This is a genomic window from Pseudomonas knackmussii B13, from assembly GCF_000689415.1.
GTDB classification, from domain to species: Bacteria; Pseudomonadota; Gammaproteobacteria; order Pseudomonadales; family Pseudomonadaceae; genus Pseudomonas; species Pseudomonas knackmussii.
Window position 1 is genome coordinate 3,670,455 of record NZ_HG322950.1, and the last position, 223,346, is coordinate 3,893,800.

At 64.6% G+C, this 223,346-nt stretch carries 223 protein-coding genes, 5 tRNA genes and 11 pseudogenes (2 of these 239 cut by a window edge); 149 read left to right on the forward strand and 90 right to left on the reverse strand.

Going from position 1 to position 223,346, the window contains the following annotated elements:
* The 5 genes from lpdA to PKB_RS17205 form a co-directional block, all read left to right on the forward strand.
* Positions 1-733 carry the 3' portion of a dihydrolipoyl dehydrogenase gene (lpdA, locus tag PKB_RS17185; protein WP_043253327.1) on the forward strand. The gene continues 668 nt to the left of window position 1, outside the view, so only the last 733 of its 1,401 coding nucleotides appear in the window; the start codon falls outside the window, past its left edge; its stop codon occupies positions 731-733.
* A gap of 251 nt (positions 734-984) precedes the next feature.
* Entirely contained in the window at positions 985-1,254 is a 270-nt protein-coding gene (locus PKB_RS17190) for a hypothetical protein (protein ID WP_043253328.1), read from the forward strand.
* 167 nt (positions 1,255-1,421) lie between these two features.
* The gene (locus tag PKB_RS17195) at positions 1,422-2,432 is read left to right on the forward strand and encodes a GlxA family transcriptional regulator (protein ID WP_043253329.1); all 1,011 of its coding nucleotides are present in this window, start codon (positions 1,422-1,424) and stop codon (positions 2,430-2,432) included.
* 26 nt (positions 2,433-2,458) lie between these two features.
* Positions 2,459-2,701: a DUF1272 domain-containing protein gene (locus tag PKB_RS17200; protein WP_043253330.1), complete on the forward strand. Its 243-nt coding sequence runs from the start codon at positions 2,459-2,461 to the stop codon at positions 2,699-2,701.
* A 10-nt stretch (positions 2,702-2,711) separates the two neighbouring features.
* The gene (locus PKB_RS17205) at positions 2,712-3,896 is read left to right on the forward strand and encodes an MFS transporter (protein WP_043253331.1); all 1,185 of its coding nucleotides are present in this window, start codon (positions 2,712-2,714) and stop codon (positions 3,894-3,896) included.
* A gap of 12 nt (positions 3,897-3,908) precedes the next feature.
* On the opposite strand, the gene PKB_RS17210 is transcribed toward PKB_RS17205, so the two are convergent.
* Both PKB_RS17210 and PKB_RS17215 read right to left on the reverse strand, forming a co-directional pair.
* A complete protein-coding gene (locus tag PKB_RS17210; protein WP_043253332.1) occupies positions 3,909-5,231 on the reverse strand; it encodes an APC family permease in 1,323 nt (440 codons plus the stop codon).
* 149 nt (positions 5,232-5,380) lie between these two features.
* Positions 5,381-6,199, reverse strand: a complete 819-nt coding sequence (locus tag PKB_RS17215) for a carbon-nitrogen hydrolase family protein (RefSeq protein ID WP_043253333.1) — start codon at positions 6,197-6,199, stop codon at positions 5,381-5,383.
* A gap of 148 nt (positions 6,200-6,347) precedes the next feature.
* Here PKB_RS17215 and PKB_RS17220 point away from each other — a divergent pair, with 148 nt between their 5' ends.
* The 6 genes from PKB_RS17220 to PKB_RS17245 all read left to right on the forward strand — a co-directional run bounded on the left by PKB_RS17220 (position 6,348) and on the right by PKB_RS17245 (position 13,042).
* On the forward strand, positions 6,348-7,133 hold the full coding sequence (locus PKB_RS17220; protein WP_043253334.1) for a helix-turn-helix transcriptional regulator: 786 nt from the start codon (positions 6,348-6,350) through the stop codon (positions 7,131-7,133).
* A 110-nt stretch (positions 7,134-7,243) separates the two neighbouring features.
* Positions 7,244-8,623, forward strand: a complete 1,380-nt coding sequence (locus PKB_RS17225; RefSeq protein WP_043253335.1) for an L-serine ammonia-lyase — start codon at positions 7,244-7,246, stop codon at positions 8,621-8,623.
* A gap of 562 nt (positions 8,624-9,185) precedes the next feature.
* A complete protein-coding gene (locus PKB_RS17230) occupies positions 9,186-10,796 on the forward strand; it encodes an FMN-binding glutamate synthase family protein (RefSeq protein ID WP_043253336.1) in 1,611 nt (536 codons plus the stop codon).
* Between the two features lie 88 nt (positions 10,797-10,884).
* Positions 10,885-11,469 carry a DUF4337 domain-containing protein gene (locus tag PKB_RS17235; RefSeq protein ID WP_043253337.1) on the forward strand — a complete coding sequence of 195 codons (585 nt, stop codon included), beginning with the start codon at positions 10,885-10,887 and terminating at the stop codon, positions 11,467-11,469.
* A 76-nt stretch (positions 11,470-11,545) separates the two neighbouring features.
* Positions 11,546-12,382: an AraC family transcriptional regulator gene (locus PKB_RS17240; protein ID WP_043253338.1), complete on the forward strand. Its 837-nt coding sequence runs from the start codon at positions 11,546-11,548 to the stop codon at positions 12,380-12,382.
* Positions 12,383-12,433: 51 nt separating this feature from the next.
* The gene (locus PKB_RS17245; protein WP_043253339.1) at positions 12,434-13,042 is read left to right on the forward strand and encodes a LysE family translocator; all 609 of its coding nucleotides are present in this window, start codon (positions 12,434-12,436) and stop codon (positions 13,040-13,042) included.
* Positions 13,043-13,046: 4 nt separating this feature from the next.
* Here PKB_RS17245 and pmrG read toward each other — a convergent pair whose 3' ends face one another.
* The 7 genes from pmrG to PKB_RS17280 form a co-directional block, all read right to left on the reverse strand.
* The gene (gene pmrG / locus PKB_RS17250) at positions 13,047-13,715 is read right to left on the reverse strand and encodes a lipopolysaccharide core heptose(II)-phosphate phosphatase PmrG (RefSeq protein WP_167333372.1); all 669 of its coding nucleotides are present in this window, start codon (positions 13,713-13,715) and stop codon (positions 13,047-13,049) included.
* Positions 13,716-13,909: 194 nt separating this feature from the next.
* Positions 13,910-14,338 carry a hypothetical protein gene (locus PKB_RS17255; protein WP_043253340.1) on the reverse strand — a complete coding sequence of 143 codons (429 nt, stop codon included), beginning with the start codon at positions 14,336-14,338 and terminating at the stop codon, positions 13,910-13,912.
* 121 nt (positions 14,339-14,459) lie between these two features.
* The gene (locus tag PKB_RS17260; protein ID WP_043253341.1) at positions 14,460-14,837 is read right to left on the reverse strand and encodes a nuclear transport factor 2 family protein; all 378 of its coding nucleotides are present in this window, start codon (positions 14,835-14,837) and stop codon (positions 14,460-14,462) included.
* Between the two features lie 97 nt (positions 14,838-14,934).
* Positions 14,935-16,029 carry a D-alanine--D-alanine ligase gene (ddlA, locus tag PKB_RS17265; protein ID WP_043253342.1) on the reverse strand — a complete coding sequence of 365 codons (1,095 nt, stop codon included), beginning with the start codon at positions 16,027-16,029 and terminating at the stop codon, positions 14,935-14,937.
* A gap of 141 nt (positions 16,030-16,170) precedes the next feature.
* Positions 16,171-16,995 (reverse strand): aldo/keto reductase, encoded by an 825-nt coding sequence (locus tag PKB_RS17270; protein WP_043253343.1) that lies wholly within the window; start codon positions 16,993-16,995, stop codon positions 16,171-16,173.
* 18 nt (positions 16,996-17,013) lie between these two features.
* Positions 17,014-17,427 (reverse strand): VOC family protein, encoded by a 414-nt coding sequence (locus tag PKB_RS17275; RefSeq protein WP_043253344.1) that lies wholly within the window; start codon positions 17,425-17,427, stop codon positions 17,014-17,016.
* A 42-nt stretch (positions 17,428-17,469) separates the two neighbouring features.
* Complete coding sequence (locus tag PKB_RS17280) at positions 17,470-18,009, reverse strand: histidine phosphatase family protein (RefSeq protein ID WP_043253345.1); 540 nt, start codon at positions 18,007-18,009, stop codon at positions 17,470-17,472.
* 187 nt (positions 18,010-18,196) lie between these two features.
* On the opposite strand from PKB_RS17280, the gene PKB_RS17285 reads away from it, so the two are divergent.
* The 5 genes from PKB_RS17285 (at position 18,197) to PKB_RS17305 (ending at position 22,354) form a co-directional block, all read left to right on the forward strand.
* On the forward strand, positions 18,197-18,412 hold the full coding sequence (locus PKB_RS17285) for a CbtB domain-containing protein (protein WP_043253346.1): 216 nt from the start codon (positions 18,197-18,199) through the stop codon (positions 18,410-18,412).
* A gap of 14 nt (positions 18,413-18,426) precedes the next feature.
* Positions 18,427-19,191, forward strand: coding sequence for a CbtA family protein (locus tag PKB_RS17290; protein ID WP_084166668.1), 765 nt, complete (start codon positions 18,427-18,429; stop codon positions 19,189-19,191).
* A gap of 132 nt (positions 19,192-19,323) precedes the next feature.
* A complete protein-coding gene (locus PKB_RS17295; protein ID WP_043253348.1) occupies positions 19,324-19,920 on the forward strand; it encodes a LemA family protein in 597 nt (198 codons plus the stop codon).
* 15 nt (positions 19,921-19,935) lie between these two features.
* Positions 19,936-21,870, forward strand: coding sequence for a M48 family metallopeptidase (locus PKB_RS17300; protein WP_043253349.1), 1,935 nt, complete (start codon positions 19,936-19,938; stop codon positions 21,868-21,870).
* Positions 21,871-21,979: 109 nt separating this feature from the next.
* On the forward strand, positions 21,980-22,354 hold the full coding sequence (locus tag PKB_RS17305; protein WP_052355317.1) for a 5-carboxymethyl-2-hydroxymuconate Delta-isomerase: 375 nt from the start codon (positions 21,980-21,982) through the stop codon (positions 22,352-22,354).
* Positions 22,355-22,414: 60 nt separating this feature from the next.
* On the opposite strand, the gene PKB_RS17310 is transcribed toward PKB_RS17305, so the two are convergent.
* From PKB_RS17310 to PKB_RS17320, 3 genes are all read right to left on the reverse strand, one after another.
* Positions 22,415-23,797, reverse strand: a complete 1,383-nt coding sequence (locus PKB_RS17310; RefSeq protein WP_156958042.1) for an amino acid permease — start codon at positions 23,795-23,797, stop codon at positions 22,415-22,417.
* A gap of 296 nt (positions 23,798-24,093) precedes the next feature.
* Positions 24,094-24,777: a class I SAM-dependent methyltransferase gene (locus PKB_RS17315; RefSeq protein WP_043253351.1), complete on the reverse strand. Its 684-nt coding sequence runs from the start codon at positions 24,775-24,777 to the stop codon at positions 24,094-24,096.
* Positions 24,778-25,327: 550 nt separating this feature from the next.
* A complete protein-coding gene (locus PKB_RS17320) occupies positions 25,328-25,558 on the reverse strand; it encodes a hypothetical protein (RefSeq protein WP_043253352.1) in 231 nt (76 codons plus the stop codon).
* A gap of 205 nt (positions 25,559-25,763) precedes the next feature.
* Here PKB_RS17320 and PKB_RS17325 point away from each other — a divergent pair, with 205 nt between their 5' ends.
* A complete protein-coding gene (locus PKB_RS17325; protein WP_084166669.1) occupies positions 25,764-28,883 on the forward strand; it encodes a transglycosylase domain-containing protein in 3,120 nt (1,039 codons plus the stop codon).
* Positions 28,884-29,074: 191 nt separating this feature from the next.
* On the opposite strand, the gene PKB_RS17330 is transcribed toward PKB_RS17325, so the two are convergent.
* The 6 genes from PKB_RS17330 to PKB_RS17355 all read right to left on the reverse strand — a co-directional run bounded on the left by PKB_RS17330 (position 29,075) and on the right by PKB_RS17355 (position 34,819).
* Positions 29,075-29,299, reverse strand: coding sequence for a VF530 family protein (locus PKB_RS17330; protein WP_043253353.1), 225 nt, complete (start codon positions 29,297-29,299; stop codon positions 29,075-29,077).
* Between the two features lie 124 nt (positions 29,300-29,423).
* Positions 29,424-30,941, reverse strand: coding sequence for a sodium/proline symporter PutP (gene putP / locus PKB_RS17335; protein WP_043253354.1), 1,518 nt, complete (start codon positions 30,939-30,941; stop codon positions 29,424-29,426).
* 673 nt (positions 30,942-31,614) lie between these two features.
* Entirely contained in the window at positions 31,615-32,391 is a 777-nt protein-coding gene (locus tag PKB_RS17340; protein ID WP_043253355.1) for an ABC transporter permease, read from the reverse strand.
* Positions 32,388-33,320 carry an ABC transporter ATP-binding protein gene (locus PKB_RS17345; protein ID WP_043253356.1) on the reverse strand — a complete coding sequence of 311 codons (933 nt, stop codon included), beginning with the start codon at positions 33,318-33,320 and terminating at the stop codon, positions 32,388-32,390. The genes PKB_RS17340 and PKB_RS17345 overlap by 4 nt, the downstream gene beginning before the upstream one ends.
* Positions 33,321-33,412: 92 nt before the next feature.
* On the reverse strand, positions 33,413-34,033 hold the full coding sequence (locus PKB_RS17350; protein ID WP_043253357.1) for a glutathione S-transferase family protein: 621 nt from the start codon (positions 34,031-34,033) through the stop codon (positions 33,413-33,415).
* 114 nt (positions 34,034-34,147) lie between these two features.
* Positions 34,148-34,819: a transglutaminase-like domain-containing protein gene (locus PKB_RS17355; RefSeq protein WP_043253358.1), complete on the reverse strand. Its 672-nt coding sequence runs from the start codon at positions 34,817-34,819 to the stop codon at positions 34,148-34,150.
* Positions 34,820-34,963: 144 nt separating this feature from the next.
* On the opposite strand from PKB_RS17355, the gene PKB_RS17360 reads away from it, so the two are divergent.
* From PKB_RS17360 to PKB_RS17370, 3 genes are all read left to right on the forward strand, one after another.
* Positions 34,964-37,402: an acyl-CoA dehydrogenase gene (locus PKB_RS17360; protein ID WP_043253359.1), complete on the forward strand. Its 2,439-nt coding sequence runs from the start codon at positions 34,964-34,966 to the stop codon at positions 37,400-37,402.
* 156 nt (positions 37,403-37,558) lie between these two features.
* A complete protein-coding gene (locus tag PKB_RS17365) occupies positions 37,559-37,957 on the forward strand; it encodes a PA2816 family glutamine-rich protein (protein WP_043253360.1) in 399 nt (132 codons plus the stop codon).
* Between the two features lie 76 nt (positions 37,958-38,033).
* The gene (locus tag PKB_RS17370; protein ID WP_043253361.1) at positions 38,034-38,444 is read left to right on the forward strand and encodes a PA2817 family protein; all 411 of its coding nucleotides are present in this window, start codon (positions 38,034-38,036) and stop codon (positions 38,442-38,444) included.
* A 159-nt stretch (positions 38,445-38,603) separates the two neighbouring features.
* On the opposite strand, the gene PKB_RS17375 is transcribed toward PKB_RS17370, so the two are convergent.
* Both PKB_RS17375 and PKB_RS17380 read right to left on the reverse strand, forming a co-directional pair.
* Positions 38,604-38,679 (reverse strand) — tRNA-Gly (locus PKB_RS17375).
* 98 nt (positions 38,680-38,777) lie between these two features.
* Positions 38,778-38,853, reverse strand: a tRNA-Gly gene (locus PKB_RS17380).
* A gap of 888 nt (positions 38,854-39,741) precedes the next feature.
* On the opposite strand from PKB_RS17380, the gene PKB_RS17385 reads away from it, so the two are divergent.
* The 39 genes from PKB_RS17385 to PKB_RS17570 all read left to right on the forward strand — a co-directional run bounded on the left by PKB_RS17385 (position 39,742) and on the right by PKB_RS17570 (position 73,540).
* Positions 39,742-40,497 (forward strand): hypothetical protein, encoded by a 756-nt coding sequence (locus PKB_RS17385; protein ID WP_003460276.1) that lies wholly within the window; start codon positions 39,742-39,744, stop codon positions 40,495-40,497.
* A gap of 119 nt (positions 40,498-40,616) precedes the next feature.
* On the forward strand, positions 40,617-40,829 hold the full coding sequence (locus PKB_RS17390) for an AlpA family transcriptional regulator (protein ID WP_003460278.1): 213 nt from the start codon (positions 40,617-40,619) through the stop codon (positions 40,827-40,829).
* Positions 40,830-40,872: 43 nt separating this feature from the next.
* Positions 40,873-41,748 (forward strand): ParA family protein, encoded by an 876-nt coding sequence (locus PKB_RS17395; RefSeq protein WP_011489277.1) that lies wholly within the window; start codon positions 40,873-40,875, stop codon positions 41,746-41,748.
* Positions 41,732-41,989 carry a hypothetical protein gene (locus PKB_RS17400; RefSeq protein ID WP_003460282.1) on the forward strand — a complete coding sequence of 86 codons (258 nt, stop codon included), beginning with the start codon at positions 41,732-41,734 and terminating at the stop codon, positions 41,987-41,989. Before PKB_RS17395 ends, PKB_RS17400 begins: the two co-directional genes overlap by 17 nt.
* A complete protein-coding gene (locus tag PKB_RS17405; protein WP_011489278.1) occupies positions 41,982-43,634 on the forward strand; it encodes a ParB family protein in 1,653 nt (550 codons plus the stop codon). The genes PKB_RS17400 and PKB_RS17405 overlap by 8 nt, the downstream gene beginning before the upstream one ends.
* 15 nt (positions 43,635-43,649) lie before the next feature.
* Positions 43,650-44,210 (forward strand): DUF2857 domain-containing protein, encoded by a 561-nt coding sequence (locus PKB_RS17410; RefSeq protein WP_011489279.1) that lies wholly within the window; start codon positions 43,650-43,652, stop codon positions 44,208-44,210.
* Positions 44,211-44,213: 3 nt separating this feature from the next.
* The gene (locus PKB_RS17415) at positions 44,214-45,458 is read left to right on the forward strand and encodes an STY4528 family pathogenicity island replication protein (protein WP_011489280.1); all 1,245 of its coding nucleotides are present in this window, start codon (positions 44,214-44,216) and stop codon (positions 45,456-45,458) included.
* Positions 45,459-45,788: 330 nt separating this feature from the next.
* Entirely contained in the window at positions 45,789-46,568 is a 780-nt protein-coding gene (locus tag PKB_RS17420) for a PFL_4669 family integrating conjugative element protein (RefSeq protein WP_011489281.1), read from the forward strand.
* Positions 46,565-47,092 carry a DUF3158 family protein gene (locus PKB_RS17425; protein ID WP_003460292.1) on the forward strand — a complete coding sequence of 176 codons (528 nt, stop codon included), beginning with the start codon at positions 46,565-46,567 and terminating at the stop codon, positions 47,090-47,092. The genes PKB_RS17420 and PKB_RS17425 overlap by 4 nt, the downstream gene beginning before the upstream one ends.
* Before the next feature lie 73 nt (positions 47,093-47,165).
* Positions 47,166-47,606 (forward strand): single-stranded DNA-binding protein, encoded by a 441-nt coding sequence (locus PKB_RS17430; RefSeq protein ID WP_011489282.1) that lies wholly within the window; start codon positions 47,166-47,168, stop codon positions 47,604-47,606.
* Positions 47,607-47,884: 278 nt separating this feature from the next.
* Positions 47,885-49,897, forward strand: coding sequence for a DNA topoisomerase III (locus PKB_RS17435; RefSeq protein ID WP_011489283.1), 2,013 nt, complete (start codon positions 47,885-47,887; stop codon positions 49,895-49,897).
* 536 nt (positions 49,898-50,433) lie between these two features.
* Positions 50,434-52,035 carry a DNA cytosine methyltransferase gene (locus PKB_RS17440; protein ID WP_011489284.1) on the forward strand — a complete coding sequence of 534 codons (1,602 nt, stop codon included), beginning with the start codon at positions 50,434-50,436 and terminating at the stop codon, positions 52,033-52,035.
* A gap of 244 nt (positions 52,036-52,279) precedes the next feature.
* Entirely contained in the window at positions 52,280-52,534 is a 255-nt protein-coding gene (locus PKB_RS30015; protein ID WP_197539229.1) for a hypothetical protein, read from the forward strand.
* Positions 52,535-52,553: 19 nt separating this feature from the next.
* Positions 52,554-52,838 (forward strand): hypothetical protein, encoded by a 285-nt coding sequence (locus PKB_RS30020; RefSeq protein ID WP_242411178.1) that lies wholly within the window; start codon positions 52,554-52,556, stop codon positions 52,836-52,838.
* Positions 52,839-53,168: 330 nt separating this feature from the next.
* The gene (locus tag PKB_RS17450; RefSeq protein ID WP_003290186.1) at positions 53,169-53,381 is read left to right on the forward strand and encodes a hypothetical protein; all 213 of its coding nucleotides are present in this window, start codon (positions 53,169-53,171) and stop codon (positions 53,379-53,381) included.
* A gap of 21 nt (positions 53,382-53,402) precedes the next feature.
* Complete coding sequence (locus PKB_RS17455; RefSeq protein ID WP_011489287.1) at positions 53,403-53,795, forward strand: hypothetical protein; 393 nt, start codon at positions 53,403-53,405, stop codon at positions 53,793-53,795.
* A 172-nt stretch (positions 53,796-53,967) separates the two neighbouring features.
* Positions 53,968-54,654 (forward strand): hypothetical protein, encoded by a 687-nt coding sequence (locus PKB_RS17460; RefSeq protein ID WP_011489288.1) that lies wholly within the window; start codon positions 53,968-53,970, stop codon positions 54,652-54,654.
* Positions 54,655-54,733: 79 nt separating this feature from the next.
* The gene (locus PKB_RS17465) at positions 54,734-55,471 is read left to right on the forward strand and encodes a DUF5983 family protein (RefSeq protein WP_011489289.1); all 738 of its coding nucleotides are present in this window, start codon (positions 54,734-54,736) and stop codon (positions 55,469-55,471) included.
* Between the two features lie 97 nt (positions 55,472-55,568).
* Positions 55,569-55,847 (forward strand): hypothetical protein, encoded by a 279-nt coding sequence (locus PKB_RS17470; protein ID WP_003290191.1) that lies wholly within the window; start codon positions 55,569-55,571, stop codon positions 55,845-55,847.
* A 286-nt stretch (positions 55,848-56,133) separates the two neighbouring features.
* Positions 56,134-56,946 carry a hypothetical protein gene (locus PKB_RS17475; RefSeq protein WP_003290192.1) on the forward strand — a complete coding sequence of 271 codons (813 nt, stop codon included), beginning with the start codon at positions 56,134-56,136 and terminating at the stop codon, positions 56,944-56,946.
* A 143-nt stretch (positions 56,947-57,089) separates the two neighbouring features.
* Positions 57,090-57,443 carry a DUF3085 domain-containing protein gene (locus tag PKB_RS17480; RefSeq protein WP_003290193.1) on the forward strand — a complete coding sequence of 118 codons (354 nt, stop codon included), beginning with the start codon at positions 57,090-57,092 and terminating at the stop codon, positions 57,441-57,443.
* Positions 57,444-57,588: 145 nt separating this feature from the next.
* The gene (locus PKB_RS17485; RefSeq protein WP_011489292.1) at positions 57,589-58,431 is read left to right on the forward strand and encodes a phosphoadenosine phosphosulfate reductase domain-containing protein; all 843 of its coding nucleotides are present in this window, start codon (positions 57,589-57,591) and stop codon (positions 58,429-58,431) included.
* A 47-nt stretch (positions 58,432-58,478) separates the two neighbouring features.
* Entirely contained in the window at positions 58,479-58,946 is a 468-nt protein-coding gene (locus PKB_RS30025) for an XF1762 family protein (protein ID WP_242411177.1), read from the forward strand.
* A 262-nt stretch (positions 58,947-59,208) separates the two neighbouring features.
* Positions 59,209-60,126, forward strand: coding sequence for a DUF3577 domain-containing protein (locus PKB_RS17495; RefSeq protein WP_003290197.1), 918 nt, complete (start codon positions 59,209-59,211; stop codon positions 60,124-60,126).
* A gap of 57 nt (positions 60,127-60,183) precedes the next feature.
* A complete protein-coding gene (locus tag PKB_RS17500) occupies positions 60,184-60,873 on the forward strand; it encodes a DUF3275 family protein (RefSeq protein WP_003290199.1) in 690 nt (229 codons plus the stop codon).
* Entirely contained in the window at positions 60,870-61,301 is a 432-nt protein-coding gene (locus PKB_RS17505; RefSeq protein WP_020207155.1) for a hypothetical protein, read from the forward strand. Before PKB_RS17500 ends, PKB_RS17505 begins: the two co-directional genes overlap by 4 nt.
* Positions 61,302-61,397: 96 nt before the next feature.
* On the forward strand, positions 61,398-61,805 hold the full coding sequence (locus tag PKB_RS17510) for a hypothetical protein (protein WP_003460301.1): 408 nt from the start codon (positions 61,398-61,400) through the stop codon (positions 61,803-61,805).
* Between the two features lie 16 nt (positions 61,806-61,821).
* Complete coding sequence (locus PKB_RS17515; protein WP_011489294.1) at positions 61,822-62,082, forward strand: hypothetical protein; 261 nt, start codon at positions 61,822-61,824, stop codon at positions 62,080-62,082.
* A 76-nt stretch (positions 62,083-62,158) separates the two neighbouring features.
* Positions 62,159-62,809 (forward strand): hypothetical protein, encoded by a 651-nt coding sequence (locus tag PKB_RS17520; RefSeq protein ID WP_011489295.1) that lies wholly within the window; start codon positions 62,159-62,161, stop codon positions 62,807-62,809.
* A 40-nt stretch (positions 62,810-62,849) separates the two neighbouring features.
* The gene (locus PKB_RS17525; protein WP_267886376.1) at positions 62,850-63,983 is read left to right on the forward strand and encodes a DUF6094 domain-containing protein; all 1,134 of its coding nucleotides are present in this window, start codon (positions 62,850-62,852) and stop codon (positions 63,981-63,983) included.
* Positions 63,984-64,082: 99 nt separating this feature from the next.
* Positions 64,083-66,362, forward strand: coding sequence for a helicase-related protein (locus tag PKB_RS17530; protein WP_038457552.1), 2,280 nt, complete (start codon positions 64,083-64,085; stop codon positions 66,360-66,362).
* A 113-nt stretch (positions 66,363-66,475) separates the two neighbouring features.
* Positions 66,476-67,345 (forward strand): hypothetical protein, encoded by an 870-nt coding sequence (locus PKB_RS17535; RefSeq protein ID WP_011489298.1) that lies wholly within the window; start codon positions 66,476-66,478, stop codon positions 67,343-67,345.
* A 160-nt stretch (positions 67,346-67,505) separates the two neighbouring features.
* Entirely contained in the window at positions 67,506-68,105 is a 600-nt protein-coding gene (gene pilL2, locus PKB_RS17540; protein WP_011489299.1) for a PFGI-1 class ICE element type IV pilus protein PilL2, read from the forward strand.
* The gene (locus PKB_RS17545) at positions 68,102-68,752 is read left to right on the forward strand and encodes a hypothetical protein (protein ID WP_011489300.1); all 651 of its coding nucleotides are present in this window, start codon (positions 68,102-68,104) and stop codon (positions 68,750-68,752) included. The genes pilL2 and PKB_RS17545 overlap by 4 nt, the downstream gene beginning before the upstream one ends.
* Positions 68,753-68,766: 14 nt before the next feature.
* Positions 68,767-69,486, forward strand: a complete 720-nt coding sequence (locus tag PKB_RS17550; protein WP_003290214.1) for a TIGR03759 family integrating conjugative element protein — start codon at positions 68,767-68,769, stop codon at positions 69,484-69,486.
* Positions 69,468-70,058, forward strand: coding sequence for a transglycosylase SLT domain-containing protein (locus PKB_RS17555; protein ID WP_011489301.1), 591 nt, complete (start codon positions 69,468-69,470; stop codon positions 70,056-70,058). Before PKB_RS17550 ends, PKB_RS17555 begins: the two co-directional genes overlap by 19 nt.
* Complete coding sequence (locus tag PKB_RS17560; RefSeq protein ID WP_003460312.1) at positions 70,055-70,603, forward strand: integrating conjugative element protein; 549 nt, start codon at positions 70,055-70,057, stop codon at positions 70,601-70,603. The genes PKB_RS17555 and PKB_RS17560 overlap by 4 nt, the downstream gene beginning before the upstream one ends.
* A 4-nt stretch (positions 70,604-70,607) precedes the next feature.
* Entirely contained in the window at positions 70,608-72,794 is a 2,187-nt protein-coding gene (gene traD / locus PKB_RS17565) for a type IV conjugative transfer system coupling protein TraD (RefSeq protein WP_003290220.1), read from the forward strand.
* Positions 72,791-73,540 (forward strand): TIGR03747 family integrating conjugative element membrane protein, encoded by a 750-nt coding sequence (locus tag PKB_RS17570; RefSeq protein ID WP_043253131.1) that lies wholly within the window; start codon positions 72,791-72,793, stop codon positions 73,538-73,540. Before traD ends, PKB_RS17570 begins: the two co-directional genes overlap by 4 nt.
* A 36-nt stretch (positions 73,541-73,576) precedes the next feature.
* Here the strand turns inward: PKB_RS17570 and PKB_RS17575 are convergent, their stop codons facing one another.
* Entirely contained in the window at positions 73,577-73,957 is a 381-nt protein-coding gene (locus tag PKB_RS17575; RefSeq protein WP_234421387.1) for a hypothetical protein, read from the reverse strand.
* A 209-nt stretch (positions 73,958-74,166) separates the two neighbouring features.
* Between PKB_RS17575 and PKB_RS17580 the strand changes: the two genes are divergently transcribed.
* The 16 genes from PKB_RS17580 (at position 74,167) to PKB_RS17655 (ending at position 88,194) form a co-directional block, all read left to right on the forward strand.
* Positions 74,167-74,550 (forward strand): integrative conjugative element protein, RAQPRD family, encoded by a 384-nt coding sequence (locus PKB_RS17580; RefSeq protein WP_011489303.1) that lies wholly within the window; start codon positions 74,167-74,169, stop codon positions 74,548-74,550.
* Positions 74,547-74,780: a TIGR03758 family integrating conjugative element protein gene (locus PKB_RS17585; protein ID WP_003050225.1), complete on the forward strand. Its 234-nt coding sequence runs from the start codon at positions 74,547-74,549 to the stop codon at positions 74,778-74,780. Before PKB_RS17580 ends, PKB_RS17585 begins: the two co-directional genes overlap by 4 nt.
* Positions 74,781-74,796: 16 nt before the next feature.
* The gene (locus tag PKB_RS17590; protein ID WP_003290228.1) at positions 74,797-75,156 is read left to right on the forward strand and encodes a TIGR03745 family integrating conjugative element membrane protein; all 360 of its coding nucleotides are present in this window, start codon (positions 74,797-74,799) and stop codon (positions 75,154-75,156) included.
* A 12-nt stretch (positions 75,157-75,168) separates the two neighbouring features.
* On the forward strand, positions 75,169-75,579 hold the full coding sequence (locus PKB_RS17595; RefSeq protein ID WP_003290229.1) for a TIGR03750 family conjugal transfer protein: 411 nt from the start codon (positions 75,169-75,171) through the stop codon (positions 75,577-75,579).
* A complete protein-coding gene (locus tag PKB_RS17600) occupies positions 75,576-76,268 on the forward strand; it encodes a PFL_4703 family integrating conjugative element protein (RefSeq protein WP_003460319.1) in 693 nt (230 codons plus the stop codon). Before PKB_RS17595 ends, PKB_RS17600 begins: the two co-directional genes overlap by 4 nt.
* On the forward strand, positions 76,265-77,197 hold the full coding sequence (locus PKB_RS17605) for a TIGR03749 family integrating conjugative element protein (RefSeq protein ID WP_003290231.1): 933 nt from the start codon (positions 76,265-76,267) through the stop codon (positions 77,195-77,197). The genes PKB_RS17600 and PKB_RS17605 overlap by 4 nt, the downstream gene beginning before the upstream one ends.
* Positions 77,187-78,605, forward strand: coding sequence for a TIGR03752 family integrating conjugative element protein (locus PKB_RS17610; RefSeq protein WP_011489305.1), 1,419 nt, complete (start codon positions 77,187-77,189; stop codon positions 78,603-78,605). Before PKB_RS17605 ends, PKB_RS17610 begins: the two co-directional genes overlap by 11 nt.
* Complete coding sequence (locus PKB_RS17615; RefSeq protein WP_003290235.1) at positions 78,586-79,026, forward strand: TIGR03751 family conjugal transfer lipoprotein; 441 nt, start codon at positions 78,586-78,588, stop codon at positions 79,024-79,026. The genes PKB_RS17610 and PKB_RS17615 overlap by 20 nt, the downstream gene beginning before the upstream one ends.
* A complete protein-coding gene (locus PKB_RS17620; RefSeq protein ID WP_011489306.1) occupies positions 79,026-81,893 on the forward strand; it encodes a conjugative transfer ATPase in 2,868 nt (955 codons plus the stop codon). The genes PKB_RS17615 and PKB_RS17620 overlap by 1 nt, the downstream gene beginning before the upstream one ends.
* Positions 81,894-81,906: 13 nt before the next feature.
* The gene (locus PKB_RS17625) at positions 81,907-82,671 is read left to right on the forward strand and encodes a DsbA family protein (RefSeq protein ID WP_011489307.1); all 765 of its coding nucleotides are present in this window, start codon (positions 81,907-81,909) and stop codon (positions 82,669-82,671) included.
* A 183-nt stretch (positions 82,672-82,854) separates the two neighbouring features.
* The gene (locus PKB_RS17630) at positions 82,855-83,349 is read left to right on the forward strand and encodes a JAB domain-containing protein (protein WP_011489308.1); all 495 of its coding nucleotides are present in this window, start codon (positions 82,855-82,857) and stop codon (positions 83,347-83,349) included.
* A gap of 158 nt (positions 83,350-83,507) precedes the next feature.
* Positions 83,508-83,954: a TIGR03757 family integrating conjugative element protein gene (locus tag PKB_RS17635; protein ID WP_011489309.1), complete on the forward strand. Its 447-nt coding sequence runs from the start codon at positions 83,508-83,510 to the stop codon at positions 83,952-83,954.
* 17 nt (positions 83,955-83,971) lie between these two features.
* Entirely contained in the window at positions 83,972-84,898 is a 927-nt protein-coding gene (locus PKB_RS17640; RefSeq protein WP_247747968.1) for a TIGR03756 family integrating conjugative element protein, read from the forward strand.
* A gap of 9 nt (positions 84,899-84,907) precedes the next feature.
* Complete coding sequence (locus PKB_RS17645) at positions 84,908-86,305, forward strand: integrating conjugative element protein (RefSeq protein ID WP_011489311.1); 1,398 nt, start codon at positions 84,908-84,910, stop codon at positions 86,303-86,305.
* On the forward strand, positions 86,302-86,661 hold the full coding sequence (locus tag PKB_RS17650; RefSeq protein WP_011489312.1) for a hypothetical protein: 360 nt from the start codon (positions 86,302-86,304) through the stop codon (positions 86,659-86,661). Before PKB_RS17645 ends, PKB_RS17650 begins: the two co-directional genes overlap by 4 nt.
* Before the next feature lie 15 nt (positions 86,662-86,676).
* A complete protein-coding gene (locus tag PKB_RS17655; RefSeq protein ID WP_011489313.1) occupies positions 86,677-88,194 on the forward strand; it encodes a conjugal transfer protein TraG N-terminal domain-containing protein in 1,518 nt (505 codons plus the stop codon).
* Positions 88,195-88,207: 13 nt separating this feature from the next.
* On the opposite strand, the gene PKB_RS17660 is transcribed toward PKB_RS17655, so the two are convergent.
* Genes PKB_RS17660 through PKB_RS17670 form a run of 3 tightly spaced genes read right to left on the reverse strand, consistent with a single transcriptional unit; the run spans position 88,208 to position 89,388 of the window.
* Complete coding sequence (locus PKB_RS17660; protein WP_011489314.1) at positions 88,208-88,585, reverse strand: DUF3742 family protein; 378 nt, start codon at positions 88,583-88,585, stop codon at positions 88,208-88,210.
* A 27-nt stretch (positions 88,586-88,612) separates the two neighbouring features.
* Positions 88,613-89,071: a type II toxin-antitoxin system YhaV family toxin gene (locus PKB_RS17665; protein WP_011489315.1), complete on the reverse strand. Its 459-nt coding sequence runs from the start codon at positions 89,069-89,071 to the stop codon at positions 88,613-88,615.
* On the reverse strand, positions 89,071-89,388 hold the full coding sequence (locus PKB_RS17670; protein ID WP_003290252.1) for a type II toxin-antitoxin system PrlF family antitoxin: 318 nt from the start codon (positions 89,386-89,388) through the stop codon (positions 89,071-89,073). The genes PKB_RS17665 and PKB_RS17670 overlap by 1 nt, the downstream gene beginning before the upstream one ends.
* A gap of 305 nt (positions 89,389-89,693) precedes the next feature.
* On the opposite strand from PKB_RS17670, the gene mobH reads away from it, so the two are divergent.
* A complete protein-coding gene (gene mobH, locus PKB_RS17675) occupies positions 89,694-91,541 on the forward strand; it encodes a MobH family relaxase (RefSeq protein ID WP_011489317.1) in 1,848 nt (615 codons plus the stop codon).
* A gap of 281 nt (positions 91,542-91,822) precedes the next feature.
* Positions 91,823-92,026: pseudogene (locus PKB_RS29205) on the forward strand (DUF3363 domain-containing protein); the annotation flags it as partial.
* Between the two features lie 29 nt (positions 92,027-92,055).
* On the opposite strand, the gene PKB_RS29210 reads toward PKB_RS29205, so the two are convergent.
* The gene (locus tag PKB_RS29210; protein ID WP_197539222.1) at positions 92,056-92,697 is read right to left on the reverse strand and encodes an AraC family transcriptional regulator; all 642 of its coding nucleotides are present in this window, start codon (positions 92,695-92,697) and stop codon (positions 92,056-92,058) included.
* Between the two features lie 272 nt (positions 92,698-92,969).
* Here PKB_RS29210 and PKB_RS17680 point away from each other — a divergent pair, with 272 nt between their 5' ends.
* The 5 genes and pseudogenes from PKB_RS17680 (at position 92,970) to PKB_RS17695 (ending at position 95,466) form a co-directional block, all read left to right on the forward strand.
* On the forward strand, positions 92,970-94,151 hold the full coding sequence (locus PKB_RS17680) for an MFS transporter (protein WP_038457537.1): 1,182 nt from the start codon (positions 92,970-92,972) through the stop codon (positions 94,149-94,151).
* A gap of 8 nt (positions 94,152-94,159) precedes the next feature.
* Positions 94,160-94,339 (forward strand): annotated as a pseudogene (locus tag PKB_RS29215) (LysR family transcriptional regulator); the annotation flags it as partial.
* A 74-nt stretch (positions 94,340-94,413) separates the two neighbouring features.
* Complete coding sequence (locus tag PKB_RS17685; protein ID WP_233518771.1) at positions 94,414-94,671, forward strand: MarR family winged helix-turn-helix transcriptional regulator; 258 nt, start codon at positions 94,414-94,416, stop codon at positions 94,669-94,671.
* A 99-nt stretch (positions 94,672-94,770) separates the two neighbouring features.
* Positions 94,771-95,004: pseudogene (locus PKB_RS17690) on the forward strand (IS3 family transposase); the annotation flags it as partial.
* A gap of 78 nt (positions 95,005-95,082) precedes the next feature.
* Entirely contained in the window at positions 95,083-95,466 is a 384-nt protein-coding gene (locus PKB_RS17695; protein ID WP_020205778.1) for an NAD(P)/FAD-dependent oxidoreductase, read from the forward strand.
* A 178-nt stretch (positions 95,467-95,644) separates the two neighbouring features.
* Here PKB_RS17695 and PKB_RS17700 read toward each other — a convergent pair whose 3' ends face one another.
* The gene (locus tag PKB_RS17700; protein WP_020205777.1) at positions 95,645-96,601 is read right to left on the reverse strand and encodes an AraC-like ligand-binding domain-containing protein; all 957 of its coding nucleotides are present in this window, start codon (positions 96,599-96,601) and stop codon (positions 95,645-95,647) included.
* A gap of 212 nt (positions 96,602-96,813) precedes the next feature.
* Between PKB_RS17700 and PKB_RS17705 the strand changes: the two genes are divergently transcribed.
* From PKB_RS17705 to PKB_RS17720, 4 genes are read left to right on the forward strand one after another with little or no spacing between them, the layout of a single operon-like run.
* Positions 96,814-98,394, forward strand: a complete 1,581-nt coding sequence (locus PKB_RS17705) for a class I adenylate-forming enzyme family protein (protein ID WP_011489321.1) — start codon at positions 96,814-96,816, stop codon at positions 98,392-98,394.
* A gap of 1 nt (position 98,395) precedes the next feature.
* Positions 98,396-99,808, forward strand: coding sequence for a class I adenylate-forming enzyme family protein (locus PKB_RS17710; RefSeq protein WP_011489322.1), 1,413 nt, complete (start codon positions 98,396-98,398; stop codon positions 99,806-99,808).
* Positions 99,809-99,863: 55 nt separating this feature from the next.
* Positions 99,864-100,859, forward strand: coding sequence for a carbon-nitrogen hydrolase family protein (locus tag PKB_RS17715; protein ID WP_011489323.1), 996 nt, complete (start codon positions 99,864-99,866; stop codon positions 100,857-100,859).
* A 45-nt stretch (positions 100,860-100,904) separates the two neighbouring features.
* A complete protein-coding gene (locus PKB_RS17720; protein ID WP_038457528.1) occupies positions 100,905-101,921 on the forward strand; it encodes a PD40 domain-containing protein in 1,017 nt (338 codons plus the stop codon).
* A 494-nt stretch (positions 101,922-102,415) separates the two neighbouring features.
* Here the strand turns inward: PKB_RS17720 and PKB_RS17730 are convergent, their stop codons facing one another.
* From PKB_RS17730 to PKB_RS17805, 17 genes are all read right to left on the reverse strand, one after another.
* Positions 102,416-103,597 (reverse strand): patatin-like phospholipase family protein, encoded by a 1,182-nt coding sequence (locus PKB_RS17730; protein ID WP_038457526.1) that lies wholly within the window; start codon positions 103,595-103,597, stop codon positions 102,416-102,418.
* A gap of 50 nt (positions 103,598-103,647) precedes the next feature.
* Positions 103,648-104,310 (reverse strand): acyloxyacyl hydrolase, encoded by a 663-nt coding sequence (locus PKB_RS29220; RefSeq protein ID WP_011489326.1) that lies wholly within the window; start codon positions 104,308-104,310, stop codon positions 103,648-103,650.
* Between the two features lie 25 nt (positions 104,311-104,335).
* A complete protein-coding gene (locus PKB_RS17740) occupies positions 104,336-104,638 on the reverse strand; it encodes a DUF3861 domain-containing protein (protein ID WP_020205774.1) in 303 nt (100 codons plus the stop codon).
* A gap of 31 nt (positions 104,639-104,669) precedes the next feature.
* Positions 104,670-105,704: an HlyD family secretion protein gene (locus PKB_RS17745; RefSeq protein ID WP_011489328.1), complete on the reverse strand. Its 1,035-nt coding sequence runs from the start codon at positions 105,702-105,704 to the stop codon at positions 104,670-104,672.
* 7 nt (positions 105,705-105,711) lie between these two features.
* A complete protein-coding gene (locus PKB_RS17750) occupies positions 105,712-107,286 on the reverse strand; it encodes an MFS transporter (RefSeq protein ID WP_011489329.1) in 1,575 nt (524 codons plus the stop codon).
* A complete protein-coding gene (locus tag PKB_RS17755; RefSeq protein WP_011489330.1) occupies positions 107,283-108,818 on the reverse strand; it encodes an efflux transporter outer membrane subunit in 1,536 nt (511 codons plus the stop codon). Before PKB_RS17755 ends, PKB_RS17750 begins: the two co-directional genes overlap by 4 nt.
* Before the next feature lie 617 nt (positions 108,819-109,435).
* Positions 109,436-109,924 carry an alpha/beta hydrolase gene (locus PKB_RS28795; RefSeq protein ID WP_231401701.1) on the reverse strand — a complete coding sequence of 163 codons (489 nt, stop codon included), beginning with the start codon at positions 109,922-109,924 and terminating at the stop codon, positions 109,436-109,438.
* Entirely contained in the window at positions 109,828-110,328 is a 501-nt protein-coding gene (locus tag PKB_RS30180) for an alpha/beta hydrolase family protein (protein ID WP_049782196.1), read from the reverse strand. The genes PKB_RS28795 and PKB_RS30180 overlap by 97 nt, the downstream gene beginning before the upstream one ends.
* A gap of 111 nt (positions 110,329-110,439) precedes the next feature.
* Positions 110,440-111,477 carry a 4-hydroxy-2-oxovalerate aldolase gene (gene dmpG / locus PKB_RS17765; protein WP_011489333.1) on the reverse strand — a complete coding sequence of 346 codons (1,038 nt, stop codon included), beginning with the start codon at positions 111,475-111,477 and terminating at the stop codon, positions 110,440-110,442.
* Between the two features lie 15 nt (positions 111,478-111,492).
* Positions 111,493-112,434, reverse strand: a complete 942-nt coding sequence (locus tag PKB_RS17770) for an acetaldehyde dehydrogenase (acetylating) (RefSeq protein ID WP_011489334.1) — start codon at positions 112,432-112,434, stop codon at positions 111,493-111,495.
* A 60-nt stretch (positions 112,435-112,494) separates the two neighbouring features.
* The gene (locus PKB_RS17775; protein WP_011489335.1) at positions 112,495-113,259 is read right to left on the reverse strand and encodes a 2-keto-4-pentenoate hydratase; all 765 of its coding nucleotides are present in this window, start codon (positions 113,257-113,259) and stop codon (positions 112,495-112,497) included.
* Positions 113,256-114,065: a 2-keto-4-pentenoate hydratase gene (gene mhpD / locus PKB_RS17780; RefSeq protein ID WP_011489336.1), complete on the reverse strand. Its 810-nt coding sequence runs from the start codon at positions 114,063-114,065 to the stop codon at positions 113,256-113,258. Before mhpD ends, PKB_RS17775 begins: the two co-directional genes overlap by 4 nt.
* Positions 114,066-114,079: 14 nt before the next feature.
* Positions 114,080-114,532 carry a RidA family protein gene (locus PKB_RS17785; RefSeq protein WP_038457523.1) on the reverse strand — a complete coding sequence of 151 codons (453 nt, stop codon included), beginning with the start codon at positions 114,530-114,532 and terminating at the stop codon, positions 114,080-114,082.
* Entirely contained in the window at positions 114,522-116,000 is a 1,479-nt protein-coding gene (locus tag PKB_RS17790) for a 2-hydroxymuconic semialdehyde dehydrogenase (protein WP_011489338.1), read from the reverse strand. Before PKB_RS17790 ends, PKB_RS17785 begins: the two co-directional genes overlap by 11 nt.
* A gap of 58 nt (positions 116,001-116,058) precedes the next feature.
* Positions 116,059-116,871 (reverse strand): DODA-type extradiol aromatic ring-opening family dioxygenase, encoded by an 813-nt coding sequence (locus PKB_RS17795; protein ID WP_011489339.1) that lies wholly within the window; start codon positions 116,869-116,871, stop codon positions 116,059-116,061.
* A gap of 44 nt (positions 116,872-116,915) precedes the next feature.
* Positions 116,916-117,830 carry a DODA-type extradiol aromatic ring-opening family dioxygenase gene (locus PKB_RS17800; RefSeq protein ID WP_011489340.1) on the reverse strand — a complete coding sequence of 305 codons (915 nt, stop codon included), beginning with the start codon at positions 117,828-117,830 and terminating at the stop codon, positions 116,916-116,918.
* Between the two features lie 11 nt (positions 117,831-117,841).
* On the reverse strand, positions 117,842-118,255 hold the full coding sequence (locus PKB_RS17805; protein WP_011489341.1) for a RidA family protein: 414 nt from the start codon (positions 118,253-118,255) through the stop codon (positions 117,842-117,844).
* 227 nt (positions 118,256-118,482) lie between these two features.
* Here PKB_RS17805 and PKB_RS17810 point away from each other — a divergent pair, with 227 nt between their 5' ends.
* The 8 genes and pseudogenes from PKB_RS17810 to PKB_RS17840 all read left to right on the forward strand — a co-directional run bounded on the left by PKB_RS17810 (position 118,483) and on the right by PKB_RS17840 (position 124,732).
* The gene (locus PKB_RS17810; protein ID WP_020205767.1) at positions 118,483-118,968 is read left to right on the forward strand and encodes a MarR family winged helix-turn-helix transcriptional regulator; all 486 of its coding nucleotides are present in this window, start codon (positions 118,483-118,485) and stop codon (positions 118,966-118,968) included.
* Positions 118,969-119,448: 480 nt separating this feature from the next.
* Positions 119,449-119,859 (forward strand): DoxX family protein, encoded by a 411-nt coding sequence (locus tag PKB_RS17815; RefSeq protein WP_020205766.1) that lies wholly within the window; start codon positions 119,449-119,451, stop codon positions 119,857-119,859.
* Positions 119,860-119,880: 21 nt separating this feature from the next.
* Positions 119,881-120,540 (forward strand): TetR/AcrR family transcriptional regulator, encoded by a 660-nt coding sequence (locus PKB_RS17820; RefSeq protein ID WP_011489344.1) that lies wholly within the window; start codon positions 119,881-119,883, stop codon positions 120,538-120,540.
* A gap of 112 nt (positions 120,541-120,652) precedes the next feature.
* Positions 120,653-121,072, forward strand: coding sequence for a DoxX family protein (locus tag PKB_RS29225; protein ID WP_011489345.1), 420 nt, complete (start codon positions 120,653-120,655; stop codon positions 121,070-121,072).
* A 145-nt stretch (positions 121,073-121,217) separates the two neighbouring features.
* Entirely contained in the window at positions 121,218-122,162 is a 945-nt protein-coding gene (locus tag PKB_RS17825; protein ID WP_038457521.1) for an NAD(P)H-binding protein, read from the forward strand.
* Between the two features lie 430 nt (positions 122,163-122,592).
* Entirely contained in the window at positions 122,593-123,279 is a 687-nt protein-coding gene (locus tag PKB_RS17830; RefSeq protein WP_011489347.1) for a TetR/AcrR family transcriptional regulator, read from the forward strand.
* Positions 123,276-123,800 (forward strand): MarR family winged helix-turn-helix transcriptional regulator, encoded by a 525-nt coding sequence (locus PKB_RS17835; RefSeq protein WP_011489348.1) that lies wholly within the window; start codon positions 123,276-123,278, stop codon positions 123,798-123,800. The genes PKB_RS17830 and PKB_RS17835 overlap by 4 nt, the downstream gene beginning before the upstream one ends.
* A gap of 21 nt (positions 123,801-123,821) precedes the next feature.
* Positions 123,822-124,732, forward strand: a pseudogene (locus tag PKB_RS17840) (LysR family transcriptional regulator).
* 25 nt (positions 124,733-124,757) lie between these two features.
* Here PKB_RS17840 and PKB_RS17845 read toward each other — a convergent pair.
* A complete protein-coding gene (locus PKB_RS17845; RefSeq protein ID WP_479687521.1) occupies positions 124,758-125,120 on the reverse strand; it encodes a helix-turn-helix domain-containing protein in 363 nt (120 codons plus the stop codon).
* 57 nt (positions 125,121-125,177) lie between these two features.
* Here PKB_RS17845 and PKB_RS17850 point away from each other — a divergent pair, with 57 nt between their 5' ends.
* Together PKB_RS17850 and PKB_RS17855 are read left to right on the forward strand one after the other, a co-directional pair.
* A complete protein-coding gene (locus PKB_RS17850) occupies positions 125,178-125,819 on the forward strand; it encodes a substrate-binding domain-containing protein (protein WP_011489351.1) in 642 nt (213 codons plus the stop codon).
* Between the two features lie 314 nt (positions 125,820-126,133).
* Positions 126,134-126,744: pseudogene (locus PKB_RS17855) on the forward strand (LysE family translocator).
* A gap of 143 nt (positions 126,745-126,887) precedes the next feature.
* On the opposite strand, the gene PKB_RS17860 reads toward PKB_RS17855, so the two are convergent.
* Positions 126,888-127,772 carry a LysR substrate-binding domain-containing protein gene (locus PKB_RS17860; protein WP_012248462.1) on the reverse strand — a complete coding sequence of 295 codons (885 nt, stop codon included), beginning with the start codon at positions 127,770-127,772 and terminating at the stop codon, positions 126,888-126,890.
* Positions 127,773-127,941: 169 nt separating this feature from the next.
* On the opposite strand from PKB_RS17860, the gene PKB_RS17865 reads away from it, so the two are divergent.
* The 11 genes and pseudogenes from PKB_RS17865 (at position 127,942) to PKB_RS17915 (ending at position 139,338) form a co-directional block, all read left to right on the forward strand.
* On the forward strand, positions 127,942-128,724 hold the full coding sequence (locus PKB_RS17865; protein WP_011489353.1) for a chlorocatechol 1,2-dioxygenase: 783 nt from the start codon (positions 127,942-127,944) through the stop codon (positions 128,722-128,724).
* Complete coding sequence (locus PKB_RS17870) at positions 128,721-129,833, forward strand: muconate cycloisomerase family protein (protein WP_011489354.1); 1,113 nt, start codon at positions 128,721-128,723, stop codon at positions 129,831-129,833. The genes PKB_RS17865 and PKB_RS17870 overlap by 4 nt, the downstream gene beginning before the upstream one ends.
* Positions 129,834-129,859: 26 nt before the next feature.
* On the forward strand, positions 129,860-130,843 hold the full coding sequence (locus tag PKB_RS17875) for a Bug family tripartite tricarboxylate transporter substrate binding protein (RefSeq protein ID WP_012248464.1): 984 nt from the start codon (positions 129,860-129,862) through the stop codon (positions 130,841-130,843).
* Positions 130,844-130,864: 21 nt separating this feature from the next.
* A complete protein-coding gene (locus tag PKB_RS17880; protein ID WP_011489356.1) occupies positions 130,865-131,575 on the forward strand; it encodes a dienelactone hydrolase family protein in 711 nt (236 codons plus the stop codon).
* On the forward strand, positions 131,572-132,630 hold the full coding sequence (locus PKB_RS17885) for a maleylacetate reductase (protein WP_011489357.1): 1,059 nt from the start codon (positions 131,572-131,574) through the stop codon (positions 132,628-132,630). The genes PKB_RS17880 and PKB_RS17885 overlap by 4 nt, the downstream gene beginning before the upstream one ends.
* Before the next feature lie 115 nt (positions 132,631-132,745).
* The gene (locus PKB_RS17890) at positions 132,746-133,729 is read left to right on the forward strand and encodes an AraC family transcriptional regulator (protein ID WP_011489358.1); all 984 of its coding nucleotides are present in this window, start codon (positions 132,746-132,748) and stop codon (positions 133,727-133,729) included.
* Positions 133,730-134,524: 795 nt separating this feature from the next.
* Entirely contained in the window at positions 134,525-135,787 is a 1,263-nt protein-coding gene (gene andAc / locus PKB_RS17895) for an anthranilate 1,2-dioxygenase large subunit AndAc (protein ID WP_011489367.1), read from the forward strand.
* Positions 135,788-135,789: 2 nt separating this feature from the next.
* On the forward strand, positions 135,790-136,269 hold the full coding sequence (gene andAd, locus PKB_RS17900) for an anthranilate 1,2-dioxygenase small subunit AndAd (RefSeq protein ID WP_011489368.1): 480 nt from the start codon (positions 135,790-135,792) through the stop codon (positions 136,267-136,269).
* A 97-nt stretch (positions 136,270-136,366) separates the two neighbouring features.
* Positions 136,367-137,343, forward strand: a pseudogene (locus PKB_RS17905) (PDR/VanB family oxidoreductase).
* A gap of 204 nt (positions 137,344-137,547) precedes the next feature.
* Positions 137,548-138,933 (forward strand): MFS transporter, encoded by a 1,386-nt coding sequence (locus PKB_RS17910; RefSeq protein ID WP_011489370.1) that lies wholly within the window; start codon positions 137,548-137,550, stop codon positions 138,931-138,933.
* Between the two features lie 144 nt (positions 138,934-139,077).
* The gene (locus tag PKB_RS17915; protein ID WP_339325519.1) at positions 139,078-139,338 is read left to right on the forward strand and encodes a YciI family protein; all 261 of its coding nucleotides are present in this window, start codon (positions 139,078-139,080) and stop codon (positions 139,336-139,338) included.
* A gap of 207 nt (positions 139,339-139,545) precedes the next feature.
* Here PKB_RS17915 and PKB_RS17920 read toward each other — a convergent pair whose 3' ends face one another.
* The 3 genes from PKB_RS17920 to PKB_RS17930 form a co-directional block, all read right to left on the reverse strand.
* Positions 139,546-141,477 (reverse strand): tyrosine-type recombinase/integrase, encoded by a 1,932-nt coding sequence (locus PKB_RS17920; protein ID WP_011489372.1) that lies wholly within the window; start codon positions 141,475-141,477, stop codon positions 139,546-139,548.
* A 226-nt stretch (positions 141,478-141,703) separates the two neighbouring features.
* Positions 141,704-141,779 (reverse strand) — tRNA-Gly (locus PKB_RS17925).
* A gap of 2 nt (positions 141,780-141,781) precedes the next feature.
* Positions 141,782-141,857: transfer RNA gene (locus PKB_RS17930), tRNA-Glu, on the reverse strand.
* Between the two features lie 217 nt (positions 141,858-142,074).
* Between PKB_RS17930 and PKB_RS17935 the strand changes: the two genes are divergently transcribed.
* From PKB_RS17935 to PKB_RS29645, 4 genes and pseudogenes are all read left to right on the forward strand, one after another.
* On the forward strand, positions 142,075-142,848 hold the full coding sequence (locus tag PKB_RS17935) for a hypothetical protein (protein ID WP_043253362.1): 774 nt from the start codon (positions 142,075-142,077) through the stop codon (positions 142,846-142,848).
* Positions 142,849-142,888: 40 nt separating this feature from the next.
* Positions 142,889-143,566: a glutathione S-transferase family protein gene (locus PKB_RS17940; RefSeq protein WP_043253363.1), complete on the forward strand. Its 678-nt coding sequence runs from the start codon at positions 142,889-142,891 to the stop codon at positions 143,564-143,566.
* 97 nt (positions 143,567-143,663) lie between these two features.
* A complete protein-coding gene (locus PKB_RS29640; RefSeq protein WP_156958043.1) occupies positions 143,664-143,861 on the forward strand; it encodes a hypothetical protein in 198 nt (65 codons plus the stop codon).
* Positions 143,825-144,007 (forward strand): annotated as a pseudogene (locus PKB_RS29645) (transposase); the annotation flags it as partial. The gene PKB_RS29640 and the pseudogene PKB_RS29645, both read left to right, overlap by 37 nt.
* A gap of 107 nt (positions 144,008-144,114) precedes the next feature.
* On the opposite strand, the gene PKB_RS17945 reads toward PKB_RS29645, so the two are convergent.
* Together PKB_RS17945 and PKB_RS17950 are read right to left on the reverse strand one after the other, a co-directional pair.
* Positions 144,115-144,597 carry a GAF domain-containing protein gene (locus tag PKB_RS17945; RefSeq protein WP_043253364.1) on the reverse strand — a complete coding sequence of 161 codons (483 nt, stop codon included), beginning with the start codon at positions 144,595-144,597 and terminating at the stop codon, positions 144,115-144,117.
* Positions 144,594-145,487 (reverse strand): ATP-binding protein, encoded by an 894-nt coding sequence (locus PKB_RS17950; RefSeq protein WP_043253365.1) that lies wholly within the window; start codon positions 145,485-145,487, stop codon positions 144,594-144,596. The genes PKB_RS17945 and PKB_RS17950 overlap by 4 nt, the downstream gene beginning before the upstream one ends.
* Before the next feature lie 135 nt (positions 145,488-145,622).
* Between PKB_RS17950 and PKB_RS17955 the strand changes: the two genes are divergently transcribed.
* Complete coding sequence (locus PKB_RS17955; RefSeq protein WP_043253366.1) at positions 145,623-147,947, forward strand: hybrid sensor histidine kinase/response regulator; 2,325 nt, start codon at positions 145,623-145,625, stop codon at positions 147,945-147,947.
* Positions 147,948-147,978: 31 nt separating this feature from the next.
* Here the strand turns inward: PKB_RS17955 and PKB_RS17960 are convergent, their stop codons facing one another.
* From PKB_RS17960 to msrB, 3 genes are all read right to left on the reverse strand, one after another.
* Entirely contained in the window at positions 147,979-148,446 is a 468-nt protein-coding gene (locus PKB_RS17960) for a MarR family winged helix-turn-helix transcriptional regulator (protein ID WP_043253367.1), read from the reverse strand.
* Entirely contained in the window at positions 148,443-148,928 is a 486-nt protein-coding gene (locus PKB_RS17965) for a glutathione peroxidase (RefSeq protein WP_043253368.1), read from the reverse strand. Before PKB_RS17965 ends, PKB_RS17960 begins: the two co-directional genes overlap by 4 nt.
* 118 nt (positions 148,929-149,046) lie before the next feature.
* Entirely contained in the window at positions 149,047-149,442 is a 396-nt protein-coding gene (msrB, locus tag PKB_RS17970; protein ID WP_043253369.1) for a peptide-methionine (R)-S-oxide reductase MsrB, read from the reverse strand.
* A 303-nt stretch (positions 149,443-149,745) separates the two neighbouring features.
* On the opposite strand from msrB, the gene PKB_RS17975 reads away from it, so the two are divergent.
* From PKB_RS17975 to htpX, 3 genes and pseudogenes are all read left to right on the forward strand, one after another.
* Entirely contained in the window at positions 149,746-150,957 is a 1,212-nt protein-coding gene (locus PKB_RS17975; protein WP_043253370.1) for a pyridoxal phosphate-dependent aminotransferase, read from the forward strand.
* Between the two features lie 30 nt (positions 150,958-150,987).
* A complete protein-coding gene (locus PKB_RS17980) occupies positions 150,988-151,434 on the forward strand; it encodes a hypothetical protein (RefSeq protein WP_043253371.1) in 447 nt (148 codons plus the stop codon).
* 146 nt (positions 151,435-151,580) lie between these two features.
* Positions 151,581-152,365: pseudogene (htpX, locus tag PKB_RS17985) on the forward strand (protease HtpX).
* 54 nt (positions 152,366-152,419) lie between these two features.
* Here the strand turns inward: htpX and PKB_RS17990 are convergent.
* Positions 152,420-153,073 carry a thiopurine S-methyltransferase gene (locus PKB_RS17990; protein WP_043253372.1) on the reverse strand — a complete coding sequence of 218 codons (654 nt, stop codon included), beginning with the start codon at positions 153,071-153,073 and terminating at the stop codon, positions 152,420-152,422.
* An 82-nt stretch (positions 153,074-153,155) separates the two neighbouring features.
* Positions 153,156-153,347, reverse strand: a complete 192-nt coding sequence (locus PKB_RS17995; RefSeq protein WP_156958044.1) for a hypothetical protein — start codon at positions 153,345-153,347, stop codon at positions 153,156-153,158.
* 341 nt (positions 153,348-153,688) lie between these two features.
* Between PKB_RS17995 and PKB_RS18000 the strand changes: the two are divergent.
* A pseudogene (locus PKB_RS18000) lies at positions 153,689-154,458 on the forward strand (DODA-type extradiol aromatic ring-opening family dioxygenase).
* Between the two features lie 63 nt (positions 154,459-154,521).
* On the opposite strand, the gene PKB_RS18005 reads toward PKB_RS18000, so the two are convergent.
* A complete protein-coding gene (locus tag PKB_RS18005; protein WP_043253374.1) occupies positions 154,522-156,228 on the reverse strand; it encodes a DEAD/DEAH box helicase in 1,707 nt (568 codons plus the stop codon).
* A gap of 341 nt (positions 156,229-156,569) precedes the next feature.
* Here PKB_RS18005 and PKB_RS18010 point away from each other — a divergent pair.
* The 3 genes and pseudogenes from PKB_RS18010 (at position 156,570) to PKB_RS18020 (ending at position 160,899) form a co-directional block, all read left to right on the forward strand.
* A pseudogene (locus PKB_RS18010) lies at positions 156,570-157,362 on the forward strand (crotonase/enoyl-CoA hydratase family protein).
* 259 nt (positions 157,363-157,621) lie between these two features.
* Complete coding sequence (locus tag PKB_RS30360) at positions 157,622-159,151, forward strand: collagen-like triple helix repeat-containing protein (RefSeq protein ID WP_043253375.1); 1,530 nt, start codon at positions 157,622-157,624, stop codon at positions 159,149-159,151.
* A gap of 83 nt (positions 159,152-159,234) precedes the next feature.
* On the forward strand, positions 159,235-160,899 hold the full coding sequence (locus PKB_RS18020) for a ShlB/FhaC/HecB family hemolysin secretion/activation protein (RefSeq protein ID WP_043253376.1): 1,665 nt from the start codon (positions 159,235-159,237) through the stop codon (positions 160,897-160,899).
* 15 nt (positions 160,900-160,914) lie between these two features.
* On the opposite strand, the gene PKB_RS18025 is transcribed toward PKB_RS18020, so the two are convergent.
* Positions 160,915-161,661: a spermidine synthase gene (locus PKB_RS18025; protein WP_043253377.1), complete on the reverse strand. Its 747-nt coding sequence runs from the start codon at positions 161,659-161,661 to the stop codon at positions 160,915-160,917.
* A 252-nt stretch (positions 161,662-161,913) separates the two neighbouring features.
* Here PKB_RS18025 and PKB_RS18030 point away from each other — a divergent pair, with 252 nt between their 5' ends.
* On the forward strand, positions 161,914-163,260 hold the full coding sequence (locus PKB_RS18030) for a class II 3-deoxy-7-phosphoheptulonate synthase (RefSeq protein ID WP_043253378.1): 1,347 nt from the start codon (positions 161,914-161,916) through the stop codon (positions 163,258-163,260).
* 76 nt (positions 163,261-163,336) lie between these two features.
* Here PKB_RS18030 and PKB_RS18035 read toward each other — a convergent pair whose 3' ends face one another.
* From PKB_RS18035 to PKB_RS18045, 3 genes are read right to left on the reverse strand one after another with little or no spacing between them, the layout of a single operon-like run.
* Entirely contained in the window at positions 163,337-164,554 is a 1,218-nt protein-coding gene (locus tag PKB_RS18035) for a winged helix-turn-helix domain-containing protein (protein WP_043253379.1), read from the reverse strand.
* A gap of 48 nt (positions 164,555-164,602) precedes the next feature.
* Positions 164,603-165,073 carry a DUF3291 domain-containing protein gene (locus tag PKB_RS18040; protein ID WP_043253380.1) on the reverse strand — a complete coding sequence of 157 codons (471 nt, stop codon included), beginning with the start codon at positions 165,071-165,073 and terminating at the stop codon, positions 164,603-164,605.
* A 31-nt stretch (positions 165,074-165,104) separates the two neighbouring features.
* A complete protein-coding gene (locus tag PKB_RS18045) occupies positions 165,105-165,338 on the reverse strand; it encodes a DUF1127 domain-containing protein (protein ID WP_043257473.1) in 234 nt (77 codons plus the stop codon).
* Positions 165,339-165,435: 97 nt separating this feature from the next.
* On the opposite strand from PKB_RS18045, the gene PKB_RS18050 reads away from it, so the two are divergent.
* Entirely contained in the window at positions 165,436-166,287 is an 852-nt protein-coding gene (locus PKB_RS18050; protein ID WP_043253381.1) for a LysR substrate-binding domain-containing protein, read from the forward strand.
* Between the two features lie 6 nt (positions 166,288-166,293).
* Here PKB_RS18050 and PKB_RS18055 read toward each other — a convergent pair whose 3' ends face one another.
* The gene (locus tag PKB_RS18055; RefSeq protein WP_043253382.1) at positions 166,294-167,043 is read right to left on the reverse strand and encodes a sulfite exporter TauE/SafE family protein; all 750 of its coding nucleotides are present in this window, start codon (positions 167,041-167,043) and stop codon (positions 166,294-166,296) included.
* A 100-nt stretch (positions 167,044-167,143) separates the two neighbouring features.
* On the opposite strand from PKB_RS18055, the gene PKB_RS18060 reads away from it, so the two are divergent.
* From PKB_RS18060 to PKB_RS18075, 4 genes are all read left to right on the forward strand, one after another.
* Complete coding sequence (locus PKB_RS18060; RefSeq protein ID WP_043253383.1) at positions 167,144-168,100, forward strand: LysR family transcriptional regulator; 957 nt, start codon at positions 167,144-167,146, stop codon at positions 168,098-168,100.
* Between the two features lie 45 nt (positions 168,101-168,145).
* Positions 168,146-168,598, forward strand: coding sequence for a MarR family winged helix-turn-helix transcriptional regulator (locus tag PKB_RS18065; protein ID WP_043253384.1), 453 nt, complete (start codon positions 168,146-168,148; stop codon positions 168,596-168,598).
* Between the two features lie 144 nt (positions 168,599-168,742).
* Positions 168,743-169,171: an organic hydroperoxide resistance protein gene (locus PKB_RS18070; RefSeq protein WP_043253385.1), complete on the forward strand. Its 429-nt coding sequence runs from the start codon at positions 168,743-168,745 to the stop codon at positions 169,169-169,171.
* Between the two features lie 33 nt (positions 169,172-169,204).
* Positions 169,205-170,224, forward strand: coding sequence for an alpha/beta hydrolase (locus tag PKB_RS18075; protein ID WP_043257475.1), 1,020 nt, complete (start codon positions 169,205-169,207; stop codon positions 170,222-170,224).
* 59 nt (positions 170,225-170,283) lie between these two features.
* Here PKB_RS18075 and efp read toward each other — a convergent pair whose 3' ends face one another.
* Both efp and earP read right to left on the reverse strand, forming a co-directional pair.
* Positions 170,284-170,850, reverse strand: a complete 567-nt coding sequence (gene efp, locus PKB_RS18080; RefSeq protein ID WP_017517001.1) for an elongation factor P — start codon at positions 170,848-170,850, stop codon at positions 170,284-170,286.
* A 42-nt stretch (positions 170,851-170,892) separates the two neighbouring features.
* Positions 170,893-172,023: an elongation factor P maturation arginine rhamnosyltransferase EarP gene (gene earP, locus PKB_RS18085; RefSeq protein ID WP_043253386.1), complete on the reverse strand. Its 1,131-nt coding sequence runs from the start codon at positions 172,021-172,023 to the stop codon at positions 170,893-170,895.
* Between the two features lie 162 nt (positions 172,024-172,185).
* On the opposite strand from earP, the gene PKB_RS18090 reads away from it, so the two are divergent.
* A tRNA-Ser gene (locus tag PKB_RS18090) sits at positions 172,186-172,275 on the forward strand.
* A gap of 394 nt (positions 172,276-172,669) precedes the next feature.
* Positions 172,670-172,921, forward strand: a complete 252-nt coding sequence (gene oprI, locus PKB_RS18095; RefSeq protein WP_024128796.1) for an outer membrane lipoprotei OprI — start codon at positions 172,670-172,672, stop codon at positions 172,919-172,921.
* 126 nt (positions 172,922-173,047) lie between these two features.
* Here oprI and PKB_RS18100 read toward each other — a convergent pair whose 3' ends face one another.
* From PKB_RS18100 to PKB_RS18110, 3 genes are all read right to left on the reverse strand, one after another.
* Positions 173,048-174,019 carry a L,D-transpeptidase family protein gene (locus tag PKB_RS18100; RefSeq protein ID WP_043253387.1) on the reverse strand — a complete coding sequence of 324 codons (972 nt, stop codon included), beginning with the start codon at positions 174,017-174,019 and terminating at the stop codon, positions 173,048-173,050.
* Between the two features lie 75 nt (positions 174,020-174,094).
* Positions 174,095-174,373, reverse strand: coding sequence for a hypothetical protein (locus PKB_RS18105; RefSeq protein WP_043253388.1), 279 nt, complete (start codon positions 174,371-174,373; stop codon positions 174,095-174,097).
* A 65-nt stretch (positions 174,374-174,438) separates the two neighbouring features.
* Positions 174,439-175,044 carry an arylesterase gene (locus tag PKB_RS18110; protein WP_043253389.1) on the reverse strand — a complete coding sequence of 202 codons (606 nt, stop codon included), beginning with the start codon at positions 175,042-175,044 and terminating at the stop codon, positions 174,439-174,441.
* 10 nt (positions 175,045-175,054) lie between these two features.
* Between PKB_RS18110 and PKB_RS18115 the strand changes: the two genes are divergently transcribed.
* Genes PKB_RS18115 through greB form a run of 3 tightly spaced genes read left to right on the forward strand, consistent with a single transcriptional unit; the run spans position 175,055 to position 178,793 of the window.
* Positions 175,055-175,738: an ABC transporter ATP-binding protein gene (locus PKB_RS18115; protein WP_043253390.1), complete on the forward strand. Its 684-nt coding sequence runs from the start codon at positions 175,055-175,057 to the stop codon at positions 175,736-175,738.
* Positions 175,739-175,750: 12 nt separating this feature from the next.
* A complete protein-coding gene (locus PKB_RS18120) occupies positions 175,751-178,243 on the forward strand; it encodes an ABC transporter permease (RefSeq protein WP_156958136.1) in 2,493 nt (830 codons plus the stop codon).
* A gap of 46 nt (positions 178,244-178,289) precedes the next feature.
* Positions 178,290-178,793 (forward strand): transcription elongation factor GreB, encoded by a 504-nt coding sequence (gene greB, locus PKB_RS18125; RefSeq protein WP_043253392.1) that lies wholly within the window; start codon positions 178,290-178,292, stop codon positions 178,791-178,793.
* 111 nt (positions 178,794-178,904) lie between these two features.
* Here the strand turns inward: greB and PKB_RS18130 are convergent, their stop codons facing one another.
* The gene (locus PKB_RS18130) at positions 178,905-179,225 is read right to left on the reverse strand and encodes a hypothetical protein (RefSeq protein WP_043253393.1); all 321 of its coding nucleotides are present in this window, start codon (positions 179,223-179,225) and stop codon (positions 178,905-178,907) included.
* Positions 179,226-179,419: 194 nt separating this feature from the next.
* Here PKB_RS18130 and thpR point away from each other — a divergent pair, with 194 nt between their 5' ends.
* Entirely contained in the window at positions 179,420-179,971 is a 552-nt protein-coding gene (thpR, locus tag PKB_RS18135) for an RNA 2',3'-cyclic phosphodiesterase (protein ID WP_043253394.1), read from the forward strand.
* Here the strand turns inward: thpR and PKB_RS18140 are convergent.
* Positions 179,940-180,836: a LysR family transcriptional regulator gene (locus PKB_RS18140; RefSeq protein WP_043253395.1), complete on the reverse strand. Its 897-nt coding sequence runs from the start codon at positions 180,834-180,836 to the stop codon at positions 179,940-179,942. The genes thpR and PKB_RS18140 overlap by 32 nt on opposite strands.
* 93 nt (positions 180,837-180,929) lie before the next feature.
* Here PKB_RS18140 and PKB_RS18145 point away from each other — a divergent pair, with 93 nt between their 5' ends.
* Positions 180,930-181,958 (forward strand): YeiH family protein, encoded by a 1,029-nt coding sequence (locus PKB_RS18145; RefSeq protein ID WP_043253396.1) that lies wholly within the window; start codon positions 180,930-180,932, stop codon positions 181,956-181,958.
* Between the two features lie 65 nt (positions 181,959-182,023).
* Here the strand turns inward: PKB_RS18145 and PKB_RS18150 are convergent, their stop codons facing one another.
* Together PKB_RS18150 and PKB_RS18155 are read right to left on the reverse strand one after the other, a co-directional pair.
* Entirely contained in the window at positions 182,024-182,458 is a 435-nt protein-coding gene (locus PKB_RS18150; RefSeq protein ID WP_043253397.1) for a DoxX family protein, read from the reverse strand.
* A 118-nt stretch (positions 182,459-182,576) separates the two neighbouring features.
* Positions 182,577-183,995, reverse strand: coding sequence for an MltF family protein (locus tag PKB_RS18155; RefSeq protein ID WP_043253398.1), 1,419 nt, complete (start codon positions 183,993-183,995; stop codon positions 182,577-182,579).
* Positions 183,996-184,222: 227 nt separating this feature from the next.
* Here PKB_RS18155 and PKB_RS18160 point away from each other — a divergent pair, with 227 nt between their 5' ends.
* From PKB_RS18160 to PKB_RS18170, 3 genes are all read left to right on the forward strand, one after another.
* Positions 184,223-185,029: a TatD family hydrolase gene (locus tag PKB_RS18160; protein WP_043253399.1), complete on the forward strand. Its 807-nt coding sequence runs from the start codon at positions 184,223-184,225 to the stop codon at positions 185,027-185,029.
* 141 nt (positions 185,030-185,170) lie between these two features.
* Entirely contained in the window at positions 185,171-186,649 is a 1,479-nt protein-coding gene (locus PKB_RS18165; protein ID WP_043253400.1) for a methyl-accepting chemotaxis protein, read from the forward strand.
* 135 nt (positions 186,650-186,784) lie between these two features.
* The gene (locus tag PKB_RS18170) at positions 186,785-187,144 is read left to right on the forward strand and encodes an Mpo1-like protein (protein WP_043253401.1); all 360 of its coding nucleotides are present in this window, start codon (positions 186,785-186,787) and stop codon (positions 187,142-187,144) included.
* A gap of 6 nt (positions 187,145-187,150) precedes the next feature.
* On the opposite strand, the gene PKB_RS18175 is transcribed toward PKB_RS18170, so the two are convergent.
* The 6 genes and pseudogenes from PKB_RS18175 to PKB_RS18200 form a co-directional block, all read right to left on the reverse strand.
* Entirely contained in the window at positions 187,151-187,951 is an 801-nt protein-coding gene (locus PKB_RS18175) for an acyl-CoA thioesterase (protein ID WP_043253402.1), read from the reverse strand.
* Positions 187,952-188,206: 255 nt separating this feature from the next.
* Positions 188,207-188,974 (reverse strand): CHAD domain-containing protein, encoded by a 768-nt coding sequence (locus PKB_RS18180; protein ID WP_043253403.1) that lies wholly within the window; start codon positions 188,972-188,974, stop codon positions 188,207-188,209.
* A gap of 72 nt (positions 188,975-189,046) precedes the next feature.
* On the reverse strand, positions 189,047-191,029 hold the full coding sequence (locus tag PKB_RS18185; RefSeq protein ID WP_043253404.1) for a transglutaminase TgpA family protein: 1,983 nt from the start codon (positions 191,027-191,029) through the stop codon (positions 189,047-189,049).
* Positions 191,026-191,979 carry a DUF58 domain-containing protein gene (locus PKB_RS18190; protein ID WP_043253405.1) on the reverse strand — a complete coding sequence of 318 codons (954 nt, stop codon included), beginning with the start codon at positions 191,977-191,979 and terminating at the stop codon, positions 191,026-191,028. Before PKB_RS18190 ends, PKB_RS18185 begins: the two co-directional genes overlap by 4 nt.
* 16 nt (positions 191,980-191,995) lie before the next feature.
* A pseudogene (locus PKB_RS18195) lies at positions 191,996-192,914 on the reverse strand (AAA family ATPase).
* A 91-nt stretch (positions 192,915-193,005) separates the two neighbouring features.
* Complete coding sequence (locus tag PKB_RS18200; RefSeq protein ID WP_043253406.1) at positions 193,006-193,866, reverse strand: LysR family transcriptional regulator; 861 nt, start codon at positions 193,864-193,866, stop codon at positions 193,006-193,008.
* A 112-nt stretch (positions 193,867-193,978) separates the two neighbouring features.
* Here PKB_RS18200 and PKB_RS18205 point away from each other — a divergent pair, with 112 nt between their 5' ends.
* Positions 193,979-194,422 carry a multidrug/biocide efflux PACE transporter gene (locus tag PKB_RS18205; protein WP_043253407.1) on the forward strand — a complete coding sequence of 148 codons (444 nt, stop codon included), beginning with the start codon at positions 193,979-193,981 and terminating at the stop codon, positions 194,420-194,422.
* Positions 194,423-194,568: 146 nt separating this feature from the next.
* Here the strand turns inward: PKB_RS18205 and pyrF are convergent, their stop codons facing one another.
* The 4 genes from pyrF to PKB_RS18225 all read right to left on the reverse strand — a co-directional run bounded on the left by pyrF (position 194,569) and on the right by PKB_RS18225 (position 198,071).
* Positions 194,569-195,267 carry an orotidine-5'-phosphate decarboxylase gene (pyrF, locus tag PKB_RS18210; protein WP_043253408.1) on the reverse strand — a complete coding sequence of 233 codons (699 nt, stop codon included), beginning with the start codon at positions 195,265-195,267 and terminating at the stop codon, positions 194,569-194,571.
* Between the two features lie 88 nt (positions 195,268-195,355).
* Positions 195,356-195,745, reverse strand: coding sequence for a DUF2306 domain-containing protein (locus tag PKB_RS18215; protein WP_043253409.1), 390 nt, complete (start codon positions 195,743-195,745; stop codon positions 195,356-195,358).
* 60 nt (positions 195,746-195,805) lie between these two features.
* A complete protein-coding gene (locus PKB_RS18220) occupies positions 195,806-196,768 on the reverse strand; it encodes a response regulator (RefSeq protein ID WP_052355318.1) in 963 nt (320 codons plus the stop codon).
* A gap of 1 nt (position 196,769) precedes the next feature.
* A complete protein-coding gene (locus PKB_RS18225; RefSeq protein ID WP_043253410.1) occupies positions 196,770-198,071 on the reverse strand; it encodes a sensor histidine kinase in 1,302 nt (433 codons plus the stop codon).
* Between the two features lie 169 nt (positions 198,072-198,240).
* Between PKB_RS18225 and PKB_RS18230 the strand changes: the two genes are divergently transcribed.
* From PKB_RS18230 to PKB_RS18240, 4 genes are all read left to right on the forward strand, one after another.
* The gene (locus PKB_RS18230; protein WP_043253411.1) at positions 198,241-199,170 is read left to right on the forward strand and encodes a YeeE/YedE thiosulfate transporter family protein; all 930 of its coding nucleotides are present in this window, start codon (positions 198,241-198,243) and stop codon (positions 199,168-199,170) included.
* A gap of 194 nt (positions 199,171-199,364) precedes the next feature.
* Positions 199,365-200,729, forward strand: a complete 1,365-nt coding sequence (gene eat, locus PKB_RS18235) for an ethanolamine permease (RefSeq protein ID WP_043253412.1) — start codon at positions 199,365-199,367, stop codon at positions 200,727-200,729.
* 98 nt (positions 200,730-200,827) lie between these two features.
* Positions 200,828-201,001 carry a DUF2897 family protein gene (locus PKB_RS29230; protein ID WP_084166670.1) on the forward strand — a complete coding sequence of 58 codons (174 nt, stop codon included), beginning with the start codon at positions 200,828-200,830 and terminating at the stop codon, positions 200,999-201,001.
* 150 nt (positions 201,002-201,151) lie between these two features.
* Positions 201,152-201,916 (forward strand): CPBP family intramembrane glutamic endopeptidase, encoded by a 765-nt coding sequence (locus tag PKB_RS18240; protein WP_043257479.1) that lies wholly within the window; start codon positions 201,152-201,154, stop codon positions 201,914-201,916.
* A 3-nt stretch (positions 201,917-201,919) separates the two neighbouring features.
* Here the strand turns inward: PKB_RS18240 and PKB_RS18245 are convergent, their stop codons facing one another.
* Positions 201,920-202,543, reverse strand: coding sequence for a TetR/AcrR family transcriptional regulator (locus PKB_RS18245; RefSeq protein ID WP_197539230.1), 624 nt, complete (start codon positions 202,541-202,543; stop codon positions 201,920-201,922).
* A 222-nt stretch (positions 202,544-202,765) separates the two neighbouring features.
* Between PKB_RS18245 and PKB_RS18250 the strand changes: the two genes are divergently transcribed.
* The 8 genes from PKB_RS18250 to PKB_RS18285 all read left to right on the forward strand — a co-directional run bounded on the left by PKB_RS18250 (position 202,766) and on the right by PKB_RS18285 (position 214,211).
* A complete protein-coding gene (locus tag PKB_RS18250) occupies positions 202,766-204,559 on the forward strand; it encodes an acyclic terpene utilization AtuA family protein (RefSeq protein WP_043253413.1) in 1,794 nt (597 codons plus the stop codon).
* Positions 204,560-204,572: 13 nt separating this feature from the next.
* Complete coding sequence (locus PKB_RS18255; RefSeq protein ID WP_043253414.1) at positions 204,573-205,448, forward strand: SDR family oxidoreductase; 876 nt, start codon at positions 204,573-204,575, stop codon at positions 205,446-205,448.
* Positions 205,449-205,451: 3 nt separating this feature from the next.
* Complete coding sequence (gene atuC, locus PKB_RS18260; RefSeq protein ID WP_043253415.1) at positions 205,452-207,068, forward strand: geranyl-CoA carboxylase subunit beta; 1,617 nt, start codon at positions 205,452-205,454, stop codon at positions 207,066-207,068.
* Positions 207,069-207,108: 40 nt separating this feature from the next.
* On the forward strand, positions 207,109-208,269 hold the full coding sequence (gene atuD / locus PKB_RS18265) for a citronellyl-CoA dehydrogenase (protein ID WP_043253416.1): 1,161 nt from the start codon (positions 207,109-207,111) through the stop codon (positions 208,267-208,269).
* Between the two features lie 90 nt (positions 208,270-208,359).
* Positions 208,360-209,157, forward strand: a complete 798-nt coding sequence (gene atuE / locus PKB_RS18270) for an isohexenylglutaconyl-CoA hydratase (RefSeq protein WP_043253417.1) — start codon at positions 208,360-208,362, stop codon at positions 209,155-209,157.
* A gap of 126 nt (positions 209,158-209,283) precedes the next feature.
* Positions 209,284-211,272, forward strand: a complete 1,989-nt coding sequence (gene atuF / locus PKB_RS18275) for a geranyl-CoA carboxylase subunit apha (RefSeq protein ID WP_043253418.1) — start codon at positions 209,284-209,286, stop codon at positions 211,270-211,272.
* A gap of 113 nt (positions 211,273-211,385) precedes the next feature.
* Positions 211,386-212,207, forward strand: a complete 822-nt coding sequence (locus tag PKB_RS18280; protein ID WP_043253419.1) for an SDR family oxidoreductase — start codon at positions 211,386-211,388, stop codon at positions 212,205-212,207.
* Between the two features lie 177 nt (positions 212,208-212,384).
* The gene (locus PKB_RS18285) at positions 212,385-214,211 is read left to right on the forward strand and encodes a long-chain-acyl-CoA synthetase (protein ID WP_043253420.1); all 1,827 of its coding nucleotides are present in this window, start codon (positions 212,385-212,387) and stop codon (positions 214,209-214,211) included.
* A 266-nt stretch (positions 214,212-214,477) separates the two neighbouring features.
* Here PKB_RS18285 and PKB_RS18295 read toward each other — a convergent pair whose 3' ends face one another.
* The 9 genes from PKB_RS18295 to PKB_RS18335 form a co-directional block, all read right to left on the reverse strand.
* A complete protein-coding gene (locus PKB_RS18295; protein WP_052355319.1) occupies positions 214,478-215,056 on the reverse strand; it encodes a hypothetical protein in 579 nt (192 codons plus the stop codon).
* Between the two features lie 115 nt (positions 215,057-215,171).
* Positions 215,172-215,777, reverse strand: coding sequence for a hypothetical protein (locus PKB_RS18300; RefSeq protein WP_043253422.1), 606 nt, complete (start codon positions 215,775-215,777; stop codon positions 215,172-215,174).
* Complete coding sequence (locus PKB_RS18305) at positions 215,774-216,352, reverse strand: RNA polymerase sigma factor (RefSeq protein ID WP_043257484.1); 579 nt, start codon at positions 216,350-216,352, stop codon at positions 215,774-215,776. Before PKB_RS18305 ends, PKB_RS18300 begins: the two co-directional genes overlap by 4 nt.
* Before the next feature lie 7 nt (positions 216,353-216,359).
* Positions 216,360-218,036, reverse strand: a complete 1,677-nt coding sequence (locus tag PKB_RS18310) for a vWA domain-containing protein (RefSeq protein ID WP_043253423.1) — start codon at positions 218,034-218,036, stop codon at positions 216,360-216,362.
* 147 nt (positions 218,037-218,183) lie between these two features.
* Complete coding sequence (locus PKB_RS18315; RefSeq protein WP_043253424.1) at positions 218,184-219,623, reverse strand: aminotransferase-like domain-containing protein; 1,440 nt, start codon at positions 219,621-219,623, stop codon at positions 218,184-218,186.
* A 129-nt stretch (positions 219,624-219,752) separates the two neighbouring features.
* Complete coding sequence (locus PKB_RS18320) at positions 219,753-220,388, reverse strand: LuxR C-terminal-related transcriptional regulator (protein WP_043253425.1); 636 nt, start codon at positions 220,386-220,388, stop codon at positions 219,753-219,755.
* Between the two features lie 143 nt (positions 220,389-220,531).
* Complete coding sequence (locus tag PKB_RS18325; protein ID WP_043253426.1) at positions 220,532-221,341, reverse strand: OmpA family protein; 810 nt, start codon at positions 221,339-221,341, stop codon at positions 220,532-220,534.
* On the reverse strand, positions 221,338-221,700 hold the full coding sequence (locus PKB_RS18330; RefSeq protein WP_371370562.1) for a DUF4398 domain-containing protein: 363 nt from the start codon (positions 221,698-221,700) through the stop codon (positions 221,338-221,340). The genes PKB_RS18325 and PKB_RS18330 overlap by 4 nt, the downstream gene beginning before the upstream one ends.
* Before the next feature lie 13 nt (positions 221,701-221,713).
* Positions 221,714-222,544: a substrate-binding periplasmic protein gene (locus PKB_RS18335; RefSeq protein ID WP_043253427.1), complete on the reverse strand. Its 831-nt coding sequence runs from the start codon at positions 222,542-222,544 to the stop codon at positions 221,714-221,716.
* A gap of 96 nt (positions 222,545-222,640) precedes the next feature.
* On the opposite strand from PKB_RS18335, the gene PKB_RS18340 reads away from it, so the two are divergent.
* Positions 222,641-223,346, forward strand: partial view of an alpha/beta fold hydrolase gene (locus PKB_RS18340; protein ID WP_043253428.1) — the 5' portion only. Its footprint extends 236 nt past the window's final position; 706 of the gene's 942 nt are visible here — the first part of the coding sequence; its start codon is at positions 222,641-222,643; its stop codon lies beyond the right edge, outside the window.

The window sequence follows — 223,346 nt, forward strand, 5'->3', positions numbered from 1 at the left end:
CGCCCTGACCAAGCAGGGCATGAAGTTCCGCCTGGGCAGCAAGGTGACCCAGGCCAAGGCCACGGCGAAGCAGGTCAGCCTGCAGGTCGAGCCGGCCGCAGGCGGCGCCGCCGAAGCCATCGAAGCGGACTACGTGCTGGTCGCCATCGGCCGCCGCCCCTACACCCAAGGCCTCGGCCTGGAAACCGTCGGCCTGCAGGTCGACAAGCGCGGCATGCTCGCCAATGAGCACCTGCGCAGCGGCGTGCCGGGCGTCTGGGTGATCGGCGACGTCACCGCCGGCCCGATGCTGGCGCACAAGGCCGAGGAAGAAGCCGTCGCGGTGGCCGAGCTGATCGCCGGCAAGGCCGGCGAGGTCAACTACGACGTCATCCCCGGCGTCATCTACACCTCCCCGGAAGTGGCCACCGTGGGCAAGACCGAGGAACAGCTCAAGGCCGAAGGCCGCGCCTACAAGGTCGGCAAGTTCCCCTTCACGGCCAACAGCCGGGCGAAGATCAACCACGAGACCGAAGGCTTCGTGAAGGTCCTGGCGGACGAGCGCAGCGACGAAATCCTCGGCGTGCACATGGTCGGACCGAACGTTGGCGACATGATCGCCGAGTTCTGCGTGGCCATGGAGTTCGCCGCCGCTTCCGAGGACGTGGCGCGCACCTGCCACCCGCACCCGACCCGCTCCGAGGCCCTGCGCCAGGCGGCGATGGCAGTGGAAGGCTGGGCCATGCAGGCGTGAAAAACCGCTGCGACGCATAGGCGCACCCCGCGACCGCGCCGCAAGCCGCGTCGTAGAAGCCCTGCAGGGGGATTGCCCGGTACATTGCCGGCAATCCTCCTGTTTTTTTAGCGACAACTCTGTTCACAAAAGCGACAACGGCTGTGACTTTCCGTGTGGCTGCAAACATCCATTGGCTGTACGAACGGGCGGATCACGCGGTCCCGCCCCACCTAACAGCGATGGATGAACCACGCAGCGAGTGTAACGCCATGAACGCACCCCTTCGTTTCAACGAGGCTCTGCTGATCACCGGACGAGCCTTCCAGCCCTTCCAATGCGTCACCTGGATCGACCAGGTCGGCGATGGCAGCCTCGACCTCTCGGTCGTCGACCGCACCGGTACCCGCCTGCTCGGCTTGACCCGCATTTCCTCCGCGGACTACTCCGACCCAGCACGCCTGGCCGACCTGCTGACTCAGGCCCGCGAGGAGCTGAATCGCGACGGCTACCGCCTGCAGGAATGGCACATGCCCGAGTGATGCTCCGGCATCCCCAACGAAAAGCCCGGCCCAACGCCGGGCTTTTTCGTTTCCGCCGTTCCTGGCATACCGGCACAGGGTTTGCCTGGCAAGATCCGTGGGGCATATGACATTGAAGCCACCCTCGGCCCGGCGCACACTCGCGCCATTAACGAGGGAGCCCCACCATGGACAAGCCGCGCCGCATCGCCAGCCTGATCTACCCGGACGTCATGAGCCTCGACGTCACCGGGCCGCTGCAGGTGTTCGCCTCGGCGAATGTCGAACGCCAGCGCCAGGGCTTGCCTGCCGCCTATGAAATCCTCGTGCTCGGCGAGCAAGCCGGCCCGGTGCCTACCTCCGCTGGCCTGCGCATTTACGCCGATGCGGCCTGGCGTGAGACGCCCCTTTCCAGCCTCGACACCTTGCTGATCCCCGGTGGCGCCGGCGTCACCGAACAGCGCAGGAACACCGCCCTGCTCGCCTGGCTGCATAGCGCCGAGCGCGAAGTGCGCCGCCTCGGCTCGGTGTGCTCGGGTGCGCTGCTGCTGGCCGCCGCCGGCGTGCTCGACGGGCGTAGCGCCACCACCCACTGGGCGGACGTCGACAACCTGCGCGAGTGCTATCCCTCGGTGCACGTCCAGGGCGACCGCCTGCACACCTACGACCCGAGCCGGCGCGACGGCGACGATCACGTCTTCACCTCCGCCGGTGTCACTGCCGGCATCGACCTCGCCCTCGCATTGGTCGAGGCCGACCTTGGCCGGCCAATCGCCCTCGCTGTCGCACGGCGCCTGGTGATGTTCCTCAAACGCCCCGGCGGCCAGGCGCAGTTCAGCACCTGGCTGACTCCCGAGCCGGTCCGCGCGCCGCGCCTGGCAGCGTTGCTGGAATGGATCCCGGCCAACCTTGGCGCCGATCTCTCGCTGGAAGCCCTGGCCGAACAGGCGTGCATGAGCCCGCGCACGCTCTCGCGGGTATTCATCAGCGAACTGGGCCTGGCGCCGGGCCGCTATGTCGAGAAAGTGCGCCTGGAGGCTGCGCGCGCCCTGCTGCAGGACGCCCAGGCGTCCATCGGCACGGTCGCCCGGCTGTGCGGCTTCGGCCACCCGGAGAACCTGCGCCGCACCTTCCACAAACACCTGTCGGTCAGCCCCCAGGAATACGCCGAACGCTTCGGCCTGCTCGCCGACGCCTGACTCTCCCCCCACAGAAGGACCTCGCCATGCTCGAACTTCGCCCCAACTGCGAATGCTGCGACCGCGACCTGCCGCCAGAAAGCACGGACGCGCGCATCTGCACCTACGAATGCACTTTCTGCAGCGACTGCGCCGAGAACGTACTCGGCGGCAGCTGCCCGAACTGTGCGGGCGAGTTGCTGCAACGGCCGCGGCGCCCGGCGGCGATGCTGGCGAAGGACCCGGCCTCGACCGAACGGGTGCTCAAGCCCGGCGGCTGCCAGCGCTGAGGAAACGACCATGCTCCTGCTGCGCAATGCCGCCCTGCGGCTGCTGTTCCTCGGCCAGGCGCTGTACTGGTCCTGCTCGCTGATCGGCATCACCCTCACCTCGCTGATCGGCGCGCAACTCGCGCCGCTCAACAGCCTGGCTACCCTGCCGCTGGCCCTGCTGGTGCTTGGCAACCTGCTGGCGGTGCAGCCGCTGTCGCTGTTCATGCAGCGCCATGGCCGACGGCCGGGTCTGATGCTCGGCGCCGCCTGCGGGGTAGCCGGCGGGCTGGTCTGCGCCCTGGGTGTGCAAGTCGGTTCGTTCTGGCTGCTGTGCCTGGGCTCGCTGCCGATTGGTGCCTACCAGGCCTCAGCGATGTACTACCGCTTTGCCGCTCTGGAAGCGGTCGGCGAAACACAGAAAGGCCGTGCCAGCGCCTACGTGTTCGGCGGCGGTGTGCTGGCTGCGCTGCTCGCCCCGAGTCTCGCGCTCTGGTCGCGCAACGCCCTGCCGACGCCCTTCGTCGGCGCCTACCTGGCCATCGCCGTGCTTGCGCTGGTCGGCCTGCTGACCATGGCCCGGCTGCGCGAAGGCGCCGCCCCACGTCCGGCCCGCAGCAGCCTGGCGGCCATGCGCGAGCTGCTCGGCCGGCCGCTGGTGCGGGCCGCCATCGCCTGTTCCGCCGCCGGCCACGGGCTGATGATCCTGATCATGAACGCCACGCCCCTGGCCATGCAGTTCTGCGGCCTGCCGCTGAAGGACTCGGTGAGCGTGATCCAGTGGCACATCCTCGGCATGTTCCTCCCGGCCTTCGTCGCCGGCCCGCTGATCGACCGCATCGGCAGCCGCCGCGTGGCCCTGCTCGGCATCGCCATCCTCGCGGCCAGCGCCGGCATCGCCCTGAGCGGCCTGTCCACGGCGCACTTCCTGGTCAGCTCGCTGCTGCTCGGATTGGGCTGGAACCTGCTGCTGGTGGCCGGCACCACCCTGCTCGGCGAAGGCCACAGCGAGGCCGAACGCGGCCAGGCCCAGGGCCTGATGGAACAGGGCAACAGCCTGATGGCGGCGAGCATGTCGCTGAGCTCCGGCGCGCTCATCACCAGCCTCGGCTGGAGCGCGGTGAACCTGCTGGTCTGGCCGGTGCTGCTGCTCGCCCTGACGCTGCTCTGGCCGGTCTGGCGGCGCCCGCTACCGGAGGTATCGGACGCTGCCTGAGCCGGCTCGGCATCAGGCTTCCTCGAAGTGCATCTCCGGCGGCTGCTGGCGGAAACCGCCGGTCAGCAGGCCCAGGTAAATGATGCCAACGGTCAGCCAGGACAGGCCCAGGTAGATCGCCAGGTGGTCGAGGCTGACCATCAGCCAGAGGTCGGCGACCAGGCCAATCAGCGGGAACACCAGGAACAGCACCAGCTCGCGCGGGCCGCGCTGCTTGCCGCCGATCCAGTAGTGGAAGATCACCGACAGGTTCACCAGGCTGAAGGCCAGGAAGGCGCCGAAGTTGATGAACGAGGTCGAGGTGGTCACGTCCATCTCCAGCGCCAGCAGGGCCACCACGCTGCACAGCACGATGCTGCCCACCGGGGTGCCGAAGCGCTCGCTCAGCGTGCCGAAGAAGGCCTTGGGCAGCACGCCGTCGCGGCCCATGGCGAACAGCAGGCGCGAGGCGCTGGCCTGGGCCGACAGGCCGGAGGTGAACTGGCCGACGATCAGGCCGATGAGGAAGAGGCTGACGAACAGGTCGCCGCCGATGTTGCGGGCGATCTCGTAGGCCGCCGAGTCGGCATTCTGGAACTCGATGGACGGGTGCGCGAGCTGCACGAAGTAGCTGGCGGCGATGAAAATGAAGCCGCCGATCAGGGTAATCAGCAGGATGGCGCGCGGGATGTTCTTGCGCGGCTCATGGGTTTCCTCGGTGAGGGTGCTGACCGCGTCGAAGCCGAGGAACGAATAGCAGGCGATGGCCGCGCCGCTCATGATCAACGGGAACTGTACGCCGTCCTTGAAGAACGGCTGCAGCGACCACAGCGGCTTGCTCGGATCGCCCAGCACGTAATGCACCGCCAACACGACGAAGGCCGCGAGAACCAGGAACTGCACCAGCATCAGCACGTTGTTGACGCTCTTGGCCAGGTTCAGGCCGATCACGTTGATCGCCGTGGTCACGCCGATGAAGGCCAGCACCCAGAGCGCCTGCGGCACCGCCGGGAAGGCCGAGTGCAGGTAGGCGGCGCCGATCAGCCAGATGGCCATGGGCAGGAACAGGTAGTCGAGCAGCACGCCCCAACCGGCGAGGAAGCCCAGTTTCGGGCTGATCGACTTGCGCACATAGGTATAGGCCGAACCGGCCACCGGGAAGGCGGCGGCCATGCGCCCGTAGCTGAGCGCGGTGAAGAGCATGGCCACCGAGGCGACCAGGTAGGCCGAGGGCACCAGGCCCTGGGTGGTCTCGGCGAGGATGCCGAAGGTGCCGAGCACGATGATCGGGGTCATGTAGGCGATGCCGAAAAGCACCACCGAACCCAGGGACAGCGTCCGCTTGAGTCGAGCCATTACTGATTACTCCGAGTTGTGGTTGTTATGGCAGAGTCGAAATCGACGCGTGCAAGAGCAGCACCCCTCACCCAGGGCGCTGCTGGCGGGGAAGCTCCCGCCTGTTTCTTTTCGGAAGATCGCTGGCGCGGCCCTGCGCCTTCCGGGGCTCAGCCCGGAATCAGCAGCTCGCGGCGGCCATCGGCGTGCTCGCGCAGCTCGCCCGGCAGGACGAAGCGGCGTTCGGCGAGGTAGCTGTAGTCGCGGCGCGCCTGTTGCAGGCGCTCCAGGTCCAGCTCGACGATCTGCCGGCATTCCTCGCGGCCGGCCTCGCAGATCAGCTGCCCGTACGGGTCGACCACCGCGCTGCCGCCGGCGAATACCAGGCCGTCGTCGCCTTCGCCGACACGGTTGACCATCACCGCGTAGGCCTGGTTTTCCATGGCCCGGCCCATGATCGCGGTGCGGTGGGTGGGGCCGTAGGGGTCCATGTTGCCGTTGGTCACCAGGATCAGCTCGGCGCCGAGTTGGCCGAGGGCGCGGGCGGACTCGGGGAATTCGATGTCGAAGCAGATCACGATGCCCACGCGGATGCCGTTCCACAGGCAGGTGGCGTAGCGGTCGCCGGGGGTGAAGATGCCGCGGTCCGACGCCCACAGGTGCGTCTTGCGGTACTTCAGGGCGATGCCTTCGGGGGTGATCAGCAGCGTGGTGTTGTAGAAGCGCCCGTCAGCGGCCTCGGCGAAGCCAACGACGACGGAAATGTTCTTCTCTCGTGCGGCGCGCTGCACGGCCTGCACGCTCGGGCCGTCGATGGGCTCGGCGACCGCGGCGATGTTGTCCTGGGTGGGGAAGCCGGTCAGCTGGGTCTCGGGGAACACCACCAGCTGGCTGTCGGCAGCACAGGCGTGGATCGCCTCCAGGGTTCGGGCCAGGTTCCAGGCCACATCGCCATCACGGCCGGCCAGTTGCACGAGTTCGACTTTCATTCGGCTTCCTCGGTTTCTTGTCTTGCAGTGACCGGGCGGGGCAAAAGGCTCAGAATGCGCCGGCCGGTGTCAGGCATGCGGCGAGTATGCGGCTCGCCCGGGCGCCGGAGTAATTACGCCCACGTGGTAACCCAACAGGGGTAGAGGCATGAACCTTTCGCTGCAGGACATCGCCTGGCACCGCTCGGTCGGGCAGCTGATCGAGAGCCTGGACCAGCCCAACTTCTGGCTCTCCCTGGTGCGCCTGCTCGGGGAGTATGTGCCTTTCGACAGCTGGGTGGTCCTGCTCTTCAGCAGCGGCCGGCCGCAGGTGTTCGCCGAATGCCCGGGCGAGGACGGCGGCCCCGATCCGCTGTTCCAGGACTACCTCAAGGGCCTCTACCTGCTCGACCCCTTCTACATCGCCAGCCGCGAGCATCCGCGCAGCGGCCTGCAGCGCCTGGCCGACGTGGCCCCGGAATGCTTCGAGCAGACCGACTACTACCAGCGCTACTTCCGCCTCAACGTGGTCGCCGACGAGGTGCAGTTCAACGTCCAGCTCGATGGCGAGCGCACCCTCTGCCTGTCGCTGGGCAGCAAGGGCCGCTTCAACCCCGAACAGATCGCCCTGCTCGACCTGGTCCGCCCCTGGGTGAGCAGCCTGATGCGCCAGCGCATGGCCTTCGAGCGCGAACTGCTGGAAAGCGCGGTAGCCCCGGCGCCGCGCTGGCAAAGCCGCCTGGAAGAAACCGTCGAACGCCTGGAAACCCCGCTGACCGCCCGCGAGCTGGAAGTGGGCCGGCTGATGCTCAGCGGCTGCTCGAGCAAGGAGATCGCCCGCAAGCTGACGATCTCGGCGGAGACCGTGAAGGTCCACCGCAAGCACATGTACAGCAAGCTGGGGATCAAGTCGCAGTCGGAACTGTTCTCGCTGTTCCTGCAGGCGCAGGCCTGATCCGGCGGCGCTCCCCTGCCACCTGTAGGCGCGGATCTCGTCCTCGAAAAATCCCGCAATCGACCACCCGCCCGATCCGGTCCATGCTTGAAGGCAGGAGGTACACCGCCATGACCCTCAGCGTCTTCGACATGTTCAAGCCCGGCGTCGGCCCGTCCAGCTCGCACACCGTGGGGCCCATGCGCGCCACCCGCGAGTTCGTGGAACGCCTGCGTTCGGACCACCTGCTGCACCGCGTAGCGCGGGTCGAGGTGAACCTCTACGGCTCGCTCAGCGCTACCGGCAAGGGCCATGCCACCGACCGCGCCTGTCTGATCGGCCTGCTCGGCATCGACCCGGCGTATGCCGACCCGGCAGCGCTGGCGCCGCTGGTCGACGCCATCTTCGCCGAGCACAGCCTGGCCCTGGATGGCGAACACGTCATCGACTTCAGCCCCGGCCGCGACCTGGTATTCCACGACGGCAGCCTGCCCTCGCACCCCAACGGCATGCACCTGCGTGCCCTGGAGCGCCACGGCCACCTGCTCGCCGAACGCACCTGCTACTCGGTGGGCGGCGGCTTCGTGGTCGACGAGGCCGACTTCAACACCGACCGCGCCCTGCCCGACAATCCCATGCCCCATCCCTTCCACAGCGCCGAGGAACTGCTGCGGCTGTGCCACGCCAATGGTTTCCGGCGCATCAGCGACCTGATGTGGGCCAACGAACGGGCGCTGCGCAGCGAAGCCGAAATCCACGCCGGCCTCGCGCACATCTGGGCGGAAATGCAGGCCTGCGTGCAGCGCGGCCTGGAAACCGAAGGCACCCTGCCTGGCGGCCTCAAGGTGCGCCGCCGCGCGCCCATGCTTTACCGCCGGCTCAACGAGGCCGGCAGCGGCAACCTGATCGCCAGCACCCTGGGCGCCATGGACTGGGTCGACCTCTGGGCCCTGGCGGTGAACGAGGAAAACGCCGCCGGCGGCCGGGTGGTGACGGCGCCAACCAATGGCGCGGCGGGGATTGTCCCGGCGGGGCTGCACTACTACGCCCACTACCAGCCCGACGCGCCCATGGATGCCATCGAGCGCTACCTGCTCACCGCCGCCGCCATCGGCATACTGTGCAAGCTCAACGCCTCCATCTCCGGCGCCGAAGTCGGCTGCCAGGGCGAGGTCGGCTCAGCCTGCGCGATGGCCGCCGCCGGGTTGGCAGAGGTTCTCGGCGGCAGCCTGGAACAGGTGGAGAACGCCGCGGAAATCGGCCTGGAACACAACCTCGGGCTGACCTGCGACCCGGTCGCCGGGCTGGTCCAGGTGCCCTGCATCGAACGCAACGCCATGGCCTCGCTGAAGGCGATCAACGCCGCGCAACTGGCCCTGCGCGGCGACGGCCAGCACCTGGTGTCGCTGGACAAGGCCATCGCCACCCTGCGCGACACCGGGCGCGACATGATGGACAAGTACAAGGAAACCTCGAAGGGCGGGCTGGCGGTGAATGTGATTGCGTGCTGAGGCGCGCCGATTTCTCACCCGGTCTTCCCCGCGAATCGCACGGCACGAATGCCAACCCCGTAGGGCGAATAACCCCGAAGGGGTTATCCGCCATTTTCGTGGTGGGCGGCGGCGCATAACCGCGAACGCGGTTATGCGCCCTACGGCAGATCGGCGCAGGGATTTTCGCGGATGAATCCTGACACCGTCCTCCGGTGCCCACGCCGAACGGCCCCTCTCCCTTCAGGAAGAGGCCGAAACGCCGGCGCATCTGGTAAACACCGTTCGCGAGCAAGAACCAGGCTTACCCCTCGCTCCTACGAAAACGACACCGCATTGCCAAAGACGGGCACCTGCATTTTTGCCACAACCGAAACACCCTTTCTCAGCCCCGGCAAATATCGTTAGCTTGCTTTCTTTTTTGCACACTGCGAGCTACCGTCAACGCCCTTCATCACTAGAAAGACTTCTGAATATCCGCCGGATCCAACCTCGCCCAGGCGCGTTTGCGCGAGGCCTGCCATGCTCTGTCGTGGCCCTTTCGGCTCTCCCCACCGTGATTCGTCCGTCGACTGGAGACTCCATGAACCTGTCGCTGCTCAGCCGCTATGCCTTCTTCGCCGCCTGCGTGCTCTTCACCCTGTTCAGCCTGCCGTTCCTCGGCCATGACTGGGTCTGGCCCTTCACCCTGCTGACCCTCGCCCTCAGCCTGCTCGGCGTCTTCGATCTGCTGCAGGAACCCCACGCGGTGCGCCGCAACTACCCGATCCTCGGCAACATCCGCTACCTGGTCGAGGGCATCCGCCCGGAAATCCGCCAGTACCTGCTCGAAGGCGACAACGACGCCCTGCCCTTCTCCCGCGCGCAACGGGCGCTGGTCTACTCGCGGGCGAAGAACGAGTCCGCCGACAAGCCCTTCGGCACCCTGATCGACGTCTACCAGTCCGGCTTCGAGTTCATCGCCCACTCCATCCGCCCGGCGCCGGTGGCCGACCCCTGCACCTTCCGCGTCGACGTCGGCGGCCCGGAGTGCAAGCAGCCGTACTCGATCTCGATCTTCAACATCTCGGCCATGAGCTTCGGTGCCCTCAGCGCCAACGCCATCCGCGCGCTGAACAAGGGCGCCAAGCTCGGCAACTTCGCCCACGACACCGGCGAAGGCAGCATCAGCCCGTACCACCGCGAGAACGGCGGCGACCTGACCTGGGAGCTGGGCAGCGGCTACTTCGGCTGCCGCAACGACGACGGCACCTTCAGCGCCGAGCGCTTCGCCAGGCAGGCGAAAGACCCGCAGGTGAAGATGATCGAGATCAAGCTGAGCCAGGGCGCCAAGCCCGGCCACGGCGGCATCCTGCCCAAGCACAAGGTCACCCCGGAGATCGCCGCCACCCGTGGCGTGCCGATGGGCCAGGACTGCGTGTCGCCCTCGCGCCACAGCGAGTTCAGCACGCCGAAGGAGCTGCTCGATTTCATCGCCCGCCTGCGTGAGCTGTCCGGTGGCAAGCCGGTGGGCTTCAAGCTGTGCATCGGCCACCCGTGGGAATTCATGGGCATCGCCAAGGCCATGCACGAGACCGGCATCCTCCCCGACTTCATCGTCGTCGACGGCAAGGAAGGCGGCACCGGCGCCGCGCCCCTGGAGTTCACCGACCACATCGGCCTGCCGCTGCGCGAGGGCCTGCTGTTCGTGCACAACACCCTGGTGGGCCTGAACCTGCGCGACAAGATCCGCATCGGCGCCAGCGGCAAGATCGTCAGCGCCTTCGACATCGCCAGTGTGCTGGCCATGGGCGCCGACTGGGCCAACTCGGCGCGTGGCTTCATGTTCGCCATCGGCTGCATCCAGTCGCAGAGTTGCCACACCAACAAGTGCCCGACCGGCGTGGCCACCCAGGACCCGCTGCGCCAGCGCGCGCTGGTGGTGCCGGACAAGGCCGAGCGCGTCTACAACTTCCACCGCAACACCCTCAAGGCGCTGGCCGAGATGGTCGCCGCCGCCGGCATCGAGTGCCCATCGGAACTGGAAGCCAAGCACCTGGTGCGCCGCGTCTCGGCTACCGAGATCCGCCTGTTCTCGCACCTGCATTACTTCCTCAAGCCCGGCGAACTGCTCTCGGGAAATATCGAGGGCGAGTTCTACGAGCGCATTTGGCGCATGGCGCGCAGCGACAGCTTCGCTGCCAACGGGGCTTAAGGAGGCCTTAAGGCGCAGGCCAGAGGCTCTCGCGGCCCAATCGGGCGTTGCCGGATGCAACGCCCGCCTGTTCCGGAGCCTCCTGCGCATGTCCACCGAATACGAAGTCCACGGCCCCCACGACCACGCCGTCGAACACTCCCTTCATCACCCCAAGCGCGACCGCCTGACCGGCAGCATGGCAGTCGCCACCGCGATACTCGCCACCCTCGGCGCGGTCTTCGCCTACCAGAGCGGCTCCACCGAGAGCCTGGCGCTCTACTACAAGAACGCCGAGGCAGTAGCCAAGACCGAGGCGGCCAACCAGTGGGGCTACTACCAGGCCAAGGGCGAGAAGCAGAACCTCGCCGAGTTGGGCGCGACCCTGTCCGCTGGCGACGCGCAGAAAGTCGAGCACTTCGAGCAAGAGAGGCAGAAGTACGCGCTGCAGAAACAGCAGATCCGCGCCCAGGCCGAACAGCAGGAGCGCGAGGTGGCGCACAACGAGGCGCTCAGCGAGCAAGCCCTGCACCAGCACCACCGCTGGGCCCAGGGCATGCTGCTGGTCCAGGTGGCGATTTCCCTGGCCGCCATCTGCTTGCTGACCCGCCGTCGCTGGGTGCAGCTGGCGACCTACGCCGTGGCCGCCGCCGGCACGCTGGTGGGCGCGTCCGCCCTGCTGCACCTGGGCTAGCCGGCCTGCACAAATCTTCCAGACAGGCGCGCGCCGCGGAGTATCCTGACCTGCTCGCGGATTGCGGAGGCGCGCCATGCCCGGCGACAACTGGATCGACCTGCTGCAGGATGCCGACACCGGCATCGAGACGCTGCGCGCGCACTTCAAGGGCCACGCCTACGATCCGCACTGGCACGACAGCTACCTGATCGGCTTCACCGAAACCGGCGTGCAGCAGTTCCGCTGCCGCCAGCAGCGCAACGTCAGCACGCCGGGCAAGGTGTTCTTCCTCGAGCCCGGCGACATCCACGACGGCGACGCGCCCACCGAGGGCGGCTTCACCTATCGCATGCTCTACATCGACCCGCAGTGGCTGGATCGCGAACTGGGCGCGCTCTTCGAGGACGTGCCCAGCGGCTTCCAGCTGAGCGTGCCGCAGATCCTCTTCGACGACTCGCGGTTGGCCGCCGGCATCGACGCCGCCTTCCAGGCCGTGCACGGGCGCGACCTGCGCATCGTCCGCCAGGCCGCCCTCGACGAGTTGCTCGGCGGGCTGACCCGCCGCCTGCAATGGCGCAAGCGCATCGACGACAACCCGCGACTGCCGATGGTGGCGTTGCGCGCGCGGGACTACCTTCACGCCAACCTGATGCGCGACATCGACCTCGACGACCTGGCGCGCGCCGCCGGCTGCGACCGCTTCCGCCTCAGCCGCGCCTTCAAGGAGGCCTTCGGCCTGCCGCCGCATGCCTACCTGATCCAGCTGCGCCTGGCCCGCGCGCGCCAGTTGCTCGGCCGCGGACTGGCGCCGGCGCAGGTCGCCGCCGACCTCGGTTTCGCCGATCAGAGTCACCTCGGCCGCTGGTTCCGCCGCGCCTACGGGGTCACCCCGGCCTACTACCGCACGCGCTGCTCAAAGCTTCCAGACTGAGCGCGCGCCGCCGGCGAGGATGCAAGCTCCCCTCGCACTCGGAGCCTTTCCATGATCCCCGCCCTGCAGCAGTGGCTGCCCTTCCTGCTCTTCGCCTTCGTCGCCGCCATCACCCCCGGGCCGACCAACCTGCTGATCTTCAGCAACAGCGCACGGCATGGCTGGCGTGCAGCGCTGCCGATCATCCTGGGCGGCTGTGTCGGCGCGGCGTTGATGGTGTTGCTGGTGGGATGTGGGGTAGGCGAACTGCTCGTTCGGCTACCGCAAGTGCAGGGCGTCATGGCCGCCGCCGGCGTGCTCTGGCTGACCTGGCTGGCCTGGCAGATCTGGAACAGCCCGCTAAAGGGCCTGGAAGGCGGCGAGCCCACGCGGCGCATGGGCCTGTTCGATGCGCTCAGCCTGCAACTGGTGAATCCGAAGAACTGGACGGTGGGGCTGGCGGTGATCGGCGTCTATGCCGGGCACGGCGACGATCGCCTGCTGCGGGTACAGCTGATGGCGCTGCTGTTCTTCCTGGTGGGTGTGCCCTGCCTGCTGGCATGGGCCGGGCTGGGCGCCGGCAGCGCGCGCCTGCTGCGTTCGCCGCACGCGCTGCAACGGATGAACCGTGGACTCGCCCTGATCTTGCTGGTGTCCGCCTGGGCCGGGGTGCTGGCCTGAGAGCTTAGCGCTGGCTCAGTTGCTGGGTCTTGGACCAATCATCGGGATCGATCTTCCCGACCACCTGCAGCCCACCCTTGCCATCGCTGGCCAGTACCAGCGAGGAGGCGTAGTCCGGGGTGTCGATGTCGTGGTGATCGAGCGCCTGGACCAACTGCTCCATGCACTCGCTGTGGGTCACCAGGATCAGGTTGCGATGGCTGGCCTTGTGCGCCAGCACGTTGTCGAGCAGCTTGCCCTTGCAATCGGCTGCCCACCACTGGTCCGGCTTGACGTTGCCGAACATCAGGTCGGCGGTCTGGGTGGTGCGGGTCAGCGGGCTGGCGTAGATGTCGGCGTTGTCCAGGCCGAAGAAGGTGCGGTAGTCACGGCCGACGGTGCTGGCCATCTCGCCGCCGCGCACGGTGATGCCGTCCTTCGCGCCCATGCAGGGAGCACTGGAGCGGTCGCAACGCTCTGCATGTCGCACCAGCACCACGACATCGCCGTGGCTCCACTGCGCCGCCAGGTCCGCCGGGCCGAGCTGCTTCAGGTCGCGCTCGCCGGAGAAACTCGCCGCGCCGCCCAGGCCAAGCGCGAGTAGGCCGAGCCCGCCCAGCAAGGCAGCCAGGAACGGCCGGGATTTGAACAGGGGGAGTCGCTTGTCACGTCCAGCTTCGGGAGACGACTTCACTTCGCAACTGGCCTCGCGGGCGATGATTCGGAAGGCGCGACCGGCGGCATACCGGATGCTGGGCGCCATCCTGCGCAGGCGAAGGTGAAAACGGCGCGACGGAGATGTGATGAAATTGTGATGATGAGGGACTGGAGGGGGTAGCCGACGGCCGGTCATCCCCCGGCGCACGGGGCGCCGGGGTGGTGTGGGGCTTAGTCGCTGATGCCCTGGATGTCGTTGAAGGTGGACAACAGGGTATTGAGGGCGTCGAGGCTGCGGTCCTTGTCCGGGGTCTTGGCGTGCAGTTCCTTGACCACCTGTTCGACCGCCGCGTTGGCCGCTTTCCAGTCCTCCGGACTCTTGCGCTTGAGCTGCGGCGCGGCTGCATGCCACTTGCCCTGCATCTCGTCGACCTTGGCGCGCGCCGTGGCGAAATCGCCCGTGCCCACGGCATCCAGCGATTCCTCTGCCAGCTTGCCGTAGTCGGAGAGATCGCCCAGCGGGCCCTGCTGGTCGCCTTCGTCCATGCCGCTGGGCGGCGTCGACTCATCGCCCCATGCCAGATTGTGCGTGACCGGGACTGCACCCAACAGCAACGCCAGCAGCGCTGCCGCGAAAACCGTACGCGAAGAAGAACTCATCGTTTCACTCCCGAGCGTGACCATTGCCAGATCAGGAGTGTAGAGGTCGATTTGTCAAAATTGCACGGAATAAGCGTGCAGCCGGCGTTGCGCCCGCTGCGGCGAAAGGCATCGGGACGACTCAGGAATGCAGGTAATAGAGCTTGTTGACGATTACCCAGCCGGCGTCGGTGCGCAGCAGCGAGAGGTAGTCGGTGAAGCGCATGTCCAGGTAGTCGTCGAGCACCTTTACCGCGGCGCTGTCGCCCGTGACGTCCAGGGCTTGGATCTCCCAGGTTGCCTGGCTGCCCTCCTCAGCCGCGCCACCGGCGAGCACTGCCGCAACGAAGTCCTCGAAGCCCAGCCACTCCAGGTCGCCCTGGTAATGGCCGATGACCTTGCAGTCCGGATGGAACGCCCGGCGCAGGCGCTTCTCGTCGGCGAACACCATGCCTTCGACGTAGTCCCGCACCACTTCCCGAATGGCCGCCGCCGCGGCCTGCCCTGAATTGTCGGCCATGATCCCGCTCCTTGATCCGGCCCACCCAGGGCCGGGCATCAGGCAAAACTAGCAGGCTGGCACCCGGGCAAGGCCCGGACCGACGTGCGGCGCCGGTTCAGCGGTTGGTTTGCAGCGCGCGGCGCGCGGTGTGGCGTTCGATGGCCAGGTCGATGAGGCGGCTGACCAGTTCGCTGTAGCTCATGCCGGCGGCCTGCCAGAGCTTGGGATACATGCTGATGCGGGTGAAACCCGGCAGCGAGTTGAGTTCGTTGATCAGCACCTCGCCATCCTCGGTAAGGAACACGTCGACCCGCGCCAGCCCCGAGCACTCCAGCACCTGGAAGGCCTCCACCGCGAGCCGGCGGATGCGCTCGCTGGCCTCGGCGCTGATGTCCGCCGGGACCACCACGCGCGCGGCGTTTTCGTCGATGTACTTGCTGTCGTAGGAGTAGAAGCCGCTGCTCACCACGATCTCGCCGCAACCGCTGGCGACCGGCTCGTCGTTGCCGAGCACCGCGCACTCGATCTCACGGCCCTTCACCGCCGCCTCCACCAGCACCTTGTCGTCGTAGGCCAGGGCCAGCTTCACGGCAGCGTCGTAGGCGGCCTCGTCCTCGACCTTGCTGACACCCACCGAGGAACCCAGGTTGGCCGGTTTGACGAACAGCGGCAGGCCGAGCTGGCGTTGTGCCTCGGCGAAAGGCGTGCGGGCGGCAGTGCGGCGGGTCAGGGTGATGAAGGGGGTGATCGCGATGCCGGCGTCGCGCAGCAGGCGCTTGCTGACATCCTTGTCCATGCAGATCGCCGAGCCCAGCACATCGGAGCCAACGAAAGGCAGGTCGGCCATGCGCAGCAGGCCTTGCAGGCAGCCGTCCTCGCCGAGGGTGCCGTGGACGATGGAGAAGATCACATCGACGTGGTCGAGCAGCTGGCGGCTGCCGGTTTCAACGAGCTGGTGCTCAGCCTTGCCGGGCACCACGGCCAGCTCGCGGTTGGAACGGTTGAGCGCGATCAGCGCCGGGTTCTCCTGGTTGAGCAGGTAGTCGGAGGCGTCGTTCAGGTGCCAGCGGCCCTCCTTGTCGATGCCGATAAGGACCGGCTCGAAGCGCGAGCGATCCAGCGCATCGACGATGTTCTTCGCCGATTGCAGCGACACCTCGTGCTCCGCGGAACGCCCACCGAAAATCACCCCGACACGCAACTTCGCCATGACAACCTCCATCGATCAGAGGGCGCTTCTTACCATGGCATGAGGGATTTTTGTAGGAGCGGACCTTGTCCGCGATGGGCGGGCATGGCCCGCTCCTGAGGGTCGCCGGGGTGCGTGGATTTTCGCGGATGAGATCCGCTCCTACACGACTGCCAGATGCGCCTTGCGCTTGGGCGGTGGGAAGGCAGCATCGAGCCTGGCCAGGTCGTCGGCGTCCAGGCGCAGTTCGAGCGCAGCGGCGTTGTCGCGCACATGGGCCGGATCGACGGCCTTGGGAATGGCGATCACCCCGCCCTTCTGCACCAGCCAGGCCAGGGCCACCCGCGCCGGACTCGCGGCGTGGCGCTTGGCGACTTCGCGCAGCGTGGCATCGTGCAACAGCCCGCCGCCCTGCCCGACCGGGCAGTAGGCCATCAACGGCATGCGCTGTGCCTGGCACCAGGGCAGCAGGTCCCATTCGACGCCGCGCTCTTCCAGGCTGTATTGCACCTGGTTGGTGGCGCAGGCCGTGGTGCCCAGCTCGCGCATGTCGTCGAGGTCGAAATTGGACACGCCCCAACGGCGGATCTTGCCGGCCTCGCGCAGGCGCTCGAAGGCCTCGACGGTTTCCTCCAGCGGGTACTGGCCGCGCCAGTGCAGCAGGTAGAGGTCCAGGCAGTCGGTACCCAGGCGCTTAAGGCTGCGCTCGCAGGCCGCCGGAACACCCCTGTGGCTGGCGTTGTGCGGATAGACCTTGCTGACCAGGAACACCTGGTCGCGACAATCGCGAATGGCCTCGCCGACCACCTCTTCGGAGCCGCCTTCGCCGTACATCTCGGCGGTGTCGATCAGCGTCATGCCCCGCTCGATGCCCTCGCGCAGGGCCGCCACTTCGCGCTTGCGCGCCGCCCTGTCCTCGCCCATGCGCCAGGTGCCCTGGCCGATGGCCGGAACCTTCGCGCCATCGGCGAACTGCACTTCGTTCATGCCTTGCTCCTTACTCGTTCAATGCCAAGGGTCGTAGGTGCCGAAGCTCCACACATGCCCCTCGGGGTCGCGGCAGGTGAAGCCCTGGCCGCCGTAATCCTCGTCGCGAATGTCGATCACCATGCTCGCTCCGGCCTCGAGCGCGCGGCGGTACATGGCCTCGGCGTCGGCCACCACCAGGTACAGGCTCTGGGTGCAGCCGCCGACTTCGGCCGGGCTGTGCATCAGACGGCCGTATTCGTTGTCCACCGCCGAACCGAGCATCAGCATGCCGCTGCCGTCCGGCAGGCACAGCTGCGCGTGGGCGATGCCACCCTCGCCGTCGTCCACCACCAGCTGGCGGCGGAAGCCGAAGGTGTTGCACAGCCATTCGATGGCGGCCGGCGCGTCGCGGTAGCGCAGGCAGGGGATCAGGCTCGGGCGGTGGGACATGGCTCTCTCCAGGGCAGGCGCAAATGCTCACAGAGCATAGCCCTACAGGCGCACGCGCCAGCGACCGTTGAAGGTCAGGCGCAGCACCGCCAGCGGTTCGACGTCGATCGTGTTGAAGCCTTGCGCGCCGGCCCCGATCACGTGGAGCAAGGCTGCTCGCAGGACCGCAGGATGGGTGACCACGACGCTGTGCCCTTCCTCGCAAAAGCCGTCGAGCCAGGCGCCGACCCGCGCACACAACTGGGCCTGCGACTCGCCGCCGTGGGCCGTGCTGTCGGGGTTGCTCAGCCAGTCGGCCAGCGCCTCCGGTGGCAACTCGTCCAGGCCGTGCCCGCGCCAGGCGCCGTAGTCGCAATCGCGAAGCTCATCGAGCACCAGCGCCTCGCCCTGCCAGGCCGCGGCCGTCTGCCGGGCGCGCAGTTCCGGCGCGCAGAGCAGTCGGCGCGGGGCCCTCAGCTCGCCAACGCGCATCGCCAGCGCGGCTTCGTGATCGTGCTCCAGCGCCTCGTCGTCACGGGCGAAGCGGCCTTCGCGCTGCGCCCGGGTACGGGCATGGCAAACCAGACTCATGCGGATCGGCATTGAAATTCACTCCCATTCGGCGACGTCGAGGTTTACACTCCCCGGCGCTCTCGCAGCACATTGCAGCGGAAGGAAGCCGGTTCGAACCCGGCACGGTCGCGCCACTGTATTCGGTCCCTGGACTGAGAGTCAGACCCTTCCCCGCATCCACATCCACTTTCAGGACGCGCAATCCTAGGAGGTTTTCATGGCTCATTCAGCCACCCACGCCGATTCCGGCGTTTCCATTCCCGTCATCCCGTTGGGCGAACTGCTGCCCTGGGCCGTTTTCGGCGGCCTGCTGCTGGTGCTGGCGCTGTACTTCGTCGGCGCCGAACAAGGCGCCACCTCGATGTTCAAGGGTATGTACGTCCACGAGTTCGTGCACGACGGCCGCCACCTGCTGGGCTTCCCCTGCCACTGACCGGGGACACCCACATGACTGGAAAACTCCTGCTGCGCGGGATGCTCGTCGGCATCCTGGCAGGCCTGCTCGCCTTCGGTTTCGCCCGGGTCTTCGGGGAACCGGAGGTCGATCGCGCGATCGCCTTCGAGGAGATGGGCGCGGCCATGCACGAGGTCGAAGAAACGGCCAACGGCGTCGCTGCCCACAACCATGACCACGAAGAAGAACTGGTCAGCCGCGAAGTACAGGCCAGCTTCGGCCTGCTCACCGGCGTGGTGGTGTACAGCGCGTCCATGGGCGGTCTTTTCGCTCTGGTCTTCGCCTATGCCCTGGGCCGCGTCGGTCGCATCGGCCCACGCTCGCTCGGCGCGCTGCTGGCCCTGGCCGCCTTCGTCAGCCTGTACCTGGTGCCGAGCCTGAAGTACCCGGCCAATCCACCGTCGGTGGGCGATCCGGAAAGCATCCAGCGCCGCACCGCGTTGTTCTTCCTGATGATCGCCGTCTCCGTGGCCGCTGCCGCCATCGCGGTGAACTTCGCCCGCCGCCTGATCGCCCGGCACGGCGCCTGGACCGGCGCACTCGCCGGCGTAGCGCTGTACCTGCTGGTGTGCGCCGTCGCCGCCGGCCTGTTCCCCGCCGTGCGCGAAGTGCCGGCGGACTTCCCCGCCGACCTGCTCTGGCAGTTCCGCCTGGTTTCGCTGGGCATCCAGGCGATCCTCTGGAGCACCCTCGGGCTCGTCTTCGGCTGGTGGGTAGAGCGCAGCCTGGTCCGTCCGGGCCGCTACGCCCTGGCCTGAAACCTCTTCCCACGCTCACGGGCCTCTTCGGAGGCCCTCTTTTTGCGTCCCTCGCCGTGTGATCCAGCCACTTCCCTGCGGCAGGCTTTTCGCTATCATCGGCGCCTCCACTGATCGCGATAAGGACGTCCCATGTCAGTCTCCTCCCTGGTAACCGTTGCCATCCTGGCCGCCCTGCTGTTTGGCGCGATCGGCGCCTACAACCGCCTGGTGAGCCTGCGCGCACGTTACAAGAACGCCTTCGCGCAGATCGAGGTGCAGCTCAAGCGCCGCTACGACCTGATTCCCAACCTGGTGGAAACCGCCAAGGCCTACCTCAAGCACGAGCGCGAAACCCTGGAAGCCGTGATCGCCGCGCGCAACGCCGCAGTGGCCGGGCTCAAGGCCGCCGCCGCGCACCCCGGCGAAGCTGCTGGCGTGGCGCAGCTGACCAGCGCCGAAGGCGCGCTGGGTGGCGCCCTGGGCCGGCTCAACGTGACCATGGAGGCCTACCCGGACCTCAAGGCCTCGCAGAACATGCAGCAGCTCACCGAGGAGCTGTCGAGCACTGAGAACAAGGTCGCCTTCGCCCGCCAGGCCTACAACGACGCGGTGATGGAGTACAACACCTACCGCCAGTCCTTCCCCGCCGTGCTGCTGGCGCCGACCTTCGGCCACAAGACCGACGCCGCCCTGCTCGAATTCGCCGACAGCAAGCAGATCCAGGACGCTCCCAAGGTCACCTTCTGACGACCGGAGCCGCCGATGAACTTTTTCCAGCACCAGGACCGCGCCCGCCGCCAGACCGGGCGCCTGGTCCTGCTCCTGGCCATCGCAGTGACCTGCCTGGTGAGCATCACCACGCTGGTGCTCGGCTGGCTCTGGCGGCACATCGGCGAGCCGGGAACGCACTGGACCTCGCCGAACAACCTGTCCAACTTCGACCTCTACCTGGGCGTGGCCCTGGTGGTGGTGAGCGTCGTGGTGATCGCCGCGCTCTACAAGCAGAACCAGCTCAGCGCCGGCGGCCGCGCCGTGGCCGAGCGCCTGGGCGGCCGGCTGATCAGCCTCGACGCCAAGGGCCCGGACGAGCGCCGGGTGCTCAACGTGGTCGAGGAAATGGCCCTGGCATCGGGCACACCGGTGCCGCCGGTGTACCTGCTCGATGACGAGGCCATCAACGCCTTCGCCGCCGGCCTCACGCCGCGCGATGCGGTGATCGGCATCACCCGCGGGGCCATCGGCCTGCTCGACCGCGACGAGCTGCAGGGCGTGATCGCCCACGAGTTCAGCCACATCTATAACGGCGACATGCGCCTGAACACCCGCCTGGTGGCGCTGCTGCACGGCATCCTGGTGCTCGGGCTGATCGGCGAGACCGTCCTGCGCGGCTTCTGGAGCAGCGATTCGGGCAATGGTGCACGCGTTCGTGTCGGCGGCCGCAGCAATACCAGCACTGCCGCTGGCGATTCGGGCGGCGGCGCTGCCTTCGCGGTGATATTGGTGGCGGTCCTGGCCGGCGTGGCCCTCTGGATGCTCGGCTCGATCGGCAGCTTCTTCGGCAACCTGATCAAGGCCGCGGTGAACCGCCAGCGCGAATACCTCGCCGACGCCTCCGCCGTGCAGTTCACCCGCAACCCGGCCGGCATCGCCGGGGCGCTGAAGAAGATCGGCGGCCACGGTTCGCTGCTGGCCGCCCTGCACCGCGCCGAATTCAGCCACCTGTACTTCGGCGACGGCACGGGAGCCCACTGGTTCGGCTTCGACACCCACCCGCCGCTCAAGCAACGCATCCGCCGCATCGAGCCCAACTGGGACGGCCGCTACCCGAAGGTCGAGCCGCGCCTGGATACCCCGTTGCTCGACCGCGAAAGTTGGAATGCCGCGCTCAGCGGCTTTGCGCCGAGCGCAGCGCTGGCCTCGGTGGAAGCCATCGGCGAGCCCCGCGAAGAGCATCTGGAAGTCGCCCGCAGCACCCTGCACCAACTGGATGACCGTCTGCACAGCGCCGCCCGCACCATCGACGGCGCCCAGGCGCTGGTCTACGGCCTGCTGATGGACAGCGAGCCGGCGGCCCGCGACCAGCAGATGCAACTGATCAAGCAGCACCTGGACCTCGGCCCGGCCTTCCAGCTCGATCTTCTCGACGACGCCCTGCGCGCCCTCGATGCGGGCCAACGCCTGCCGCTGCTCGACCTCGCCATGCCGGCGCTGAAGCAGCTGGATACGCCGCAGTTCGAAACCCTGCGGCAGAACATGGCGCTGCTGATCAAGGCCGATGGCCGGGTGAAGCTGCTGGAGTGGACGTTGCTGCGCATCGTCGAGCGCAACCTGCGACCGGGCTCGGCGCGTATCGGCAACCTGCCGCTGGAGGACTTGCAGGAAGAAGCGGCGGTGCTGCTCAGCTTCCTCAGCGCCGTCGACGACGCCAGTGAACTGCACGCCGAACAGGCCTTCAGCGAAGCCTGGAGCGCATTGCCCTTCTCCCTGCGCCAACGCCCCGCGGCGGGCAAGTTGCGCGAGCTGGAAGTGGCGCTCCGGCGCCTGGTGCAACTGCGCCCGCTGCAGAAGCCGCAACTGCTCAAGGCCATGGCGCGCTGCATCGAATCCGACGGCCATATCAGCATCGCCGAGGCCGAGCTGCTGCGCGCAGTGGCCGACATCCTCGACTGCCCGATGCCGCCGCTGCTGGCGGCCTGATCGCCCCCTCGCGGACGCCGTCCGCCGAGGGGTGGAATACGTAGTCACCCGCATATTCTTCGCGCGGCTCCCCACCTAGGATGTCGGCTCCTCGAATAAGGACGCCGACATGCCGCACATCGCCATCGACTACACCGCCAACCTTGCCGGCGACCTCCAACCCCTCGGCCTTCCACGGAAACTCCACGAAGCCGCCCTGGCCCTCGGCGTATTTCCCCTGAACGGCCTGCGCACCTTCGCCCGCGCCATCGACCACTACCACGTCGGCGCCGACACTTGCGACGAAGCCTTCATTCAGATCCAGGTCCGCATCGCCCCTGGGCGCCCCGAGGAGTTGCGCCAGCGCATCGTCGACACGCTGTTCGCCACAGCCGAGCAGGCCCTCGCCACGCTCATCGACAAGCGCCCCGTCGGCCTGCAGTTGGAGATCACCGAGTTCGACCGCCGCCTGACCCGCATGGCCGGCAGCCTGCCGACGGCCTGAGCCGGCCGTGCAAAGAAAAAGGGCCTCCGAAGAGGCCCCTTTCATTCGCTCAACCGAGCATCAGGCGCGGCTGGCAACGCTGCCCTGCTCGCCTTTGGGAGCCAGGTTCAGCGCGTAGTACAGCACCACCAGCAGGACCAGGAAGGCCGGGCCGATGTAGAGGGCGATGCGGGTGTCCTCGAAGAACGCCATCAGCGCCACCACCAGCACCAGGAAGGCCATGGCCAGGTAGGAGCTGAGCGGGTACAGCCACATCCTGAACTGCAGCTTGCCGGCTTCGGCCGGGGTCAGGCCGCGACGGAACTTCAGTTGCGCCAGCAGGATCATGGCCCAGGTCCAGATCGCGCCGAAGGTGGCGATGGAGGTCACCCAGGTGAACACCTTTTCCGGTACCAGGTAGTTCAGCAGCACGCCGAACAGCAGGGCGACGATCGACAGGATCAACGCATTGCGCGGCACACCGCCCTTGGAAGTCTTGGCGAAGACAGCCGGCGCCTGGCCGTGCTGGGCGAGGCTGTAGAGCATGCGCCCGGTGCTGAAGATGCCGCCATTGCAGGACGACAGCGCGGCGGTGATCACCACAAAGTTGATGATGCCGGCGGCGGTCCTGATGCCCAGGCGCTCGAAGGTCATCACGAAGGGGCTGCCCTGGGTGCCGATCTCGTTCCATGGGTAGATCGACATGATCACGAAGAGCGCGCCGACGTAGAACAGCACGATGCGCCAGAACACCGAGTTGATCGCCCCGGGAATGGTCTTCTGTGGGTTCTTCGCTTCACCGGCGGTGAGGCCGATCATCTCCACGCCGAGGTAGGCGAACATCACCATCTGCAGCGACATCAGCACACCGCCGATGCCATGGGGCATGAAGCCGCCGTTGCTCCAAAGGTTGCCGATGCCGGTGGCGATACCGCCGTTGCCCAGGCCGAAGACGATCATGCCGCCGCCGACCAGGATCAGCGCGAGGATGGTGACGATCTTGATCAGGGCGAACCAGAACTCGAACTCGCCGAAGGCGCGCACGGCGATCAGGTTGATGGTGCCCATGCTCGCCAGGGCCGCCAGGGCCCAGATCCAGCGCGGCACCTCGGGGAACCAGATGCCCATGTAGATGGCCACCGCGGTGATCTCCGCGACGCAGGTCACCAGCCAGAGGAACCAGTAGTTCCAGCCGGTCAGGTAGCCGGCCAGCGGGCCGAGATAGTCCTGGGCGTAACGCGCGAAGGAGCCGGCGACCGGGTTGTGCACGGCCATCTCGCCGAGGGCGCGCATGATCACCAGGATGGCCAGGCCGCCGATGATGTAGGAGAGCATGATGGCCGGGCCGGCCATCTGGATGGCCTTCGCCGAACCGAGGAACAGGCCGACGCCGATGCAGGCGCCCAGCGCCATGAGTCGGATGTGCCGTTCGTTGAGATCCCGTTGCAGATCGTGGGACGACATGTTGAAGCAACCTCGTATTGTTGTTGGTCGTATCAGCGGCGACTCGGAGGTGCGGTCGGGATGAGGAACGCCGGTCGAGGAAAAAAGCCGGCCGCCGCACCCGAGGGCGCGGAAGAGGATTCATTCATCGAGAGTGTTCCAGGACTGCACACCGGAAGAGGCTGTCCACCCTCGTGGGGCGGACGTGGGCATTGCGGGAGATAGCCACTGAGGTCGGCGCGGAGTGTTGCACAGCTTCGCCGGGACGTCTGCCCCTTTATGGTGCGAGTGAGACCATTGACGTAGACGCCTCGCGCTTAGCTGGCGCTCGCCTCGACCGCCACCAGCAACAGCGAGCAGGCAAGGCCGGTATCGGGCCGACGCGGCTCGCGCAACGCCTGCAAGGTCCAGCCGCCCGCATGCAGCGCCGCCAGCCACGACTCGAAGGTGCGGAAGTACCAGGGCATGGGCTCGGCGAACTCGTCGCCGAAGGCCGCGAAGGTCTCCAGGCGCCAGCCATCCGCATACGGCTCGTCGCCGCAGGCGGCCCAGGGATGCAGGGTCTGGATCAACAGGCGACCGCCCGGCGCGAGGTAGCGATGCAATGCATCGAGCAGCGGAGCGAGGTCCTCCGCGAAGAGCGCGAAGTTGCACACCAGCGCATCGAACCGCCCAAGCCCGGCGCCCTCCTCACCCAGCAATTGCTCCTGCGACAGCACCTCGTAGCGACCGCCGCCACCCTGCCGCGCCTGCTCGATCAACGGCGCGGAAGCATCGATGCCAACCGTCTCGCAACCCCGCTCCGCCAGCACCCGGCACAACCAGCCTTCGCCGCAGCCGATATCCAGCACCCGCCTGGGCGAGCCCTGCAGCACGGCCTCGACGATGGCGTCATCGGTGACCAGCCGCCGACTCTCGATGCGCTGCTCGCGCACAGCGCGGGCCCAGGCCTCGGCGTTGCGTTGCCAGCTGCGTTGAATCTGGGCGGTTTTGTCTCCCATGGAGGGGCTCCGAATCGGTGAAAGTGACCGGGGCATTCTAGGTGGGACGTGCGGTTTTCGTACGGGCGCGCGGTGCGCGCCATTCGCGGATGAGATCCGCTCCTACAGGGAAAACACTGTGCCGTGCGGTTCGCGAGCAAGGACTAGGCGTCCCCCTCGATCCTACGAAAAGCCGCAGCACTGCTCTTGCCTTGAAGACTTCCAGAGGACATTCCCGCGCACCGGGCCGCCCCTTACAGGAGGCCGAGCAAAGCCCACGCAGAGGAGGTCATGCGACATGGATGTCGCAAGAGCCGTCGTGAGTACAGGGACGTGCTCTCGACGGCGTGCCTCCGGGTGCGAGGGAATGTGCGAGGGAAGTCCGGCTCCGCCGGACCCGTATGTCGGGGCAAGACTTTTGCCTACTTTGTGTCGACTGACAAAGTAGGTCGCCCGAGGGGGCGAAACTAGAAACATCCGAATACACCGAAGCGCCGCGCTACACCCAAACTAGACATTGGGTCCCCGCGTTCGCGTGGAAGACGAGGACGTGCAGGAGCGAGAACCGCACCTACATCCCCTTCGGCACCGCCAACCCCTTGGTCGAAGGCCCAGTGTGCAGCGGTTGCCGACAGCCGGCATCGCTGAACGGCCCCGACAACTTCGACCAGCCGTCGCCTGGCGACGTCTGGCTGCAGGTCAGCTTCCCGTTGAGGCGACTCTGCCAGAGGTAGAACGGCATGGGTGCGGCCTGCGCCACCAGGCACGCCAGCAGGGTCGAGAGCAGCAACAACGGGCGCATCGGACAATTCCTGGTTCTTTGGTCAGGCATTCCTACCACTTGGCTGTAAGAAAGCAACGCATCTCGCAGAATTTTATACGCCTACTACGCTCAAACATTGTAGGAAGCCGCTGTCAGAGGGCTTACGCGGCATCGGGATGGATGCCGGTCATCACGTCGGCGGAGTCCACTTACTCAGGCTGGTAAAGCATGGGCAGGTCGTGAAATGGAGCATTCGGTGAGTTCCGGTCAACAGCAGTCTCAACCGGGCAGCCCGGAGCCCGGCTTTACCCCGAAAAAAAACCACCACCATCATCCCCACCGATTCCTTCTCCTGTTCCTGTTCGTCCTGCCGCTGCTCGCGGCCCTGGGCGCCGCCCTGCTCTATGAGGCGCGCACGTCCAAGCTGCAGGCACGCGAACTGGCGCGGCTGGCTGGGAACCTGACCTGGCAGGTCGCCGCCGGCGCCAGCGACCAGATCAACTACCCCACCGCCGGTCCCTTCGACCGCCGCCTGGGCTACCAGCAGCTGCCGCAGTTCCTGCAACGCCTGCACGACCGCAACTTCGTCACCCTCGACCAGGCGCGCTTCTCGCCGACGCTGATGCAGTACACCGGTTACGGCATGTTCCCGCCCTATGCGGAGAAGGCCCAGGCCGGCGTCGATATCAGCGACTGCCGCGGCCTGCCGATCTACAACTTCCGCTACCCGCAGCGGCTCTACGCCAGCTACGACGCGGTGGCGCCGATGATCGTCAACAGCTTGCTGTTCATCGAGAACCGCGACCTGCTCGACCCGCAGCGGCCCTACCTCAACCCGGCCATCGACTGGAGCCGCTTCACCCAGGCCGCCCTGGCCCAGGTCGGGCACTTGATCGGCCTGGGCAACCACGCTCCTGGCGGCAGCACCCTGGCCACGCAGATCGAGAAGTACCGCCATTCGGTGGACGGCCGCACCAACTCCATCCGCGACAAGCTACGGCAGATGGCCTCTGCCAGCGTGCGGGCCTACCAGGGCGGCGCGGAGAACCTGGCGGCACGGCGCAATGTGGTGCTCACCTACCTGAACTCGGTGCCGCTGTCGGCGCAGCCCGGCTATGGCGAGGTCAGCGGCCTGCCGGACGGCCTGTGGATCTGGTACGGCGCCGACTTCCAGGAGGTCAACCGCCTGCTCTCCGTGCCGGTCGGTGCTGCCAGCCTGGACGCCCAGGGCAAGGCGCTGCGCCAGGTGGTCTCGCTGATGATCGCCCACCGCCGGCCTTCCTATTACCTAGCGCGTGGTCGCCAATCGCTGAACGTGCTGACCGACAGCCACCTGCGCGTGCTCGCCCAGGCCGGCATCATCACCCCGGCGCTGCGTGACGCCGCGCTGGACCAGCAACTGGCCTTCCGCGACCCGCAGAACGAGCCGACGGTACAGCCGCTGGAGCCGAACAAGGGCGTGACCCTGGCGCGCACCCGCCTGGCCGGGATGCTCGATGTGCCGCTGTACGACCTCGACCGCCTGGACATGACCTTCAGCACCACCCTGCAGGACGATCTGCAGAACAAGATCAGCGGCTACCTCAAGCACCTGGCCGACCCTGATTTCGCCGATTCCATCGGGCTGTTCGGCGAGCACCTGCTGTCCAAGGACAAGACTGCCGACGTGAACTACAGCTTCACCCTTTTCGAACGCACTCCCGACGGCAACCGCGTGCGCGTGCAGACCGACAACACCGACCAGCCCTTCGACATCAATGAAGGCAGCAAGCTGGAACTCGGCTCGACGGCCAAGCTGCGCGTGCTCTCCAATTACCTGGAAGTGGTCGCCGGCCTGTACCGCGACCTCAACGGCAAGCCCGCCGCCGAACTGCGCAAGGTGCCAGTGGAGCCGCTGGACGCCATCAGCCGCTGGTCCGTCGACTACCTGATCGCCAACCCGAAGAGCGACCTCTCGGCAATGCTTGCCGCCGCGCTGCAGCGCAAGTATTCCGCCAGCCCCTACGAGAGCTTCTTCACCGGCGGCGGCGTGCACACCTTCCACAACTTCCGCAAGGAGGACAACGGCCGCATCCCTACCCTGCTCGAAGCCCTGCGCGAGTCGATCAACCTGCCCTTCGTGCGCCTGCTGCGCGACCTGGTGCGCCACGACATGTACCAGAACGCCGGCGCCAAGGTGGCGCTGCTGCAGGACGACAAGGACCCGCGCCGGCAGGTCTATCTCGACCGTTTCGTCGACCACGAGAGCCAGGTCTACCTGCTGCGTTTCTGGCAGAAGTACCGCGGCAAGACTCCTGACGACCGCCTCGACACCTTCCTCGACGGCCTGCGCGCCTGGCCGGTGCGGCTGGCAGCAATACACCGCTACCTGCAGCCGAACGCCGACGAGGCGACCTTCGCCGCCTTCGTCCAGGACCGTCTGAAACAGGGCCACTACGTCGGCGAGAAAGTCACCGACAAGCGCATGGACGACCTCTACAAACGCTACGGACCGGGCGCCTACGACCTCAACGACCAGGGCTACGTGGCCCGCGTGCACCCGCTGGAGCTGTGGCTGCTCGGCTTCCTGCAACGCCAGCCGCAGGCCACCTTCGCCGACGCCGTGGCGGCCAGCAATGCCGAGCGCCGGCAGGTCTACGGCTGGCTGTACAAGTCGCGCTACAAGGGTGCCCGCGACAAGCGCATCCGCATCATGCTGGAGGTCGAGGCCTTCCTCGACATCCACCAGCAGTGGAAACAGTTGGGCTATCCGTTCGATCACCTGGTGCCGTCGCTGGCCACCGCCCTGGGCAGCTCCGGGGACCGTCCGGCGGCGCTGGCCGAGTTGATGGGGATCATCCTCAACGACGGCATCCGCCTGCCGACCCTGCGCATCGACAACCTGCACTTCGCCGCCGGCACGCCCTACGAGGTGAGCCTGGCGCCGGAAGCCAACGTCGGTCGTCGGGTGATGACCTCGGAAGTCGCCAGCACCCTGCGCGAAGCGCTTTCGCAGGTGGTCGACCAGGGCACCGCGCGGCGCCTGTCCGGTAGCTACAAGCTGGCCGACGGCACCCCGGTGGTGATGGGCGGCAAGACCGGTACCGGCGACAACCGCTTCGAGACCTTCACCCGCGGCGGCGGCGTGAAGAGCTCGAAATCGCTGAACCGCACCGCGACCTTCGTGTTCTACCTCGGCCCGCGGCACTTCGGCACCCTCACCGCCTACGTGGCGGGCAGCGAGGCGAGCAACTTCAAGTTCACCTCGGCGCTGCCGGTGCAAGTGCTCAAGGGCATGGCGCCGATGCTGCAGAGCTACCTGGAGCCGAACATCGCCACCGGCTGTCGCACGCCGCAGGCCACCCTCAGGGTGAGCGGGCTGTAACCGTCGCTGTTAGCTGGGCCCCCGCGTTCGCGGGGGTGACGGGAGTGTTGTGTAGCTCCGGAAGCGCAGGGCTGACATTGTAGGAGCGGATCTCATCCGCGAAACTCCTCCCTGTAGGAGCGGGCCACGCCCGCGATTCGCGGACAAGGTCCGCTCCTACGGGGTGCTCCGCGCCCTCCCCTCGCGCGAATCTACTTCCTGCCCTGCACCAGCTTCACGTAGAGCTTCTCCACCTGCTCGCGCGCCCAGGGCGTGCGGCGCAGGAAGGTCAGGCTGGACTTGATGCTCGGGTCGCTCTTGAAGCAGCGGATGTCCACCTGCTTCGCCAGGCCGTCCCAGCCGTAGGCCTGTACCAGGCGCTCGAGGATGGCCTGCAGGGTCATGCCGTGCAGCGGGTCTTTGGGTTTCTCGGTCATGGCGATGCCTTCGGCGGAAAATGCGCGGCACCTTAACCCAGGCGCGCGCCCGGCACTATGGCCGCGGACATGAAAAAAGCCGCTGCCCGCACAAGGCGGACAGCGGCTTTCGGTCAGCAGGCGATCAGCGCGCGGCGACGGGCGCGGCAGCCGGCAGATGAGCTTCGGCGTATTCCGCCTCGGCTTCGTCGAAGCGCTGCAGCATGGCCTTGGACGGAGCCTTGCCCAGCAGGCTGAAGACCACGATGGCGATGCTGGCGAACAGGAAGCCCGGGATGATCTCGTAGAGGCCGAGCCAGCCGAACTGCTTCCAGACGATCACGGTAAGCGCGCCGACCAGCATGCCGGCCAGGGCGCCGTTGCGGTTCATGCGCTTCCACAGCACGGAGAACAGCACCAGCGGGCCGAAGGCAGCGCCGAAGCCGGCCCAGGCGTAGGAAACCAGGCCGAGCACGCGGTTCTCCGGGTTGGCAGCCAGGGCGATGGCGATCAGCGCGACCAGCAGCACCATGCCACGGCCGACCCAGACCAGCTCGACCTGGCTGGCGTTCTTGCGCAGGAAGGCCTTGTAGAAGTCTTCGGTCAGCGCCGAGGAGCAGACCAGCAGCTGGCAGCTCAGGGTGCTCATCACGGCCGCGAGGATGGCGGACAGCAGCACGCCGGCGACCCACGGGTTGAAGAGGATCTTCGCCAGTTCGATGAACACGCGCTCATGGTTCTCGCCCACGGCGCCAGCCTGCTCCGGGTGCACCTGGAAGTAGGCGATGCCGAAGAAGCCCACGGCCACGGCACCGGCCAGGCAGAAGATCATCCAGGCCATGGAGATGCGGCGAGCGGCCGGGATCGACTTGACCGAATCGGCGGCCATGAAGCGCGCCAGGATGTGCGGCTGGCCGAAGTAGCCCAGGCCCCAGGCCATCAGCGAAATCACGCCGACGAAGGAGGCGCCCTTGAGCATGTCGAAGTTGGCCGCATCCTTCAGCTCGATGGCAGCGAAGGTCGGTTCAACGCCGCCGCTGGCGAACAGAACGATGATCGGGGTCAGGATCAGCGCGAAGATCATCAGCGAGGCCTGCACGGTGTCGGTCCAGCTCACCGCCAGGAAGCCACCGACGAAGGTGTAGGCGATGGTCGCGGCGGCACCGGCCCACAGGGCAGTCTCGTAGGACATGCCGAAGGTGCTTTCGAACAGGCGGGCGCCGGCGACGATGCCGGAGGCGCAGTAGATGGTGAAGAACACCAGGATCACCACCGCGGAGAGCACGCGCAGCACGCGGCTGTCATCCTCGAAGCGGCTGGAGAAGTAGTCCGGGAGCGTCAGGGCATTGCCGTTGTGTTCGGTGTGCACGCGCAGGCGGCCGGCGACGAACAGCCAGTTCAGGTAGGCACCGGCGATCAGGCCGAGGGCGATCCAGCTCTCCGAGATGCCGGACAGGAAGATGGCGCCCGGCAGGCCCATCAGCAGCCAGCCGCTCATGTCCGAGGCACCGGCCGAGAGCGCGGTGACGAAGCTGCCGAGGCTGCGGCCACCGAGGATGTAGTCGGAGAAGTTGTTGGTCGAACGATAGGCGGCGAGGCCGATCAGAACCATGGCCGCGATGTAGATCACGAAGGTGATCAGGGTTGGCGTGTTGACGCTCATGGGAACTCCCCTACAGCTTGTTTTTATCCAGACCCGGTGGGTAATCCGGGCCCTTGCTTGGCGGGCCGTTGCGGGTAGCAGCGGTCCGTGGGTTTCGTCCTGCGACGAAGCGGAACGCCAGGGGGCCGCGCGCAAGGCCCCATCGATCTGCCGTTCCATGCGGCCCCGTCGCGCCAGTGGCGGGCAGGGTCCGTCATTCTTCTCGGTGTCCCCCTCACCAGTCCCGGGGACGCCAGCATTCCTCTCCGGCACGCGGGTAGGCGCCACCGAAAGGCGCGCATTCTAACGCATCGGGCCGTTCCTGCAGCCACGAGTCGCCGAATGGTTGCTCAAGGTGCAACCCGGCGCAAAGAGGAAGGCGGAATCTAGTGGCTGTTGGCCAGGGATTCTTGCGAAAAACTCTGAATTCCTTGCAGGAAACTCTGAATCCGGGCGCCACCGTTGCATTTTCGTACTTGGCGCAGACTCAGGCGGCGCAGGGCTGGAGCGAAATCAGCCCCTTTCCGGACGAAAAGGTGCAACCTCCAAGCGTCAAAGGCTCGCTATCGACCGTCCATCGAGGTCGCGACCGGCAACCGAAAGAGAACGAAGGTGCAACCCATACCCCGGAAACGCGAAGGCCCCGGTTCCACTGGGGAACCGGGGCCTTCGTCGACCCGCAGGGCGAGAGCCCTTACTGGCGCATGCCACGCCCGCTGACCAGCAGGCGCACGCAGAACACGTAGAGCACCACGGTCGCCACCAGCATGAAGATCAGCGCGGTGCCGATCTGGATGTCGGAGACACCGAGAATGCCGTAACGGAAGGCGTTGACCATGTGCAGGATGGGGTTGGCCAGCGACACCGTCTGCCAGAACGCGGGCAGCAGGTGGATGGAGTAGAACACCCCGCCCAGGTAGGTCAGCGGCGTCAGCACGAAGGTCGGGATGATCGAGATGTCGTCGAAGTTGCGCGCGAACACCGCGTTGACGAAGCCGCCCATGGAGAAGATGGTCGCGGTCAGCAGCACCACCAGCACGGTGATGCCCAGGTGATGGACCTGCAGGTCGGTGAAGAACAGCGACAGCACGGTGACGATCAGCCCCACCGCCAGGCCGCGCAGCACGCCGCCGACGATGTAGCCGGTGAGGATGGTGTGCGGCGACACCGGCGACACCAGCAGCTCCTCGATGTTGCGCTGGAACTTGCTGCCGAAGAAGCTCGACACGACGTTGCCGTAGGAGTTGGTGATCACCGACATCATGATCAGCCCCGGCACTATGTACTGCATGTAGGTGAAGCCGCCCATGCCGCCGATCTGCCGGCCGATCAGGTTGCCGAAGATGACGAAGTACAGAACCATGGTGATCGCCGGCGGCAGCAGGGTCTGCGGCCAGATCCGCACGAAGCGGCGGACCTCGCGGTGGACGATGGTCTGCAGGGCGACCAGGTTGGCGCGCAGTTCGCTCATACGGCCACCTGCGACAGGTTCTTCTCGACCAGCGACACGAACAGCTCCTCAAGGCGATTGGTCTTGTTGCGCAGGCTCAGTACTTCGATGCCTTGCGCGTTGAGCGCAGCGAACAGGCCGTTGATGCCGGCCGCCTTGTCCACCTGCACTTCCAGGGTGTGGTCGTCCAGCAGCCGCGCCGGATAGCCCGGCAGTTGGGGCACCGCCGCCAGCGCACCCTTGAGGTCGAGGACGAAGGTCTCCACGTGCAGCTGGGTGAGCAGCTTGCGCATGCTGGTGTTCTCGACGATGGTGCCGTGGTCGATGATCGCGATGTTCCGGCAGAGCTGCTCGGCCTCCTCCAGATAGTGCGTGGTGAGGATGATGCTGATGCCCTGCTGGTTCAGCTCGGTGAGGAAGTTCCACATCGAGCGGCGCAGTTCGATATCCACCCCGGCAGTGGGCTCGTCGAGGATCAACAGGCGCGGTTCGTGGATCAGCGCGCGGGCGATCATCAGCCGCCGCTTCATGCCGCCGGACAGCTCGCGCGACGGCGAGTTGTGCTTGTCCCACAGGCCGAGCTGGTTCAGGTACTTCTCCGCGCGTTCGCGGGCGATCCTCGCCGGAATGCCGTAGTAGCCGGCCTGGGTCACGACTATGTCGAAGACCTTCTCGAACTGGTTGAAGTTGAACTCCTGCGGCACCACGCCCAGGCAACGCTTGACCTTCAGCGGCTCGCGGTCGAGGTCGTGGCCGAACACGTTCACCGTGCCGCTGGTCTTGTTCACCAGGGTCGAGAGGATGCCGATGGTGGTGGATTTGCCGGCGCCGTTGGGGCCGAGCAGAGCGAAGAAGTCACCTTCGGCGACGTCCAGATCGATGCCCTTGAGGGCCTGGAAACCGTTGCCGTAGGTCTTCGTCAATTGACGGATGGTAAGCGCGGAACTCATGGAATTTCCCGTGGCTGGGCAGCGCAGAAAATGGAACAGCTAGATAAGGGTCCGGGCCGGCAAATGCAACCATTTCCGGCACCGCGGACGACTCAGGTCAATTCGGTCATCACCGCGCGCCGGTAGGCCGGGCGCTCGCGCAGGCGGGCATACCAGGCTTCGAGGTGCGGCAACGCGGGACGCTCGATGGGCATCTCGAACCAAGCGTAGATGAAGCAGCCCAGTGGAATGTCGCCCATGCCGAACTGCGCTCCGGAAAGGTAAGACTGGCTGGCCAGCGCCTGCTCCGGCACCGCCAGCGCCTTGGCGCAGACGTCGATGGCGGCGGCGATGGCGGCCTCGTCGCGCTGTTCCGGCGGCGTGCGCAGGGTGCCCCAGAACACGGTACGGAAGGGGCCGGCCAGGGTCGAGGAGACCCAATCCATCCACTTGTCGGCACTGGCGCGCTGCTGCAAGTCATCGGGATAGAGGCTGCCCGGCGCATACTTGGCCGCCAGGTAGCGGACGATGGCGTTGGACTCCCAGAGCACGAAGCCGTCGTCTTCCAGGGTCGGCACCACGCCGTTGGGATTGAGCGCGCGATAGGCCGGCTCGTTCACCACGCCGAAGGCGCCGCCGGCATCGATACGTTCGTAGGCAACGCCGGTTTCCTCGGCGCACCAGAGCGCCTTGCGCACGTTGGACGAGTTCTTCCGGCCCCAGATCTTCAGCATGGCGTTCAGCCTCTTCTTATATACGGCGGAGAGCGGCCGCGGCAGGGCGGCCGATGGATGCGTGCACCCTACCGGGCGGCGCAGCAAGAAGAAAGGCGCGCAAACTGATGATGACTATCGATGGCCTTCATGCTTCGGCGCTTCGGCCTGCATGTCGCCACTGAGCGGCGTGGCGCCGACCTCGAACAGGTGCGGGTAGCACAGGCGCAGGTGATCGAAGAACAGCGCCTCGGGAACATCGGCGAAAACGCCGTGCTCGCGCAGGTACTCCATGTGCCGCCGGCCGTCGCCATCGAATTCGTGGAAGACGCTGTCCTCGCGCCCGTCGAACTCCAGCGGCTGCACACCGAACGCCTCGCAAAGTGCAAGGTTGAAGGCCGGAGTCGCCTTGACCCAACGGCCGTCGAGGAACAACTCCGTGTAGCCGTGCATAGCGAACATGTCGCTGCGCAACATCTCCACCATGCGCCCGCTGGCCAGGTGGTTCTTCACATCGGCCAGGCCGATGCGCGCGGGAATCCCGCAGTGCCGGGCGCAGGCGGCCAGCAGCGCGGCCTTGGGCACGCAATAGGTCTGCCCCGTCTGCAGCGCGTGACTGGCCTTGAGGGTTTGCGGATCGAGGCTGAACACGTAGGGGTTGTAACGGATGCCGTCGCGCACCGCGTAGTAAAGCTCCACGGCCTGCTCGCGCAGATCGGCCGAGGCGCCGCGATGGCGTTCGGCGAACTCGATCACCGCCGGGTGGTCGCTATCCAGGTATTGGCCGGGTTCGAGATATTCCTGCATGACTGCTCTCCCTGAGGCTATCGCGCCAGTCTATCCAGGCTGCCGCCGCCCGCGGCACGACGATCCGGCCAAGCTCACCGAGGTAGCCGCCATGCCCGGCTAAGCTCTGGTGACCGCTCTGCCGTCTCTCATGGAGGAAACCGCATGCTGTTGCTCTGGCTGATCGTACTCATCCTCGGCGTCGCCTGGCTGATCCATCGCCGGGTCTCCCCCGCCCCTGCGCTGGGCCTGGTGGCCGCCTACCTGATCTTCATGGGCCTGTTCAGCCACGCCCATGCCTGGATGCTCCTGCTCTGGCTGCCCTGGGTCGTAGTGGTAGCCACCCTGCTGCTGCCCGACGCGCGCCGCCAGTGGTTCAGCGGCCCGCTGTTCGCCTGGTTCAAGCGCGTGCTGCCGCCGATGTCCGAAACCGAGCGCGAGGCCATCGAAGCCGGCACCGTCTGGTGGGACGGCGACCTGTTCAGCGGCCGCCCGGACTGGAGCAAGCTGCTCGGCTGTCCGGCGCCGCAGCTGACCGACGAAGAGCAGGCCTTCATCGACGGTCCCACCGAGCAGCTCTGCGCCATGGTCAACGACTGGGACGTATCCCGGCGCATGGACCTGCCCGCCGAAGCCTGGGCATTCATCAAGGAACAGGGCTTCTTCGGCCTGATCGTGCCGAAGGAATACGGCGGCAAGGGCTTCTCCGCCTTCGCTCACTCGCAGGTCGTAATGAAGCTGGCCAGCCGCAGCGGCGACCTGGCGTCCACGGTGATGGTGCCCAACTCCCTGGGCCCGGCCGAACTGCTGCTGCATTACGGCACCGACGAGCAACGCCAGCGCCACCTGCCGCGCCTGGCGCGTGGCGAGGAAATCCCCTGCTTCGCCCTGACCAGCCCGCAGGCCGGCTCCGACGCCGGCGGCATGACCGACATCGGCATCGTCTGCCGCGGCCAATGGCAGGGCGAGGAAGTTCTCGGTCTGCGCCTGACCTGGGAGAAGCGCTACATCACCCTCGGCCCGGTGGCCACCCTGCTCGGCCTGGCCTTCAAATGCCATGACCCGGACCATCTGCTGGGCGACGAGGAAGACCTCGGCATCACCCTGGCGCTGGTCCCCACCGACACCCCCGGCGTCGAGATCGGCCGGCGCCATGTGCCGCTCGGTGCGGCCTTCATGAACGGGCCCAATTCCGGCAAGGACGTCTTCGTGCCGCTGGACAGCATCATCGGCGGCCAGGACATGATCGGCAAAGGCTGGATGATGCTGATGAATTGCCTGTCGGTCGGCCGTTCCATCTCGCTGCCGGCGGTCGGCGTCGCAGCAGCCAAGGCCTGCAGCTACAGCAGCGGCCGCTACGCGCAGATCCGCGAGCAGTTCAACGTGCCCATCGGCGCCTTTGAAGGCATCCAGGAGGCCCTGGCGCGCATCGGCGGCAACGCCTGGATGATGGACAGCGCGCGCATCCTCACCGCCCACGCGGTGGACCTGGGCGAAAAGCCCTCGGTGCTCTCGGCAATCCTCAAGTACCACCTCACCGAACGCGGTCGCGACTGTCTGAAGCACGCCATGGACATCCACGGCGGCAAGGGCATCATCCTCGGCCCGCGCAACTACCTGGGCCGCGCCTGGCAGACCGCGCCCATCTTCATAACCGTGGAAGGCGCCAACATCCTTTCGCGCAACCTGATGATCTTCGGCCAGGGCGCCATCCGCTGCCATCCATACGTGCTCCGGGAAATGGCCCTGGCACAACACGAGGACCAGGACCTCGCCGCCCGCGAGTTCGACCGCCTGCTGCTCAGGCACATCGGCTTCGCCGTCGGCAACGCCGCCAGCAGCCTGCTGCTCGGCCTTGGCCTGGGCAGCTTCGATCACGTCCCCGGCGACCGAGTCGCACGCCCCTACTTCCGCGCGGTGAACCGCCTGGCGGCGAGCTTCGCCATGCTCGCCGACTTCAGCATGATGCTGCTGGGCGGTGAACTGAAACGCCGCGAACGCCTCTCCGCACGCCTGGGCGATGCACTCAGCCACCTCTACCTGGGCTCGGCGGCACTCAAGCGCTACCACGACCTGAACCACGCCGAACACCTGCAACCCCTGCTGCGCTGGGCGATGGAAGAGAACCTGGCGAAAACCGAAGAGGCGCTGGCGGCGCTGCTGGAGAACTTCCCCAACCGCCTCGTCGCCTGCCTGCTGAAGCTCCTGGCGTTCCCGCTCGGGCGTCGCCACAAGGGACCGAGCGATGCGCTGGACGCCGAAGTCGCCGGCATCCTCGGACGCTCGCTGGACGATCCGAGCCTGCAGGCGATTCTCTTCGGCACCTTCCTGCCGCAAGCCGACGGCGAACCGCTGGTCGACCTGGAGCGCGCGCTCCTCGCCCTGCGCGAGACGGCGCCGCTGCATAAACAGCTGCACAAGGCGCTCAAGGACGGTCGCATCAAGCCGGCCGCCGGAGAATCGCCGATCGCAGCCGCCATGGCCGCGGGCGTGATCGACGAAGAACAGGGCCAGCAGCTGCAGGAAGCCGAGCGGTTGCGGCGCCAGGTGATCGATGTCGACGACTTCGCCAAGGAGGAACTCGGCCGGCCCGGCCCGGTCTGATTCCGCAGACCCTTCCCCTACCCCAAGAAGGGAGCACCAACGCCAAGGGCGCCCACGCGGCGCCCTTGGCGTTTTCGCGCGGCGCTTCGTCCGCGATTACGCGCGCAGCTGCGAACGGGTGCACACTCAACGGAGTCATTCTGCGGGAGAGCATCCATGCGCACCGCCTTCCTATTCGCTTTCGGCCTGCTGTCACTGGTTTCGTCTGCGCAGGCCGACTCCTGGCTCTATCCCACCCGTCAGCACCCGCCGGCGCCGCCGATCATCGATCTCGACCCGCAGCAGCGGCAGACCCAGGAACTGGAGCGCCAGGCCCAGCAACGCCGCCTGCAACAGCAGGACCAGCGCCTGCAGTACGAAGACCAGCGCCTGCAGATGAAGCAGCAGCAACTCGACCGCCAACGCCAGCAGCAGCGCCTGATGGACCAGAGCATCCAGCGCCAGCAGAGCGACCTCCAGCAATACCGCCTGCAGCAACAACAGCAGCAGCTCGACCTGCAACAACGGAACATCGACAACCGGCGCCGGCAGATCCAGTCGCAACCCGTCCGTTGAACGGCGAACGACGGCGCGCACGGCGAAACCCTATATACTCCGCGCCCGTTTTGTCGTAACCGCAGAGGACTTCTCCATGGCCAGCACCAACCTCGACCACCACCTTGCTTTGCTGCAGCACCTGCGCATGATCCTCGGCGCCCTGTGCGAAGCCGAGCAGGTCCCGGAAGAGAACCACGGCCTGTTCCTCGAGCGCTTCGACGAACTGCTGGTGGAACTGCCGCGCGACCCGGTCGGCGCCCAGTACCTCGGCCAGGACCTGATCAGCCAGACCTTCCACCGCTACCCGCAGATCGCCCACCTGGTGCCGCGCGACCTGCTGTGGTTCTTCGGCGGCGACTGCCTGCACTTCATGCCCGACGAAGAGATCGACATGTACCAGCAACTCGACGAGCGCCGCTTCGCCGCCGAACAGAACGGCGAGGCCTTCGACTGGAATGCCGAGAAACAGCTGCTGGCGCTGCCCGAAGACACCCCCAAGCACTGAGTGGGCTTTCGGCTTGCTCGCGAACGCTCTCGCAAGGGACCTGTTCGCGAGCAAGCTCGCTCCTACGGTCATCCTGGGGAGTAATGGGACGTAGAAACGAAAAAAGGCTGCCCTGAGGCAGCCTTTTTTCATGGAACCCCCGGAAGGGCGTTCCGAATCTGGAGCGGGAAACGAGACTCGAACTCGCGACCCCGACCTTGGCAAGGTCGTGCTCTACCAACTGAGCTATTCCCGCTTGGGTTCTGCTACCGCCGACGCTTGGCCGGCGGTGAATGAAAAAGGCTGCGCTCGGCAGCCCTTGTTCATGGAACACCGCAGAAGGATGTTCCGAATTGGAGCGGGAAACGAGACTCGAACTCGCGACCCCGACCTTGGCAAGGTCGTGCTCTACCAACTGAGCTATTCCCGCATCAATTTTCTTGCAGCTTCCGGCTTTCACCGGAGCCTAACGCCATTTCAATTACGCCTGCCGCCTTGGCGACAAACGAGAATCTGGAGCGGGAAACGAGACGTTTACTAGGGCAGTAAGTCGTTGATTCCCAAGCTCTTTCTTCGCCGAGGTGGCCAGCGAAGACCTAGATTGTAGCCTATTTTTTCGTCCCCGCCAACAAAGATCGTCCAAAGAGTTCCACTGGCATCCATAGACCCACACCCAGCACACCAGACCCGCAGTCGTCACAACGTCATCGGCGACGGTCTCGAACTGGCCGCCCGTGCCCCTGCTCTCAGTTCCCGCATCCGCTTCCGCGATGACGCCCAGGCCGATCCTCTCGGTGCCGGCCCAGTTCGGATGCCATCTACGAGCCGCATGCAACGCGCATTGCATTGCCCGTCTGCGCAAGCAAGTCACGCAGGAAGAACGCGCACCCTAGCCGTGGCGCGTCAGCACGCGATTCTTTATCGGTATATCAGGATGCCAGGGCGGGTATGACAGGCGTGGATTCGCCCAGTTTTCCTAGACCTTGGACAACGACCACCATCTCGTCGCGCCTTGTGAAACCGCTGGCATATAAGGCCATACCGAGACAGATTTGCAGAATCCGCAACTTATTACGACGCTGATAGCGTGAGCGTCACTGTCGAGCCTACGTCCCGATGCTCGACCTTCTAGCGGCCGATGAATTTTTGCACATTGGGCACATGACAGCCACCGGTAAAAGCGCACTGGTGAGAAGTGCTCAAGCACCCATAACGGACCGGGCCTCGGGGCTCGTTTCCTACACAGACAACTGCCCGACCACGGGGTCGGCGTCAAAGGAGTCGGCCATGTAGTTCTTCTCCTGGAAGGAGACGGAGCATGCACGAGAACAAGAATGATGCACCAACATCAAAGGTGTTCTACCGCCCGATCGAAGCGTCCATCCGCTGGGCTGGGCTGCTGCGATACGAGCAGGTGATCCTGGCCTCGGTTTTATCGCCAAGGAATCTGCCACAGTCGTTGGATTGCCCGCGCTGGGGCGAACTGCGGCTATACACCGACCGAATCTACGACGGCATCCTCAATGGGGAACTGCCCTTCGGGCAGAACGGCATCACAACACGCGATACCGCACTGATCGAGTCCCTTGATCTGACGGTTCGCCACGTCGATCTGAAGCGATGGATGCGCCAGCACTACCCCGAGCAGCGGCCCGGCTTTCTCTTCTCTCGCAGCGAACGCATCGCCCATCCCGTCATCTCCCTGGAGACCGGCCAAGCCATGCTGGTCGAGCGATTGGCCCTCAAATCCGCTCTGGAGCAGTGCAAGCGCCAAATGCGCGAGCTGCAAGAACAGCACGACGCGCTACTCAAGCAGTCCACGGTCATTCCCGCCTGCGCGCAATGCCCCATCAGCGACCGGGCCGAGGCCACCTACCTCCACATCATCGGCACCATGCTGGAACTGATGCTCGGCCAATCTCCGTCGGGCACACCGTATTCCAGTTTCAATAGCCAGGAGGCTATCGCTACCGCGATGATCGCGCATCACGGCGAACTCATGGGCATTACCGATCGCACGCTGCAAGCCAAGTTTGCACAAGCCCGCCGCAAGCTGCGGGCCGCCGTTTCCTGATATTTGCAAGCCCGAATCTGCGGTCACGGAAACCGCATTTACGGTGGCCTGAGACAGAAGTCGACATTTGAATAGGTGTCACGCCAACAAACGCCACTGAGCGTTCAGGAGTGACCGCCATGTCGCAGATACCTGTACTACCGCCCAACGAGCGCCGCATCTTGCGTCTCGATGAAGTCGAGGCCAAGTCCGGCTTCAAGCGTGCCCACATCTACAACCTGATGCGTGCCGGCAAGTTCCCCCAGGCGCTGCGTCTGGGCGTGCGTGCAGTGGGCTGGGATTCGGTCGAGATCGACCAGTGGATCGCCGAACGTCTCAACAATCGCACCTGAGCGGCTCTCCCTCGGAATTCCCTATCCCTAGACGGAGAGCGCCATGCAGGTTGTATCCATCATCTCGACCAAGGGCGGCGTCGGCAAAACGACCACCGCAGCCAACCTCGGCGGTCTTGCCGCCGACGCGGGCTTGCGCGTACTGCTGCTCGACCTCGACGTGCAGCCCACGTTGTCGTCCTATTACGAACTGGCCCACCGCGCGCCCGGTGGCATCTACGAGCTGCTGGCCTTCAACGAGCGCGATCTCGACCGGCTCGTGTCCCGCACGAGCATCGCGGGCCTGGACCTAGTGCTCTCCAACGACCACCGAGGCGAACTGAACACCTTGCTGCTGCATGCGCCGGACGGGCGCCTGCGGTTACGCCATCTGTTGCCGGTGCTGGCGCCTCTCTATGACCTGCTGTTGATCGACACCCAGGGCGCGCGCAGCGTCTTGCTGGAGATGGCCGTGCTCGCGTCCGATCTTGCGCTGTCGCCCGTGACCCCGGAAATCCTCGCGGCCCGCGAGTTGCGGCGCGGCACCATGCAGTTGCTGGAGGACATCGCGCCGTACCGACACCTCGGCATCGAACCGCCGCCGCTGCACCTGCTCATCAACCGCGTCCACCCCGTGTCCGCCAACGCGCGGCTGATCCAGCAGGCCCTGCGCGACCTGTTCCAGGAGCATGCTGGCATCCGTGTGCTGGCTACTGACGTGCCGGCTATCGAAGCCTATCCGCGCGCTGCGACCCGCGGCCTGCCGGTGCATCGCGTCGAGTACCGACAGCCACCGGGCAGAGTCGCGCCAGCCGCTCTCGACACCATGCGCGCCCTTGCCAGCGAGTTGTTCCCGCAATGGCAGGATCAATTGGCCTTCGTGTCCGGCCGCCAGCAGCGTCCTTCTGAGACTGGGAGGCAGCATGGCAAGCGCACATGAACTGGCCCGCGGCCACAAGCGGCTACGCGTCCTGATCGAATTTGCGATCAGCGAAGGCTGGCACGTCAAACGCACACCGGGTGGACACCTCAAGTTCACCAAGGTCGGCTGCGCCGCGATCTACACCAGCTCGACCGCGAGCGACCACCGGGCGACCCTCAACGCCCGCGCGCAGATCCGCCGTGCCGAGCGCCAGGCCCAAGCCCAGGCCGCGAGCGTAAAGGAATGCGGCCATGGCTGATATGAGGTCCCAGGACATGGCTGGCAAGCTGCTTGCCGCCGGGTTCGAACGTAGCGGTCCATCCGCCACCGCCTTGAGCGACCCGATTGTCGACACGCCGATGGTCGTGACGTTGGACCAGTTGCGTCCCTACGATCACGATCCACGCAAGAAGCGCAATTCCGCCTACGAGGAAATCAAGGCTTCCATCCGTGAACGCGGCCTGGATGCGGCGCCGGCCATCACGCGCCGTCCAGGCGAAGATCACTACATCATCCGCAACGGCGGCAACACGCGGCTGGCGATCCTGCGTGAACTCTGGTCGGAGACCAAGGACGAGCGATTCTTCCGCATATCGTGCTTGTTCCGCCCCTGGCCCGCACGTGGCGAGATCGTCGCATTGACCGGGCACCTTGCGGAGAACGAGCTACGCGGCGGCCTGACGTTCATCGAGCGAGCCCTCGGCGTCGAGAAAGCGCGTGAGTTCTACGAAGAGGAAAGCGGCACCACGCTGAGCCAGTCCGAACTGGCTCGCCGCCTGGCCGCCGATGGCTACCCGGTACAGCAGTCGCACATCAGCCGCATGGTCGATGCGGTCCGCTATCTGCTGCCCGCGATCCCGACCGTGCTCTATGGCGGATTGGGCCGCCACCAGGTCGAGCGGCTATCGGTCATGCGCAAGGCCTGTGAGCGCACCTGGGAGCAGTACGCCAAAGGCCGCTCTCTTCCTCTGGATTTCGACGGCTTCTTTCAGGAAGTGCTGTCGCAATTCGACACGCAGGCTGACGAGTTTTCGCCGCAGCGAGTGCAAGACGAGCTGATCGGCCAGATGTCCGAATTGCTGGGCATCGACTACGACGTCCTGGCGCTGGACCTGACCGAATCGGAGAGCCGTCACCGTGCGTTGGTCAGCGACCCGACGCCGCCATCGGCGCCGCCCGCATTGCCTGAGCCTGGGGCCATCGCGCGATCGCCGGTTGAATCAGCACCATCCACTATCACGCCTGCACCACGTCCAGGCCATGCAGCGGCCGCGCCTACGCGGCGCGAGGACGACACGGCCCCGAGGGAGGCCTCCGCGGCCAGCCCTACGGCAGGGGTCGGCGATTTGCTTCAGGAGCACATCATCTCCCCGGCACCAACGACGGAGCGGCTCCAGTCCATCCAGCGCATGGTCGCCGATCAGTTAGGCGACGCGCTACCGCCCGATTTCTCAGCCAACGTATTGCAGTCGATTCCAGTGCAGGCCGGTGGCCTCTATCCCATCTCGGACATCTGGTATATCGACCCTGGACTGGATACGCCCGATCGGCTACGCATCCACATCGCGCAGTTCGCGCGCGAGATCGCAGGCGAGGCCGAGCTGGACGAGTACGTCGCGGATCGTCCCGATGGCATCGGGTTCGCGTGCCGCGCCCAGGCACGGCCTTCGTCGCCCCTGGGACGCGCCGTGCTCGCGCTGCTGGTTTCTCTGGCCGGTCAGACGCCGGCCGACGTCGGCTTGGACAGCGGGCAAATCGTCACCGACCTGCCGGCACTGCTGCACGGCCAGGACGATGCGGCCTTGCGATTGAGCGACACCGCGCTGGTCAAGCTGTTCCGACTGCTGCGGTTGGCCCGACGCCTCCTGGACCTGGAAGCCGGCGCTGTCGGTTCTGGGACCTGAACGAGGGTTGCCAGCATGTCCGCACCGAACCCACTCAATCAGGCCGTCCTCGCCCAGGCGCTCTACGACCTGCGCAACGGCCAATTGCGTCGATGCAAGGCGATGGGGTTCGGGGAGGAAGAGTTGGATGCGCTCAAGCATCCAGCGCTCATCAGCGTATTGGCCAATGCCAACGTCTCCTGGTGCTCTGTCTCCGTGAACCGCGAAGTGCTCCGACGCTTGCTCAAGCAGGCGCAGGACGTGGAGAAGGAGATCGCCACCGTCGATCGCATGCTGCGCCTGGGCGCCAGTACGGAAATGGTGAGTCGCTTCTACGGGCTTACGCATCAGGAAGTCGCGCTACGACGCGAAGTTCTCGGTCTGCCCAAACGCAAGGGGCGCCATCCGGTTCTGGACGAGGAGCAGGACACGGAACTGTGGCGGCGCTGGAAGGCCGTGACCAGCAGCAGGAATGTCGATCTGGAGGACGAAACCTCGGTCCTTGATGCGGCAATGGACCTCGCCGAAGGCATGGAACTGCCGCTGTCGGTGGTCTGGGCTGCGATCAAAGGCTGGATCGATCAAGGATTGGGTTGAGTTATGGCCGTGGATGACTCAGCACCACGAGCATCACGCCATGGCCCCGTCGCCCTCGCTGATCTGTTCAACAGCGCGCTGAAAGACCTTGCGCCCAAACCCCGGGCGCCCGCATCCGCACCTGCATCTGCACCGTCGCCTGGGTCAACATCTGGTGACGGTTTCCTTTTCAGCGGCAATCGTCACGAGAGCGTGCCGCGGCGGCTCTTTCTCGACCGACGCCTGACACCGCTGGAGCGCAATGCGTGGCAAGTGTTTCGGATGATGCTCAACGAGGATGGCGTCACTGCGTTTCCGACATATGAGCAACTTCGGCCATGGCTCGCGTCAACACCCTGCGCTGGACAAGCCTCCCACGAGACCGTCGCACGCGCGCTGACGCTGTTGCGCCTGACACGCTGGTTGAGTCTCGTGCGGCGCAGACGCGACCCCAAGACCGGCCGTATTCTCGGCAACCTCTATGTTCTGCACGACGAGCCCTTGACTCCATTCGAGGCGATGCAGCTCGACGCAGACTACTTGCAGCTCGTCAGCCAGGCTCTGGGCCACTCGGCCAAGGCCGTTCAGGTCGTGGGTCTGCACACCCTCAAGGAGATCGCCGAAGACCCGTTGCTGTCCGGCCGCACGCTGCCCTCGCGGCTGCAGGTCCTTGCCGAACGCCTCGCCAGCCAGGGCATCGGGACGCAAGAGAGTTATCCACAGGAGGACATGGTTCACGATTCCGAAGAAGGGGCTCCAAGCCTTCTTCGGAATCCCGAGCACCCGTCTTCGGAATCCGAAGCAGGGCCGAAACCCGCGTCAGACGGCTCTCTTCGGAATCCGAAGCAGGACCGTACTGTACGTAGTAGTCGTATTAATGAAGTACGTACTACCGCGCGCGAGCGTGGGCAGGTGCGCGCGATGCAAGGTGTCCGCTTGCCTGATCGCTTCCTTGGTTTGAAAGAAGAGCAGCAGGCCGGGGCGATGGTGGCATTGCAGCAGGTCGATGTCCCGCTGCGTCAGGCCGTGCTGGACGAATGGGCCGATCGTTGTCGCGGCAACACCATCCGCAACCCGGCCGGCTACCTGTTCGGCATCATCCAGCGCGCCATCCGTGGCGAGTTCAACGCGTGGGCCAAGCAGGCTGGCGCGACAGCACCCCCCACCGCCGCGCGAGATGCGCCGTCTGAGGCACCACGCAATGTGGTTCCACCCGAGGTGGCCAAACAGCACATCGAACGGCTGCGTGACCTTCTGCGCAAGAGCTGATCGTTACGAGCGGCATGGTCATGAAGCAGACATCCGTGGCCGTCAGTAGAGCTATCCCCAGGGGATAGATGTAATGCAAGGCGTAACGCCGACAGGTACGGCCCGGTACTTTCGTCCACCGCACTGCGATGGCGCCGGTTTCAGGAGCGACGCTGACATTCGCGCGAACAGTGCTCCATGGCGTTTGATGGAGCTATCCCCTGGGGATAGCTCGTGCCTCGGGCTGGCACTGCCATGACAACCGGGGACTGATTCATTTCGGTTTGTTGACTGACTGCCTTCCGTTGCGTGTCGATCCTGACGGCTCCTTTTCCACAGCGGGCGGTCACCATGGCAACCAACGAACCTTTACAACTCAATCTCGGCTCCTTGCGCAGCGCGATGTCGCTGACGCTTCACACCCACCACGCCTCGCGCATCTGGCATGGGCGTGCCGCCGCTGAGGGGCGGCCGGGCATTGTCGGGCTCAACGGCTACATCGCCGTGATGAACAAGATGAAGCGCGGATCGGAGCAAGACGACCCGTACAGCGACTGGTGGATGTTGCGCATCGAGGAAAAGCTCGACCAGACCAAATCCACGCTGCAATCGCTGCGCGAGCAAGTTGACCAGGCGCTGGCCGGCGTACCCGCAGCATTGAGCCTGGGCGAAAACCTCAACGTGCAGCCGGTGAAGCTCCCCTTATTTGTGAACGCGCAGCTCGGCTTCGCGGCGGTCTATCTCCTGGCCGACTACGACGACATCGCCCGCAAGTTGATCCTCGCCCATCACACCGCGCTGATCGATCGCTCGACATTGGAGCGATGGCTCAACGAAGGCGCCCACGCGCTGCGCAGCCTGTTCAGTCTGGCGCAGCAGTACCGCTACTCGGGCTGCACCCGGGACGACTTCGCGGCCAAAAATGCCGCAGCACGGGCGGCGCTGGAGAAGTTCGGCGAACTGCCCCAGGAGGTGCTCGAAGGCACACGCCGTTCGAAGTTTGCGCCGCCCATCGCGCGCCGTGGCCTGCAACAGCGCAGCGATGGTTCTGCCGCAGCGCCTCCGTCCGGCGATGAAGCCATCACCGCCGAGCCATCCGAAACCGCAGCCGGTGAGGACGAACCGGCATGAGCGATCTGAACCAACCGATCCGCTACTTCCGGGGCCTGCAACAGGAAGCCTTCATGCGGCTGGAACACGCGGCCTCTCTAAAAGGCCTTTTAAAGCCTTTTAAAGGTAAAGGGGACTTCGAGGCCTGGGCCAGCCAGTGCTTCGCCATGCGCGACGAACTGATTGGCTTGGCGCAGCGACAGGTGCTGCAACAGGCAGTCGGGCATCCCTTCCACCTGCTACCCATCGAGCTGGCCCAGCAGACAACTGGCGCGGGAACGACGTTCCTTCGCTGGCGCAAGCACGACCGCTCGGCCATGGGCGTAGCCCTGTGGCAGGAGCTGATGGCGAGCACCAGCACGCCGGCCAACCTGCTGGCCGACCTGCACGCGATCGAGCTGCAGCGCATCACGTTGAACATGCAGATCAGCCTGCTGCACACCTTGGGCAGGCAGGCGCAGGAATGCGCCAGCAAAGCGGCCGAGGCAGACAACGCCTACCTGCGCCGGCTCACGTCCACCCCACCCGCAATGCGCGATCGGTGATTGCGCCAGCCATCCCAGCACGCGCCCGGCGCCGACGAGGCACGGGTATTTCAACCACCACGGAGATCACACCATGAGCACGCATTTTTCTGGCGAAGGCAACATCGGCTCGCCACCGGAGTACCGCGAATTCCCCAATGGCAACGACGAGCCCACCCGCCTGCTGCGCCTGAACGTCTATTTCGACAACCCCGTTCCCAAGAAGGATGGCACCTTTGAGGACCGTGGCGGCTTCTGGGCGCCGGTGGAAATCTGGCACCGCGACGCCGAGCACTGGCAGCGCCTCTACCAGAAGGGTATGCGGGTGCTGGTGATCGGCCGCATGGAGCGCGAGCCTTGGACGGACAACGAAGATCAGCCACGCGAGACCTGGCAAGTCAACGCGCGCAGCGTCGGCATTCTGCCGTACCGCATCGAGTCTGTGGTCCTCAGCCCGAAGCCACAGGAGGCAGAACCGAAGCCGCAGGCCGACCAGGAATCGACCGCGCCGAAAGAGACGAAGCGCAGGAAGTGACCCGGCACGGAGGGCGGCTGCCGCGGTGCTTAGCCGCCCTCCATGTGCCGCGAGCTATCCCCAGGGGATAGCTCCATCAACGTCCACTGACTTCCACGCGTACCCGCGAATCGCCGCTCCCGACCCGCATACCTCCGGCCACTCGCCATCCCCGCACAAGCCCTTCCATCCGTGAAAGCGGTCGCCGCCGCGTGCCGCTTGTTTGCTGCTGCTCCTGGTGGTGCTCGGCATGCTCGATCCCAGCAACTCCATGAACCACGGGAATCGGATGGACGGATATGCGGCTGTTCTTGTGCGAGAAGCCCTCCCAGGGCAAAGACATTGGCCGGATTCTCGGCGCCACGCAGCGCGGTGAAGGCTGTCTCAACGGTTCCGGCGTCACTGTCACCTGGTGCATCGGCCATCTCGTAGAAGCCGCTGCGCCCGAAGCCTACGACGAGCAGTTGAAGCGCTGGTCCATTGAGCAGTTGCCCATCATTCCCCAGAATTGGCGGGTCGAGGTCAAACCGAAGACCGCCACGCAATTCAAGGTCGTCAAGGCGCTTCTGGCGAAGGCGACCCAGCTTGTCATCGCCACCGATGCCGACCGCGAAGGCGAGTTGATCGCTCGCGAGATCATCGAACTGTGCGGCTACCGCGGCCCCATCGAGCGGCTATGGTTGTCGGCACTCAACGATGCGTCCATCCGCGCCGCACTGGGCAAGCTCAGGCCATCGGCCGAGACGCTGCCGATGTACTACTCGGCGCTGGCACGATCGCGGGCCGACTGGCTCGTGGGAATGAACCTCAGCCGCCTGTTCACCGTGCTCGGTCGACAAGCGGGCTACGACGGCGTGCTGTCGGTCGGCCGCGTGCAGACACCGACGCTCAAGCTCGTGGTGGACCGCGACCGCGAAATTGCGGCCTTCGTGTCCGTACCGTACTGGGCCATCGACGTGTCCCTGTCCGCAAGCGGCCAGTCTTTCACCGCGCAATGGGTTCCGCCCGATGCCTACACCGACGACACGGGCCGCTGCCTGCAGCAGCCGGTCGCACAGCGGGCCGCGCAGCAGATTCGCGGCGCGGGCAGCGCGCAGGTGGTGTCGGTCGAGACCGAGCGCGTGCGCGAAGGCCCGCCGCTGCTGTTCGACCTGGGCACCTTGCAGGAGGTTTGTTCCAAGCAACTTGGGCTGGACGTGCAGGAAACCCTGGAGATCGCCCAGGCCCTGTACGAGACGCACAAAGCCACGACGTACCCGCGCTCGGATTCCGGCTATCTGCCCGAAAGCATGTTCGCCGAGGTGTCCACGGTTCTCGACAGTCTGCTCAGGACCGATCCCTCGCTGCGCCCGATCATGGACCAGCTCGACCGCTCCCAGCGCTCGCGTGCATGGAATGACGGCAAGGTCACGGCGCACCACGGCATCATTCCGACGCTCGAACCAGCGAACCTCTCGGCCATGAGCGAGAAGGAGTTGGCGGTGTACCGGCTGATCCGGGCGCATTACCTCGCGCAGTTCCTCCCTCACCACGAGTTCGATCGCACCGTGGCGAACCTAGCCTGCGGCCAGCAGAAACTGGCGGCCACGGGCAAGCAGGTCGTGGTGAAGGGCTGGCCCCTGGTACTGACCGAGCCTCAGCCCGACGAGGACGGCGACGCTGCGGCGCGCAGCCAGGTGCTTCCCGCGCTGCGCGAGGGCTTGGCATGTCTGGTGGCCGACGTCGATCTGAAGGCGCTCAAGACGCTGCCACCCAGGCCGTACACGCAGGGCGAACTTGTCAAATCCATGAAGGGAGTCGCCAAGCTGGTGACGGACCCGCGCCTGAAGCAGAAGTTCAGGGACACGGTCGGCATCGGCACCGAAGCGACGCGAGCCAACATCATCAGCGGCCTGATCGCACGCGGCTATATCGTGAAGAAGGGGCGCGCCATCCGCGCATCCGATGCTGCTTTCACACTGATCGACGCCGTGCCCGCGGCGATCGCCGACCCTGGCACTACCGCTGTCTGGGAACAGGCGCTCGACATGATCGAAGCTGGACAGCTTACGCTGGACGTATTCATCGGAAAGCAGGCTGCATGGATTTCGCAGTTGATCGCGCAGTACAGCATCGCGTCCCTGTCCATCAAGGTTCCCCAAGGGCCGGCATGCCCGCAGTGCGGCGCACCCACGCGTCAGCGCAGCGGCAAGAGCGGCCCGTTTTGGTCGTGCAGTCGTTACCCCGACTGCAAAGGCACGCTGCCGGTCGAATCCGGCACGTCCAAGCGCGGTGCCTCGCGCCCGCACCGCAGCGGCCGCCAAGGTTCCTGACCCGACCCCGTTCCCCGTGAGCCGTGCCCGCCATCGGCGGCGTGGCCCTTGTCCCGCACGCCCTGCGGGACGCCCAGCGCGCAACGCCTTCTTGATCCGTGCGCGCGTCCCGCCTGGCCGCTCCGGCCACGGGACCTGAAGGTAGCTTCTCCGCGAACCGCATCCCGCGCGTTCTGCTGATCTGCATTTCTTCCGCCCACTGCGAAGGGTCTCCCGATGGCTTGTCGAACTGCACGAGCCACCCGGAGACCGTTCGTGGTCAGCGGTATTCGGTGCCGGTGCCCGCCGGCGCAAAAACGGGCTCCCTTTGTGCGCGGATGTGCGCCAGACGATGCCGGCCCCAGCCACGACATGGGCCGGGTGTGATTGCTGACAGCAGACGGTTTTAGCGACGACCGGGCCTGCCAATCAGCCCACGGGTGGTTCCTCTTTCCTCCCGAGCCGAAGGCCGCAGGGCCTTCGGCGCCTTTCTCCTGCCCATCAATGTCCCGGCCCCCCGCCCAACGGCCCTGGGCCACACGAACAGGAGACCCGACATGAACCCCCATCCTTGCCCCCCAACACACGGCAGGCCGCGCAACGCGCCGCTGCTCTACGGCAGCGTGTGCAGCGGCATCGAGGCCGTGAGCCTCGCCTGGCAACCCCTCGGCCTCGAAGCTGCGTGGTTCGCTGAGATCGAGCCGTTCCCGAGCGCCGTGCTCGCCCATCGTTACCCCCACGTGCCCAACCTGGGCGACATGACTGCGATCGCCCGCCAGGTGCGCGCCGGCACCGTGCCGGCGCCCGACATCCTGGTCGGCGGCACACCGTGCCAGTCGTTCAGCGTAGCCGGCGCGCGCCAGGGACTGAATGACCCGCGCGGCGCCTTGACCCTTGCCTATGTGGAGCTTGCAAATGCCATCGACCAAACCCGCCACCAAGACCGCCGCCCGTCGGCAACCCTCGTCTGGGAAAACGTCCCCGGCGTCCTCAACGACCGCAGCAATGCCTTCGGGCATTTCCTGGGCGCACTGGCCGGAGAAGGCTGTGCGCTCCAACCGCCAGGGGAAAAATGGGCGCACGCAGGTTGTGTGTCTGGACCCCGGCGCCGCATCGCCTGGCGCGTGCTCGACGCTCAATATTTCGGTGTCGCCCAACGCCGCAAGCGTGTGTTTCTTGTGGCAAGTGGTGGAGATGGCCTCGATCCCGTCGAAGTACTTTTTGAGCGCACAGGCCTGCTCGGGGATTCTTCTGCGGGCAGCGCGCCGTGGCAAGAAGCTGCCCGTGCTGCTGGATCGGGTGCTGAAGCAGCAGGCGGATACGCAGGACTGAAGCAGCCCTACGGCACGGTCACGATGACCTTCGGATTCAGTGGCGGCACCGGCCCCGTCGATGTGGCGGCATGTCTCATGGCCGCAGGCCCCAAGCACGACATCCGCACGGAGACGTTCATGGTGCAGTCGATCGCCGGCAGCATCGCCCACACCCTCGACACTGCCAACGGCGGCAAGGGCAGCAGCGAAGACGGTACGGGCAAGGGTGTGCCGATCATCGCTTTCACCGCGCAGGGCAGCGGCGCGGATGCCACGATGGATCGGGCTCCGACGCTGCGTGCAGGTGGGCACCGCAACAGCCATGCGAACGCCGGTGTCGTGCCCGCCATCGCCTTCGCGCAGAACAACCGCGGCGAAGTGCGTTTCGAGTCGGGCCATGGGCAGGTAGCTTGCACCGTCCTTTCCAACGGCAAGCCGGGCTATGGCGTGCCGATGGTGGCCTGCGTTGCCCTGCGGGGACGGCAGCAGGGTCTTACCGCGGAACTGGGCGGCGGCGTATCGGACGCACTGCGCACCAGCGGCGGCGGCGCTGACAAGCCCCATGTGCTGGCACCCGACTTCGAGGCGCATTTCCGTTACGACTGGAGCGAGCCCGGCCCCGGCGACTGGTCGCACTGGCGGGTGCGGCGGCTAATGCCCGTGGAATGCGAGCGGCTGCAAGGCATGCCCGACGACTACACGCTGATCCCGTACCGCGGCAAGCCCGCCGCGGATGCTCCGCGCTACAAGGCAATCGGCAATTCCATGGCGGTGCCGTGCGTTGCGTGGCTTGGCCAGCGGCTGGTGCAGTGCCTGCACAAGACGGGATCGACAGCTCCGGATTGATGCACGACGTCGCCAGCGGGCCACGCCATTCTTCCTCCTGCATTGCCGACGTGTCGGCAGCAGCCAGCAGCCGGGGTGTCCAGGCTGCCGTGGGTTCTACCCGCGCCACCCACCAGTTCGCCTCGGCATCTCACCGGCGAACGCTGCCCACCGGGGCATCGATGCCTCTTTTTTTCCAACCCACGGGATGGCCGCCACGTCCCGTCGGGGGCATGTCGCCACCCGGTCGATTTCAGGACTTCCCATGGATAACATCACCAAGCAAGACCGCATCACGCTGAAGAACCTCAAGGTGGCCGACTTCGCCAGCGAGGAAACGATGTGCTTCAGCGCCACCGTCGTGTTCGACGGCACTCCCATCGCCGAGGCCCGCAACGACGGCCACGGCGGCTCGACGTTCGTCCACGCGCTCAATGGCAAGGCGGCGCTGCTGGCGCAGGCCGAAGCCTTCGCCAAGGGCCTGCCGCCTGCACCGCTCGACCTCGGTCCACGAGGGTGAAGACCCTCATTACATCGACATGACGCTCGACTTCCTGATCGATGAACTGGCCGATGCCATGCACGCCGAGCGCAAGGTGCGAGCCGCGTTCAACCGCGACATCGGCAACAAGGTGCTGTTCATCAAGGACGGCAAACTGCTGTTCATCAAGGGCATCAAGCTCAAGGCCATCGCCGACCGCAAAGCGTATTTCGCTTCGCTGCGCGCCCGACAGGCCCAACCCATCGTCATCCTCGCCGAGCTTCCGCCCGAGCAAGCATTTGACCTGTGGAAGCAGCATGTCCTGGGCGACAAGCCCGCCTGACCCAGCGCCGACGCCCCCTCCTGACAGCCCCGCACTCGATGCGGGGCTTCTTTTTTTCGGTGCCCATCAATCGGGGCTGGGCCGGATGCCGTTTTCCAACTGACGCAGCGCGGCCCGCGCACGAAGCTGCCCGCATGTTCGCTGATTCGTCAGCACATGCCAGCAGCCAGGGTTTCAGGCTGCCGCGGGTCTCTCCCGCGTTGCCCACCAGTCCGCATCGCATCAAGTCTGCGGACGCGCGTCCCCGTGACGTCGATGCTTTTTATCAACCGCGTGCGGGAGCTGCCATCCCGTGAGGGACGAGGCCCCGCTTTTCCAAGGAGCCCGTCCATGTCCCAGCAAGCCTCTTTCGGCCAACTGGCCCTGACCTACTGCGGCAAGTTTCTGCCGCTCGAAGTCCTGCAAAGCGCCGCCGGTCACTACATCGGCACGCGCGATACCGAAGGCCCCGTTTCGCGGGAATCCCGCGAGTACTTCCGCAGCTATGCCGCGGCTCAACGTGCCCTCGAAAGAGGCGGCTGGTCCCAGCTCGCCATTCCCTGATCCAACTGGAGGAATCACGTCATGAACCAGCTACTGCCGCGGGAAATCGTCGATCAGATCATGCGGGAAGAACAGCATTTCGCTGCCGCGCCCCAAGCCTTCTTCGAGGCCTGGAAGCGCGGTGTCGAGATCGCTGGCCCCGAATGGTTCGGTGACGGCACCCGTGAAGGTCTGAACCAGGCCAAGAGCAAGTGGGATCTGCGTCCCAACATGCTGCAGCTCAACGATGCCCTCGGCGTCCTGAGCAGCGGCGAACGCATGTTCCTGTCCGCCATGGTCAGCTTCTACAACGCGCGCGAGGGCGGTGCCATGCTCAAGCGCTGCCACTTCAACGGACTGTCGGACTTCGACGGTCTCGATCTGCAACGCCGCAAGGTCATCGCCGACCTGCTGGTGAACTACAACGGCTGGTGAGCCGGTCCCCGGCGCACCACTGCTTTTCGTTCCCCCCGAGAGGGACATGCGCCCACAAAGCCATGTTCCTCAATTTCTTCGCCATCGCCCAGCGCCAACGGCCTCGGGCTATTACTTGCGGATGCCACCGTCCGCATGGGCTGGCTCCGCTCACTTCTCGAAAGGAGCCACCATGGCAAACAACTACTACGAGGGCACGGGCGTTCTCATGCTTGATCGTGTTACCCCCGTCATCAAGGCGCTGTTCGGCGTCTTCGCATTGGATGAAAGCTATCCCGGCAACGGGCATGCCTACATCGCCAGGATCGCCGAGACCAATTATCCGCAATGGTCGAATGTGCTGGGCGGCCTGGAAGACCTCGCAGCGCAACTCGGCATACCCATGCCCGACGACGAAGGCTTGTCGATTCCTCCACTGCTCGAACTGCTGGCCGTGCACTTCGGAGCCGACCAGGATCAGGAACTGCAGAACCTGATCGAACAACACCAGTTCGAGGACAGCGCCGATCTGGAGGCCTTACTTCTGATCGCAACCTGCTTCGACGACGGCCATGACCTGACCGCCATCCAGTTCGAGGGCTGCTGGTATTGCAGCAAGCCAAGGCTGTTCGAGTTCGGCGGCAGCGGCTGCTACCTGAGCCGCGAGGTCCAGGTCTTCAGAACGTCCTCGCAGGCACTCCAACTCGGCGACCAACTGCGCAAAGCCATTAAGGCCAGCGACATCGAAGAGGCCTCGGCGTTGATCGCACTGGAGGCCGCCAATCTGCTCGCGGGCATCAACGACGAGCATTTCCGCCTGAATGTGCGCCATCGCATCGCCGAACGGCTGGCCCAGACGCCAACGATCAGTGCCGACTGACGCATTTTCTCTTTTCAACCCACCGGGTCCAATTCCCGGTGGCGGGGATTGGCTCCATTATTCAATCTGGAGAAATCCCATGTCCCAAAATCCCAATCCCTTTGTCCGCGGCTACTGGAATCTGAAAATCGTCCGCACGCTGTCCATCAGCTACGAGGACGGAAGCCCGCATGTGTGGCGAGCCATCCACGTGAGCCAACAGCACCTCTCCGATGAGGAACTGGTTTCTTCCCCCTGCATCGTCACCAGCGAGTTCGCGGTGGTCAGGAATGGCACTGAACCTGTCAGCGCCGAACTGATGGCCGAATGCAATGCTGTTGAAGGCGTCAGCGGCGAAGGCGTAGTTGGTGCCGTGGTCTATGCCATTCATGGCGACGACTTCGACGGCCGCCCGATCCACGTCGGTGACACTTATTCGGCCGAAGCCGCGCGAGACGTGGTGCAGCGGTTGAGTTTCGAGACCGGCTATTACAGCCGATGCTGGGAAATCAGCAGCGCGCACATCAGCCGGAAAACCGGCCAGTACCTCGCCAACCTGGCAGACCTCGCCACGCCGGAGGCCTTTCTGTTCATCGCCTTCCGGGTTCCGTACAGCCCGGCGATCGGCGTCAAGCTGATTTCCACGCCCTGGACGGACCAGAACCTGGAGCATGCCGAGGGCATCGGCGCGGAGCAGCTTCGACAAGAGCACCGGAACAAGGGCATGCCGGACGACCTGGCGAACATCCTTGAACTGGCTGGCCAGGCCGATGTGCGCATTCTCATCCTCGACGCTGATGCGCCCGCGCTACTGGGCTTGCCGCTGGCCGAGTCCTAGCAGTCGCGCCACGCACCATTCTTCCTCTTTGTTCTCCCCCATGTCAGCCCGTCTCCCACCCGGAGCTGGGCTGATCCATTTTCATAGGAGCAACCTCATGTTCCCCGACCTCATCTCGCATGCACCCGACTTCGAGCACCAGCTCGGAGCCTGCGTCAACGCCATGAGCCAGGACGACGCCATCGGCCAGATCCTGGTATTCGAGCGCACGAGAGGCATGCTACACATGCGCCATATCGCCAGCGCCGACCTGGTGGACAGCGACATTGACGACTACGAAATGGTCGTCTTCGACGGTGGCAACACCAGCGGCGACACGTGGAAGCACGTGTTCTTTCCACGTCAGCGCGAACACTATTTCGTGTACGAAGCCTGATCCATCCAGCCCCTTTCGAGGGGCTTTTTCTTGCCCGCAGCGCAGGAAACCGGGTGCGGCGCGGTGCCGTTTCATGCGGGTGAGCCGCCCATTCCGAGGCCATCCTTGCCCCATGTTCGTCGGCGTTGCCGACACATGCCCAGACAGCCGAGACCTTCAAGGCTGCAAGTGCGGGAAACCGTGCTGGTCTTTTTTCTTATCGGACGTTCCGCGTCCATCCACGCCACCCACAAGGGATCTCTCCCTTGCGGGCGGGAATCCCTTGTCCTTCCTCAAGGAGATTCCCATGGACCGTTCCCTCATCAAATCCATGATGCCTTCGCTTGTCGCAGGCCATGTGCCCCGCAACGTGCGGTCGTTCAAGTACCGCGTGTTCGATGATCAGCCGCAGTCCTCGACGCTGGGCTTCGCCATCGATCCCCAGCCCTTCGACGGCAAGGTGGTCGCGGCGACTGACGATGCCATCGTCGTCAAGCTCAAGCCATCCGAGTTCGCCGTGCTCGATCCCAACCTTGTCACCTCTGTTCCCAGCGAAGGCGCCAAGGTGCGTGTCCAACCCTACGCACGGCGCCGTTTCGACGGCCTGCGCGCGGACACCCCGGAAGAGCGCACGGAGATGACGTCCGACGGCATTCCCTACACCGTCAAGACGCACATCCTTGGCTCCGCGCCCGCCAAGCTGCCCATCCCCAAGCCGCAGTGCATGGAACTGGGCCAGCTCATCGAACAACTGGAGGAAATGCCGGCGCCCGATGGCTTCCGGCGGATCACCCACATGCTGGTCGATGCAGGTGCACGGGATTTCACCTGGGTCGATCCCAAGCCATCCAAGATCATCGAGACGCCTCCGGCGATCAGCTTCACGACCTCGACCGCGAAGTTCAAGGGTCGCGTCACGGTGCTGTACGACCGCGGCGGCGACGCCTACGTGGTGGAACTTCACCGCGATGGCGAATTGGTCGATCGGTACGACGAGGTGTATTTCGACATGCTTGGCGCAGTGTTGGAGCGGCTCATCGACGATGGTCGCTGGCGCCTGATCGACGTGAGCGTGATCGACACCAAGGCTCCCCGGCAGCGCCAAGCGGTGCCGGCATGACGCCTCGAAACGAAGCCAGGCAACTCCACGACTGACCCGAGGTTCCCGCCACGGCGGTTCAGTCCATCCGGCCAAGTGCCGCACAGGCTCTCCATCCATTCGGTGGAGAGCCTTTTCTCTAATCCGTACAGGAGATTTCAACCATGTCACTGCGATTCAAGGGCGCCGACCTGCGCCCTGTGTTGACCGAAGCGATCGCCAACCAGTGCCGAGCCGTCCTCGTCAAGGACCAAGGCGTGTACATCCTCGCCGAGCGCGGGGAACGCCGCCCGGACGGACGCCAGAAGTTGCTGGCCTATGCAGTCGGCTGCGACCCGGATACCGATCCGTTCGATGACTGGTGGTTCCTCGCCCAACGCGAGCTGGGCGGCGACGACTTCGCCGAGTACTTCGACCCGAAGGACGGCGTATTCACCCGCATCTTGCACACAGCGGACGATCTGATGCTGTCGGCCACCGCCACCCACTTGTCGTTGGAGGTCGTGCCTCCCGTTTAAAGCAGCAGCACGTCCTGCTCAGCCCCCGGTTCCCCGGGGGCTTTTTTCCTCCGCACAGCGGCTATGTCCCCGCGTGCGCGCTCGTCTCCGGCCGCCAAGGCCTGCCTCGCCGGCCAGCCCGCCGGCATGCCACTGGAGACGACGCATGCACGACCCGTTCAAGATCACCCAGCCCACCTGCATCAGCTTCAGCGGCGGGCGCACGAGCGCCTACATGCTCTGGCGCGTGCTGCAGACCAATGGCGGCCTGCCTGCCGATACCGAGGTCTGCTTCGCCAACACGGGCAAGGAAGTCGAAGCGACCTTGCGCTTTGTGCGCGATTGCGCCGAGCACTGGCAGGTGCCGATCCGCTGGCTCGAATACGTGCCCATGGAACCGGGCTTCGCTCTGATCGACTTCGATCGGGCCAGCCGCCAGGGTGAGCCGTTCGAGGCGCTGATCCGCAAACGCCAGTACCTGCCCAATCCCGTTGCGCGGGGCTGCACGACCAGCCTGAAGATTCGCCCGATGCACCGCTTCCTGCGGCATCAGGGATGGACGGACTGGGACCAGATGATCGGCATCCGCGCCGACGAGCAGCGACGCGTCTCCAAGATTCGTGCGCGCGGCCACTCCACCGAATCGACCCACGAGACCATGTGCATGCCGCTGGCGGATGCCGGCGTCACCGTGCGCGACGTGAGCGCGTTCTGGCAGGCGCAGCCGTTCGACCTCGACCTGCTGACGGTGAACGGACGCACGCTCGAAGGCAACTGCGACCTGTGTTTCCTCAAGCCGCGTGGGCAGCGCCTGGCCCTTATCAAGGCCCGGCCCGAGGCCGCCGTGTGGTGGATTCGCATGGAATCCCTGAACCTCGCGAGCAAGCCCAGCGGCGCCCGGTTCCGCGCCGATGGCCCCAGCTATGCCGATCTGGCGCGCTTCGCTGCCGACCAGGGCGATCTGTTCGATGGCGCCGAGGAAGCCATTGCCTGCTTCTGCGGCGACTGATGCGCATGGACAGGCCATTGATCGCGCCACGGCTGCAACTCCTGCCCGTGTCGCTACGGGTCGCTAATGGCTTTGTACAGGACCACCACCGCCACCACCGCCCGGTCCAAGGGGCGAAGTTCGCCCTGGCCGTTGCCCCGCGCGGCAGCGATTGCATCTGCGGTGTGGCCATCGTCGGTCGCCCGGTCGCGCGGCACTTGGACGACGGCTGGACCCTCGAAGTAACGAGGCTATGTACCGACGGTGCGCCGAACGCCTGCAGCAAGCTCTATGGCGCCGCTTGGAAGGCGGCCAAGGCCCTCGGCTACACGCGGCTGATCACCTATACCTTGCCCGAGGAAGGTGGTGCCAGCCTGCGCGCCGCCGGCTGGCGGCTGGTCGGCACGCGCGGCGGCGGCGCTTGGAGCCGTCCCAGCCGTCCCCGCGCCGACACCCCCGACCACCTGCGCGGCCCCAAGTGCCTGTGGCAGGCATCGGGCGGCGTGGACAAAGGGAAACGTCTGGGTGCCGATTGATTGCTGTCGCGCGCGCGGAGCCCGGCCATGCTGCCCCCATGCCTGCTGACGTTGTCAGCGACATGCCAGGCAACCATCGGTCATCGAGGTTGCGGCGCAGTTCCCACTGCGTGACCGAGCCAGCTCGCACCGCATCCGTCCGCGAGCGGCCACCAGTCTCTGGTGGCGGATGCTTTCGCCTTATCAACCCACCGCGGGGTTACGCACCTTCCCCGCATGCGTGGGCCTGGTGTGTCTCCGCTTCTTCCAATGGAGATTCACCATGAACACCACTTCCAACGAGAAATCATACTTCGACCTTCACACCTCGGGCATCGGCTACATCCAACGTGCCCGCGAAGTGCCTGTCCGGGGCGGCCGCCGTGCGCAGCCCTTCCTGGCATGCACCATCGCCGCACTGGTCGGTTCCGCCAAGGATCCCAGTTACCGCTACTTCGACGTCAAGGTCTCGGGTGCCGAGGCCAAGAAACTGGTCCAGCGCTACATCGGCGTTGACGATCCCAAGCAGCGCCCGCTGGTGCGCTTCCGCCTCGGCGACCTGTGGGGCGATGCGTACATCCGCGACAAGGGTGAGCACAAGGGCCAGGCCGCCGCGTCCCTCAAGGCGCGACTGCTCAAGGCCGAGCCGCTCGACCGGGCCGAACTGGCTTCGATCAAGCAGCACGAGCTGATCACCCGCGGCATCGGCTACCTCAGCCGTCCGAAGGACGTCACCCGCAAGGATGGCGATCCGTTCCTGTCGTGCAGCGTCGCGGCGCTGGCCGGGCCTGTCGGTGAACCGGAATATCGGTACTTCGACACCATCGTCGCTACCCCTGAAGCCGAGCACCTGGTTCGCCGGTGCGTGCAGGCCATCGAAGGGGACCGCAAGGTGCTGATCGCCTTCCGTCTGAACGACATGAAGATCGATCCGTACATCCGCACCAAAGGCGAGCGCGCCGGGGAACCGGGAGCGAGCCTTGAATCGACGCTGGTCCACATCGGTCTCATCAAGATCGACGGCACCCAGGTCTATCCGACGAGCCAGGCGCAAGCCGAGGCGCCGCAGGCCGAGGACGCACCCGCGCCCGAAGCCGAGGTTGCCGCCGAAATCGCTGCCGACCAATCTGCCGAACCCGCCGAGCGCGAGCCGGAAGGTGAAGCCGAGGAGCAGGAGCCGGAACTGGCTGCTTCGTTCTGATCCGGCATGGCCCCTCACGGGGCCTTGCCTTTTTCCTATTTCCCAAGGAGAACCATCATGGCAGCCACATCGGCACCTACGAGATCAGTCCTGCCCATCGTCGTCCCGGGCCAGCTCACGTTGCGGACCATCCGCGGCAAGAACGGCCCGTTCACGGTCGGTCGTCTGACCACCCCCATCGGCGAGTTCGCCGTCAAGGACGCGGAGCTGGAGCAGTACCCCGAAGGCAAGTACGACGGGGAATTCGTCATTCGCTATATCTTCGCCAAGTCCTATCCGGTCGCGGGCGGCGCGCGGTTTGAAGTTCGCGCCAACCTCGACGGTATGACGCTCAACGGCATCGACAAACTGAGCCGTGACGAGGCCCGGAGCTTCGCCACCCAGGAGGTCGATCCCCTTGACGAAGAGCAAGGGACGCAGCCTGCGGCAACGCCGGCCAAACCTGCCAAAACATCCAGGCCCGCCAAGCCCGCACCCGTGCTGGCGTCTGCGGACCCGCTGGTCGATACCACGCCCTTCGGTGTGGATGCGCCGACACCCGCTGCGGCTGCTGCCCCCGGCAGCACCGAAGATGGCGACGCTGCACTGTTCGGCCTGCTGTGGCCGCTGGGAGAATCCGTAAAGCTGGATTCGACCATCGACCGCCGCACCCTGCGCGCGCAGATCGTTCGCCTGGGCGAACTTGGCTACGCGCTGGACTTCAAGACCCAGGAGTGGAGCCGCCAGGCCGAACTGCAACCTGCGTGATCGCAGACGCCGCATCCGCGGTGTTCTTCATCCACCCGCCGGGGTTCTTTCCCCATGCGGGGGAGACCCTGGCCTTTTCTTTGGAGGTCTCCATCATGTCCAACATCGCTTCAGATACCCACCGTTCCGCACTGGATGAAACCGCGTGGCGGGCTGTCTGCGAGACGGCTGCCAAGCAAGCCATCCATGGCTGCGGACAGTCTCACGACTGGTACGTGGAACGGTTCAGTTCAGAAGTTGACGCGCAAGTACATCGGTTACCCGAGCATCAGCAGGCATATGCCCTGCAGATAGCAGAGGAATACGGGGACTACGCAACACCCGCCGAAAGGCAGGAGACTCAGGACTGGAATGCCGAAAACGGCATTTGCATGCACGGCATCGATCGGGATTGCTGCCCGGCCGGTTGCGGTGATCTTGAGTACTGACACGCGACTTCATCGCTGCTAACGCGGCATTCCATCACCCGCTGGGGGTTCTCCCCCGCGGGGAGGCCTCCGGCTCCACTTTTCAGGAGGCCTTTCATGGGCTGGTATTTCTCCCCCCAATCGCGATCTGAACTGATCGCGGAACTGATCGCACCGCAAGAGACCGAGCGCGCCAGCGTCAAGGTCATCGCCCACGCGCTGCGTGGCAACGTCCTCTGGTCCGTCGCGGAAGTGACGGCCAAGGTCGAAGGCGTGCATCGTGATCTCGCACCGGGTCAATCCCTGCGCTACATCCGCTGCGATCTGCTTGAACGCGGCGGAAGCCAGTGGGGTTACAAGCCACTGGAAGAGTCCATGCACCCGTACTACTACTCGTGCCCGCTGTCTTATCTGGATCTCGCACCGGAGCAGTCCGCCGAATGGCGTGCAGGCGTTCGCGCCCACCACGCGCGGCGGCGCACACCGACGGCTTCCACGGCACCCGCCGCAGCGCTGTTGGTCTGAGCCAGGAGGAACCGACATGGACCCGATCCTGGCTGCGCTCCCGCCCGCGTTGTTGAAGCTCGTCGAAGGGAGTCTGTCCAACGACGAAGTTTCTTCCGACGAGGAAATGCTGGCGTACTTCATCAGCGACGGCCTCACCGAGGATCAGGCGCGGCGGGCACTGACCTACCGCGACCAGTACCTCAACAACATCTACCTGGACGGCTTCACGCCGATTACCGCGGTGGACAAGGCACTTCACTTCAACCCGCACACCCGGCAGTTCGAGCCGGACTGAGCGGTTTTCTTCCACCCCTTGGGGCAGTACTTGCCCCAGCGGGCGGTGCTGTTCCCGTTCATCCGAGGACACCACCATGCCCGCAGACACTTCTTCCACCACGCTTTACCGCATCGACGAATGCCCCGACGTGATGGCCGACGCTTGCGTCGGCGATGACCAAGGCAACCTCGTCTTCCTCTCGATCTGGGCGCGGGACACCGCCGTCCAGCAGTTCCTCGCTCGCCTGACCCTCGGGCGCGACGAGCAGGGACTGGACCAGTTCCACGTCATCACCGACCAGGGCGGCAGCGTCCCGGTGTTCATCGGCAACGTCGATCGTCTGGAAAAGCGCATGACTCGCGCCTACCGACGAACGCTGTTCGGATCGCTCTCCAACGTGTGGCTGTTCGATCGCCGCTGCGTGAAGCCCGACAAGGCCAACGCCAGCGCGCTCGCACTGCTGCCACGCGGCAACGCCCACCGGCTTGACCGCATGTGGACGCTGGTGCGGGACACCTGCCCGTTGCCGCTGCTCGATCACTGGCGCGAGACCGTGCTGGAACTGCTGCAAACCCGCGAGATGCTGGCCCGCCTTCCGTTCGCCCTCGGGCCACTGGAAGGTCATCGGCTCGCCATCGACGTGCCGGCGCTGACCCTGGCGCTGGGCACCTTGATCCGCAGTGACGTACTCACCGCCTATCCCTATCCGGCCAAGATTTGGACGCCGGAAGCGGTAGCGGCTTGACCCACCCGCGGAAGCACGCCTCTGCGTGCTTCCGCCTTTCATCCCCGCCAACCAGGAGACTTCCATGGCCCTCATGTTCCCGCGGCTCGCCCGCAATTTCGTGAAAAACGGATACTTCCCCACGGATGAACCCACGCTCGAAAGAGCCCTCAACGCACTGATGCCCAGCGACGGGTCGATGTGCATCCTCGATCCCTGCGCAGGCGAAGGCGTGGCGATCGCCGAAGCTGCTCATGCCCTCGGGCGCGAGCAGGTAAAGGCGTTCGCGGTCGAGTTCGACGCCGAGCGGGCACGCCATGCCCGCGGCCTGGTCGATCATTGCCTGCATGCGGACCTCATGGACGCGATGATCTCCAAGCAGTCGTTCGGGCTGCTCTGGCTCAACCCACCGTATGGCGACCTGTCCAAGGACGTCAACGGCAATATCGGTTATCAGGGACAGGGCCGTGCCCGCCTCGAAAAACTGTTCTATCAGCGCAGCCTGTCGCTGTTGCAGTACGGCGGCGTGCTGGTCTTCATCGTCCCCGGCTACGTGCTCGACGCGGAGCTGGTCGGCTGGCTGACGCGCCACTACACCGACCTGCGGATCTACCGAGCGGTGGAAACGCAGTTCAAGCAGGTGGTGATCTTCGGTCGCAGGGTGCGTCAGCGCGAGCAGGCACCCGATGGCGTCAAGGCCGTGCGCAATCTGCTGCTGCAGGTTGGGCTTGGCGAAGTCGAAGCCGAGGAACTGCCGAGCGATTGGCCGTTCCTGCCGTACATCGTCCCCGCCAGTCCGGCCGAGCCGGAGCATTTCTTCCGCGTGACGATGGAGCCGGAGCAGTTCGCCGATGAGGTTGGTCGGCTGCAAGGCCTCTGGCCGTCGCTGGACACGCACCTGGGGGCCGCGCAGCAATCGCTGCGTCCACCGGCGCGTGCCTTGTCCCACTGGCATCTCGCCCTGGCTCTGGCCGCGGGCGCGATCTCGGGGGTTGTGCGCTCCAAGACCGGGCGCGTGCTCGTCGTCAAAGGTGACACCCACAAGGACAAGACGCTCCAGCGGGAATTCACCGAACGCGAAGACGGCTCCATCGCCGAGACCCGCATCCTCACCGACAAGTTCGTGCCTGTCATCCGCGCGTGGGACATGACGCCTAGCTCCGCTACGCGGGGCGAGGTGTTGACCATCCGCTGATCGCTTTTCACCGACGGTTCGCCGTCTTTTTTCCCACCACGGGGCATGCCATCGCCCCGTCGGGGGTGGTGCATGCCCCATTTTCTTTGGAGCATCACCATGTCCCTCGATCTCGAAACCACCACCGCCGAAGCCACGTCCGTACAGGGCGAACTGCTCGACGCGGAATCTTCCCCACTGACCCTGAGCCTTCAGGATTTCGTCGGTGAGTTCGGCGACGAACTGCTCGACGCCCTCAACAGCGCCAACCCGCCGGTCTATTCCGGCGAGCCGCAGGCGCACCGGCAACTCATCGTCGCCAGCCTCAAGCGCAAGCTGTTCCAGGCCCAGGCCGAAGTCGTCCATGCCGCCGCCGAGCTGCTGATCGACCGTGGCGAGCGCGCCGCGATCGTCAATGGCGAAATGGGCTGCGGCAAGACGACCGTCGGCATCGCCACGGCCGCCGTCCTCAACGCCGAAGGCTACCGCCGAACCTTAGTTCTTTCGCCACCTCATTTGGTTTACAAGTGGCGGCGCGAGATCCAAGAGACGGTGGCAGGCGCCAAGGTCTGGGTGCTCAACGGCCCGGACACGCTGGTCAAGCTCATCAAGCTGCGCGAGCAGATGGGTGTGCAGCCCACGGGCCAGGAGTTCTTTGTCCTGGGGCGCGTCAGGATGCGGATGGGATTCCACTGGAAGCCTGTCTTCACCACGCGGCGCACTCGCCATGGCGACGTGGCAGCGTGCCCTGACTGCGGTACGGTCATCACCGACCTCGACGGCGAGCCGGTCAACCCGGTGGCGCTCCAAGCCGAGGAATACCGCAGGAAGTGCAGCCATTGCGCCGCGCCCCTGTGGACGCTGATCCGCCCGCGCAGCCTGTCCGGCAGCGACCAGTCCTCGGCAGTGCTGAAAGCCCTCAAGCGCATCCCGACCATCGGGGAAGTCACCGCGCAGAAGCTGATGCAGAAGTTCGGCGACGGGTTCCTGGCGTCGATGCTGGGCGACAACATCCACGAGTTCATCAACCTCATGGATGGCAACGGCGAGCTGGTTTTTTCCGATCGTCAGGCCACGCGCATGGAACGTGCGATGGCCAACATGGAGTTTGGATTCGGTGAGGGTGGCTACCAGCCGTCCGAGTTCATCAAGCGCTACCTGCCACAAGGCACGTTCGACCTGCTCATCGCCGACGAGGCGCACGAGTACAAGAACGGCGGTAGCGCCCAAGGCCAGGCCATGGGCGTGCTGGCGGCGAAGGCTCGCAAGACCTTGCTGCTGACCGGCACGCTGATGGGCGGATACGGGGACGATCTTTTCTATCTGCTGTTCCGCGCCTTGCCTGGGCGGATGATCGAAGACGGCTACCGCCCGACCACGAGCGGGAGCATGACCTCGGCCGCGATGGCGTTCATGAGGGACCACGGGGTCCTCAAGGACATTTACTCCGAAAGCGCCGGCACGGCGCACAAGACGGCCAGGGGCACCAAGGTATCGGTGCGCACGGTCAAGGCTCCCGGCTTCGGGCCGAAAGGGGTCTTGCGGTGCATCCTGCCGTTCACGATTTTCCTCAAGCTCAAGGACATCGGTGGCAACGTCCTGCCGCCGTATGACGAACAGTTTCGTGAAGTCCAGATGGACGTGGCGCAAGCCGCGGCCTACCGTGACCTGGCGGGTCGGCTGACCGCGGAGCTGAAACAGGCTCTGGCGCGACGCGACACGACGCTGCTGGGTGTGGTGCTCAACGTGCTGCTGGCCTGGCCGGACTGCTGCTTCAGGTCGGAGACCGTGGTGCATCCGCGCACGCGCAACACCTTGGCGTTCGTCCCGGCTCAGTTCAACGAGTTCGAGGTGACGCCGAAAGAGCGCGAGCTGATCGACATCTGCAAGGAAGAGAAGGCGCAGGGCCGGAAGGTCTTGGCCTACACGGTCTATACCGGCACACGCGACACCACGTCGCGTCTGAAGATGCTGCTGGAGCAGGAAGGCTTCAAGGTCGCGGTGCTACGCGCGAGCGTGGACGCCAGCCGCCGCGAGGACTGGATCGCCGAGCAGTTGGACCGTGGCATCGACGTGCTCATCACCAACCCCGAGCTTGTGAAAACGGGACTGGACCTGTTGGAGTTTCCGACGATCGTGTTCATGCAGTCGGGCTACAACGTGTATTCGCTCCAGCAGGCGGCACGCCGCTCATGGCGCATCGGGCAGAAACTGCACGTGCGCGTGATCTACCTCGGCTACGCCGGTTCCTCGCAGATGACCTGCCTTGAACTGATGGCCAAGAAGATCATGGTCTCGCAGTCCACCTCGGGCGACGTGCCCGAATCCGGGCTGGATGTGCTCAACCAAGACGGTGATTCCGTCGAGGTCGCACTGGCCCGGCAACTAGTCGCCGCCTGATCCCCACGCCAACGCCGGCCTAGCGCCGCCGGTTTCTTGTTATTCCCAACTTGCAGCCACGCCCACGGTCTCCGTGGACGTGGCTGCGCTTTTCCTATCCCAAGGAGAGTTTCATGAACACCCATATCCAAGCCACGCCCGAAACCGTCAATGCTCGCCTGACGCTAGACGTGACCTATCTGCTCAACGGCGAGGCCGCGCCTGAAGTGCTGGCTCGGCTGGAACGCATGTGCGAACGCGCCATCGGCGAGGGTTTGCTGACCGACGAGACCGCCGTGGAAGTGGACGCCTGGTCGATCGATGTATCCGAGGTGCCTTCGGCTGCCGACCGCGAAACCCTGGAAGCCGAGATCGCCGCTTTCATGCAACAGCGCATCGAGGACGGCAACCTCGGTGCCGAGGACATTCCCATGCGCCTGGCACGCTATGGCCTGATGGCCCCCGAGGCATTCACCGACGAGATGCGCGAGCGCATGGGCATGGACGACGACGCCCTCACGGGCCGAGCCGTCATCCCCTCGACCGAACCTGCCGACGGCGGTGAGATCGAGATGCAAGTCGCGGTCGCCTGCATCGGTGCCTCCGGCAGCCCCGACGTGCCGGTCTTCAAGGTCAGGATCACCCAGGAGGAATACGACCTGGGTATCCACTACGACAAGGCCAAGGACTTCGCCAAAGAAGCCCACTACGAGGGGCCGTTCGTCTGCTTCGACGCTGCCGAATATGGCCCCATCCTGTCGGCCGCCCGCGAACTGGGTCTTGTTCCGCAGGTTGTCGTGGTCGATATGACCGACGGCCAGATCCACTCCATCCGCTGCGACAGCGGCGAGATCAAGGTCATCTGCTACGACACCAGCGACACCGAAGAGTATTCGGTGGCGGTTGCGAACCGGCCGCTCGGCGAGAACGGCCAGTTCGTGCGCTGCTGGTCGCACACCCAACTGGCACAGGTCGATCCCGGTCTGAAGCTGGCTCGGGATTGATTCAGCGCGCTCGATGTGCGTTTTCACTGGCCCCTTCGGGGGCCTTTTTCTTTGGAGGGAGGCTGTCGGTAAATCGGGCGCTGCCTGGTTCGCATTGTTTGCTGCCGCTCGTGGCCCGAGAGGCGATGGTGAGGGCTCGATGTTTCAGGACGCCGAGCTTATGTGCCCCTCTCCACCTTGGTTTCACCATCCCGAACGCCGCCTGCTGGCGGGAGTCCTCGGCCTGCTCTGGTCGGTGCTGGCTGCTGGCTGCGCGACGACGACTGCGCCGCCCCCGCCCGATGCCTTCGAGGAAGTCTTGGCCGCGCCGGAATCCGAGGCGCCCGAGTACATCCCCGTCGTGCGCTACGGTCGCTACACGCTGGTCGAGCTGGCACCCACGGCGGCGCAGCGGGACCTGCTGTTGCAGACCATCGACGTGTCCATGCCCGAAGATGCCCGTGCCACCGTCGGCGATGGGCTGCGGCATGTGCTCAAGCGCAGCGGTTACAGCCTATGCCAGACGGCGCACGCGGTGATCGAGCTGTACGCGCTGCCGCTGCCGGCGGCGCACTTGCACCTCGGCCCCATGACCTTGCGCGATGCGCTGCTCACACTGGCTGGCCCCGCCTGGGAACTGCACGTGGATGATCGCGCACGGCAGATTTGCTTCGAACGGCCTGCCGACAGCGCGGCCATCGAACCCGCATCCGAGTCACCCGCCGCCGAGGCGGTGCAGACGTTCCCGCTGGAGCCTTCTGTTTCGGGAGGCCAGCCATGACCGCCCCGCAGTCTGCCCGGCGCCCGGCCGCTGCGGTGGTGGTGCAGAGCCTTATGTGGCTCTGGCTGATCGGCCTCAGCATCTTCGTAGCCTTGGGCTACCAGACCATGAACGACCAGGCCGACCAGGAACAGCTCGCTTCCCGCCTGCAACGCCTGGAAGCGCAGGCGGCGGGCCTGGCCGAGACCATCGAGGCCATCCAGCAGCGTCCGGCCGTCGCAACGGCGGCAGACCTCAAAGACACCCGACAAATCCTGGAAGCACGCGCTGCCCAGGTTGAGAAAACGCTCAGCAGCTATGCCGCTGCCGACGACCTTCAGGCGCTGCGCGTGGAAGTTGAGCAGATCAAGGCGCGCCAGACCGCTGCGCCCGCTCCGCGCGCCGCAGCACCCGCACGACCGCGCGCATCGGGCAAGGCCGCCGCCAAGCCCGAACCGCCGCCGATGCCGTTCCGCGTCGTCGGCGCCGAATTGCGCGCTGGCCAGCGCAGCGTATCCGTCGCGCCGAGCAGCGCGGACTTCACGCCCGACCAGCTTCAGGTGCTGCTGCCAGGTGATGCGCTCGGCCCGTGGCGCTTGCAGGCGGTCGAGGGAAACACCGCCGTGTTCCAGTCCGGCGACCAGACCCGTCGCGTGGCGATTCCCTGACCGGAGCACACCGCATGAAGCCGTCGATCGTCCTTTCCGCGTTCCTGTTGGCATCCACCCAGTTGCCCGCCTGGGCGCAGCAGCCGTCCGCCGCCCCGGCCCGCAATGCGCAGAGCCAGGAGCGTCCGCTGGTCGCCCGAACCCCGAACGACCAGGTAGCAAGTGAGTGGGGCCTGCAACCGCAGGAATGGGCGCGCTATCGTGAGCTGATGGACGGGCCATTGGGCATCTACTCGCCCAACCTGGACCCGCTGTCCGCGCTGGGCATCGAGGCCCGCACCGATGAAGAACGGCGGCGCTACGCAGAACTGCAGGTGCAGGTCGAAGCACGCCGCGTCGAGAAATTGCTCGCCTACCAGCGCGCCTACGACGATGCCTGGCAGCGCCTGAACCCCGGCATGCAACGGGTGAACCTGCCTGACGACAAGCCCGGCGCAGTGCGCAGCAGCGGCCGTATGGCGGTGTTCGTCAAGGACGGCTGCGTGGCCTGCGGGCAACTCGTGCAGCGCCTGCAATCCTCGGGTACTGAGTTCGACCTGTACATGGTCGGCAGCCGCCAGGACGACGCGCGCATCCGCGACTGGGCCAAGCGCGCGCAGATCGACCCGGCACGGGTGCGCAGCGGCAGCATCACGCTCAACCATGACGGCGGCCGCTGGCTGTCGCTGGGCCTGCCCGGCGATCTCCCAGCGGTCGTGCGCGAGGTGAACGGCCAATGGCAGCGCCAACCCTGACGGCGCCGTTGCGCGCACTGGTGCTCGCTGCTGGCCTCTGCGTCTGCGCCGCCCGGGCCCAGGAAATTCCACCACCGGCCTACCAGCTTGCCGCCCAGCGCGCGGGCATTCCCTCGGCGGTGCTCTACGCCGTGGCCTTGCAGGAGAGCGGCATCCGGCGTAACGGACGCATCGTCCCGTGGCCTTGGTCCCTCAACGTCGCCGGCCAGTCGCGCCGCTACGCGACCCGCGCCGACGCCTGCGCCGGTTTGCAGCAGGCGATGCGCTCCACGCCGCACACGCGCATCGACGTGGGCCTGGGTCAGATCAACCTCGGCTACCAACAGCAGCGTTACGCCAGCGCGTGCGACTTGCTCGACCCGTACCGCAACCTCGCCATCGCTGCCGAGATTCTGAAGGAGCAGCACACCGCCGGTGAGGACTGGTTGCTGGCGATCGGCCGCTACCACCGTCCGGCGGGCGGTGAGCCCGCTGCCCGCTATCGCCGCAGCGTGTCCCGCCACCTCGCGCGCGTGCAGGGCACGCACCCAACCGCCGCGGTCCTCGCCGCGCGCCAGGAGACCTCCCCATGACGAAATCCCATCTGGCCCATCTCGCGGCGAAAGGCCTGCTCGTGCTGCTGGCTGGTCTGCCGCTGGCCTCGCGTGCCGGCGAGCCGCTGATCGTGGTCGAAGACCGTGGCGGCACGTCGGCGCTGCCGTACTACGAAGCCCTGAACCTTCAGCCGCGCGCCAACGCTCCGGCCCGGTCGCCCGTCCCGGCGCCTCAGATCCCTGCCACACCGGCGGACGAGGCCGCGATGCTGCCGGTGCGTAGCGCCAAGCTCACGTCCGGCACCGTCGCGCGGCGGGTGATCGAGGCGCCGGGCCTGCGTCCCTTTGTGGTCGTGGGCGACGACGAGGCTTCCCAGGCCTGGTTGCGCCGCCATGCAGCCTCATTGCGCGAGCGCGGCGCGGTCGGTCTGGTGGTCAACGTCGAGACCGTCCAGGGCCTGGAGCGGCTGCGCGCACTGGCACCCGGCGTCCCCCTCGCGCCCGTGTCCGGTGACGACTTGGCCGAGCGCTTGGGCCTGCGGCACTACCCGGCGCTGATCACGGCCACCGGCATCGAGCAATGAAGCCATGTCGGGGAAACAGCCGGTCGAGGTGCTGCTTCGCCCAGCGGTGGAGCTATATACCGTCGCGGCGTGTGCGGGCGCCGCGTTTCTGTCCCTGGTGGCCCCGTGGTCGCTCGCGCTGAGCCCCGCCATGGGTGTCGGCAGCGCGTTGGCGTTCGGGGCCTATGGCGCGATCCGCTACCGCGATGCCCGCGTCATCCTGCGCTACCGGCGCAACATCCGCCGCCTGCCGCGCTACGTGATGACCAGCAAGGACGTGCCGGTCAGCCAGCAACGTCTGTTTGTGGGGCGCGGCTTTTTGTGGGAGCAGAAACACACCCATAGGCTCATGCAGACATACCGGCCGGAGTTTCGGCGCTACGTCGAGCCGACGCCGGCCTACCGACTGACGCGGCGCCTGGAGGAACGGCTGGAGTTCGCGCGGTTCCCGCTTTCCCGGCTGCCGAAACTCACCGGCTGGGACGTGCCTTTCAACCCAGTGCGCCCGCTGCCGCCCGTGGGCGGACTGCCTCGGCTGCACGGCATCGAACCCGAGGAGGTGGACGTCAGCCTGCCGCTCGGCGAGCGCGTCGGGCACTCATTGGTCTTGGGGACAACCCGCGTGGGCAAGACGCGGCTGGCCGAACTGTTCGTGACCCAGGACATCCGGCGAAAGAACGCGGCGGGAGAGCACGAGGTCGTGATCGTCATCGACCCCAAAGGGGATGCCGATCTGCTGAAGCGGATGTACGTCGAGGCGCAACGCGCGGGCCGCGAGGGCGAGTTCTATGTCTTCCATTTGGGCTGGCCGGACATTTCCGCCCGCTACAACGCCGTGGGGCGCTTTGGACGTATCAGCGAGGTGGCGACCCGCATTGCAGGGCAACTCTCCGGTGAAGGCAACTCGGCGGCTTTCAGGGAATTTGCCTGGCGCTTCGTCAACATCATCGCCCGCGCCTTGGTGGAACTGGGGCAGCGTCCGGACTACATGCTGATCCAGCGGCATGTCATCAACATCGACGCGCTGTTCATCGAGTACGCCCAGCACTACTTCGCCAAGACGGAGCCGAAAGCCTGGGAGGTGATCGTCCAGATCGAGGCCAAGCTCAACGAGAAGAACATCCCGCGCAACATGATCGGGCGCGAGAAGCGCGTGGTGGCGCTGGAGCAGTACCTGTCCCAAGCCCGCAACTACGACCCTGTGCTGGACGGTTTGCGCTCTGCCGTGCGGTACGACAAGACGTATTTCGACAAGATCGTCGCCAGCCTCTTGCCTCTGCTGGAAAAACTCACGAGCGGCAAGATCGCGCAGCTCCTGGCCCCGAACTATTCCGACCTGGCCGACCCGCGCCCGATCTTCGATTGGATGCAGGTCATTAGGAAGCGGGCCATCGTCTATGTGGGCCTGGACGCGCTGTCCGATGCCGAGGTCGCCGCAGCGGTCGGCAACTCGATGTTCAGCGATCTCGTCTCGGTCGCAGGCCATATCTACAAGCACGGGATCGACGATGGCCTGCCGGGCGCTTCGGCCGGCGCGCGCGTGCCGATCAACGTCCATGCCGATGAGTTCAACGAGTTGATGGGTGACGAGTTCATTCCGCTGATCAACAAAGGTGGTGGCGCCGGGCTGCAAGTCACCGCGTACACGCAGACCCTCTCGGACATTGAGGCCCGCATTGGCAACCGCGCCAAGGCCGGTCAGGTCATCGGCAACTTCAACAACCTGTTCATGCTGCGCGTGCGCGAGACCGCGACCGCTGAACTGCTGACCCGGCAACTACCGAAGGTCGAGGTTTATACGACCACCATCGTCAGCGGCGCGACCGACAGCTCGGACATTCGCGGGGCGACGGATTTCACGTCCAACACTCAGGACCGCATCAGCATGTCCAGCGTGCCGATGATCGAGCCGTCGCACATCGTCGGCTTGCCCAAGGGCCAGTGTTTTGCATTGTTGCAGGGCGGCCAACTTTGGAAGGTTCGCATGCCGCTGCCGGCACCGGACCCCGATGAGGTCATGCCACAGGATCTGCAACAACTCGCGGGCTACATGCGCCAGAGCTACAGCGAGGCCACGCAGTGGTGGGAGTTCACCAGCTCCCCGGCGCTGCAGGACGGGGCCTTGCCCGACGACCTGCTGGATGATGCTGCTGCGGTCGAACCTGGCCTTGTGGCCACCGACGACAGCGCCGGCAACGAGGCCTCGCCATGAAGGATGCCGCCTCGACCGCGCAGCGGGAGCAGAACCAGCGCCAAGGCCTGATCGTCGGCACCATCACCTTGCCGTTCCGGCTGCTCGGGGTGCTGATCGGCTCACTGCTGTTCTCCATCGTCGTGGAATGCGTCGGCATGCACCTGTTCTGGAAGGACCAGGGCTGGCGTCACTCCCAGCAGATGTTGCAGTACGAGCTGGGGCACCTGTCCAACCACTTCACGCGCAGCGTCGTCGTGCGGGAGCCAGGGCGCACGGCGCATGAGCTGGTGGACACCGGCTACGAATGGGTATTCGTGCGCTCGGGACTGCTGGAACGCATGAGCCAGACCGCCGAGCGTGCCCGTGCGCCCAGCCACGGGCAGACGCGCAACTTCCGCTATTACATCAGCCAGGTCTATGTCTGGACCGAGAACTACCTGATCGCCGCGGCCTTCACGACGCTGACCTTCCTTGTGCGCCTGCTGGTCCTTGTGCTCACGTTGCCGCTGATCTCCACTGCGGCGTTCGTCGGCCTGATCGACGGCTTGGTGCGCAGGGACGTGCGCCGGTTCGGCGCGGGCCGCGAATCGGGTTTCATCTACCACCGTGCGAAAGCCAGCCTGATGCCCATAGCCGTTCTGCCCTGGGTCACGTACCTGGCCTTGCCGATCTCGGTACACCCATTACTGATCCTCTTGCCGAGCGCCGCCTTGCTGGGACTGGCGGTGTCTCTGACTGCGGGGAGCTTCAAAAAGTACCTGTGAGTGCTCGCCACCGGCAGCGCAGGAAGTAGTCGATGCTCAGACCTTCAACCGTGCGTACACCTGTTCCCAGGCCTTTGCAGCACGAACCTGTGCCGCCTCCATTTCGGCCCTGATCAGTTCGGTCATCTCGGCGTGGCCGGCTTCGGCTTCCTCCCAGATGAAGTACCTGCGCATCTCGTGCGTCTCGCCGTCCACGAAGACCATCGTCTCGAACAAGAGGGGATCGCCGCCTAGCGCGTGGTTGTGGTCCAGGCCGAGAAAAACCGTGGAGATACGGACGTCATCTATCCATGTTTCCGCCACACGCCTGTCGCCTTCCGCCATCCACATAGACCACTCAACGAGACTGTCGCACGGCACGGAGCGACGGCCATCGAGCTTGTAGTGCATGAGGCGTGGAGGACGGGGAATAGCCATGCTGAAAGAGTACCCCAACTCCATTTCTCTCCCCAATCTTCGCCATCGGTCTGCCCGGAGTTCAGCACGGCGCCGATAGGCACTTTCCGGGCCTCGAATCCGTGTCGAAAGCCCATGAATCCGGTCATCTGCGGGTTCCTATTGTTTGCAGCCTAAAGCAGCGCTGATCTCCACGATCAAGCCATTGCTGATCACACAGGAATGGCGCGATGGTGGCTTTAACCTGGCTGCGCGCCGCGCATCGCGGCGTGCCCACTTTTCTCGTGATGGCCCTCCTGCTGGGCCAGTCCCCGATGGCGTTGGGCGAGTCCCCGGCGCAGCGCCAGGAGTTGGTCGCCGCGCTGCGCCAGCTCGACGCGCTGGAGCGCACCGTCGCCGACAGCGCCGCGCATGCCTCCATCCAGCCGGGCGAACGCTATCACTTCGATTACCCGCGGCTGCTGGCTGATCTAGCGCGTATGCGCGCTGGCATCCAGGCCCACCTTACCCCGTCGCGTGCCCAGCCGCGCGACACCTCCGAACTGGCCGGCGGCTACCGCACCGAGCGGGCCGTCGAGGGATCGCTGCCGACGACTGTGGAGAACAAGCCATGAACGGCGCCCAGGTCTCGGCATTTCAGGCCAACAGCGGCATCGCGCCTTCAGCGATGGCGACCGTCCTGGTCGGCGTCGTGTTCGCGGTCCTGCTCGTCTGGGGCGTCTGGGCCATCCGAACGGCCTACGTGGGGTGGTCCGAGAGCCGCCTCAACCAGCGCCAGTTCCTCGGCGTCTGCATCCGCTTCGTCGCGATGTACCTCGTCCTGAGTTTCTTCCTCCTCTCTTGACCTGAAAGGCATGACCATGCAAAACCGCATCCTCAATTCCCGTCTCGCCCAGCGCGCCGCCGTGGCCCTGGGCATCGCCGCGCTGCCCGCGCTGTCGTTCGCGCAGGGTTTGCCGCAGTTGGAGAACCCGACCCGTGGCACCGGCAACGGCATCATGGAGACGATCCGCAACTACGGCTACGACATCATCATGCTCGTGGCATTGCTGGTTGTGGCGTCGATGTTTATTGGCGTCTGCTACCACGCCTACGGGACCTACGCGGAAATCCACACTGGCCGCAAAACCTGGGGCCAATTCGGCCTCACGGTCGCCATCGGCGCAGTGCTGCTCGTGATCGGCATCTGGCTGCTCACCGAAGCCACCGGCATCCTGTAAGGCGAGGCTGGTATGTCCGAGCAGCAGCACGTCCGTGCTGACGGGACGGTCACGTTCCTTCCGCACCGGCTCAACCGCCATCCCGTTGTTGTGCGCGGCCTCACCGCCGACGAGCTGTGGATCTGCTGCGGCCTGTCCGGCGCCGCCGGCCTGCTGGTCGGTGCGCCGCTGTCCTGGGTGTTCCGCACGATCGCGCTTGCACCCACGTTCGTCGTGCTGGGCGTGGCCTTCGGCGTGTTCATCGGGGGCGGCATCCTGCGTCGCCTCAAGCGTGGGCGTCCCGACACCTGGCTGTATCGGCAACTCCAGTGGCGCATCGCCACGCGCCACCCGCTGGTGGCAGGCTGGGTGGGCGGCCATGTACTGATCTCACGCTCCGGCTTCTGGACCACCCGAAGGTCTGCAGCAAGGGGGTCACGATGAGCCGTTTCAAGAACGAGATCACCCATCTGCAGGCGCACATCAAGACGCTCCGCCTGGGTGCTGGCGCGCTGGTCATCGTCGCCCTGGTCATGGGCGGCGGCTGGTGGAGCGCTCCGCGCGACTTGACCATCCACGTCCCTCCTGATCTGCGCTCCGGCAGTACCCGCAAGTGGTGGGAAGTGCCGCCCGAATCGGTCTATGCGTTCACGTTCTACGTGTTTCAGACCCTCAACCGCTGGCCGACGAATGGTGAAGAGGACTACGCACGCAATCTCCACACGCTCTCGCCGTACCTCACGCCGTCGTGCCAGGCCTACCTGCGGGCGGACTACGACTACCGCCGCTCCACGGGCGAGCTGCGCCAGCGCGTGCGCGGCATCTACGAAATCCCCGGTCGCGGCTATGGCGACGACCCCACGGCGCGCGTGCGCGTGGTGTCCGACCGCGACTGGGTGGTGACGCTGGACATCACCGCCGACGAGTACTACGGCGCCGAGCAGGTCAAGCGGGCCCTCGTGCGCTACCCCGTGAAGGTCACGCGGGTGGACGTCGATCCGACGCGCAACCCGTTCGGCCTGGCGCTCGACTGCTACGACGGCACGCCCCAGCGCATCAGTACGCCGGAGCCAACGCGCCCGGCGCCAAGCGGCCTGTCTCCACAAGCGCCCCAAGGAGGAAGCACCCCATGAAGCACCCTGTATTCAAGCTGCCGGGGCTGTTGGCCGTGGCCGCCGCAGTGGTCATGTCCTCCGCTGCCCAGGCGGTGGAAATCCTGCGCTGGGAACGCATGCCGCTGGCGGTGCCCTTGAAGGTCGGCCAGGAGCGCGTCGTGTTCATCGACAAGAACGTCCGCGTCGGCGTGCCCGCTGGCGTCAGCGAACGCCTACGGGTGCAGAGCGCGGGCGGCGCGGTGTACCTGCGCGCCAGCGAGCCGATCGAGCCCACACGGCTGCAACTGCAGGACGCCGACACGGGCGCGCTGATCCTGCTGGACATTGCGGCCGAGCCGCCCAAGGACGGGGAAGCCGAGCTGGAGCCGGTGCGCATCGTCGAGGGCAACAGCACCCCGGCACGCTATGGCGATCAGCCCGGCGATGCCGACGATGCCCCGGCACGCGCCCAGGACCCGACAGGCACGCGGGCAACGCGCCGCGAAACCCCGGTTCCGGTCGTGCTGACGCGCTATGCCGCGCAAAACCTCTACGCACCGCTGCGCACTGTGGAGCCGCTACCGGGCGTCATGCGGGTGAACCTGCGCCGCGACTTCGACCTCGGCACGCTGATGCCGACGCTGCCGGTGCGCGCGGTCGCGCTCGCGTCGTGGCGTCTGGAAGACCAGTGGGTCACGGCCGTGCGCCTGACCAATAGCAGCGGCGGCTGGATCACTCTCGACCCCCGCGTGCTGCAAGGCGACTTCCTCACCGCCACCTTCCAGCACGAAGCACTCGGCCCGCGCGGAACGCCCGAGGACACGACCGTGCTGTACCTGGTGACGCGCGGGCACGGCCTTGCCCAGTCGCTGCTGCCGGCGATCAACCGCTTCGACCCAGCCGCGCATTTGCCGCAACCCGAAGCCGAGGCCACCACCGCCAGCAAGGAGTCCCGCCATGCGCAGTAACGGACTCCTGAAGTGGTTGATGATCCCCGTGGCCCTGCTGGTGCTGTTCGTCGCCATCCGGATGTTTTCGGGTGGAAGCTCGTCTGCGCCTCCCGCCGCGGATGCCGGCGCCAAGCTCACGCCGGAGGAAATGAAGGCGCTGGGCATCGAGGGCGATACCCCCCGCGATACCGTAGCGACGCTCGTGGCGCAGGTGAAGCAGTTGCGCACCGAGCTTCAGACGGTCCTGTCCGACAACAAGTCCCAGCGCGAGGAGAACCAGCGCCTGCGCCAACGCGAGAACTCGATCGACCAGCGCATCAATTCGGCCCTCGAATCCGAGCGCTCCAACCTGCGCCGCGACCAGCAGCAGGCGGCCAGCGAGCGCCAGCAGACCGAGGGGCTGCTCGCCGACCTACAGCGGCGCTTGGAAAGCATCGGCGGGCGTGGCGGCGGCCACGCCGATCTACCCGTGGGCCTGGGACTGCGTGACGGCGACGAGGCAGGCATGGAAGGCGGCGTGCGCTGGGTCGAGCCGAACGACGCTAAGCCCGCTGATGGGCGTAACGGCAGTCGTGCCACGGGTGGCGGCACGAGCTTTCCGACGAGCTTCGGCCCTGCGCAGAGCACGCTGGAAACCACGGCGAAAACCGTGGCGAACGCGGGCGCCCGCGCCGCAGGCGTCAAGAGCGCCAAGCCGGTCTATACGGTGCCTACCAACTCGACGCTGATGGGGTCGGTGGCTATGACGGCGCTGATCGGCCGCGTGCCGATTGACGGCACGGTCAACGATCCGTATCCGTTCAAAGTCCTGGTCGGCCCCGACAACCTCACGGCAAACGGCATCGACATTCCCGATGTGGCCGGCGCCGTGTTTTCCGGCACTGCCTCGGGCGACTGGACGCTCTCTTGTGTGCGCGGCCAGGTGCGCAGCATCACCTTTGTGTTCCATGACGGAACCATTCGGACGATTCCCGAAGACCGCGACGGCAACCAGCAGAACAATCAGCAGCGCGACGGATTGGGCTGGATCAGCGACCCGTATGGCATTCCTTGCGTCAGTGGAGAGCGGCGCAGCAACGCCCAGCAATACCTCGGTTCGCAGGCGCTCATCACCGCGGCGGGTGCGGGCGTGGCCTCGCTTATCGACAGCGACAGCGGCCAGATGTCCTACGTGGGCGCAGACGGTTCCATCGGCAGCGTCGGCATTTCCAGCAACGAAGCCGTAGGTCGCATCCTGGCCGGTGGCGTGCGGGACATGGCCGATTGGGTGAACAAGTTGTACGGCCAGGCCTTCGCCGCCGTCTATGTCCAACCCGGCGCGAAGGTCGCCGTCCATCTCGAAAAGCCGCTCGCCATCGATTTCGATCCCGAAGGCCGCAAGGTCGATCACCGCGCAGGAGAAAGCCATGCTCTCGAACTTGAATAAGGGCCTGGCGCTGGCTCTTGCCGTCGCGGTGCTCGGCGGCTGCGCCACCAGTAAGGAAAAGCTGCTGCCGCACGGCGACAGCACAATGATGGACATCTGGCAGACCAACGCCGGCGACGGCGGCGGTGGCGCCGGCCAAGTGGCGCGCAGGCAATTGCTCGATGCACGCCAGAGCCTGCGCCGGCCGCTGACCGACGCCGACGTGCAGGCCGCGCCCGCCGAGCAGATGCGCTACACGCGGACCGCGCGCAACGAGGTCTATCGCCAGTTCCAGCGTCTGCCCAATCCCGACCTGGTGATGTACGTGTACCCGCATCTGGCGGGCACGGACCCCGTGCCGGTTCCGGGCTACACGACGGTCTTCCCCCTCTACCAGCGCGTGCAGTACGCCATGCCGGGCGAGCGCGTGGAGGACTACTGATGCGCTGGAAACTCCCCTGGCCGAAGCTGGCCGCATCCGGCGCTGGCGAGGACGAGCAGCCGGACGGCTGGCAGCGCCACGTCGAGACCTTGCGACAGGCCGGCATCCCTGAACCCGGCGCGGCGGTCCAGGACCGCAGGCCGGCGACCTTGGCAGACGAGCAGGCGCTGTACGACGTCGCGCCGTCCTTCACGGAACTGCTGCCTTGGGTGGAGTTTCTGCCCCAATCGAAGTCCATGCTGCTGGAGGACGGGCAATCGGTCGCGGCCTTCTACGAGCTGGTGCCGCTGGGCACCGAAGGTCGGGAACCCGGCTGGCTCGCGCATGCCCGAGATGCGCTCGAAAACGCGCTGCAAGACTCGTTCGACGAACTGGACGAGAACCCCTGGGTGCTTCAGCTCTACGCGCAGGACGAGCCCAGCTTCGACCAGTACATGCAGACCCTGCGCGACTACGTGCAGCCGCGCGCCCGCGGCACGGCGTTCACGGAGTTCTATTTGCGCTTCTTCGGCCACCACCTGCGGGCGGTGGCCAAGCCGGGCGGGCTGTTCGAGGACACGGTGGTCACGCGGCTGCGCTGGCGGGGTCAGACGCGGCGCGTGCGCATGGTCGTCTATCGCCGGGCCACCGGACAGGCGAGCCGCCGCGGCCAGACGCCAGAACAAATGCTCAATATCGTCTGCGACCGCCTGTGCGGCGGGCTGGCGAACGCTGGCATCCAGGCTCGGCGCATGGATGCGGCCGGGGTTCACGATTGGCTTTTGCGCTGGTTCAACCCGCGCCCAACTCTGCTGGGGCCGGGCGTGGAAGACCGCGAGCGGTTCTACGCGCTCGCGCGCTACCCTGACGAGACCGAGGAAGGCGAGATCGAGCTTGCGAGCGGGCGTGATTTCAGCCAGCGGCTGTTCTTCGGCCAGCCGCGATCCGACGTGGCGCACGGCACCTGGCACTTCGACGGCATGCCGCATCGCGTGCTGATCACCGACCGCCTGCGCATGCCGCCCGGCACGGGGCACTTGACCGGCGAAACCCGCAAGGGCGATGCGATCAACACCCTGTTCGACCAGATGCCGGAAGACACGCTGATGTGTCTCACGATGGTTGCCACACCGCAGGATGTCCTGGAAGCGGACCTCAACCACCTGGCAAAGAAGGCCGTGGGAGAGACGCTGGCGTCGGAGCAGACGCTCAAGGACGTGCAGGAGGCCCGCTCGCTGATCGGCAGCGCGCATAAGCTCTACCGGGGAACTCTGGCGTTCTACCTGCGCGGGCGCGACGAGGCGGAACTGGACCGGCGCGGGCTGGACTTGGCGAACGTCATGCTCAATGCCGGCTTGCAGCCGGTGCGCGAGGACGACGAGGTGGCGCCGCTCAACAGCTACTTGCGCTGGCTACCGTGCTGCTACAACCCCGGCCAGGATCGGCGCAAGTGGTACACCCAACTGATGTTCGCCCAGCACGCGGCGAACCTGTCGCCGGTGTGGGGCCGCGCCCAGGGTACGGGGCACCCCGGCATCACGATGTTCAACCGCGGTGGTGGGCCGATCACCTTCGACCCGCTCAACCGCCTGGACCGGCAGATGAACGCGCATCTGTTCCTGTTCGGTCCCACCGGCTCCGGTAAGAGCGCCACACTCAACAACCTCTTGAACCAGGTCACGGCCATCTACCGGCCGCGCCTCTTCATCGTGGAAGCCGGCAACAGCTTCGGCCTGTTCAGCGATTTCGCCAAGCGCCTGGGCCTCACCGTAAACCGGGTCAAGCTGTCACCTGGCTCGGGCATCAGCCTCGCGCCATTCGCCGATGCGCGCCGGCTGATCGAGACGCCAAGCGACGTGCAGACGCTCGATGCCGATGCGCTGGATGAAGACCTACCACCGGATGCCTCGGCCATGGAGGCGGACGAACAGCGTGACGTGCTGGGCGAACTGGAGATCACGGCGCGTTTGATGATCACGGGCGGCGAAGACAAGGAAGAAGCCCGGATGACGCGGGCCGATCGCTCGCTCATCCGCCAGTGCATCCTCGACGCCGCCGAGCACTGCGTGGCCGAGAAGCGCACGGTCCTCACGCGCGACGTGCGCAATGCGCTGCGCGCCCGGGGCCAGGACCCGACACTGCCCGAGATGCGCCGCGTGCGGCTGCTGGAGATGGCAGACGCGATGGACATGTTCTGCCAAGGCACGGACGGCGAAATGTTCGACCGCGACGGCACGCCGTGGCCCGAAGCCGACATCACGCTGGTGGATCTGGCGACCTACGCTCGTGAGGGCTACAACGCCCAGCTCTCCATCGCTTACATCAGCCTGATCAGCACGGTGAACAACATCGCCGAGCGCGACCAGTATCTGGGCCGCCCGATCATCAACGTGACCGACGAAGGGCACATCATCACGAAGAACCCGCTGCTCGCGCCCTACGTGGTCAAGATCACGAAGATGTGGCGCAAGTTGGGGGCCTGGTTCTGGCTCGCGACGCAGAACATCGACGACCTGCCGCGTGCCGCAGAGCCCATGCTCAACATGATCGAGTGGTGGATCTGCCTGTCGATGCCGCCGGACGAGGTGGAGAAGATCGCCCGGTTCCGCGAACTCTCGCCCGCGCAGAAGGCGCTGATGCTTTCGGCGCGCAAAGAGGCGGGGAAATTCACCGAGGGCGTCATCCTCTCCAAGAGCATGGAAGTGCTCTTCCGCGCTGTGCCGCCAAGCCTCTACCTCGCGCTCGCGCAAACCGAACCCGAAGAGAAGGCCGACCGCTACCAGCTCATGCAGCAATACGGCTGCACCGAACTGGAAGCGGCCTTCAAGGTGGCCGAGAAGATCGACCAGGCACGCGGCATCGAGTCGCCAGCCCTGGAACTGTCGTAAGCCGGAGAACGCCATGGAACAGAAACGTCCTTCCATTCCGATACAGGTGCAGGCGTTCCGTCGTCGTCACTGGCGGCCCCGCTGGCCTTGGGCCTTGGCGGTTGCGCTGATCGCGCTGCTGCTGATCTGGCTCGTGTCCCGGTCGCCCGGCGAATCCTCACCGCAATCGCCGACGCCGGTCAGCACGGCGCAGGTGGCCGGGCCTCCCTGGCAGATGGGCAACCCGGAGGGCCGTTTCACGCTGACGCTCTATGCGGATCTCGAATGCCCATTCTGCCGGGAGTACTTCCCGCAGCTCAAGCGCTGGGTCGGCCGCAACGCCGATGTGGTCCTGCAATGGCACCACCAGCCGTTGGCCGCGCACGAGCCGGCCGCGTCGGCCGAGGCGCGTCTTGTCGAGTGCGTCGCCGAAGCTGGCGGGCATGCTGCCTTCTGGCAGGCCGTCGAGTGGGTCTATGCTCACACACGCAGCGACGGCCAGGGATTGCCCGATGGCCTGCGCTACCCCGAATCTACGCCGGCCGTCGAACAGTGCATGGCAAGCGAGCGGGCCGATGCAGTCATCCATGCCCAGGCCGTGGAAGCCACGAAAAGTGGTGTAACGGCCACGCCGTCGCTGCGCCTGCTTGATCGCCAGACGGGCCAGGCCATCCTGCTGCAGGGGCCGATCGAAGGCGATGCCTTGCTGTCGGCGATGGACATGCTGTCCGCTGCCGAACCAGCCGCCACACCTACCGCCGAAATGCCTGCCGACGTTGTCGGCGACATGCCCAGGTAGTCCTCGGTCTTCAAGGCTACGGCGCGGTTGCCCGCGCTGACCGATACCCGTTCGCTCCGCATCCTGGCCGCGAACAATCACCGCTGCGCGGTGGTGGATGCACCTTGTTCCGTTGTTTCTATCCCAGGAGGGCTTGCCCTCCCAGGGTGTGCGCCCTCCGATCTCACCCTCCGGAGGTTCGCCATGTCTTTCGTCGTCAATGACTCCTGCATGGAGTCGCTTTCCGCCGTCGCAGCCCATCATGAGGACTGGATCATCCAGCAGGCTATCGCGTTGCTGGAGAGACGGATCTTCAAAGTCGGACCGTGCCTCAGCGGACCGGCGGCCGTGCGGGATTATCTGCGTTTAAAACTGGTCGCTGAGCCCAATGAAGTGTTCGCAGCCGTGTTCCTGGACAGCATGCATCAAGTGTTGGCCTACGAGCCGCTGTTCAGGGGCACGATCAATTCGACTGCGGTCTATCCGCGTGTCGTCGTACAGCGTGTATTAGAGCTGAAAGCCGCCGCAGTGGTCTTCGCGCACCAGCACCCTTCGGGTTCCACCGAACCGTCGAACGCCGATCGCGCGCTGACCCAGCGATTGCAGGCTGCGCTGGCGCTCATCGATGTTCGGCTACTGGACCACATCGTCGTCGGTCTGGGAAACCCCTATTCCTTCGCTGAGCACGGCCTGCTGTAGCGCATCGCCTCATTGATCACTGCGGGGGCTTCGGCCTCCGTTTTTCTTCGCAGCGGGACAAGCAGGTATGCGGGGTGTCCGTGATGCGCATTGTTTGTTGGGGCTGCATCCGGTTCGCGTTTGACTATGGCCCTGATCAACTTCCAGGGGCACGCGACATGCCAGCTTCTTTTTCCAGGTTCTCGCCGCGCTGGCGAACCCTCGGCCTGGCCGTTGCGCTGCCGGTGGCGTTGGCCGCTTTTTGCCCGGCCACCTTCGCCGCCGACGTGCTGGTCGTCACCGACAGCCGGCACCCCCTCAAGACCATGGGCGGCGAACGGCTGATCGAGCTGGACGAAGCGCATCGGATTGAAGCGGAGCTTTCTGTCGAACTCCCCGCCGATTCTGAACAGGCTGCCGCCGTCGTCAAGCGTCGGCTGAATAGTGGCGGTGCCGACCTCCAGCGCCGCATTGCGTCCGCATACCAGGGCGTCACCGACGCATGGAGCCTGGGCATCACCAGCATCCCAGCCGTCGTGGTGGACCAGCGCTACGTGGTCTATGGCGAGCCGGACGTGGCCCGCGCCGTCGCGCGCGTTCAGCAGCACCGGAGGGCTCAGCCGTGACTCGTGCATTCGACCTGATGCGCCGCCTGCGTGCTGGCGTGGCGTCCGTGCTGCTGCTCAGCGCCACGGGCAGCTACGCGCTCAACACCGCAACCATCGTCGGCTCGGTGGCATCTCCAGACTGCCTCGAATACCGCGTCGTCGGGATCTGCTACTGGCTCTACTGTACCTGGACGGGCTGTACGGTACGCACGTCCATCAAGGTCCGCCACTACATCCCCGATGCGGTCGTCTCCAGCTACAGCAACACCGGCGAAAACCCCTGGATCGAAGTCCGGCCGATGAGCACGCCCAACCCATCCGCCCAAGCCGGCGGGGACGGAACGACGAACGAGGACCACGAAAACAACCTCGCCAAGTTCAAGAATGCGGACGTCATCGGCCACCCGGGCGCCGAGGTGTTCAACCAGTTCGTGTCGTCCTCGGGCTACTTCTGCGAGGGTGCGGGCACGGCGTTCATGCCGTACTTGCTCAGCACCCTGGACACGCTGGCCTGGCGCTACAACGTGCCCGAGATGGCCTACCCGGAGGCGCTGATTCCTGGCATGCGCGAGGTCGGCGCACGCACCACGATGAACCTCTGGGGCAACGTGTATCCCCGCGGTGGTTTTCTGCACCAGACCGACGACCACAAGACCGGCGCAGTGATCGCCCAGCGCGCAGGCGATGTCGTCACGCGCCGCGGGCAACTCCACGTCTATCAGCCGTTGCTTGCCAACCCCCGCGATGGCTACTGGCCGGCTGGCGCGCTGATGGAGGGCGATGCCTCGACAGGCAAGTGGCAGGAACTCACACCCGTCCTGTCATCGTCCTGCTCGGTCTTCCCGCGCAGCGGCTCCCTGACCCAGGCCCAGCAGGGCGATTACGCCTGGGCGCTATGGCGGCCGTATGCGTGCTGCGAACGCCGGGGCCAAGTGTTTCTCGGCAGCGTCGATTTCCTCTGAGGTGGTGCCATGAAGTTTCGTCCTGCATTCAATCCGTTCTCCCCCCGTGTACCTCGCACGAAGATCGTTCTGGCGCTGGCTGGTGCGCTGGCCTTGGCCAGCGGCGTGGCCTGGGGCCAACTGGGCTACCAGACGGGCGGCAGCGTCATCGGCGATGACGTCATGTACTCCATCGGTGGCGGCAGCGCAGTGTCCATGGGACGTGCCGCAGGAATGCAATCGATCGGCGTGGGCGTGGGCTGGAACTCAAATCTCGTCTGCGGCGACATGAGCCTCCAGACCACTCTGCGCAACCAGCTCAACGGCATCACGAACGGCTTTCAGCAGATCATGGGGAACGTGATCCAGAGCGCCACCAGCGCCGTGGCATCCCTGCCTGCGCTGATCATTCAGCGCGCCGACCCGGGCTTGTACAACCTGCTCACCAATGGCGTGCTGCAAGCGCGGCTGGATTTCGACCGTTCCAAGCTGACGTGCCGCGCAATGGCCGAGAAGATGGCCGACACAGCGGGCGGCCAGCTCGGCTGGAGCCGGATGGCAGAAGGTTTGGCGCTGCGCGATGCGGTGTCAAGCACGGATGCGGTCTCGGCCATCGAGCAGGCCGAAACGCGCCGCGGCAATGACGGTGTGCCGTGGGTCGGGGGTAGCAACGCGGGGGGCTCTGGTCAGCCCGCGATTAAGGTCGTCGGCGATGTCACCCGCGCCGGCTACAACCTAGTCAACGGCCGCGGCGTGACCGATACGTCGTCTATCGCACCGACCAGTTGTAGCAGCCTCTCGTGCCAGACCTGGACCTCGCCGCAGGCCGCCGTCGAGTGGGCCACGCGCGTACTCGGCGAGAAGGAACAGCGCACTTGCGATGCCTGCACCAAAACCGAGACGACGCCCGGCGTAGGACTGACGCCGCTGATCCAGGAAGAGTACGACGCCAAGCTGCAGGCGCTCCAGGATCTGGTGTCCAAGGCGAAGAACACGACGCCCGAGAACCTGCGCGAAGCTGGCAGTGCATCGCTGCCCATCACCCGCGGCGTCATCGAGGCGCTGCGCGACGAGCCGGACCAGCACCTGCTGTCGCAGCGCCTGGCGTCCGAGGTCGCGCTGTCCTCAGTGCTGGAGAAGGCGCTGCTGCTACAGCGCACGCTGCTCACGGGCAAGAAAGAGCCCAACGTCGCGGCCAACGAGCTTGCGGTGGAGAGCGTGAACAAGGAGAGCGATACGCTCGACCGCGAAATCCGCAACCTCAAGACCGAACTGGAGCTACGGCGCGAACTGGCGAATAACTCGCCCATGGCCATCATCCAGCGGCATGGCACGCGTGCGGCAGGCTCGCGCGGCATCTACGAGGGCGATCCCATCCCCGACCGTCTCGACCGGCTCCAGAAGGGCAATCCGGGAGGCAACCCATGAGCCCGATGCACGCCAGTTGGCTGCGTCCGCGCTGGCTGTTCAGCCGGCGCGCGGTGAAAACCTTGCTGTGGCTTGTGCTGGTCGTGGCCGCCGCGGTGGGGGCCAACGTCGCCGGCATCTACTTGGTCGGCAGTGTTGCGGCCTGGGAGCATTGGCTGGCGGCGTCCGCAGGGTATTTCTTCATCTGGCGGCTGTGCCTGTACGGCGCGACGGTCTATGGATGGGTCTGGATGCGCCGTCGGCTGCTGGCCCGCGAAGACAACGCGCAGGCGCGACGTCGGCTGATCCGCGCCGAGGTCGCCGGCGTCGTCGCCATCGTGGCGCTCGAAGCCAGCCTGTTGATGCAGGCCGCTTGAGGGGAGATCGAGGCCATGACGCTTTTCACGACCGACTACCTGGAGTACTACCTCACCCTCGTGTCCTGGATCGTCAACAACGGCATCTGGGCCGTGCTGGTGTCCAGCGGGGTGTTTGCGCTGCCCTTTGTGGCGATCGTCATCCAGGAATGGCTCAAGGCCAGAGCGGAGGGCGCCGACGAAGGCAACAAGGGCGTGCTCTCGGCGGCGCGCATCGAGAACCGAGTATTTGTGGCCATCGTGGTCGTGATGTTCGCCGGCATTCCGTTCATCGACGTCGACCTCAGCACTATCCAGTACGACAGCTCGCGCTCGGCGCAGTGCCAGGTCAGCGTGCCACAGCCTGCGCAAACTGGCTGGTCGCAGTCCTTCAGCACCATCAACAACCAGTCGGCGAAGGTTCCGGTCTGGTGGGCGTTCATGCACGCGCTTTCGCGCGCCGTCACGAGCGCTTCGGTGGCTGCGATCCCGTGCGGCACAGATCTGAGGCAGATGCGTATGGAGATCGATGCGACCCGTATCGACGACCCGGTGCTGGCTCAGGAAGTGGCGGATTTCTCTCGGGACTGCTATGGACCGGCGCGCGCCAAGCTGTTCATGCAGCGCCCGGATCTCGATGAGCAGCAGATGCACGACGTGACCTGGATCGGCTCGCGCTTTTTCACGGACACAGGTGGCTACTACGACAGCTACCGCTCCAGTACGGCGCGAGAGGCATGGCCCTATGACGACACCCGCGATGCTGGGCTCGCGCAGGTTACCAATGGTGGCGGCTACCCGACCTGCAAGCAGTGGTGGTCCGACGGCAGTAACGGACTGCGCGCGCGGCTGCTGGGGCAAGTGGACCCGAGCCTGCTGAATCGCCTGGCGGGCTGGGCTGGATTCCTGAGCCGGGCCGAGGTGGACGACTCCGTGATCCGCGCCATCGCGTCACCGCGGCAGCAGAAATTGAACCAAGGCAGCGTCTATACGGACTACGGCGGTCAGATCGACAAGACGTTGCCCAATGTCGTCAACCGTGCCACCAGCGATGTTGGCTTGGCGGTTGGGGCTCTCGCCGCCTTCCCGGCAATGGACGTAGTGCGCCAAGCACTGCCCATGGTGCTCGCGCTGCTCAAGATGGCGCTCGTGATCTGCATTCCGCTAGTGCTGGTCGTTGGCACCTATGACCTGAAGATGGTCGTCACCGTCAGCACCGTCCAGTTCGCGCTGTTCTTCACGGACTTCTGGTTTCAGCTCGCACGCTGGATCGACAGCACCATCCTCGATGCGCTCTACGGGTGGGGCTTTGGCTGGAACCGGCCGCATACCAACTTCGACCCGCTGGTGGGGCTGAACAATGCCTTCGGCGACATGCTTTTGATGTTCGTCACCGGCACGATGTTCTTGGTCCTGCCGACTTTCTGGGTGGCAGCTCTTGGGTGGGTCGGAGTAAAAGCCGGGGTAATCGCTCAGAACCTGGCTGTCGGTTCCAAGGAAGCACGCGATAGCGCGGGATCAGGCGTGAACAAGGTTACCGGCAAGGTGCTTTGATCGGTCGCCCATTTCAGTCGTTGAACGGATCGTTCGGGTCGTGCGGATCGATCCGCTGACCGCTGGACGAATACAGGCCAAAGCCTGCCTCGCCGTTTCGCAGTTCGTCCGGTTGCGTCCAGCGATCATCATCGACCGTCGAATTGCTGGCCGTCCATGCTGCGGCAACCCCAACCAGAAGCACCAACGCCAGCCAGAACGCGGCGTAGAACAGCAATCCCAGCGCGACCAGCTTCACTACCCATACGAGCACGGTGGCCCCGGCAAGCGGCATCCCCTTGGAGGCGAGCCAACACGACAACCTTCGCTCGCCGCGCGCATAGGCGCGCCATCCACGGCCAACGCTGCGGCCGAGGCGTTCTGCGGTGCTGATGCGGGTTGTCGTGTTCATGGTCGTCTCCTGCTACATGAGGAATGCCTATTCCAGTTTGCTCCAATCCTGCTTGCTTGCCTGCACCAATACGTTCCAATCGTCTGGCGGATTTCCACGTCCGAGCATTTTCTCGAACACGGCATAGGGATCTGACTTGCTCCCCGAAGACCGCAAGGTCTGCTCATCATTGACCCAGGCGTACACGATGACCTTGGCCTTCGAGTCGTACCGGAAGAACAACCGGAACCGCCTTCCGATCTTGGCCCGTCGCCAGTGCCGGTGGGCGGGCCCCAGGGTGTTGCCCTGGCGGTACTCGTCGCGTGCCGGATCACCGGGCACCACATCTAATATCAACTGATTCAAGGCCCTGAAGAGCTTGACGTTGGCGTTGGACTCGAAGCCCTCCGGGTCGTTCTCTTGCGCGCGCCGTGCGGCTCCGTGCAGTTTTTGCAACTGCTCGATCACACAGTCGTGGAACAGCAATGCCCAGCCATGCCGTTGCATCAGAGTTCCACTTCGCCGTCGATCTCCTCGCCCAGGTTCACGCTATGACCTGCATGCTCCAGCATGGCACGAGCCAAGTCCTCGGGCAGGCCCTGGACATTCCGACCAGCCTCGATGTCGCGGGCCAGCAGGCTCAGGAACGCGCCGATGGCGGGGTCCTCGTGCTCGGCGTCAACGCGGGTGACAACGACTTCGCTGCCCCGCAGGTCGAACGCGAGCTTGCCGCCGGCATCGACACCGAGCGCCTGCCGGATGGGCTTGGGCAGCGTGATCTGGCCTTTGGACGTCAGCGTGGCAACTTCATGAATGGCAGGCATGGTGGTTCTCCTGATAGCGACACCACTATGGTAAGGAAATTTCCTTACCGTGTCAATGTTAGCCCTCATGATGCTCTCCAGAGTCCAAGAATCGGGCCATCGTATGGGGGGGAACAGCGAGCCTTCACGCACCAATCCGGCTCGCTGCAACCCGCATTGGTGGTGGACGGCAAGCGCACGCCGCCCTATATCCAAATGGTTAAAGGCCAAAGGGCCGAAAGGGCAATGGAAGGGGCTGCAAGGGGAAAGGCCCTACCTCGAAAAGGCAAAAGGCCTCCCGGTCGGCCCGCCACTAGGACACCCACATGCTCTCTCTGTTCCAGCGAAAACGGCCCGTGGTCGCTTCTGCTCCGTCGCCAGCGCCCTCCAACGACCTCCCGAAAGGGCGGCTGCGGCCCGAGTCGGCCGCCTCGCTGCTGGCGACACCGCGCCGGCAGAAGCTACTGGAACACATCTGGCAGCGCACGTCGCTGTCGCGCAAGCAGTTCGCCACCCTCTATCGCGCACCGCTGGAGCGCTACGCCGAGCTGGTCCAGCGGTTTCCCGCCTCGGAGGCCCATCACCATGCGTACCCCGGCGGCATGCTGGACCACGGACTGGAGATCGTTGCCTACGCCCTCAAGCTGCGTCAATCGCACCTGCTCCCGGCCGGCAGCACCCCGGAGGACCAGGCCGCGCAATCCGAAGCCTGGACCGCCGCCGTCGCCTACGCGGCCTTGCTGCACGACGTCGGCAAGCTCGCCGTCGATCTCCACGTCGAGCTGGCCGACGGCAGCACGTGGCACCCTTGGCACGGCCCCCTGCGCCAGCCGTACCGCTTCCGCTACCGCGAGGACCGCGAGTACCGCCTCCATAGCGCCGCAACGGGCTTGCTCTACCGCCAACTGCTGGACGCCCAGCTTCTGGACTGGCTCAGTGGCTACCCCGCCCTTTGGGGGCCGTTGCTCTACGTCCTGGCTGGCCAGTACGAGCACGCCGGGGTGCTGGGCGAGCTGGTCGTGCAGGCCGACCGCGCCTCCGTCGCCCAAGAGCTGGGCGGCGATCCGGCGCGCGCCATGGCCGCGCCCAAGCATGCGCTACAGCGCAAACTGCTGGACGGGTTGCGCTATCTGCTCAAGGAAGAGTTGAAGCTGAACCAGCCCGAGGCCTCTGATGGCTGGCTCACCGAGGACGCACTATGGCTGGTGAGCAAGACGGTTTCCGACAAGCTGCGCGCGCATCTGCTGTCCCAAGGTATTGACGGCATTCCCGCGAACAACACCGCCGTGTTCAACGTGCTGCAGGATCACGGCATGTTGCATCCCACGACGGACGGCAAAGCAGTCTGGCGCGCGACCGTGACCAGCGCGACCGGGTGGTCCCACTCGTTCACTCTGTTGCGCCTCGCTCCCGCGCTGATATGGGAACCAGGCGAACGGCCCGTTCCTTTCGCTGGGACGGTGGCGATCGACGCCGTACCCAACGATAAGTCGGTCGCCCAGCCGGCAGCCGTCGCGGAAACGACCCAGGAAGGCCAAGAAGCGCCACCATGGGAAAGCAGCAGCGTCGCGGTACCGTCGCCCGCGACTCAAACAGTACCCGACGTGTTGGAGGACATGCTGGCGATGGTGGGAATGGGCAATTCGTCCGGCACGCAGCAGGATGAGGAGGCCACCTCGCATGCGGCCGACGCAACACCATCCGAAGCCCCTATGCCAGCGATGGCTGCAGCTTCACCACCATCGCCTGTGCCCCCGGCTGCGCCATCGTCCGCTACTGCGCAGCCATCCGGCGAGCATTTCATGGCATGGCTGAAGCAGGGAATCGTTTCGCGCCGGCTCATCATCAATGATGCGAAAGCGCTCGTGCATACCGTGAGCGACACGGCTTACCTGGTCAGCCCAGGCGTGTTCCAGCGATACGCACGAGAGCACCCGCAGGTAGGCATGCTTGCTAAGCAAGAGAGCCAGCAGGATTGGCAATGGGTGCAAAAGCGTTTCGAGAAATTGCAGTTGCACCGCAAACACATCAATGGCCTAAACGTCTGGGCGTGCTCCGTTACAGGATCGCGCAAGTCACGCCAGTTGCACGGCTATCTCCTTCGTGATCCGCTGCCCTTATTCGGCAAAGTACCGCCGAATAATCCTTACTTGTCAATCTTGCAAAGCATTTAGCGCGCAACAAGGAACAAATACGGTCTGCAACCCATGGAAGCGAATGAGATAAAGCAGCGGGTCAGACGAGGAATAGATATCTTCATGAAAATATATGGGAAGCACGATGAGGATTAACCATTTCCTGCGCACTGTTTCACCGTCCAACAGGCCTAGCTGACTAATGTGCTGGGCCAGGGGTATTTGTTGATTGTGCGACCGACGCACGAGTGTTGGTTCAGGGCGATGGATACGTCGGCTGAGCACGTCGAAGCAGTGTTCTGTCGGTTCACGGTTGAGCCGACGGCAGGCCGGTGCTCTCAATTTTTTTTGACCATTTTCACGACTTGAGCCGGCGTTATGCCGTCCTCGATGACGGCATGGAATTCAGCCTGGTGCCTTGGCGACCGGTGATTGAACAGCGGCTGGGGCAGCGGATCGTCGCGACGGCGCGTGGTGGCGGTGTGTCGTGGAAGATCGGGCGGCAGCGATCCTCCCAATCGTAGATACTTGGCTTGCTTAGTCTCGGCGTTTTTTATTTAGGCTCTGGTCTTGTAAAACGGCTGGGGGATTTGCCGAATAGCTGTTTAAAGGCATGAGTAAATGCCGAAGGCGTGGAATAGCCAATTGTTAATGCCACCTCTGTCACTGTAATGTCTGACCTCAACATTTCAAGCGAGCCAAGAAGCCGCATGCGTTGTCGCCATGTGTGATACGGCAAACCCGTAGCCCGCAGGAAATGTCGAGTAAATGTACGTGACGACATGCGAGCAAGACCTGCGGACTCATCGAGTGTATGGGCTAGATGTGGGGCGCTCTGAATTGTCAAGCAAACTTCAAGTAGTCTAGGTTCAGTAGGGAACGGCAGATTAAACGGGGCATCCGGCAGCGATTGCAACGAATCTAGCAGCACTTTAACCTTTCGTCCGTCTGCACCGTCTTCATCATACTTAACAGGTATAGATGTACAGCCGTGATGGATGAATGCACGGACAAACTCATCCACCATTACCACCCGTGGCTCTTGATCTTGTATGGCTACAGCAGTTGGTTCGATATACAAACTTTCCAACTCGACCTCTTCGCCAATCCATAGGGTATGAACACAGCCAGGAGGTATCCACACTCCGTAGTCGGGCGGCAATGTCAATGTAGTCGCCCCCGCTTGCACCTGCATCAGGCCATTTCGGGCGAATAGAAATTGCCACCAGACATGCTCGTGGCCCTGGACACAGGTTCCCCCCTTGAGGCTATATGCACGAAAATACACATGCCGAGGCAACTCCTTCAGCGAAGAGGTGCAGGCAAGACACCAATCCCGATTGTGGATTCTAGCCATCACGATCTAATCTCCGTTGGCAGCTACTCGATATATGTTGGCATTGTATCGAAAGCGCGCCTGGGATGCGACCGATATCCTATCGTTATTTAGTGCTAGGAATTAATCGCATGAAATATAAGCTGTTGCTGCCCTGGTTGATGGTGTTTGGTGCAGGCCTTTGCCTGCGTACCGGTATCTCGTCACTTTCCCCGGTGCTTGATAAAATCCAGCAGGAACTTGTCATCAGCAGTAGCTCCCTGGGCCTGTTGACTGCCATCCCGGTTGTCTGCATGGGTGTGTTGTCACCGCTCGGCCATGCCTTCGATCGCCATCTTGGTCTAAAAAAGTCCATGATTGTGGCGCTCGCCGTGCTAACGATAGGCTTGGCACTTCGCCTTCATGCAGAAACTTATGGCCTTCTCCTTCTGACCGCAGCATTGGTCGGTGTTGGTGACGCCATCATTCGGCCACTGTTGAGCGGCTTCATTAAAGAGACCTTTCACAATAAAACACATGCGGCTATGGGGCTGTATGCCACAGCAATGGGTGTCGGTTCTGCCGCTGCTGCATACGCAACACCATTCCTGTCTAGCGGCACTGAGAGTTGGCAAGGCGGCCTAGCATTTTGGGCAATCCCTGCGGCTGTAGCCGGCGTGTTGTGGGCCATGTGGCCAGGTGCTGCACATGAAGCTGCCCATGTGCAACATGGGCACAAGCATGGGCTAAATCGGCTGGAAGTAGCGGCATTGACGCTGTTCTTCGGTTTGCAGGCCGGCATCAACTACACGATTGTTGCGTGGCTGCCTAGCCTGTACCTTGCCTCGGGATTCTCCCAGCACGCGAGCAGCGCATTGATCGCACTGTTCCTAATACTACAGACATCGACTAGCCTGTTTTTTCCTGTTGTCATGCGAACCCTGCGTGCGGGCGTTGCCGGTGCAATGGTCACTTTCACCGCCTTGGCTATCGCTGGCTTCTTTATGCTGTGGTGGCTTCCACAGACAGTTTGGGGAGCGGCCGTGCTTCTTGGCGTTGCGACAGGTGGCTTATTCCCAATTGCGTTGCTTCTCCCGCTTGAATTTTCTTCGTCCCGCAGTGAAGCAACACGCCTAAGTGGCTTGACACAATCTGGGGGCTACCTGATAGCTGGTGTAACGCCGTGGATTGCCGGTATAGCGGCGGATCATATGGGCGCTGTCCGTGGTATTGCGTCGCAGAGCCTGCTTATGGGTATCGTGCTGATCGTCGTGGTCGGACAGGTGCGAGCATCCTATCGTCGCCATACAAAATACATCCGTGAAAAAGCGTAGGTGCCACTATAGAACTGCGGTATTTGCGCTGCTTTCTAGCTGTAGCCGAAAGACTGCATTTCGCGCAAGCGGCCGAACGACTGCACATCGAACAGTCGCCGCTGTCGCGTGCAATCAAGGAACTAGAGGACGAACCGGGCGCACAGTTATTCATTCATACCAGCCGCACCACGGCCTGTTGCCGCAGCAGTTATTAGGCAAGTCGTTGGCAGTCGATTCATCTTCGGTGACGAGGCTGTTAGATCGGCTTGAGAAGAAGGGCATGAGCCAGAGAGCGGCGCAAGAGCGCGCCGATCGCCCGCACGATCGAAGAGTGATCGAAATTGTTCTGACTGAGCGCGGAAACAAGGCGATAGACGAGTTGAAGTCTCATTGGCGCTCCGCGCTTGCGGAATTGACGGAGGCGCTCAAACAAAGCGAGATACATGCCTTATTGCGCCTGCCGCAATTGTGCAATCAGGACGCGCTTCAACTTGACCTCGATAGCAAACCGTTGTCCCTCACAGAACCACGGCCGTGAAACGGGAATCGGGGCCGCTTCATGGTGCTATATACATGGGCACGTAGCCTCACAGCTCATCGCTCCCTGAACAAGGGCGTGGTCAATTGACGGCTTACGATTCGTTCGATGTCACGCAAAGGGTGCTCGCCTGACAACGCCGCCTGCGAGGGCTTCTTCGGCAGGCTGAAGACGGAAATGTTCTACCCTCGAGACGGGAAAGCCGCGAGCATCGAGCAGTTCACCCAGGCCCTGGACGCATACATCCGCTGGTACAACGAGAAACGGATCAAGATCTCACTGGGCGCTCTCAGCCCTGTTGAATATCGCAAGAGCCTGGGGCTCATGGCATAACCAGTCCAAGAAATCCGCCGCACCCCCGGTGGCTCAGATTTACTTCGGCGCGGACACTTTGGGCAAGGACAACGCAAGATGCGCTACGACTTCATTCCCACGGCCGTTTTCACGGACCCCAGCATCGGAACCGTGGGATACAGCGAGGCGCAGGCGCGCGAAGAATTCGGGGAAGTGGCGGTGTATCGAAGCGCGTTCAGGCCGCTCAAGCACACTCTGTCGGGCAGCACCGAGCGCGCCCTGGTCAAGTTGGTGGTAGATACCGCCAGCGACCGCGTCGTAGGCCTGCATATTGTTGGCCAGGACGCAGGCGAGATTGTGCAGGGGTTCGCAGTGGCCATAAAGGCCGGGGCTACCAAAGCCGTATTTGACAGCACTATCGGCATCCATCCGACTTTGGCTGAAGAGATCGTGACACTGCGCAATCCGGTCGCGAGTCCGGCAAGCGCCCTTGACATTTAACCTGCCGGCACTCGCACCTGAGCCGAGCTCACGCTCGAGCTGGCGCAAGAGCGTCGCCCGCAGCACTCACTTGGAGGCCGCGACGCGACCCCGATGCAGACCTACTAGGCGGCGCACGCATTTTTCTGACGCCGTTATCGCTCGTTTGCAGCGCTGCGAGCACCGGGCTGGAGTCGTGCTACGGTCTCCGACCAATCCGGTATGAGCGCGGCGAAATGCCGAACATCCGCTTGAATGCGCGGCTGAAGTAGGCGTTATTCCAGAAACCCCATCGCATCGCGATCCCGGCCACGGACAGCGACGAGTGCATCGCATTGCCGAGGTCCTCTTTGCACCGCAGAAGACGCCGATGGGTGACGTAGGTCGACACTCCCAGTTCCTCGGCGCTGAAGAGCCCATGCAGCGTGCGTACCGACATTCCGTTGGCCGATGCAATCGCATGCGGGTCGAGCCTCGGGTTGGCCAGGTTCAACTCAATGTACGATTTCACCCTGAGCAGCCGGAGTTCGCGCTCGTTGGCCTCATCGGTTCGAAGCTCGAGCAACTCGGAAACCATCGAGGTTGCCAGATGGACTGCGACGCTGCCAAGCGATGTCCTGGCAATCACTCCGGAAGACGTATGGCCGCTGCGGACCTCCTCGATCAAGGACGCCAGCAACTTACCCGCGCCTGACACTGCGTCGAACGGCCTGCCCGCAACATCCGAAAGCCTGCTCCCAGCAAACGCAAGACTTGCGTGCGGCAACTGCAGCACATGCAGGTCGAAGTCCTCGTCGAACTCAAGCTCGAAGGGATAGTTCGAGTCGTAGAGCACGAACTGCATCGGTGCAACCTGGACAGTTCGGCCGTGCTGGCTGACTTTCCATCGGGCTTTGGGCGCAAAGCCGAACATCAGGCATTCATCGCTCGACAGGCGGATCAGTGCGCTGGTTCTCGCCACGCGCTGTGGCGAAGCGCGAACAACCGTAAGCTCCGCCTCGCCCAGTCGCTCGTTGTGCAGGCTTGCTCGGAACTCGCCTGCACGGGGAGGCTGCACGCTCGACGGGATGAACGTACTCGAAACGACCTCGTTCCAGTACGGGAGGCGATCCGCCATCGCCATCCCGTCCGTGGTGAAGCAGGAGCTCGTCTGCATATTGCACTCCAGGACAAGAAACGCTGCGCTAGGAGGAAAACTTTTGTGGCTTTTGCATCCTACATTGCGATGCCCGCAGCGACACATAGGTCTTGCACGGGGTCCCGCATGTCCGTCGGGCGCCTGAACGCAGACACATGCCGAAGTGCAGAGGCATCGGCGTCAGTCGTAGCGAAAACGGCAAATAGGACGAACTACCACGAGAGGAAGACATGAAGATCGAGCCGGGACTGGCCATCGCGACTGCGGCAACGCAGTATGCCGAACGCACCGCACTGGTGACGGACGACGGACAGGAAACATACTTTGAACTCAACAGGCAGGCGAACAAGGCTGGTTCCGCAATCGCTGATCGACTAAAAATCCCGCGGGGCAGCGCCATCGGGGTTTTGTCGTACAACCGAAGGGAAATTGTTCACTGCTGGCTCGGTTTCGACAAGTTCGGATTTCCTCGCGTCGCCTTGCATGCGCATCTCCCGATCCAGACTCACATCGCGACTTTACGTGCCGCGAAGGCGCGGGTTCTGGTGTTCGATGTGCGGTTCGCGCAGGCGATCGCCGAGCATCTCGACGCGCTCAAGGCCCTCCATCTGGTCGGCATCGGTGCAGAACACGAGGTGCCTGGATGGGCGACTCCCTTTGCCACTCTGCTAGATCAAGCGAGTGACGAGGAGCCGCACTTCGAGGTGGACGATGACGCTCCCTACTATCTTCAGCCGACGAGCGGCACTACTGGCATGCCCAAGCTCTGGGAAATGTCCCACCGCGCATGGCTGGCGATGGTCTCGCAGAATCTGGAGCACCTGGACTCCTTTGGTCCCAACGCGGGCTCTCTCTCCAAGGACGACGTGTGCCTGCATTTCCATTCTCTGCAATGGTGCAGCGGTGCACACAATCTCTACCCGCACCTCGTCCGGGGAGCCCGGAACGTGATACTGGACGACGAGCGGTTCGATCCAGGGAGGGTGGTCGATGCAATCGTGCGACACGGGGTCACCAATGCCTTCGTGCCAGGCCCCCTGCTACCTCAGCTCCTCGACGAAATCGAATCGCGCGGCGGCATCGAGCACTGCCTGCGCAGGCTGATCGTCTTCTTTGCCACGCCCGAGCTGCTGCAACGGACCAGCCGGTTGCTGGGCGACGTGTGGTGCCATGCGTACGGTGTCACTGAGATGGGAGGCGTCGCGACGCGGTTGCTGTGGAGCGATGTAGAGGACGATGAACGCCGCTGGGGAAGCATCGGCCGACCCGCGTCGTTCCTATTTCAGCTGGACGTCGTCAATGATCTCGGCGAACGGCAGGCGCCGGGCGAAGTTGGCGAGATCCGCGCACGCAGTCCAATGTCTCGCGGTCGTTACGTAGACCGGCTGGATCTTTCAGCACTCGACGCCAATGACTGGTTCAAACCCCGCGATTTGGCCTACATGGACGAGTGTGGTTTCGCCTACTACGTCGATCGCTGCACCGACGTCATCAACATCAACGGCCGCACCGTCTACCCACATACGGTCGAAGAACAGATCCTTGCGCACCCGAGCGTGCGGCAGTGCGGCGTCGTCGCGGTGCGCATCGGCGGGGTGGATCGCCTGGTGGCGGGCGTCGCGCTGCGTCCCGGCGCCGAATCCGGCGACGCCATGGCAGCCGAAATCCGTCTTGCCGGTTGTAAGAGACTAAAGCCCCACGAGACACTGCACGCCGTGTTCATCCTGGACGAGCTGCCGACCGTGCTCTCCGGCGCGAAGGTTAGACGCGCCGACCTGCAGGCGCAGCTCACGGCACGGCATGCGGGTTGACATGCAGCTGATCGCAGGACAGCTCACCCACCATGGATTGATGCGCGCAGGCCACCAGCGCATCCTCTCTAGAGTTGATGGCAGCGGAAAGACGGGTTTCGAACTGGCTGCGGTCGTGGCTGCATTGGCTGGCAATCTGGCAGAGCGTGGCCTGCGCCGGAAGCGCATCGGCCTTTGGTATTCGAACAGCATCGCTGCCGTCGAAGCATTTCTCGCCGTGGAGTGGCTGGGGGCGGTCCGCGTAGCCGCCGATCCCGCCCTAGCGGTGGACGAAGCGCGCAAGCTCTTTCTGGCGGCAGGGGTCGACCGCATCGTCGCCGATCCGGAGCACGCAGATCTGCTCGGAGGCGATGCGCTGGTGCACAGCGACGCAACGCCACTGGAGGGGACGGCTCTCTCGCCCGGTGAGTGGGTTCGCGACGAACCTGCCGTCGTCTACCCAAGGCAGATCACAAACGGCGAGCTGGTGGCTGTCACGATGTCGTACCGGAACTGGGCTGCATCGCTGACGACGAGCATGCGTCTATTCATGACGGGCGCATACGGCGCTCCCGTTAGCGGCGACGACCACTTTCTTACGACCCAGCAGATCATTCATGGGACTTGTCAGATCGGGACATTTCCTTTCATCGCCATGGGCCTGCCGCAAGTCGTACTCCCTCGCTTCGATGTCGCCACCGTCTTGCGGGCGATCTCGGATCACAAAGTGACTTCCGTGGTGTTGATCTCAGAAATGGTCAAGCGGATCAGTGCCGCTGAAGGCGTGGACATGTACCCGCTGCACCGTCTTCGTCGGGTCGTCTATGGCGGTGCACCTCTGGGCGTCGATGAGTTGCAGATAGCGATCGATGCGTTCGGGCCTTCGCTGCACCAGATCTATGGTCGCATGGAAGCAGGCTGGCCCTTGTCGATCCTGCGTGGGGACGAGCTTTGCCACGACGGCAGATTGCGCGAAGACCGAATGAACAGCTGCGGACGCCCGATCGCCGGCATCGAAGTCACCGTCGGCGGACATCATGACGGCCCAGCCGAAGGGGAACTGTGCGTTCGTGCCGATACCGTCGTCAAGGAGTTCGCCGACAACGACGGCTGGTGCCACACAGGCGACATCGTCCGTCGAGACGGCGACGGGTTCCTGTTCCATTTGGGACGATCTGATCGCCAGATCAATTGCGCTGGATACCACATCTATCCCGAGGAGATCGAAGAGGCTCTCATGGCAATTCCCGGGATTCGTCAGGCACGCGTTACAGGCGAGGACATGCCACCTTGGGGCATCACGCTGGTTGCTGAACTGGTGACCGAGGACTCGCAAGCCTCCGACGAGGAATGGACGCAGCGCATTCGCGCCGAACTCGGGATGCGCCTTGCCAAATTCAAGGTCCCCCGCGTTGTTCGAGTGCTCTCCGCCTGATCAACGCCAGCCGCGGCTGTAGCGGAACTCCATTTACTTCAGATAGGACATCTAGATGACAACTTCTGAAATTGCCAAGTACAAGGTCGCCGCCGTTCAGGCGGCCCCAGAGTTTCTTAATTTGGACAAGGGCGTCGAGAAGGCGGTCCGCCTTATTGAAGAAGCCGCGAAAAACGGCGCCAAGCTGATTGCGTTTCCCGAGGTCTGGCTTCCGGGGTACCCGTGGTGGATCTGGCTCGACTCGCCTGCATGGGGCATGCAGTTTGTCCAGAGGCATTTCGAGAATGCCCTGTTGGTGGGAAGTCCGCAGTGGGAACGCCTATGCGCTGCTGCTGCCGAGCACAGGATATTCGTTGTCCTCGGGTTCTGCGAGCGTCAGGACGGTACGCTGTACATTGCTCAAGCCATCATCGACGATGAAGGGCGAGTCGTGAGCACCCGTCGAAAGCTCAAGCCAACGCATGCCGAAAGGACTGTCTACGGCGAGGGCGATGGAAGCCATCTTTCGGTGCATCAAACGAGCATCGGCCGCATTGGCGCACTGTCTTGCGCCGAGCACATTCAACCGCTCAGCAAGTACGCCATGTATTCGCAGAATGAGCAGATCCATGTGGCGGCTTGGCCGAGCTTTTCAGTCTACAGAGGGGCAGCCTTTCAGCTGAGCCCGGAAGCCAATCTGGCTGCAAGCCAAGTGTATGCGCTCGAGGGCGGCTGCTATGTGCTGGCTCCTTGCGCGTTGGTGTCCAAGGAAATGCTGGAGATGCTGGCTGACACGCCGCAGAAACGGCAGCTGCTGCTTGAAGGTGGGGGATTCGCGCAGATCTTCGGTCCGGACGCCAAGCCGCTGTGCGAGCCGTTTCCGGAGACGCAAGAGGGCTTGCTCTACGCCGATGTAGATCTTGGCTTCATCGGCGTGGCCAAGGCGGCATATGACCCCACCGGACACTATTCCCGCCCCGATGTCGTTCGGCTGCTGTGGAATTCGAAGCCGGCGACCCGCGTTCACAGCTTCCAGGCCGACCCCACCGAATACAACACCCAAGGCGAATGAGTGAATTTACCGAGAAAGGAGACATCCGTGTCCGCGAGAACAATCTTGTCTATTCTCAAGTCCCGTCCTGCGGCCGCGGCCTTTGGCCTCGTGGCGCTTGCGCTCACCACTCAAGCACAGGTACATGCCGAGCGCATCGCACCCAATCCAGGTTCCGCCAATAGCGTCTGGATGGTCAAGAACGCCGGCGCACCGATCAACACCGAGTACCACGACGGCTGGGCCACGATCACGGGTGACGGACTGACCTTGTACTTCTCGTCGAATCGGCCAGGCGGCGTGGCGCCCGCGAACGCGGAGGACGGATGGTACATGGGCAAGGACGGCACACCAACGCGCTATAGCGTGTACGTAAGCCACCGCGCAACACGCAGTTCTCCTTGGGGCGATCCGAAGTTGCTGCCCAGGGGCGTGAACAGCGGCTATGCGGATCACAGCGCGCTCCAATCCGATGATGGTCATTGGCTGTTCTTCGCAAGCGATCGGCCCGGGGGGTGCGGTGGACTCGATCTGTATGCCAGCTACCGTAGAAACATCAGAGACGACATGGCATGGGAGCAGCCAGTCAATCTCGGTTGCGAGAACGATGGCGGGCCGAACAGTTCAGGAATCGATTCCTGCCCCAACTACGACGGAAAGGCCAACATCTACTTCACTTCTGCGAAGGATGCGAACCCGGTCAATCTCGATTTCAAGGTCACCCGCTTCGACCGACTCACCCGCAAGGCAGGCGCTGCGAGAATCCTGCCGAACAGCATCCCGGACATGGATGGTCACATTGACCCCAAGCATCGCTATGTGTGGGCGATCTACCCGGACGGCGTTGGCGGCAGCGACATCTGGCAATTTGAGGCTGGTGCGAATGCCAGGGACCCGTCGCAATGGAAGAAGCCTATCAAGCCTCTGCCCTCGCTGATCAACACCAAGTATGAAGATCAAATGCCAGCAGTCACTGGGGACGGCGAGATTCTGACTTTCGTGTCTGATCGTCCTGGTGGCAAGGGCGGCCTGGACATCTATGAAGTCGTTCGCGCGCGCGAAGACCGCAGAACGGCAAAATAAGAGCGAACCAAGACCCCGCGAGGCCAGTGCCGCGCTGCGCGGGTAAGCGGCAATGCTTCCGAGTTGCTCAGCGAGGCGGCGCCGCGGAACTTCCCGTGCTAGACGTCGTGCGTAGCGCCTTGCCGCCATACCGCCCGCGCTGGCCGGTGCGCGCCTCCAGGTCGTCCAGCAGCGCCCGCTGCGCGGCGCTGTTGTGACGCCGCTCCAAGTATGCAGCGGAGAGCCACATACCGGTGCATCCATAGCCCCGCAACACCGCGTCAGTTCGCCTTGGTCCCTCTGCGGCTGCACCACCAGCGAGGGCACATAGATCACGCCAAAGCCATGCGCCTGGATCAGCGGCGGACCTTCGGACGCTTCCTTGCGGCTACGCACGGGCACGTCGATCGGAAATCCCTTGCCCTCGAAGCGCCATATGGGGTGCGTTCCACTGCGCGAATGGTCTGCCAACGCCTTTCCTGGAAGTGCCTCGGCTTGGGGGTGAAGCGCACGCCTCAAAGCCACCCGAAGAAATCACAGACTGCCTGCCGTTGTGCCAACGTGTCGCGCTCACCCAGCGCCATTACCTCCTGGGTGAAAGGAGCCTCGAACAACAGGTAGCTCGCCAGAGCGGAACCGCTCAGGTCACTGCTCGCGCTGGACGAACCCACGCCGCGCAACAGCGCGCGCACCGTTCGCGGCAGGTACTTCTGGTGCCGAGCCGCGATGTCGTCAATGCGCTCGCTTGGCGCGATCACCAGCGCCTTCACCGACCGCAGTGAGGTGGCCAGGCGCTGCCCCAGCGTCATCATTTCCAGGGTACGGTTGACGCGCTCCATACGCTCGATGTCCACCGCGAGCGAATCGAGAAAGACGTTCGACAGCACGTGCCCACCAACTTGAGCCAGTGTCGGGTAACCGCCATCACGCACGATTCGCCCACGCGGTTCATGCAGCCGACCGGCACCAACGATGAGCATACGCTGCGCACCGAGATGGATCGCCGGCGAGATCGGTGAGGTTTGCCGCATCGAGCCGTCGCCGTACCAGCCGGCGTGCTCCGCATGCTCGATACGCTGTGCTGGAAATACGAAGGGGATCGCCGCCGAAGCGAGCAGGTGCTCCAGCCCCAGTCGCATGGGTACGGCCAGCCGCTGCGAGCGTTCATAGCCCGTCATGTCGCCGGTGGCCTCAAAGAAGGTGAGGTGTTCGCCGCTGGTGTAGCTGGACGCGCCTAGCGCCAGCGCGTGCAGATGACGCTCGGCCAGCATGCGCGGTAGCAGTTCCAGCGGCGCCCAATGTCGCAGCAGTTCGGCCAAAGGTTCATTGTCCAGCAGCGAACGTGGCCCTTCTTTGCGCCAGCGCGCCAACATCCAGCCTACCGAAATCGCGCTCAGCCACTGTGCACCGCTGCGGGCGATACCAAGCGCATCGGTGCGATACACCTGATCAGCGCGAAAGTTTCGCCAAACTGCGGCGATTGTCTCCACGCCCGCATCAAAGGAGTCTGCCCGGCAGGCTAAAGCGGCGGCATTGATTGCACCTGCCGAAGTACCGCATAGGATGCCGAATGGGTTCGGAGCCCCGTCGCCCAGACGTTCGCGGCGCAATCTCACCAGACCCTGCAACACGCCAACCTGGTAGGCAGCGCGTGCACCGCCACCGGACAGAACGAGCGCCGTCTTCTCGGCGCTCATGGCGGGCCTAGTATGTGCCACCGCAGGCACCCGAGTATGCCCGGCCGCCTTCACCACGGGAGAGAGAAGCGCAAGGACATAAAGTTCTCACCCGGATTGGGTTTCTTGATGCCGGCATTCGAGAAGTGCTGTACACGCAAGGAAACCTCGTAGGCCTTTTCCGGCCCAAAGCGGTAGCCAATTGCCAGCACTTCCGTGAACTGGAAGGCCGTGCTGAATCGACGCTGCCCTGAGTTGTAGAGACCGTCCAAGACGCTCCCTCCCAGGCCTGCCTCAAAGAACCAAGGAGATTTCGGTCCGGCGGGCTGGTAGCGCCAAGCCATCAGGGCTCCAAGCTGGGAATAGCCGCCTGTTGTGCCATCAGCATGGTGCGACCTCCAATGGCCACCCCATAGATCCCAATGCAGGGTCAGCGGACCCGCATCACGACTGATGCCCTTGAAGAGGCCAGAAGGCACCATCACGCCCACGTTCATTGCGCGTGTTGCGTCGCCTTGCAAAGAAGTCGCTCCAGCCTGCACATACATCTTCGCGTCGACAAAGCGAGCCTGGGCCGCAGAAACAGCCGGCAGAGCACCTACGGCCGTGCCAAAGAGAATGCGCACGCCGTGTTCAATGACAGTGCCGCGATGCCCACCACCGTTGCAGGTCCTCAGTCCGGCGAGCCTATCTGTGGTTTCTGAGCAAGGTGTCATGACCCAGCGTCCCTTCATATCCTTTGTTGCGCGAGCAGCTGGGTCATCGGTCCGTCTTCGACCCAGCCTTTAGCTCCTTCACGAACTGATATAGATGCGGCAGGAACGAAGACAGAAGCGGGTTATCCTTGTTTGCCAGGATCGCCCAGGCAAACAGCTTCAACCCGACCGCAAATGCCGCCGCGTCATCTTGGCTACTGAAGTCACCTCTGCTGCGAAGCCATGTCACGACGGAGATGATGTCGTCATGATTTCCGGCCTCAAATTGCAGAGGCTTGCGATCGCTGGGGATGCCATGCGAATCAGTCAACTGCTCCACAGTTACGCGATATCGGTATTGCCTCATTTGTATGGCTCCTCATGCTGGACGAATGGCGCTATTCACCGATGTGGATCCTCGGCGTCACGGACATACCGACGCGCAAATTCGCGGCACCAGGCTGGTCGGGGTCAATGCGAATGCGCACGGGTAGGCGCTGGACGATCTTGGTGAAGTTGCCCGTGGCGTTGTGTGGCGCGACGGCCGAGTAGCTGACGCCACTGGCCGGTCCGAGGCTCTCCACGGTGCCCTTCAGTACGGCCCCCGGCAAGGCGTCCACCTTGATGTCCACCGACTGCCCTGGCTGCACACGTGCCAATTGCGTTTCGCGGAAGTTGGCCGTGATGTAGACCGCATCGAGCGGGATCACCGCCACCAGCGGCTTGCCAGCATTCACGAATGCGCCGACGCGCACTGACTTCTGACCGATGAGGCCGCTGATGGGCGCTGTGATTTGGGTATAGGAGAGCTTCAACTCCGCCGCGTCCTGCGCCGCCTGCGCTTGGGAAAGTGCAGCCTTGGCTTTTTCAAGATCGGCTTTGAGGATGTCCGTCTGTTGCCGTGCCGCTTGCAGGCCCGCGCGGTTCCTGTCTCGGCTGGCCAGCCGAATGGCCAACTGCGCCTCGGCCTGTTGGCGCGCTTGGATCGAACCTGATCCGTCTGAAGCCAGGTTCCGATAACGCCTTTGGTTGGCCTCTGCCAATTTGAGTTCTGCGTCGTCCACCGCGACTGTCGCCTGAGCCTGACGTATGGCGGTCTCCTGCTGCGCCACGCGCGCGGCAAGCCCCGCGACGCTGGCCTTCGCGGCGGCGACTTGTGCCTTTGCCGCGTCCACCGCAACGATGAAGTCTCGATCGTCGATGGCCGCAAGCAGATCCCCGGCTTTCACTGGTTGGTTTTCTTCGACCAGCACCTTGCCGATCACTCCCGACACCTGGGGGGCGACGAGGGTGAAATCGGCCTGTACATAGGCGTCGTCCGTGGATTGGGTCGATGCGCTGGATTCGGGGCGATTCAGATAAATGACACAGCCCACTGCCACTGCGAGGAGCAGCACGGCACTGGTGATCTTGGCTTTTTTCGGCATGGCCATGGCGGAACTATCCTTGGGACGACGATGTGGATTGCGAAGCGGGGGCCTGCAAAATGGGAGCGGGAATGTAGGTCAGTCGCAATACGAAGGGGACCATCACCAGCGCCAAGACGCCCAGGACGCGATAGGCATCCGCGACCGACAGTACCAGTGCCTGCTGGGCGATGACTCCCATCAGTTGAGCGGGCTCCAGGGCAAGCGGAACGGAGTTGCCTACCAATGCAGCGTGATCCAGCAGCATTTCCGCGTGGACCCGCTGACTCACGGTCACAAGTTGCCCAACCACGGCGCCCCCGATTAGCGACCCCAGGGCGCGCAGCGTGTTGATGTTCCCCGACACATACGGGCCTTCGCTGGGGTGCACGACACTGGTACCCAGGAACAGCAGCGAGACGACCGCCATGGGCTGGCCAAAGGCTTGCAGCGTCTGCGTCAGCACGAACTGGTCGCGGTTCCAGTCGGAAGTCAGTTGCGCGCCAAGGAAGCACGCCAGGCCGATCAATAGCAGGCCGCCCGCGAACACGAATCGGGCATCGACCCATTTCCGGTACAGGAACAGCGCCACCACGGAACCCAGGGCGAGTTGAGGCAGCGCGACGATCAGCCCGATCGGTGCCATCTGAAGCGGTCGGTAGCTCTGCAGTGGCCCGAGAAAGGTCATTGGCAACATCACGCCGGAGGTCAGCACGACCAGAAGGCAGATGAACAAGGTGAAGCCCAGCGCCAGGTTGCGGCGGCTGAGCATCTGCAACTTGATGAACGGCGTGGGGTGATACCACTCCGTTAGCAGATAGGCCCCCAGCAGCGTCAGCCCGGCCACCAGCGAGACGACGATGAGGGGTGAATTGAACCAGTCCAGCCGAACGCCCTGATCCAAGGCGACGGCAATCAGGCCGAATGCCGGTGCGCCGAAGGCCATACCGGGCCAGTTGGCCTGCGGGAAACGGTCTGTCTGGATGGGGTCTTTGGGCAGGCCCCATCCGATCGTCAAGGCGGCAATCGCCGCGAGCGGAAGAATCTGCCAGTACACCCAGCGCCAATCGAACAGGCCATCCGTCCATTGCCCCGCCAGCCAGATCGAGAGATTGGGCGAGAAGGTGGCCGTCAGTGCATACAGCGCCAGTCCGTGCAGTCGGATGGGGGGCGGCAGAAACTTCAACGCCGCCATCATCAGCACGGGAATCATTGTGCCGCTGGCGATGCCCTGCAGAAACCGCATGGCCAGCAGCAGATCGAGGTCATGGATGAAGGGGATGCACACCGCCAGCAAAGTGCACGTGCCAATCATCCACAACTCGAAGCGGCGCACTGAAAGCGTGACGGCGAACCACGCTGAAAATGGCATGGCGATCACTTCGCCCGCGCTATAGACGGTGGTGAGCCAGGAGGCATCGTCCAGGCCGAAGCCCAGCGCGCCACGCACGTCGGCCAGTGCCAGCGCGCCCACGCGGTTGTTCAGTCCGGCCATCATGGCCGCGATGAGGATGCCGACCAGTCCCGCAATCGCCCGCTTCGGAGGGGCTGCCGCAGCGGTTGCCGCGGGCGGCGGCGCCGTCGACGACTGCGACGCTGCGGCGCTCATTGGTCAACCTTCGATTGCGAGGTGGCCGACGACACAGCGGTCGTCAGCGACGCGTCGCCGCCGGTCTGCTGCTCGGAAGAGAATGCGCCGGGGTCCCAGCCACCGCCCAGGGATTTGTAGAGATTGACCAGGGTGAGCGCGGCGTTGGTCGCGCTGGCATTGAGGCTGGTCTGGCTTGCGAGGACACCGCGCTGTGCGGCCAGGACGTTCAGGTAGTCGGCAGCGCCTTCCTGATAGCCGCGCTCGGCAGCATGCAGCGCCTGCTGGTTCTGCTCGTACGAAACCACCAACTCGGCATGGCGGTTCTGCTGGGCTGCCCAGGCGTCCAGGGCGTTGTCCACTTCATGCCAGGCTTGCAGCACCGTCTGCCGGTAGCCGATGGCGGCAGTTCTTTGCCGTGCCTCGTTCAGCGCCAGGCGCTGCTTCAGACGCCCGCCCTGGAAGATGGGAAGATAGACCGTGGGGCCGACGGAGAAGAACCGGGAATCCCAACTGTCGAGGTCGTTGAACTCGAAGGCTTCGACGCCGACCCTGCCTTTGAGGCCGATTCGCGGGTAGAAATCGGCTTTGGCGACGCCGATGGCTGCCGTCGCAGCATGGAGCTGGGCTTCGGCGCGCTGTATGTCCGGCCGCCTGTGCGCCAATTCGGAGGGCAGGCCCACCGGCACATTGGAAGGAAGCGACGGCAGAGGCATCGCTTCAAGCAACTGCGCATCGAGGGCGCGCGGCTGCTCTCCCAGCAGCAATGCCAGGACGTTCATCAGCGTGTTGCGGCGCTGGACCAATTCGGGTACCAGCGCCTCGACCGTTGCCAGTTGCGCGCGCGCCGAAGCGGTTTCAAAACGTGTGGCGACGCCATTGCGCTCACGGCTTTCGGCAAGGCGGAGCGTGCGATCGGCAACCTCCAGGTTCTGCCGGGTGATGTCCAGTTGCGCTTGCGTGCCGCGCAATTGGAGATAGGTACGGGCCACCTCGGCGGACAGGGCCACGCGTGCCGCCTCGCGCTCATACACCGTGGCCTCGAAGGCGGCCGCGGCGCTTTCGCGCGATCGACGCGCGCGGCCCCATAGGTCGAGTTCCCAACTGGCGTCGAATCCCAACTGCCAGAAGTCGCTCGCGCTCGTCGGAGCACCCAACGCGGCAAACTTGCCGTGCTCGCTGATGGCCTCGCGGGAATAGCCCGCCGAAGCACCCACACTGGGCAGCAGCAGCGAGGAGGCAATCCCCAACTGCGCCCGACTTTGCTCGATGCGCTCGGAAGCCATCTGCAGGTTCAGGTTGCCCGCCTGCGCACGGGCTTGCAGATCCGCCAGTACGTCATCGTTGAACAACGTCCACCATGAAGACGGGAAGTTCGCGGCGGATGTCTCCTGAGCCTGCGCGTAGTCCGCCCTGGGCGACAGTTGAACGGCTGCGAGCCTGTCGTCGGGTTTCACGAAGTCAGGACCAACCGCGCAACCGACCAGGGAGATCGTGCAGAGTGCCGTGCCTGCCTGTCGCAGCAGTTGTGAGAGCAGCGGTTGTGACGTCATGAAAGTTCACCCAATATACGAATAGTACCGAACCGCTCGGTTTGACATAAAAGAAAAGTTAACCAGCAGTTCAAATAAATTCCGAGCATCCTCATAACTTCGGATGCTCAGCGGCGGCGTGGTTGAGTTTGACCGTACCGAGCGGTTTGGTACTATACCGATTTCGGGGCGTTGTGTCAAAACACCCCAAGCAGGTGCGATGCATGGATCAAGCCATGACCGCCATACCGCCGAGCGGCGGACTGGTTGGTTGTGGCATTGTGATCGCCGAAGGCCGCGCTTGCGCAGGCTCTTGCAGAGGCATTCACTCTGGCCAGCCTGGCAGGCCATACAAACGGTGGTGGCCGACTAGCTGACCAACGCAGCGGCGGCACGCAGCGCCTGAAATTGGCGTAGGCGTAGTAGCAAAATTTCTCGAGCGAATCGGCGCAGCGCTGGACGCCATCACCACGGCGGGCCTTCTGATGACCTGCATCACTTCGAGCGGCGTCAGCACAGCGCGGTTTCCCCTGCCGCGACGCCATCAGGCGCCCGGAGCACGGGGCGAGTTGGTGGCCGGAATAGTTGCACGGCACGCCCAGATCGGTCGTGGTACCGAGCGTTTCGGGGGGCGCTATTCATCCATCCATCAGCTCCAGCACAGCCTGCACGAGCCGGCTCTCCGGATCTTCGAAGCCCGCGACTGCCGTGAAATGGTTGCAGTTGTGCTGATCCAACTGGCGAACCTGTGCGCCTGCGGCGCGCCAAGCATCGGCAAAGGCAGTCGACTGGCGCTGAAAATCTGGAGGCTCGTCGCCGCCGACGGTGATCACCAGAGGGAATCGCGAGGTATCGGTCGGCACATGGAACAAGGGACTTTGGCGAAAAATGGTGTCGTGGTCTAGTTGGAGCTTGGGCTGCAACCACGAATAGCGGAACGGTGTCAGGTCGAAAAGTCCACTAACAGGGACATCGCCTTTGACGAGGTCTGGCGGTAGACCATAGTCAGCTTGCCAATCAGTGAGAGCGATCATGCCGACTTGATGGCCGCCTGCGGAATGGCCGGCGACGTAAATTCGGTCTGGATCAACGTTGTAGCGCTGCGCGTTACGGTACAACCAAGCCACGGCAGCGCGGCTCTGTCGGATGATTTCATCGATCGATGCCTTGGGGCACAGGTGTAGTTGGTCACCGCCACGGTTACGCCGTGCGGTACAAGTCCGCGCGCCATAAGGCTCCATTCCTTGCTGGTAGTCGAGCTCCACCAGCCACCGTGGATAAAGACGACGAGAGGCGAGCCGGTGCGACTGGACGGAAAAATGTCGACAGTCTCATCCACGGTGGGACCGAAGCGCTCGTCCAGATAGCAGTCCAACTCGCTGCGCGCCAGCTTGCTGTGCGCCAGCTTGCTGTGCGCCAGCTTGCTGTGCGACGTGACCCATTCCCAGATGGCGCGCATATCCTGGGGCGCCTCGCAGTCGCATTGGAGGTCGATTTCTTCTTGCGTAGTGAACTCCCGATACAGCTTCATATGTAGTCTCCTGTGGATCGGCTCAATAGGTTCGGCATGGGTAATGCGTTTTCCCAAACGCCTAGAGCGGAGCGAGTAGCTGCTCCCCGATGCCATTCGTCTAACCGCTAGCTACGTTGTCGTCTGTTGTGCCAAATCGAGCGCCACATCGACGATCATGTCTTCTTGCCCACCAACCATACGACGCTTGCCAAGCTCCACCAGAATATCGACCGTCTTCAGACCATACTTGTGACCGGCGGCCTCGGCGTGCCGCAGGAATGAGCTGTAGACACCGGCATAGCCGAGCGCGAGCGTCTCTCGATCAACACGCACTGGACGATCTTGCAGAGGGCGAACGATGTCATCGGCGGCATCCATCAATCTGTACAGGTCCGTACCATGCTGCCAGCCCATGCGTTCCGCGGCGGCGATGAATACCTCCAACGGCGCATTCCCGGCACCCGCGCCCATGCCAGCCAGGCTTGCGTCGACACGGATAGCGCCTGCTTCTACGGCCACGATGGAATTGGCCACGCCGAGGCTGAGATTGTGATGCGCATGAATCCCAATGGCAGTTTCCGGCTGCAAGACTTCACGCAGCGCGAGAACACGATCTCGAACATCGTTCATGTTCATCGCGCCGCCGGAATCGACGACATAGCAGCAGGTCGCGCCGTAGCTTTCCATGAGCTTGGCCTGCTCAGCCAGAGCTTGCGGCGAGGACATGTGACTCATCATTAGGAAGCCCACCGTGTCCATGTCCAGCTTGCGAGCGAGTTCGATGTGCTGGCGCGACACATCGGCTTCAGTGCAGTGGGTGGCGACACGCACGATGCGCGCGCCGGCGTTGTACGCGGCCTGCAGATCATGCACGGTGCCTATGCCTGGCAGCAGGAGTGTCGCGATCTTGGCGTGCTTCACAACATCGGCTACAGCTTCGATCCATTCCACGTCGGTGTGAGCGCCAAAGCCGTAGTTGAAGCTCGAACCCTGAAGGCCATCCCCGTGCGCGACCTCTATGGAGTCAACGCGGGCCTCGTCCAGCGCCAGGGCGATCTGACGTACCTGAGGCACAGAGTATTGATGGCGGATAGCGTGGCTTCCATCGCGCAAAGTGACGTCGGAAATATAAAGCTTGGACGCTGCGGCGTTCCCGTTGATGCTCATCGTTGTGCTCCTCGTTCAGGCGGCGACCGTCCCGGCCGTCATCCGTGCTGCCATTTGTTCGGCTGTGCGAAGGCCGGCGCTGGTCATGATGTCGAGATTTCCCGCGTAAGCCGGCAAGTAGTGCGCTGCGCCTTCGACTTCCAGGAAAATGCTGGTTTTCAGGCCGGAGATGCGGCCCACGCCTGGCACGTTCAGGTTCTCGACACGATCAAACTGCACGGTCTGCTTCAATCGATATCCTGGCACGTAGCTCTGGACATCGGCGGCCATCCGGGCAACCGAATCGGCAATAGCTGCTTCGTCAGCCACGTCGCTGAGCGTGTACACGGTGTCGCGCATGATCAAGGGCGGATCGGCGGGGTTCAACACGATGATGGCCTTGCCTTTCGATGCGCCACCCACAACTTCAATGGCCTTTGAGGTTGTCTCGGTGAACTCGTCGATGTTGGCCCGAGTCCCTGGCCCGGCACTCTTACTAGCGATAGAAGCCACGATCTCGCCATAGTGGACCTGGGTCACGCGAGAGACCGCGGCTACCATGGGGACAGTTGCCTGGCCGCCGCAAGTCACCATGTTGACGTTCAGCGCATCCAAGTTCTGTTTGCCATTGACTACGGGGATGCAGTACGGACCGATGGCGGCCGGCGTCAGGTCAATGACGCGGATACCGGGTTTGTACTTGCGCAGCAGTGCATCGTTGTGGACGTGAGCCCCGGCGCTCGTAGCATCGAACACGAAGTCGATTTCCTCGAAGATGGGCAGACGCGTCAAACCCTCTACACCTTCGTGTGTGGTGCCTACGCCCAGGCGAGAAGCACGGGCAAGACCGTCCGAGGCAGGGTCGATCCCCACCATGGCCCCTACTTCGATGTGACGGCCGTGACGCATGATCTTGATCATCAGGTCCGTGCCGATGTTTCCGCTGCCGATGATGGCGGCTTTGAATTTTCGGGTCATAGAGAACTCCAGATATAGACGCTGCAAGTGCGGTGGTGCGCTTGACGCGCAAGACCCCAATCAAACCAGTTGAAAGCTAACGCTCCCCAAGCCCTGCATGCGCATCGAAATGTGCTGACCGGGATAGATCCACTCCGCGGGCGTCGCCCCCCCGGCCAGAACGATCCAACCGGCCTCCAAGGGTTCGTTCGCAGCGGCCGAAACCCGCGCTGCGGCGACCAGCGAGCGCAGCGGATCGCCGAGCAGCGCCGCCGTGGAGCCGACCTGCACGGCGCGGCCGTCCAGGCTCATGACCAGCCCCAGGTTGCCGAAGTCCGTGGCCGGCGAATGCCAGCCGCCAACCACGAAGCCGCTGGAAGACGCGTTGTCCGCGATGACCTCCGGCAGCGTGAACTTGAAGTTCTGATAGCGGGAGTCGATCACCTCCAAAGCAGGTGCAATCGCTTCGACCGCCGCCAGCGCCTCGGCTCCGGTGACATTGCCCGCCAGAGGCTTTTTCAGCAGGAATGCCAGCTCCGGCTCGACCCGGGGATGCACGAAACGCGAATGCTCGACATTGGAGCCCTCCTCCAATTGCATGGCGTCAGTCAATCGGCCCCAGATGACATCGGACAGCCCCATCTGAACCATCTTGGCCCGGCTGGTGAACCCCATCTTCACGCCGACACGCCGCTCGCCCCGCTCAAGTCGACGGGCGATGGAGCCGCGCTGGATCTCGTAGGCGTCGGGCAGGTTCAGTGTGTTGTCGGTGTCGAACTGTGGGACCTCGTGCGCGTATCTTGCGGCGTCGTCCAGGCGGATGATGATTTCTTCGTGCACGCTCATGCCGCAACTCCATTCATTTGGTTGGATTCAAACTCTGTGCGAACGCTTCCCACGCCATTGATGTGGCACTCGAACACGTCGCCCGGCTTGACCGCGACCATCGGGCCCAGCGCGCCCGAAAGGATGAGTTCGCCGGCACGCAGCGGCTTGCCCAGGCGGGACATGGTGCGCGCCAGCCAGACCACAGCGTTCAGGGGGGTGCCCAGGCAGGCCGCGCCTGCGCCGGTAGACACCGGCTCCCCGCGGCGCGACAGGCACATTCCTACCAAGCTCAGGTCCAGGCCACGGGGAGAAATCGGCGTCGATCCCAACACGTAGACTCCGCTCGAAGCGTTGTCGGCCACGGTATCGACGAACTTGATGTTCCAGTCAGCGATGCGGCTACCCACGATTTCCAGCGCTGGAACCACGTAGTCCACAGCCTGCAGGACCTCCTGGTGCGTAGGCTGCTCCGTGTCCAGGTCGCGGCCGAGGACAAAGCCGATTTCTGCCTCGACCTTCGGTTGATGAAGAATCGACAGAGGGATCGTCTCGGCATCGCCAAAGGACATGTCATCGAAGAGAGCACCGAAGTCGGGCTCGTCCACACCGAGTTGCTGTTGAACGACGACGGATGTCAGGCCGATCTTGCGACCGACCACGCGCCGGCCCAGCGAGATTCGCCGTTGTGTGTTGATGCTCTGGATCGCGTAAGCGTCGTCCACGTTCATGTCCGGGAACGTGTCGCGCAGGGGCGCGATCGGTTTGCCGCTTTGCATCGCCTGATAAAGAGACTGAGCGGCCTCTTCGCGTTGTTGTGGTGTCACGATAGAACCTTCCTCTATGCGTCTGGGGCCGGCGGCTTGTAGGCCACTGCCTTGATTTCGATGCGCAGCATCGGGTGAGGCAGCTGATGGACAGCCACCGTAGTGCGGGTTGGACCGTCGTAGCCGAAGTACTCGGCGTAAACCTCGTTGTAGCCCTTGAAGTCGCCCATATCGACCAAGTAGGCCGACAGCTCGACCAGATCCGTCAGATCCGCGCCTGCGGGCTGCAGGATGGCCCGGATGTTCTCGATGACCGCGCGGGTCTGCGCACGGATATCTGCATCCAGGACGCCCATGGGGTCGGCCTCGGCGCCGACAAAGCTGTTGTCGGGACGGCGCGAGCTGGTGCCTGAGACAAAAAGAAAATCGCCGGCGCGCTTGATGTGGGGAAACTTGCCGCGCGGCTGCGAGCGGCCTTCAACCACGGCCGACGATGTAGCGCCCGTGCTCACGGTCTTATCTGTCATGGGAGCCATCCGGCGCATCTACATGGATGCAGACATTCGTGAGCTCGGAATAGAAGTTCAGCGAGTGGAGCCCCCCCTCACGGCCGATACCCGACAGGCCGCTGCCACCGAACGGGGTTCGCAGGTCGCGCAGGAACCAGGCATTGACCCAGGCGACGCCCACGTTCATGGACTGCGCGACGCGATGAGCCTTGTTCACATTGCTCGTCCAGATCGTCGCGGCCAAGCCATAGGGCGTCGCGTTCGCGCGCTGGATAACTTCTGCCTCCGAGTCGAAGGGCGTGACGTGACCAATCGGCCCAAAAATCTCTTCCGTGACGCATCGTGCGTCGTCGGGCAGGCCGGCGAGTAGTGTCGGTTCAACCCAGAAGCCGCCATCGAGCTGGTTGCCGAAAGAGGGTGTTCCGCCGCCTGTGATGAACTCTGCGCCTTCCTCGCGCGCCAGCGCGTAGTAGCTGAGCACCTTGTCGCGATGGGCGGCAGAGATGACAGGCCCCATGCACGTCGCCTCGTCGGTGGGGTCACCGAGCTTGATCTGTTTCGCGCGTTCGGCAAGTGCCTTCACGAAGCGGTCATAGATTGGCCGCTCGACGAATATGCGCTCGGAGCACAGGCAGACTTGGCCGCTATTGAGGAATGCCGCGCGCGTCATGCCTGCCACGGTCTTGTCAAAGTCGCAGTCGGCGAAGATGATGGCGGCGTTCTTGCCGCCCAGTTCGAACGACACGGGCTTCACGCCTTCCGCAGCGGCGTGCATGATGGCGGTGCCCGTCTTCGACTCGCCCGTGAAGGTGATGGCATTGATGCCCGGATGCGTGGTGATGAACTCCCCAGCCGAGTTCGGGCCGAAGCCATGCACCAGGTTGAAAGCGCCAGCAGGTAACCCTACCGTCTGCATGACCTCGGCGAGCAGTGTGGCGGTTCCAGGCGTCTCCTCCGATGGCTTGGCCACCACCGCATTTCCGCAGGCCAGTGCGGGGGCGACTTTCCAGCTGAACAAGAGCAGCGGGAGGTTCCAAGGAGAAATGATGCCGACCACGCCCAAGGGCTTGCGCACGGCGTAGTTGATCGCATGGGAGCCGCCAGGCAGATCCGTGCGGAAGGTGTCCAGCGGGGCCGTCTTCAGAATATCCGCAAAGATGCGGAAGTTCGCGGCGCCCCGGGGAATGTCCAGTTTTGAGGCGAGCGACACGGGTTTGCCCGTGTCGCTGACCTCGGCGGTCAGGAAGTCATCGGCGCGTCGATCAATCTCGTCTGCAATGCGATACAGCATGTCGGCCCGATCCGAGACGCTGGCCGAGCCCCAGCCGCGGACGGCCCGATGGCCGGCCGAGACAGCCTCATCAACCATCTCCCTGGTGGCCTCGTGCACATCGGCGAAACGAACGCCGGTCGCCGGATTGATCCCTGCAAACCGCTTGTCGCTCTCGACGAACCGGCCATTAATGAAGTTTTTGTACTGCTTCAAAACGAATGCTCCTTTGGAGGCAAATTTGGCTTGCGCCGCAAGCCCTGTCGATAATGCGCTACTGGACGTCAAACTGGACAATAGCGCCACCACTGCCGTAAAGCGGGGCATACTCATGCACCGTCGCCTTCTTGAAACTGGCGTTCATGGCACCGAGCAGCCAATAGAAGTGCTTGAGGCCCATGTCGGGGCGAGCCTCGGTGGAGTACTGCGGAAGGATCGCGCGAATCGCCTCGATGTCGCCGCTTTCCATGAGCGCCAGCACTCGCTGGTTCCACTTGTCATCGGCTTCGGACAGGATGTGGTCTTTCTCCAGATCGATGTTCTCGCGGAACGCACTGTTGGACAGGCCACCTATTCCCAGCACGGCCGCGCGCTTGTCCTGCAACGCAGCCGAGGCGATCGCGCCCAGTTGCTCCGTTTGCTCGGCGCTGTGGTACAGGTTGTTCGCTGCGATGACGACCGGCAGGCTGGCTGAGCCGAAACCCATCAGCGTCGTGGCGGTGATCGTTCCGGTGTCGATCGGGAACTGGTCGTAATCGACACCGCGTGTCTTGATCCCCGCAGCATTGCAGGCGTCTACGCAGCGCTGGGCCAGGGCGCAGTCCGAGTGGATGTCGAAGGCCTGCTCGCCGAATTCGTGCCAGTTTTCATCCACGTGCACGCCGGTGCTGCGCGCGCGTGTGATCCACAGCTGGTCAAGCACCGCGAACCATTGCGTTGAATAAACAAGCACGCAGTCGGGTTTCGATTCAGCAAGTGCTTTGCCGGCTCGCGAAAGGCCTTCGCGGATGCGCCCCCAAGGCGTGATATCGGGCCGCAACTGCGGCAGTGGGCTGCCGGGGAGGAGGAATGCAGAAACGATGGTCATGTTGAAGTCTCCTGCTTCTTATGCTTATGGTGGACTCAGGCGGCTTACGCCACGGACTCCAAACGGGAAAGGCCGACATCCTCAAGGTTCCACTCGATCACCGCGTTGCCAGTGCCGATGACGGTGCCGTAGCCATGTAGCTTGCCGGCCAGTTCGGGATAACCCATCGCTGCGTGCATCCAAGTGAATGCACCGGACTTGATTTCAGCAAAGGCTTCTTCGATGAACTGAGGGAGCAGTTCGAAGACTTCCTTCATGTGGCCCTTGCGCATGAGTTCGATCATGCGTACATCCCACAAGTAGCCGTCGTAGCGCTCCGGGTGCTCTTTGGACATGTCCTCAGGCAGCGCAGGCTCCTCATGGAAGTGCCAGTGCGACAGCGTATTGCTCGCCAGAAGGACTGCACGCCGCCCCGTCTTCCGAATAGCTTCTCGCGTGGCACGACCGAGAAGGTCCATCTCGCCCAGCCCCTCTTTGGTGTTGAGGTAGTACGGCGTGTTGTTGGCCGAGATCCCCACCACGGGGATATCCCATTGCGGGCGGACCATGTGCAGCGTGGTGATGGTCCCGTAGTCCACGCGGAAGCTCGGGTTGCGCATCATCTTGCTGACCAGACCCAGCTTGGTTGCTTCCTCGCAGCAGGCCTCGGCCAGTTCCACATCGACGTTCATGCCGAAGTCGTAGCGGAACAGATTCGGAAAGATGGGATCGACCGAGCGCCCCGTAAGCCGAGGTACGCCCAGGAAATGATGGCCCACCTGAGTGATCCAGTGCGGGGAATGGACGATCAGAACATCGGGCTTCAGATGCTCGATGTTCTCGCGCACTTGATCGTAGGCCCAGCGCAGCGGTTCCCAGCCGCCTTGCGACCTCGGTTCGTTCTGAGGCGGGTTCTCCCCATAGACCAGATGCGGCGGATGGGGCGCCAAGAGGCCGGACAGAATCTTGCCTTCGTTCATAGCAGTTCTCCTCAAATTGACAACTGAAACTCGATTTCCACCGCAGCACCCAGCGGGAGGGACTTCACGACCGTGAAGGTTCTGGCGGGTGGAGCGAGCTGAGTAAAAAATTCGCTCCACACCTCGTTCATGCCATCTGCTGCACCTTCGCCGGCGCAGTACACACGCGCCACCACAACGCGCTCAAGGGACCAACCTTGTTCCGCACAGAGGGCTTGGATATTCCTGAAGATTTGCCGGGTCTGCCCCGCAGCCGTTTCAGCGGCCAGGCCGCCCGTAGCCGGGTCCAGACCAACAAGCCCCGAGACATAGACATCCGAGCCAACCTGGACTGCAGGCGAATAGCGGAAGTGAGGGGGCGGGAGCGCGTCTGACCGTTCGATGCGCCGCAACAGAACCTGTGGCGTTGGCTTGATGGTTCGCATGGTTTACGCTGATCCTTTGATTGTCTGCGTCCGTATGAAACGTATACGTACTATCGTAAGGGGCGTCCACGCACCGGAATATAGGTGATAACCCTATGTTTATCGCCTCAAATACTCAAAAAAACCCCTCCTGGGTCCACTCTATAGTACGTACACGACGTATTGTCAATATGATGGGACCTATCGTAATATTCAGTACCTACCGCTACATACGACTGCCACCCGCAATGAATTCCAACTCGTCGTCTCGTGCTCTCACGAAGGAGGTTCAAGCCCTCCTTCGGCATTTCCGGCTTGAGGATGTGCCTTCCCACCTGCTACGCCGCGCACACTTCAAGGCCGAGGAGATCTTCGCCAATGCGTTTTCCGAGGAAGGGGTCACGCCACGGCAGAAGGCGACCCTGGTGTTGCTTTACCAGGAGCCAGGCCTCAGCCAGAGCGCGCTATCTGAACGCTTGGCGATGGATCGCAACACGGTGGCCGAGATGGTTCGACGGATGAGCAGCAGTGGTTTGATCGAGCGCAGACCATCACCCTCCGATGCTCGCGCCTACCAGCTCTACGTGGCACCTGCGGGAATCGAGTTGCTCAATCGAGTGATGCCACGCGATGGATCCGTTGAAGACCAGCTGCTCGCTCGCCTGCCAGAGGAGTACCGCGGCCTTTTCGTCAAGTGCCTACGCTTGATCGCCGAAGACAGTGATCGAGCCTGATCGGACGCGAGCAATTGAGCCGAGACATTCCCCCGCTCAGGTGGTGTTCCATCAATGAGCGTCAGTCAGTAGGCGTGAGTTCCATGTCATCGTCCATCCTCCGTCATTGCCGCTCGACAAAGTGACGGAGCACGATGGATGCGCGCCCGATGCCGGAGGAGACTGGCGGGACGGCGTTGCCCAGGCTGGCATCACGACCGGCGCTGTCGGCCCTGCTCCTGCTCTCCGGTCCTCGATTGGACGGCATGTGCACGCATGGTCCGGGCGATGACGCCGCCGCGTCATTCGCACAGTCCGTGTTCTACCAGAGTGGGCACGGCGTTGCATCGACGGAGCAATGGTTCTTCGTTCGAGCCCGTGCCTGCAATCACGCCCAAAACCCCGCATGGGCCTCATGTCCCTCCGACTTGCCACGTGTACCTTGCCCTGGCTCAATCTATTTACTATACTCGCAAGTCTGCTAAATGTGCTTGGTGCGCCATGGAAAGCTTCTTCACGCCGCTGCTCACTCATCCCGTCACCTTGGTGGTCGCCAAGGTCGTGCTGACCTTCGTGTTCTGGACGGCAGGCCTGTTCGGTGTCTTCAACTTCAAAGTCATTGTTCAGGAGATGATCGATGCAAACTTGCCATCGCCTCGCTTATTTGCGATTGCAACAATGGCTACCCAGCTCACTGGCTCGGCGCTGGTGATCACGAATTTCGCTGGACTTGGATGGATTGGTGCTTTTGGCTTGACGGTCTTTCTTCTTCTCACAATTCCCATAGGTCATCCTTTTTGGAAGTTCGAAGAACCAAAACGCACGGGTGAGTTTCATATCGCGCTTGAGCACATCACTGTCGTGGGTGGCCTCATGCTTGCGGGCATTCTTTCGACGCTGCCTTTGCCGTGATACGCAAAGCTGGAGCATTTCATGACAAGAGAGAAACGGCCCCGCGGAAGACCGAAAGACGATGCGAAGAAAACAGCTTTGCTGGACGCTGCACGCGCATTGCTCCTGGCCCGCGGTCCTGACGTCACGATAGATGAAATCGCGGCGAGCGCCGGCATCGCAAAGGCGACCGTCTACGCGAATTTCGCGGATAAGAACGCTCTTATCGAAGCCGTGATCCGACGAGAGTCGGACATGACCATCACGGATGAGCAGCTTGTCCGGCTGGCTAAGGCCCCCATCGCAGATGCGCTGTTTGAGTTTGGGGTGCAGTTCGTCAGATTCATCAACCACCGTGACCTGCTCGGCTGGGATCGATTGATCGCCTCTCTGGAAGCCCATCAAACCGAGCTACCCAAGCGATTTTTTGATCTAGGCCCAGGTCGCGGTCAACGTTTGCTGACGAAGATGATCGCGGACGCTGTAGCGAGCGGTCAGATTGAAACTGATGACGCAGCTTATGCCGCCGATGCGTTGACCGGTCTTTGGCTCGGGTTCGTTAACCTCGAAATCAAGCTTGGTGTTCGTCAACCCATGAAAGCGAATGAGATAACGCAGCGGGTCAGACGAGGAATAGATATCTTCATGAAAATATATGGGAAGCACGATGAAGGTTACCCATTTACTGCGCACTACGGCTAGGGATATGTCGGCTGAGCACATCGAAGCAGTGTTCTGGCGGTTCACGGTTGAGCCGACGGCAGGCCGGTGCTCTCAATTTTTTGACCATTCTCACGTACTGGAGTAAGAGTGCATGCGTAACATCGTCGATTCCATTCTGGGTAGTCGCTGGCTTTGGCTGGTAGCCCGCGTGCTTTTAGCGGTAGTTTTTCTATCCTCCGGATTGGCCAAACTCATAGACTTTGAGGGCGGGCTGGCTGAAATGCGAGGGGCTGGATTATCGCCAGAAGGTCTGTTCAATATAGCAACGATCGTAACGATGCTAGGCGGGTCTGCACTATTGCTGCTGGATCGACTCTTATGGGTTGGCGCTGGAGCACTGGGCTTTTTTTTGTTCCTTACGATTGTTGTGGTACATCGCTTTTGGGCTCTCCCCGAGGCGGAAGCAATGCCCGCCTTGTATGTTGCACTTGAACACATCTCGTTAATTGGCGGATTGATTGCTGCCAGCATTGCCGGTCACCTGCACAAGCGTCTTCGTTCCGGCAAATAGGCGCCCAACCGCCGTTTTAGTTGGCCCATGCGTTTAGACGGGTCTGGTGCAAGCTGGAGTTGCTCGTGCATTGATTGAGCTTTGCAGCCGGAGCGCTGTTATCTTGTGGTGGCATCTGATTTGATCTACGCCGCGGGAATTAATCATGTTCGATTTCTCCTATATTCGCATCCTCACTGCTTCTGGCGCCGTGCCTAGTCGCCGGATGGCAGAGGTACTGCTTGGCGCAGGAACCACCTCCATCGTCGCACAAGGCTTGCACGCAAAGCAGGTTACCCAGCTTGCCTCACGACACTCGACGAATTTGAAAGTCGACTTTCACGATGCCGCTTTGCTCAGAGATGCGCTGCATGGGGTCGATCGACTTTTGATAGTGCCGGCCAGTAGGGCTGATGCTGCCGTGTACCACTTGGCTCAGGTACAAGCGATTGTGCAGGCTGCAATCCAGGAGCGCGTACAACACCTTATCTATCCCTCGGTGGCGGCCGTCTCGCTGCCCTGGGCATATCGGCATCTGGCCTCGGAGCGCCTCATTGCGCAAAGCGGTATTGGATTTACGATCTTACGCATTGGCACCCTGGCCGACTGCATTTTTCATCGGTTGCCGATAGCCCTGAGATCCGGTGTATGGCCGACTTCCGCAGGCAAGGGCCGTACGAGCTACGTTTTACGTGACGACGCTTTCAGTGCCAGTGCTGCTGCACTAAATGCACACACTCTGCCAGGCGCTGACTTGGTTATTTCGGGCACGCAAGACTTTTCTATGGGTGAACTTGTGCGCGAGATCAACCTCATCTTTGGTGCACACATCGAGCCTGCCCATGTCGATGACGACGTCGTCCTGGCAACGCTCACGGGCGCCGGCGTGCCGGCATCGATTGCAGCAGGACTGGTAGCAACGGACCGAATCATGCGGCGCGGCGACGCTCACGCTGTCGGCGAAGGAGTTAGGCAACTGACTGGCAACCCCGCTGTTGCAGTGCGAGAGTTCCTTTTAGAGCGACGGATTGATGTCCTTCTGGCCAGCAAATACGGTTGGAGTCGGGATGTCGCCTTCACTCGCCCACCTTCGTCGGTGCAATTCCTCTAGGCGCACTTCACGGAAAGCCCTGATCGCGGCTTTGCGTTGTCCTCATCCGATTGACGGCCGTCGCTGCCTGCCAATCTCGGCATCTCACCACAGCACGAGCTGCGTGGCCTGCAATTGGGCTGCTGTCGCAGCAGCTCTTTTGGGCAAGTCGTTGGCGGCATCCTCGTCAAGGTCGGAAGAGCCCGCTGGCAGGAATGAACTGCGCCGACGCTGGCCAGACACTACTCGTCTACCACTGGCGGATGCAGCACGCTGGTGTACCGAATCGCTCGGTGTGCCATAGCGCAATTAAGATCAAACTGGCAGCTATCTCACAAGTCGATATAAGCAATGCGCCGGCGCGCTAGGGAATGTGCTATTCAAAGTTGAAGCGTACCGAGCGGTTTGGTACTATGCTTCATCTAGGCCCTTGTGTCGGGAATCCCGCTCCATGCAGATGCAACGCACTAACCAAGTCATGACCACCTTGCCACCGAGCAGCGGCGAGCTGAACGCCAAGGCTCTTACCGTCCTGCGCGCGGCACGCCACGTCTTCCTGACCCATGGGTTCAGCGCGGCAACTACCGACATGATCCAGCGCGAGGCTGGGGTGTCGAAGTCCACGGTATACGCACACTACGCGAACAAGGAAGCCCTCTTCACAGCGGTGATCGAGGCCGAATGTGCGGCGTTCACGAACACGGTGCATGGCATCGAGTTCCGCCCTGGAAAGCTGCGAGAGACGTTGACCATGTTAGCCCGGGCCTACCTGGACATCGTGCTTTCGCCCAGCGGGTTGGCCGTCTTTCGCGTCGTGATCGCTGAAGGCCCGCGCTTTCCCAAGCTCGCACGGACGTTCTACCTGGCTGGCCCGCAGGTCATGACGACGATGGTGGCCGAGCAACTGGCTAACGCAGCGGCATCCGGTGAGGTCGATCTTGGTGAGATTGGCCGTGAGACGGCTGCCAGTCTGTTTATCAACCTGGTTCGGGGCGAGCCTCAGCTTCAGTGTCTGACCCATCCGGATGCCGCGCCTTCCTCGGCGCAGATTGACCAGTGGGCGAACGCGGCGGTGGTGACATTCATGCGTGCCTATGGCCGCCGTGAGGAAGCGTCCAGTAAACGCTCCCGATCATGATGACGAGTGGGTCAAGCGGCACACAGCAATTTGATGCGGCCCTTCGGCTGATGGAGCTTTCTACGGCCATCACGCGACTTTTTGCTGCACGGAATCAAGTGCTGAATCGCTTGGCTGCTCCATTTGGTTTGACTGCGGTTCAAGTGATGGCGCTACACCACATGTCGGCTATTCCAGCATGTACGCCCAGCACGTTGGTTCGTAGTCTGGTAGTCGATTCCTCTTCGGTGACGAGGCTGTTAGATCGGCTTGAGAAGAAGGGCATGATCCAGAGAGCGGCGCAAGAGCGCGCCGATCGCCCGCACGATCGAAGAGTGATCGAAATTGTTCTGACTGAGCGCGGAAACAAGGCGATAGACGAGTTGAAGTCTCATTGGCGCTCCGCGCTTGCGGAATTGACGGAGGCGCTCAAACAAAGCGAGATACATGCCTTATTGCGCCTGCCGCAATTGTGCAATCAGGACGCGCTTCAACTTGACCTCGATAGCAAACCGTTGTCCCTCACAGAACCACGGCCGTGAAACGGGAATCGGGGGCGCTTCATGGAGCTACGTCACCTTCGCTACTTTGTTGCCCTCGCTGAAGAACTGCATTTCACTCGTGCCGCCGAACGTCTGCATATCGAGCAGCCCCCCTTATCCCGGGCCATCAAGGAGTTGGAAGATGAGCTAGGGGTCTTGCTCTTTGATCGGGACCGCAGGGGAACCCGGTTGACCGCAGCAGGCACCGCGTTCCTGCAAGACACTCGCCGATTGTTCACCGTCCTGGAGCAAGCAAGAGAGAATGCCAAGGCCGTTGCGGCGGGCTCGCGAGGCAGCCTGCGCATCGCAGTATCCGATGGCGCGATCGATCCCTGGCTATCGGATTTTCTCGCCAGTTGCCGCGCTGAAGAGCCAGACATCGAGATCCGCTTGTCCGAGGTACCTTTGTCCGAGCAACTGCGTGGCCTGCGAGCCGGCGACTTCACCCTCGGGTTCGCGCACACGGCCGAAGTCGGCGAGGGCATTGTTGCTGAGCCGATCTGGCAAGACCCGCTGGTGATCGCAGTACCTGTCAGGCATGAGCTGCTTGCCCACAAGGCAGTCCCGCTCCATGAACTCGGCGGCCATCCCCTTGTACTCTGCGATCCACAGGTGTGCGAAGGTTACTGCCGTGAACTGGCTCGGCTTCTACTGCTTCTGGAGCGCGAACCGAATGTGGTCGAGCACGTATCTTCGCTGGAGATGATGCTTACCTTGGTCAGCGCGGGCTTTGGCGTCGGCTTCACGACGGCGACCAGGGTTGCTGTCAGTCCACGACCAGATGTGCTGACCCGCCCCCTGGCGTGGATTCGGCAGTAATCACGACCTATCTGCTCCGACTCGGCGGCGGCGATGACGTGCCGGCGTCGTTGGAGCGCTTCATCGTTCGTCTGCGTGATCTCGTCCGCCTACGTGAGAATCTAGGTGGCTGACAGAGCCAACCACGGACGTTCAGCTTCAAGAATCGGTCCGGGCGCCGATGCCAAGGTAGTGCTCCGTTGCAGCCATCAGGTCAGCGGCGCTTATTCTGAGCGCCATGGCAATTTTCAATATGACAGGAAGCGTGGGCACGTGCTCCCCGCGCTCGATCTTGCCCATGTGCGAGCGCGAGATGCCTGCCCGGGATGCAAATTCGTCTTGAGCAATACCTTGAGCGACGGCGCAACGCACAGGCCTGTCCGAAGGCCAACGCTGGTTCGGATTCATACGTCGATGTGCCAGCGGGGCGGCCTGGCTGAATAGTGGGCTTCTGCATTTGCAGAAGCGTTCGGACAAACCTCTGAAATTAACCACGTTAAATTTATAGACGTTAAAGTTCACTCTTGCTTATCATATGGGCTCCTCCTTGACCTGATTAGCCGCCTCTGCGGTGCCCTTATGCACAACGCTACCGGCCAGTCCCCCCGTCTCAGGCTCGCCATAGCGCCAGGCGCGCCGTCGCCACAGTTGTCGGCACTGCTGGCGCTGCAACGCGCGGAAGAGCCCGATGTCGCTCTCGCCTTCTTTGAGGTTTCAGGTCGCGATCTGCATGCGGGACTACATGACGGCCGTTACGACGCGGGGGTTTCAATTCAGGTATCGAGCGACGCGGCGCTTAAAGCGCAGCCGTTGTGGGCCGAGTGCATGGCCGTCGCCATGCCGCTACGATTTCCATTGCTTGATCAGGCGACACTCACGATCGCCGATCTGCTGGACTTCGCCCTGTATCGCTGGCAGGCGGAAATCTGTTCCAAGTTGGATGAGCGGCTTTCCACGCCCCTGCCGACAGGTCGACAGAACATCCGGTACGTCACTTCGTTTGGCCTGTTGGCCACGTGGGTCGCGGCCGGCTACGGCGTCGGGGTGTCCGCGCAATCGCGCATCGAGCACGCTCACAGATGGGGGATCACGATGCGGCCGCTCATCGATGGCCCCTACGAGATCGTGACACACCTGCAGCGGCCCCAGGAGCCAACCAGTTCCGTTGTGGAGCGATTCGAGCGAAGAGCGTTGCAGGTCGCAAGGGCGAGTGCTGCATAGTGGACGCGCTCTTGAGGACTGGATTGGTCAGGAATACGCGCCGGCTACGCTGCTCACGCTACCGCGATGCGTTTTCGAGTGAACGTGCCACGCGGTTGACTGCGCCGTGGGTTAGATGCGACTCGACCATCGCACGGCTGAATTCTCCAAGTGGGCGGCAGCCTCGAAACAGCGTAGCACCCGCTAGGAAGGCTGACGCGTACCGGAAGATGTCGAATTCAGTTCTCCATTATTGGCCGGAAAGATCGATATTCCTTCACGTTGATTTTGAATATCATCTGCCTTAATTTCATTGTTTCCGACCGGATACGCCAATGACCGAATTAATAGCTGTCGTCACAATCACCTTGCTGGCCGTCATCAGCCCTGGGCCGGACTTTGCAACGGTTACGCGCAATAGCTTGATGCTGTCGCGCCGCGCGGGCGTGCTGACCGCATTGGGCATAGGCTTAGGCATACTGGTACATATCACCTATACGTTGATCGGCGTGGGCCTGCTAATCCAGCAATCGCTTTGGTTGTTTAACACCATCAACTGGTCGGTGCTGCCTATCTAATTTATCTCGGCATAAAAATGCTGTGCACGAAAGCTGGCGGCGCACTGACCGAAAAGCGTATGGCGCCGCTCTCGGATGGCGCTGCGCTGCGTACCGGTTTCCTGACCAATACGCTGAACCCCAAAGCCACGGTATTCATCGTCAGCCTGTTTATGCAGGTGGTGCGGCCCGACACTCCGCTGGCAGTGCAGATTGGCTATGGCGCTTTCATCGCTGCGGCGCACATGGGCTGGTTTAGCCTGGTGGCCTTATGCTTCTCTGCCGGTGCCGTGCGCGATCGTCTGCTGGCTTTCCGCCATTGGATCGACCGTGCCTTCGGCGGGCGGCTGGTCGGCTTCGGAGTACTGATAGCGGTGGCCCGGCGCTGATTGCGTCGGGCATTGCCCTCGCTGCGCGTGCCTTCCTTTTAGCGTGAGCCATGTCGCAGTAAGAGTTGGAGTACAGCGATTGATGCCCGCTTTACGGCCAGTGTTATGCCGAATTGCGGGCTCGACAACCTAACGATTGGCATCTATTGCGATTCTCGAATAGGTAGCAAGTTCAAGAATGTTTTCAGAATCGGCGCAATGTGATCGTGACGGTAGATACAACTGACCGGTACAGTGGCCTTGGAGCCCACGAGTTCAGTGAAGCCGAAGTCAGGCCACGAAATCATGGCTACTGTCTCGGGAACAATTGTCACGCCGACGCCGGCCAACGCCAGAGCCATGGCTGCATTGACGTCTTCAACTATGGCGACAACCTTTGGCTCCACTCGCGCGTTTTTGAATACGCCGATGACTTCGTCTGCGAAACTGGGGCGTCCTTCTCGCGGGAACAGGATCAAGGGCTCGTTACGAAGCGCGCTGCAATGAACTTGCTCACCAAACGAGCGAGCGCGCGACTTTTGCGCACCCAGAAATAGCCTCTCATTGGTTACGTTTCGGACAACTACACCCTCCTGATAGGGGTAGAAACGCCCGAACCCGATATCGATGGTGCCAGCGTCCAGCGCTTCAATCTGGCGGTTCTTGCTCATCTGCGTCAAGGACACAGTTGCCGAGGGAGCAACCGACAAGAGTTGCCGCAGCAGTAGCGGTAGCGTATGCAAAACGACGGTTCCGAAATAGGCGACGCGCAATTCCCCGATTTCACCGCGCGATGCTGCACGTGATCTCACCCTTGAGATCTCGGTAACGTGCAGTAGGCGCCTGGCATCCTCTAAAAATGTTGTACCCGCTGCCGTCAATTCGACGCCGCGGTGCGTGCGTTCAAACAGCACCACGCCGAGATCCTGTTCCAGGGCCTGTATTTGGCGGGTAATGGGCGGCTGGGAAATATGCAGGCGTCTTGCCGCAGCACCGATATTTCCCTCTTCTGCGACCGCGATGAAATAGCGAAGCTGCCGAAATTCCATTTAAGACCTCTGGTTTTCCCTAGGGGTGGACACCGCTAAGCCATACCGATCCCGTATTGCAAAGGCTAAAAAAAGGTATTGGACCGCATGACACGCGAATCTTAGCATTCATGTTTGAAGCACCAACTCATCGGTGTTTCAACCATGAGATCTTGAAAGGAGACGAGTCATGGATAAACGAGTTGCCGAGGTCGCAGGCGCGATCGTCGAGGCAGTACGCAAAATTTTGCTGGACAAGCGCGTCACGGAAGCCGAATACCGCGCGGGTGTCGACTATCTCACCGAGGTCGCACAGACGCGGGAAACCGCGCTGCTTCTGGACGTTTTCCTGAACAGCACCATCATCGAAGGCAAGGCGCAGCGCTCGCGGACCTCTGCGCCTGCGATCCAGGGGCCGTACTTCCTGGAAGGTGCTCCTGTAGTTGAAGGCGTCCTCAAGACCTACGATACCGACGACCACAAACCGCTGATCATTCGCGGTACGGTGCGCTCGGACACGGGCGAGTTGCTCGCTGGCGCTGTCATCGACGTGTGGCACTCGACGCCTGATGGCTTGTACAGCGGGATCCACGACAACATCCCCGTGGACTACTACCGCGGAAAACTCGTGACGGATTCCCAGGGCAACTATCGCGTGCGCACCACGATGCCAGTGCCATACCAGATCCCCTACGAGGGGCCGACTGGGCGTCTGCTGGGCCACCTGGGCAGCCATACCTGGCGTCCGGCGCACGTGCACTTCAAGGTGCGCAAGGACGGTTTCGAACCGTTGACCACGCAATACTACTTCGAAGGGGGCAAATGGGTGGACGATGACTGCTGTCACGGCGTCACCCCCGACCTGATTACGCCCGAGACGATCGAGGACGGGGTGCGGGTCATGACCCTGGACTTCGTAATCGAGCGTGAGCAGGCCGAGCAACGCAAGTCGGCTACGGAGACAGTGGCATGAAGATCGAAGCGATCGATGTGACGCTGGTGGACGTCCCAGCTTCGCGTCCCATCCAGATGTCGTTTACCACGGTGCAGAAGCAGAGCTATGCGATCGTGCAGATCCGTGCGGGCGGGCTTGTCGGCATCGGCGAGGGCAGCAGCGTAGGTGGGCCGACTTGGAGTTCCGAATGCGCTGAAACCATCAAGGTCATCATCGAAACGTACTTGGCGCCGCTCCTGATCGGCAAGGACGCGACAAATCTGCGAGAGCTCCAGCACTTAATGGAGCGCGCCGTAACCGGAAACTATTCGGCCAAGGCGGCCATCGACGTTGCGCTGCATGATCTGAAGGCACGCTCTCTGAACCTGCCGCTGAGCGATTTGATCGGCGGCGCGATCCAGCAGGGCATCCCCATTGCCTGGACCCTGGCGAGCGGCGACACGCAGCGGGACATCGCAATCGCCGAGGAAATGATCGAGCGGCGCCGGCACAACCGGTTCAAGATCAAGCTTGGCGTGCGCTCCCCGGCAGATGATTTGCGCCATATCGAGAAGATTATCGAGCGCGTCGGTGACCGTGCTGCGGTGCGGGTCGATATCAACCAGGCCTGGGATGAGAACACGGCATCGGTGTGGATTCCGCGCCTGGAGGCGGCCGGTGTCGAACTGGTCGAACAGCCGGTGGCACGCAGCAACTTCGATGCGCTTCGGCGCCTGTCGGCCGACAACGGGGTGGCCATCCTGGCCGATGAAAGCCTGAGCTCGCTGGCGTCCGCCTTCGAACTGGCGCGCCATCATTGCGTCGACGCCTTCTCGCTGAAGCTGTGCAACATGGGCGGGGTGGCAAATACCCTCAAGGTCGCTGCGATCGCGGAAGCCTCGGGCATTGCGTCCTATGGGGGCACCATGTTGGATTCATCAATCGGCACCGCTGCTGCTCTCCATGTGTATGCCACATTGCCGACGATGCCCTTCGGATGTGAACTGCTAGGGCCCTGGGTGTTAGCCGACACGCTTACGCAGACCCAACTCGAGATCAAGGACTTCGAGATTCGGTTGCCCTCGGGTCCTGGGTTGGGTGTTGATATCGATCCGGACAAGCTGCGCCACTTCACCCGCGCGGGTTGATTGAAGTCAGTTAGGGGAAAATCACCATGTTGTCTCGTTTATCAATTCGTTTGGTCGTCTGGCTAGGCTGCGTAGGCTTGAGCTTGCTGGCAGTAACGGCGAGTGCTGCAGACTACCCGAGCAAGCCCATTCGATGGATCGTTCCATTCCCGCCGGGCGGTGCAATCGACATGGTTTCTCGTGTCTTGGCCCAGCGCGTGTCGCAAACGCTGGGGCAGCCGGTGACAGTGGAGAATCGTCCGGGCTCGGGCGGGATCATCGGCAGCGCGGAGGTCGCGCGCTCCCCGGCTGACGGTTATACGCTGCTGGTGAACTCGACAGGGCTGGCAGTGGACAAGTGGTTTTATCCGAACGTCGCCTACGATGCTCGGAAAGCATTTGCCCCCGTGGCGCTGTTGGCAACTATCCCCAGCGTTCTAGTGGTGCCGGCTGATTCCCCATACAAGGATGCCAGGAGCCTACTAGCGTACGCAAAGGCCAACCCCGGTAAGGTGTCATTCGCCTCTGCAGGCATGGGGACGTCGATCCATCTGGCGGCCGCTCTGCTGGCCGCTCAGGCCGGGGTTGACCTGCTCCACGTGCCCTACAAAGGGAGCACGCCAGCTGCCGCCGACCTGATCGCGGGGCGAGTCTCCATGATGGTCGATTCGATCACCGCACAGCAGTCGTTTATCAAATCTGGACGGGTGCGTGCGCTGGGTGTCACCAGCTTGCAACCCGCGCCCTCATTGCCTGGGATTCCTCCCCTGGCGCAAGCAGCCGACCAACCGAAGTTCGAGGTCCTGACATGGTTTGGCTTATTTGTGCCGTCACGTACCTCGCCGGACATCGTCAAGGTGCTCAACACAGCAATGAATGAAGCACTGAAGACCCCGGAGGTACAAAAGGCGCTGGCGGATATCGGCGCTTCAGCGCAGGGGGGAACATCGCAAGCTCTGGGCGTCTTATGGGACAACGAGATCGACCGATGGGGCCAGTTGATCGTCCACCATCGACTCAACACCCAATGAACTGTAATCGGAGAGATGAAGATGTTGACTGAAGGGATATCGATTCAATCGTATGACGGGCATACATTCGGCGCGCTCGTGGGCTCGCCGGCCAAAGCGCCCGCTCCCGTGATTGTGATCGCTCAAGAAATATTTGGTGTGAACGCGTTCATGCGAGAAACGGTGTCATGGCTGGTCGACCAGGGGTATGCGGCAGTTTGCCCTGATCTGTACGCGCGCCAGGCGCCAGGTACAGCACTCGATCCGCAGGATGAGGCGCAGAGAGAGCAAGCCTACAAGCTCTGGCAGGCCTTCGACATGGAGGCCGGCGTGGGCGATCTGGAGGCTGCTATCCGCTATGCGCGACACCAACCCTACAGCAACGGCAAGGTGGGATTGGTGGGGTATTGCCTGGGCGGTGCGCTTGCCTTTCTAGTGGCCGCCAAAGGATACGTGGATCGCGCCGTAGGCTACTACGGTGTTGGACTGGAGAAGCAGCTCAACAAGGTCCCGGAAGTCAAGCATCCGGCGTTGTTTCACATGGGCGGCCAAGACCACTTCGTGCCCGCGCCAAGCCGCCAGCTGATTACTGAAGGCTTCGGTGCCAATCCATTGCTGCAAGTGCACTGGTACGAAGAGGCCGGACACTCGTTCGCCAGGACGAGCAGTTCGGGCTATGTGGCGAGTGCCGCGGCGTTGGCCAACGAACGTACACTGGATTTCCTGGCGCCCTTGCAGAGCAAGAAGCCATGAATTTCATTCACGACTATCGTTCCCCGCGGGTGATTTTTGGACCCGACAGCCTCGCCCGATTGCCGCAGGAACTGGAACGTCTCGGCATTGACCGGGCGCTCGTGTTGACCACGCCTGAGCAGGCGCCCCTGGGACGGCAAGTAGCCGAGCCGGTCATCGGCCACGTGGCAGCCTTCTACGATGGTGCGACCATGCATGTACCCGCTTTGGTGGCTGAGGAGGCCTGCAAGATTGCGCGCACGAGTGAGGCTAATGGCGTCATTGCGATTGGTGGGGGATCTACTATCGGACTCGCTAAGATCGTGGCGCTCCGTACAGAGTTGCCCATCGTCGCTGTGCCCACGACATATGCAGGTAGCGAGATGACGTCCATCTTCGGTATCACAGAGGGTGGCGTCAAGAAAACCGGCCGCGACGCGCGTGTCATGCCCCGTGCAGTTATCTACGAGCCCCGGCTGACCCTAGAGCTACCCCTTAGCATCAGCGTGACCAGCGCGATCAATGCAATAGCCCATGCAGTTGAAGGCCTGTATGCGCCAGATGCCACGCCGCTGCTTACCATCATGGCCCAGGAAGGAATCGCAGCGACGGTACGCGCGATTTCCAGAATGTATCAATCACCAAGAGATCTTCAGGCTCGCGGCGACGCGCTTTATGGCGCTTGGCTCTGCGCGAGCGTGCTTGGCAACGTCAGTATGGCATTGCACCACAAGCTGTGCCACACGCTGGGAGGAACGCTCGATCTCCCTCATGCCCAGACCCATACGGTCGTGCTGCCCCACGCGCTGGCCTATAACGCGCGCGCGGTGCCAGACGCAATGCGTGTGCTGCGCATTGCCCTGGGGCATGACGATCCACCCACGGCCTTGTACGAATTGGCTCGCGACAATGGCGCACCCGTGGCCTTGCGCGATCTCGGAATGCGCGAGGAGGATATTGAGCATGTTGGCGACCTGGCATTGCAGGACCGCTATCCCAATCCGCGGGAACTGGATCGAGACGCATTGCTTGCATTGCTGCGCGATGCGTACCACGGACGCCCGCCTTCCGCTTGAGGAGGTTGGCATGGAATTTTCTTTTGATACAAGTTGACGCCCCAGGCGTTGGCCACTCCAGCCGCACAGCCGGGCGGAGTGAACACAACAACACCACCACCACCACGAGGTTGCGATGGCGCATCTGTCCTACTCTCCTCCGAGGAATTTCGACGCCCTTTACCGACAACGTGTATTCCAGTCCCATCAGGCCGTGCGCATGCATGACGCGGCAGCGCGAGAGTTGGCCGACCATAGCCTGACATGGCGTTCGGGCAACGTCGATGCGGCTTTGTACAAGGCACGCGCGCGGCGCCTAACCCTGTTCTCCTTTCGCTATGGTGCAGAGGTCGAAATTGCACCAAGACCGAGCGAGGAGTTCATCGTGGTGCATCATTCGATCAGAGGCGCCGCAGAATTGAGCGTTGACGGCCAGCATATGGTATTGCCCCAAGGGCGCACCGGCTGGATGGCCCCACGGCGAAATTGGCGCATGCGCTGGGAGGCGGGGTGTGAGCAACTCATCCTGAAAATTCCGCGCGACATGATCGAGGCGGGTGGTATCGCACCGATGGCACCACTTGCGACTTTGCCAGCAGGGCTGGATACGCAGTGGCTGCTGCTGGTCCAGGTGTTGCTGGGCGCGTCGTCCGCACCGACCTGCGCGGGAGAGCCCGCCGCGTGGGTGGAGCATATCGAGCAGGGCTTGGCTTCGCTGCTGCGCGCGGCCAGTTCCTGTAGTTTGCCGCGCGAGTCGAGCGATCGGAACTTCGTTGCGCGCGACCCCATCGCCCGGCTTCAGGCCATGGAAGACTATATGCGTGAGCGCCTTGGGGCGCCTATCGGACTGGCAGACCTATCAGGTGCGGCCGGCGTCAGCGCCCGGGTCCTGCAGCAGACCTGTCAACGTCACCGGCAGATGAGCCCCATGGAGTTGCTACGAGACATGCGCCTGGATGCTGTCCATGCGTGGCTATCCGAGCACCCGAGTGCCAACATCACCGAGACAGCCCTGTTCTACGGATTCGGCCACCTCGGCCGATTCGCCGCCTACTACCGGCAACGCTTCGGAGAGTCACCGCACCAGACGGCGCAGCGCCGGTGTTGCGCTCTCTCCTGACTGCGATATCGCAGCGTCAGTGCATGCCGAGCGCTACGGCGTGGCGACGGCCGGTATGTCTCTCGCGAGCACGACTGGTTTGCGCGCTGCAGGATCTGCAGGATGGGCTGCCGCTGTTGCGGGGCCGAACCGTTCGAGGCCTTGGCACCGTCCTTCCAGACCGGCTCAAATCCTTGCTGACCCGCGTAACGGCAACTGGAGTCAATGTTGCCTGACGGATGGGCTGTGGCGTCTTGCCTGGTGTTAGCGAACCGGATTCCCCCATCCATCGCTTCATCGCTTATCTCGGTGCCGCAGACGTGGTGATCCTGATCCTGCCCTTGGTCTATGCCCCATGCTTACGCAGGCGGCGGAGGCAGCCAAGACAGCACCGTAGCAGTACCAGCCTGAGAGCGTGTGTGGACGCCCCGGAGTGCCAAGCCCTCAGTTCGTTAAGGCAATGGATCGCGGTGCGGAGCGTCCTCGGCCATGAAGGCAAGCAAGGTACGGCGCAGCAAAGCTCCACTCTTCATCGCTGACATCCGTCTGATACGGCCTTCTTGGCGCCGCTCCAAGGTACGGAATCGCCCAGCCGATCAATTCAACAATTAAGAAAGTACGCGCACGCGCTAAGGCCGGCCGCATGGCATGTCGCCTGGGGTCTTTCTATTTTCACCAGTTTCGGACTCTGGGGATATCCCTTGGATTTTCGCAATCCGGATTCTGATTCATATACATATTCGCGCAGCGGATAGCTGAGATGAGCAGGCGTTCCTAGACTCCATTCAACGCAATGTTGAAAAAGGAGACTAAGCCATGTCCGAAATGGTCGCCAAGCCGTCTGCGCATGCCGAGCGCACAGTGTCTTTTTTACAGCCCAATGGTTCCGAAGTGCCTTTTCGGGTCTTTAGTTCGCAGGAAGTGTATGACCGCGAGCAGGAGCGAATCTTTCGCGGTGCGACCTGGTCCTTCCTCGGCTTGGAGGCGGAGATCCCGAACGTGTACGACTTCAAGAGCACTTTCATCGGCGACACGCCGGTAGTCGTGACGCGCACGCCCGATGGGTTGTCATGCTGGGTCAATCGATGCGCGCACCGCGGCGCGCAGGTCTGCCGCGAGCTGCGTGGCAACGCCCGCTCCCATGCGTGCGTGTATCACCAGTGGGGCTATTCGGCAAAGGGCGATCTGCTGGGCGTCCCGTTCCGCCGGGGCCAGAATGGAATGGCCGGCATGCCGGCCGACTTCAAGACCGAAGAGCATGGTCTGCAGCAGGTGCGCGTCGCCAGCTACCGTGGGCTGGTGTTCGGCACCTTTCGCCAAGACACGCCGTCGCTGGAGGACTACATCGGTCCGATGATGCGCCCCTGGATTGACCGCATCTTTCACAAGCCGGTGGTCTATCTCGGCTGCACGCGGCAGTATTCCAAATCCAACTGGAAGCTGTACCTGGAAAACGTCAAGGATGGCTACCACGCGAGCCTTCTGCATCTGTTTCACACAACCTTCAACATCTACCGCGTGGGGATGAAGGTGCGCCAGATGGCGGATGTGGGCGGCCTGCACAGCCTCTTGACCTCGACCAAGCCTGAAGTCGATACCAATACCGCTGCGGCCTACGAGGCCCAGAAGGTGCGCACGATGAACAACAAGCTCGTGCTGGAAGACCCAACCCTGCTCGGGCAGATCCAAGAGTACGAAGAAATCACCACCAACAACATCCAGGCCATCTTCCCCCAATTGGTGATCCAGCAGATCCACAACACGCTGGCGGCGCGCCAGTTGCTCCCCAAGGGTCCGAACAACTTCGAGCTGATCTTTCATTTCTTCGGCTACGAGGACGATACCCCGGAGTTGCGCGAACTGCGCCTCCTCCAGGCCAACCTCGTCGGTCCCGCAGGCTACATCTCGATGGAGGACACGGAGGCCACAGAACTGGTGCAGCGCGCCACGCGCATGGATCCGGACAGCCATTCGTACATCGCTATGGCCCAGGACGTTCCAGAGGAGACGGACTCTTCGATCACGGAATACATGATCCGACGCTTCTGGACCAGCTACCAGGCATTGATGGGGTACTGAGCATGGATACGAACAACGCACAACTCTGGACCGAAATCGCAATCTTGCAGCACCAGTACGTGAGCGCGCTCGACAGCGGAAACCTTGAGGCGTGGCCGCAATTTTTCACAGAGGACTGTCGATACGAAATCATTCCAAAGGAGAACGTGGATGCAGGGCTGCCGGCGCCGGTCATCTACTGTCGCAATCAGAAGATGCTACGCGACCGGGTGACCTCGCTGCGCAATGCCAACATCTACGAAAGCCACACCTACCGGCACCTGGTTTCGGGCCTGGTTCTGACGAACGTGGCACAGGACACCGTGCAAACGACGTCAAGTTATGTCGTGGTCATCACCGGCCTGACTGGCGAGTCCTCTATCTATCAGGCGGGGGCCTACCAAGACGAAGTAGTCAAGGCGAACGGCGTTTGGCGTTATCGCGCCAAGCGTGTGATGTACGACACCTTGCGCGTACAGACTCTGCTGGCCACTCCGATCTGAGACTTGGCGGCGATGTTGAGAATGCCGATTTCCGTATGCAACCTCTCAATGCAGGCCGCCACTCAAACGGTGAGGCAATGACTATTTTGTGAGAACGATGAATACTGCCTTCCTTCCCGATCCTGCTTCATTGCGTGTTCGTGTCGTGCGCAAAGAGGCTCTAACAAAGGACATTGTCCTGATTGAGTTGGCCAGTGTGGACGGCCAGCCTCTTCCCACGTTCACCGCGGGGGCACACATCGATGTGCAACTGCCGGGCGGCCTGACGCGCCAATATTCGCTATGCGACACCGCTGCAGAAACCTACCAGATCGCCGTTCTCAAGGAGCCGCAGGACGAGGGGGATCGGTGGCGATGCACGACCTTGTGCATGCAGGCAGCGAGCTCGTTGTCGGCACGCCAAGAAACCTCTTCGAGTTGAGTGCATCAGCCCAGAGCAGTCTCCTGCTTGCAGGAGGAATCGGAATCACGCCATTGCTTTGCATGGCGCAATCACTGGCGACTGCCCGCCGGCCGTTTTCTTTGCATTACTGCACTCGCTCTGCCGAAGCGACGGCCTTCCGCGGCGCGCTCGCGGCAGCGCCTTACGCGGCGCAGGTGCACCACCACTACGATGATGGCACGCCCGAGCAAAAGCTGGATCTGCCTGCTCTGCTGTCCTGCCCTCAGCCTGGGATGCATCTGTACACCTGCGGGCCATCCGGCTTTATGGATGCGGTCCTCGCAGCGGCGCGGGCCTCGGGCTGGCCCGAGTCTCAGTTGCACTACGAGTTCTTCAAAGCCGAGCCTCCGCAATCAGAGAACGATGGCAGCTTTGAGGTCCAGGTGGCGAGCACCGGCGAGGTCATCCCTGTAGCCGCCGATGAGACGGTGCTAATGGCTTTGGCCGCACACGGGATCGAACTGCCCGCCTCGTGCGAACAAGGCGTCTGCGGTACTTGCCTCACGCGTGTACTGGGTGGCGAACCCGATCACCGTGATATGTACCTCACCCCGGAGGAGCAGGCCCAGAACGACCAGTTCCTACCGTGCTGTTCCAGGTCGAAGTCCGCTCGTCTGGTGCTCGATATCTGAGTTCAGGAGCAATCGCGTAGCACGTGGCCACTGCCAGGCGATTGCCTTTGATCCAGAGTGTCCTGGTGGATCGAAAACGGAGCCTCGATCCGATATCGCGCGTCTGCGTTCAGTGCACCCCCAAAAGCAGGGACTGCAACAACGAAGAGGATGGGGTCGAAAAGGTCCTCATGAGCCCACGTAAATTCTTAACCGGAGAATCGGATGCGTACGATCAACCTTGCCTCCCTCACCGCGGACGCGAAATTCAACCGATTCCATCTCAGCATATTGCTGTGGTGTGCATTGATTATCGTCATGGACGGCTACGACCTTGCCGTCGCCGGAATTGCGCTACCGAGCATCATGCAGGCGATGTCGATCGAGCCGGCGCATGCCGGTTTAATGGTGAGTTCGGCGCTCTTTGGCATGTTGTTCGGAAATCTGCTCTTCGGCACGTTGGGTGAGCGCATCGGCCGCCCCAAAGCCATTGCGATCTGCGTGTTTTTGTTCAGCGCGTTCACGGCCGCGGCCGGCCTGACCAACGACCCCAAGACCTTTGCGCTGGCCCGCTTCGTGGCAGGCCTGGGCATCGGTGGAGTGATGCCCAATGTGATCGCGCAGATGACGGAGTACTCGCCAAAGCGCATGCGAGCCATGTTGGTCGCGCTGATGTTCAGCGGATATTGTGTTGGTGGGGTGCTGGCGGCAGTGCTTGGAAAATCGCTGATTGAGGTCCATGGCTGGCAGTCGGTCTTTCTCTTGGCCGCCGCGCCGATCGTGTTGATCCCGTTCATCCTCCGCAGCATGCCTGAGTCGGTGCCGTTCCTCATTCGGAGGAAGGACGCGCGCGCGTTGCAACAGCTCGCCGCGAAAATTGATCCCACGTACACACCCCATCAGGATGACACCTTTGTCGGCATCGGCGCCGAGCAAGCCGGTGCAACCGCGCCGGTCAGGCAGCTCTTCCAGGACGGTCGCACGCCGAGCACCGTACTGTTTTGGCTGTCATGCGTGATGTGCCTGTTCATGGTGTACGCGCTGAGCTCCTGGTTGACCAAGCTGATGGCTTCGGCGGGCTACAGCATCGGCTCAGCCTTGACTTTCGTGATCGTGATGAACCTGGGAGGAATTTTGGGCGCGATCGCTGGCGGCTGGCTAGCGGATCGGCTCCACATCAAGTACGTGCTCGCAAGCATGTATCTGATTGCGGCAGGCTCGTTGGCCATGCTGGGGCAGGAGGTCAGCACTAGCCTGCGTTATGTGCTGATCGGTCTTGCAGGCGGAACGACCATCGGTACGCAGATCGTAGGCTGCGCCTACGTGGGCCAGTTCTACCCGAACACGATTCGTGCAACCGGGCTGGGATGGTTCCTTGGTGTCGGGCGTGTGGGAGCCATTGTGGCGCCGATCGTGATTGGTGCGCTTGTGGGCGCCGAATTGCCTCTGGGGCTCAACTTCGTTGCCATCGGCATTCCAGGCTTGCTGGCGGCGATCTTGATCTTCTGCATTGACCATGCGAAGTCGGCATCGAATGAAAAGGAGGCGGCCAAGGAATCGTGGGCGACAGGGCGGCCTGCTGCAGGCGTGGTATTGGGCCGCGACTCTTGATCGCTGTGATCTAACGACTCTTCATAGAACATGCCCCACCACAGCTCCGAAAGAACTCGCCATGAATGCCAATCAGCCAGCATCGCCGGAAGGCCGCCTAGTATTGCTTCTTTCTTCATCGTCATTGCAACCGATCATCCTGGCATGTCTGAAGTGCGTGCGCGGGTACGGCCGTCGCATCGCATTTGGCTGCGCGAGCATCCGGGCCACGCGATCAATGTTGTCCATGGGGGGCCGTTGCTGGACACGCAAGGCGCCATGGATGGCACGCTTCTCGTTGTGCAGGCGGCGCATATCGACGACGTGCACGCCTTCGTGGCCCACGACCCCTACGTACAGGCAGGTCTGTTTGCCGAGCTGTCGGTTCGCACATGGGAATGGACCTTGGGGCGGGGAACCTCATAAATCCTGGGTACAGGCCTCCTACCCGCCGCTCAAGGAACGGACATCCGGACGCGGAGGCGAAAAACCTTACCGGGAGGAATTGCAGTCGGTCTTGGCCGTCTGGTTGATCAGTTCGTTGCAATAGCCGCCCACGACGGGATTTAACGCACTCCTAGCGTCTAGGTAAACACGCGTTGCGGCACCCGTTGGCGTCGAAGTCCTGGCTCGTCAGCACGGCGCTTCTTCGAGCGCATTCACGTGGCGTTGCAACTGGCGAACGAACTCGGAGAACTGGGGTGTCTCGTCTGTACTGGAGCGCTCGAACTCCTTATAGGGCGTGACGGCTTGCAATACTTTGCCCACGTTGGTCGGTGTGACGACATCGATGGCTGCACGGTTTCCGAGGTTGGAATGGGGCTTGGTCAACAGACGATACAGCGCCCAAGAATCTACATGCGGGCATTGGTTCATGAGCGCTTGGGCCAGCCGGCGCTTGAGCGGCACCAGTTGCCAGTCGGGAACGCGCTGCCCCCGGTTGCCCAAGCTGATGGACAGTAGCTTGCCTGCCTTCAGCTCGCGGTTGATCTGGTCTTTGGACTTCCCAGCCAGCTTCCCGAACAGCGCGACCGGCAGATTGTTCGGCGACTCGTACATGGCCAGCATTTCCTCACGCTCGCGCTGGATGGCAGAGACCTCCGACTCAGGAGCATGCGCCGGAGGCGGCGGCACCTGCGACAGGCGCTGGAACGTGATTCCGCCGCTGTTGGGGGTCACGACGATGGGCGTGGCCGCCACGGGCGGTGAGCCGGAGACACCGGGCTCGGCGACCGTCGGGGCCACGTCCACCGCTTCCTCCACTTCCGCCATCGCTGGCACCCCGTCGATACGGATGGTCAGGTGCGCGCTCGCAGCTTGCACTTCGCCCTGTTCGAGCAGGTCCAGGCGATCGGCCCAGTCCTGCATCATGCGGCGACGCGGCTCCACGTACTTGGCGTGGTTGTAGGCCGAACTCACCTTGTTGGGGTCGGAGTGCGAAAGCTGCGCGTCCACCCAAATCTTCGGGTAGCCGATCTCGTTGAGTGCCGTCGAGATGGTGCCGCGGATGCCGTGCCCGGTCAGGCGCCCCTCGTAGCCCATGAGCTGCACGGCCTTGTTGAGGGTGTTCTCGCTGATGCGTTTCTTGAGTTCGCTGCGGTGCGACAGCAGGTACTTCTGCGCCGGCCGCATCACGCCCAGGAGATAGCGCACGATCTCGATGGCCTGCAGGGACAGGGGCACGATGTAGGGCGGCACGTCCTGCGGCCGCTTGCCGGCCTTGCGCATTTCGTCCTGGAGTTGCTTGACGACCTCCGGCGGGATGATCCAAAAGCCCCGGTCGAGGTCGAACTGCTCGGGTTCGGCCAACCGCAGCTCGCCCGTGCGCACCCCCGTCAGGAACAGTAGCCGCACGCCAAGCTGGGTCTGCCAGCCCCGGGGGTTGTAGCGTCGCAGCTTCTGAAGGAACTCGGGCAGTTCGGGCAGGTGCAGATAGGGGTTGTGGGCCACCGGGGGCTTGGGCTCGGCCACCACGTCCAGGTCCGCAGCCGGGTTGACTTCCAGCCCCTCGGCGATGACCAAGGCATAGCGGAACATCTGGTTGAACCAGGTGCGGACCTTCTCGGCCGTGGTGAACGCCTTGCGCTTCTCGATCGCCGCCAGGACGCCCAGGAGCTGGGGCCGGCGAATGTCATAGATGGACATCTTCCCTAGGGTGGGCAGCACGTCCTTGTTGAAGATGCGCAGGATCTGCGAAAGCGTACTCTGGCGGCCTTCCTTGAGTTCCTTGCGGCGATGCTCGACCCAGGCATCGAAGACGTTCTTGAAGGTGTATTCGCCGGCCAGCTTGGCCGCGTGCCGACGCTGATCGCGTTCGATTTGGGGATCGATCCCCCTGGCGATCAGGGCCTGGGCCTTGTCCCGCTCGGCGCGGGCCTCGCGCAGGCTGAGGGCAGGATAGCCGCCCAGGGCCATGCGCTTTTGCTTGCCCAGCCAGGAGTAGCGGAACATCCAAGACTTGCCGCCTGCGGCAGAGACCATCAGGCTCAGGCAGTCGTTGTCGTAGAGGGTGTAGCGTTTGCCGGTGGTCTTGGCCTGCCGGACGATCAGATCAGAGAGTGCCATTTCGAGGCTCCTAAGTAATGACTTAGGCCCTATGCTCGTCATGGTTCCCGCTCAGCCCCAGCAACTATCCGGAAGCCGCCTCACCCGTATTCCTGTGCCTAGATTGGCGCCTAAAAAAGGCTGGCTGTGGGTGGATTTCCGTGGCGCTCGCTGGAATGAAAAAAGGGGCCGAAGCCCCTCTTTTCAACGACTTACAGACGTCAGTAGAAGTCTGTAGATCATAACTTGGAGCGGGAAACGAGACTCGAACTCGCGACCCCGACCTTGGCAAGGTCGTGCTCTACCAACTGAGCTATTCCCGCAATGGCGTCCCCTAGGGGACTCGAACCCCTGTTACCGCCGTGAAAGGGCGGTGTCCTAGGCCACTAGACGAAGGGGACGCGGCCCGGAACTTACAACAGCTTTTCCGGCTTCTTCGCTCTGCCTTGCGGCTTTCGCGTCGAAGTGGCGCGCATTCTATGGATGCTTTCAGGGGGCGTCAACCCTTATGGAAAATATTTTTTAAATCAAAGACTTCAGGGCATTTTGTGATCCCCTGCTATGAGCGCTGGCGGCAAGCCATTACACTCGAAGAAAACCCTTAAGGGAGATCCACAGGTGTCGCCACTCGTCATTACCGCATTGGTTGTCGTCGGCATCGCCCTCCTGGTGGCCATCGTCTTCATCAATCAACAGATGGAGAGCCGCAAACTGGAGAAGGCCCGGCAGAAAGCGGATTTGCTCGATCGCTACAGACGCTGCTCGGAAATCTCCGAGACCCTGCCCGGTCAATTCATCTCCCCCGCCCTCAAACTTCTCCTTTCGCGCTTCGAGCTCAGTCTCGGCGAGCGCCTGCTCGCACTGGACAAGTCCAATGCCCAGATCGGCGAGCGCGTCACCGAACTGCGCCGCCTGGTCGGCCAGGGTGAAGCCATCCAGGTACGCAATGCGCCGCAGATCATCCTGACCGAAGCCAAGGCCAAGGACGTGCGCTTCCTCTTCGAAGCGCTGCACGCACAGATCACCCGTTTCGCCCAGGAAGGCCAGCTGCCGCGCAACGACGCCCAGCGCTGGGTCAAGGAAATCCGTCACCTGCTGACCCTGCTGCACATCGAGTTCTTCGGCAACCTCGGCCAGCAGGCCCTGCAACAAGGGCAGCCACGCCAGGCGCGGCTGGCCTTCGAGCGCGGCGTGCAATACCTGCAGAAGCAACCGGAGCTCGGCCGCTATCAGGCGCAACTGCAACAGATGGAGCAGCAGCTCAACCGCGCCAACGCCCTGGTCCTGGAAAGCAGCGCACCGGTGGAACAGGAGCCCAACGAGCTGACCGACGGCCTGAAAGCCCTCGACGAAGACGATATCTGGCGCAAGAAGAACCTCTACGACGACTGACAGTCGCTTCGCCAGCCAGCCCCTGCAACCAGGAGACAGCATGAGCCTGATCCTTTATGGCGCTCCCCTTTCACCCTTCGTCCGCAAGGTCCGCGTGTTCCTTGCCGAGAAAGGCCTGGACCACCAGCTGGAGAACGTCGATCCGTTCAACCAGCCGGACTGGTACGCCGAGCTGAACCCGCTGCGGCGCATCCCGGCGCTGCGCGATGGCGACATGACCCTCGCCGACTCCAGCGTCATCTGCCATTACCTGGAAGAGCGCAACCCCGAGCTCGCTGCCCTGTGCGGCAATGGCGCCCTGTCCCGCGCACGGGTCAGCTGGCTGGAAAAGTACGCCGACTATGAAGTAGCACCACTGGCCACCTTCACCGTGTTCCGCAACCGCCTGCTCAAGCCCCTGCTGGGCAAGCTGTGTGACGAGGCGGCAGTAAAAGGCGCTATGCAGGAGAAGCTGCCGGGGCACTTCGACTATCTGGAACGCACCCTGGGCGATGCCGACTACTTCGTCGACAACCAATTCAGCCTGGCCGACATCGCCATCGCCTGCCAACTGGTGAACATGCGCCACGGCGGAGAGAGCCTCGACAGCCAGCGCTGGCCGCGTCTGGCAGCGCACCTGGAACGCGTGCTGCAGCGCCCTGCCCTGCAACCCATCCTCGATGGCGAGCGCAAGATCATCGAGAAAATCCGCGCCAGAATCGCGCAAACCCCGGCCTGAACGAAAAAGCCCCGCCTCGCAGACTGTGTGAAAACCTAGCTGTCTGAGCACAAGCCAAAGACAATGCCCGTATCGATCGATACGGGCATTGTCGTTCATGGGCAATATCCGCGGTGAAGGGCGTGATCAGGGCAGCTTGTTTCCAGTGTCGCTGGATGAGTGGGCTCCCGAAGAACATCTGGTCCGCGTGATCGAGGCCTACGTGGCCCGGCTGGATTTGCAGCGGCTGGGCTTCACGGCGCAAGCACCTGAGCCTGGCGCCGATCCATCGTCGAGCACCCTTTCGGCAACTTGAAACAGTGGATATTCGGCAACGGCCGCTTCCTGCTCCGACAGCTAGTGGGAGCCAGGACAGAGATGGCCCTGGCCGTGCAGGCCTACAACCTCAAGCGTGCGATTCAGGTACTCGGTGCGCGTCGCCTGATCGAGTTGATGGGCTGAGCCCTCAGAAAAGCAAACGCCCCGAACCAGTCGGGGCGCTTGCTTAGCCTTGCTCACAGCGTGTTTTCACACAGTCTGAGATGCGGGGCTTTTTCTTGGAGGGCGAATCAGCAGTCGGTCAAGCGCAGGAAGATCGCCGTCAGACGCTCGATTCCGACTTGGTCCTCAGCGCTGAAGCGACCGACGCTCGGGCTGTCCAGATCGAGCACACCGATCAGCCGACCGTCCTTGAGCAACGGCACCACCAGCTCGCTGTTCGAAGCGCTGTCGCAAGCGATGTGTCCGGGGAACGCGTGCACGTCTTCGACCCGCAGGGTCTCGCGAGTACGCGCGGCGGCACCGCAAACGCCCTTGCTGAAGGGAATGCGCACGCAGGCCACCTTGCCCTGGAACGGGCCAAGCACCAGCTCTTCGTTGCGATTGAGGTAGAAGCCGGCCCAGTTGAGGTCGCCCAGCTCGTGGAACAGGAAGGCCGAGAACTGCGCGGCGTTGGCGATGAAGTCGCGCTCGTCGGCGAACAGCGACTCCACCTGGGCAGCGAGCATTTCGTAGCCGGCCAGGCCGGCGCCAGTCTGTTGCAGATCGATCATGCCTGCTCTCCTTCCAGCAATTGCTTGCCCACCCAGTAACGGGCGAACTGATAGGCACAACGGCCATTGCGGTTGCCGCGCCCCAGGGCCCAGCGTACGGCTTCCTTCTCCAGCGCTTCGTCCCAGACGAACTTCAGCCCGGACTTGCCGGCCAGCGACTCGACCCAGTGCTGCACCACGCTGAGGAAATGCTCCTGGGTGAAGGGATAGAAGGAGAGCCAGAGGCCGAAGCGGTCGGACAGGGCAATCTTGTCCTCCACCGCCTCGTTCGGATGCAGCTCGCCGTCGACCATCTGCCAGTTGTCGTTGTCGCTCTGCTTCTCCGACACCAGGTGGCGGCGGTTCGAGGTGGCGTATAGCAGCACGTTGTCCGGCGCTTGCTCCAGCGAGCCGTCGAGCACGCTCTTGAGCACGCGATAGTCGCCTTCGCCGGCATCGAACGAGAGGTCGTCGCAGAACAGCACGAAACGCTGCGGGCACCCGGCCAGCTGTTCGACCACGCGCGGCAGATCGGCCAGGTGATCGCGCTCGATCTCGATCAGGCGCAGCCCGGCGCCGGCCAGCTCGGCCAGCAGCGCGCGCACCAGCGAGGATTTGCCGGTGCCGCGGGCGCCCCACAGCAGCGCGTGGTTGGCGGGCTTGCCGGCGACGAACTGGCGGGGGTTGCGTGCCAGCTGGTCGCGCTGCTTGTCGACCCCGAGCAGGTCGTCAAGGCGCAGGTCGAGATTGACGTTCAGCCCCTGCAGGTAGCCGCTGCGGCCGTCGTGGTGCCAGCGCGCGGCCAGGCATTGCTGCCAGTCGATCGACTCGCGCACTGCCGGTAGCAGCGGCTCCAGGCGGGCCAGCACCCCTTCGGCGCGAGCCAGGAAATCATTCAGACGGGAATCCACGACAGTCTCCATTGATATGCGGCAACAGGATCACGAACAGGCCAGCGACAGCGCCATGCGCCCCTGCCGACAAGCGATGGGGTTGGGCTATGCTAGGCGCCAGCTCAGCACACTCGAGGCGAAGTACCGCCGCTCATGGATATCGCGCTAACCCATCGCCTCTCGTTCAAGCAGGCCAGCCTGACGGTGCTGGTGGCGTTTCTTCTCGGCACCCTGCTCAGCCTGATCCAGGTGGGCGTCGATTATGCCAGCCAGGACGCCTCTATCAACCGCGAAGTGCGAGCCCTGCTCGATGTCAGCCACAACCCTGCGGCCCGCATTGCCTACAACATCGACGCCGAGCTCGCCCAGGAACTGGTAGTCGGCCTGCTGCGCTCACCGGCGGTCATCCGCGCAGAAATCATCGACAGCGCCAACGTGGCCCTGGCCAGCGCCAGCCGCCCGCCGGCGGAAAGCCGCTTGCGCGGACTGAGCGACTTCCTCTTCGGGCAAATGCGCGCCTTCGAGGAACCGCTGAACATCGAGCACTCCCCCAGCGAATCGCTCGGCGTCCTGCGGCTGGAAATCGACACCTTCGTCTTCGGCAACGACTTCCTGCGCCGCGCGGGCATGACGCTACTCTCCGGCTTCGTCCGCAGCTTGCTGCTGTCGCTGATCCTTCTGGTGCTGTTCTACGCCTTGCTGACCAAACCGCTGGTGAGCCTGATCGACGTCCTCAGCCGCCACGACCCGCGCTCGCCCAAGCGCCTGCGCCTGCCCTGCCCCAGCGGCCACGAGCGCGACGAGATTGGCGTGCTGGTCGAGGTCACCAACCGCCAGCTCAGCCACATTGCGGTGGAGATGGAGCAGCGCCGCGAGGCCGAAGACCGCCTCACCCAGTACCTGGCCGAACTGGAGAACATAGTCGCGGCACGCACCGCTGAACTGAAAGCGGCCAACGCCCGCCTGACCCTGTCGAACCAGGAACTGGACCGCGCACGCCAGACCGCCCTGAACATGGCCCAGGCGCGCGCCAACTTCCTGGCCAGCATGAGCCACGAGATCCGCACCCCGCTCAACGGCCTGCTGGGCATGCTCGGCCTGGCCCTCGACGGCCCGCTGAGCCACGAACAGCGCCAGCAGCTGTCGATCGCCCATGACTCGGGCAAGGTACTGGTGGAGCTGCTCAACGACGTGCTCGACCTGTCCAAGTTCGAATCCGGCCAGCTGGAACTGGAGAAGATCCCGTTCGACCTCGCCACCCTGGTCGAGGACACCGCCAACCTGCTGTCGCAGAATGCAGCTCCTGCGGTGGAACTCACCTGCCTGATCAGCCCCGAACTGCCGGCGCAACTGGAAGGCGACCCCACGCGCGTGCGCCAGGTGGTGAGCAACCTGCTGTCGAACGCGCTCAAGTTCACCCGCCTGGGCCGTGTCGACGTATGCGTCGAACCCACGGAGAGTGGCGTGCGTATCCTCGTCCGCGACACCGGCATAGGCATCGCCGCCGACGCCCTGCCGCGGATCTTCCAGCCCTTCACCCAAGCCGACGCCGGCATCACCCGCCAGTTCGGCGGTACTGGCCTGGGCCTTGCGCTGACGCGCAAGCTTTGCGAAGCGATGGAAGGCGAACTATTGGTCAGCTCGCAACCGGGAATGGGCAGCGAGTTCAGCGCGGTCTTGCCGTTGAAGGCACTGACGCCAGCGCAATCCCTTCCCCCTCTGCAGGGCCGACTGATCGTGCAATGCAGCGCGCGCAGCGGACTGGCCGAGATGCTGCAGACCTGGCTGCCACGGTGGGGCCTGGAATATCGCCGCCTCGACATCGACGCCAGTCTGGCCGGCGTCGAGCTGGACGTGCTCGTCTCCGACTGCCCGGACTGCCTGCTGGGTCTGCGCCAGGCGCTGCGCAACTGCCCGGTGCTGCTGGTCACCGCCTACGGCAGCTTCCTCGACACCGACCTGGTGCAGCGCATGGCGCCACTGCGCCAGCTCGCCCGCCCACTCGGCCGTGCCGCCCTGCATCAGGCATTGCAGCAGGCGCTCAGCCCGCAGCCACAGCCCACGCCGGGCACCCCACGCCGGCTCCACGGCAGCGGTTGTTCGACTCGCGTACTGCTGGTGGAAGACAACCCGGTCAACCAGCTGGTCGCCAAGGGCTTGCTGCAGAAACTCGGCTGCCAGGTTCGGGTGGCCGCCAATGGCGAGGAGGCGCTGAGCGCGCTCGAGCAGGATGACGTCGAGATGGTGCTGATGGACTGCAACATGCCGTTGATGAACGGCTACGAGGCGACCCGGCGCATCCGCGAGAACCCGCGCTGGCAAGGCATGCCGATCATTGCCCTGACCGCCAACGCCCTGCCCGACGAACGCGAGCGCTGCCGCGCGGCGGGTATGGACGACTACCTGGCCAAGCCTTTCCACCGCGACGAGATGGCCGCGATGCTGGAGCGCTGGGGCCGGCCTCGCATGGGGATATAGCGCACCGGCGCCCAACGACTCGAGCGCAGCCCTAGCCTTCGAGCTCGATCAGCTGCTGGAGCAGATCACCCAGGCGCTGGTGCAGCTCGTCCATCGCCTGTGGGTCCAGGCCGCTGTCGCAGACCAGTTCGTCGCGCAGCGGAAGCACCTTTTCACGCATGGCCTCGCCGGCTTCGGTCAAGCTAAGGTGCACTTCGCGCTCATCCGCACGAGCGCGACGCCGCTGCACCAGACCAAGCTGCTCCAGGCGCTTGAGCAGCGGTGTCAGGGTGCCGGAATCGAGCATCAGCCGCTCGCCCAACGCCTTCACCGACGGCTGCTCCGGCGGCTTGGCCTGCCACTCCCAGAGCACCAGCATCACCAGGTACTGCGGGTAGGTCAGGCCCAGCGCCTCGAGCATCGGCCGGTAGCCGCGAATGATCGCCCGCGAGGCGGCGTATAGGCGGAAGCACAGCTGGGTGTCCAGCAGCAGCGCATGTTCCCTACCCTTGTCGCTCATCGCAGCAGCGCTTCGATCTCGGCGGTGAGCTCTTCGGGCTTGGTGATCGGCGCAAAGCGCTTGACCTTGCCGCCATCGCTGCTGATGAGGAACTTGGTGAAGTTCCACTTGATGCCCGAACTGCCGAACATGCCCGGCGCGCGCTTCTTCAACTGCACGTAGAGCGGGTGGGCGTCGGCGCCGTTCACGTCGATTTTCTTGAACAGCGGGAAGCTGACACCGAAGTTCAGCTCGCAGAACTGCGAGATCTCGCCTTCATTGCCCGGCTCCTGCTTGCCGAACTGGTTGCAGGGGAAACCCAGAACCACCAGCCCCTTGTCGCGGTATTTCTCCCACAGCTCCTCCAGGCCCTTGTACTGCGGGGTGAAGCCGCACTTGCTGGCCGTGTTCACCACCAGCAGGGCCTTGCCACCGAAATCGGCGAGGGTTTTCTGCTCGCCCTTGATGGTCGTGCAGGGGATGTTCAGCAGTGCATCGCTCATGGGAGTGACTCCTGGAAAGAAAAGGTGGGATAAAAATAGAGAGCAATTGAATTGTGTGCAACTTAATTTGCGCAAAAAAAAGCCCGTCGCTGATCGACGGGCTTTTCGGCAGCGCCTGTCAGGCGCGCGGCACCAACTTCAGCGAGGCCGAATTGATGCAGTAGCGCAGCCCGGTCGGTCGCGGCCCATCGGGAAACACATGCCCCAGATGCGACTCGCAGGCGCCACAGCGCACTTCAATGCGATGCATGCCGTGGCTGAAGTCCTCGTACTCGGTGATGGCCTCTTTCGACACCGGTTGGAAATAGCTCGGCCAACCGCTGCCGGAATCGTACTTGGCATCCGAGTCGAAGAGCGCCGCGCCACAGCACACGCAGTGGTAGATCCCCGGCGTCTTGGTGGCGTAGTACTCGCCGGTGAAGGCACGCTCGGTGCCGCCCAGGCGGCAGATGTGGAACTGCTGCTCATCGAGTTCCTCGCGCCAGCTGTCCAGGGGCTTCTCGATCTTTTCCATCGCTGTACCTCGCAAGCTTGAAAAAAGCCCGACCAGTCCCTTTTCCGGGAATCGGGCCGCACGTATGATGCGTGACGTCTTCGGTGGATGCAGAATCTGCCGCGCAAGGAGCTCCTCGCGATAAAAATGCCTTTTAAAAGGCATTTTTTCGTTCATATCTCCGTTTTCCAGGCGATTTTTCAGTTTCACCGCCAGAATGCGCGATCTTCCGCAGCCGCCAGTAGACGCCAGTCTGTCACCCGCGTTACAGCCTGCCAAGGCAAGCGCTGCGCGCGGGAACCTTTACCTCGGGAACGCCACATCATGCAGGTCAGCAAATCGAACAAGCTCGCCAACGTCTGCTACGACATCCGCGGGCCGGTGCTCAAGCACGCCAAACGCCTGGAAGAGGAAGGCCATCGCATCCTCAAGCTGAACATCGGCAACCCGGCGCCGTTCGGTTTCGAGGCCCCCGACGAAATCCTCCAGGACGTCATCCGCAACCTGCCGACTGCCCAGGGCTACAGCGACTCCAAGGGCCTGTTCAGCGCGCGCAAGGCGGTGATGCAGTACTACCAGCAGAAGCAGGTGGAAGGTGTCGGCATCGAGGACATCTACCTGGGCAATGGCGTGTCCGAGCTGATCGTCATGGCCCTGCAGGCGCTGCTGAACAACGGTGACGAAGTGCTCATCCCGGCACCCGACTATCCGCTGTGGACCGCCTCGGTGGCGCTGTCCGGCGGCAAGCCGGTGCACTACCTGTGCGACGAGCAGTCCGGCTGGTTCCCCGACATCGCCGACATGAAGGCCAAGATCACCAGCAACACCAAGGCGCTGGTGCTGATCAACCCGAACAACCCGACCGGCGCGGTGTACTCGAAAGAAGTCCTGCTCGACATCGTCGAACTGGCTCGCCAGCACAACCTGGTGATCTTCTCCGACGAGATCTACGACAAGATCCTCTACGACGAAGCCGTGCACATCTCCACCGCCTCGCTGGCGCCGGACGTGCTCTGCCTGACCTTCAACGGCCTGTCCAAGTCCTACCGCGTGGCCGGCTTCCGCTCCGGCTGGATCGCCATCTCCGGGCCCAAGCACAAGGCACAGAGCTACATCGAGGGCCTGGATATCCTGGCCAACATGCGCCTGTGCGCCAACGTGCCGAGCCAGCACGCCATCCAGACCGCGCTCGGCGGCTACCAGAGCATCAACGACCTGGTCCTGCCCGGCGGCCGCCTGCTGGAGCAACGCAACCGCGCCTGGGAACTGCTCAACGACATCCCCGGGATCAGCTGCGTCAAGCCGATGGGTGCGCTCTATGCCTTCCCGCGCATTGACCCGAAGGTTTGCCCGATCCACAACGACGAAAAGTTCGTCCTCGACCTGCTGCTCTCGGAAAAGCTGCTGATCGTCCAGGGCACCGCCTTCAACTGGCCGTGGCCGGACCATTTCCGCGTGGTCACCCTGCCCCGCGTCGACGACCTGGAACAGGCCATCGGCCGCATCGGCAGCTTCCTCAAGACCTATCGCCAGTAATGGCCTGACCCGGCGGCGGACACCAGCACCATGGATTTGCAGATCGACGATTTCTACAAGGACGTTGCCGCCGGGATGCTCGCGCTCTACCAGGCGTTCCCGCGCAAGATCGGGCTCTACGTCGAGGACCTGATCGGCCGCGAGGAGCCCGACGAATTCGGCCTGCCGAGCAACCGCCACCAGGCCTGCCTGGGCGCCCTGCTGTGGCTGGCCGACGAAGGCTACCTGCGCTTCGAAAGCACCGTCCGCCACGAGGCTCTGGACCAGGCGGTACTCAGCGAAAAAGGCTTCCTGCGCCTGAGCCGCACCGTGCCCCACGCGCTGCACGACGACCCGCAGCTGCCGCCCAGCGTGCGACGCCAACAGGCCAGCCTCGCCCAGCAGTTGCGCGCCGCTTTGGCCGAGCGACACGGCGAGCGCGTGGCGCGCCTGGCACGGCTACTCTTCGAGAGCGGGTCGGCCGGCCAAGAGACATAGTTTGAAATAGTCCCCGCATTGAATCCCCTGGGGGCCGACCGTATATACCGCGCATAATTCAGCCCCGTTCCGCAGCGCCTGCGCCCGGAACACGACGGTACGCCCCTGCGTGCCGTGCGTCCAAGCCGCGAGGAGAAGTCTTACCCATGATGCGCATCCTGTTGTTCCTGGCCACCAACCTGGCAGTTCTGGTGATCGCCAGCATCACCCTGAAGCTGCTCGGCGTGGACCGTTTCACCGGCCAGAATGACCCGGCACAGAAATCACCACCCACCCGCCCCCCCGCCACGAACAGTGGCTGCTGCAGACCGTCGAAGAGCTGTCTCGCGAAGCCGGCATCAAGATGCCCGAAGTGGGCATCTTCCCGGCTTACGAAGCCAACGCCTTCGCCACCGGCTGGAACCGCAACGATGCCCTGGTCGCCGTCAGCCAGGGCCTGCTGGAGCGCTTCTCGCCCGAAGAAGTGAAAGCCGTGCTGGCCCACGAGATCGGCCACGTCGCCAACGGCGACATGGTCACCCTGGCGCTGATCCAGGGCGTGGTGAACACCTTCGTGATGTTCTTCGCGCGGATCTTCGGCAACTTCGTCGACAAGGTCCTGCTGAAGAACGAGGAAGGCCCGGGCATCGGCTACTTCGTCGCGACCATCTTCGCCGAGCTGGTGCTGGGCATTCTCGCCAGCATCATCGTCATGTGGTTCTCGCGCCGCCGCGAGTTCCGCGCTGACGCTGCCGGCGCACACCTGGCGGGGACCAACGCGATGATCGCCGCGCTGCAGCGCCTGCGCGCCGAATCCGGCGTGCCGGTGCAGATGCCCGACAGCCTGACCGCGTTCGGCATCAGCAGTGGTCCGAAGCATGGCCTGGCCGGCCTGCTGATGAGCCACCCGCCGCTGGAAGAGCGCATCGAAGCGCTGCGTAACGCGCGCTAATCGCAACGGCAAAAAAAGGGCGACCCACGGGTCGCCCTTTTCATTTCTCCACCCCTACTCCCGCTGCAGACGGAACACCACCTCGTCCAGGCGCTGCACGCCGCGCGCAGCGAACTTGGCGTTTTGCGCCAAGGCATCGACGCGCTCCAGCTCTTGCAGCTGCCAGCCCAGGAAACGCTCGCGCACCTCATCTGCCAGCACAGCGAACGGCGGACCTGCCATCTGCTCCTGCGGATATTCGAGGGTGATCAGCAGACCGCTCAGCTCGTGCGGCAGGATCGCGGACAGATGCCGCGCATAGTCGGGGCGCATGTCGGGCGGCAAAGCGATAAGCGCCGCGCGGTCGTAGAGCGCATGGCAAGCCTGTACGTCGCCCGGCTGCAGATCGAAGAAATCGCCCTGGAGAATTTCGATGTCGCCATGGCTGTAGCTGCGCAAGGCACCCTTTTGCTCTACACGGGGCTCGCAGCCCAGCTCGGCGAAAAAGTCCAGCACGGCTCGTTCTGCAAGTTCGACACCGAGTACCGGATAACCCTGTCGCGCCAACCAGAGCATATCCAGCGACTTGCCGCATAGCGGCACCATCACGCGCGTCCCCGCTTGCAGATTCAGGGACGGCCAGTGGCGAATCAGATAGGGATTGACCTCCGGAAGATGGAAGCCGATTTCGTTGCGCGACCAGCGCGCCTGCCAGAAGTCGTGCTGCATGGCGATGCGTTTCCTGTAACACAGCAAGCGACAGGGTCGTCGCCGCGAAGGCAGGCATCATCGCCCAGGAATGGGCGCCGAACTAGTGGCCCCGCAACAGCGGCGAGCGCATTGGCCACGGCAACCAGGCGCGACGCGCGCGCGGAGCTTCGACTTCCTGGATCTCCCAGCTCACCCGCCCGTTGACGATGCGCCGTACCCGCAGCTCGGTGCCGTCGGCCAGCAGCAGGCGATCCCCTTCGCGCAGGACGATTTCTTGAACGGGGTGCGACATGAACGGAACCTCGGGTACGGAATGAAACGGCATTCGCGCGGCGGCCGACTTTCCCTGGCCCGGACTTCCTTCGAGAGCAGCATGCCGCAGCGCCTGCACGTCGGCGACTCGTTGACGCCAGGATTGCGACGCGCCCGACACAACGACCTGGTGCCTCGCTCCGAACGTGAATGGCGACAGGGTTTTCAGAGCCCGCGACCGGCGAAAGGTTCCAGCAAAAGACCAGGCTGCGGCAGCGTGACGCAATCGAATTAACGGATGGTTATGGTCGAAAACCCATACTGGAATTCGATACCTCGCAGCGGGAACATAGGGTCATTCCCTATCGGATAGGAGGTTCCATGCTCCCTGCCCTGTTCATTTCCCACGGCTCCCCAATGCTCGCCCTGGAGCTTGGTGCCAGCGAGGCCCCCTCAAGCGCCTGGCCGCCGAATTGCCGCGTCCGCGCGCGATCCTGGTGGTTTCGGCGCACTGGGAAACGCCAGACCTGCGCGTCACTGCCAATCCGCAACCGCAAACCTGGCACGACTTCTACGGTTTCCCAACAGCACTCTACGAAGTGCAGTACCCGGCCGCAGGCTCGCCTGAACTCGCCCAGCGGGTCGTCGACCTGCTCGCCGCCGATCAATTGCCCGCCACCCTCGACCCCGAGCGTCCGCTGGACCATGGCGCCTGGGTGCCGCTGAGCCTGATGTATCCCGCGGCCGACATCCCGGTCGTGCAGCTCTCCCTGCCCAGCCGGGTCGGCCCGCGCCTGCAGGACCGCGTCGGCAAGGCGCTGCGCCAGTTGCGCGAGGAAGGCTTCCTGCTGATCGGTTCGGGGAGCATTACCCACAACCTGGGCGAACTGGACTGGCGCGCCGGCCCGGACGTCGTCGAGCCCTGGGCCCAGGCCTTCCGCGACTGGATGGTGGAAAAACTGCAGGCCAACGACGACGAGGCCCTGTTCGACTACCGTCGCCGCGCGCCTTCTGCAGCTCGCAACCATCCGAGCGACGAGCACCTGCTGCCGCTGTACTTCGCCCGCGGTGCCGGCGGCGTGCCGATGCACATCGAACACGCGGGATTCACCCTCGGCGCGCTGGGGATGGACATCTACCGCTTCGGCTGAGTATTTCTCCCGCCCATGAAAAAGCCCCGCCTAGGCGGGGCTTTTGCGTTGCAGCGCGAAGACTCAGTCTTCTCGGTAGCGGCGCAGACGCAGGGCCTTGCCGGCAACGCGAGTGTCCTTGAGCTTGGTCAGCAGACGCTCCAGGCCCTCTTCCGGCAGCTCGATGAGGCTGAAGGTTTCGCGGATCTGGATGCGGCCGATGGCCTCGCGGGACAGACCACCCTCGTTGAGGATGGCGCCCAGCAGGTTCTTCGCCGCCACGCCATCGCGCGCGCCCAGGGCGGTGCGGCAGCGGGCCTTGCCTTCGCTTGGCGGAGCCATCGGACGACCCGGGGCGGAGGAACGCTCGCCGCTACGCTCCGGACGCTCACGGCGCTCGAAACGTTCGCCACGCTCGCCACCACGATCGCTACGCTCGCGCGGGGCGGCCGGGGTCAGCGGTTGCTCGCGGCGGACCGACTCAAGGTCCAGCGCCTTGCCTTCGGTGAGCTTGGCCAGCAGCACGGCGGCCAGGGTTTCCATGTCGGTGCCCAGGCGGCGGATCAGCTCGTCGCGCACGGCGCCACGGTTGGCCACGGCGGTTTCCAGCAGCGGTTGCAGGCTGTTGGCCAGGCGGCTCAGACGCGCTTCGAGCACGGTTTCGGTGTCCGGCAGGCGTACTTCGCCGACCTTCTGCCCGGTCACACGCTCGATCACCTGCAGCATGCGGCGCTCGCGCGGAGTCACCAGCAGCAGCGCGCGACCTTCGCGGCCGGCACGGCCGGTACGGCCGATGCGGTGCACGTAGGACTCGGGGTCGTACGGCATGTCGATGTTCAGCACGTGGGTGATGCGCGCCACATCCAGGCCACGGGCAGCGACGTCGGTGGCGATGACGATGTCCAGCGAGCCGTCTTTCAGCGACTCGATCACGCGCTCACGCTGGGCTTGCGGCATGTCGCCGTTCAGCGCGGCAGCACGGTAGCCCTGGCGCTCGAGGAGCTCGGCGATGTCCAGGGTGGCTTGCTTGGTGCGGACGAAGCCGATCAGCGCGTCGAACTGCTCGACTTCCAGCAGACGCAGGATCGAGGCGGCCTTCTGGTCGGCGTGGACCATCAGGTGGGCCTGCTCGATGCGGGCGACGGTCTGGGTCTTGGCAGCGATGCGGACGTGCTTGGGTTCTTTCAGGTGACGCTCGGCGATGCTGCGGATCGAGGCCGGCAGGGTCGCGGAGAACAGCACGGTCTGACGGCTTTCCGGCATGGCTTCGAAGATCACTTCGAGGTCGTCCATGAAGCCGAGCTTGAGCATCTCGTCAGCTTCGTCGAGGACCAGGCGCTCGACGGTGGCCAGCAGGTTTTCGTCGCGGCGCAGGTGGTCGCACAGGCGGCCGGGGGTCGCTACCAGCACTTGCGCGCCTTGGCGCAGGGCCTTGAGCTGCGGGCCCATGGGCGCGCCGCCGTAGACGGCGACGACGCCGACGCCCGGCATCTGCTTGGAGTAGGTTTCGCAGGCGGTAGCTACCTGCAGGGCCAGCTCGCGGGTCGGCACGAGGACCAGCACCTGCGGCTCGCGGCGCGCCGGGTCGATCTTCGACAGCAGCGGCAGGGCGAAAGCGGCGGTCTTGCCGGTGCCGGTCTGGGCCTGGCCGATCATGTCGTGGCCTTCGAGGATCACCGGGATCGACTGGGCCTGGATCGGCGACGGCTCTTCGTAGCCGACGGCGGCGATGGCAGCGAGAATACTGGGGTGAATACCGAGTTCGGCGAAGCCGACGGTTTCCTGGGTCATGGGTTTTGCCTCTAAATACATCCGCAAAGACCCAATAGCCATGCTGCGCATGCCCTGTACGACTACGAAGTCACCCAGGCAGCTGGAAGCGGGGATTTGCGATGTGTGCTGTTGGAAGAATGACGTCAAGGAGAGTCCGCGCTAGCGGACGCACGGCCAGAGCCTTGAGCTCCGAAAAATGCGGGATCCCGAACGAGGCCGTGAAAAGGCCGGCGCGCATGATACCGGAAATTCGTCAGGCTTGCGCGCTTTTCCGCTACGATCCGTCGCACGGTAGCAACTTGCAACGTCGCCGGACTGCGCTATACCCATGCAGGCTCCATCCCAGCAGGAACCTGACCGTGAAGCCAGCCAGCGAAAACCGCATCACCAGCGAACACCGGGGCCACCTGCTGGTGCTCGGCCTGAACCGCGCCGAGAAACGCAACGCCTTCGATCAGCGCATGCTCGACGAGCTGGTCCTGGCCCTGGGCGAATACGAGCGCGACCCGAACCTGCGCTGCGCCCTGCTCATCGCCCACGGCGAACACTTCACCGCCGGATTGGACCTGGCCGACGTCGGCGAACGCTTCCGAAAGGGCTGGCAATTGCCGGCAGGCGCCGTCGATCCCTGGGGTACTTTCGGCGGGCCACGCCTGAGTAAACCGCTGATGGTCGCCGCGCAGGGTTACTGCTTCACCATTGGCATCGAATTGATGCTGGCCGCCGATATCTGCTTGTGCGCGAGCAATGCGCGGTTCGCACAGATGGAAGTACGCCGCGGTCTTTTCCCCTTCGGCGGCGCCACGCTCCGCCTCCCCCAGACCGCCGGCTGGGGCAACGCCATGCGCTGGCTGCTCACCGGCGACGAATTCGATGCCCATGAGGCGTACCGGCTGGGTCTGGTCCAGGAAATCTGGGCACCCGAAGAGCTCCTGCCAAACGCCCTGAAAACTCGCCGCCCGCGTCGCGAGCCGAGCCCCTCTGGCGGTCGGAGCAACCCTCGCTTCGGCACGTCAGGCACTGGAGGAAAGCCAGGATGCTGCGGCCGCGAGCATCCCTGCCAAGGTGCAGGAGCTGATGGCCAGCGCCGATGCCGAAGAAGGGCTGAAAGCCATGCTGGAAAGGCGCGAAGGGAACTTCAGCGGCAATTAGACAAGCAGATAGAAGCAACTTTCGCCGCTCATTAAGCGCTATACACAAGGTAGTAGGGAAAGTTTCCCTACTGCTCTTCCAAGAAGGCAAAACAATTAAATTCAAGCGCTTAAACAAATATCAAAACGACTATATACAAGTTCCAATTTCGCCGATCCCAACAAGGCACTACAACTGAGCCCACTTCAGTTGAAGTGCTCGCCAGACCTGCTGTTCGAGACTTCTCCTGAAATCAGAGCCCTTCAGGGAGGAGCTGAACATGTCCGGTTCGATTCGCACTTTCGCACTGTCTCTTCTGGTCGTTGCGCTGTCGCTTCAAGGGTGCAGTAGCAGCGGTGGTCATCACAGCAGTTCCGACGGCTCCGGCAGCGATTCCGAACAGGCCAGCACAGCCAGTGGCGGCTCCGGTGGCGGCGACTCGTCGACCGGTGCAACGGGCTCGGCTGCCGGCGGGTCGGGCAGCACAGCCGGCACAGGCGGTACGGCCGGTTCAGGCAACACGGCGGGCACCGGCGGAACCAATGGAAACGGTGGCACCGGCAGCACTGGCGGCACTGGCGGCACGGGTGGCACCGGTGGCACTGGCGGCGCCACGCCGGCACTGGCCGCCAGCACCGTGCTCAGCAATACCGGCGAGGCGGTGACCGACGTCGGCGGTACCGTTAGCGGCGTCGGTGCGCTGGTGAAATCGGTGAGCCTGCCAGTGGGCGGCAGCAGCCTGACCAACGGCGCCGGCGATGTCGTCCAGGACGTTGGCCAGGGTGTTAGTGCCCTGGGCAGCGGCGTGACCAATGGCGTCGGCAAACTTGGCAGCAATCCCAACGCACTGGGCACCACCGTGGCAGGCGCTGGCGGCCTGGTGGACAACACCGGAGCGGCAGTCAGCGATCTGGGCGGCACCGTGACTGCCGTTGGCGCCTCGACGCCGCTGAGCCCCCTCACCCGCACCCTCGGCGGGACCGCGAACCAGGTCGGTGGACAGATCAGCATGATCGGCGACTCGCTCAGCGGCGCGGTGACCGGCAATGGCCCCCTCGCCCCTCTGACCACCCAGCTCAGCGGCACCACCGCCGGCCTGGTCGGCCAGGTCCAGGGCGTCACCCAGAAAACCGGGGCGGCCACCGGGCTCGGCGCGCCGGTCAACAACCTGCTGAGCACCGTCGGCGGCCTGGTGACCCAGACCGGCAACCAGGTTGGCGGCACCACAGGGCTCGCCCCGGTGGGCGGCGCCGTCGCCAACGTCGGCCAGGCCGTTAGTGCCGCGGGCGGCGTAGTTCAAGGCAGCAATGGCAGTTCGGGCGGCAATCCGGTCGGCGGACTGCTGAGCGGCGTCACCGGCGCACTGGGTGGCGCCAGCGGCGGAAGCAATCCGGTCGGCGGACTCGTCTCCGGTGTGACCGGCTCCCTCGGTGGCGCTACCGGCGGCAGCAACCCGGTAGGTGGGCTGGTCGGTGGCGTCACTGGCGCCCTTGGCGGCGCCACCGGCGGCAGCAACCCGGTGGGTGGCCTGGTCGGCGGCGTCACTGGCGCCCTCGGCGGCACCGGTGGCTTGGTCGCCGGTGCCGGGCTGGGCGTGGGCAATGGCGGCAACGGCCTGGGCGCTGGCGCCGGTGTGGCCGCCGGCGAGTCAGGCGTTGCAGCAGGTGTCGGCGCCGGCACCACCACCAACGGCCAACCCAATAGCGGCGGTCTGATCGGCGGCACCCTCGGCACAGTCGGTGGCCTGCTCGGCGGGGTGAACACCGCCTTGGGCGGCGGCGTCCTGGGCGTCACTGCGCCGAAACCGTAACCCGTCGATCCGCCCAGGTTGTAGCGCGAGGGGCCGCAACGGCCCTTCGCACCTCATCTGCAGTGGTTTCAGGGAGAAACCAGATGCGCAAGCTAGCCGTAGTGACACTGTTGTTGGCCTGCCCCTTCGCCTGGGCGGAAAAACCGATCCAGCTGCCCGGCTCGGACATCGAGCAGAGCCTGCCCAAACCCAACCTGCCGGGCGGCGACATCCGTCCGCAGGCGCCCAAGGTGGTCACCCCGGATGCCTCGTCGCGCCAGCCGCAGCAACTGCTGCAGCAGAACATCCGCCTGCGGCGCATCGAAGTCGTCGGCGGCGGCCATTACCCGCTGGCGACCTGGAAGCCATTACTGGAACCGCTGACCCGCCGCGAAATCCGTGTCGGCGATCTGGTTGCGGCGGCCAAGGCGATGACCCGGCGCTATCAGGACGACGGCTTCGTCATCTCCTTCGCCTACGTGCCGAACCAGGACTTCAGCCAGGGCGTCGGGCGCATCATGCTGATCGAAGGGCACCTGAGCGAGGTCCGCTCCGCCGGCGACTTCGGCGTGCACCAGGCCCGCGTCGACCGCTGGATCGAGCGACTGAAGGCCGAGCGGCCGCTGACCCGGGCCAGTTTCGAGCGCTTCAGCGTGCTGATGAGCCGCGTGACCGGCCTGCAGATGAACATGATCCTCGACCCGCCGACCACCACCGATGGCGGAGCCGTGCTGGAGATGGTCGGCCAGCGCAAGCGCGTTGAGACCAGCGCCGACTTCGATAACCGCCACGGCAAGCAGCGCGGTGTGTTCTCCGCCAGCCTGATGTCCATGCTCGGCCTGGGCGAACGCCTGCAGTTCAGCTATCTGTACCCGCCGGGCGACGACAAGGAGTACTACCGCGCCTGGAACTACAGCCAGTTGCTCGGCGACGACGGCCTGCAACTGCTCGCCGGCTACAGCCACTACGACTCGCAGCCGGAAGACCGCGTGGTGGTCGGCCCCTTGCAATACGCGCGACATCGCGAGAACGAGCGGATCAACGCCGGGCTCGGCATCCCCGTACTGCTGCGCCGCGACCTGACCTGGGACGTCAACCTGCGCGCCTACACGGTGGACGACACCAGCCGCTACGACCTGGTGGTGCCGGCCATTCCCTATCGCGTCGAGCTGCACAACAAGCTGCGCGTGGTCGGCGTCGACACCGTCGTGCAGCAGTTTGCCGACAAGCAGGTACGTGCTGGAAGCCTGGGTATCTACCAGGGCCTGAACGCCTTCGGCGCGCAGACTACCGACCCGGTGAAAGCGGCGTTCACCCGCGTGCTCGGCTTCGGCGCCCAGCAGAACCAGTTCGGCGAACACTGGCAGGGCGTGGCAAGCACGAGCTTCCAGTGGAGCCACGACATTCTTCCGGACTCCGAGCAGGTCACCTACGGCGGTTCCAACTTCGGCCGCGGCTACCCCGACGACCAGGCCACCGGCGACAAAGGCTGGGGCGCGTCCTATGAGGCGAACTACAGCTTCCTGCTGCAGAACCATGTGCTCAACCAGCTGCAGCCCTATGCCGTCATCGACGGGGCACGCACCTGGTACAACAGCGATGGTCTGCAGGGCTCCAAGCTGGGCTCCGGCGCGCTCGGTGTCCGCCTGTCCGACCGCAAGCACTACGTGGTCGGCGTGGAAGTGGCCAAGCCGTTCGGCGACCGCGCCATCGACAACGACGAACGCAGCCCGCGCCTGAACATCACCTTCAGCTACCAGTTCCCCTGAGTAGCCGGCCGGCGCTCACTGTGCCGGCCGCAGCGACTCGATGTACGGGCGCAGCGAATAGCCCAGCTGCGGCTCGAGTGCCGCCACGCGCTTCTTCAGGCCGCGCAGGTTGAGCGTCTGCTCGAGCCCAGCCGGGACGAAGACGATCACGTTGCCCTCCGGCACCGGGCACTCCCAGTAATGCCTGTGGAAGCGCCCGCGCAGCAGCGCCGCACCCAGCGGCCGGCCGTCGTCGGTGCTCCACTGGTTGATCACCAGCCAACCGCCGGGACGCAGGCGCTCGCGGCAGGCGCCGAGGAAATCCCAGCCCAGGTGCGCCGGCGCCGGGCCGGTGTCGGTGTAGAGGTCGAGGAAGATCAGATCGGCCGGCTCGCAGTCCTGCAACTCCTGCACCGCATCGCCGACCCGCAGCAGCAGCCGCGGGTCCTCGCCGAGGCCCAGGTGCTCACGGGCCAGGCGCGGCACCGCCGGGCGCAACTCGATGGCCTCCACTTCGTCGAGCGCAAGGTGGCGCAGGCAGGCCAGGGTCAGGCTGCCGGCGCCGAAGCCGAGGAAGAGCGCGCGTTTGGGCTTCGAGTGGCAGAGCGCACCGAGCAGCATGGCGCGCGAGTAGTCGTACTCGAGCCAGCTCGGGTCGGCGGTCAGCACGCAGCTCTGCTCGACTTCGTCGCCGAACTCCAGGTAACGGAAGTCACCCTGCTCGACCACGCGGATCACGCCGAATTCGTCGCGCTCCTCGACGATCAGACGGTCTTCGCTCATCGCGCTGCTCTGCTGCACTGCATGCAGGCGGGACGAACCACGGCGTCTGCTGGAGGAGTCGATGGAGGAATGTTCGGCACTGCTTGGCGCACTCGGAAATCCTTGCTCGGTGGACGGCGTGCTCGTCACGCCGGATGGTCGGAGGCGCAAGGATACCAGCCCCGGCGGGTCAGCCCCATCACTGCCCGAGCGCCGCCGCAAGCGCCGGTGATACCATTCGAGCATCTTTCGCCATTGCCGCACGAGCCACCGATGAGCCAAGCCTGGAGCCCCGATAGCTGGAGAAGCCTTCCCATCCAGCAGCAACCCGTCTACCCCGACGCCGCCCGCCTGCGCGCGGTCGAGGAAAGCCTCGCCAGCTCCCCGCCGCTGGTGTTCGCCGGCGAGGCCCGCGAGCTGCGCCGGCAGTTCGCCGAAGTCACGGCCGGGCGCGCCTTCCTGCTGCAAGGCGGCGACTGTGCCGAGAGCTTCGTCGAGTTCTCCGCGGCGAAAATCCGCGACACCTTCAAGGTGCTGCTGCAGATGGCGGTGGTGATGACCTTCGCCGCCGGCTGCCCGGTGGTGAAAGTCGGGCGCATGGCCGGGCAGTTCGCCAAACCGCGCTCGGCCGGTGAAGAAACCATCGGCGGCGTCACCCTGCCGGCGTACCGCGGCGACATCATCAATGGCATCGGCTTCGACGAGGCCAGCCGCGTACCCGATCCGCAACGCCTGCTGCAGGCCTACCACCAGTCCACCGCGACCCTTAACCTGCTGCGCGCCTTCGCCCAGGGCGGCTTCGCCGACCTCCACGAAGTGCACCAGTGGAACCTCGACTTCATCGCCAACTCGGCGCTGGGCGAGAAGTACAGCCAGCTCGCCGACCGCATCGACGAAACCCTCGCCTTCATGCGCGCCTGTGGCCTGGACACCTCGCCGCAGCTGCGCGAAGTGAGCTTCTTCACCGCCCACGAAGCGCTGCTGTTGAACTACGAGGAAGCCTTCATCCGCCGCGACAGCCTCACCGGCGGCTGGTACGACTGTTCGGCGCACATGCTCTGGATCGGCGACCGCACCCGCCAGCTCGACGGCGCGCATGTGGAAATGCTGCGCGGCGTGGGCAACCCCATCGGGGTCAAGGTCGGCCCGAGCATGACCGACGAGGAGCTGATCCGCCTGATCGACATCCTCAACCCGGACAATGACCCGGGCCGCCTCAACCTGATCGTGCGCATGGGCGCCGACAAGGTCGGCGACGGCCTGCCCCGCCTGCTGCAGACCGTGCAGCGCGAAGGCCGCCAGGTGCTGTGGAGCTGCGACCCGATGCACGCCAACACCATCAAGGCCTCCAGCGGCTACAAGACCCGCGACTTCGCGCGCATCCTCACCGAGGTGCGGCAGTTCTTCGAAGTGCACAAGGCCGAAGGCACCTACGCGGGCGGTATCCACATCGAGATGACCGGGCAGAACGTCACCGAATGCATCGGCGGCGCGCGACCGATCACCGAAGCCGGGCTGAGCGATCGCTACCACACCCACTGCGATCCACGGCTGAACGCCGACCAGTCGCTGGAGCTGGCATTCCTCATCGCCGAGACGCTGAAACAGGTACGCCGCTAAGCGGCCCGGCTCTTCGTAGGAGCGAGCTTGCTCGCGAACGCTCTTGTGCCTAGGCGGTTCGCGAGCAAGCTCGCTCCTACAGGGTCTGCGCCAGGGATGCCTTCAGGCGAGCGCCCTCCGGCTTGCGACAACCCACGTGCACGTTCTCCAGCCCCAGCCAGTCCGCCATCTCGCGTAGCTGCTCGGCCAGGCTGGCATATCCCGACTCGCCCAACGGCCGCTCCTCCTCATGCACGGCGTGCACCGCCAGCCGCCCTTGGGCCCGCTCGGCACGCAAGTCAATGCGTGCCGCCAGGCGCTCGTCGAACAGGAAGGGCAACACGTAGTAGCCGTACACCCGCTTGTGCTGCGGCGTGTAGATCTCCAGCCGATAGCGGAAGTCGAACAGCCGCTCGGTGCGTGCGCGCTCCCACACCAGCGAATCGAACGGCGACAGCAGCGCGCTCGCCCGCACCTTGCGTGGAATGACGGGTTCGCCGGCCACGTAGGCGGCCTGCGACCAACCCTTGACCTGCACTTGTCGCAGCTCGCCGGACTCGACCAGCTCAGCCAACCGCGCCTTGCTATCCGCAGCATCGAGGCGGAAGTAGTCGCGCAGGTCCGCCTCGGTCGCCACCCCAAGCGCGACGGCGGCGTGCAGCAGCAAACCTCGCTGCGCCTCCTCGGCGCCGGGTTCCGGAGCACCCAGCAGGACATCCGGGAACACCCTTTCCGGCAAGTCATAGAGACGCTCGAAGCCCCGTCGCCCCGCAACAGTCACCTCACCGGCGGCGAACAGCCATTCCAGCGCGTGCTTCTCGGCGCTCCAGTCCCACCAGGGACCCGCGCGCTCGCTGCGCGTGCTCAGGCTGCCGGCGCCCAACGCGCCTTGCTCGCGCACCGCCTGCAGGACTCTCTCGATGACTGCGCGCTGCTCCACGCCGAACTGCGCCAGCTGCTTGTAGATGCCCTGCCCGTCCGCCGCGCGGCGCATGCGCCAGCGCATCAGCGGATAAAGCTCCAGTGGCAGCAGCGAGGCCTCGTGCCCCCAGTACTCGAACATCCGCCGATGCCGCCCGGCGCTCCAGGCCGCCTCGTCGAGCAGCGCCTGGGAGTAATTGCCCAGGCGCGAGAACAGCGGCAGGTAGTGCGAACGCACCAGCGCGTTGACCGAATCGATCTGCAATACACCGAGCCGCTCGATCAGTTGCTGCAAGTGCTTGCGCTGCACCTGCGCGCGCGGCCGGCGATTGGCGAAGCCCTGGGCCGCCAAGGCCAGGCGGCGGGCTTCCTTGAGGGAAAAGTTGTCGGTCATGCGGGCGCTCCCTGGCCGGATCGAGGCTCGATCCTACGCCAACTCGCCTCAGGCCGGCAGCGACTGCGTGGAGGGTGCGGCAAATGGCCGGGCGAAGCTGAAGGCCTCGGCAGTCGAGCCCCTCTCGGCCAGGCTCTGCAGGGCACGGCGCGCGTCCTCTAGCGTCGGCAGCTGCCCCGCCGGCAGCCACCAGAGCGCCAGGCTCGGCCCGTCCACCTTCTCCATCCATTCCTTGCGCTGCTTCAGCAGCTCCAGGTGCGGACCGGCGTAGACGTAGTCGCGCAGCGCTTCGAGTGAATCCCAGAGCGACAGGTTGACGATGATCTGCGGATCGTCGAAGGCCTGGATGGAGGTGGCGTCGCCCTCCTCCGTCTGCAGGCGCCAGACGAAGCCGGGGCTGGCCTCAGCAAGGGCATTGATGGGCGCGAGCTGCTCGACGAAACCGCGCATCAGTGGGTGATCCATGGGTGCCCTGGCCCGGGCGATGTTGACCTGGGCCAGGTGGTAGCGGTGGGACATGGGCAAGTCCTTGTGCATTTATGATTGCCGCTCAGCGGCGTAGATGGTCGATCCAGAACGGAGTTTCGCTTTCCTGCAGGATATCGGCGCGACTCAAGCCGATGTCCTTGAGCGCCTCGTCGCTCAGGCTGGCCAGTTGCTCGCGCTGCCGGGCCAGTTCGCGCCAGCGCCAGATGCGGGCCTGCAGGCGTTGCCAGAGCGATGGGTGCAAAGCGTTCCGCGCTGCCTTGTGCGGGGTGATCACGAAGCCTAGTTGAGCTTTCATCATGCTGTCCTCCCTGTGGGGCTGGCACTAGTGTCTCGCCAGGCATAAGATCAATCCAACGAATCATTCTTATGCATCCCATCTCGGAGATTGATGTATGAGCACCTTCCCCAGCATCGACAGCGAACTGCTGCGCACCTTCGTCGCCATCGCCGATCACGGCGGCTTCACCCGCGCCGCCGAAGTGGTCAACCGCACCCAATCGGCGGTGAGCATGCAGATGAAGCGCCTCGAGGAGGACGTGCTGGAGCGCGCATTGTTCGAACGCGACGGCCGGCAGGTGCGGCTGACGCCGGAAGGCCAGGTGCTGCTCGGTTATGCGCGGCGCATCCTGCGGTTGCAGGGCGAGGTGTTCAACACATTCCGCCAGCCGCACATGGTCGGCGCGGTGCGCATCGGCACGCCGGACGACTACGTGATGCGTTTCCTGCCGGAGATCCTTTCGCGTTTCGCCCAGGCCTATCCGCTGGTCCAGGTGGAAGTGCATTGCGAACCTTCGTCCCAGTTGCTGACGCGCAACGACCTGGACCTGACCATAGTCACGCGCGAACCCGGCACCGAGATCGGCCAGTTGCTGCGCCAGGAGCCCTTCGTGTGGATGGCCGCGGAAGGCTTCTGCCCGCAAGACCAGCGCCCCTTGCCGCTGGCCATGTTCAACACCACCTGCTTCTGCCGCGCCTGGGCCTGCAATGCCCTGGAAGCGATGGATCTCGACTATCGCATCGCCTACAGCAGCCCGAGCCTCTCCGCGCTGTTCGCCGTGGCCAGCGCCGGGCTGGCTGTCACCGCGCAACTGCGCAGCCTGCTGACCGGCAACCTGCGCATCATTGGTGAAGAAGAAGGGCTGCCCGTCCTGCCCAATGCGAGCATCGTGCTGCTGCGCGGCAACCGGATGACGCCGGTGACCGACAAGCTGGCGGAATACATCGTCGAAGGCTTCCGCGCCTGAGACGGATCATGCATGTATCGCCAGCACCAGGCCGCACAGCACGAGGAACGCACTGAAAGCCACGCGCAGCCCGCGCTCGGGTAGCACATGGGCCATCCGTACCCCCCAGGAAACGCTCAGCATCCCGCCGAGCGCCAGTGCCGCCCCAGTCTGCCAGTCGACATGGCCGTGACCGGCATAGGTGGCGAGCGCTACTGCCGTGCTCGGCGCCGCCAGAGCCAGGGCCAACCCCTGTGCAGCGACCTGAGTGAGGCCGAAAACTGACGTCAGCACGGGCGCCGCCACCACACCGCCGCCGACGCCGAACAGCCCGCCGAGGGTCCCGGCACCCAGTCCCAGTGCGCCCATCCAGTGCAGCCCGTAGCGCGGCGTATCGCCCCGCTGCGGCGCTTTTCGGGACAGCTGCAGGAGCAGGAAGAACGCCAGCACCGCCAGGAAGATGACGAACGCCAGGCGCATGTGCCGTGCGTCCATGTTGACCGCGAAGCGGGCGGCGAAGAAGGCGCAGACCAGGCTGGCCACGGCGAGTACCGATGCCTGCAGCGGATCGATCCGGTTGTGCTGGTGGTAGCGCCATAGCGCCACCAGCACATTGGGCAGCACCATCACCAGCGCGGTGCCCTGCGCCAGCTGCTGGTCGAGGCCGAACAGCACGCCCAAGGCAGGAATCGCGAGCATTCCACCACCAATTCCGAACAAGCCACCCAGGCTGCCCAGGACCACACCCAAAAGAAATTCCAGCGCCAGACTGACCATAAGCACCTCCACATTGATGGCCCCATGCTAGGCAAGCCAGGCTGGATGGGAAACGCAAAGCACAGCACAATGGCTTTGCATTTTTCGCACAGGCAGCGCCATGACGCCCTCCTCGCTCGAAGAACAACTCAGCCTGTATCTCGATGTACTCGAAGGCGGCAGCTTCTCCGCCGCGGCGCGCCTGCGGCAGCTCACGCCCTCCGCGGTGGCGCGGCGCATGGACACGCTGGAAGCCAGCCTGGGCGCCACACTGCTGATCCGCAGCACCCATGCGGTGCGCGCGACGCCTGCCGGTCATGCATTTGCAGAGCGCGCCCGGCGTATCGTCGACGAACTGCGCCAAGGCCGCGCCGAAGCCGTTTCGCTGAGCACCGCGCCGGAAGGGCTGATCCGCATCGACGCCCCCATCCCCTTCGGCCGGCGCCACCTGGCGCCCATACTCGCCGACTTCCTCACAGCCAACCCCGGTCTCGACGTGCAATTGCGCCTGATCGACAGCTTCACCGACCAGCGCGGCGAAAATCTCGGCCAGGTCGACCTGGTGCTGCGCATCGGCCCGCTGCCGGACAGCCGCCTGGTAGCGACGCGCCTGGCATCGATGCGAAGGATCGTCTGCGCCAGCGCCGCCTATCTGAAGCACCACGGCACGCCACTCTCGCCGCTGGAATTGCCGGCGCATGTAGGCCTGGACTGGGAAGGACTGGCGCCGCCGCAGGCCTGGCGCTTCCTCATCGACGGCCGCCTGCAGCACCTGCGGCCTGGCCGTTTGCGGATGACGGCCAACAATGCCGAAGCCCTGGTCGAAGGCGCCCTGCAGGGGCTGGGCCTGGCGCACTTGCCGACCTGGCTGTGCAGCGAATACTTGCTCGACGGCCGCCTGCTGCCGCTGTTCTGCAATGGCCGCATGCCGGAACCCGAACCCGGCAGCATCCATGTGCTGCGCCTGGAGCGCACTCCCCATTCGCGCAGCGAACGGCTGCTGGAGTTCCTGGCGCAGCGCTTCGGTTTCCCGCCGCCGTGGGACCGGGCACTGGAACAGCAGCTGTTCAAAAATTAGTCATCGCGCTAAATTAATGCGCAACGACCTATTCGGAGGCACCCCATGAAACCGTCACTGGACGCCTGCGAAGCCCTCAAGCTCGACAACCAGCTGTGCTTCGCCCTCTACTCCACCTCGCTGCAGATGACCAAGGTCTACAAACCGTTGCTGCAGGCCCTGGGCCTTACCTACCCGCAGTACATCGCCATGCTGGTGCTCTGGGAGCAGGACGGCATCACCGTCGGCGACATCAGCTCACGCATGCTCACCGATCCCGGCTCCCTCACCCCGCTGCTCAAGCGCCTGGAGGGCGAAGGCCTGATCACCCGCACGCGCAGCCAGGCCGATGAGCGAGTCGTGGAACTGCGCCTGACCGACAAGGGCCGCGCCCTGCGCCAACAGGCCGAGAGCGTTCCTGGCTGCATCCTCGCCGCCACCGGCCTCGACCTCAAGCAGCTGGCCAGCCTGAAGAACGAATTGGTGGACCTGCGCGGCAGCCTGCAAGGCGCGGACTAGACGCTTATTCCCTGATCGCTATTTGCTTATCGCGAATTCTTCCAAAATTTATCTTGCGCACTAAACAACATGAGACTAACTTCTGCCTCACGCACTTACTTAGCGCGCAAAACTTTAACGCACAAACGTACTGGAGAAACCATCATGCAACGCATCCAAGCCCTCTACACCGCCACCGCTACCGCTACCGGGGGCCGCGACGGCCGCGCCGTCTCCTCCGATGGCGTCCTCGACGTGAAACTGACCACCCCGCGCGAACTCGGCGGCCTGGGCGGCGCAGCAACCAACCCGGAACAACTGTTCGCAGCCGGCTATTCGGCCTGCTTCATCGGCGCCCTGAAGTTCGTCGCCAGCCAGAGCAAGCGTCAGCTCCCCGCAGACGCCTCGATCACCGGCAAGGTCGGCATCGGCCAGATCCCCGGCGGTTTCGGCCTGGAAGTGGAACTGAACATCAGCCTCCCCGGCCTTGATCGCAGCGTTGCCGAAGAGCTGGTCGCCGCGGCTCACCAGGTCTGCCCGTACTCCAACGCCACCCGCGGCAACATCGACGTGCGCCTGAACGTCGCCGTCTGACCCAAGCCCAGCCACCCCACCGAGGACATGAACATGAAAGCGCTCAGCAAAACCCTGACCGGCGGCCTGCTCGCCCTCGCCATCGGCAATGCCTTCGCCGCCGGCAGCCCGGGCGTCGAGCACACCACCCAGGCCTTCCTCGAAGCCCTGGAAGCCGGCGGCGGCAAACCGCTGGAAACGCTCTCGCCGAAGGATGCCCGTGCCGTGCTGACTGGCGCCCAGGCCTCGGTGAAGGTGGACCTCTCCGGCACCAACGTCAGCGAGAAGACCATCCAGGCCGATGGCCAGGCCATCAAGCTGACCATCGTCCGCCCGGCCAACGCCAAGGGCACGCTGCCGGTGTTCATGTTCTTCCACGGCGGCGGCTGGGTACTGGGTGACTACCCGACCCACGCCCGGCTGATCCACGACCTGGTGGTGAACTCCGGCGCGGTAGCGGTCTACGTCGGCTACACCCCGTCGCCCGAGGCGCATTACCCGGTGGCGATCAACCAGGCCTACGCGGCAACCAAGTGGGTCGCCGAACACGGCAAGGAGATCAATGTCGACGGCTCACGCCTGGCGGTGGCCGGCAACAGCGTCGGCGGCAACATGGCCGCGGTGGTCGCGCTGATGGCCAAGGACAAGGGCACGCCCAAGCTGCGCTTCCAGGCCCTGCTGTGGCCGGTGACCGACGCCAGCTTCGAGACCACGTCGTACAACCAGTTCGCCCAGGGGCACTTCCTCACCAAGCCGATGATGCAGTGGTTCTGGGACAGCTACACCACCGACGCGAAACAGCGCACCGAGACCTACGCCTCGCCGCTGCGCGCCACGCCCGAGCAGCTCAAGGGCCTGCCGCCGGCGCTGGTGCAGACCGCCGAGTTCGACGTGCTGCGCGATGAAGGCGAGGCCTATGCCCGTCACCTGGACGCTGCCGGCGTGCCGGTCACCGCCGTGCGCTACAACGGCATGATCCACGACTACGGCCTGCTCAACCCGCTGGCCAAGGTCCCGGAAGTCCAGGCCGCCATGCGTCAGGCCGGCGTCGAGCTGAAACAGCACCTGAAATGACAGGCGCTGGAAACGAAAAAGCCCGGCATCTGCCGGGCTTTTTCACGTCACGCGAAGGCTCAGGCCTTGACGCGGGACTTGTACTCGCCGGTGCGGGTATCGATCTCGATGGAGTCACCGATTTCGCAGAAGGCGGAAACCTGAACCTCGGCACCGTTCTTCAGGCGAGCGGTCTTCATCACTTTACCGGAGGTGTCGCCACGGACAGCCGGCTCGGTGTAGACGATTTCGCGAACGATGGTGGTCGGCAGTTCAACGGAGATCACTTTCTCGTTGTAGAACACCGCTTCGCAGACGTCGGTCATGCCGTCTTCGATGAAGGTCAGCACGCCTTCCAGATCGTCTTTCTCGATCTCGTACTGGTTGAACTCGGTGTCCATGAAGACATACAGCGGGTCCGCGAAGTAGGAGTAGGTCACTTCCTTGCGATCGAGAATGATCGGCTCCAGCTTGTCGTCAGCCTTGAACACGGTCTCGGTGCCGGCACCGGTCAGCAGGTTCTTCAGCTTCATCTTGACGACCGCGGAGTTACGGCCGGATTTGTTGAACTCGGCCTTCTGGATGACCCAGGGGGCGCCATTGATGTTGGCAACCTGGCCAGCGCGGAACTCTTGTGCGGTTTTCATACGATTATCCGATTGGATTGGTGACAAAAAACAGGGGCCATATCATAGCCAATTTGTATAAAAACGCACCAGCCCCGCGGCAAGATCCGTTTTTGCCGCGTACTCACGGCTCCAGCGATCGGCCCAATCGCTCCACGACGACAGCTGCTTTTCCAGCGCCGACCAGGCCGCGCTCGGCTCACCCTGTCCGTTCCAGGCATGCCAGAAAGCGACCAGCGGCGCCCTGAGCGCTTCGTCCTGCCCCAGCACATAGAGCGCGAGGAAAGCGTCCAGCTTCTCCAGGTGAACACCCTCCTCCTGCTCATAGATGTGCCAGACGAACGGCCGGCCAGCCCATAGCGCGCGGACGAAGGAATCCTCACCGCGCACGGCATTGAAATCACAGCTCCACAGCAGCAGGTCGTAGTCCTCCTGACGCACGAACGGCAATACCTGGACGCGCAGGCTGCCGCGCGAATGCTGAGCGCCGACCGCCAATCCGGGCAATCCGAACCAAGCCGCCACATCCCCCAGCACCCGCCCTTCCGGAACCAGCAGAAGCGTGGCCTGCCCGGCCGAGGCCAAGCTATCCAGCCAGCCGCCCAGCGCGGAATTCTCGTAGGCGAATAGAGAGAAGACCCGCTCCCCCTCCTGCATGCTTACTCCAAGCGCGCCCAGGAAGGATTGCCGCTGCTGCGTGTCACGTTGAAAGACCTGGCGCCGCTCGATCAGCCCAGCCTCGCGAAGCAGTCCGCCAGCGCCATTCTGGAAACCAGGGAAGTAGAAGTACTTCTGCAGTCCGTTGGGCTGCATCGATGGCAGGCCGTGACAGGAAGTCACCCAGTCCTCGGCACTGAGGTACTCCAGGTTCAGCCACAGCGGCGCCACCGCGCGCGTCTGCATGGCTTCAACATAGGAAGCCGGCAACGGACAGGCGAACGCCTCGATGACCACATCGGCGGCAGCCGTGTCTTCCCACACTGCCGGCCACCGACGCACTTCGACGCCCGCCTGCCATTGCTGCGCCAGATTGGCGTCGGCCTGCGGGCAAAGGCGCGCGAACGAAGCCAGGTCGTCGATCCACAGGCGCACCTGCTGCCCATGCTCGCCGGCGAGCTGGCGGGCGAGGCGCCAGGTCACGCCGATGTCGCCGTAGTTGTCCACCACGCAGCAGAAGATGTCCCAGCTGGCCATTGCACTCGCCTTCGATGAAAGGCGCCCAGTGTAGCAAGCCGGCACCGGCCGATTTCCCCCCGGAAGTCTTAAGCCGATGAATCCGTTGAAAAAAAGATTTGCGTTCGGGGAATTGTTTGAGTAAAGTGCGCGCCTCGACAGACACAGCGCTGTCGAGATTCTGGTGAGGTGTCCGAGCGGTTGAAGGAGCACGCCTGGAAAGTGTGTATACGGGAAACCGTATCGAGGGTTCGAATCCCTCCCTCACCGCCAGATCAAAAGCCCGGCTAACTGATGAAGTTAGCCTAGCCGGGCTTTTTCGTTCTCGAGCCATTACTTCCCCGATACCTGCAAGTTCGGATTGAACTAATTCGAAGATGGCGATCAAGCCACTTGCTGGCCAGAAAACAGCACTCCACCCCCTCCGCCGAGCACTCGCTTGAGCCGCCCTAGGACTCGCCCGCCAGCGCAACCGTTTCATAAATTGAACACTTTTTGTGCAAATGCATGACGAAACTAGTGCAAAGTTCGCTCAAGCATAAAAAAAATTGCTCTACTTGCGCTTGGTCAGTTTACTTACTACAAGTAATGAGTACTATGTAGTCCGGCTAATTTCCCAGTCATGGGAGATTGCTTTAATGGAAATGTCCACCTTAAGGGGAACACGATGAACAACGTTCTGAAATTCTCTGCTCTGGCTCTGGCTGCTGTTCTGGCCACCGGTTGCAGCAGCCACTCGAAAGAAACCGAAGCCCGTCTGACCGCTACCGAAGACGCCGCTGCCCGCGCTCAAGCCCGCGCTGACGAAGCCTATCGTCACGCTGACGAAGCTCTGGCCGCTGCTCAGAAAGCCCAGCAGACTGCTGACGAGGCTAACGAGCGCGCTCTGCGTATGCTGGACAAAGCCAGCCGCAAGTAATAGATCCTCGGATCTATTCAAAAAGCCGACCCTCACGGGTCGGCTTTTTTATTGCCTGCAACTTCCTGTGGGCAATAAAAAACCCGCCGACCTGAGGTCAGCGGGTTTCGTGAAGAGCCCCGGGTATCAGGGGTTCTGCACGGCGTTCTCACTGGCAGCCACGGAAGACTGAGGCGGCGTCGGCTGGGCGATTGCGACCGGCAGGCCATCTTCGGCAGCCACGACGTCACGCACGGTGTTCCAGTCGAGTTGCATCTGGTTGGCGATGTCTTCGCGCTTGAGCAGGGCATTGATCACTGCAGTGTGCTTGTCGACTACCGACGGGTTGCCGTGATCGTCGATCGGAGTGTGCGCTTCCAGATAGATCTTGCCTTCGGCGCGACCGAACTTGTACGGCTCGTTGATGATGCGTACCGAAGTTCCGACCGGAACCATCGGGAAGATTTCCGTCACGTCGTTGTTGTACATGCGGAAGCAGCCGTGACTGGTACGGGTACCGATGCCGAACTTCTTGTTCGAGCCGTGGATCAGGTAGCCCGGAACACCGAGGGACATCTTGTATGGACCCAACGGGTTGTCCGGGCCCGGCGGGATCACGGTCGGCAATGGATCGCCGTCGGCGGCGTGCTCGGCGCGGATCGATGCCGGCGGATACCAGGCCGGATCCTTGGTCTTGGCGACGATGCTGGTGTGCGCGATGGGCGAACCCCAACCTTCACGACCGATACCCAGCGGATAGGTGTAAACGACGTTCTTGCCCTTCGGGAAGTAGTACAGGCGGTACTCGGCAATGTTGATGACGATGCCTTCGCGCGGGCCCGGCGGCAGGATGAAGCGAGTCGGAATGATGACTTCGGTACCCGTGCCCGGCAGCCAGGCGTCGACGCCAGGGTTGGCGGCGATCATTTCCTGGTAGCCCAGATCGTAGGTCTTACCCAGGTCGGCGAAGGTGTCTTCGTACTTGGCCTTGATCACCTGCACCTGGCCGACGATGTCGTCGCCCGGCGGCGGCAGCGGCAGCTCAAGAGCGGAAACGGGGTTGGCCGACAGCAGCGCGGCGATCGACAGCGAGCAGGCGGCAAAAACGCGCGACAACATCCGAGTGATCCTTGAGGAGAGCGGTTGAAAGAAAGGGCAATAGTGTAACACTCAGACCCCGCTCTCCGGGAGAGTTCATAGCGGCCAGGATATTCGCCGGCCGCGCTTCTCCTCTTGCAGATGTTGCAGGCAACTCGGGCAGATTCGCCGATCGCGCAGCAGTTCCCGTTCAGCCTCGCGCCAGAGCGGCTGCGCAGGTAGAAGGCCACCACAAAGCGTCCGGTCTGCCGGGGTGCCGAGCTCCAGCTGGCGGGCGACGAGATGCACGCGCACCTCGCGGCAGGCGAACAGATCGAGCTGGGAATCGGGCTCGATCAGCTGGTAGGCAAAGAGGGTCCAGGCGGGGCGGGACATGGTGGCTCCTGAAGGGTGCGCAAACATAGCGGAAAGCCCCCGCGCGGGGAAGCCTCGCAAGGCATTCAGAGCATCGGTTTCAGCTGCGGCCAGACGTTTTCCAGCAAGCGAGGCTGCGCCGCGGCCGTAGGGTGAATACCGTCCGCCTGCATCAACTGCGGCACACCCCCCACCCCATCGAGGAAGAACGGCACCAGCGGCACCTGGCTGGCTTGCGCGACCTGTTCATAGGCCCGCACAAACGCCTGGGTATAGCGCTCGCCATAGTTCGGCGGCAGGCGCATGCCCAGCAGCAACACCTTGGCGCCGGCCTGCTGCGAGGCAGCGACCATGGAAGCAAGATTCTGTTGCAATTGCTGAGGCGGCTGCCCGCGCAGGCCATCGTTGCCGCCCAGCTCGATAACCACCAGCCCCGGCTTCTCCCCCGAAAGCAGCGCCGGCAAGCGCGCCAGGCCGCCCGCGCTGGTGTCGCCGCTGATCGAAGCATTGACCACCTTGTAGGCATATCCCTCTTTCCGCAGGCGTTGCTGCAGCAGCGTGACCCAACCCTGGTCGGTATTCAGGCCAAATCCGGCGCTGATACTATCGCCGACGACCAGCAGCGTCTGCGCCGCGGCCTGCTGCCCGAGCAACAGCAACGCCAGGCAACCGCCCATTAGCCAAGCACGCATCGGACCCTCCATGAGCGAAAGCATTCTTACCGCGCGCAACCTTAGCAAGGTCGTTCCCAGCACGGAAGGCGAGTTGACCATCCTCCACGACCTCTCCCTGGCGCTGAATCGCGGCGATAGCCTGGCGATCGTCGGCAGTTCGGGCTCGGGCAAGTCGACGCTGCTCGGACTGCTCGCCGGCCTCGACGTCCCCAGCGAAGGCAGCGTCGAACTGGCCGGGCAGCGCCTGGAGACTCTCGACGAGGACCAGCGAGCAAGGCTGCGCGCCGCCCACGTCGGTTTCGTCTTCCAGTCCTTCCAACTGCTCGACAGCCTCAACGCGCTGGAGAACGTCATGCTGCCGCTCGAACTGGACGGCCGCCGCGACGCCCGCCAGCAAGCCCGCGAACTGCTGGAACGGGTCGGCCTCGGCCAGCGCCTAACGCATTACCCGCGCCAGCTCTCCGGCGGCGAGCAACAGCGCGTGGCGATAGCCCGCGCCTTCGCCGCAGAACCGGACGTGCTATTCGCCGACGAGCCCACCGGCAACCTCGATACGGCCACCGGCGAACGCATCAGCGACCTCCTCTTCGAGCTCAACCGCGAACGCCACACCACGCTGGTCCTGGTCACCCATGACGAGCGCCTGGCGCACCGCTGCCGGCGGCTGATCCGCCTGGAGAGCGGCCACCTCATAGACCACCTGGAGCCCTGAACCATGCGCTCGCTGCCGCTCTCGCGTCTGTTCGGCCTGGCCCTGCGTCAACTGCACCGCGAATGGCGCAGCGGCGAATTGCGAGTACTGTTCTTCGCCCTGCTGATCGCGGTCACCTGCAGTTCGGCGATCGGCTACTTCAGCGCTCGCCTGAACGGCGCCATGCTGGTCCGCGCCGCTGAATTCCTCGGTGCCGACCTGGTGCTAAACGGCACACAACCAGCCAGCGCGGAACAACGCGATGTCGGAGCCCGGCTGGGGCTGCGCCACGCCTACAGCGTCGAGTTCTCCAGCGTCATCGCCACCGACCAGGGCATCCAGCTGAGCAGCGTCAAGGCAGTGGATGGCAGCTATCCGCTGCGCGGCGAACTGAAAAGCGCGGCCGCGCCCCAGCTGCCCGAACAACCCGGGGGAAGGCCGCAACCTGGCGAGGTCTGGGTGGAGGCACGCCTGCTCACCGCGCTCGATCTCAAGGTCGGCGACAGCGTCGAAGTCGGTCGCAAGGACCTGCGCATCGCCCGCGTACTGACCTACGAGCCCGACCGCGCCGGCGACTTCTATAGCCTGACACCCCGGGTAATGATGAACCTGCACGACCTGGACGCCACCGGCGTGGTGCAGCCCGGCAGCCGGGTCACCTATCGCGACCTCTGGGAAGGGCCTGCCGAGGCACTGCAAGCCTATCGCCGCGCGATCGAACCCGGGCTGGCTGCGAACCAGCGCCTGCTCGATGCCCACCACGGCAATCGGCAGATCGGCGACGCCCTGGAGCGTGCCGAACGCTACCTCAACCTCGCCAGCCTGGCCGCCATTCTTCTCGCCGGCGTCGCGGTAGCGCTGTCGGCCAATCGCTTCGCCGCGCGGCGCTTCGATGCCAGTGCCCTGCTCCGCTGCCTTGGCCTGTCGCGGCGCGAAGCCCTCCTTCTATTCGGCTTGCAACTCTTCTGTCTGGGACTTGCGGCCAGCCTGCTGGGTGCCCTGCTTGGATACCTTGCGCAACTCGGCCTGATTGCACTGCTCGGCAACCTGCTGCCGCCCTCGATTCCAGAGGCCGGCGTGCTTCCCGCCGTCGCCGGAGTAGCCACCGGTATGGCTGCCCTGGCCGGATTCGCCCTGCCGCCGCTGGCCGCACTGGGTCGGGTACCGCCACTGCGGGTGCTGCGTAGCGACCTGCTGCCGGTGCCGATGCGCACTTGGCTGGCCTATGGCTGCGCCTTGCTGGCGCTCGGTCTGATCATGTGGCGCTTGAGCCTGGACCTGCGCCTGACCCTGGCACTGCTCGGCGGCGGCGTACTCGCAGCCGTCGTGCTGGGCGCCTTGCTGCTGCTCGCCCTCAACGGCCTGCGCCGCCTGCTCAGCCGCGCCAGCCTGCCGTGGCGCCTGGGGCTAGGCCAACTGCTACGCCACCCGCTGGCCGCCGCAGGGCAATGCCTGGCGTTCGGCCTGATCCTTCTGTGCATGGCACTCATCGCCCTGCTGCGCGGCGAGTTGCTCGACACCTGGCACGCCCAATTGCCCGCCGACGCACCCAACTATTTCGCGTTGAACATCTTGCCGGCGGAGAAGGACGCCTTCGAAAGCCGCGTGCGCCAGCTATCACCCAATGCCGAAGGGCTTTTCCCGATGGTGCCCGGCCGCCTGGTGGCAGTGAACGGCAAGCCGGTACAGGCGCTCAGCGAGGATGTGCGCAGCGAGCGCGCCCTGCAGCGTGACCTCGGGCTTACCTGGTCGCAACAGCTACCGCCGGGTAACCAGTTGGTTGCCGGCTACTGGTGGGGCGACGGCCCGGCGAGCACGCTGCCTGGTGTGTCGGTCGAGGAAAAGCTGGCCGGCAATCTGCGCATCAAGGTCGGCGATCGCTTGAGCTTCAGTGTCGCCGGTCAGACTCGCGAAGCCGAGGTGCGCAGCCTGCGCGCGGTGAAGTGGGACAACTTCCAGCCGAACTTCTTCATGGTGTTCCAGCCCGGCACCCTGGTCGACCTGCCGGTGACCTACCTGACCAGCTTCTATCTGCCAAGCAGCGATCAGCGCGACGCTGTCGAACTGGCGCGGGCCTTCCCGACAGTCACCCTGCTGCCGGTGGACGTTCTGCTGACTCAGCTGCGCAGCATCCTCGACCAGGTGACCCTGGCGGTGGAGTACGTGCTGGTGTTCGTCCTCGCCGCCGGGTTCGCCGTGCTCTTCGCCGGCCTGCAGGCGACCCTCGACGAGCGCCTGCGCCAGGGGGCCCTGCTGCGGGCGCTGGGTGCAGAGCGCGACCTTCTCCAGCGTACCCGGCGCAGCGAATTCGCCCTGCTCGGTGCGGTCAGCGGACTGCTGGCAGCACTGGGTTGCGAGCTGATCAGCTACCTGCTCTACAGCCTGGTCTTCGACCTGCCCTGGCGACCGCATCCGTGGTTGCTCACGGTACCATTGCTCGGCGCCCTTCTGGTTGGCGGTGCCGGGTTGTTCGGCACGCGCAAGGCACTGACCCTGAGCCCGCTGCGCCTGCTGCGGGAAGGCTGATAGACTCGCCTTCCTCTCCAGCCGCAGTCGGGAAATCTGCATCCCCATGAGTCGCTACCGTCCGCCGCGTACCGCCGGCACCCCGCTGATCACCCCCGAAGGCGAAGCACGCCTGCGCGCCGAACTGCACGAGCTGTGGAACGTGCGCCGGCCCCAGGTGACCCAGGCGGTGAGCGAAGCCGCGGCCCTCGGTGACCGCTCGGAGAACGCCGAGTACATCTACGGCAAGAAGATGCTGCGCGAGATCGACAGCCGGGTGCGCTTCCTGCGCAAGCGCCTGGAAAACCTCAAGGTGGTACGCGAGCGCCCCAGCGATCCGAACAAGGTCTATTTCGGCGCCTGGGTGACCCTCGAGGACGAAGACGGCGAGCAGGCCCGCTACCGCATCGTCGGCCCGGACGAGCTGGACCTGCGCAACAACCAGATCAGCATCGACTCGCCCCTCGCCCGCGCGCTGGTGGGCAAGGAGCTGGACGCCGAAGTCATGGTGCGCTCGCCCTCCGGTGAGAAGCTCTGGTTCGTGATCGAAATCGAGTACCCGGCAGCCTGATCCGCTTCCGCCTACTCACTGGATCCCCGCATTCGCGGGGATGGAGAGAAGGGGACGGCGGATGGCGTCTTCCCCGCGAACGCGGGGACCCAGCAGCGCTTGAAGAAGCGCTCAGAGCGCGGGCGGACGGCGAGTGATCAGGCCCTGGCGAGCGACGCGAGTGAGTTCGTGGACCAGCGATTCCAGCGTATCGGCGCTAGGCGCGTGGGCCACGGCGAAGTCGAAGCTGTCGCTGGGGAAGCGGGCGATTTCCTCGAGGTCGCGGGCAAACTGGATGCGGAAGGTCCGCGACCCTTGCCAACGCTTGGGCCAGCCTTCGAGGTAGCGAACCAGGGTCGGTTGATGGTTGCCACTGAGGAGGATGCGCGGGTTGCGCCGCAGCAGTCCGGTAGTGATGGGTGCCAGGCGCACGTGGGGATGGGCACAGTTCATGGTGTCGAGTCTCCGCCTCTGGGTCCTGCTGGACGCGGCGAGAGGCACACCGAACCAGCGCTTTAGCGGTATTTCGATGCCTCGTACGAGCCATCCGCGCCCCGCAAGTTGCTACTTAAATCGGCGCTGTGCGGCATCCTAGAGAAGCCCCGGCGATACTGTCAAGGCGACCTCCGGACGATGAGATTCCTATCATGAGCACCCCGCCGCTGCGCCTGTTCTTCGCATTGCCCTGCCCCGATGCCGTTCGCGTCCCGCTGTGCGCCTGGCGGGAGAAGCTCGTCATCGACGGCCAACCCGTGGCCGCCGCCAACCTTCACCTAACCCTGGTGTTCCTGGGCGCAGTCCCACGGGCGCGCAAGGCCGAACTACTGGCGCTCGGCGCGAGCATGCCGCGCACACCTTTCGAGCTGCACCTCGACAACCTGTTGCTATGGCGCAACGGCATTCTTCACTTGGCGCCCAGCACGCTACCCGAGGCCTTGCCCAGCCTCGTCCATTCCCTGCGCGAGGCCCTGCAAGCGTGCCAGTTCGAGGTCGAGCATCGGACGTTCCGCGCGCATCTGACGCTGGCACGGCATTGCCGCCGGCTGCCCGATGCGACCGCCGACTTCGCCTGGCCAGCCCGCGAGCTGGTGCTCTACAGCTCGGAGAACGGCCCCCACGGCACTCACTATCACGCCATAGGTCGCTGGCCGCTGGATGGCGAAGAAGTCAGCCGCGCTCCCGCTGCGCCCACGCCGTAGCGAAATCGAGGAAGCGCCGCAGCCCTGTGGTGGGGTACTTGTCGACGTGCAGCGCGCGGAAGAAGGTCCGCCGCAGCGGCCCCAGCGGATTGTCCAGGACGACCAGTTCGCCACGCTGCAACTCGTTCGCCACCACTCGCTGCGACAAGCAGCTGATGCCGACGCCGTTGCCGACCAGATGCTTGATCGCCTCGGCATTACTGACCTCCAGCGGTGCCTGCAGGCTGCCCAGTCGCGGCAGCACCTGCTGCTCGAAAGTCACCCGCGTCCCGGAACCCGCCTCCCGGAGAATCCAGCGCGCCGAAGCCAGTTGCTCGAGACTCACCCGTTTCTCGCCGACTAGTGCATGCCCAGGCGCGGCAACCAGCAACAGTTCATCTTCCACCCAGGGCAACAGCTGCACCTGCGGATGCTGGATCGGCGCTTCGATGAAAGCGACGTCAAGACGAAACTCGCAGAGTGCCGCGAGGATTTCGCAGCTGTTCGCCACCTGCAGTTGCAGGCGACTGTCCGGTAACTCGGCGAGGAAGCCCGACATGAGCTGGGGCAGCAGGTAACCGCCGATGCTACGACTTGCCCCCAGGGCCAACTGGACCGGCGCCTGCTGGAACAGCCCCTCCAGCTCATACCCCTGCGCCAGTAGCGCGCATGCCTTGGGATAAAGGGCGCGGCCGTTGTCGTTGAGCGCGAGGCGCTTGCCGCTGCGGTCGAACAGACGCGTCTGCAGGGTGCGCTCCAGCTCCTGCAGTGCCTGGCTGGCTGCCGATTGCGACAGCGCGATGGCCGACGCGGCCTGGGTCACGTTGCCGTGCTCGGCGATGGCGGTGAAGGTTGCAAGCTGGCGGAGGGTGATACGTGGGCCCATATCGGTAAAACCGTTTGATCCAATAAGAACAATCCGTTTTTACACTAAGAGTCCAGCGCGCACCATGACAACACCTTACACAAGGAGCCTGTCATGCCCGCCCTCTTGCGCCGCCTTCCCTACCTGCTTCCCGGTGCCCTGCTCTGTCTCGCGATCGCCGGCGTCTCGCGCCTGCTGGTCGAGATTCCCGCCCTTGGGCATCTGGGCCTGGGCAGTCTCACCGTGGCCATTCTGCTCGGCCTGCTTCTGGGCAATCTCGGCGCTGCCCGCTTTGGCGGCCTGCGCCCGGGTGTCGAGCTGTCGCGCCAGCAACTGCTGCGCCTGGGCGTGGTGCTCTACGGCCTGCGCCTGACCTTCCAGGACATCGCCGCACTCGGCCCGGCTGCACTGGTGATCGACGTACTGATGGTCGGCAGCACCCTGTGCGCCGCCTGGTGGCTTGGCGTGCGCTGGTTGAAGCTGCCGCGCGAGAGCGCCCTGCTGATCGGCGCGGGTAGTGCGATTTGCGGCGCCGCCGCGGTGATGGCGAGCAGCCCGGTGCTGCGTGCCCGCGCCGAGCATACGGCTGTCGCGGTGGCGACAGTGGTGCTGTTCGGCACCCTGGCGATGCTGCTGCACCCACTGATCTTCGCCCACCTGCCGCACCTGTTCGGCAGCAGCAAGGCCTTCGGCATCTTCACCGGCTCGACCATCCATGAAGTGGCACAGGTGGTCGCTGCAGGCCGCGCCATGGACCCGGCCGCCGCCGATGCCGCACTGATCAGCAAGATGTTGCGGGTTCTGCTGCTGGCACCTGCGCTGCTCTGCCTGGGCCGTTTCGGCGCCAGCGAGGGAGCGCAGGAAGGCAAGCGTCGACTGCATATCCCCGGCTTCGCAGTAGCCTTCCTCGTCGTAACCGGCATTCGTTCGCTGGGCCTGGTGCCGCACAGCTGGCTGGCACCGCTGCAACAACTGGATGATGTGCTGCTGGGCATGGCCATGGCCGCCCTGGGCCTGGCCACCCGCCTCGGCGACCTGCGCCGCGAAGGCCCGAAACCGCTCCTGCTGGGTGCCGGCCTGTTCGTCTTCCTGCTGGTCGGCGGCGGCCTGATCAACAGCGGCGTGCAACACCTGCTGGGCTGAAGCGGCACAAATGAAAAGGGGCGGATGCCATTGGCATCCGCCCCTTTTTCGTTACGGCCTGGCGATCAGCTGGAGAGCTTGCGATCCAGGGAGAACGGGCCCGCGCCGCTGATCAGGATGGCTACGCTGATCATGATCAGAGTGAAGGCGTATTCGAAGCCGTTGGCAGTGATGAAGAAGCCGTTGGCGAAGTGCACGCTGAACACGGCCACCAGCATGGCTACGATCAGCGGCAGGCTGGCCAGGCGCACCAGCAGGCCGAGAACCAGGGCCAGGCCACCGAAGAATTCGGCGCTGCCGGCCAGGGTGGCCATCAGGTAGCCAGGGGTCACGCCGAGGGATTCCAGCCATCCCGCCATCCCTTGCAGGCCAGGGCCACCGAACAGGCCGAAGAGCTTCTGCGAACCGTGGGCCATGAAGGTCAGGCCGGTGGTGATGCGCAGAACGGCCAGGCCGGCGCCAGCATTGGTGGACATAAGGGATTTGAGCAGTGCGTTCATGGCGAATCCTTGTGCAGAGGAAGTGGGTTGAGCAACTGCAGTTGCTTGAGAACCAATATAGCCCATTAATTTGATATAAAAAGCGCAAAATAACGCTTAAATTAATCAAATAAATGGATCACTTCCGCGCCACCTTCTGGCTGGATTCCAGGCCGTCCCGCTCGCGCTGGTACGCCAGGTAGTACTTGTTGATGCTGCTGACGTAGTTCACCACGCCCATGCCGAGCTGGTCGGCGGCCACCCGCTCCACCTGGAAGAACCAGCGGTTAGGGTCCAGACCGCGGCGCCGCGCCTCGGCGCGCAGGCTCTGCACGCGCTCGGCGCCGACGTTGTAGGCGGCGAGGATGAAGGCCAGGCGCTCGCGGTCGTCCATGCGCGGGCTGTTGAAGTAGTCGCGGCGCAGCATGGCCATGTACTTGCTGGCCGCCTGTACGTTGCCCTCCTTGCCCTGGATCGATCCAACGCCGACGCTGCGCGCCGCCGCCGGCGTCACCTGCATCAGGCCGGTAGCGCCAGAGGAGCCGCGGGCATCCGCATTCAGGTTGGATTCCTTGAAGGCCATGGCCGCTAGAGCCAGCCAGTCAAGGCGATACTGCTCGGCGTAGCGCTGCAGGGTCGGGCGCACCGCCTCGAGCTTCTTGCGATCGCCCTTCTCCAGCGGATTGCGCACCTGGTAGGCGTTTCTATAGAGGCGCTGGAAGGTGCCGTCCTGATCCGCAGGGGCGTGATAGTCCTTGAGGAAGCGATCCACGCTGGCGTGCAGCATGGGCGCATCGCGGCGCACGTACCAGGTCATGCTCTGGCGGTTGTCCAGCACCAGGTGGCGATCGACGCGAATGCCGCGGAACACCTTGGCCCAGCGCTCGGCAATCGGCTGCTCGACCACGGTGAACGGATAGATACCGGCCTGGACCATCTCCAGCACGTCTTCCACCGCCAGCGACGGATCGACCCAGTCGATGGACAGCGCCGGCAGATGCCGCTGCGCCAGGCGCTCGTTGACCTGGCGGACGGCATCGCCGGCAGCGCTGCCGGCGGGCAAGGCGATGTGCTTGCCCGCCAGTTGTTCGAGGTGCGCATAGCGCCGGCTGCCCTGGCGCGAAACCAGCACCAGCGGCACGTCCTCGCGCCAGGGCAGGCTGGCGCTGACGTTCTGCCCGTCACGGGCACCCAGCACTTCGCCCGGCGCAATCAGGTCGCCTTCGCCGCGCTGCAACGCGGTCAGCAGCTGGTCCTTGGCCTTGGGCACGATTTTCAAGGTCAGCGGGCGACGGCCGGGGGCGGTGTCGTTGAGGTATTGCTCGAAGGCGCGCAGGCGGTTGTATTCGATGCCGATCGACTGGCCCTTGATCTCGCCGGAGCTGTTGCGGCTCTGGTTGACCAGCACGCGCAGCACGCCGCTGTTGCGGATGTCGGCCAGGTCGCGGCTGTCGCCGGTCTCCTGCGGCCAGTTGTCCGGCTGGCTGGTCAGGCGCGCCGAGGCCTGCTGCGGCAAGGCCGCCAACAGGCATAGCAGAAGCAAGAACAGTCGCGTCATCCAGGTCTCCAGGGGTCGGTCCATCGCCAGCGGCTCACTCAGAGCGCGGCCGCTTCCGCAAGTTCCCGGCCGTGGAAAAAGGGGCGCGAGATTCTCACAGGAAGGCGTGGCTGCCAACCCAAAATTCCCGAAGCACTTTTAGAAGTGCATTTAACTCTCTGTCTTTTAAGGTTTTATTAGGGAAAACACGGGCTCTGCTATGCTGCCGCCCCTAAAGGGAAGGAAAAATGCAACTGATCGACATCGGCGTCAACCTCAATCACCCCAGTTTTGCCAGCCAACGTGAGGCCGTTCTCGAACGCGCCTATGCCGCCGGCGTCTGCCAACTGGTCCTGACCGGCACCAACCTCGACGAGAGCGAAGCGGCACTGCGCCTGTGCCAGGAGCTGGATGAGGGCAATCGCCTGTTCAGCACCGCCGGCGTGCACCCGCACGATGCCAGCCAGTGGAACAGCGCCAGCGCCGCAGCCCTGCGCGGCTTATTAAAGGAAGAGCGCGTGCGCGCGGTGGGTGAATGCGGCCTCGACTTCAACCGGGACTTCTCGCCACGTCCGCAACAGGAAAAAGCCTTCGAGGAGCAACTGGCGCTGGCCGTCGAGCTGCAGCGCCCGGTGTTCATCCATGAGCGCGATGCCGGCGAGCGCCTGCTGGCCATCGTCAAGGAATTCCGCGACCGCCTGCCCGCAGCAGTGGTGCACTGCTTTACCGGCGAACGGCGCACGCTCTACGGCTACCTCGACCTCGACCTGCATATCGGCATCACCGGCTGGATCTGCGACGAGCGCCGCGGCATCCACCTCCAAGAGCTGGTGCGCGAGATTCCCCGCGGCCGCCTGATGCTGGAAAGCGATGCCCCCTACCTGCTGCCACGCACCCTGCGGCCCAAGCCGAAGCACGGCCACAACGAGCCGGCCTTCCTGCCCGAAGTGCTGCGCTGCGTGGCCCAGCACCGTGGCGAAAGCGAAGTCGATCTGGCCGAGCACAGCACCGCCAGCGCCCGCCAGTTCTTTGGTCTGCCGCCGTTGGACGCCTGAGGCGCAATGCCCCTAAAGAATGTCCGGAATGCGCCGCTAACTTCTGAGGCGGGGCAGCCTTGATCCGCATCAAGGCTGCGCCCTTCTCTTCCATGAAGAATGAAGGCCACAAGCCATCATTCCAACGACAAGAAGCATTCCATGGGCGCCTGGATCCGCGATATCTCTCTGAAGTACAAGTTCTGGGCCGTGAACGCGGTCGCCTTCTTCACCACCCTGCTGCTGGTGTTGTTCGCCATGCACCAGGAGTTGGACGCCCGCAATCAGGCGGCGCGCCAAGCCGCCGAGAGCCAGGCGCACCTGCTGCAGAACTGGCCTGCCGGCGCGCCGCTGCCGGGCAGCGATAGCCTCGTTGGCTTCACTGCCGGCAGCGCGCCGCAGGTTTCCGGTCTAGACGGCCAAGCCCTGGCCCATGCCAACGGCTGGGTCGACCTGGGCGGCGCGTCCAGCCGCCTTGGACCGCTCGCCGGTGCCTGGGTGCAGGACCTCGGCAACGGCCAGCGCGTCGCAGTACTGGCCCCTGGCGCTGATCTCTGGACGGTCTTCACCGAACGCGCACCGGCCTATGCCCTGGCAGTGGCGGTGCTGATGCTGGTCCTGCTCGCCGCTTCGCAATTGCTGATCCGCTTCATCCTTACCCACCTGCTGAAGCTGCGCGACGTGATGCTGCATGTCGAACGCAGCGGCGATCTCTCCGCCCGCGTGCCGCTCGACAGCCGTGATGAGGTCGGGCAGATGGCCAACGCCTTCAACGCCATGCAGGCCGGCTACCAGCGCGTGGTCAGCACCGTGGCCCAGGCCGCCAGCCGTCTCGACGAAGGCGCGCGCACCCTCGCCTCGAGCATGGGCCAGGTCCGCCAGGGCATGCTCGGCCAGCAGAGCGAGACGGACCAGGCGGCCACCGCGATCAACGAGATGTCCACCACCGTGCACCACATCGCCCAGCACACTGCCGACACCCGCGACAAATCGCAGGAGGCCGATCGCCTGGCCGGCATCGGCCAGCAGGTGGTCGGCCGCGTCGGCGATTCCATTTCCGGGCTGTCTCAGGGAGTGCAGCAGACCGCCGAGATGATCCAGCAACTGGCCCAGGACAGCCAGAAGATCAGCAGCGTGGTCAGCGTGATTCACGGCATCGCCGAGCAGACCAACCTGCTGGCGCTCAACGCCGCTATCGAAGCGGCCCGCGCGGGCGAGATGGGTCGCGGTTTTGCTGTGGTCGCCGACGAGGTGCGCAACCTGGCCAAGCGCGTGCAGGACTCCACCGACGAGATCACCCAGATGATCAACGCCCTGCAGTCCGGCACCCGCGACGCCGTGGAATTCATGCAGGAAAGTTCGTTCAAGGCCGACGGCTGCGTCGAGCAGGCCCAGGAAGCCGGCGAAGCCCTCGCGGCGATCGCTGGCGCGGTGGCTGCCATGCGCGAGAGCAACACGCAGATCGCCGTCGCCGCCGAACAGCAGAGCCAGGTCGCCGAGGAAATGACCCGCTCGGTGGTGGGCATCCGCGACGTCACCGAGCTGACCGTGAAACAGACGGTGGATTCGGCCGGCACCAGTCACGAACTGGCCGAGCTGGCCGGCGAGTTGAGCCGGGCTATCGGCCAACTGCGCCTTTGACCCAACCGGGGCCCGGCAATGTCCGGGCCCCGTCGTTTCAGGCTATCGCCGCCATAGCCACTGCCCACTCGCCGCCATCCGGCGCCAGGCCTAGACTCCCGGCATCGACCCGATGACTGGAAAAGGAGTCCGCCCATGGGCAAGCGTCAACCCAATCTCTTCACCTGGCAGTGGCAGGGCTACGCCAACTATCACCGCAACGGCACCAACCTGGCGCTGCATCTGGTGGCGATTCCGCTGTTCATAGTCGCCGCGCTGGTCCTGCTCGACGGCCTGCTGAGCCTGAGCCTGGGCAGCATCCTGCTCGGGGTGATTGGCATGGTCGCCTCGCTGGCCATCCAGGGCCGCGGGCACAAGCTGGAAGAGCAGGCTCCGGAGCCCTTCATCGACCGCCAGGACGCCATCGGCCGGCTGCTCGCCGAACAGTTCGTCACCTTCCCGCGCTTCGTCCTCAGCGGTGCCTGGTGGCGTGCCTGGCGCAATCGCCGGCGCTGAGCCGCCTCAGCCGAAGATGGTCGCGGTCTGCCGGGAGATGGCGATCAGCTGGCCGTCCGTGCTCCAGCACTGCGCGGCTATGTGGCCATAGCCGTCGCTTGCGTGCTCGATGGTCGCCAGGTAGCGGCACCAGCCGTTGGCCGGCATTGCCGGTTGCGGCTGGACGAACTCGATGGTCCAGGTCAGCGAGCTGGACGGCGCCGGTGTCTGCAGGTGCGGCAGGGTCGCCGGCGGCCAGGCATCGATCAGCGCCAATAGGTGCGAGACCTCCATCGGCTCCTCCCCTACCCCGCTGCCACGGAAACGCATCCAGCCGCCCATCTCGCGTTCGCGGCTGGACGAGAACGGCATGTGCCCCACCGCCCAGCGCATGGCGATGTGCTGGGTGAAAGCCGGCATGATCTTGCGGATGTAGGGCAGTTCCTGGCAGTCATCCACCGCCTTGAAGGCCGGTGCCGGCAGCGCGCCCATTTGCACGGAAGACTCGCGCGGCAGACCGAAGCTGGCCTGGGCCAGGGTCACCACCTGGCCATTCTGCACGCCGCGGCAGAACACCTGGCTCACCGCCTTGCCTTCGCGCAGTACCTCGGCCTCGAAGCTCACCGGCACCTCCGGCTCCACCGGCCCGACGAAGGTGAGCGCCAGCGAGCGCAACGGACGCCCCGGCTCGGTCACCGCTTGCAGCGCCTCGTAGGCCATGGCGGCAACCAGGCCGCCGAAGCTGGCGCGGCCCTGCCCCCAGAGCGCGGGAATGACCACTTCGCGCGGCGAGGTGCGCACGGCCTGGATGAGTTCGGGAAAGGTCATGGCGCCTCCTGCTGAAATATTCCGGAGGCCGATCTTAGGCGAGTGCGGGGGCGCATGAGCAACCAACCATAGGGCTGATCGGACAATCAATCGGGCGACGAATGTCAGGGCATAGGCGGCGACGCCATGGGTATCGCTCAAGCCGCCGACACTGTAGGAGCGGACCTTGTCCGCGAATCGCGGGCATGGCCCGCTCCTACAGGGGCGTTGGTGTGGGGATTTTCGCGGATGAGATCCGCTCCTACGCGGAACCCGTCAAACCTTGCGCAGCGCCTTCTGCAGCACTTCCAGCGCCTCGTCGGCGTCCCGCTCGGCGAGGTCGTGGCGGGCGTTCCAGTGTGGCTGCAGAGGCATCAAGTCGAGTTCGCGCTCGCTGCGGATCAGCCACTGCTCGTAGTCGTGCCAGACACCCAGGGCATCCTGGGCCGTCTTTAGCGGCCCGAGTACCTGCCGGGGCAATGGCGACTCCTTGGGATAGGCCTCCAGCGCATAGCGCACCCGCTTGATCAGCAGGCGCAGGCGATGGCGGTCGTGCGCCGGGTCATCCAGTGCCTTGAGCAGCACGCGCCATTGCTTGCGCAGGCGCTTGCTGACCTTGGCATGCAGTCCGTCGAGCACGCCGTGGCGGTCGGCGGTGCGCCAGAGCATCGGCCAGCCGTCGAGCAGGCGCAGCAGGCGCTCCCATTGCGGGCTGGCGAGCAGCGCGACATAGCCCGTGGTGAGCGCCGGACGGCGCAGGTCGGCGGCATGCTCCAGGCCCTCGGCGGTCAGCACCGGCAGCAACACTTCGAGATCGCGCAGCGGCCCGCTGAGGCGACCGACCTCGCCCAACGAAGCCTCTACCTCGTCGATGCCCGGCATGCCCTGCAACGGATGCAACAGGCTGCGCAGGCGGCGCACGGCGATGCGCAGGTCGTGCAGCGCCTCGCTGTCGACAGCCGCGCGCAAGCGTTCGGAGGCGCTGAACAGGGCGACCTCCTGCTCGATGACATGACTGATCAGGTAATCACTGAAGGAGGACACGGCAGACTCCCGGCGGCTCGGTTTAATGAGGGTAGGCGACGGCACGGCAAGCGCCACCCCGGCGCTGCCCGCTCAGCGCCAGCGGAACCAAGGCAGGCTGCGCCGCAGGCGGGCCAGGCGCGAGCGCAGCTCGCCGGGGGCGGAGGCCGCGTTTCCGTAGCGCTGGCGTTCGAAGGCATCGACGAAGGCACCGATGTCCGCTGCCTGTGTCGGCAACTGGCGCATCGCTCGCTCGGCGAAAGCGCGCGGCCCTTCCCCTGCGATTCGCTGCAGCCCCTGCGTGGCCAGTAGTTGCTCGAAGCGGGCGAACTGTCGCAGGTGCGGGTCACGTGCATGGCGCCAGGGTTTGAACAGCCAGAGCGCGAGCAGCGCCAGCAGAACGCCGCAGCCGCCGACCAGGGCGATGCCGATCCACACCGTGTCGAGCGTGCCGAACCAGCGCTGGAGCATCCGCGACTGCTGCTCGCCCTGGTAGCCCAGCACCCAGCGCTGCCAGTCGTAATTGAGGTTGTCCCAGCTCAGGCGCAGCTGGTTGAGCAGGCCGAAACCGCGGTAGCGCACCAGGGAGAATGGGGAGTCGGAGAGGAAGCTGCCCTCCTCCGCCATAGCGTCCTGCAAACCGCGTTCGATACGCGAAGGCGCGACCTGGAAGGTCGGATCGACGGTGCGCCAGCCCTTGCCGGCCTGCCAGTACTCGACCCAGGCGTGGGCGTCGAACTGATGCACCAGCAGGTAGTCGCCGCCCGGATTCAGTTCGCCGCCCTGGTAGCCGGTCACCACCCGCGCGGGGATGCCGGCTGCGCGCAGCACGAAGGTCATGGCGCCGGCGTAGTGCTCGCAGAAGCCGCGGCGGGTATCGAAGAGGAAGCCGTCGATGCGCTGCTCACCGGTCGCAGGCGGCCGCAGGGTGTATGCGTAGGGCTGGTCGTGGAAGTGCCGCAGGACAGCCTGCACCAGTTGCTCCGGCTGCGGGTAGCGATCGCGTAGCTCCTGCACCCAGGCGCGCGTGCGGGGGTTGCCGCGCGCCGGCAGTTGCAAGTCGCGACGCAGGCTCGTGGCGCTGCTGTTCGGCTCGCGCAGGGCCTGCGGCCAGGAGACCACGCGGTACATCAGGACTTCCTGCACCGGGCCCTTGCGCTCCAGGCGGAAGTCGCTCATCAGCCGCGCATCACCGGGCCCGTCGCCGATCACGTCGAGGCCGAACAGCCAGGACCGGGCGCTGGGTTGCATGATCACCTGGTAATTCAACGACGGGCCTTGGCGGGTCCATTGCGGCGGGGCATCGGACTGCGCGCGCCAGCTCTGGGTCCAGCGCTCGCCGTCGAAACTCTCCAGGGTCAGGGCGCGCCAGTAGAGCTGGTCCTGCGGCGGTGGCGGGCCATCGAACTTGACGCGGAACGCCAGGTCGGCCGACTGGCTGAGCTCGACGAAGTCCCCCGGCGCCATCGAGTCGCTGAGCCCGGTGCTGGCCCGCGCGCCCGGCAGCGGCAGCGACCACAGCGGCCCCATGCGCGGGAACAGCAGAAACAGCAACAGCATCAACGGAATGGCCTGGGCGAGCAGCCCGGCGGCCAATCTGAGCGTCCGCCAGGGACCTTCGGCGAAGCTGCTCTGTTGCAGGCCGATCAGCGCCGCCAACAGCGCTGTCACCGGCAGCAGGCTGAACAACGCCGCCACCATGCTGGCGTCGAACAGGTAGCTGGTGGCCACGGCGAAGAAGCCAAGCAGGATCATCACCAGTGCATCACGGCGGGTCTTGAGCTCCACCAGCTTGATGACGAAAGCGGCGATCAGCAGCACCACGCCAGCATCCAGGCCGATCAGCGAGCCGCGCGACAGCCAGACCCCAGCCGCCGCAGCCACGACCAGCGCCATCTTGGCGATGCCGTTGGGATAGTTCGCACGCATCCGGTAGACCTGCACGCGCCAGGCCGCGCAGCCCAGCCAGAAGCCCACCACCCACATCGGCAGATGCTGCAGGTGCGGCAGTATCACCAGCGCCTGCGCCACCAGCAGCCAGGTCAGGGCGATGCGCGGCAGCGGCTGGCGATTCATTCGCCGCTCCCGAACAGCGCCAGCTCGCGCAGGCAGGCGCCGCGATGGGCATCGCCGCTGGCCACCGGCAGCAGCACGCCGGGCAGGCGCAGGCCGAACGGCTGGCCGCGCATGGACAGCTGCAGAACCCAGTGACAGAGGCAGGACAGGCGCGTCTCGACGTCACCGCCGAGCAGGTTGAAGTCGAGCCACAGGTTGCGCCCGGTCAGCGCGGAGAAGTCCTTCACCAGCAATCCCTGGCCGCGCGAATAGGCCTTCCAGTGCAGGCGCCGGCGCGAGTCGCCAGGCTGGTAGGGGCGCAGTCCCTGGAAGTCGTCGACGCCGCGGCCGCTGGCGCGCAACCCTTCCTCCTCATCCTCCGAGCGACCGCCCTCCAGCGGCAGGTCGGCCGGCAGCGGGCGTGGATAGACCAGGCCGGCCTGGGCCAGGTCGAGCCAGCTCCAGGCCACCAGCAGGCCGAGCGGAAAGCGGCTTTCCACCCGCAAGCGCCCCGGCCGTAGCCAACCTCGCCGTTCGGCCGGCAGCGCCAGGACCAGCTCTTCGGCGCCGTTGCCACGGACATCGGCATACATCAGCTCGGTCTCCGACCAGCCGATGCCGATGGCCCGCCGCGAGCGCCCCTCGCCTTCCAGTCGCACGCGGAAGCAGACCTGCTCGCCGACGAACACCGGCATCGCCCCGAGGGCGGTCAGGCGCAGTCCGCCGAGGTTCCGGTAGGTGTGCAGGATCGCGACTATGAATAGCGACAGCAGCAGGAAAGTCAGGCCATAGGCCAGGCTGTTCTGGTAGTTGATCGCGGTGAGCAGCAGGAGCACCAGAGCGATGCCGAAGGCCACGCCCTGGCCAGATGGAATGATGAAGATGCGCCGCTGGTTGAGCTGCAGCGAGGGCGACGGTGGAATGCGCCGGGCGATCCAGCTTTGCCACAGGGGACGGACCTTCACCAGCATCGCGCGCGAACCTCCGTCAAAGCGCCGGGACTTCGCGCTGCAGCCATTGCACCAGGGCGCCGCCGCCGTGTCCGGACGGGTCGGCCTGGTCGCGCAGGCGATGCCCGGCCACCGACGGCAGCACGGCCTGTACGTCCTCGGGAATCGCGTAATCTCGACCGGCGAGCAGTGCCCAGGCGCGTGCCGCTGCAAGCAGCGCCAGGCTGCCCCGCGGCGACAGGCCGAGGGCGAAAGCCGGCTGGCTGCGGGTGGCTTCGGCGAGCCGCAGCACATATTCGACCAGCGCATCGCTGACATGCACGCGCGGTACTTCAGCCTGCAGCGCAGCCAGCTCCTGCGGGGTGAGGATCGGCTTCCAGGCGCGGCAGCAGATCGCGCCGCGCCTCGCCCAGCAGCAGTGCCTTCTCCGCGGCGCGGCCGGGATAGCCCAGCGACAGGCGCATGAGGAAGCGGTCGAGCTGCGACTCCGGCAGGGCGAAGGTGCCGCCCTGGGTGACCGGGTTCTGCGTGGCGATGACGAAGAACGGCTCGGGCAGCGGACGGGTCGCGCCCTCGATGGTCACCTGGCCTTCTTCCATCGCCTCCAGCAGCGCGCTCTGCGCCTTGGGCGTAGCGCGGTTGATCTCGTCGGCCAGCACCAGCTCGGCGAAGATCGGCCCGGGGTGGAAGACGAACTGCCCGCTGTCCTTGTCGAACACCGAGGTGCCGAGCACGTCGCCGGGCAACAGGTCGGAAGTGAACTGGATGCGCTGGAAGCTCAGCCCGAGCACCCGCGCGAGCGCGTGGCACAGGGTGGTCTTGCCCATGCCGGGCAGGTCCTCGATGAGCAGGTGACCACGCGCCAGCAGGCAGGTCAGCGCCAGGCGCACCTGCACTTCCTTGCCCAGCAGGATGCCATCGACGGCGTTCAGGCACTTCTCCAGCTTGCTGCGCATCCTCACCTCTCTTGCCCGGGGTAAAACACCGATCCTACCGGCCCGACCGCTCGTGCGGCAGGGGCGACGCGAGAAACTGTGAACGGCCGCCTCAACTGGCCAGCAGACGCTCGACCAGCCAGCGCGCCGCCGGCCCCAACGGGCGATGCCGCGACCAGACCACATCGACCGCCACGCTGCGCGGCCAACCCGGCACCTGCAACTGCTGCAGGCGGCCGCGGGCGAAGCGCTGGTCCATCCAGGTCGGCAGCTCCACCCAGCCGAAACCGAGCACCGCCATGTCGAGCAGCAGCAGGTAGGTCGGCGCCGACCAGAAGCGTCCGCCCAGCGGCGGCGCGGCATCGTCGATGAAGGTGTTCAGGCGCAGGTTGCGCCAGGCCAGCAGGTCGCTGCGCTCGACCTTCTCCAGTTGCGCAAGCGGGTGCTCGCGGCTGACGAAGAGGCCGAACTCGGCGCACTCGCCCAGGGTGGCCGAGCCGATGTCCGGCGGATAGTTGGGCTGCGCGGCGAGCAGCCCGAGCACCGCGCGGCCCTGGCCGACCAGGTCGATGACGTCGCCATGCTCGGCGATCAACCACTCGAATTCCATGTCGGGGAAGTGCCGGTCGATCTCCGCCAGGCGCTTCTCGAAGGGCTCGGACTGGTAGGTATCGGACATCGCCAGGGTCAGGCGCGGCTCAAGGCCCGCGGACAGTTGCCCGGCCAGCTGGCCGAGGCGGTCATTGGCCATCAGCACTTCCTCGACGCGCCCGAGCAGCGCCTTGCCGGCTTCGGTCAGCTTCGGCTGGCGCGCCGAGCGGTCGAACAGCTCCAGGCCGAGGTCGATTTCCAGGCGCGCGATGGCTTCGCTGACCGTTGACTGGCTCTTGCCCAGTTTACGTGCGGCCGCGCTGAAGGAACCGAGGCAGGCGGCCTCGGCAAATGCCTGGAGGGATTCGGGGGAGTATTGCATCTGGCGCCTCATCCATCGGTTTTACCGATGCTAGCCAACTTCGAAGTCACCCTTCAACCGATGAGAATAGCCGCCATTCGGCCCACTTGGGCCCACTGCCCGGAGAACACCCATGAGTCCGCAAAAGACCCTGAAGGAACGGTTGTTCCATGCCTTGCTCTTCGAATTCATCGCCCTCGCCATCTGCGCGCCGACCCTCGCCTGGATCATGGACCAGCCGCTGGCGCACATGGGTGTGCTGACGCTGATGTTCTCGCTGGTCGCCACCCTCTGGAACATGGTCTACAACGCGCTGTTCGACCGCGTGCAACGCCGCCTGGCCTTCGTCCGCACGCTGCCAGTGCGCATCCTCCACGCGTCGCTGTTCGAGGCTGGGCTGGTGGTCATGCTGGTGCCGCTGGCGGCCTGGTGGCTGAACGTCGGCCTGCTGGAAGCCTTCATCCTCGATATCGGCCTGCTGCTGTTCTTCCTGCCCTACACCGTGGTCTTCAACTGGGTGTACGACACACTGCGCGGACGCTGGATCGAGCGGCCGCGCGAAGCACTGGCCCGCTGAGCCGGAGCCCCCTGTAGGAGCGAGCTTGCTCGCGAACCTGCTCCGCAGCGGGGCCATTCGCGAGCAAGCTCGCTCCTACGAAAAGCCACGCAAAGAAAAAGGCGGAGCAGGTCACCCTGCTCCGCCTTTTTTCGTTCCCGGGGCGATCAGCCCAGGGACGCGACGATCGAGGTCAGCGCAGCGGCCGGGTCGGCGGCCTGGCTGATCGGGCGGCCGATCACCAGGTAGTCGGAGCCGGCGTCCAGCGCCTGGCGCGGGGTGAGGATGCGGCGCTGGTCGTCCTGGGCGCTGCCGGCCGGGCGGATGCCGGGGGTGACGAGCTGCAGGGCCTGGTGCGCGGCTTTCAGCGCCGGCGCTTCCTGGGCCGAGCAGACCAGGCCGTCGAGGCCGGCCTTCTCCGCCAGGGCAGCCAGGCGCAGCACCTGCTCCTGCGGCTCGACGTCCAGGCCGATGCCGGCCAGGTCCTCGCGCTCCATGCTGGTCAGCACGGTCACGCCGATCAGCAGCGGCTTGGCGCCGTTCAGGCCGTCCAGGGTCTCGCGGCAGGCCGCCATCATGCGCAGGCCACCGGAGCAGTGCACGTTGACCATCCACACGCCCATCTCGGCGGCGGCCTTCACGGCCATCGCGGTAGTGTTGGGGATGTCATGGAATTTCAGGTCGAGGAACACCTCGAAGCCCTTGGCCGCCAGGGTCTCGACGATCGCCGGGCCGCAACGGGTGAAGAGTTCCTTGCCGACCTTGACCCGGCACAGTTTCGGGTCGAGCTGTTCGGCCAGCGCCAGGGCGGCCTCGCGGGTGGGGAAATCCAGGGCGACGATGATCGGGGACTGGCAGGCGGACATGGGTTCTCTCGCGGGGGGAATCGAAAAACGCCGCGCATTGTCGCAGAAAGCGCGCCCGCCGGCAGCTTCCGGCGACGCCCTGCCCGCCTCAGCCGCCGAACAGCCAGGTGTGCAGCAGGCGCCCCGGCATCAGCGCGAAGCTGCCGGCGATCAGCAGCCCGCCGACGTACAGGCCGATCATGTTGCCGCGATGGGTGCGGATATCGCCGCAACGCGCCGCCAGCCAGGCGGCCGGCACGCTGTAGAGGGTGACCAGGCTGAACAGATGAATGAAGCCGAAGTGCCCCAGCACCTGCGGCCCGACATGCGCCGGCATGGCCAGGGTGATCAGCCCGGTGGCCAGCATCAGCAGCAGGTAGCAGCGCCCCAGCGCCTTGTGCAGTGGCGTGCCCTTGCGCCGCACGAGCAAGTAGGTGCCCAGCGCGAAGGCCGGCAACACGGTGGCGAGATGGGCATAGGCCAGACCCAGGTAGCTCATGGCAGCTCCAGGTGAACGGAAGCCCCAGAGCATGGCCCGGTGCCGGCCGGGCCGCTAGGGTCAGACCGTCAGGCGTTCGCGCAGGCGGCCGAGCATGCCCAGCAGGCTGCCGACCTTCTCCCGCTCGCGTTCCTCGCGCGGCGTTTCGGCCAGGCGCGCCACCCGCTGCTGCGGTTGCGCGCGCCAGAGCAGAGCCTGCTCGGCGGCGGCCTTAAGGCCCTTCTCGAACAGCCCGCGGCGGATCGGCTTGGGCAGGTAGCGGAAGATCTGCGCCTGGTTGATCAGCGCCAGCAGGTCCTGGGTGTCGCGGAACGGCGTGACCACCAGGCTGAGCAGGCGCGGATGGGCCTGGGCGAGGGACTTGAGCAGCGGCGCGGTATCTTCCCCGGCCAGTTTCAGGTCGCTGACCAGCAGGTCGATCGACTCGCTGTTCAGGCAGGCGATGGCTTCCGCGAGCGTCCGCGCGCGGTGCAGGCGATGGCCGCTGGCAGCGCAGAAGTCGCCGACGCACGCCAGAGTGTCGGCGTCCTCGTCCAGCAGCAGCACGTTCAGCGGCGCCGCCGCCCGGCTGATGGCCTGCAGGTCGGTCACCACCGCGCCCTGGCGGCCGGCGATTTCCGCCGCCTGGCGCAGGGTGAAGGCCATTTCCTGCGGGTCCCAGGGCTTGGTCAGGTAGCGGAAGATGCCGCCGCTGTTCAGCGCTTCCACCGCGGCATCCAGGTCAGAATAGCCGGTGAGCAGGATGCGCAGGGTGTCCGGGGCGATCTCGCGGGCCTGGGCCAGCAGTTCGGACCCGGTCATCTGCGGCATGCGCTGGTCGCTGACGATGATCTGCACCGACTCGCTGCGCAGGCGCTCCAGGGCGCGGCGCGGGTCGCTCTCGGTGAGCACTTCGTAGTGCCGGCGGAATTGCATGGCCAGGCTGCGCAGGATGCGCTCCTCGTCGTCGACGAAGAGGATGCGGGTCAGGCCGGAGGGACGGGCCTGGCCGGTCTGCAGCTGGGCCTTGAGCGGCTGGATCATGTCAGGCACTCCGTTTCAGGTCGCGGGCCTGCGCACGTGGCAGGCGGATGAGGAAGCGGGTGCCGCGTCCGGGTTCGGACGCGACGCGAATGCTGCCGCCATGGTCCTGGACGATCTTGTAGCTGATCGACAGGCCCAGGCCGGTGCCCTGCCCCGGCGGCTTGGTGGTGAAGAAGGGGTCGAAGATGCGCTGCATGACCTCGGCGGGCATGCCCTTGCCGTTGTCCTGCACCGAGACGTACACCGAGTCGTCGTCGGCCCAGGTCTTCACGTGGATGTGGCCGAAGCGCTCCATCGCCTGGGCAGCGTTGGTGAACAGGTTGAGCAGCACCTGGTTGATCTGCGAGGGCGCGCAGGCGATGCGCGGCAGCTCGCCGAGCTGGCGGACGATCTCGGCCTTGTCCTTGATGCTGTTGCGGGCGATCAGCAGCGCGCTCTTCACGCACTCGTTGAGATCGACCTCCTCGCTCATGGCGCGGTCCAGGCGGGCGAAGTCCTTCAACCCGCCAACCAGCTCGCCGATCTGTTCGAGGCCGTAGGTGGTGTCGCCGAACAGCTGGTCGAGATCGCCCAGCAGCTCCTCCAGCGGCGCTTCGCGGCGGGCCGTTTCGGCAGCCTGCAGGGCCTGGACCAGCCGCGCTTCGTCGCAGGCCGCATCGTTCAGGCAGTCGACCAGCTGGCTCTGCGACTCGGCCACCTGCAGCAGTGGCAGGATCTGCTCGCGGACCAGTTCGAGGTTGTTGCGCACATAGCCCAGCGGGGTGTTCAGCTCGTGGGCGACGCCGGCGACCATCTGCCCGAGCGAAGCCATCTTCTCCGACTGCACCAGCTGCGCCTGGGATTCCTTGAGGTCGACCAGCGCCTTGCGCAGCACACGGTTGCGCTGGGCGATGCGCGATTCCATGGCCTTCAGCAGGTCGAGCACGGTACCCAGGCCGAGGTAGGCGCCATTGCCGTCGACCAGGATGAAGTCCTCGGTGATCGGGTACTGCAGGCGCGCGGTGATCTCCTGCGCCGCCTCCTCCAGGCTGGACGCCATGCTCACCTGCAGCGGCGCCGCGTTCATCGCATCGCGGATCGGCCGGCGGCCCCAGAGGTCGCGGCCGAAACGCTGCATGAAGATGTCCTGCAGCCTGTAGCGGCTGATCAGGCCGAGCGGCCGGCCCTCGGCGTCGACCACCGGCAGCGAGAGGAAGGCGCGGTGCTCGGCGGTGAGCAGGCGGTCGGCGACGTCGCTGACGCTCATCTCCGGGCGCAACGGCTCGACTTCACGCAACAGGGCGTGCAGGGCGCTGGTGGTCATCGAGGGGGTCCCCTGATTCAAATGCCCGCCAGTGAAGCAGCGCCAGATTGCCAGCATGTGACAGCCGTCGCGGCCAACCCAACTTTCATCGACACGTCATCGCTGCGTAACAATCACCCCGACGCGACGTCTAGCGTTTGAAGAGGAGACCGCTACGGGAGCCGACGCGATGCCGATCCTGCTCGCCAGCCTGGCGCTGGCCTCGCTCATGGGGTTCGCCATCCAGCGTGGCGGCACCTGCCTGGTCGCCGCCGTCGAGGAAGCCGTGCTGCTGCGCCGCTGGACCCGCTTCGCGGCGCTGCTGGAAGCGACGCTGTGGGTCATGGCTGGGATGATCGCCCTGCGCGTCCTCGGCCTGCTGCCGCGCGTGCCCATGGGCTTCGACCTGCACTGGGGCGCAGCGACCGGCGGCATGTTGCTGGGCCTGGGTGCGCTGCTCAACGGCGGCTGCGTGCTCGGCACCATCGCCCGGCTCGGCTCCGGGCAGTGGGCCTGGCTGGGCACGCCGCTGGGCTTCCTCGGCGGTTGCCTGCTCGCCCGGCATTTGGGCGCTTCGGCGGTGGACATGCCAATGGCCCTGCCAACCTGGCTGCAGGACCTGCCGGCCGCCCTGCCGGCGCTGATCCTGCTGCCGCTCGCGCTGCGCGGCGCCTGGATTCTCCGCGACGCCCGGCGCCGCAGCGCCACGCCCTGGTCGGCGCACCTGGCGACACTGGTCATCGCGCTGTGCTTCCTCGGCCTGTTCTGCACGGTCGGTCCCTGGAGCTACACCGACGTGCTCGGCGAACTGGCCGACGGCCGCTTCATGCACCTGGGCATTCGCGGCCTGCTGCTCCCCGCGCTGTTCGGCGGCGCCCTGCTCGGTGGCTGGCTCTCCGGCAACTGGCGGCATCGCTGGCCGCGCGCTTTGGACCTGGCGCGCTGCCTGGCCGGCGGCGCACTCATGGGGGCCGGCGCCAGCCTGGTGCCCGGCGGCAACGACAGCCTGATCCTGTTCGGCATGCCGCTGCTCTGGCCGAACGCCTGGCTGGCCTTCGCCAGCATGTGCCTGAGCATCGCGCTGGCGCTTGGCCTGGTCGTCCTGCTGCGCCGCTCCTGAACGAACCAGGCTTGTGCCGCCGCTGCCCCGACATGAGGCGAAACGGCAGAGAAAAACCAGGTACTCGGCGAAGAACGCCGGCAAATCGTCGAGAAAACGACAGCAACCCGCACTTTGCGACCTGCCTGCCCATGCTGGCACGACGACTGCACGACGCTTGCCGTCGTGTCGTTGACCCTTCAGGGAGAACCCGCATGAGCACGCAACTCAAACCCACCCTAGGCACCCTGCACCTGTGGGGCATCGCCGTCGGCCTGGTGATCTCCGGCGAATACTTCGGCTGGAGCTACGGCTGGGGCGTGGCCGGCACCCTCGGTTTCCTGGTCACCACGCTGCTGGTGGCGACCATGTACACCTGCTTCATCTTTAGCTTCACCGAGCTGACCACCGCCATTCCCCACGCCGGCGGGCCCTTCGCCTACAGCCGCCGCGCCTTCGGCGAGAGAGGCGGGCTGGTGGCCGGGCTGGCCACGCTGATCGAGTTCGTCTTTGCCCCGCCGGCCATCGCCATGGCCATCGGCGCCTACCTCAACGTGCAGTTCCCGGCGCTCGACCCGCGCCACGCGGCGCTGGGCGCCTATGTGGTGTTCATGACGCTGAATATCCTCGGCGTGAGCATCGCCGCGACTTTCGAACTGGTGGTGACCGTGCTCGCGGTGATCGAGCTGCTGGTGTTCATGGGCGTGGTCGCCCCGGGCTTCAGCTTCAGCAACTTCGTGCTCAACGGCTGGGCCGGCTCCCAGGGCTTCAGCGGCGAGGCGGTCGGCGGGATCTTCGCGGCCATTCCCTTCGCCATCTGGTTCTTCCTCGCCATCGAGGGCGCGGCCATGGCCGCCGAGGAAGCCAAGGACCCGAAGAAGACCATTCCCAAGGCCTACGTCAGCGGCATCCTGACCCTGGTGGTACTGGCCATCGGCGTGATGCTGTTCGCTGGCGGCGCCGGTGACTGGAAAGCGCTCTCCGGGATCAACGACCCGCTGCCGCAAGCGATGAAGATGGTGGTGGGCGAGAACTCCGGCTGGCTGCACATGCTGGTGTGGATCGGCCTGTTCGGCCTGGTCGCCAGCTTCCATGGCATCATCCTCGGCTACTCGCGGCAGTTCTTCGCCCTCGCCCGCGCCGGCTACCTGCCGCGCGGCCTGGCCAAGCTGTCGCGCTTCCAGACCCCGCACCGGGCGATCATCGCCGGCGGCGTGATCGGCATCGCCGCCATCTACAGCGACAGCCTGATCAACCTGCAGGGCATGAGCCTGACCGCGGCGATGATCACCATGAGCGTGTTCGGCGCCATCGTCATGTACATCATGAGCATGCTCAGCCTGTTCAAGCTGCGCCGCAGCGAGCCGGAGCTTGAACGCAGCTTCCGCGCCCCGGGCTTCCCGCTGGTGCCGGGGATCGCGCTGGTCCTGGCGACGCTCTGCCTGGTCGCCATGGTCTGGAACAACCTGACCATCGCCGCGATCTTCGCCGCCTTCATGGCCGTGGGCTTCATCTACTTCCAGCTGACCGCCGCACACCGCGCCAGCGCCCCCGCCGACGCCATGCTCACCGGCGCCTGAGCCCCTCCCCCGGCCCCGCCGCCGAGGCGGGGCCGCCTCTGCAAGACAAGCCCGGCTGCGGGCGTTATGGTGAAGGCCTGTCCCGATAGGAGAACACCATGCCCTGGTATGCCTGGTTGATCATGATCCTCGCCCTTGGCTCCATCCTCGGTGGCCTGCTGCTGCTGCGCGACAGCGCCCGCAAGCTGCCGCTGACCGAGGAACAGCTCAAGCGCATTCACGAGCGCAACGCCCAAATGGATGCCCAGGACGCCCGCGACGACAAGCGCTGAGCCCGTTCTGGCGGCGACCGTCCGGTCACCGCCAACTTTTCCTTCGTTTTCAAGCACTTTTTCTTACGTCATTTCTGCCATTTGGCTGCGACAGTGGTGGCTCCTGGCCGGTGAATCCGCCTAGACTCCCGCCACTGGATGGAGGAAATGATGCTTAGGAAGCTCCTACCGCTGTTGCCAGGCGTGCTCCTGCTCAGCGGCTTTGCCCTCGGATTCGTCCACACCCTGGGTCTTTTCATTGGCGTGCTCTATATCGCCTGGACGCTCTTCGCTGAACGCCACCTGCCCTGGCCGGTGTGGTGGACGGTCAGCCTGCTGGCGAGCTTCGCCCTCGCCGCCCATCTGCTGCCTGGCAGCGAATCCTGGACGCTATGGCCCTCGCGCCAGCTCAGCAGCGATGCGCCGGCCTACGCCCTGCGCCTGTCCTGGGACAAGGCTCTGGTCGGGGCGACCCTGCTGGTCTGGTGGCTGCGTCGACCGCCGCCGACCAGCAGGTCGATGGACTACGCCAGCATCGCAGTGATTTGCACGCTGTTCGCCGTGCCACTGCTGGCGATCGCCAGCGGCCTGGTGGTGTGGAAGCCGAAATGGCCGGAAGGCCTGTGGATCTGGATGCTGATGAACCTGACGGTCATCTCGCTGACCGAGGAATGCATCTTCCGCGGCTTGCTGCAGACCGTCCTGGTGCAGCGCTTCGGGGCTTTGGTCGGCATCCTGGTGGCCAGCGTGCTCTTCGGCCTGGCGCACCTGCCTTTCAGCGGCAAGTTCGCACTGGTCGCCGGCATCGCCGGCCTGGGCTACGGGCTGGCCCTGCACTTCAGCGGACGCATGTCGATGGCGGTGCTGCTGCACGCCGCGGTGAACAGCGTGCACCTGCTGCTGCTCAGCTATCCGCTGCACCTGGGCCTGGAGTGAGGCTCAGGCCTCCTTGATCACCAGCAGCAATGCCTGTTCGGCGAGTTGCTCCAGGGTCACGCTGCCTTCCGGGCGGAACCAGGTGATGGTCCAGGAGAGGGCGCCGGTGAGGAAGCGCCGCAGGATGAAGGGGTCGGCCGAGCTGTAGCCGGCCACCCGCGCCTCGCCGAGGACCTGCAGCCACATGTCCTCGTAGATGTCGCGCAGGCCGAGGATGTAGGTCTGGCCTTCCGGCGACAATGAGCGCCACTCGTACACCAGCACCGCCATGGCCTCGCCGGTGCCGCCCATGATCGATTGCAGCTCGCAGCGGATCAGCGCCAGCAGGCGCTCGCGCACACCCTCGGCATCGGCCAGCGCGGCTCGCATCAGCGCGGTATTGAAGAGGATGGTTTCCTCCATCACCGAGCGCAGGATCTCATCCTTGCTCTTGAAGTGATGGAAGATGCTGCCGGACTGGATGCCCACGGCGCCGGCCAGGTCGCGCACCGTGGTCCGCTCGTAGCCCTTGCTGCGGAACAGGTGGGCAGCGGTCTGCAGCAGCTTGCCGCGGGCGCTTTCCGGATCGGTGATCTGCCCGGTCGCCACCAGTTCCAGCATCACTTCGCGGGCCTTTTGCTCATCCACGCTCTGCTCTCCCCTCATCCGCCCACCGGGCGCCAGTGTTCACGACGATTCCGCAATCGCCACGCAAGTGCTTGTGCATACAGGTGAAATGTATGCTCGCCGAGCCAACCGAGCAAGCGCTTGGCCATTACTTGGTTGGGTGTTCTGGCCGAATCGGCACTTTTCAACCAAGCGCTTGCTTGGTAATGTCCGAAACACACTTCGAACGTTACGGGCAGAACAATGAGCAGAACCGTACGCATCGGTTGCGCCTCCGCCTTCTGGGGCGACACCTCCACCGCCGCCGCCCAACTGGTCAAGGGCGCGCAGCTGGATTACCTGGTCTTCGACTACCTCGCCGAGATCACCCTGTCGATCATGGCCGGGGCGCGCCTGAAAGCGCCCGAGGCCGGCTTCGCCACGGACTTCGTCGAAGTGCTCGCGCCGCTGCTGGGCGACATCGCGCAGAAGAAGATCCGCGTCATCAGCAACGCCGGCGGGGTCAACCCGCAGAGCTGCGCCAAGGCGCTCGCGGCGGCCTGCGAGAAGGCCGGGGTGAGCCTGAAGATCGCCGTGCTCGAAGGCGACAACCTGCTGCCCCAGGCCGCCGATCTGGCCAAGGCCGGCACCACTGAAATGTTCAGCGGCGCCCCGCTACCGCCCATGTGCGTCTCGATGAACGCCTACCTCGGCGCGCCGGGCATCGTCGAAGCGCTGAAGCTTGGCGCGGACATCGTCATCACCGGCCGCGTGGTCGACAGCGCCGTGGTCAGCGCCGCGCTGGTGCACGAATTCGACTGGGCCTGGAGCGACTACGACAAGCTGGCCCAGGCGGCGCTCGCCGGGCACATCATCGAATGCGGCGCGCAGTGCACCGGCGGCAACTTCACCGACTGGGAAAGCGTGCCGGACTACGAGCACATCGGCTTCCCCATCGTCGAGGTGCAGGCCGACGGCGACTTCGTCGTCACCAAACCCGCCGGCACCGGCGGCCTGGTGACGACGCTCAGCGTCGGCGAGCAGATGCTCTACGAGATCGGCGATCCGCGTGCCTACCTGCTGCCCGACGTGATCTGCGACTTCACACAAGTTCGACTGCAACCTGCCGGCGCCGATCGCGTCTCCGTCAGCGGCGCCCGCGGGCTGCCGCCGACCGCGCAATACAAGGTCAGCGCCACCTATCCCGACGGTTTCCGCTGCACCGCGAGCTGCCTGATCGCCGGTATCGACGCGGTCAGAAAGGCCGAGCGGGTCAGCCAGGCGATCATCGCCAAGACCGAAGAAATCCTCATGGAGCGCGGCTGGGGGCCCTACCGCGAGATCAGCGTCGAGCTGCTGGGCAGCGAGGCCACCTACGGCCCCCACGGCCGCCGCGAAGACACCCGCGAGGTGGTGATCAAGGTCGCCGTGCGCCACAGCCGCAAGGAAGCCCTGGTGCTGTTCTCCCGCGAGATCGCCCAGGCCGCCACCGGCATGGCGCCGGGCCTGACCGGCATCGTCGGCGGCCGGCCCACGGTGTACCCGGTGATCCGCCTGTTCTCCTTCCTGGTCGACAAGTCTCGCTGCGAACTGGCTGTGAGTGTCGGTGAGGAGCGCCATGCGCTCGCCCTCCCGCAGCTGTCGCACTTCGATCCCGCCTCGCTGGCCGATGCGCAGGAAGCGCCGGCCGCCCAGGGCCAGGCCACGGCCAGTGTGCCGCTGGTGAAGCTCGCGGTGGCGCGCTCCGGCGACAAGGGCGACCACAGCAATATCGGCGTCATGGCGCGCAAGGCGGAATACCTGCCGTGGATCGCCGAGGCGCTCAGCGAAGGCGCGGTGGCGGAATGGATGCAGCACGTACTCGACCCGCAGCATGGCCGCGTCAGCCGCTGGTATCTGCCGGGCACACACAGCCTGAACTTCCTGCTCGAACACGCGCTGGGCGGCGGCGGCGTCGCCAGCCTGCGCATCGATCCGCAGGGCAAGGCCTTCGCCCAGCAGTTGCTGGAATTCCCGGTGGCGGTGCCGCAGGCCATCGCCGATGAACTCAAGCCGTAGGACGAGAACGACAATGGCATACGACTCGATCTTCAAACCCGGCCTGTTCGCCGGCCAGACCATCCTCGTCACCGGCGGCGGCAGTGGCATCGGGCGTTGCACCGCCCATGAACTGGCGGCGCTCGGCGCGCATGTCGTGCTGGTCGGGCGCAAGGCGGAGAAGCTGGAGAAGACCGCCGGCGAGATCGTCGAGGACGGTGGCAGCGCCAGCTGGCACAGTTGCGACATCCGCGACGAGGAGGCGGTGAAGGCACTGGTCGCCCAAGTGCTCGCCGAGCGCGGGCCGATCCACCACCTGGTCAACAACGCCGGCGGCCAATATCCCGCCCCGCTCGCCTCGATCAACCTCAAGGGCTTCGAGGCGGTGGTACGCACCAACCTGGTCGGCGGCTTCCTCATGGCTCGCGAAGTTTTCAACCAGAGCATGAGCAAGCACGGCGGCAGCATCGTCAACATGCTCGCCGACATGTGGGGCGGCATGCCCGGCATGGGTCACTCCGGCGCGGCGCGTGCCGGCATGGAGAACTTCACCAAGACCGCCGCCATCGAGTGGGGCTACGCCGGCGTGCGGGTCAACGCGGTGGCACCGGGCTGGGTCGCCTCCAGCGGCATGGACACCTACGAAGGCGCCTTCAAGGCCATCATCCCGACCCTGCGCGAGCACGTTCCGCTCAAGCGCATCGGCACCGAATCGGAAGTCTCGGCGGCCATCGTCTTCCTGCTCTCCCCCGGCGCCGCCTTCATCAGCGGCAACACCATCCGCATCGATGGCGCCGCCAGCCAGGGCAGCCGCGCCTTCCCGCTGGCCAAAGGCAAACCGGGACAGAGCCGCTCCTACAACGGCTTCCACCGCGCCTATCTGCCCGATGTGCTGAAGGACCAGGAGTAAAAGATGCCGGTCATCCCATCCGAAATCGACAGCCAGGGCGAAGACTTCGCCCGCAACCGCGAGGCCATGCTGGCCGCCGTGGCGAGCTTCCGCGAGGTCGAGCAGAAGGTGCTCGACAAGGCCGCCGAGGCCAAGCCCAAGTTCGACAGGCGCGGCCAGCTGCTGCCGCGCGAACGCTTGAACCTGCTGCTCGACCCCGGCGCGCCCTTCCTCGAACTCTGCTCGCTGGCCGGCTACAAGCTGCACGACGACAAGGACGGCACCCAGGCCGGCGGCGGCATCATCTCCGGCATCGGCTATGTGGCCGGCGTGCGTTGCCTGGTCACCGCCAGCAATAGCGCGATCAAGGGCGGCACCATCTCGCCGACCGGGCTGAAAAAGACCCTGCGCCTGCAGCAAGTCGCGATGGAGAACAAGCTGCCGCTGATCGCCCTCACCGAGAGCGGCGGCGCCAACCTCAACTACGCGGCGGAGATCTTCGTCGAGGGCGCGCGCGGCTTCGCCAACCAGGCACGGATTTCCGCTGCCGGCATTCCGCAGGTCACAGTGGTGCACGGCTCGTCCACGGCTGGCGGCGCCTACCAGCCGGGGCTGTCGGACTACGTGGTGGTGGTGCGCGGCAAGGCCAAGATGTTCCTCGCCGGCCCGCCGCTACTGAAGGCCGCCACGGGCGAGATCGCCACGGATGAAGAACTGGGCGGCGCCGAGCTGCACGCCCAGGTCGCCGGCACCGCCGAATACCTGGCCGAGAACGACGCCGACGGTGTGCGCCTGGCCCGCGAGATCATGGCCGCGCTGCCGTGGAATGCCCAGCTGCCGGCCCGCGTGGCCAAGCAGTGGGACGAGCCGCTGTACCCGGCCGAGGAACTGCTCGGCGTGGTCCCGGCGGACGCCAAGAAGCCCTACGACGTACGTGAAATCATCGCGCGCATCGCCGACGGCTCGCGCTTCCTCGACTTCAAGAACGAGTTCGACAGCCAGACCGTCTGCGGCCACCTGCACATCGAAGGCCAGGCCTGCGGCCTGATCGGCAACAACGGCCCGATCACCCCGCAAGGTGCAGCCAAGGCGGCGCAGTTCATCCAGCTGTGCGAGCAGAGCAACACGCCGATCCTGTTCCTGCACAACACCACCGGCTTCATGGTCGGCACCGAGTCCGAACGCCTGGGCGTGATCAAGCACGGCTCGAAGATGATCCAGGCAGTGGCCAACGCCACGGTGCCCAAGCTCACCCTCGTCGTAGGTGGGTCCTATGGCGCCGGCAACTACGCCATGTGCGGCCGCGGCCTCGACCCGCGCTTCATCTTCGCCTGGCCGAACAGCCGCACCGCGGTGATGGGCGGCACCCAGGCCGGCAAGGTGCTGCGCATCGTCACCGAGGAAAAGCACGCCAAGGAGGGCAAGGAGCCCGACCCGAAGATGCTCGACATGCTCGAACAGATGACCGCGCAGAAGCTCGACGCACAGTCCACCGCGCTCTACGGCACGGCGAGCCTGTGGGACGATGGCCTGATCGACCCGCGCGACACCCGCCGGCTGCTCGGCTACCTGCTGGACATCTGCGCGGAAGCGGCGGTACGACCGCTGAAGAACAACAGTTTCGGCGTGGCGCGCTTCTGATGCGCCCACAAGGCATTCAGGTCCAGGAGGAAAACAACAAATGATCTTCACCCAGGAACACGAAGAACTCCGCCGTACCGTCCGCAACTTCGTCGAGAAGGAAATCAACCCCTACGTCGACGAGTGGGAGAAGGCTGGCCGCTTCCCCATCCACGAAGTCTTCAAGAAGGCCGGCGCGCTGGGCCTGCTCGGCATCTCCAAGCCGGAAAAGTTCGGCGGCATGGGCCTGGATTACAGCTATTCGATGGTCGCCGCAGAAGAATTCGGCACCATCCACTGCGGCGGCGTGCCCATGGCCCTCGGCGTGCAGACCGACATGTGCACCCCGGCCCTGGCGCGCTTCGGTTCCGATGAGCTGCGCGAGGAATTCCTGCGCCCGGCGATTGCCGGCGACATGGTCGGCTGCATCGGCGTATCCGAGGTCGGCGCCGGCTCCGACGTGGCCGGCATGAAGACCACCGCGCGCAAGGACGGCGACGACTACATCATCAACGGCAGCAAGATGTGGATCACCAACTCGCCCTCGGCCGACTTCATCTGCCTGCTGGCCAACACCTCCGACGACAAGCCGCACATCAACAAGTCGCTGATCATGGTGCCGATGAACAGCAAGGGCATCAGCCTCAGCCCGCACCTGGACAAGCTCGGCATGCGCAGCTCGGAAACCGCCCAGGTGTTCTTCGACGACGTTCGCGTACCGCAACGCAACCGCATCGGCGCCGAAGGCTCGGGCTTCATGATGCAGATGCTGCAGTTCCAGGAGGAACGCCTGTTCGGCGCGGCCAGCGGGATCAAGGGCCTGGAGTACTGCGTCAACGCCACCATCGACTACTGCAAGGAGCGCAAGACCTTCGGCCAGGCGCTGATCGACAACCAGGTCATCCACTTCCGCATGGCCGAGCTGATGACCGAGATCGAGTGCCTGCGCGCCCTCACCTACCAGGCCACCGAGCAGTACATCCGCGGCAAGGACGTTACCCGCCTGGCCTCCATGGCCAAGCTCAAGGTCGGCCGCCTGGCCCGGGAAGTCACCGACGCCTGCCTGCAGTACTGGGGCGGCCAGGGCTTCATGTGGGACAACCCGGTGTCCCGCGCCTACCGCGACACCCGCCTGGTATCCATCGGCGGCGGCGCCGACGAAATCATGCTCGGCATCATCTGCAAGCTGATGGGCACCCTGCCGGGCAAGAAGAAAGGCTGAGGATGTCGCTCTGCCCGACGGCGGATAACCCCTTCGGGGTTATTCGCCCTACGGGACGGGCCAGGCCAACGAATCGATGAGGAACCCGGCATGAGCGAATTGCCGAACTGCGAAACCCTGCTGTTGGAACGCGACGGTGGCGTGCTGCACGTCACCCTGAACCGCCCGGACAGCCGCAACGCCATGAGCCTGGCGATGGTCGGCGAACTGCGCGCCGTGCTCGCTGCAGTGCGTGACGACCGCGCGGTGCGCGCCATCGTCCTGCGCGGCGCCGGCGGCCACTTCTGCGCCGGCGGCGACATCAAGGACATGGCCGGCGCCCGCGCCGCCGGGACCGATGCCTACGCGAAGCTGAACCGCGCCTTCGGCAGCCTGCTGGAAGAAGCCCAGGCGCAACCGCAGGTACTCGTCGCCGTGCTGGAAGGCGCGGTACTCGGCGGCGGATTCGGCCTGGCCTGCGTCTCGGACATCGCCATCGCCGCCGACGGCGCGCAATTCGGCCTGCCGGAAACCACGCTGGGCATCCTCCCGGCGCAGATCGCGCCCTTCGTGGCCAAGCGCGTCGGCCTGACCCAGGCCCGCCGCCTGGCCCTTACCGCCGCCCGCTTCGATGGCCGCGAGGCGCTGCGCCTGGGCCTGGTGCACTTCAGCGAGGCCGATGCCGACGCGCTCGGCCAGCGCCTGGCGGACTGCCTGGAGCAGGTCCGCCGCTGCGCACCGGGCGCCAACGCGGCGACCAAGGCGCTGCTGCTGGCGACCGAGCGGGAAGAGCTTGGCTCTTTGCTGGATGGCGCCGCACGGCAGTTCGCCGAGGCAGTGACCGGCAGCGAAGGCGCCGAAGGCACCATGGCCTTCGTGCAGAAACGCAAACCGAACTGGGCGCAGTGATTTTGTTCGTTGGGTCCCCGCGTTCGCGGGGATGACGGGGGGAGGAGAACCCAGCCTCATCGTCACGGGCGGGGGGGGGGGGGCCCAGAAAAGCCCAGAGACAGACAAGCCAGCAGGAGCACTCCGATGCCCAGCTTCAACAAGATCCTCATCGCCAACCGCGGCGAGATCGCCTGCCGGGTGATCCGCACCGCCCAGGACCTGGGCTTCCGCACGGTGGCGGTGTACAGCCAGGCCGACACCGAAGCGCGCCATGTGCAGCTGGCGGACGAAGCCGTCTGCATCGGCCCGGCGCCGGTCGGCCAGTCGTACCTGAAGGCCGAGGCCATCCTCGAGGCCGCGCGGCGCACCGGTGCCGACGCCGTGCACCCCGGCTACGGCTTCCTCTCGGAGAACGCCGAGTTCGCCCGCGCCTGCGAGGCGGCCGGCATCGTCTTCATCGGCCCTGGCGTGGAAGCCATCCACCTGATGGGCAGCAAGCGCCTGTCCAAGCTCGCCATGCTCGAAGCCGGCGTGCCCTGCATCCCCGGCTACGAAGGCGCCGAGCAGGACGACGCGACCCTGGCGCGCGAAGCCGAGCGCATCGGCTACCCGCTGATGATCAAGGCCAGCGCCGGCGGCGGCGGGCGCGGCATGCGCCTGGTGCACGAATCCAGCGAACTGCTCGCGCAGCTGAAGACCGCTCGCTCCGAAGCGCTGAACGCCTTCGGCAGCGACGAGCTGATCCTCGAACGAGCGGTGATCCAGCCGCGTCACGTGGAAATCCAGGTGTTCGGCGACCACCACGGCAACATCGTCTACCTCGGCGAGCGCGACTGCTCGGTGCAGCGCCGCCACCAGAAGGTCATCGAGGAAGCGCCCTGCCCCGTCCTTACTCCCGAACTGCGCCAGGCCATGGGCGAGGCGGCGGTAAAGGCCGCGGCGCGGGTCAACTACGTCGGCGCCGGCACCGTGGAGTTCCTGCTGGATGCCAGCGGCGCCTTCTACTTCCTGGAAATGAACACCCGCCTGCAGGTCGAGCACCCGGTCACCGAGCTGGTCACCGGCCAGGACCTGGTGGCCTGGCAGATCCGCGTGGCCGAAGGTCAGCCGCTGCCGCTGCAGCAGGAAGAGATCACGCTGCGCGGCCACGCCATCGAAGTGCGCCTGTACGCCGAAGACGCCGGCAACGGCTTCCTGCCGCAAACCGGCGAGGTGCTGCGCTGGGAGCCGCAACTGCTCGACGGCGTGCGCATCGACCACGGTCTGGTCGAAGGCCAGGCGGTGACGCCTTTCTACGACCCCATGCTGGCCAAGGTGATCGCCTACGGCGCCACTCGCGACGAGGCCCGACGCAAGCTGGTACGCGCGGTGGAAGACTGCGTATTGCTGGGCGTGAAGGGCAACCAGCGCTTCCTCGCCAACTTGCTCAAGCACCCCGAATTCGCCGCAGGCAAGGCGACCACCGTGTTCATCGGCGAACACTTCGCTGGCGATCCGAGCCTGCGCCCGCAAGCCCCGCAACCGGCCGAACTGGCCCTGGCCGCCACCCTGCTCTACCAGGCGTCAGCCAACGCCCGCGCGCACCAGGGCGGCCTGGCCGGCTGGCGCAACGCCGGCAGCGCGCCCTGGCGCTTCGTCCTGCACGACGGCGAGCAGAAACACACGCTGGAAATGGACGTGCTGGAACCCGGCGCACAACCGAAGCTGCTGGCCCGTCTCGGCGAGGCCGTCATCGCCCTGCAGCAGATTGCTGCCGATGGCCGCTGGCTGGTGGCTGAGGTCGATGGCATTCGCCGGCGCATCGCTTACCACCAGCTCGGCGAGCGGGTCTGGCTGTACGGCGAGAACGGCAACCTGGAACTGCGCGACGTCACCCACGAGCCAGCCGGCGCCCAGAACGGCGCGGGCTCCGGCACGGTCAAGGCGCCGATGGATGGCGCCATCGTCGACGTGCTGGTCAGCGAAGGCACGCGCGTCAGCAAGGGCCAGCTGCTGCTGGTGCTGGAAGCGATGAAGATGGAGCACCCGCTCAAGGCCGGCGTCGACGGCGTGATCCGCCGCGTCCAGGTGAGCAAGGGCGAACAGGTGAAGAGCCGCCAGCTGCTGGTGGAAGTCGAGGCCGAAGAGGCCTGACAGCACCCCTTGTAGGAGCGCGCCATGCGCGCGAATCGCGGGCATGGCCCGCTCCTACATTAGTCCCCCAAGCCAGTCCGTACGCACACGACAACAAGAACACGGAGCCAACCATGTCACTGAATGCCAAGACCCTGTTCATCACCGGCGCCAGCCGCGGCATCGGCCGCGAGATCGCCCTGCGCGCCGCGCGCGATGGCGCCAACATCGTGATCGCGGCGAAGAGCGCCGAGCCGCATCCGAAGCTGGCCGGCACCATCTTCAGCGTCGCCGAGGAAGTCGAGGCCGCCGGCGGCAAGGCCCTCGCCCTGCAGCTCGACGTGCGCGACGAGAACGCCGTGCGCGAAGCCATGGCCAAGGCCGCCGAACACTTCGGTGGCATCGATGCGCTGGTCAACAACGCCGGGGCGATCAAGCTGGTCGGCGTCGAGCGCCTGGAACCCAAGCGCTTCGACCTGATGTACCAGATCAACACCCGCGCGGTGATGGTCTGCAGCCAGGCCGCGCTGCCCTACCTGAAACAGAGCCAGGGCCACATCCTCAGCCTGTCGCCGCCGCTGAACATGGCGAGCAAGTGGTTCGCCCAACACGGCCCCTACACCGTCACCAAGTACGGCATGAGCATGCTCACCATCGGCATGCACGAGGAATTCAAGAAATACGGCATCAGCGTCAACGCCCTGTGGCCGAAGACCATGATCGCCACCGCCGCCATCGAGTTCGAACTGGGCAGCCGCGACGCCTTCAAGCGCGCCCGCACCCCGGCGATCATGGCCGACGCCGCCTACGCCATCCTCAACAGCAGCGGCCGCAGCATCAGCGGACGCCTGCTGATCGACGAGGAAATCCTCCGCGAGCAGGGCCAGACCGACTTCGAGCAGTACCGTTTCGATCCGCAGGGCGGCTCGCTGGTGCCGGATCTGTTCCTCGACTGAGCTGGCAGACGAAGAGCGCTCCTACGAAGAGCCCTCCAGGCTCTAGCCTGGCGCCCATTTGCCCATCTGCCTCCCACCGCGCGCGCCAGGGTCATAGCCGCGCGGCGGAGCCGGGCCTAGAGTGGTTCAGGGCGCCTGCGCGCCTCCGCCAACAATGACAACAAGGGCACCGCGTCAATGAGCCACGCCGATCTGATCACCCCTTCCCGCTTCATCGCCCGCCTGCCCTCCACCCTGGGCCGCGTGCCGCGCATGCTGCGGGGGCTCTACTACACCGGCATCCGCAACCGCGAGAAGGTCCTGTCGCTGGGCTGGGCGCTGGAGCGCGCCGCTCGCCTGTATCCAGACAGCCCAGCGCTGCTGGAAGGCCAGCGCCGGCTGTCCTACGCCCTGTTCAACGGCTGGGCCAACCGCCTGGCGCATGCCTTCAAGGCCGAGGGCGTGCAGCACGGCAGCGTGGTCGCGGTGATGCTGGAGAACCGCGCCGAACTGCTGGTGATCCTCGCCGCGCTGGCCAAGCTCGGCGCCGTTGGCGCGCTGATCAACACGACCCAGCGCGGCCAGGTGCTCAGCCACAGCCTCAACCTCGTGGGCCCCAGCCACTTCGTGGTCGGCGAGGAACTGCGCGCGGCCTTCGACGAAGTTCGCGCCAACCTGAACGGCAGCACCGAACGCCTCTACTGGGTGGCCGACGACGACACCCTGCTCGACCCCGGTCAGGCTCCGGAAGGCTGGAACAACCTGATGCGCCAGGCCCAGGGCCAGGCATCGGACAATCTCCCCGACACCGCCCAGGTGCGCCTGAAGGACGCCTGCTTCTTCATCTACACCTCCGGCACCACCGGCCTGCCCAAGGCTTCGATCATGAGCCACGGACGCTGGATCAAGGCCTACGGCGGCTTCGGCCACTCCGGCCTGGGCCTGACCCGCGACGACGTGCTCTACCTGACCCTGCCCTGCTACCACAACAACGCGGTGACCGTGTGCTGGAGCGCCGTGCTGGCCGGCGGCGCCGCCATCGCGCTGCGCCGCAAGTTCTCCACCAAGGCATTCTGGAAGGACGTGCAGCACTACCGCGCGACCTGCTTCGGCTACATCGGCGAGCTCTGCCGCTACCTGCTGAACCAGCCGGTGTGCGAGGAAGAACGCGGCAACAGCCTGAAGTACATGATCGGCAACGGCTTGCGCCCGTCGATTTGGGGCGAGTTCAAGGAGCGCTTCGGCATCGAGCGGATCACCGAGTTCTACGCCGCCAGCGAAGGCAACATCGGCTTCACCAACGTCTTCAACTTCGACAACACCGTGGGCTTCTCGCCGGCCACCTACGCCATCGTCCGCTACGACCTGGAAAACGACCGCCCGCTGCGCGACGCCAAAGGCTTCATGGAAAAGGTCGGCAAGGGCGAGTCAGGCCTGCTGATCAGCGAGATCAGCGACAAGTGGCCGTTCGACGGCTACACCGACCCGGCCAAGACCCAGGCAGTGATCTTCCGCGACGTGTTCAAGAAGGGTGACGCCTGGTTCAACACCGGCGACCTGATGCGCGACCTGGGCTTCAAGCACACGCAGTTCGTCGACCGCCTGGGCGACACCTTCCGCTGGAAGGGCGAGAACGTCTCGACCACCGAGGTCGAGAACGTCCTCGGGGCCGTCCACGGGGTGGAAGACGCGGTGGTCTATGGCGTGGAGATTCCCGGCACCGACGGCCGCTGCGGCATGGCCGCGCTGCGCCTGGCGCCGGGCGAGGCACTGGACGGCGCGCTGCTGGCCGAACACCTCGACCGCGAACTGCCGGCGTATGCGGTACCGCTGTTCTTGCGCCTACTGCAGCAGGTCGAGACCACCGGCACCTTCAAGTACAAGAAAGCCGACCTGAAGACCGCCGCCTTCGACCCGCAACAGGTTGGCGAAGCGCTCTTCGTCCGCCTGCCCGGCGAGGCCGACTACCGGCCGCTGGATAGCGCGCTGTTCGAGTCGATCCGCCGGGGTGAGCTGCGCTTCTAAAGGCGTAGCGCTCTCGTAGGAGCGAGCTTGCTCGCGAAGGGTGCTTGCCGGATGCACTGGCGCCTGGGATTAGCCGCCCTCTCCCCAACCCTCTCCCGCAAGCGGGAGAGGGAGCCGTTCGGCGCGAACGTCAGGGTCGGCGCTATCCCGTAGGAGCGGATCTTATCCGCGAAACTCTCCAAACCAATGCCTCCTGTAGGAGCGCGCCATGCGCGCGATCGCGGACAAGGTCCGCTCCTACAGGGGGATGGTTCTGCTAGATCGCGTCAGTTACGGAACTGGAACTGCAGTTCGGCGCCGCGGATATCCGAATGCCAGTTGTCCTCGTTGGGATCGACGCGCTCGCCGCGCTCGCGCTGGATCAGGCGGCCGCCGACCTGGAAGGGGCTTTCCTGCTTAGATTTGTCCTCGAACATCGGCGGCAGCAGCGGCTTCTCCACCGTCTTCAGCTCTTCGAGGTCGGCGTCCAGGCCATGCAGCACGTCCTGGGGAAGGCGCAGGTCCAGCTTGGAATGCGCCCCTGCGCGGTGTACGTCGGGGACGTTCTCCGGTGCGCCCTTGTTCTTCGCCGTCGCAACCGGCAGGCGTGCCGGCGCCAGCGGTTTGCCCAGCGGCGCAGTTTCGGCCTTGACCTTGGGCTTGGGCACCGGCTCGTGCGGCACTTCCTGCGGCTCGACGGACGACGCCACAGCCGCGGGCGCAGCTACCGGCGCAGCAGCCGGTGCCACTACCGGAGCGGGCGTCGCGGCAGCCGTCGGCGCCTTGCTCGGCGCAGCCTTGTCGGCCTCGCCGCAGGCGCTCAGCAGCAGGGGTATCAGGGTCAGCAGGACGAGTCGGTGCAGCATCGTAAGAAGGCAATTGGCCACGGGCGCGCCATCCTCGCCTCAGTCGACCGACAAGACAAGAGGCCCAGGTCAAAATTTGATCGATTCCGACGGGCGCGGGCCTCTTTTTCAGCATTCATTCAGGCTGGGCCTGCAGACGCTTCAACTCCTTGTCGATATCCAGCTGCGGATAACGCTGCCGCAGGCTCGTGCGCAACTGCTGCGCAGCCGCAGCGTCGCCTTGCCGTTGCAGCTCCAGCAGACGACGCAGGTCGGTTTCCGGCTCGGCCGCTTCCGCCTTGCGCTTGGCGGCTGGTGCGGCCAGGTCCTGAACACTGGCGCTTTCGGCCAACACCTTGCGCTCCTCGGTTTGCGGAGCACTGGCCGCCGGCGCGGAATACAGCGCCGGCGTCTGCGGCATCGCCTGGCGCTGCATGCTTGGGGCTACTGCCGGAGCCGGCGCGTCGAAGCGCGGCGGTGCCTGCTCGTAGGTGCGCAGGGTCAGGTTCACGCCGATGCCCAAAGTCGCCAGACCCGCCAGGGCCACCGACCAGCGTTGCGGGCTGCCAAACAACCATTGTCGAACGCGCAGCCAGACGCTCGGGCGTTGCGGTACTGCGGCGCGTGCCGCGGCCAGGATGCGGGCATCCAGTTGCGCCGAGGGCTGGGCGTCGCTGTGCCGGCGGAAATGCTCGAGCAAGGCCTCTTCTTCGGCGTCCGGCCGTTGCGGATGGCGATTCATGGGGACACCTCCTCGGTCGCCGCCGGGTCGGCGAGCAACCGGCGCAGTTTCTGCATCGCGTAACGCAGGCGGCTCTTTACCGTCTCGGCGGGCGTGCGGGTCAGTTCGGCGATTTCCTGCAGCTCCAGGTCGCCATGGGCGCGCAGCAGGAACACCTCGCGCTGTTCGCCGGGCAGGGCCTCCAGCGCCTGCTGCAGGCGCTCGCGGTCGCGGCTCAGGCTCAGCTGCTGCAGTGGGTCTTCGGCCTCGCCCGGCACGGCGTCGCCATGCACCTGTTCGTCGAAGGCCTCCTGCTGTTCACTGCGCCGGCCGTTGCGCCGCCAGTGGTCGATCAGGCGATTGCGGCCGATCTGGTAGAGCCAGGTGCGGAAACTCGCGCGCCCCTCCGGCTCGCTGGCGCTGCGGATCAGGCTCATCCAGGTTTCCTGGAACACCTCGTCGGCCTGGGCGCTGTCGCCGCACAGGCCGCAGAGGAAGCGGTAGAGGCCGAGGCGATGGCGCTCATAGAGCGTGGCGAAGGCCTCGGCATCGCCCTGTCGGTAGCGCCGCAACAGGACGGCGTCGTCTGCATCCATGATCAAGTCAGGGGTTCCGTGCCAGTGGGGTCTGCAGGCTGCGCGCCAGCTCGACGAGCTGGACGAATTCGCCGCGCAGGCCATAAGGATCGTCGCCGCGCGCGCTCCTGGCCAGGGCCAGCGTGTCGTTCATGCCGAAATCACCGGTGTAGCGCCCACCGCTCAACTGCTGGGCGAACGCCGCCACCGCAGCGGCGAAGCGCAGGTCGTCGCTGGCCTTGGCCAGATCAGGCGCAGTGCCGGAAGCGGCGACCGGACGTTCGACGAGATGACTGGGCCCGCCCTCCGGCGCCTGCCAGCGCACTCGCAGCCAGGCCAGCTCGTCAGCTTTGCCTGAGGCCTTTTCGCTCGCCTGATAGCGCAGCGGGTCGAGCCAGCCCTTCTCGCCTTTCGGGACGATTTCGTACAGCGCGGTGACCGTATGCCCGGCGCCGATCTCGCCGGCATCGACCTGGTCGTTGTTGAAGTCCTCGCGCTTGAGCGCGCGGTTCTCGTACCCCAGCAGGCGGTACTCGCTGACCTGCGCCGGGTTGAATTCGAGCTGGATTTTCACGTTCTTCGCCAGTACCGCGAGGGTCGAACTGAGCTGGTCGACCAACACTTTGCGCGCCTCGCGCAGGTTGTCGATGTAGGCGTAGTTGCCGTCGCCGGCATCGGCCAGCTGCTCCATCAGGCGCTCGTTGTAGTTGTCCACGCCGAAGCCCAGGGTGGTCAGCGAAACACCGCTGCGGCGCTTCTCCGCGGCCATCTGCTTGAGCGTCTCGAAGTCGCTGACGCCGACGTTGAAGTCGCCGTCGGTGGCCAGCAGGATGCGGTTGATGCCCTTGTCGACGAAGCCCTGCTGCACCATGCGGTAGGCCAGTTCGATGCCGGCCGCGCCGGCCGTGGAACCGCCGGCCTGGAGCTGCTCGATGGCGGCGCGGATCTTCGCCTTGTCCTTGCCCGACGTGGGCTCCAGCACCACCCGCGACTCGCCGGCATAGACCACCAGGGAAACCTTGTCCTGCGGCCGCAGCTGATCGACCAGCAGCTTCAGCGTGCCCTTCACCAGCGGCAGGCCTTCGCGGCGATCCATGGAGCCGGAAACATCCACCAGGAACACCAGGTTGGCCGGCGGCAGCTGCTCGATGCTGCGCTCGCTGGCCTTGATGCCGACGCGCAACAGCCGGGTGTGCGGATTCCACGGCGAAGACGCCAGCTCGGTGGTGATACCGAAGGGGCTGTCGTCGCCGGGCGGGGCGTAGCTGTAGGGGAAGTAGTTGAGCATCTCATCCAGGCGCACCGCGCCCTGCGGCGGCAGGCGGCCTTCGTTGAGGATGCGCCGGACGTTGGCGTAGCTGCCGGTGTCCACGTCGATGCTGAAGGTCGACACCGGCGCCTCGGCGACGCTGTGTATCGGATTCTGCGCGAGGTTCTGGTACTGCTCGCGCTCCTCGTCGCGGTAGCCAGGCGGCTGCGGTTCCGGCGCACTCGGCATGGCATAGCTCTCCATCAGAGGCGCAGCGGCCGGTGCAGCGAGCTTGGCTTTCACTTCGGCTTCACGGACCTGGTCCTGGCTCGCCAAAGGCGCGACCTCGGGCTTGTCGGCGCGTGCGGCCTGCTCCGGGCTGGACTGGCCGCAACCACCGATGGCCAGCAGCAGGCCGATGGCGACGGGACGAAGGGGAATGGCGGGAAGCGACATGGTGGCGGCCTCGAGAAGGATTCCTCCCTTCAGACGAGGCCGTCAGATGAAACGGGTTAAAGGGGAGTTTCGTAGGAGCGAGCTTGCTCGCGATCAGCTCCGCTGCGAAGCCGGTTCGCGAGCAAGCTCGCTCCTACAAGAGCCGGCTTACGCCGCGATCTGCTCCTCGTGGCAAAGCTGGCAGGCCAGCATGCCGAGGGTCATGATCGCCCGCTCGGCCTCGCGGTCCCAGGGGATGCCGCACGTCAGGCGCAGGCAGTTGTTGAACTGCTCGGTGTTACTGAAGATCAGCCCCGGCGCGATGCTGATGCCCTGCTCCAGCGCCCGCACGTGCAGTTCCTTGGTGTTGACCTTGGCCGGCAGGCTGACCCAGAGGATGAAGCCGCCCTTGGGCCGGGTCATCTGCGTGCCTTCCGGGAAGTACTGCTGCACCGCCAGCTGGTAGGCGGTCATGTTCTTCCGGTACTCCTGGCGGATGTAACGCAGGTGCCGGTCGTAGCCGCCATTCTCCAGGTACGCAGCCACGCCCATCTGCGTCACCGTGCACGCCGAATGCGTGGTGAAGGTCTGCAAGCGGCGAATCTCTTCCTGGTAACGCTCGGCGATGATCCAGCCGATGCGCACGCCAGGCGAGATGGTCTTGGAGAAGCTCGAGCAGTACACCACCCTGCCCTCGCGGTCATGGGCCTTGAGTGCCTTGGTCTGCCCCTCGTCGAACATCAGCTCGCCGTAGATATCGTCCTCGATCACCCCGATGTTGTGCTCGGAGGTGAGTTTGAGCAGCTGCTTCTGGCGCTCCTCGGGAATGGTCCCGCCCAGCGGGTTCGACAGCCGCGCGGTCAGTACCAGGGCCTTGATCGACCACTGGTTGGCGGCCAGCTGCAACGCCTCCAGGCTGATGCCGGTAAGCGGGTCGCTGGGGATCTCGATGACCTTCAGGCCGAGGATGTCGGCCAGTTGCAGCAGGCCGTAATAGCTCGGCGATTCTGTGGCGATCAGGTCGCCCGGGCGGGTCATCACGCGCAGCGCCATATGGATGGCGTCGACGCAACCGTGAGTGATGGTCACCTGGCTGGGATCCACCACCACGCCAGCATCGCGCATGCGAATCGCCACCTGGCGGCGCAGCGGCTCGTAGCCGGGGCTGAACATGTAGCTGAAGGCGCGCGGGCTGGAGAAGCGCGTGACCTTGGCCAGTTGCTGGTGCAACGCACGAACCGGGAGGTAATCGACGTGCGGCACCGCGGCGCCCAGCGGGAACACGCCTTCGCGGCGGGCCTCGGCGAGCACCTGGTTGATGATGCTGCTGCGGGTCACCAGGCCGGGCCGCTCGACCCGCGCGATATCAGGCGTCGAGGCGGTCAGCGCCGGGGTGTGGTGTACGTAGTAGCCGGACTGCGGGCGAGCGCGGATCAGTCCCTGATCCTCGAGGGTCGCGTAGGCCTGCAGCACAGTTGCATGGCTGACGTTGAGCTGGGTGCTCAGCTTGCGCACCGAGGGCACGCGCTCGCCCGGCTGGTAGACACCGCGACGGATGTCGTCGGCCAGTTGCTGGGCGATGCGTTGGTACAGAAGCAGATTGCTCATGACGGCGATCCCTCGAACATTGGACCGAAACAGTATCCAAAAACTCGAAACTGTTCCAGAACAGTAGCAGGGAAACATGCCGATACAGCTGCTCGCCGATGGCCGGCGCAGGCCGCGGGCTAGAGGGCCTCAGAACTCCCCGAGCCAGTCCAGCATGCCGGCGACCACCAGTTGCGCATCGTTGCTCACACCCAGTTTCTGCATGGCATTGCGCTTGTGTGTACTGATCGTGGAAACGCTGCGATTGGTACGCTCGGCGATTTCACCGACGGTGGCGCCGTGGGACAGGCGGCGCAGGATATCGATTTCGGTTGGGCTCAACGGACGCCCGGTATGGCGCGGCGGACGCAGGCTGGTGTCGATGTAGGTCTGCCCTTTACGCAGCCTTGCAATGGCTTCGTCCAGCAGGTTCAGCGCGCTGCGCTTGCAGATGTAGGCGCTCGCGCCGCAGCGCAGGGCTGCCCGCGCCATCAGTGGTGCGCCCATGATCGAGTAGACCAGGATCTTCAGGTTCGGATAGTGGCGCTGCAGCCACTCGATCAGGTGGACGCCATCCCGGCCGCGCGAGCCTGGCAGCGCCATCTCGATGATGACCAGGTCGAGCCCCTCGAGGGTTTCCAGCTTTTCCAGCAGCGAGTCGGTATCGGTGACCCAGTCCAGCACCTGGGTACGGCAGTTTTCATCCAGGTAGCGCTGCAACCCCCAGCCGATCATGGGCTGGGCATCCGCGACTATGGCCTTGAGTATTTCCTGTTTCGACGACATCGGGTGTTCCTGTTGGTGGGCGCGACAGATACAGCTGCCGCGTGGCGCGTATTGTCACCAAGGGATGCCTCGAAATTTTTCGAGTTACTCCCCACCTACAGGCTAGCAGCGGGCCGGTCTCGCGCCGGCCGCTGCAGCAAGGCTCAGCGCTGGCCGCCGAGCTTGCCCTTTTCGTCGGAGAAGACGATTTCCACCCGGCGGTTCTGCGCGCGGCCGAGGGACGAGGCGTTGTCCGCCACCGGATAGGCCTCGCCGAAGCCCTGGACCTGGATGCGCTTGTCGCTGATCCCGAGGTCGGTCAGCACGTCGGCGACCGATTGGGCGCGGTTCCGCGACAGCTCGACGTTTTCCTGCTGGTCGCCCTGGTTGTCGGTGTAGCCCTCGATGCGGATCACCCGCCGCGGGTTGAGCTGGAGGAACTGCACCAGCTTGAGCACCGTGCGGTTGGCCGCGGGCTTGAGCTCCGCCTCCCCGCTGTCGAACAGCACGTCGCCGAGGGTCAGCACCAGGCCGCGCTCGGTCTGGTCGGTGGCCAGGCTGACCATCTGCTCTTCCAGCCATTGGCTTTGCGCCTGCACGCTCGCCAGCTTGGCCTCGCGCAGCGCCAGCTGCAGACGCTCGCGGTCGAGCTGCTGGCGCGCCAGGCGCTCCTGGTTCGCGTCCAGGTTGGCGCGCTCACGGGCGATTTCGCTGTAGCGCTGGCTCAGATAAGCGTATTGCAGGACGTCGTCATTGCTGCCCCAGTAGCCGGACAGGCGTTCGGCGCGCGCCAGGGACTCGCCGGCGCGGATCACGTCGCGCGGCGCGCTGTGCAGCACGACCGTATCGCCTTTGACGGCCTGGAACTCGCCGCGCGCGCGATCCAGGGCCTGGTCGGAAGCCGGCGAATGACTGCAGCCGGCCAGGCCTGCCATGGCGAGAAGTACGGCGGTCGACAGAAGGAAACGGGTCATTTCGCCTCCCCCAACTGACGGCGCAGCCGATCTATGCTCTTGCCCTGCTCGGCCAGTTGCTCGCTGCTCTTGCGAGTCAGCACCCGCGCTTCGGCCAAGCGTGCATCCAGTTCTGCCTGCTCGGCCAGTTGCCGGGCCTGCTTGTTGCTGGCGCCTTTCAGTGCGCCCTGCGCGGCCTGGTATTTGTCCTCGGCCAACTTGTATTCGGCGACGTCGGCATTGGCGCCCACGGCCTTGGCTTGTTCCAGGGCCTGTTCGGTGAGGCGCATCTGTTCGGTAGGTACTGGGTCGCTGGCGCATCCGGCCAGGGCGGTCAGCGCAGTGAGCGCCAGACCCGCCAGGGTCGTCCTTCGATTGATCACGAAATCTTCTCTACGGCGAGGGGGTAGCGGTGGTCTTCGTCTGTTGCGCCTGCCAACGCTGCAGGTTGCGCTGCAGCAGGCGCTGGGGAATCCCGGAAGCGGTCAATTCTGTCATTTTTTCCTGCAGTTGTCCGCGCAGCTCCGGCCCATAGCAGGGCGACGCGTGCGCGAGGGTGAGGAACAGCCCCTCGCTGGAAACCGGCGGTTCCAAGGGCTGCAGGTTGTCCGTCAGCCCCAGGCGCGCCGCCGTGGCCAGCCCCGGGAAGCGCTCGTACAAGGCGTAGTCGGTGCGCCCCAGCACCAGCTTCTGGAAGGCTTGCGCCACGCTCGGCACTTCCTCCAGGTTCAGGTGCTGCTCGGCGAAGGTGTCGAAAGCGGCGCCGAAGCTGTTGTTCACCAGCGTGCCGCCGGTGTGGCCCTGCAGGTCTGCCCAGCGGGCATAGGAAAAGGCTTCGCCGTTGCGTACCCAGACCACATTGTCGGTGGTCAGGAACGCCGGCTGGATGTAGTCCATCAGCTTCTGCCGCTCGGGCGTGAGGAAGGCACCGGCGAGCAGGTCGATCCGCCCCAGGCGCGCCTCTTCCTGAGCCCGCGCCCAGGAGCCGGCGTAGCGCACATGGATGGTGACGCCTAGCGCCTTGCCCAGTTGTTCCATCAGATCGGCGTTGGCGCCAATGAGGCGTTCCGGATATTGCGGGTCGCGCCAGAGGAACGGCGGGTACTCCGGATTTCCGCTGGCTACCAACACCGAACACTGGCTGCTCGCGGCCTGCGCGGCGAATGGCGACACCAGGCAAACGATGGCCAGAGTCAGGCAGAAACGGACTAGCGGTTGCGACATGAAGCGGCCTCGCAGACCCAAAAAACACACGCATTCGTAATGCCAAGGCATGCTAGCGTACTTCGCTTATACCCACACCGGTCACAAGGATCGTCCATGAAGAAAGCCCTGCTGGTCCTGCTCATGTTGCTGGCCGTCGGCGCCGGCACCTTCTATGCGTTTCCCGGAACGCTACTGGCGAGCGCACAGTTCGTCGATAGAACCCGCGCCGGGCTCAGCGTGAAAACCCTGCGCGTCGACGGACTGAACATCCGCTATTACGAAGGCGGCCCGAGTGATGCGGAAACCGTCCTGCTGGTGCATGGCTTCGGCGCCGACAAGGACAATTGGCCAAAATTCGCCCGCTACCTGACCTCGCGCTACCACGTCCTCATCCCGGACCTGCCCGGCTTCGGCGAAAGCAGCCAGCCGACCGGCATCAGCTACGACGTCGGCACCCAGGCCGAGCGCCTGCTGAACTTCACCACCGCCCTGGGCATCGGCCGCGTGCACCTGGTCGGCAACTCCATGGGCGGGCAGATAGTTGCGATCTATGCCGCGCGTCATCCGCAGCAGGTGTTCAGCGTGGCGCTGTTCGACAACGCGGGCGTGCAGGCTCCGCGCAAGAGCGAATTCTTCCAGCGCCTGGACAAGGGCGAAGCCAACCCGCTGGTACTGACCCGTGCTGACGACTTCCCTACCCTTGTCGATTTCGTCTTCTACCAGGCGCCGCCCATGCCGGCGCGCCTTCAGCACTACCTGGGCGAACGCGGCCTGGCGCGCAGCGATATGAACGCGCAGATCTTCAGCCAACTGCGTGATC

Coding starts and splice junctions, on each gene's coding strand:
- PKB_RS17190 (WP_043253328.1), top strand. CDS start 985: ATGAACGCACCCCTTCGTTTCAACGAGGCTCTGCTGATCACCGGACGA.
- PKB_RS17195 (WP_043253329.1), top strand. CDS start 1,422: ATGGACAAGCCGCGCCGCATCGCCAGCCTGATCTACCCGGACGTCATG.
- PKB_RS17200 (WP_043253330.1), top strand. CDS start 2,459: ATGCTCGAACTTCGCCCCAACTGCGAATGCTGCGACCGCGACCTGCCG.
- PKB_RS17205 (WP_043253331.1), top strand. CDS start 2,712: ATGCTCCTGCTGCGCAATGCCGCCCTGCGGCTGCTGTTCCTCGGCCAG.
- PKB_RS17210 (WP_043253332.1), bottom strand. CDS start 5,231: ATGGCTCGACTCAAGCGGACGCTGTCCCTGGGTTCGGTGGTGCTTTTC.
- PKB_RS17215 (WP_043253333.1), bottom strand. CDS start 6,199: ATGAAAGTCGAACTCGTGCAACTGGCCGGCCGTGATGGCGATGTGGCC.
- PKB_RS17220 (WP_043253334.1), top strand. CDS start 6,348: ATGAACCTTTCGCTGCAGGACATCGCCTGGCACCGCTCGGTCGGGCAG.
- PKB_RS17225 (WP_043253335.1), top strand. CDS start 7,244: ATGACCCTCAGCGTCTTCGACATGTTCAAGCCCGGCGTCGGCCCGTCC.
- PKB_RS17230 (WP_043253336.1), top strand. CDS start 9,186: ATGAACCTGTCGCTGCTCAGCCGCTATGCCTTCTTCGCCGCCTGCGTG.
- PKB_RS17235 (WP_043253337.1), top strand. CDS start 10,885: ATGTCCACCGAATACGAAGTCCACGGCCCCCACGACCACGCCGTCGAA.
- PKB_RS17240 (WP_043253338.1), top strand. CDS start 11,546: ATGCCCGGCGACAACTGGATCGACCTGCTGCAGGATGCCGACACCGGC.
- PKB_RS17245 (WP_043253339.1), top strand. CDS start 12,434: ATGATCCCCGCCCTGCAGCAGTGGCTGCCCTTCCTGCTCTTCGCCTTC.
- PKB_RS17255 (WP_043253340.1), bottom strand. CDS start 14,338: ATGAGTTCTTCTTCGCGTACGGTTTTCGCGGCAGCGCTGCTGGCGTTG.
- PKB_RS17260 (WP_043253341.1), bottom strand. CDS start 14,837: ATGGCCGACAATTCAGGGCAGGCCGCGGCGGCGGCCATTCGGGAAGTG.
- ddlA (WP_043253342.1), bottom strand. CDS start 16,029: ATGGCGAAGTTGCGTGTCGGGGTGATTTTCGGTGGGCGTTCCGCGGAG.
- PKB_RS17270 (WP_043253343.1), bottom strand. CDS start 16,995: ATGAACGAAGTGCAGTTCGCCGATGGCGCGAAGGTTCCGGCCATCGGC.
- PKB_RS17275 (WP_043253344.1), bottom strand. CDS start 17,427: ATGTCCCACCGCCCGAGCCTGATCCCCTGCCTGCGCTACCGCGACGCG.
- PKB_RS17280 (WP_043253345.1), bottom strand. CDS start 18,009: ATGCCGATCCGCATGAGTCTGGTTTGCCATGCCCGTACCCGGGCGCAG.
- PKB_RS17285 (WP_043253346.1), top strand. CDS start 18,197: ATGGCTCATTCAGCCACCCACGCCGATTCCGGCGTTTCCATTCCCGTC.
- PKB_RS17290 (WP_084166668.1), top strand. CDS start 18,427: ATGACTGGAAAACTCCTGCTGCGCGGGATGCTCGTCGGCATCCTGGCA.
- PKB_RS17295 (WP_043253348.1), top strand. CDS start 19,324: ATGTCAGTCTCCTCCCTGGTAACCGTTGCCATCCTGGCCGCCCTGCTG.
- PKB_RS17300 (WP_043253349.1), top strand. CDS start 19,936: ATGAACTTTTTCCAGCACCAGGACCGCGCCCGCCGCCAGACCGGGCGC.
- PKB_RS17305 (WP_052355317.1), top strand. CDS start 21,980: ATGCCGCACATCGCCATCGACTACACCGCCAACCTTGCCGGCGACCTC.
- PKB_RS17310 (WP_156958042.1), bottom strand. CDS start 23,797: ATGTCGTCCCACGATCTGCAACGGGATCTCAACGAACGGCACATCCGA.
- PKB_RS17315 (WP_043253351.1), bottom strand. CDS start 24,777: ATGGGAGACAAAACCGCCCAGATTCAACGCAGCTGGCAACGCAACGCC.
- PKB_RS17320 (WP_043253352.1), bottom strand. CDS start 25,558: ATGCGCCCGTTGTTGCTGCTCTCGACCCTGCTGGCGTGCCTGGTGGCG.
- PKB_RS17325 (WP_084166669.1), top strand. CDS start 25,764: ATGGAGCATTCGGTGAGTTCCGGTCAACAGCAGTCTCAACCGGGCAGC.
- PKB_RS17330 (WP_043253353.1), bottom strand. CDS start 29,299: ATGACCGAGAAACCCAAAGACCCGCTGCACGGCATGACCCTGCAGGCC.
- putP (WP_043253354.1), bottom strand. CDS start 30,941: ATGAGCGTCAACACGCCAACCCTGATCACCTTCGTGATCTACATCGCG.
- PKB_RS17340 (WP_043253355.1), bottom strand. CDS start 32,391: ATGAGCGAACTGCGCGCCAACCTGGTCGCCCTGCAGACCATCGTCCAC.
- PKB_RS17345 (WP_043253356.1), bottom strand. CDS start 33,320: ATGAGTTCCGCGCTTACCATCCGTCAATTGACGAAGACCTACGGCAAC.
- PKB_RS17350 (WP_043253357.1), bottom strand. CDS start 34,033: ATGCTGAAGATCTGGGGCCGGAAGAACTCGTCCAACGTGCGCAAGGCG.
- PKB_RS17355 (WP_043253358.1), bottom strand. CDS start 34,819: ATGCAGGAATATCTCGAACCCGGCCAATACCTGGATAGCGACCACCCG.
- PKB_RS17360 (WP_043253359.1), top strand. CDS start 34,964: ATGCTGTTGCTCTGGCTGATCGTACTCATCCTCGGCGTCGCCTGGCTG.
- PKB_RS17365 (WP_043253360.1), top strand. CDS start 37,559: ATGCGCACCGCCTTCCTATTCGCTTTCGGCCTGCTGTCACTGGTTTCG.
- PKB_RS17370 (WP_043253361.1), top strand. CDS start 38,034: ATGGCCAGCACCAACCTCGACCACCACCTTGCTTTGCTGCAGCACCTG.
- PKB_RS17385 (WP_003460276.1), top strand. CDS start 39,742: ATGCACGAGAACAAGAATGATGCACCAACATCAAAGGTGTTCTACCGC.
- PKB_RS17390 (WP_003460278.1), top strand. CDS start 40,617: ATGTCGCAGATACCTGTACTACCGCCCAACGAGCGCCGCATCTTGCGT.
- PKB_RS17395 (WP_011489277.1), top strand. CDS start 40,873: ATGCAGGTTGTATCCATCATCTCGACCAAGGGCGGCGTCGGCAAAACG.
- PKB_RS17400 (WP_003460282.1), top strand. CDS start 41,732: ATGGCAAGCGCACATGAACTGGCCCGCGGCCACAAGCGGCTACGCGTC.
- PKB_RS17405 (WP_011489278.1), top strand. CDS start 41,982: ATGGCTGATATGAGGTCCCAGGACATGGCTGGCAAGCTGCTTGCCGCC.
- PKB_RS17410 (WP_011489279.1), top strand. CDS start 43,650: ATGTCCGCACCGAACCCACTCAATCAGGCCGTCCTCGCCCAGGCGCTC.
- PKB_RS17415 (WP_011489280.1), top strand. CDS start 44,214: ATGGCCGTGGATGACTCAGCACCACGAGCATCACGCCATGGCCCCGTC.
- PKB_RS17420 (WP_011489281.1), top strand. CDS start 45,789: ATGGCAACCAACGAACCTTTACAACTCAATCTCGGCTCCTTGCGCAGC.
- PKB_RS17425 (WP_003460292.1), top strand. CDS start 46,565: ATGAGCGATCTGAACCAACCGATCCGCTACTTCCGGGGCCTGCAACAG.
- PKB_RS17430 (WP_011489282.1), top strand. CDS start 47,166: ATGAGCACGCATTTTTCTGGCGAAGGCAACATCGGCTCGCCACCGGAG.
- PKB_RS17435 (WP_011489283.1), top strand. CDS start 47,885: ATGCGGCTGTTCTTGTGCGAGAAGCCCTCCCAGGGCAAAGACATTGGC.
- PKB_RS17440 (WP_011489284.1), top strand. CDS start 50,434: ATGAACCCCCATCCTTGCCCCCCAACACACGGCAGGCCGCGCAACGCG.
- PKB_RS30015 (WP_197539229.1), top strand. CDS start 52,280: ATGGATAACATCACCAAGCAAGACCGCATCACGCTGAAGAACCTCAAG.
- PKB_RS30020 (WP_242411178.1), top strand. CDS start 52,554: ATGACGCTCGACTTCCTGATCGATGAACTGGCCGATGCCATGCACGCC.
- PKB_RS17450 (WP_003290186.1), top strand. CDS start 53,169: ATGTCCCAGCAAGCCTCTTTCGGCCAACTGGCCCTGACCTACTGCGGC.
- PKB_RS17455 (WP_011489287.1), top strand. CDS start 53,403: ATGAACCAGCTACTGCCGCGGGAAATCGTCGATCAGATCATGCGGGAA.
- PKB_RS17460 (WP_011489288.1), top strand. CDS start 53,968: ATGGCAAACAACTACTACGAGGGCACGGGCGTTCTCATGCTTGATCGT.
- PKB_RS17465 (WP_011489289.1), top strand. CDS start 54,734: ATGTCCCAAAATCCCAATCCCTTTGTCCGCGGCTACTGGAATCTGAAA.
- PKB_RS17470 (WP_003290191.1), top strand. CDS start 55,569: ATGTTCCCCGACCTCATCTCGCATGCACCCGACTTCGAGCACCAGCTC.
- PKB_RS17475 (WP_003290192.1), top strand. CDS start 56,134: ATGGACCGTTCCCTCATCAAATCCATGATGCCTTCGCTTGTCGCAGGC.
- PKB_RS17480 (WP_003290193.1), top strand. CDS start 57,090: ATGTCACTGCGATTCAAGGGCGCCGACCTGCGCCCTGTGTTGACCGAA.
- PKB_RS17485 (WP_011489292.1), top strand. CDS start 57,589: ATGCACGACCCGTTCAAGATCACCCAGCCCACCTGCATCAGCTTCAGC.
- PKB_RS17495 (WP_003290197.1), top strand. CDS start 59,209: ATGAACACCACTTCCAACGAGAAATCATACTTCGACCTTCACACCTCG.
- PKB_RS17500 (WP_003290199.1), top strand. CDS start 60,184: ATGGCAGCCACATCGGCACCTACGAGATCAGTCCTGCCCATCGTCGTC.
- PKB_RS17510 (WP_003460301.1), top strand. CDS start 61,398: ATGGGCTGGTATTTCTCCCCCCAATCGCGATCTGAACTGATCGCGGAA.
- PKB_RS17515 (WP_011489294.1), top strand. CDS start 61,822: ATGGACCCGATCCTGGCTGCGCTCCCGCCCGCGTTGTTGAAGCTCGTC.
- PKB_RS17520 (WP_011489295.1), top strand. CDS start 62,159: ATGCCCGCAGACACTTCTTCCACCACGCTTTACCGCATCGACGAATGC.
- PKB_RS17530 (WP_038457552.1), top strand. CDS start 64,083: ATGTCCCTCGATCTCGAAACCACCACCGCCGAAGCCACGTCCGTACAG.
- PKB_RS17535 (WP_011489298.1), top strand. CDS start 66,476: ATGAACACCCATATCCAAGCCACGCCCGAAACCGTCAATGCTCGCCTG.
- pilL2 (WP_011489299.1), top strand. CDS start 67,506: ATGTGCCCCTCTCCACCTTGGTTTCACCATCCCGAACGCCGCCTGCTG.
- PKB_RS17545 (WP_011489300.1), top strand. CDS start 68,102: ATGACCGCCCCGCAGTCTGCCCGGCGCCCGGCCGCTGCGGTGGTGGTG.
- PKB_RS17550 (WP_003290214.1), top strand. CDS start 68,767: ATGAAGCCGTCGATCGTCCTTTCCGCGTTCCTGTTGGCATCCACCCAG.
- PKB_RS17555 (WP_011489301.1), top strand. CDS start 69,468: ATGGCAGCGCCAACCCTGACGGCGCCGTTGCGCGCACTGGTGCTCGCT.
- PKB_RS17560 (WP_003460312.1), top strand. CDS start 70,055: ATGACGAAATCCCATCTGGCCCATCTCGCGGCGAAAGGCCTGCTCGTG.
- traD (WP_003290220.1), top strand. CDS start 70,608: ATGTCGGGGAAACAGCCGGTCGAGGTGCTGCTTCGCCCAGCGGTGGAG.
- PKB_RS17570 (WP_043253131.1), top strand. CDS start 72,791: ATGAAGGATGCCGCCTCGACCGCGCAGCGGGAGCAGAACCAGCGCCAA.
- PKB_RS17575 (WP_234421387.1), bottom strand. CDS start 73,957: ATGGCTATTCCCCGTCCTCCACGCCTCATGCACTACAAGCTCGATGGC.
- PKB_RS17580 (WP_011489303.1), top strand. CDS start 74,167: ATGGTGGCTTTAACCTGGCTGCGCGCCGCGCATCGCGGCGTGCCCACT.
- PKB_RS17585 (WP_003050225.1), top strand. CDS start 74,547: ATGAACGGCGCCCAGGTCTCGGCATTTCAGGCCAACAGCGGCATCGCG.
- PKB_RS17590 (WP_003290228.1), top strand. CDS start 74,797: ATGCAAAACCGCATCCTCAATTCCCGTCTCGCCCAGCGCGCCGCCGTG.
- PKB_RS17595 (WP_003290229.1), top strand. CDS start 75,169: ATGTCCGAGCAGCAGCACGTCCGTGCTGACGGGACGGTCACGTTCCTT.
- PKB_RS17600 (WP_003460319.1), top strand. CDS start 75,576: ATGAGCCGTTTCAAGAACGAGATCACCCATCTGCAGGCGCACATCAAG.
- PKB_RS17605 (WP_003290231.1), top strand. CDS start 76,265: ATGAAGCACCCTGTATTCAAGCTGCCGGGGCTGTTGGCCGTGGCCGCC.
- PKB_RS17610 (WP_011489305.1), top strand. CDS start 77,187: ATGCGCAGTAACGGACTCCTGAAGTGGTTGATGATCCCCGTGGCCCTG.
- PKB_RS17615 (WP_003290235.1), top strand. CDS start 78,586: ATGCTCTCGAACTTGAATAAGGGCCTGGCGCTGGCTCTTGCCGTCGCG.
- PKB_RS17620 (WP_011489306.1), top strand. CDS start 79,026: ATGCGCTGGAAACTCCCCTGGCCGAAGCTGGCCGCATCCGGCGCTGGC.
- PKB_RS17625 (WP_011489307.1), top strand. CDS start 81,907: ATGGAACAGAAACGTCCTTCCATTCCGATACAGGTGCAGGCGTTCCGT.
- PKB_RS17630 (WP_011489308.1), top strand. CDS start 82,855: ATGTCTTTCGTCGTCAATGACTCCTGCATGGAGTCGCTTTCCGCCGTC.
- PKB_RS17635 (WP_011489309.1), top strand. CDS start 83,508: ATGCCAGCTTCTTTTTCCAGGTTCTCGCCGCGCTGGCGAACCCTCGGC.
- PKB_RS17640 (WP_247747968.1), top strand. CDS start 83,972: ATGCGCCGCCTGCGTGCTGGCGTGGCGTCCGTGCTGCTGCTCAGCGCC.
- PKB_RS17645 (WP_011489311.1), top strand. CDS start 84,908: ATGAAGTTTCGTCCTGCATTCAATCCGTTCTCCCCCCGTGTACCTCGC.
- PKB_RS17650 (WP_011489312.1), top strand. CDS start 86,302: ATGAGCCCGATGCACGCCAGTTGGCTGCGTCCGCGCTGGCTGTTCAGC.
- PKB_RS17655 (WP_011489313.1), top strand. CDS start 86,677: ATGACGCTTTTCACGACCGACTACCTGGAGTACTACCTCACCCTCGTG.
- PKB_RS17660 (WP_011489314.1), bottom strand. CDS start 88,585: ATGAACACGACAACCCGCATCAGCACCGCAGAACGCCTCGGCCGCAGC.
- PKB_RS17665 (WP_011489315.1), bottom strand. CDS start 89,071: ATGCAACGGCATGGCTGGGCATTGCTGTTCCACGACTGTGTGATCGAG.
- PKB_RS17670 (WP_003290252.1), bottom strand. CDS start 89,388: ATGCCTGCCATTCATGAAGTTGCCACGCTGACGTCCAAAGGCCAGATC.
- mobH (WP_011489317.1), top strand. CDS start 89,694: ATGCTCTCTCTGTTCCAGCGAAAACGGCCCGTGGTCGCTTCTGCTCCG.
- PKB_RS29210 (WP_197539222.1), bottom strand. CDS start 92,697: ATGCAGGTGCAAGCGGGGGCGACTACATTGACATTGCCGCCCGACTAC.
- PKB_RS17680 (WP_038457537.1), top strand. CDS start 92,970: ATGAAATATAAGCTGTTGCTGCCCTGGTTGATGGTGTTTGGTGCAGGC.
- PKB_RS17685 (WP_233518771.1), top strand. CDS start 94,414: ATGAGCCAGAGAGCGGCGCAAGAGCGCGCCGATCGCCCGCACGATCGA.
- PKB_RS17695 (WP_020205778.1), top strand. CDS start 95,083: ATGCGCTACGACTTCATTCCCACGGCCGTTTTCACGGACCCCAGCATC.
- PKB_RS17700 (WP_020205777.1), bottom strand. CDS start 96,601: ATGCAGACGAGCTCCTGCTTCACCACGGACGGGATGGCGATGGCGGAT.
- PKB_RS17705 (WP_011489321.1), top strand. CDS start 96,814: ATGAAGATCGAGCCGGGACTGGCCATCGCGACTGCGGCAACGCAGTAT.
- PKB_RS17710 (WP_011489322.1), top strand. CDS start 98,396: ATGCAGCTGATCGCAGGACAGCTCACCCACCATGGATTGATGCGCGCA.
- PKB_RS17715 (WP_011489323.1), top strand. CDS start 99,864: ATGACAACTTCTGAAATTGCCAAGTACAAGGTCGCCGCCGTTCAGGCG.
- PKB_RS17730 (WP_038457526.1), bottom strand. CDS start 103,597: ATGAGCGCCGAGAAGACGGCGCTCGTTCTGTCCGGTGGCGGTGCACGC.
- PKB_RS29220 (WP_011489326.1), bottom strand. CDS start 104,310: ATGAAGGGACGCTGGGTCATGACACCTTGCTCAGAAACCACAGATAGG.
- PKB_RS17740 (WP_020205774.1), bottom strand. CDS start 104,638: ATGAGGCAATACCGATATCGCGTAACTGTGGAGCAGTTGACTGATTCG.
- PKB_RS17745 (WP_011489328.1), bottom strand. CDS start 105,704: ATGGCCATGCCGAAAAAAGCCAAGATCACCAGTGCCGTGCTGCTCCTC.
- PKB_RS17750 (WP_011489329.1), bottom strand. CDS start 107,286: ATGAGCGCCGCAGCGTCGCAGTCGTCGACGGCGCCGCCGCCCGCGGCA.
- PKB_RS17755 (WP_011489330.1), bottom strand. CDS start 108,818: ATGACGTCACAACCGCTGCTCTCACAACTGCTGCGACAGGCAGGCACG.
- PKB_RS30180 (WP_049782196.1), bottom strand. CDS start 110,328: ATGAAGCTGTATCGGGAGTTCACTACGCAAGAAGAAATCGACCTCCAA.
- dmpG (WP_011489333.1), bottom strand. CDS start 111,477: ATGAGCATCAACGGGAACGCCGCAGCGTCCAAGCTTTATATTTCCGAC.
- PKB_RS17770 (WP_011489334.1), bottom strand. CDS start 112,434: ATGACCCGAAAATTCAAAGCCGCCATCATCGGCAGCGGAAACATCGGC.
- PKB_RS17775 (WP_011489335.1), bottom strand. CDS start 113,259: ATGAGCGTGCACGAAGAAATCATCATCCGCCTGGACGACGCCGCAAGA.
- PKB_RS17785 (WP_038457523.1), bottom strand. CDS start 114,532: ATGACAGATAAGACCGTGAGCACGGGCGCTACATCGTCGGCCGTGGTT.
- PKB_RS17795 (WP_011489339.1), bottom strand. CDS start 116,871: ATGACCATCGTTTCTGCATTCCTCCTCCCCGGCAGCCCACTGCCGCAG.
- PKB_RS17800 (WP_011489340.1), bottom strand. CDS start 117,830: ATGAACGAAGGCAAGATTCTGTCCGGCCTCTTGGCGCCCCATCCGCCG.
- PKB_RS17805 (WP_011489341.1), bottom strand. CDS start 118,255: ATGCGAACCATCAAGCCAACGCCACAGGTTCTGTTGCGGCGCATCGAA.
- PKB_RS17810 (WP_020205767.1), top strand. CDS start 118,483: ATGAATTCCAACTCGTCGTCTCGTGCTCTCACGAAGGAGGTTCAAGCC.
- PKB_RS17815 (WP_020205766.1), top strand. CDS start 119,449: ATGGAAAGCTTCTTCACGCCGCTGCTCACTCATCCCGTCACCTTGGTG.
- PKB_RS17820 (WP_011489344.1), top strand. CDS start 119,881: ATGACAAGAGAGAAACGGCCCCGCGGAAGACCGAAAGACGATGCGAAG.
- PKB_RS29225 (WP_011489345.1), top strand. CDS start 120,653: ATGCGTAACATCGTCGATTCCATTCTGGGTAGTCGCTGGCTTTGGCTG.
- PKB_RS17825 (WP_038457521.1), top strand. CDS start 121,218: ATGTTCGATTTCTCCTATATTCGCATCCTCACTGCTTCTGGCGCCGTG.
- PKB_RS17830 (WP_011489347.1), top strand. CDS start 122,593: ATGCAGATGCAACGCACTAACCAAGTCATGACCACCTTGCCACCGAGC.
- PKB_RS17835 (WP_011489348.1), top strand. CDS start 123,276: ATGATGACGAGTGGGTCAAGCGGCACACAGCAATTTGATGCGGCCCTT.
- PKB_RS17850 (WP_011489351.1), top strand. CDS start 125,178: ATGCACAACGCTACCGGCCAGTCCCCCCGTCTCAGGCTCGCCATAGCG.
- PKB_RS17860 (WP_012248462.1), bottom strand. CDS start 127,772: ATGGAATTTCGGCAGCTTCGCTATTTCATCGCGGTCGCAGAAGAGGGA.
- PKB_RS17865 (WP_011489353.1), top strand. CDS start 127,942: ATGGATAAACGAGTTGCCGAGGTCGCAGGCGCGATCGTCGAGGCAGTA.
- PKB_RS17870 (WP_011489354.1), top strand. CDS start 128,721: ATGAAGATCGAAGCGATCGATGTGACGCTGGTGGACGTCCCAGCTTCG.
- PKB_RS17875 (WP_012248464.1), top strand. CDS start 129,860: ATGTTGTCTCGTTTATCAATTCGTTTGGTCGTCTGGCTAGGCTGCGTA.
- PKB_RS17880 (WP_011489356.1), top strand. CDS start 130,865: ATGTTGACTGAAGGGATATCGATTCAATCGTATGACGGGCATACATTC.
- PKB_RS17885 (WP_011489357.1), top strand. CDS start 131,572: ATGAATTTCATTCACGACTATCGTTCCCCGCGGGTGATTTTTGGACCC.
- PKB_RS17890 (WP_011489358.1), top strand. CDS start 132,746: ATGGCGCATCTGTCCTACTCTCCTCCGAGGAATTTCGACGCCCTTTAC.
- andAc (WP_011489367.1), top strand. CDS start 134,525: ATGTCCGAAATGGTCGCCAAGCCGTCTGCGCATGCCGAGCGCACAGTG.
- andAd (WP_011489368.1), top strand. CDS start 135,790: ATGGATACGAACAACGCACAACTCTGGACCGAAATCGCAATCTTGCAG.
- PKB_RS17910 (WP_011489370.1), top strand. CDS start 137,548: ATGCGTACGATCAACCTTGCCTCCCTCACCGCGGACGCGAAATTCAAC.
- PKB_RS17915 (WP_339325519.1), top strand. CDS start 139,078: ATGTCTGAAGTGCGTGCGCGGGTACGGCCGTCGCATCGCATTTGGCTG.
- PKB_RS17920 (WP_011489372.1), bottom strand. CDS start 141,477: ATGGCACTCTCTGATCTGATCGTCCGGCAGGCCAAGACCACCGGCAAA.
- PKB_RS17940 (WP_043253363.1), top strand. CDS start 142,889: ATGAGCCTGATCCTTTATGGCGCTCCCCTTTCACCCTTCGTCCGCAAG.
- PKB_RS29640 (WP_156958043.1), top strand. CDS start 143,664: ATGGGCAATATCCGCGGTGAAGGGCGTGATCAGGGCAGCTTGTTTCCA.
- PKB_RS17945 (WP_043253364.1), bottom strand. CDS start 144,597: ATGATCGATCTGCAACAGACTGGCGCCGGCCTGGCCGGCTACGAAATG.
- PKB_RS17955 (WP_043253366.1), top strand. CDS start 145,623: ATGGATATCGCGCTAACCCATCGCCTCTCGTTCAAGCAGGCCAGCCTG.
- PKB_RS17960 (WP_043253367.1), bottom strand. CDS start 148,446: ATGAGCGACAAGGGTAGGGAACATGCGCTGCTGCTGGACACCCAGCTG.
- PKB_RS17965 (WP_043253368.1), bottom strand. CDS start 148,928: ATGAGCGATGCACTGCTGAACATCCCCTGCACGACCATCAAGGGCGAG.
- msrB (WP_043253369.1), bottom strand. CDS start 149,442: ATGGAAAAGATCGAGAAGCCCCTGGACAGCTGGCGCGAGGAACTCGAT.
- PKB_RS17975 (WP_043253370.1), top strand. CDS start 149,746: ATGCAGGTCAGCAAATCGAACAAGCTCGCCAACGTCTGCTACGACATC.
- PKB_RS17980 (WP_043253371.1), top strand. CDS start 150,988: ATGGATTTGCAGATCGACGATTTCTACAAGGACGTTGCCGCCGGGATG.
- PKB_RS17990 (WP_043253372.1), bottom strand. CDS start 153,073: ATGCAGCACGACTTCTGGCAGGCGCGCTGGTCGCGCAACGAAATCGGC.
- PKB_RS17995 (WP_156958044.1), bottom strand. CDS start 153,347: ATGTCGCACCCCGTTCAAGAAATCGTCCTGCGCGAAGGGGATCGCCTG.
- PKB_RS18005 (WP_043253374.1), bottom strand. CDS start 156,228: ATGACCCAGGAAACCGTCGGCTTCGCCGAACTCGGTATTCACCCCAGT.
- PKB_RS30360 (WP_043253375.1), top strand. CDS start 157,622: ATGTCCGGTTCGATTCGCACTTTCGCACTGTCTCTTCTGGTCGTTGCG.
- PKB_RS18020 (WP_043253376.1), top strand. CDS start 159,235: ATGCGCAAGCTAGCCGTAGTGACACTGTTGTTGGCCTGCCCCTTCGCC.
- PKB_RS18025 (WP_043253377.1), bottom strand. CDS start 161,661: ATGAGCGAAGACCGTCTGATCGTCGAGGAGCGCGACGAATTCGGCGTG.
- PKB_RS18030 (WP_043253378.1), top strand. CDS start 161,914: ATGAGCCAAGCCTGGAGCCCCGATAGCTGGAGAAGCCTTCCCATCCAG.
- PKB_RS18035 (WP_043253379.1), bottom strand. CDS start 164,554: ATGACCGACAACTTTTCCCTCAAGGAAGCCCGCCGCCTGGCCTTGGCG.
- PKB_RS18040 (WP_043253380.1), bottom strand. CDS start 165,073: ATGTCCCACCGCTACCACCTGGCCCAGGTCAACATCGCCCGGGCCAGG.
- PKB_RS18045 (WP_043257473.1), bottom strand. CDS start 165,338: ATGAAAGCTCAACTAGGCTTCGTGATCACCCCGCACAAGGCAGCGCGG.
- PKB_RS18050 (WP_043253381.1), top strand. CDS start 165,436: ATGAGCACCTTCCCCAGCATCGACAGCGAACTGCTGCGCACCTTCGTC.
- PKB_RS18055 (WP_043253382.1), bottom strand. CDS start 167,043: ATGGTCAGTCTGGCGCTGGAATTTCTTTTGGGTGTGGTCCTGGGCAGC.
- PKB_RS18060 (WP_043253383.1), top strand. CDS start 167,144: ATGACGCCCTCCTCGCTCGAAGAACAACTCAGCCTGTATCTCGATGTA.
- PKB_RS18065 (WP_043253384.1), top strand. CDS start 168,146: ATGAAACCGTCACTGGACGCCTGCGAAGCCCTCAAGCTCGACAACCAG.
- PKB_RS18070 (WP_043253385.1), top strand. CDS start 168,743: ATGCAACGCATCCAAGCCCTCTACACCGCCACCGCTACCGCTACCGGG.
- PKB_RS18075 (WP_043257475.1), top strand. CDS start 169,205: ATGAAAGCGCTCAGCAAAACCCTGACCGGCGGCCTGCTCGCCCTCGCC.
- efp (WP_017517001.1), bottom strand. CDS start 170,850: ATGAAAACCGCACAAGAGTTCCGCGCTGGCCAGGTTGCCAACATCAAT.
- earP (WP_043253386.1), bottom strand. CDS start 172,023: ATGGCCAGCTGGGACATCTTCTGCTGCGTGGTGGACAACTACGGCGAC.
- oprI (WP_024128796.1), top strand. CDS start 172,670: ATGAACAACGTTCTGAAATTCTCTGCTCTGGCTCTGGCTGCTGTTCTG.
- PKB_RS18100 (WP_043253387.1), bottom strand. CDS start 174,019: ATGTTGTCGCGCGTTTTTGCCGCCTGCTCGCTGTCGATCGCCGCGCTG.
- PKB_RS18105 (WP_043253388.1), bottom strand. CDS start 174,373: ATGTCCCGCCCCGCCTGGACCCTCTTTGCCTACCAGCTGATCGAGCCC.
- PKB_RS18110 (WP_043253389.1), bottom strand. CDS start 175,044: ATGCGTGCTTGGCTAATGGGCGGTTGCCTGGCGTTGCTGTTGCTCGGG.
- PKB_RS18115 (WP_043253390.1), top strand. CDS start 175,055: ATGAGCGAAAGCATTCTTACCGCGCGCAACCTTAGCAAGGTCGTTCCC.
- greB (WP_043253392.1), top strand. CDS start 178,290: ATGAGTCGCTACCGTCCGCCGCGTACCGCCGGCACCCCGCTGATCACC.
- PKB_RS18130 (WP_043253393.1), bottom strand. CDS start 179,225: ATGAACTGTGCCCATCCCCACGTGCGCCTGGCACCCATCACTACCGGA.
- thpR (WP_043253394.1), top strand. CDS start 179,420: ATGAGCACCCCGCCGCTGCGCCTGTTCTTCGCATTGCCCTGCCCCGAT.
- PKB_RS18140 (WP_043253395.1), bottom strand. CDS start 180,836: ATGGGCCCACGTATCACCCTCCGCCAGCTTGCAACCTTCACCGCCATC.
- PKB_RS18145 (WP_043253396.1), top strand. CDS start 180,930: ATGCCCGCCCTCTTGCGCCGCCTTCCCTACCTGCTTCCCGGTGCCCTG.
- PKB_RS18150 (WP_043253397.1), bottom strand. CDS start 182,458: ATGAACGCACTGCTCAAATCCCTTATGTCCACCAATGCTGGCGCCGGC.
- PKB_RS18155 (WP_043253398.1), bottom strand. CDS start 183,995: ATGACGCGACTGTTCTTGCTTCTGCTATGCCTGTTGGCGGCCTTGCCG.
- PKB_RS18160 (WP_043253399.1), top strand. CDS start 184,223: ATGCAACTGATCGACATCGGCGTCAACCTCAATCACCCCAGTTTTGCC.
- PKB_RS18165 (WP_043253400.1), top strand. CDS start 185,171: ATGGGCGCCTGGATCCGCGATATCTCTCTGAAGTACAAGTTCTGGGCC.
- PKB_RS18170 (WP_043253401.1), top strand. CDS start 186,785: ATGGGCAAGCGTCAACCCAATCTCTTCACCTGGCAGTGGCAGGGCTAC.
- PKB_RS18175 (WP_043253402.1), bottom strand. CDS start 187,951: ATGACCTTTCCCGAACTCATCCAGGCCGTGCGCACCTCGCCGCGCGAA.
- PKB_RS18185 (WP_043253404.1), bottom strand. CDS start 191,029: ATGAATCGCCAGCCGCTGCCGCGCATCGCCCTGACCTGGCTGCTGGTG.
- PKB_RS18190 (WP_043253405.1), bottom strand. CDS start 191,979: ATGCTGGTGAAGGTCCGTCCCCTGTGGCAAAGCTGGATCGCCCGGCGC.
- PKB_RS18200 (WP_043253406.1), bottom strand. CDS start 193,866: ATGCAATACTCCCCCGAATCCCTCCAGGCATTTGCCGAGGCCGCCTGC.
- PKB_RS18205 (WP_043253407.1), top strand. CDS start 193,979: ATGAGTCCGCAAAAGACCCTGAAGGAACGGTTGTTCCATGCCTTGCTC.
- pyrF (WP_043253408.1), bottom strand. CDS start 195,267: ATGTCCGCCTGCCAGTCCCCGATCATCGTCGCCCTGGATTTCCCCACC.
- PKB_RS18215 (WP_043253409.1), bottom strand. CDS start 195,745: ATGAGCTACCTGGGTCTGGCCTATGCCCATCTCGCCACCGTGTTGCCG.
- PKB_RS18220 (WP_052355318.1), bottom strand. CDS start 196,768: ATGATCCAGCCGCTCAAGGCCCAGCTGCAGACCGGCCAGGCCCGTCCC.
- PKB_RS18225 (WP_043253410.1), bottom strand. CDS start 198,071: ATGACCACCAGCGCCCTGCACGCCCTGTTGCGTGAAGTCGAGCCGTTG.
- PKB_RS18230 (WP_043253411.1), top strand. CDS start 198,241: ATGCCGATCCTGCTCGCCAGCCTGGCGCTGGCCTCGCTCATGGGGTTC.
- eat (WP_043253412.1), top strand. CDS start 199,365: ATGAGCACGCAACTCAAACCCACCCTAGGCACCCTGCACCTGTGGGGC.
- PKB_RS29230 (WP_084166670.1), top strand. CDS start 200,828: ATGCCCTGGTATGCCTGGTTGATCATGATCCTCGCCCTTGGCTCCATC.
- PKB_RS18240 (WP_043257479.1), top strand. CDS start 201,152: ATGCTTAGGAAGCTCCTACCGCTGTTGCCAGGCGTGCTCCTGCTCAGC.
- PKB_RS18250 (WP_043253413.1), top strand. CDS start 202,766: ATGAGCAGAACCGTACGCATCGGTTGCGCCTCCGCCTTCTGGGGCGAC.
- PKB_RS18255 (WP_043253414.1), top strand. CDS start 204,573: ATGGCATACGACTCGATCTTCAAACCCGGCCTGTTCGCCGGCCAGACC.
- atuC (WP_043253415.1), top strand. CDS start 205,452: ATGCCGGTCATCCCATCCGAAATCGACAGCCAGGGCGAAGACTTCGCC.
- atuD (WP_043253416.1), top strand. CDS start 207,109: ATGATCTTCACCCAGGAACACGAAGAACTCCGCCGTACCGTCCGCAAC.
- atuE (WP_043253417.1), top strand. CDS start 208,360: ATGAGCGAATTGCCGAACTGCGAAACCCTGCTGTTGGAACGCGACGGT.
- atuF (WP_043253418.1), top strand. CDS start 209,284: ATGCCCAGCTTCAACAAGATCCTCATCGCCAACCGCGGCGAGATCGCC.
- PKB_RS18280 (WP_043253419.1), top strand. CDS start 211,386: ATGTCACTGAATGCCAAGACCCTGTTCATCACCGGCGCCAGCCGCGGC.
- PKB_RS18285 (WP_043253420.1), top strand. CDS start 212,385: ATGAGCCACGCCGATCTGATCACCCCTTCCCGCTTCATCGCCCGCCTG.
- PKB_RS18295 (WP_052355319.1), bottom strand. CDS start 215,056: ATGCTGCACCGACTCGTCCTGCTGACCCTGATACCCCTGCTGCTGAGC.
- PKB_RS18300 (WP_043253422.1), bottom strand. CDS start 215,777: ATGAATCGCCATCCGCAACGGCCGGACGCCGAAGAAGAGGCCTTGCTC.
- PKB_RS18305 (WP_043257484.1), bottom strand. CDS start 216,352: ATGGATGCAGACGACGCCGTCCTGTTGCGGCGCTACCGACAGGGCGAT.
- PKB_RS18310 (WP_043253423.1), bottom strand. CDS start 218,036: ATGTCGCTTCCCGCCATTCCCCTTCGTCCCGTCGCCATCGGCCTGCTG.
- PKB_RS18315 (WP_043253424.1), bottom strand. CDS start 219,623: ATGAGCAATCTGCTTCTGTACCAACGCATCGCCCAGCAACTGGCCGAC.
- PKB_RS18320 (WP_043253425.1), bottom strand. CDS start 220,388: ATGTCGTCGAAACAGGAAATACTCAAGGCCATAGTCGCGGATGCCCAG.
- PKB_RS18325 (WP_043253426.1), bottom strand. CDS start 221,341: ATGACCCGTTTCCTTCTGTCGACCGCCGTACTTCTCGCCATGGCAGGC.
- PKB_RS18335 (WP_043253427.1), bottom strand. CDS start 222,544: ATGTCGCAACCGCTAGTCCGTTTCTGCCTGACTCTGGCCATCGTTTGC.